220 protein-coding genes, 5 tRNA genes and 2 riboswitches (2 of these 227 running past the window's edge) are annotated in these 225353 nt (G+C 54.5%); of the genes, 89 read left to right on the top strand and 136 right to left on the bottom strand.

The annotated features are described in order from the left end of the window. Together SR894_RS13600 and SR894_RS13605 are read right to left on the bottom strand one after the other, a co-directional pair. Positions 1 to 106, bottom strand: partial view of a glutathione S-transferase family protein gene (locus tag SR894_RS13600; protein ID WP_133730132.1) — the start only. Its footprint begins 497 nt before the window's first position; the window shows 106 of its 603 coding nt (coding positions 1-106); it begins with the start codon at positions 104 to 106; the stop codon falls past the left edge of the window. Beyond that, positions 106 to 1353 carry a YbfB/YjiJ family MFS transporter gene (locus SR894_RS13605; protein WP_133730131.1) on the bottom strand — a complete coding sequence of 416 codons (1248 nt, stop codon included), beginning with the start codon at positions 1351 to 1353 and terminating at the stop codon, positions 106 to 108. Before SR894_RS13605 ends, SR894_RS13600 begins: the two co-directional genes overlap by 1 nt. Before the next feature lie 145 nt (positions 1354 to 1498). Between SR894_RS13605 and SR894_RS13610 the strand changes: the two genes are divergently transcribed. Further along, entirely contained in the window at positions 1499 to 2377 is an 879-nt protein-coding gene (locus SR894_RS13610) for a LysR family transcriptional regulator (protein WP_133730130.1), read from the top strand. 43 nt (positions 2378 to 2420) lie between these two features. Here the strand turns inward: SR894_RS13610 and SR894_RS13615 are convergent, their stop codons facing one another. The 3 genes from SR894_RS13615 to SR894_RS13625 form a co-directional block, all read right to left on the bottom strand. After that, positions 2421 to 3116, bottom strand: coding sequence for a haloacid dehalogenase type II (locus SR894_RS13615; RefSeq protein ID WP_133730129.1), 696 nt, complete (start codon positions 3114 to 3116; stop codon positions 2421 to 2423). Continuing rightward, positions 3097 to 4284: an MFS transporter gene (locus SR894_RS13620; protein WP_322535546.1), complete on the bottom strand. Its 1188-nt coding sequence runs from the start codon at positions 4282 to 4284 to the stop codon at positions 3097 to 3099. Before SR894_RS13620 ends, SR894_RS13615 begins: the two co-directional genes overlap by 20 nt. Before the next feature lie 65 nt (positions 4285 to 4349). After that, the gene (locus tag SR894_RS13625; protein WP_133730128.1) at positions 4350 to 4685 is read right to left on the bottom strand and encodes a zinc ribbon domain-containing protein YjdM; all 336 of its coding nucleotides are present in this window, start codon (positions 4683 to 4685) and stop codon (positions 4350 to 4352) included. Between the two features lie 98 nt (positions 4686 to 4783). Here SR894_RS13625 and SR894_RS13630 point away from each other — a divergent pair, with 98 nt between their 5' ends. Next, the gene (locus SR894_RS13630) at positions 4784 to 5173 is read left to right on the top strand and encodes an ester cyclase (protein WP_133730127.1); all 390 of its coding nucleotides are present in this window, start codon (positions 4784 to 4786) and stop codon (positions 5171 to 5173) included. Here SR894_RS13630 and SR894_RS13635 read toward each other — a convergent pair. Further along, positions 5170 to 5628, bottom strand: a complete 459-nt coding sequence (locus tag SR894_RS13635; protein ID WP_244286470.1) for a GNAT family N-acetyltransferase — start codon at positions 5626 to 5628, stop codon at positions 5170 to 5172. The two genes, SR894_RS13630 and SR894_RS13635, sit on opposite strands and share 4 nt — an antisense overlap. Beyond that, entirely contained in the window at positions 5612 to 5986 is a 375-nt protein-coding gene (locus SR894_RS13640) for a winged helix-turn-helix transcriptional regulator (RefSeq protein WP_133730126.1), read from the bottom strand. The genes SR894_RS13635 and SR894_RS13640 overlap by 17 nt, the downstream gene beginning before the upstream one ends. Before the next feature lie 90 nt (positions 5987 to 6076). Between SR894_RS13640 and SR894_RS13645 the strand changes: the two genes are divergently transcribed. Next, positions 6077 to 6403 carry a nuclear transport factor 2 family protein gene (locus SR894_RS13645; protein ID WP_133730125.1) on the top strand — a complete coding sequence of 109 codons (327 nt, stop codon included), beginning with the start codon at positions 6077 to 6079 and terminating at the stop codon, positions 6401 to 6403. Then, on the top strand, positions 6403 to 7176 hold the full coding sequence (locus SR894_RS13650) for an SDR family oxidoreductase (RefSeq protein ID WP_133730124.1): 774 nt from the start codon (positions 6403 to 6405) through the stop codon (positions 7174 to 7176). Before SR894_RS13645 ends, SR894_RS13650 begins: the two co-directional genes overlap by 1 nt. 24 nt (positions 7177 to 7200) lie before the next feature. On the opposite strand, the gene SR894_RS13655 is transcribed toward SR894_RS13650, so the two are convergent. Both SR894_RS13655 and SR894_RS13660 read right to left on the bottom strand, forming a co-directional pair. Continuing rightward, complete coding sequence (locus tag SR894_RS13655; protein WP_223288590.1) at positions 7201 to 7659, bottom strand: nucleotidyltransferase; 459 nt, start codon at positions 7657 to 7659, stop codon at positions 7201 to 7203. 75 nt (positions 7660 to 7734) lie between these two features. Beyond that, positions 7735 to 8790 carry a DUF3541 domain-containing protein gene (locus tag SR894_RS13660; RefSeq protein ID WP_133730122.1) on the bottom strand — a complete coding sequence of 352 codons (1056 nt, stop codon included), beginning with the start codon at positions 8788 to 8790 and terminating at the stop codon, positions 7735 to 7737. Between the two features lie 140 nt (positions 8791 to 8930). Between SR894_RS13660 and SR894_RS13665 the strand changes: the two genes are divergently transcribed. Both SR894_RS13665 and SR894_RS13670 read left to right on the top strand, forming a co-directional pair. Further along, positions 8931 to 9761 (top strand): AraC family transcriptional regulator, encoded by an 831-nt coding sequence (locus SR894_RS13665; RefSeq protein WP_133730121.1) that lies wholly within the window; start codon positions 8931 to 8933, stop codon positions 9759 to 9761. A 23-nt stretch (positions 9762 to 9784) separates the two neighbouring features. Next, positions 9785 to 10396 carry a LysE family translocator gene (locus tag SR894_RS13670; protein WP_133730120.1) on the top strand — a complete coding sequence of 204 codons (612 nt, stop codon included), beginning with the start codon at positions 9785 to 9787 and terminating at the stop codon, positions 10394 to 10396. On the opposite strand, the gene SR894_RS13675 is transcribed toward SR894_RS13670, so the two are convergent. The 5 genes from SR894_RS13675 to trpB all read right to left on the bottom strand — a co-directional run bounded on the left by SR894_RS13675 (position 10380) and on the right by trpB (position 14002). Further along, positions 10380 to 10700 (bottom strand): hypothetical protein, encoded by a 321-nt coding sequence (locus tag SR894_RS13675; RefSeq protein ID WP_133730119.1) that lies wholly within the window; start codon positions 10698 to 10700, stop codon positions 10380 to 10382. The genes SR894_RS13670 and SR894_RS13675 overlap by 17 nt on opposite strands. Before the next feature lie 93 nt (positions 10701 to 10793). Then, positions 10794 to 11033, bottom strand: a complete 240-nt coding sequence (locus tag SR894_RS22975; protein ID WP_422822659.1) for a HigA family addiction module antitoxin — start codon at positions 11031 to 11033, stop codon at positions 10794 to 10796. A gap of 87 nt (positions 11034 to 11120) precedes the next feature. After that, a complete protein-coding gene (locus SR894_RS13680; protein WP_133730118.1) occupies positions 11121 to 11741 on the bottom strand; it encodes a LysE family translocator in 621 nt (206 codons plus the stop codon). Positions 11742 to 11912: 171 nt separating this feature from the next. Continuing rightward, the gene (gene trpA, locus SR894_RS13685) at positions 11913 to 12752 is read right to left on the bottom strand and encodes a tryptophan synthase subunit alpha (RefSeq protein WP_223288591.1); all 840 of its coding nucleotides are present in this window, start codon (positions 12750 to 12752) and stop codon (positions 11913 to 11915) included. A gap of 20 nt (positions 12753 to 12772) precedes the next feature. Next, positions 12773 to 14002 carry a tryptophan synthase subunit beta gene (trpB, locus tag SR894_RS13690; protein WP_133730116.1) on the bottom strand — a complete coding sequence of 410 codons (1230 nt, stop codon included), beginning with the start codon at positions 14000 to 14002 and terminating at the stop codon, positions 12773 to 12775. 106 nt (positions 14003 to 14108) lie between these two features. On the opposite strand from trpB, the gene SR894_RS13695 reads away from it, so the two are divergent. Beyond that, positions 14109 to 15011, top strand: a complete 903-nt coding sequence (locus tag SR894_RS13695) for a LysR family transcriptional regulator (protein WP_133730115.1) — start codon at positions 14109 to 14111, stop codon at positions 15009 to 15011. On the opposite strand, the gene brnA is transcribed toward SR894_RS13695, so the two are convergent. The 3 genes from brnA to SR894_RS13710 form a co-directional block, all read right to left on the bottom strand. Next, positions 15008 to 15268, bottom strand: coding sequence for a type II toxin-antitoxin system BrnA family antitoxin (brnA, locus tag SR894_RS13700; protein WP_133730114.1), 261 nt, complete (start codon positions 15266 to 15268; stop codon positions 15008 to 15010). The genes SR894_RS13695 and brnA overlap by 4 nt on opposite strands. Then, positions 15258 to 15485, bottom strand: coding sequence for a BrnT family toxin (locus SR894_RS13705; RefSeq protein WP_133730113.1), 228 nt, complete (start codon positions 15483 to 15485; stop codon positions 15258 to 15260). Before SR894_RS13705 ends, brnA begins: the two co-directional genes overlap by 11 nt. A 104-nt stretch (positions 15486 to 15589) precedes the next feature. Beyond that, positions 15590 to 16531 carry a LysR family transcriptional regulator gene (locus SR894_RS13710; RefSeq protein ID WP_133730112.1) on the bottom strand — a complete coding sequence of 314 codons (942 nt, stop codon included), beginning with the start codon at positions 16529 to 16531 and terminating at the stop codon, positions 15590 to 15592. 86 nt (positions 16532 to 16617) lie between these two features. Between SR894_RS13710 and SR894_RS13715 the strand changes: the two genes are divergently transcribed. After that, a complete protein-coding gene (locus SR894_RS13715) occupies positions 16618 to 17601 on the top strand; it encodes an aldo/keto reductase (RefSeq protein WP_133730111.1) in 984 nt (327 codons plus the stop codon). A 15-nt stretch (positions 17602 to 17616) separates the two neighbouring features. Here SR894_RS13715 and SR894_RS13720 read toward each other — a convergent pair whose 3' ends face one another. From SR894_RS13720 to SR894_RS13730, 3 genes are all read right to left on the bottom strand, one after another. Then, entirely contained in the window at positions 17617 to 18246 is a 630-nt protein-coding gene (locus tag SR894_RS13720; RefSeq protein ID WP_133730110.1) for an SDR family oxidoreductase, read from the bottom strand. Positions 18247 to 18338: 92 nt separating this feature from the next. Next, a complete protein-coding gene (locus SR894_RS13725; protein ID WP_133730109.1) occupies positions 18339 to 19028 on the bottom strand; it encodes a VIT1/CCC1 transporter family protein in 690 nt (229 codons plus the stop codon). A gap of 57 nt (positions 19029 to 19085) precedes the next feature. Further along, a complete protein-coding gene (locus SR894_RS13730) occupies positions 19086 to 19346 on the bottom strand; it encodes a PQQ-dependent sugar dehydrogenase (RefSeq protein WP_133730108.1) in 261 nt (86 codons plus the stop codon). A 110-nt stretch (positions 19347 to 19456) separates the two neighbouring features. On the opposite strand from SR894_RS13730, the gene SR894_RS13735 reads away from it, so the two are divergent. The 3 genes from SR894_RS13735 (at position 19457) to SR894_RS13745 (ending at position 21074) form a co-directional block, all read left to right on the top strand. Further along, positions 19457 to 19615 carry a shikimate kinase gene (locus SR894_RS13735; RefSeq protein WP_246638189.1) on the top strand — a complete coding sequence of 53 codons (159 nt, stop codon included), beginning with the start codon at positions 19457 to 19459 and terminating at the stop codon, positions 19613 to 19615. Next, positions 19585 to 19989, top strand: coding sequence for a P-loop NTPase family protein (locus SR894_RS13740; protein WP_246638190.1), 405 nt, complete (start codon positions 19585 to 19587; stop codon positions 19987 to 19989). The genes SR894_RS13735 and SR894_RS13740 overlap by 31 nt, the downstream gene beginning before the upstream one ends. Before the next feature lie 149 nt (positions 19990 to 20138). Then, a complete protein-coding gene (locus SR894_RS13745) occupies positions 20139 to 21074 on the top strand; it encodes a glycerophosphodiester phosphodiesterase (protein WP_133730106.1) in 936 nt (311 codons plus the stop codon). A 57-nt stretch (positions 21075 to 21131) separates the two neighbouring features. Here SR894_RS13745 and SR894_RS13750 read toward each other — a convergent pair whose 3' ends face one another. Further along, entirely contained in the window at positions 21132 to 22025 is an 894-nt protein-coding gene (locus SR894_RS13750) for a dihydrodipicolinate synthase family protein (RefSeq protein WP_133730105.1), read from the bottom strand. Positions 22026 to 22376: 351 nt separating this feature from the next. Between SR894_RS13750 and SR894_RS13755 the strand changes: the two genes are divergently transcribed. From SR894_RS13755 to SR894_RS13770, 4 genes are read left to right on the top strand one after another with little or no spacing between them, the layout of a single operon-like run. Then, positions 22377 to 22850, top strand: coding sequence for a hypothetical protein (locus SR894_RS13755; protein ID WP_208862631.1), 474 nt, complete (start codon positions 22377 to 22379; stop codon positions 22848 to 22850). Further along, positions 22819 to 24039, top strand: a complete 1221-nt coding sequence (locus SR894_RS13760) for a hypothetical protein (protein WP_166650315.1) — start codon at positions 22819 to 22821, stop codon at positions 24037 to 24039. Before SR894_RS13755 ends, SR894_RS13760 begins: the two co-directional genes overlap by 32 nt. Positions 24040 to 24073: 34 nt before the next feature. Beyond that, positions 24074 to 26914 (top strand): bifunctional diguanylate cyclase/phosphodiesterase, encoded by a 2841-nt coding sequence (locus tag SR894_RS13765; RefSeq protein WP_133730104.1) that lies wholly within the window; start codon positions 24074 to 24076, stop codon positions 26912 to 26914. A gap of 45 nt (positions 26915 to 26959) precedes the next feature. Beyond that, positions 26960 to 27520, top strand: coding sequence for a PEP-CTERM/exosortase system-associated acyltransferase (locus SR894_RS13770; protein ID WP_246638191.1), 561 nt, complete (start codon positions 26960 to 26962; stop codon positions 27518 to 27520). A 275-nt stretch (positions 27521 to 27795) separates the two neighbouring features. Here the strand turns inward: SR894_RS13770 and SR894_RS13775 are convergent, their stop codons facing one another. The 4 genes from SR894_RS13775 to SR894_RS13790 all read right to left on the bottom strand — a co-directional run bounded on the left by SR894_RS13775 (position 27796) and on the right by SR894_RS13790 (position 30996). Further along, positions 27796 to 28455, bottom strand: coding sequence for a hypothetical protein (locus SR894_RS13775; protein ID WP_133730102.1), 660 nt, complete (start codon positions 28453 to 28455; stop codon positions 27796 to 27798). A 153-nt stretch (positions 28456 to 28608) separates the two neighbouring features. Continuing rightward, the gene (locus tag SR894_RS13780) at positions 28609 to 29574 is read right to left on the bottom strand and encodes a zinc-binding metallopeptidase family protein (RefSeq protein ID WP_133730101.1); all 966 of its coding nucleotides are present in this window, start codon (positions 29572 to 29574) and stop codon (positions 28609 to 28611) included. Positions 29575 to 29672: 98 nt separating this feature from the next. After that, positions 29673 to 30404, bottom strand: coding sequence for an oxygen-insensitive NADPH nitroreductase (gene nfsA / locus SR894_RS13785; RefSeq protein WP_133730100.1), 732 nt, complete (start codon positions 30402 to 30404; stop codon positions 29673 to 29675). Between the two features lie 100 nt (positions 30405 to 30504). After that, positions 30505 to 30996, bottom strand: a complete 492-nt coding sequence (locus SR894_RS13790) for a metallophosphoesterase family protein (RefSeq protein WP_244286469.1) — start codon at positions 30994 to 30996, stop codon at positions 30505 to 30507. A 232-nt stretch (positions 30997 to 31228) separates the two neighbouring features. Here SR894_RS13790 and SR894_RS13795 point away from each other — a divergent pair, with 232 nt between their 5' ends. Next, complete coding sequence (locus SR894_RS13795) at positions 31229 to 31996, top strand: class I SAM-dependent methyltransferase (RefSeq protein WP_223288592.1); 768 nt, start codon at positions 31229 to 31231, stop codon at positions 31994 to 31996. A gap of 75 nt (positions 31997 to 32071) precedes the next feature. Here the strand turns inward: SR894_RS13795 and SR894_RS13800 are convergent, their stop codons facing one another. Further along, positions 32072 to 33763: a methyl-accepting chemotaxis protein gene (locus tag SR894_RS13800; RefSeq protein ID WP_223288593.1), complete on the bottom strand. Its 1692-nt coding sequence runs from the start codon at positions 33761 to 33763 to the stop codon at positions 32072 to 32074. 129 nt (positions 33764 to 33892) lie between these two features. Then, on the bottom strand, positions 33893 to 34459 hold the full coding sequence (locus SR894_RS13805; protein ID WP_133730097.1) for a bactofilin family protein: 567 nt from the start codon (positions 34457 to 34459) through the stop codon (positions 33893 to 33895). Positions 34460 to 34653: 194 nt separating this feature from the next. Here SR894_RS13805 and SR894_RS13810 point away from each other — a divergent pair, with 194 nt between their 5' ends. Beyond that, entirely contained in the window at positions 34654 to 35217 is a 564-nt protein-coding gene (locus SR894_RS13810; protein ID WP_133730096.1) for a bactofilin family protein, read from the top strand. Positions 35218 to 35233: 16 nt separating this feature from the next. Here SR894_RS13810 and SR894_RS13815 read toward each other — a convergent pair whose 3' ends face one another. The 5 genes from SR894_RS13815 to hemA are packed head-to-tail and all read right to left on the bottom strand — an operon-like array spanning position 35234 to position 39774. Further along, entirely contained in the window at positions 35234 to 35989 is a 756-nt protein-coding gene (locus SR894_RS13815; protein WP_133730095.1) for a HesA/MoeB/ThiF family protein, read from the bottom strand. Between the two features lie 4 nt (positions 35990 to 35993). Then, positions 35994 to 36494 carry an Lrp/AsnC ligand binding domain-containing protein gene (locus tag SR894_RS13820; protein WP_133730094.1) on the bottom strand — a complete coding sequence of 167 codons (501 nt, stop codon included), beginning with the start codon at positions 36492 to 36494 and terminating at the stop codon, positions 35994 to 35996. A gap of 33 nt (positions 36495 to 36527) precedes the next feature. Continuing rightward, positions 36528 to 37376 carry a peptide chain release factor N(5)-glutamine methyltransferase gene (gene prmC / locus SR894_RS13825; RefSeq protein ID WP_133730093.1) on the bottom strand — a complete coding sequence of 283 codons (849 nt, stop codon included), beginning with the start codon at positions 37374 to 37376 and terminating at the stop codon, positions 36528 to 36530. Continuing rightward, entirely contained in the window at positions 37376 to 38464 is a 1089-nt protein-coding gene (prfA, locus tag SR894_RS13830; protein WP_133730092.1) for a peptide chain release factor 1, read from the bottom strand. Before prfA ends, prmC begins: the two co-directional genes overlap by 1 nt. Beyond that, entirely contained in the window at positions 38461 to 39774 is a 1314-nt protein-coding gene (hemA, locus tag SR894_RS13835; protein ID WP_133730091.1) for a glutamyl-tRNA reductase, read from the bottom strand. The genes prfA and hemA overlap by 4 nt, the downstream gene beginning before the upstream one ends. 344 nt (positions 39775 to 40118) lie before the next feature. Here hemA and SR894_RS13840 point away from each other — a divergent pair, with 344 nt between their 5' ends. The 10 genes from SR894_RS13840 (at position 40119) to SR894_RS13885 (ending at position 49087) form a co-directional block, all read left to right on the top strand. Further along, positions 40119 to 41870, top strand: a complete 1752-nt coding sequence (locus SR894_RS13840) for a tetratricopeptide repeat protein (RefSeq protein ID WP_227405553.1) — start codon at positions 40119 to 40121, stop codon at positions 41868 to 41870. Positions 41871 to 41980: 110 nt separating this feature from the next. Then, a complete protein-coding gene (lolB, locus tag SR894_RS13845) occupies positions 41981 to 42643 on the top strand; it encodes a lipoprotein insertase outer membrane protein LolB (RefSeq protein WP_133730089.1) in 663 nt (220 codons plus the stop codon). Positions 42644 to 42657: 14 nt separating this feature from the next. Beyond that, positions 42658 to 43512 (top strand): 4-(cytidine 5'-diphospho)-2-C-methyl-D-erythritol kinase, encoded by an 855-nt coding sequence (ispE, locus tag SR894_RS13850; protein WP_133730088.1) that lies wholly within the window; start codon positions 42658 to 42660, stop codon positions 43510 to 43512. Between the two features lie 52 nt (positions 43513 to 43564). Further along, positions 43565 to 43639, top strand: a tRNA-Gln gene (locus SR894_RS13855). Positions 43640 to 43715: 76 nt separating this feature from the next. After that, positions 43716 to 44657: a ribose-phosphate pyrophosphokinase gene (locus SR894_RS13860; RefSeq protein ID WP_009287569.1), complete on the top strand. Its 942-nt coding sequence runs from the start codon at positions 43716 to 43718 to the stop codon at positions 44655 to 44657. A gap of 97 nt (positions 44658 to 44754) precedes the next feature. Next, positions 44755 to 45396: a 50S ribosomal protein L25/general stress protein Ctc gene (locus tag SR894_RS13865; RefSeq protein WP_133730087.1), complete on the top strand. Its 642-nt coding sequence runs from the start codon at positions 44755 to 44757 to the stop codon at positions 45394 to 45396. 172 nt (positions 45397 to 45568) lie between these two features. Then, positions 45569 to 46156, top strand: coding sequence for an aminoacyl-tRNA hydrolase (gene pth / locus SR894_RS13870; protein WP_133730086.1), 588 nt, complete (start codon positions 45569 to 45571; stop codon positions 46154 to 46156). 104 nt (positions 46157 to 46260) lie between these two features. After that, positions 46261 to 47352, top strand: a complete 1092-nt coding sequence (ychF, locus tag SR894_RS13875) for a redox-regulated ATPase YchF (RefSeq protein ID WP_133730085.1) — start codon at positions 46261 to 46263, stop codon at positions 47350 to 47352. Between the two features lie 205 nt (positions 47353 to 47557). Beyond that, complete coding sequence (gene mltF, locus SR894_RS13880; RefSeq protein ID WP_133730084.1) at positions 47558 to 48937, top strand: membrane-bound lytic murein transglycosylase MltF; 1380 nt, start codon at positions 47558 to 47560, stop codon at positions 48935 to 48937. A 73-nt stretch (positions 48938 to 49010) separates the two neighbouring features. Further along, positions 49011 to 49087 (top strand) — tRNA-Met (locus tag SR894_RS13885). Positions 49088 to 49149: 62 nt separating this feature from the next. Here the strand turns inward: SR894_RS13885 and SR894_RS13890 are convergent. After that, on the bottom strand, positions 49150 to 50469 hold the full coding sequence (locus tag SR894_RS13890; protein ID WP_133730083.1) for a M18 family aminopeptidase: 1320 nt from the start codon (positions 50467 to 50469) through the stop codon (positions 49150 to 49152). 138 nt (positions 50470 to 50607) lie between these two features. Here SR894_RS13890 and SR894_RS13895 point away from each other — a divergent pair, with 138 nt between their 5' ends. Further along, positions 50608 to 52695 (top strand): carboxy terminal-processing peptidase, encoded by a 2088-nt coding sequence (locus SR894_RS13895; RefSeq protein WP_223288594.1) that lies wholly within the window; start codon positions 50608 to 50610, stop codon positions 52693 to 52695. 104 nt (positions 52696 to 52799) lie between these two features. Here SR894_RS13895 and SR894_RS13900 read toward each other — a convergent pair whose 3' ends face one another. From SR894_RS13900 to SR894_RS13915, 4 genes are all read right to left on the bottom strand, one after another. Next, entirely contained in the window at positions 52800 to 53165 is a 366-nt protein-coding gene (locus SR894_RS13900) for a metalloregulator ArsR/SmtB family transcription factor (RefSeq protein ID WP_133730081.1), read from the bottom strand. A gap of 145 nt (positions 53166 to 53310) precedes the next feature. Beyond that, positions 53311 to 53386, bottom strand: a tRNA-Asn gene (locus tag SR894_RS13905). Positions 53387 to 53482: 96 nt separating this feature from the next. Next, a tRNA-Asn gene (locus SR894_RS13910) sits at positions 53483 to 53558 on the bottom strand. An 88-nt stretch (positions 53559 to 53646) separates the two neighbouring features. Continuing rightward, positions 53647 to 53722 (bottom strand) — tRNA-Asn (locus SR894_RS13915). Between the two features lie 198 nt (positions 53723 to 53920). On the opposite strand from SR894_RS13915, the gene miaB reads away from it, so the two are divergent. The 5 genes from miaB (at position 53921) to lnt (ending at position 59548) form a co-directional block, all read left to right on the top strand. Then, a complete protein-coding gene (gene miaB, locus SR894_RS13920; RefSeq protein ID WP_009288234.1) occupies positions 53921 to 55264 on the top strand; it encodes a tRNA (N6-isopentenyl adenosine(37)-C2)-methylthiotransferase MiaB in 1344 nt (447 codons plus the stop codon). 85 nt (positions 55265 to 55349) lie between these two features. Next, positions 55350 to 56429: a PhoH family protein gene (locus SR894_RS13925; RefSeq protein WP_133730080.1), complete on the top strand. Its 1080-nt coding sequence runs from the start codon at positions 55350 to 55352 to the stop codon at positions 56427 to 56429. Further along, complete coding sequence (gene ybeY / locus SR894_RS13930) at positions 56426 to 56926, top strand: rRNA maturation RNase YbeY (protein ID WP_133730079.1); 501 nt, start codon at positions 56426 to 56428, stop codon at positions 56924 to 56926. Before SR894_RS13925 ends, ybeY begins: the two co-directional genes overlap by 4 nt. 183 nt (positions 56927 to 57109) lie before the next feature. After that, positions 57110 to 58009, top strand: a complete 900-nt coding sequence (locus tag SR894_RS13935) for an HlyC/CorC family transporter (RefSeq protein WP_088699211.1) — start codon at positions 57110 to 57112, stop codon at positions 58007 to 58009. Positions 58010 to 58072: 63 nt separating this feature from the next. Continuing rightward, a complete protein-coding gene (gene lnt / locus SR894_RS13940) occupies positions 58073 to 59548 on the top strand; it encodes an apolipoprotein N-acyltransferase (protein ID WP_133730078.1) in 1476 nt (491 codons plus the stop codon). A 129-nt stretch (positions 59549 to 59677) separates the two neighbouring features. Here lnt and SR894_RS13945 read toward each other — a convergent pair whose 3' ends face one another. Beyond that, positions 59678 to 60739, bottom strand: a complete 1062-nt coding sequence (locus tag SR894_RS13945) for an NAD(P)-dependent alcohol dehydrogenase (protein ID WP_133730077.1) — start codon at positions 60737 to 60739, stop codon at positions 59678 to 59680. Positions 60740 to 60959: 220 nt separating this feature from the next. Between SR894_RS13945 and SR894_RS13950 the strand changes: the two genes are divergently transcribed. After that, positions 60960 to 61853: an AraC family transcriptional regulator gene (locus SR894_RS13950; RefSeq protein ID WP_133730076.1), complete on the top strand. Its 894-nt coding sequence runs from the start codon at positions 60960 to 60962 to the stop codon at positions 61851 to 61853. 62 nt (positions 61854 to 61915) lie between these two features. Here the strand turns inward: SR894_RS13950 and SR894_RS13955 are convergent, their stop codons facing one another. Next, positions 61916 to 62341: a VOC family protein gene (locus SR894_RS13955; protein ID WP_133730075.1), complete on the bottom strand. Its 426-nt coding sequence runs from the start codon at positions 62339 to 62341 to the stop codon at positions 61916 to 61918. 134 nt (positions 62342 to 62475) lie between these two features. On the opposite strand from SR894_RS13955, the gene SR894_RS13960 reads away from it, so the two are divergent. Further along, on the top strand, positions 62476 to 63357 hold the full coding sequence (locus SR894_RS13960) for a LysR family transcriptional regulator (RefSeq protein ID WP_133730074.1): 882 nt from the start codon (positions 62476 to 62478) through the stop codon (positions 63355 to 63357). A gap of 49 nt (positions 63358 to 63406) precedes the next feature. Then, on the top strand, positions 63407 to 63640 hold the full coding sequence (locus tag SR894_RS13965; protein WP_022522550.1) for a DUF3820 family protein: 234 nt from the start codon (positions 63407 to 63409) through the stop codon (positions 63638 to 63640). Here the strand turns inward: SR894_RS13965 and SR894_RS13970 are convergent. Continuing rightward, positions 63637 to 63996: a hypothetical protein gene (locus tag SR894_RS13970; RefSeq protein ID WP_133730073.1), complete on the bottom strand. Its 360-nt coding sequence runs from the start codon at positions 63994 to 63996 to the stop codon at positions 63637 to 63639. The two genes, SR894_RS13965 and SR894_RS13970, sit on opposite strands and share 4 nt — an antisense overlap. A 111-nt stretch (positions 63997 to 64107) precedes the next feature. On the opposite strand from SR894_RS13970, the gene SR894_RS13975 reads away from it, so the two are divergent. Next, entirely contained in the window at positions 64108 to 64875 is a 768-nt protein-coding gene (locus SR894_RS13975) for a DUF1499 domain-containing protein (RefSeq protein ID WP_133730072.1), read from the top strand. 287 nt (positions 64876 to 65162) lie between these two features. Here SR894_RS13975 and SR894_RS13980 read toward each other — a convergent pair whose 3' ends face one another. The 5 genes from SR894_RS13980 to SR894_RS14000 all read right to left on the bottom strand — a co-directional run bounded on the left by SR894_RS13980 (position 65163) and on the right by SR894_RS14000 (position 70555). Continuing rightward, positions 65163 to 65525, bottom strand: coding sequence for a ribbon-helix-helix domain-containing protein (locus tag SR894_RS13980; protein ID WP_133730071.1), 363 nt, complete (start codon positions 65523 to 65525; stop codon positions 65163 to 65165). A 124-nt stretch (positions 65526 to 65649) separates the two neighbouring features. Then, positions 65650 to 66219 (bottom strand): DJ-1/PfpI family protein, encoded by a 570-nt coding sequence (locus SR894_RS13985; RefSeq protein WP_133730070.1) that lies wholly within the window; start codon positions 66217 to 66219, stop codon positions 65650 to 65652. A gap of 111 nt (positions 66220 to 66330) precedes the next feature. Next, positions 66331 to 68430 (bottom strand): methyl-accepting chemotaxis protein, encoded by a 2100-nt coding sequence (locus tag SR894_RS13990; protein ID WP_133730069.1) that lies wholly within the window; start codon positions 68428 to 68430, stop codon positions 66331 to 66333. 45 nt (positions 68431 to 68475) lie between these two features. Then, positions 68476 to 69594 carry an ABC transporter substrate-binding protein gene (locus tag SR894_RS13995; protein ID WP_227405563.1) on the bottom strand — a complete coding sequence of 373 codons (1119 nt, stop codon included), beginning with the start codon at positions 69592 to 69594 and terminating at the stop codon, positions 68476 to 68478. A 346-nt stretch (positions 69595 to 69940) separates the two neighbouring features. After that, positions 69941 to 70555 (bottom strand): flavin reductase family protein, encoded by a 615-nt coding sequence (locus tag SR894_RS14000; protein ID WP_133730067.1) that lies wholly within the window; start codon positions 70553 to 70555, stop codon positions 69941 to 69943. 89 nt (positions 70556 to 70644) lie between these two features. On the opposite strand from SR894_RS14000, the gene SR894_RS14005 reads away from it, so the two are divergent. The 3 genes from SR894_RS14005 (at position 70645) to SR894_RS14015 (ending at position 72390) form a co-directional block, all read left to right on the top strand. Beyond that, entirely contained in the window at positions 70645 to 71592 is a 948-nt protein-coding gene (locus tag SR894_RS14005; protein ID WP_133730066.1) for a D-2-hydroxyacid dehydrogenase family protein, read from the top strand. A gap of 181 nt (positions 71593 to 71773) precedes the next feature. Further along, on the top strand, positions 71774 to 72190 hold the full coding sequence (gene arfB, locus SR894_RS14010) for an alternative ribosome rescue aminoacyl-tRNA hydrolase ArfB (protein ID WP_133730065.1): 417 nt from the start codon (positions 71774 to 71776) through the stop codon (positions 72188 to 72190). Beyond that, positions 72190 to 72390, top strand: a complete 201-nt coding sequence (locus SR894_RS14015; RefSeq protein ID WP_133730064.1) for a DUF1289 domain-containing protein — start codon at positions 72190 to 72192, stop codon at positions 72388 to 72390. Before arfB ends, SR894_RS14015 begins: the two co-directional genes overlap by 1 nt. Before the next feature lie 32 nt (positions 72391 to 72422). Here SR894_RS14015 and SR894_RS14020 read toward each other — a convergent pair whose 3' ends face one another. The 7 genes from SR894_RS14020 to SR894_RS14050 form a co-directional block, all read right to left on the bottom strand. Further along, a complete protein-coding gene (locus SR894_RS14020) occupies positions 72423 to 73487 on the bottom strand; it encodes a proline racemase family protein (protein ID WP_208862630.1) in 1065 nt (354 codons plus the stop codon). After that, entirely contained in the window at positions 73487 to 74677 is a 1191-nt protein-coding gene (locus SR894_RS14025; protein WP_133730063.1) for an alcohol dehydrogenase catalytic domain-containing protein, read from the bottom strand. The genes SR894_RS14020 and SR894_RS14025 overlap by 1 nt, the downstream gene beginning before the upstream one ends. A gap of 31 nt (positions 74678 to 74708) precedes the next feature. Next, complete coding sequence (locus SR894_RS14030; RefSeq protein WP_133730062.1) at positions 74709 to 75287, bottom strand: NnrU family protein; 579 nt, start codon at positions 75285 to 75287, stop codon at positions 74709 to 74711. Between the two features lie 166 nt (positions 75288 to 75453). Beyond that, positions 75454 to 76422: a magnesium transporter CorA family protein gene (locus tag SR894_RS14035; protein WP_133730061.1), complete on the bottom strand. Its 969-nt coding sequence runs from the start codon at positions 76420 to 76422 to the stop codon at positions 75454 to 75456. A gap of 25 nt (positions 76423 to 76447) precedes the next feature. Then, positions 76448 to 77872, bottom strand: coding sequence for a diguanylate cyclase domain-containing protein (locus SR894_RS14040; protein ID WP_133730060.1), 1425 nt, complete (start codon positions 77870 to 77872; stop codon positions 76448 to 76450). A gap of 69 nt (positions 77873 to 77941) precedes the next feature. Then, the gene (locus SR894_RS14045) at positions 77942 to 79315 is read right to left on the bottom strand and encodes an SLC5/6 family protein (RefSeq protein WP_133730059.1); all 1374 of its coding nucleotides are present in this window, start codon (positions 79313 to 79315) and stop codon (positions 77942 to 77944) included. Next, positions 79305 to 79411: riboswitch (TPP riboswitch) on the bottom strand. Its footprint overlaps the gene before it by 11 nt. 126 nt (positions 79412 to 79537) lie before the next feature. Next, on the bottom strand, positions 79538 to 80119 hold the full coding sequence (locus SR894_RS14050; protein WP_133730058.1) for a peroxidase-related enzyme: 582 nt from the start codon (positions 80117 to 80119) through the stop codon (positions 79538 to 79540). 176 nt (positions 80120 to 80295) lie between these two features. On the opposite strand from SR894_RS14050, the gene SR894_RS14055 reads away from it, so the two are divergent. Further along, positions 80296 to 80988: a hypothetical protein gene (locus tag SR894_RS14055; protein WP_133730057.1), complete on the top strand. Its 693-nt coding sequence runs from the start codon at positions 80296 to 80298 to the stop codon at positions 80986 to 80988. A gap of 80 nt (positions 80989 to 81068) precedes the next feature. Here the strand turns inward: SR894_RS14055 and SR894_RS14060 are convergent, their stop codons facing one another. Continuing rightward, a complete protein-coding gene (locus SR894_RS14060; protein WP_133730056.1) occupies positions 81069 to 82568 on the bottom strand; it encodes a CoA-acylating methylmalonate-semialdehyde dehydrogenase in 1500 nt (499 codons plus the stop codon). Between the two features lie 274 nt (positions 82569 to 82842). On the opposite strand from SR894_RS14060, the gene SR894_RS14065 reads away from it, so the two are divergent. After that, positions 82843 to 83913 (top strand): zinc-binding metallopeptidase family protein, encoded by a 1071-nt coding sequence (locus SR894_RS14065; protein ID WP_133730055.1) that lies wholly within the window; start codon positions 82843 to 82845, stop codon positions 83911 to 83913. On the opposite strand, the gene SR894_RS14070 is transcribed toward SR894_RS14065, so the two are convergent. Together SR894_RS14070 and SR894_RS14075 are read right to left on the bottom strand one after the other, a co-directional pair. Then, positions 83910 to 84926, bottom strand: coding sequence for an alpha-E domain-containing protein (locus tag SR894_RS14070; protein ID WP_133730054.1), 1017 nt, complete (start codon positions 84924 to 84926; stop codon positions 83910 to 83912). The genes SR894_RS14065 and SR894_RS14070 overlap by 4 nt on opposite strands. 4 nt (positions 84927 to 84930) lie before the next feature. Continuing rightward, the gene (locus SR894_RS14075) at positions 84931 to 86412 is read right to left on the bottom strand and encodes a circularly permuted type 2 ATP-grasp protein (protein WP_133730053.1); all 1482 of its coding nucleotides are present in this window, start codon (positions 86410 to 86412) and stop codon (positions 84931 to 84933) included. Positions 86413 to 86777: 365 nt separating this feature from the next. Here SR894_RS14075 and SR894_RS14080 point away from each other — a divergent pair, with 365 nt between their 5' ends. The 3 genes from SR894_RS14080 to SR894_RS14090 all read left to right on the top strand — a co-directional run bounded on the left by SR894_RS14080 (position 86778) and on the right by SR894_RS14090 (position 93642). Next, positions 86778 to 90128: a transglutaminase family protein gene (locus SR894_RS14080; protein WP_223288595.1), complete on the top strand. Its 3351-nt coding sequence runs from the start codon at positions 86778 to 86780 to the stop codon at positions 90126 to 90128. Positions 90129 to 90352: 224 nt separating this feature from the next. Next, positions 90353 to 92779, top strand: a complete 2427-nt coding sequence (locus SR894_RS14085; protein ID WP_133730051.1) for a circularly permuted type 2 ATP-grasp protein — start codon at positions 90353 to 90355, stop codon at positions 92777 to 92779. Further along, the gene (locus SR894_RS14090) at positions 92776 to 93642 is read left to right on the top strand and encodes a transglutaminase family protein (protein WP_133730050.1); all 867 of its coding nucleotides are present in this window, start codon (positions 92776 to 92778) and stop codon (positions 93640 to 93642) included. The genes SR894_RS14085 and SR894_RS14090 overlap by 4 nt, the downstream gene beginning before the upstream one ends. 17 nt (positions 93643 to 93659) lie before the next feature. Here the strand turns inward: SR894_RS14090 and SR894_RS14095 are convergent, their stop codons facing one another. Then, entirely contained in the window at positions 93660 to 94367 is a 708-nt protein-coding gene (locus SR894_RS14095) for a DUF3581 family protein (protein ID WP_133730049.1), read from the bottom strand. A gap of 109 nt (positions 94368 to 94476) precedes the next feature. Between SR894_RS14095 and SR894_RS14100 the strand changes: the two genes are divergently transcribed. Next, positions 94477 to 97509: a translocation/assembly module TamB domain-containing protein gene (locus SR894_RS14100; RefSeq protein ID WP_133730048.1), complete on the top strand. Its 3033-nt coding sequence runs from the start codon at positions 94477 to 94479 to the stop codon at positions 97507 to 97509. Between the two features lie 17 nt (positions 97510 to 97526). Here SR894_RS14100 and SR894_RS14105 read toward each other — a convergent pair whose 3' ends face one another. Next, entirely contained in the window at positions 97527 to 98243 is a 717-nt protein-coding gene (locus tag SR894_RS14105) for a trimeric intracellular cation channel family protein (protein ID WP_133730047.1), read from the bottom strand. A gap of 171 nt (positions 98244 to 98414) precedes the next feature. Between SR894_RS14105 and SR894_RS14110 the strand changes: the two genes are divergently transcribed. From SR894_RS14110 to SR894_RS14120, 3 genes are all read left to right on the top strand, one after another. Continuing rightward, entirely contained in the window at positions 98415 to 98909 is a 495-nt protein-coding gene (locus tag SR894_RS14110) for an NfeD family protein (RefSeq protein WP_133730046.1), read from the top strand. A gap of 2 nt (positions 98910 to 98911) precedes the next feature. After that, positions 98912 to 99964, top strand: a complete 1053-nt coding sequence (locus SR894_RS14115; protein WP_223288596.1) for an SPFH domain-containing protein — start codon at positions 98912 to 98914, stop codon at positions 99962 to 99964. A gap of 263 nt (positions 99965 to 100227) precedes the next feature. Further along, positions 100228 to 102042 carry a GGDEF domain-containing protein gene (locus SR894_RS14120; protein ID WP_244286468.1) on the top strand — a complete coding sequence of 605 codons (1815 nt, stop codon included), beginning with the start codon at positions 100228 to 100230 and terminating at the stop codon, positions 102040 to 102042. Positions 102043 to 102062: 20 nt separating this feature from the next. Here SR894_RS14120 and SR894_RS14125 read toward each other — a convergent pair whose 3' ends face one another. The 5 genes from SR894_RS14125 to SR894_RS14145 all read right to left on the bottom strand — a co-directional run bounded on the left by SR894_RS14125 (position 102063) and on the right by SR894_RS14145 (position 106562). Next, positions 102063 to 103385, bottom strand: a complete 1323-nt coding sequence (locus tag SR894_RS14125) for a DUF2252 domain-containing protein (protein ID WP_133730045.1) — start codon at positions 103383 to 103385, stop codon at positions 102063 to 102065. A 76-nt stretch (positions 103386 to 103461) separates the two neighbouring features. After that, on the bottom strand, positions 103462 to 104955 hold the full coding sequence (locus SR894_RS14130) for a sodium:solute symporter family protein (protein WP_133730044.1): 1494 nt from the start codon (positions 104953 to 104955) through the stop codon (positions 103462 to 103464). Then, the gene (locus SR894_RS14135) at positions 104948 to 105175 is read right to left on the bottom strand and encodes a hypothetical protein (RefSeq protein ID WP_133730043.1); all 228 of its coding nucleotides are present in this window, start codon (positions 105173 to 105175) and stop codon (positions 104948 to 104950) included. Before SR894_RS14135 ends, SR894_RS14130 begins: the two co-directional genes overlap by 8 nt. A gap of 74 nt (positions 105176 to 105249) precedes the next feature. Next, on the bottom strand, positions 105250 to 105726 hold the full coding sequence (locus tag SR894_RS14140; RefSeq protein WP_133730042.1) for a GNAT family N-acetyltransferase: 477 nt from the start codon (positions 105724 to 105726) through the stop codon (positions 105250 to 105252). A gap of 200 nt (positions 105727 to 105926) precedes the next feature. Next, the gene (locus tag SR894_RS14145) at positions 105927 to 106562 is read right to left on the bottom strand and encodes a glutathione S-transferase family protein (RefSeq protein WP_133730041.1); all 636 of its coding nucleotides are present in this window, start codon (positions 106560 to 106562) and stop codon (positions 105927 to 105929) included. A gap of 147 nt (positions 106563 to 106709) precedes the next feature. On the opposite strand from SR894_RS14145, the gene SR894_RS14150 reads away from it, so the two are divergent. Next, the gene (locus SR894_RS14150) at positions 106710 to 107693 is read left to right on the top strand and encodes a helix-turn-helix transcriptional regulator (RefSeq protein ID WP_133730040.1); all 984 of its coding nucleotides are present in this window, start codon (positions 106710 to 106712) and stop codon (positions 107691 to 107693) included. Between the two features lie 116 nt (positions 107694 to 107809). Then, on the top strand, positions 107810 to 109330 hold the full coding sequence (locus SR894_RS14155; protein WP_244286467.1) for a sensor domain-containing diguanylate cyclase: 1521 nt from the start codon (positions 107810 to 107812) through the stop codon (positions 109328 to 109330). Positions 109331 to 109338: 8 nt separating this feature from the next. Here the strand turns inward: SR894_RS14155 and bluB are convergent, their stop codons facing one another. Together bluB and SR894_RS14165 are read right to left on the bottom strand one after the other, a co-directional pair. Further along, positions 109339 to 110016, bottom strand: a complete 678-nt coding sequence (bluB, locus tag SR894_RS14160) for a 5,6-dimethylbenzimidazole synthase (RefSeq protein WP_133730039.1) — start codon at positions 110014 to 110016, stop codon at positions 109339 to 109341. A gap of 57 nt (positions 110017 to 110073) precedes the next feature. After that, positions 110074 to 110829, bottom strand: coding sequence for an NAD(P)H-dependent oxidoreductase (locus SR894_RS14165; protein ID WP_133730038.1), 756 nt, complete (start codon positions 110827 to 110829; stop codon positions 110074 to 110076). 88 nt (positions 110830 to 110917) lie between these two features. Here SR894_RS14165 and SR894_RS14170 point away from each other — a divergent pair, with 88 nt between their 5' ends. After that, the gene (locus SR894_RS14170; RefSeq protein ID WP_133730037.1) at positions 110918 to 111076 is read left to right on the top strand and encodes a LysR family transcriptional regulator; all 159 of its coding nucleotides are present in this window, start codon (positions 110918 to 110920) and stop codon (positions 111074 to 111076) included. 19 nt (positions 111077 to 111095) lie between these two features. On the opposite strand, the gene SR894_RS14175 is transcribed toward SR894_RS14170, so the two are convergent. Further along, positions 111096 to 111584: a MarR family winged helix-turn-helix transcriptional regulator gene (locus tag SR894_RS14175; protein WP_133730225.1), complete on the bottom strand. Its 489-nt coding sequence runs from the start codon at positions 111582 to 111584 to the stop codon at positions 111096 to 111098. Positions 111585 to 111681: 97 nt separating this feature from the next. Here SR894_RS14175 and SR894_RS14180 point away from each other — a divergent pair, with 97 nt between their 5' ends. Both SR894_RS14180 and SR894_RS14185 read left to right on the top strand, forming a co-directional pair. Beyond that, on the top strand, positions 111682 to 112608 hold the full coding sequence (locus SR894_RS14180) for a DMT family transporter (protein WP_133730036.1): 927 nt from the start codon (positions 111682 to 111684) through the stop codon (positions 112606 to 112608). A gap of 21 nt (positions 112609 to 112629) precedes the next feature. After that, positions 112630 to 113268, top strand: a complete 639-nt coding sequence (locus tag SR894_RS14185; RefSeq protein WP_133730035.1) for an NAD(P)-dependent oxidoreductase — start codon at positions 112630 to 112632, stop codon at positions 113266 to 113268. A 100-nt stretch (positions 113269 to 113368) separates the two neighbouring features. On the opposite strand, the gene SR894_RS14190 is transcribed toward SR894_RS14185, so the two are convergent. The 3 genes from SR894_RS14190 to SR894_RS14200 all read right to left on the bottom strand — a co-directional run bounded on the left by SR894_RS14190 (position 113369) and on the right by SR894_RS14200 (position 115670). Beyond that, complete coding sequence (locus tag SR894_RS14190; RefSeq protein ID WP_133730034.1) at positions 113369 to 113794, bottom strand: GNAT family N-acetyltransferase; 426 nt, start codon at positions 113792 to 113794, stop codon at positions 113369 to 113371. Positions 113795 to 113816: 22 nt separating this feature from the next. Next, positions 113817 to 114350: a 2-thiouracil desulfurase family protein gene (locus tag SR894_RS14195; RefSeq protein ID WP_133730033.1), complete on the bottom strand. Its 534-nt coding sequence runs from the start codon at positions 114348 to 114350 to the stop codon at positions 113817 to 113819. 99 nt (positions 114351 to 114449) lie between these two features. Then, positions 114450 to 115670 carry a YbfB/YjiJ family MFS transporter gene (locus tag SR894_RS14200; RefSeq protein WP_133730032.1) on the bottom strand — a complete coding sequence of 407 codons (1221 nt, stop codon included), beginning with the start codon at positions 115668 to 115670 and terminating at the stop codon, positions 114450 to 114452. A 78-nt stretch (positions 115671 to 115748) separates the two neighbouring features. Between SR894_RS14200 and SR894_RS14205 the strand changes: the two genes are divergently transcribed. Next, positions 115749 to 116222 carry a winged helix-turn-helix transcriptional regulator gene (locus tag SR894_RS14205; RefSeq protein ID WP_133730031.1) on the top strand — a complete coding sequence of 158 codons (474 nt, stop codon included), beginning with the start codon at positions 115749 to 115751 and terminating at the stop codon, positions 116220 to 116222. A gap of 151 nt (positions 116223 to 116373) precedes the next feature. On the opposite strand, the gene SR894_RS14210 is transcribed toward SR894_RS14205, so the two are convergent. From SR894_RS14210 to SR894_RS14255, 10 genes are all read right to left on the bottom strand, one after another. Continuing rightward, a complete protein-coding gene (locus SR894_RS14210; protein ID WP_208862629.1) occupies positions 116374 to 117273 on the bottom strand; it encodes an alpha/beta fold hydrolase in 900 nt (299 codons plus the stop codon). A gap of 121 nt (positions 117274 to 117394) precedes the next feature. After that, complete coding sequence (locus SR894_RS14215; protein ID WP_133730030.1) at positions 117395 to 117688, bottom strand: type II toxin-antitoxin system RelE/ParE family toxin; 294 nt, start codon at positions 117686 to 117688, stop codon at positions 117395 to 117397. After that, positions 117681 to 117935, bottom strand: a complete 255-nt coding sequence (locus SR894_RS14220; RefSeq protein WP_133730029.1) for a type II toxin-antitoxin system ParD family antitoxin — start codon at positions 117933 to 117935, stop codon at positions 117681 to 117683. The genes SR894_RS14215 and SR894_RS14220 overlap by 8 nt, the downstream gene beginning before the upstream one ends. A gap of 180 nt (positions 117936 to 118115) precedes the next feature. Continuing rightward, positions 118116 to 118412, bottom strand: coding sequence for a type II toxin-antitoxin system RelE/ParE family toxin (locus SR894_RS14225; protein ID WP_133730028.1), 297 nt, complete (start codon positions 118410 to 118412; stop codon positions 118116 to 118118). Then, on the bottom strand, positions 118409 to 118621 hold the full coding sequence (locus SR894_RS14230; protein ID WP_133730027.1) for an addiction module protein: 213 nt from the start codon (positions 118619 to 118621) through the stop codon (positions 118409 to 118411). The genes SR894_RS14225 and SR894_RS14230 overlap by 4 nt, the downstream gene beginning before the upstream one ends. A gap of 188 nt (positions 118622 to 118809) precedes the next feature. Then, on the bottom strand, positions 118810 to 120165 hold the full coding sequence (gene astB, locus SR894_RS14235; RefSeq protein WP_133730026.1) for an N-succinylarginine dihydrolase: 1356 nt from the start codon (positions 120163 to 120165) through the stop codon (positions 118810 to 118812). Further along, complete coding sequence (astD, locus tag SR894_RS14240) at positions 120162 to 121634, bottom strand: succinylglutamate-semialdehyde dehydrogenase (RefSeq protein ID WP_133730025.1); 1473 nt, start codon at positions 121632 to 121634, stop codon at positions 120162 to 120164. Before astD ends, astB begins: the two co-directional genes overlap by 4 nt. Positions 121635 to 121832: 198 nt before the next feature. Further along, complete coding sequence (gene astA / locus SR894_RS14245) at positions 121833 to 122864, bottom strand: arginine N-succinyltransferase (protein ID WP_133730024.1); 1032 nt, start codon at positions 122862 to 122864, stop codon at positions 121833 to 121835. Beyond that, on the bottom strand, positions 122864 to 123928 hold the full coding sequence (locus SR894_RS14250) for an arginine N-succinyltransferase (RefSeq protein ID WP_133730223.1): 1065 nt from the start codon (positions 123926 to 123928) through the stop codon (positions 122864 to 122866). Before SR894_RS14250 ends, astA begins: the two co-directional genes overlap by 1 nt. A 50-nt stretch (positions 123929 to 123978) precedes the next feature. Further along, complete coding sequence (locus tag SR894_RS14255; RefSeq protein ID WP_133730023.1) at positions 123979 to 125193, bottom strand: aspartate aminotransferase family protein; 1215 nt, start codon at positions 125191 to 125193, stop codon at positions 123979 to 123981. Positions 125194 to 125426: 233 nt separating this feature from the next. On the opposite strand from SR894_RS14255, the gene SR894_RS14260 reads away from it, so the two are divergent. Further along, on the top strand, positions 125427 to 126221 hold the full coding sequence (locus SR894_RS14260; RefSeq protein ID WP_133730022.1) for an SDR family NAD(P)-dependent oxidoreductase: 795 nt from the start codon (positions 125427 to 125429) through the stop codon (positions 126219 to 126221). Positions 126222 to 126228: 7 nt separating this feature from the next. Here SR894_RS14260 and SR894_RS14265 read toward each other — a convergent pair whose 3' ends face one another. The 3 genes from SR894_RS14265 to fabV form a co-directional block, all read right to left on the bottom strand. After that, entirely contained in the window at positions 126229 to 127206 is a 978-nt protein-coding gene (locus SR894_RS14265; RefSeq protein ID WP_208862628.1) for a GlxA family transcriptional regulator, read from the bottom strand. Between the two features lie 177 nt (positions 127207 to 127383). After that, positions 127384 to 127599 (bottom strand): hypothetical protein, encoded by a 216-nt coding sequence (locus SR894_RS14270; protein WP_133730021.1) that lies wholly within the window; start codon positions 127597 to 127599, stop codon positions 127384 to 127386. Between the two features lie 55 nt (positions 127600 to 127654). Continuing rightward, complete coding sequence (gene fabV, locus SR894_RS14275; RefSeq protein WP_133730020.1) at positions 127655 to 128866, bottom strand: enoyl-ACP reductase FabV; 1212 nt, start codon at positions 128864 to 128866, stop codon at positions 127655 to 127657. A gap of 299 nt (positions 128867 to 129165) precedes the next feature. Between fabV and SR894_RS14280 the strand changes: the two genes are divergently transcribed. Beyond that, positions 129166 to 129552, top strand: coding sequence for a DUF7079 family protein (locus tag SR894_RS14280; protein ID WP_133730019.1), 387 nt, complete (start codon positions 129166 to 129168; stop codon positions 129550 to 129552). A 20-nt stretch (positions 129553 to 129572) separates the two neighbouring features. Here SR894_RS14280 and SR894_RS14285 read toward each other — a convergent pair whose 3' ends face one another. After that, a complete protein-coding gene (locus SR894_RS14285; RefSeq protein ID WP_133730221.1) occupies positions 129573 to 130064 on the bottom strand; it encodes a glutathione peroxidase in 492 nt (163 codons plus the stop codon). A 58-nt stretch (positions 130065 to 130122) separates the two neighbouring features. After that, positions 130123 to 130740, bottom strand: a complete 618-nt coding sequence (locus SR894_RS14290; protein WP_133730018.1) for a LysE family translocator — start codon at positions 130738 to 130740, stop codon at positions 130123 to 130125. Between the two features lie 251 nt (positions 130741 to 130991). On the opposite strand from SR894_RS14290, the gene SR894_RS14295 reads away from it, so the two are divergent. Beyond that, on the top strand, positions 130992 to 131726 hold the full coding sequence (locus SR894_RS14295) for a YebC/PmpR family DNA-binding transcriptional regulator (protein ID WP_133730017.1): 735 nt from the start codon (positions 130992 to 130994) through the stop codon (positions 131724 to 131726). Here the strand turns inward: SR894_RS14295 and SR894_RS14300 are convergent. After that, the gene (locus SR894_RS14300) at positions 131723 to 132574 is read right to left on the bottom strand and encodes a mechanosensitive ion channel family protein (protein ID WP_133730016.1); all 852 of its coding nucleotides are present in this window, start codon (positions 132572 to 132574) and stop codon (positions 131723 to 131725) included. The two genes, SR894_RS14295 and SR894_RS14300, sit on opposite strands and share 4 nt — an antisense overlap. A gap of 38 nt (positions 132575 to 132612) precedes the next feature. Then, positions 132613 to 133761, bottom strand: a complete 1149-nt coding sequence (locus SR894_RS14305; RefSeq protein WP_133730015.1) for a hypothetical protein — start codon at positions 133759 to 133761, stop codon at positions 132613 to 132615. 171 nt (positions 133762 to 133932) lie between these two features. On the opposite strand from SR894_RS14305, the gene SR894_RS14310 reads away from it, so the two are divergent. After that, the gene (locus SR894_RS14310; protein WP_022522484.1) at positions 133933 to 134199 is read left to right on the top strand and encodes a hypothetical protein; all 267 of its coding nucleotides are present in this window, start codon (positions 133933 to 133935) and stop codon (positions 134197 to 134199) included. 83 nt (positions 134200 to 134282) lie between these two features. On the opposite strand, the gene SR894_RS14315 is transcribed toward SR894_RS14310, so the two are convergent. The 3 genes from SR894_RS14315 to SR894_RS14325 form a co-directional block, all read right to left on the bottom strand. Further along, a complete protein-coding gene (locus SR894_RS14315; protein ID WP_133730014.1) occupies positions 134283 to 135290 on the bottom strand; it encodes a zinc-dependent alcohol dehydrogenase family protein in 1008 nt (335 codons plus the stop codon). Between the two features lie 47 nt (positions 135291 to 135337). Continuing rightward, complete coding sequence (locus SR894_RS14320) at positions 135338 to 137230, bottom strand: ABC transporter ATP-binding protein (protein ID WP_133730013.1); 1893 nt, start codon at positions 137228 to 137230, stop codon at positions 135338 to 135340. 80 nt (positions 137231 to 137310) lie between these two features. Then, on the bottom strand, positions 137311 to 138351 hold the full coding sequence (locus SR894_RS14325; RefSeq protein ID WP_133730012.1) for an AbrB family transcriptional regulator: 1041 nt from the start codon (positions 138349 to 138351) through the stop codon (positions 137311 to 137313). Between the two features lie 229 nt (positions 138352 to 138580). Continuing rightward, a riboswitch (FMN riboswitch) is annotated at positions 138581 to 138749 on the top strand. Positions 138750 to 138846: 97 nt separating this feature from the next. Here SR894_RS14325 and SR894_RS14330 point away from each other — a divergent pair. Beyond that, positions 138847 to 139323 carry a 6,7-dimethyl-8-ribityllumazine synthase gene (locus tag SR894_RS14330; RefSeq protein ID WP_133730011.1) on the top strand — a complete coding sequence of 159 codons (477 nt, stop codon included), beginning with the start codon at positions 138847 to 138849 and terminating at the stop codon, positions 139321 to 139323. A 143-nt stretch (positions 139324 to 139466) separates the two neighbouring features. Here SR894_RS14330 and SR894_RS14335 read toward each other — a convergent pair whose 3' ends face one another. The 10 genes from SR894_RS14335 to SR894_RS14380 all read right to left on the bottom strand — a co-directional run bounded on the left by SR894_RS14335 (position 139467) and on the right by SR894_RS14380 (position 149093). Continuing rightward, the gene (locus tag SR894_RS14335; RefSeq protein WP_133730010.1) at positions 139467 to 140186 is read right to left on the bottom strand and encodes a FadR/GntR family transcriptional regulator; all 720 of its coding nucleotides are present in this window, start codon (positions 140184 to 140186) and stop codon (positions 139467 to 139469) included. Positions 140187 to 140245: 59 nt separating this feature from the next. Further along, positions 140246 to 140998: an SDR family NAD(P)-dependent oxidoreductase gene (locus SR894_RS14340; protein WP_133730009.1), complete on the bottom strand. Its 753-nt coding sequence runs from the start codon at positions 140996 to 140998 to the stop codon at positions 140246 to 140248. 12 nt (positions 140999 to 141010) lie between these two features. After that, complete coding sequence (locus SR894_RS14345; RefSeq protein WP_133730008.1) at positions 141011 to 141862, bottom strand: sugar phosphate isomerase/epimerase family protein; 852 nt, start codon at positions 141860 to 141862, stop codon at positions 141011 to 141013. A gap of 9 nt (positions 141863 to 141871) precedes the next feature. Further along, positions 141872 to 142753 (bottom strand): NAD(P)-dependent oxidoreductase, encoded by an 882-nt coding sequence (locus SR894_RS14350; protein WP_208862627.1) that lies wholly within the window; start codon positions 142751 to 142753, stop codon positions 141872 to 141874. 7 nt (positions 142754 to 142760) lie between these two features. Next, complete coding sequence (locus SR894_RS14355) at positions 142761 to 144020, bottom strand: TRAP transporter large permease (protein ID WP_223288597.1); 1260 nt, start codon at positions 144018 to 144020, stop codon at positions 142761 to 142763. Next, positions 144017 to 144580, bottom strand: coding sequence for a TRAP transporter small permease (locus SR894_RS14360; RefSeq protein ID WP_133730005.1), 564 nt, complete (start codon positions 144578 to 144580; stop codon positions 144017 to 144019). Before SR894_RS14360 ends, SR894_RS14355 begins: the two co-directional genes overlap by 4 nt. 14 nt (positions 144581 to 144594) lie before the next feature. Further along, complete coding sequence (locus tag SR894_RS14365; protein ID WP_133730004.1) at positions 144595 to 145575, bottom strand: TRAP transporter substrate-binding protein; 981 nt, start codon at positions 145573 to 145575, stop codon at positions 144595 to 144597. An 89-nt stretch (positions 145576 to 145664) separates the two neighbouring features. After that, positions 145665 to 146660, bottom strand: coding sequence for a transketolase family protein (locus SR894_RS14370; RefSeq protein WP_133730003.1), 996 nt, complete (start codon positions 146658 to 146660; stop codon positions 145665 to 145667). A 12-nt stretch (positions 146661 to 146672) separates the two neighbouring features. After that, on the bottom strand, positions 146673 to 147533 hold the full coding sequence (locus SR894_RS14375; protein WP_133730002.1) for a transketolase: 861 nt from the start codon (positions 147531 to 147533) through the stop codon (positions 146673 to 146675). A 537-nt stretch (positions 147534 to 148070) separates the two neighbouring features. Next, positions 148071 to 149093: a LacI family DNA-binding transcriptional regulator gene (locus tag SR894_RS14380; RefSeq protein ID WP_223288598.1), complete on the bottom strand. Its 1023-nt coding sequence runs from the start codon at positions 149091 to 149093 to the stop codon at positions 148071 to 148073. Between the two features lie 263 nt (positions 149094 to 149356). Between SR894_RS14380 and SR894_RS14385 the strand changes: the two genes are divergently transcribed. Genes SR894_RS14385 through SR894_RS14400 form a run of 4 tightly spaced genes read left to right on the top strand, consistent with a single transcriptional unit; the run spans position 149357 to position 153175 of the window. Further along, positions 149357 to 150355 (top strand): tripartite tricarboxylate transporter substrate binding protein, encoded by a 999-nt coding sequence (locus SR894_RS14385; RefSeq protein WP_246638192.1) that lies wholly within the window; start codon positions 149357 to 149359, stop codon positions 150353 to 150355. Between the two features lie 30 nt (positions 150356 to 150385). Continuing rightward, entirely contained in the window at positions 150386 to 150859 is a 474-nt protein-coding gene (locus tag SR894_RS14390) for a tripartite tricarboxylate transporter TctB family protein (RefSeq protein ID WP_244286465.1), read from the top strand. A gap of 4 nt (positions 150860 to 150863) precedes the next feature. Next, positions 150864 to 152390, top strand: a complete 1527-nt coding sequence (locus SR894_RS14395) for a tripartite tricarboxylate transporter permease (protein ID WP_133729998.1) — start codon at positions 150864 to 150866, stop codon at positions 152388 to 152390. Further along, positions 152387 to 153175 (top strand): HpcH/HpaI aldolase family protein, encoded by a 789-nt coding sequence (locus SR894_RS14400; protein ID WP_133729997.1) that lies wholly within the window; start codon positions 152387 to 152389, stop codon positions 153173 to 153175. The genes SR894_RS14395 and SR894_RS14400 overlap by 4 nt, the downstream gene beginning before the upstream one ends. Before the next feature lie 104 nt (positions 153176 to 153279). Here SR894_RS14400 and SR894_RS14405 read toward each other — a convergent pair whose 3' ends face one another. The 9 genes from SR894_RS14405 to SR894_RS14445 all read right to left on the bottom strand — a co-directional run bounded on the left by SR894_RS14405 (position 153280) and on the right by SR894_RS14445 (position 163594). Next, complete coding sequence (locus SR894_RS14405; RefSeq protein WP_166650314.1) at positions 153280 to 154185, bottom strand: ribokinase; 906 nt, start codon at positions 154183 to 154185, stop codon at positions 153280 to 153282. A 132-nt stretch (positions 154186 to 154317) separates the two neighbouring features. Continuing rightward, on the bottom strand, positions 154318 to 155274 hold the full coding sequence (locus tag SR894_RS14410) for a D-ribose ABC transporter substrate-binding protein (protein WP_133729995.1): 957 nt from the start codon (positions 155272 to 155274) through the stop codon (positions 154318 to 154320). A 78-nt stretch (positions 155275 to 155352) separates the two neighbouring features. Beyond that, positions 155353 to 156450, bottom strand: coding sequence for an ABC transporter permease (locus tag SR894_RS14415; protein WP_244286464.1), 1098 nt, complete (start codon positions 156448 to 156450; stop codon positions 155353 to 155355). Between the two features lie 25 nt (positions 156451 to 156475). Continuing rightward, on the bottom strand, positions 156476 to 158017 hold the full coding sequence (locus SR894_RS14420) for a sugar ABC transporter ATP-binding protein (RefSeq protein WP_133729993.1): 1542 nt from the start codon (positions 158015 to 158017) through the stop codon (positions 156476 to 156478). Positions 158018 to 158026: 9 nt separating this feature from the next. After that, positions 158027 to 158671, bottom strand: a complete 645-nt coding sequence (locus SR894_RS14425; protein ID WP_244286463.1) for a DUF2291 family protein — start codon at positions 158669 to 158671, stop codon at positions 158027 to 158029. An 80-nt stretch (positions 158672 to 158751) separates the two neighbouring features. Next, positions 158752 to 159858 carry an MDR/zinc-dependent alcohol dehydrogenase-like family protein gene (locus SR894_RS14430; RefSeq protein ID WP_133729991.1) on the bottom strand — a complete coding sequence of 369 codons (1107 nt, stop codon included), beginning with the start codon at positions 159856 to 159858 and terminating at the stop codon, positions 158752 to 158754. Between the two features lie 419 nt (positions 159859 to 160277). Next, complete coding sequence (locus SR894_RS14435) at positions 160278 to 161225, bottom strand: sugar-binding transcriptional regulator (protein ID WP_244286462.1); 948 nt, start codon at positions 161223 to 161225, stop codon at positions 160278 to 160280. 71 nt (positions 161226 to 161296) lie between these two features. Beyond that, entirely contained in the window at positions 161297 to 163027 is a 1731-nt protein-coding gene (locus SR894_RS14440) for a dihydroxyacetone kinase family protein (protein ID WP_133729989.1), read from the bottom strand. 93 nt (positions 163028 to 163120) lie between these two features. Beyond that, positions 163121 to 163594 carry an RpiB/LacA/LacB family sugar-phosphate isomerase gene (locus SR894_RS14445; RefSeq protein ID WP_027959983.1) on the bottom strand — a complete coding sequence of 158 codons (474 nt, stop codon included), beginning with the start codon at positions 163592 to 163594 and terminating at the stop codon, positions 163121 to 163123. Between the two features lie 355 nt (positions 163595 to 163949). Here SR894_RS14445 and tal point away from each other — a divergent pair, with 355 nt between their 5' ends. Both tal and tkt read left to right on the top strand, forming a co-directional pair. Next, positions 163950 to 164897, top strand: coding sequence for a transaldolase (gene tal, locus SR894_RS14450; RefSeq protein WP_133729988.1), 948 nt, complete (start codon positions 163950 to 163952; stop codon positions 164895 to 164897). A 39-nt stretch (positions 164898 to 164936) separates the two neighbouring features. After that, entirely contained in the window at positions 164937 to 166928 is a 1992-nt protein-coding gene (gene tkt, locus SR894_RS14455; protein ID WP_133729987.1) for a transketolase, read from the top strand. Positions 166929 to 167007: 79 nt separating this feature from the next. Here tkt and SR894_RS14460 read toward each other — a convergent pair whose 3' ends face one another. The 3 genes from SR894_RS14460 to ybaK form a co-directional block, all read right to left on the bottom strand. After that, positions 167008 to 167883, bottom strand: coding sequence for a PA4780 family RIO1-like protein kinase (locus SR894_RS14460; RefSeq protein ID WP_009288324.1), 876 nt, complete (start codon positions 167881 to 167883; stop codon positions 167008 to 167010). A gap of 33 nt (positions 167884 to 167916) precedes the next feature. Next, complete coding sequence (gene dbpA / locus SR894_RS14465; protein ID WP_133729986.1) at positions 167917 to 169314, bottom strand: ATP-dependent RNA helicase DbpA; 1398 nt, start codon at positions 169312 to 169314, stop codon at positions 167917 to 167919. Positions 169315 to 169448: 134 nt separating this feature from the next. Then, positions 169449 to 169916, bottom strand: a complete 468-nt coding sequence (ybaK, locus tag SR894_RS14470; protein ID WP_133729985.1) for a Cys-tRNA(Pro) deacylase — start codon at positions 169914 to 169916, stop codon at positions 169449 to 169451. A gap of 473 nt (positions 169917 to 170389) precedes the next feature. On the opposite strand from ybaK, the gene SR894_RS14475 reads away from it, so the two are divergent. After that, positions 170390 to 170575: a DUF3008 family protein gene (locus tag SR894_RS14475; RefSeq protein ID WP_133729984.1), complete on the top strand. Its 186-nt coding sequence runs from the start codon at positions 170390 to 170392 to the stop codon at positions 170573 to 170575. Positions 170576 to 170637: 62 nt separating this feature from the next. Here SR894_RS14475 and SR894_RS14480 read toward each other — a convergent pair whose 3' ends face one another. Beyond that, entirely contained in the window at positions 170638 to 170910 is a 273-nt protein-coding gene (locus SR894_RS14480) for a hypothetical protein (RefSeq protein WP_133729983.1), read from the bottom strand. A 101-nt stretch (positions 170911 to 171011) separates the two neighbouring features. After that, entirely contained in the window at positions 171012 to 171878 is an 867-nt protein-coding gene (locus tag SR894_RS14485) for a cation diffusion facilitator family transporter (RefSeq protein ID WP_133729982.1), read from the bottom strand. 115 nt (positions 171879 to 171993) lie between these two features. Between SR894_RS14485 and SR894_RS14490 the strand changes: the two genes are divergently transcribed. Then, complete coding sequence (locus SR894_RS14490; protein ID WP_133729981.1) at positions 171994 to 172863, top strand: LysR family transcriptional regulator; 870 nt, start codon at positions 171994 to 171996, stop codon at positions 172861 to 172863. A gap of 206 nt (positions 172864 to 173069) precedes the next feature. Then, positions 173070 to 174479, top strand: coding sequence for a PhoH family protein (locus SR894_RS14495; protein WP_088699791.1), 1410 nt, complete (start codon positions 173070 to 173072; stop codon positions 174477 to 174479). 70 nt (positions 174480 to 174549) lie between these two features. On the opposite strand, the gene SR894_RS14500 is transcribed toward SR894_RS14495, so the two are convergent. The 10 genes from SR894_RS14500 to SR894_RS14545 all read right to left on the bottom strand — a co-directional run bounded on the left by SR894_RS14500 (position 174550) and on the right by SR894_RS14545 (position 187499). After that, positions 174550 to 175533 carry a YihY/virulence factor BrkB family protein gene (locus SR894_RS14500; protein ID WP_133729980.1) on the bottom strand — a complete coding sequence of 328 codons (984 nt, stop codon included), beginning with the start codon at positions 175531 to 175533 and terminating at the stop codon, positions 174550 to 174552. A gap of 39 nt (positions 175534 to 175572) precedes the next feature. Beyond that, on the bottom strand, positions 175573 to 177342 hold the full coding sequence (locus SR894_RS14505; protein WP_133729979.1) for a complex I subunit 5 family protein: 1770 nt from the start codon (positions 177340 to 177342) through the stop codon (positions 175573 to 175575). Continuing rightward, the gene (locus SR894_RS14510) at positions 177339 to 178844 is read right to left on the bottom strand and encodes a complex I subunit 5 family protein (RefSeq protein WP_133729978.1); all 1506 of its coding nucleotides are present in this window, start codon (positions 178842 to 178844) and stop codon (positions 177339 to 177341) included. The genes SR894_RS14505 and SR894_RS14510 overlap by 4 nt, the downstream gene beginning before the upstream one ends. Next, positions 178841 to 180331 carry a complex I subunit 5 family protein gene (locus SR894_RS14515; RefSeq protein WP_133729977.1) on the bottom strand — a complete coding sequence of 497 codons (1491 nt, stop codon included), beginning with the start codon at positions 180329 to 180331 and terminating at the stop codon, positions 178841 to 178843. Before SR894_RS14515 ends, SR894_RS14510 begins: the two co-directional genes overlap by 4 nt. Beyond that, positions 180328 to 181026: a hypothetical protein gene (locus tag SR894_RS14520; protein ID WP_223288599.1), complete on the bottom strand. Its 699-nt coding sequence runs from the start codon at positions 181024 to 181026 to the stop codon at positions 180328 to 180330. Before SR894_RS14520 ends, SR894_RS14515 begins: the two co-directional genes overlap by 4 nt. A gap of 40 nt (positions 181027 to 181066) precedes the next feature. After that, on the bottom strand, positions 181067 to 181732 hold the full coding sequence (locus SR894_RS14525; RefSeq protein WP_133729975.1) for an alpha/beta hydrolase: 666 nt from the start codon (positions 181730 to 181732) through the stop codon (positions 181067 to 181069). 90 nt (positions 181733 to 181822) lie between these two features. Further along, positions 181823 to 183592: an SLC13 family permease gene (locus SR894_RS14530; RefSeq protein ID WP_133729974.1), complete on the bottom strand. Its 1770-nt coding sequence runs from the start codon at positions 183590 to 183592 to the stop codon at positions 181823 to 181825. A gap of 273 nt (positions 183593 to 183865) precedes the next feature. Beyond that, positions 183866 to 184069 carry a cold-shock protein gene (locus SR894_RS14535; protein ID WP_035559868.1) on the bottom strand — a complete coding sequence of 68 codons (204 nt, stop codon included), beginning with the start codon at positions 184067 to 184069 and terminating at the stop codon, positions 183866 to 183868. Positions 184070 to 184266: 197 nt separating this feature from the next. Beyond that, positions 184267 to 185961: a GMC family oxidoreductase gene (locus tag SR894_RS14540; RefSeq protein WP_133729973.1), complete on the bottom strand. Its 1695-nt coding sequence runs from the start codon at positions 185959 to 185961 to the stop codon at positions 184267 to 184269. 26 nt (positions 185962 to 185987) lie between these two features. Beyond that, on the bottom strand, positions 185988 to 187499 hold the full coding sequence (locus SR894_RS14545) for a CoA-acylating methylmalonate-semialdehyde dehydrogenase (protein WP_133729972.1): 1512 nt from the start codon (positions 187497 to 187499) through the stop codon (positions 185988 to 185990). A 150-nt stretch (positions 187500 to 187649) separates the two neighbouring features. On the opposite strand from SR894_RS14545, the gene SR894_RS14550 reads away from it, so the two are divergent. The 3 genes from SR894_RS14550 to SR894_RS14560 all read left to right on the top strand — a co-directional run bounded on the left by SR894_RS14550 (position 187650) and on the right by SR894_RS14560 (position 190919). Continuing rightward, positions 187650 to 188558, top strand: a complete 909-nt coding sequence (locus SR894_RS14550; protein WP_133729971.1) for a LysR family transcriptional regulator — start codon at positions 187650 to 187652, stop codon at positions 188556 to 188558. Positions 188559 to 188665: 107 nt separating this feature from the next. Continuing rightward, the gene (msrA, locus tag SR894_RS14555) at positions 188666 to 189334 is read left to right on the top strand and encodes a peptide-methionine (S)-S-oxide reductase MsrA (protein WP_133729970.1); all 669 of its coding nucleotides are present in this window, start codon (positions 188666 to 188668) and stop codon (positions 189332 to 189334) included. Between the two features lie 202 nt (positions 189335 to 189536). After that, on the top strand, positions 189537 to 190919 hold the full coding sequence (locus tag SR894_RS14560; RefSeq protein WP_133729969.1) for an NAD-dependent succinate-semialdehyde dehydrogenase: 1383 nt from the start codon (positions 189537 to 189539) through the stop codon (positions 190917 to 190919). Between the two features lie 88 nt (positions 190920 to 191007). On the opposite strand, the gene SR894_RS14565 is transcribed toward SR894_RS14560, so the two are convergent. The 5 genes from SR894_RS14565 to SR894_RS14585 form a co-directional block, all read right to left on the bottom strand. Next, positions 191008 to 191496, bottom strand: coding sequence for a phosphatidylglycerophosphatase A family protein (locus SR894_RS14565; RefSeq protein ID WP_133729968.1), 489 nt, complete (start codon positions 191494 to 191496; stop codon positions 191008 to 191010). Beyond that, a complete protein-coding gene (locus SR894_RS14570) occupies positions 191496 to 192239 on the bottom strand; it encodes a tellurite resistance TerB family protein (protein ID WP_133729967.1) in 744 nt (247 codons plus the stop codon). The genes SR894_RS14565 and SR894_RS14570 overlap by 1 nt, the downstream gene beginning before the upstream one ends. A gap of 136 nt (positions 192240 to 192375) precedes the next feature. Beyond that, entirely contained in the window at positions 192376 to 195441 is a 3066-nt protein-coding gene (locus SR894_RS14575; protein WP_133729966.1) for an AAA family ATPase, read from the bottom strand. Further along, a complete protein-coding gene (locus SR894_RS14580) occupies positions 195438 to 196586 on the bottom strand; it encodes an exonuclease SbcCD subunit D (RefSeq protein ID WP_133729965.1) in 1149 nt (382 codons plus the stop codon). The genes SR894_RS14575 and SR894_RS14580 overlap by 4 nt, the downstream gene beginning before the upstream one ends. Before the next feature lie 126 nt (positions 196587 to 196712). Continuing rightward, positions 196713 to 198362 (bottom strand): DASS family sodium-coupled anion symporter, encoded by a 1650-nt coding sequence (locus SR894_RS14585; RefSeq protein ID WP_244286461.1) that lies wholly within the window; start codon positions 198360 to 198362, stop codon positions 196713 to 196715. 381 nt (positions 198363 to 198743) lie between these two features. Between SR894_RS14585 and SR894_RS14590 the strand changes: the two genes are divergently transcribed. After that, positions 198744 to 199064: a hypothetical protein gene (locus tag SR894_RS14590; protein ID WP_133729964.1), complete on the top strand. Its 321-nt coding sequence runs from the start codon at positions 198744 to 198746 to the stop codon at positions 199062 to 199064. Positions 199065 to 199158: 94 nt separating this feature from the next. On the opposite strand, the gene SR894_RS14595 is transcribed toward SR894_RS14590, so the two are convergent. Then, positions 199159 to 199488, bottom strand: coding sequence for a DUF2790 domain-containing protein (locus SR894_RS14595; protein ID WP_133729963.1), 330 nt, complete (start codon positions 199486 to 199488; stop codon positions 199159 to 199161). A gap of 183 nt (positions 199489 to 199671) precedes the next feature. Between SR894_RS14595 and sstT the strand changes: the two genes are divergently transcribed. Then, positions 199672 to 200895 carry a serine/threonine transporter SstT gene (sstT, locus tag SR894_RS14600; RefSeq protein ID WP_133729962.1) on the top strand — a complete coding sequence of 408 codons (1224 nt, stop codon included), beginning with the start codon at positions 199672 to 199674 and terminating at the stop codon, positions 200893 to 200895. A gap of 70 nt (positions 200896 to 200965) precedes the next feature. On the opposite strand, the gene SR894_RS14605 is transcribed toward sstT, so the two are convergent. Then, positions 200966 to 202270 (bottom strand): MFS transporter, encoded by a 1305-nt coding sequence (locus tag SR894_RS14605; protein WP_133729961.1) that lies wholly within the window; start codon positions 202268 to 202270, stop codon positions 200966 to 200968. A gap of 129 nt (positions 202271 to 202399) precedes the next feature. On the opposite strand from SR894_RS14605, the gene SR894_RS14610 reads away from it, so the two are divergent. The 6 genes from SR894_RS14610 to SR894_RS14635 all read left to right on the top strand — a co-directional run bounded on the left by SR894_RS14610 (position 202400) and on the right by SR894_RS14635 (position 207084). Further along, positions 202400 to 202930, top strand: a complete 531-nt coding sequence (locus tag SR894_RS14610; protein ID WP_133729960.1) for a helix-turn-helix domain-containing protein — start codon at positions 202400 to 202402, stop codon at positions 202928 to 202930. Next, entirely contained in the window at positions 202927 to 203667 is a 741-nt protein-coding gene (locus SR894_RS14615) for an AzlC family ABC transporter permease (protein WP_133729959.1), read from the top strand. Before SR894_RS14610 ends, SR894_RS14615 begins: the two co-directional genes overlap by 4 nt. Next, positions 203664 to 203999, top strand: a complete 336-nt coding sequence (locus SR894_RS14620) for an AzlD domain-containing protein (protein WP_133729958.1) — start codon at positions 203664 to 203666, stop codon at positions 203997 to 203999. The genes SR894_RS14615 and SR894_RS14620 overlap by 4 nt, the downstream gene beginning before the upstream one ends. Before the next feature lie 72 nt (positions 204000 to 204071). Next, positions 204072 to 205052: an ABC transporter substrate-binding protein gene (locus SR894_RS14625; RefSeq protein ID WP_244286460.1), complete on the top strand. Its 981-nt coding sequence runs from the start codon at positions 204072 to 204074 to the stop codon at positions 205050 to 205052. Further along, on the top strand, positions 205046 to 206050 hold the full coding sequence (locus tag SR894_RS14630) for a FecCD family ABC transporter permease (RefSeq protein WP_133729957.1): 1005 nt from the start codon (positions 205046 to 205048) through the stop codon (positions 206048 to 206050). Before SR894_RS14625 ends, SR894_RS14630 begins: the two co-directional genes overlap by 7 nt. Then, positions 206047 to 207084 (top strand): FecCD family ABC transporter permease, encoded by a 1038-nt coding sequence (locus tag SR894_RS14635; RefSeq protein WP_133729956.1) that lies wholly within the window; start codon positions 206047 to 206049, stop codon positions 207082 to 207084. Before SR894_RS14630 ends, SR894_RS14635 begins: the two co-directional genes overlap by 4 nt. An 84-nt stretch (positions 207085 to 207168) precedes the next feature. Here SR894_RS14635 and SR894_RS14640 read toward each other — a convergent pair whose 3' ends face one another. Continuing rightward, entirely contained in the window at positions 207169 to 209307 is a 2139-nt protein-coding gene (locus SR894_RS14640) for a TonB-dependent receptor (protein ID WP_133729955.1), read from the bottom strand. Between the two features lie 282 nt (positions 209308 to 209589). Here SR894_RS14640 and SR894_RS14645 point away from each other — a divergent pair, with 282 nt between their 5' ends. The 3 genes from SR894_RS14645 to SR894_RS14655 all read left to right on the top strand — a co-directional run bounded on the left by SR894_RS14645 (position 209590) and on the right by SR894_RS14655 (position 213846). After that, positions 209590 to 210441 (top strand): ABC transporter ATP-binding protein, encoded by an 852-nt coding sequence (locus SR894_RS14645; RefSeq protein WP_133729954.1) that lies wholly within the window; start codon positions 209590 to 209592, stop codon positions 210439 to 210441. A 197-nt stretch (positions 210442 to 210638) separates the two neighbouring features. Next, positions 210639 to 212477 carry a 3'-5' exonuclease gene (locus SR894_RS14650; RefSeq protein WP_133729953.1) on the top strand — a complete coding sequence of 613 codons (1839 nt, stop codon included), beginning with the start codon at positions 210639 to 210641 and terminating at the stop codon, positions 212475 to 212477. Positions 212478 to 212853: 376 nt separating this feature from the next. Then, entirely contained in the window at positions 212854 to 213846 is a 993-nt protein-coding gene (locus SR894_RS14655; RefSeq protein WP_223289247.1) for an IS30 family transposase, read from the top strand. Here the strand turns inward: SR894_RS14655 and SR894_RS14660 are convergent. The 6 genes from SR894_RS14660 to dctP form a co-directional block, all read right to left on the bottom strand. After that, a complete protein-coding gene (locus SR894_RS14660; protein WP_223287983.1) occupies positions 213839 to 214111 on the bottom strand; it encodes a PIN domain-containing protein in 273 nt (90 codons plus the stop codon). The two genes, SR894_RS14655 and SR894_RS14660, sit on opposite strands and share 8 nt — an antisense overlap. Continuing rightward, on the bottom strand, positions 214108 to 214350 hold the full coding sequence (locus tag SR894_RS14665; RefSeq protein WP_133729951.1) for a FitA-like ribbon-helix-helix domain-containing protein: 243 nt from the start codon (positions 214348 to 214350) through the stop codon (positions 214108 to 214110). Before SR894_RS14665 ends, SR894_RS14660 begins: the two co-directional genes overlap by 4 nt. Positions 214351 to 214436: 86 nt before the next feature. Further along, positions 214437 to 215783 (bottom strand): serine hydrolase domain-containing protein, encoded by a 1347-nt coding sequence (locus SR894_RS14670; protein WP_133729950.1) that lies wholly within the window; start codon positions 215781 to 215783, stop codon positions 214437 to 214439. A gap of 179 nt (positions 215784 to 215962) precedes the next feature. Next, entirely contained in the window at positions 215963 to 217282 is a 1320-nt protein-coding gene (locus SR894_RS14675) for a TRAP transporter large permease (protein ID WP_133729949.1), read from the bottom strand. Beyond that, the gene (locus tag SR894_RS14680; protein ID WP_244286459.1) at positions 217283 to 217795 is read right to left on the bottom strand and encodes a TRAP transporter small permease subunit; all 513 of its coding nucleotides are present in this window, start codon (positions 217793 to 217795) and stop codon (positions 217283 to 217285) included. It abuts the gene before it with no gap. Between the two features lie 74 nt (positions 217796 to 217869). Further along, positions 217870 to 218934, bottom strand: coding sequence for a TRAP transporter substrate-binding protein DctP (gene dctP, locus SR894_RS14685; RefSeq protein WP_223287984.1), 1065 nt, complete (start codon positions 218932 to 218934; stop codon positions 217870 to 217872). 400 nt (positions 218935 to 219334) lie between these two features. On the opposite strand from dctP, the gene SR894_RS14690 reads away from it, so the two are divergent. The 6 genes from SR894_RS14690 to lhpI all read left to right on the top strand — a co-directional run. Continuing rightward, complete coding sequence (locus SR894_RS14690) at positions 219335 to 220270, top strand: 4-hydroxyproline epimerase (protein ID WP_133729947.1); 936 nt, start codon at positions 219335 to 219337, stop codon at positions 220268 to 220270. Between the two features lie 79 nt (positions 220271 to 220349). Continuing rightward, positions 220350 to 221288 (top strand): dihydrodipicolinate synthase family protein, encoded by a 939-nt coding sequence (locus SR894_RS14695; protein WP_133729946.1) that lies wholly within the window; start codon positions 220350 to 220352, stop codon positions 221286 to 221288. A gap of 14 nt (positions 221289 to 221302) precedes the next feature. Then, entirely contained in the window at positions 221303 to 222607 is a 1305-nt protein-coding gene (locus tag SR894_RS14700; protein WP_244286458.1) for an NAD(P)/FAD-dependent oxidoreductase, read from the top strand. Positions 222608 to 222793: 186 nt separating this feature from the next. Beyond that, a complete protein-coding gene (locus SR894_RS14705; protein WP_133729944.1) occupies positions 222794 to 223459 on the top strand; it encodes a GntR family transcriptional regulator in 666 nt (221 codons plus the stop codon). Positions 223460 to 223805: 346 nt separating this feature from the next. Then, positions 223806 to 224618 carry an ABC transporter substrate-binding protein gene (locus SR894_RS14710; protein WP_133729943.1) on the top strand — a complete coding sequence of 271 codons (813 nt, stop codon included), beginning with the start codon at positions 223806 to 223808 and terminating at the stop codon, positions 224616 to 224618. 70 nt (positions 224619 to 224688) lie between these two features. Then, positions 224689 to 225353, top strand: the start of a protein-coding gene (gene lhpI / locus SR894_RS14715; RefSeq protein WP_133729942.1) for a cis-3-hydroxy-L-proline dehydratase. The gene runs 1114 nt beyond the window's last position; 665 of the gene's 1779 nt are visible here — the first part of the coding sequence; its start codon is at positions 224689 to 224691; its stop codon lies beyond the right edge, outside the window.

Genomic DNA, 225353 nt, shown 5'->3' on the forward strand with positions numbered 1-225353 from the left:
AAGGGTCGCACCACTTCATCGTCACGGCGTCCGTCAGGCCTTTTTCCATTAACACGATTCGCACCAGGCGCGCATAGGGCGAGGTTGCGTTTAGGTAGAGTTTCATTATTGCCTCCTGTGGTGGCTAGCGTGCTTTGAAGATTGCTGTGTAGATTGTTGGGTAGACGACTGTACGCCACGGCTAAGCAGCACCAGCAAAAAGCCCGCGACGAGGATGAGGCCGCTGATGGCAAACAGTGGCGCGTAGCTACCCCAGGCGCCATAAAGCGCCGACATGGCATAGCCTGCCACCGCCTGGGCGGCAGCAAAGGCGGCGGTGGCTTGCCCCCAGAGCTTCTTATGGGCGGTTGGCCCTACCAATTCAGCAAGGCGGCCAGAAGTGAGTGCAACAATGCCAGGGATCATCGCCCCCACCATGAACGAGGAAACCGACTGGCTGAGCAGTGCAAGCGAGAACACCGGTAGCAAGACAGCGGCGGCCTTCGCCGCAAAGGCGATCATCAAGCCCCCCTGCCAGCCCACTCGCTGTGCCAGTGCGCCCACCATGAACGGCCCACACAAGGCGCCCAATCCGAAGATTCCCCACTGCAGGGAAGCCGCTTGGTTACCCAGAGCGTTTTCCCTGGCGAGATAGTCCACCCAGAACACGGTATGGGGCACAAAGCCAACCGCATCCAGGGCGTAAGCGCCAATGACAAGCAGCACAGCGACCTTTACACCCGCATACCCCGTGGAGCTATTACCCACTGAGCTAGCCGTGATCGATGGGGGCAAGTGCGCCACTCCCTGTCGCAAAAAATAGTCGCACAAGAGGCCAGCGGCAATACACAGCAGCCCCAGCATGCCCCAGGTGACTGTCAGGCTTAACCCAAGGAGCAACGGCACGATGAAGGCCGAAAGCAGTGCTCCAAAGCCAATGCCGGTAAATACTAGGGCACCAACACGCGTTCGCCTTTCAGATGGCGTGGCCGCCAGCGCCAGCGAGGGGCCAACGACCATTAAAATGGCCCCGGCAATGCCTGACACCAACCGCCAGAAGAAGAACCAGAGAAAACCGCCCGCCCCGGCGCAGAGTACAAAGCTAAGCGCGATACCCGCGAAGCTTGCGGCCATCACCCAGCGAGGAGAAAAGCGCTCACTCAGCGAGTGGGCGGCGAGTGCGCCGATAAAGTAGCCCAGCAGGTTGGCGGCCCCAAGGTAGGCACCTTGGCTCGCGGTAAACCAGCCCTCTTGAATAATTGCGGGCAATAGCGGCGTATAGGCGAATCGCGCGATGCCAATCCCCGCCAGGGTCGCCATTATTCCTGTCATCAGGGCGGGCAGATCATGGGTAGTGAGTGTTCGATTAATCATGTGGTGTCCTTTTCGTGCCGCCTTTCGGGCAAGGTGGGCAGCGCGTTAGTGCACAGCCAGACTACGCGCGAGGAACCATTTCTAGAAACGATTAGTTTTGATCGCTACTATCTTGTTTAAAGATAGCCTGACAGGGAGACGGCGCGTGCAATTGAAATCATTGCGGCTATTTATGGCCGTGGCCGAAACCGGCAGCTTCGTGACGGCGGCCAAACAGCTGCACACCGTGCAATCCAATGTGACGGCTCATATAAAGAAACTTGAGGAAGAGTTAGGCGTACAGCTGATTCATCGTGCAGGGCGCGTTCGGCCTACCAGTGCCGGGTTGGCGTTGGTGGAGTACGCCGAGCGCATGCTGACAGCCCACGACGAAGCGGTGTCGCTGTTCAAAGGCCAGGAGAAGGCGTGTGGGCGGCTGCGCATAGGTGCCATGGAGACCACGACGGCGTTGCGCCTTCCGCCGATACTGGCGGCGTACCACGCGGCACAGCCTGACGTTGATATCCAGATCAAGACCGGGCCCACGGCTGAACTGGTCGAATTGTTGCTTAATGGGCAGGTGGACTGTGTCTTCGTGGCCGGGAGGCTTGAGCATAGCCGCTACCACTTGCTCAAAGCATTTAGCGAGCAGCTTGTGTTGGTCGGCTCAACGCCTATGACGAAGATGCCCTCTTCACAAGAACTGCTGACATCCGCTTTCTTGGCGTTTCGCCAGGGGTGCAGCTACCGCCAGCGTATTGAGCTGTTGCTGGCTTCCTACGGCGTCAATGCAGGCCGAATCTTTGAGTTCGGTTCGCTGGACGCGATGCTTGGCTGCGTTGCTGCCGGGATGGGTTACACGGTGCTGCCCCGTGGCACGGTTGAAGCCCACCAGCACCGGTTCGGGATCCACACGCTGGAACTGCCCTCGTCCATCGCCAATGTCGATACCTATTTTGTCGCCCCCGAACCAGAAACCTGGACACCCGCCCTGGCGAGCTTCGCTGAAACGTTACGTGACGCAGTGGTGGATGCAGGGCCTTAATGGTACTAACCCTTGCCCTGCGCTTACGCTACTTATTGTTGACTCACTCTATTAGACACTCGCTCAACGCGACGAGGTCTTCAGCCACAAAATCCCATGCTTCTTCTGCTTCTAAATCTTTGCTCTGTTGCGGGCCATATTCTGTGCGCCGGGGTATAAACGCCGTTTTCATTCCCAGTACACGGGCAGCACGCAGGTCAGCATTATGCGCCGCACACAGCATTACCTCTTCAGGCGGTAGGCGCAGCAGACGGCAAGCTCCTAAATAAACCTCAGAATCAGGCTTGTAGTGCTCGAATAACTCGGCGCAAAAAATCATATCCCACGGCAGCTTGGCGTGAAGGGCAACATCGACCATTAATGAGACATTACCGTTGGTCAGCGTTGCGATGATGGTGTGCTCTTTCAAGCGCTGTAGGCCATGTGGGACATCGGGCCAGGGCTCTAATTGGTGCCAAAAGTAATTGACGCGATCAATGGTCGCTTCGTCTAGCGCAATCCCATGTTGATTGAGTAGTGTGACTAAGCTTTCTCGATGCAGATCATCTAATACCGTCCAGGGGATTTCCCCTTTGCGTACCCTGTCCATGGAAGGCGCATAAAGCTGACGCCATTGATCAGCCAGCACTTCACTAGGCAGTTCAATCCCCAACTCTTTCTCTAGCTCATTGAACTGATGAATCAAACTGGAGCGCCAATCAACAATAGTGCCAAACACGTCAAACACGATCGCTTTCATTAATTTCTCCTTGCCGCTGGATGGTCATTAATAGCCCCAATAACGTCATGGCAATCAGCAGACTCCAGCCGAGCATAAAGCTGCCACTTATATCTAACAGCCACCCAAGGAGTGGTGGTATCGATACAATCGCCAGTTGGTTAATCGCCATGGCCAGGCCTAGCACAAAACCGGTTTTATCAGCAGGTGCAGACTCCGCTACATAAGCTACCCAAGGGCCGTACCAACCAAAACCAAAAAACCCTAACCAGGCCATCAAGCAACCCAGCATGAGCGTTGAGCGTAGCGGCAGCCAAACCAATACCAGCAGCCCCAATATCACCGCTACCATGCACACCATGACCGGAAAATAGCGCGAGCGACAGCGATCGCTCCAGGCCGCCAGCAAAATACGCCCAGCAACCCCGGCCCCCTGGGCCACAAATAACAACGTCGCGGCTTGCAGCACGTCCATCTGCAAACGGCTGTGCAGATAGAGCACGGTAAAAATCAAAATACCGTACTGAACAGAGATCAGACTAATACCGGACGCCATGATCTGTTTCATAACCGGTTCGCGAATCATCGCCAGTCGCGACAAGACAACGTTTGTCACGCTGACTTCAGAGACTCTTGCGACCGGCACCGCGCCAGCAGGGGCGCGATAAAAGAGCATAAAAACCAACGCCCCGAAGATCGCAATCAGCCCGCCCACCAGAAAAGAGGCGCGCCACCCCCAGGTAATCGCGACGGTTGGTAGTATAATCGCCGCCAGCGCCCCACCCAGCGGCAAGCCCGCCTGACGAATCCCCATGGCAAAACCACGCTGGGATTTGTCAAACCAAGCAGCTACCGATTTGCTACCGCCAGGCTGAGCAGTACTGTAGCCTGCCCCTACGATGACCAAAAACAGCAGTATGGCCCAGTAACTCTCAACCAGCACGGCAGCGCTAAGCGCAATGCCCACTACGAGGGTGCCCACCCCTACCACTAAGCGTTCACTGAACCTGTCCAGCAACTCTCCGGCAACTAACAGCCCGACTAAAGGCACCAGTTGAGCAGCAGAGACCAGCGCCCCAATCTGTAATGCAGAGAGCGCCATATCTGCCTGTATATAAACGCTGATGGCCCCAATGCCTTGAACGAAAAAGCATGCCGCTGCTTGAGCCAGGGTGGCTATCAGCAGAATGACCCATCAGTAATGTCGGCTAGCAGTCATCGGCGGCACGGTTGTCATGTTAGTTCAGGTTTTAGTCAGGCCTTCTTCACAAAGTGGGCGGTCACCATCATGTCGCCGACGCCGTCGACCTTGCAGTCCAGTTGGTGATCCTTGCTGTCCACGAGCCGCTTGATAACCGCTTTAGTGCCCACCTTGAGTACCAGTGAGCTGCCTTTGACCTTGAGGTCTTTGATCATCGTTACCTTGTCGCCTTCCGCTAACAGCGTGCCGTGGGCATCTTTTACCGTCACGGTGTCTTCTGCCTCAGCCTCAGAAGGGTTCCATTCGTGGGCGCATTCGGGGCAGATGAAAAGGCTTTGATCCTGATAGACGAATTCAGATTGGCAATGTGGGCAAGGTGGGCACGACATAAATGATGACTTCTGTGGCTTGGTTTAGGCTAATAATGATACTGAGCCAGGAGCACCGTGGCGAATACCTTCACGGCTGACCAGGAAAGGAGAACAGGATGAACAAACGGGATCTGGAAGCGGCCTACCGTGATTACATCACCTGCCTCAATAATCAGGACTGGACGAACCTAGACCAGTTCGTGCATGACGATGCCCACCACAACGGCAAGCGCCTAGGGCTTGATGGTTATCGCGCCATGCTGGAAGCCGATTACGAGCAGATACCGGATCTTCACTTCAACATTGAGCTGTTGGCCGTTGATTCACCCCATGTGGCGTGCAGGCTGCGATTCGATGTCACGCCTAAAGGCAACTTCCTGGGCTTACCTATCAATGGGCAAAAAGTGACGTTTTGCGAGAACGCGTTCTACCGCTTCCAAGATAATAAGATTCAGGAAGTCTGGTCGGTGATCGACAAGACTGCGATAGAAACTCAGCTTGGTTAAACGTTGTGGTTATCCCCGTTAACATACGAATAGAGCAAAATATCAGATCGATAGGCCCAGCCCTGATTAGCCCAGAACTTCTGAGCAGCTTTGTTCTCGGGAAGGATCATCAGGTGCGATTTCAGGATGCCTTCGTTTTTGAGTGCTTCCAGGCAGAGGCTGACCAGCCGTGTGGCAATGCCTACCCGGCGATGGGAATCCGCCACCGACAAGTGCTGAACATAGCCGCGCTTGCCATCGTGGCCCGCCATGATCGTTCCCACCAGCTTTCCTTCGACTTCTGCCACGAAGCTCAGGCCGGGGTTGCGCAGCAGGTATCGCTCAATCCCCTCTCGGGAATCGGCATCGCGCAGCCGCACGCCTTCACTTTCGCTCCACAGGGCAATGGCGTCTTCATAGTCGTTGATGGTCATGGTGCGGTAGCGCATCAGGTGGCTCTCATTGGGTGGCGGCATCGTCTTGTTTGTTCTGCTCTGCAGGGTCGTTGAAGTGATCCTTCTGCTCTGCCCATTTCAATAAGGCATCCAGCGCCGGGCAGAGCGTTTGCCCCCATTCGGTCAGGCGGTATTCCACTTTCGGCGGCACCTGGGGGTAGACCTTTCGGGCCACGATGCCATCCGCTTCCAGTTGGCGCAGCTGTTGGGCGAGCATTTTCTGGGAGATGTCGGGGATGAGTTTTTCGAAATCGGAGTAGCGCTGCACTTTTCCATCGAAGAGATGAAAGAGAATAATGAGCTTCCAACGCCCTTCCAGCATTTTTAATACATTTTCCACATCGCTTGCGGCGGTAGTGGGCGTATAAATCTTTCTCATTGGTAAGCCACTTACCTTTTTGTGCGTTCTTGATAACGCGTAAGTCTAGGCAGAATATTCTCTCACATTACCTTGCGAGAGAAGGCCATCATGAGCTTGTCACTGCCAGACGCGATCACCACTTATTTCAGCATCAGCAACGGGGCGAACGACACCCACCTTGGCGATTGCTTTACCCAAGATGCCTGTGTTTTGGATGAGGGAGAAACGCACTGCGGGCGAACCGCTATTCAAGCCTGGCTGCGCGCCACCCGTGCCAACATTGAGTATAGCGTCGAGCCGATCAGTGTTTCCCAACAAGGCAACACCATGGTGGTTACCGCGACCGTGACCGGCAACTTCCCCGGCAGTCCGGTTCAACTTGACCACACTTTCCAGCTTGCCGATATGCAAATCCAGTCATTGGAGATCCACTAATGAACCTGAACTTGAACGGGCGACGCGTGTTGATCACCGGCGGTAGCAAAGGGGTTGGCGCTGCTGTGGTGGCGCTCTTTCGCGAAGAAGGCGCGCAGGTACTGACCGCCGCCCGTACTCGCCCTGCTGACTTACCTGATGAGCTGTTTGTCGCCGCTGACCTGACGACGGCCGAAGGCTGTGCCACGGTGGCCGATGCGGTCAGCGATCGCTTGGGTGGAGTGGACATTATGGTTCATGTGCTGGGCGGTTCATCAGCGCCCGGTGGCGGCTTCGCTGCCCTTGGGGAGGAGGAGTGGCAGCGTGAGCTCGACATAAACCTGTTTCCCGCCGTACGGCTGGATCGCGCCCTACTGCCCAGCATGCTGGCCCAGGGCGATGGGGTGATTATCCACGTGACCTCCATTCAACGTGAACTCCCCCTGCCCGAGTCGACCACGGCTTACGCAGCGGCCAAGGCGGCGCTATCCACCTATAGCAAGAGTTTGTCCAAGGAAGTGTCACCCAAAGGGGTGCGTGTGGTTCGGGTATCGCCGGGCTGGATTGAGACGGAAGCCGCCGTTGCGCTGGCCGAGCGTATCGCCCAAGAGGCAGGCACCGATTACGCAGGTGGCAAGCAGATCATCATGAATTCGCTGGGCGGCATCCCGATTGGCCGCCCCTCAAAACCTGCTGAAGTGGCCAACCTGATAGGATTTCTGGCGTCACCGCTGGCGGCCACCATTACGGGAACGGAGTACGTGATCGATGGCGGTACCGTGCCTGTTGTTTGAGGGTGACAGCGAAATGGAGGTTGCCTATCTTATGGCGCGAATATCGTCGATATCGACCGGTCTTGAGAGCACCGACTTATAGCGGATCAAGTCATCCATGAACATCAAAGGAAGCTCCAGGCCTAGTAAATTCACTGTTTCATAGCGGGCAAAATCAATATTGAGCGGCATCCAGGCCTGGCTGGCTGCATCAAAAATTTGCGCGCCGTCGGCGTTGCCAACCTCCACCTTAATGCCTTCATACTTGAACTGGACATAGGTTAAATCCCAGCCCTCTTCGCAGTAGTGCGTGGCGGGCTTGGATATGTTCGCTTGGCCAGCCTGCACCACCGCTGCAAAATGCTCGCCGGGTACGAACAGGTCAATATCGTTCAACGCTCGTTTAGATCCATACCCCTTTGCTGCGAGCCCTCCGCAGATTTGAAAAGGGATATTTCTGTCTCTCAGTAATCCCACTATCCATTGGGCGGCTAACTGGTGCACGAATCCTCCTATCGGGCATAGGCCTGCTGGCTACTTTCTAACACGTCCGCCTCACCAAGGCCCGGCCAGCAATGGTTACTCGGCTGAGCGCTCGCCAAGCATGTCCGAGAGGTCGGGGCCGGGATGCAGGCGGCCCGGCCAGCGCAACACCATTATTGCCAGAACGTTGCGGTGTTCACCACCCGCCAGCCCCTTTTCCCCAGTGGCCGAGGGGATGATGCCGCTGGTCGGGTCTACCCCCGCCACCAGCGCCTCACGCACCCGGCCCACCAGCGGGTGATCCTCGCGGTCGGCAAGAAGGAAGGCCAATGCCACCTCGGCTTGGATGTCGGCCGTGGCCCGGGCCATGATGCCGGTCGTCTCCCGCTCCAGCGCTTCCAGCACCCAAGCGTGCACGTCCGGGTCTACCTTCCGCTGGTAGTATCGGCTGTCAGCGATGACGAAGTGGGTCAGGCCATATAGCCAGTTATGGTACTCGGCGTCGTCGAGCTCGGCGACTCGATCAGGCGGGTAGTGGCGTCGGAAGGCTGCCTCTACCTCCCGGCGCAGGTCCATCACGCCGAGCTGGTGCAGGAAGTACGCTTGGTTGGCCACCTGAGCGGCATAGATCCCGATCACCGCGGGGTCGGTCAAGAAGGCCGCCCAGTCAACCTCTGCCTGGTAGCCCAGCGCCCGCTCGTGGTTCTCAATGGTCGGCAGCAGGCCGAAGTACTCGGCCTGGATCAGCCGGAACAGCAGCCCCCGGGCGAAGGCGATTTCCCCCCACTCACCCAGCATGGCGCGCCGGGCGCGCTGCTTGGCCGTGCGCGGCGAGTAGTTGGCAACGATCGCCCGGCTGCGGGCAGCCGCGTACCCGGGCTTGGCTAGGCCGACGATGTCCTCCTCGAGTCGCGTCAGTAGACGCTCGCCGTAGGCATGATTGAGAGGCCGCCAGCGCTGCTCGCCCGTCAGGCGGTAGAGCCGCTGGGCAAAATGGCGCTGCTTGTCCTCGGACAGCGTCGGCAGCGCCCGCTCGTAGACTTCCTGGATGGCCAGTCCGACGTCGCGCTGGACGTCACGCTCCACATGCGGCTCCATGGCGGCGCAGCTAGCCAACGCCAGCACCATCATCAGTGAAAAGAGCTTTTTCATGACGGCCCCTTGGTGGTGTTCACTATCGATAGGCCATCATTGCACAGTTGATGAGCAATTATGTACAAGCATCCATGGAGCTACCGGCATAATCTAGGGCTGTGTTTCGAGTTGGTGTGACTAATCAGGAGGGGGGCGGCATGGGCAACGCGAGCCGGTTTCAATTTATCAAAAGTCAGCATGTGCCAACACTGACGGTGCTTCATGCGGCCATTGAGGATTTCAGCTACGACCGCCATGCCCACGAGGAGTATGCCTTCGGTGTCACCCTAGCGGGTCGTCAGGATTTCTTCAGCGGCGGGCGGTTTCACCGCAGCCCTCCTGGCAACGTTATTTTGTTTAATCCCGAACAAGTTCACGATGGCGAACCCGGCGGCGAGCATGCGTTGGATTACCTGATGGTGTATGTACACCCTGAGCAGGTTAACGCGCAGTTTGCGGAAGTCCTGGGTCACGAAAAATCGGCTAGCTTTCGTTCACGTAGCACGCTGATTCAGGATGCCCAATTGCGCAACGCCATTTTGGAACTGGCGCGCTTGGTCACCTCTCACACCGGTAGCTGTATCGATCAGGAGAACGCGCTTTATCAGATGATCGAGCGCACAGTGCATCTGGGTGGGATTTCTCAGCCCAACCAGGCGCCCACTCGGCCCGATGCGCTGCTGGGATTGGCGAAAGATTATATCCACGCCCATCTGGATAGAGATGTCTCCCTTGATGACATCAGCCAAGCGGCGCACTTATCCAAGTACCATTTCTTGCGGCTGTTTCGCCAGCATTACGGCATCACGCCGCATCAGTATGTGATCAATTGCCGAATCAATGCGGCCCGCTCTGCTCTGGATGTTGGCGCCTCGTTAACCGAGGTCGCTTTGCGCTTCGGATTTGCCGACCTTAGCCACTTCAATCGCCGCTTTAAGCGCATTTATGGCATGACACCCCACCAGTATCAGCGTGATATCGCGCGCTAACACCTAAGAAAAGAGGTTTCACCATGTTAGGAATTGTCGCCTATGCCCTAGGCGCTATGTATTCGCCTGGGCCTGTGAATCTGCTTGGCCTGAATATTGGTATCAATGGCCAAGCCAAAAAGTCGGTAGGGTTTTGCCTCGGTGTAGGCACCGCCATGCTGGTTTACTTATTAGTATTGGGCTGGGTGGGTGCTGCCTGGATCGATGATGAAGCACTGATCGTGGTGAGTGCCTTGGGCTGCGGTTATATTGTTTATCTCGCAAGCAAAATCGCCCGTTCAAGTGTTGATATAAGCGAGCCAGACAACGCCCCACGGCTAGTCAGTTATCGTGATGGGCTGGTCATGCAGTTGCTTAATCCCAAAGCCATTGTGGCCACCCTGCCCATCACCACACTGCAGTTTCCTGCCGCTGACATTCAGGGGCTTAGCTTAGTGGTTTGGGCGTTCGGACTGGCGATGCTAGCTGCGGGCGCCCCCGGTAGCTATATCGCGATTGGCAGCGCCGTAGGCAGTCGTATTAAAAGCCCTGCAATCATTAAGGGCTTCAATTGGCTAATGGCTGGATTGCTGGTAGCTGTGGCGCTTTCGATAGGCGTTGAGCATGTGTGGTTACCGCTTACTGCCCGAAGCTGATGCCCAGCCGTAGTGCTTGTAGGCCATCAAATTCGACCGTTACTTCATCAGAAAACAGGGGATGGCCCTGCACTGCCAAATCCAACGTTGCTTGAGAGCCGCGATAAGTGACGGTGACAGCGATTTCCGCTGAGGTGCTAACAGGCGCCAGCAAATCATACTCAACGTCATCGATGCTAACAGAGGAAAGGCCGCGGTCATCCAGCTGTTCTTGGATTTCCCGCTCAACGACAACGCCGTAATAGAAGTAAACACCCGCGTAGCCAAGCGCTACTACTACGATTAGTGAAAAGAGCTTTCCCATTGTTTCTCTCTGTTTATAAAATATTGAATGGTTACTGCCTGCAATGATTAGACTCGTAACTATCGATAATTACTATTTTTATATCAAGCGTATTTACGCCATCTTCTGCCAGTGCGACACATCTTGAATACTCGATATACCGTCGTGCTCAAGCTGTTCTGCCTTGTAAATATCCCAGCGCATTTGTAAGTTCAGCCAGAAATCCGCTGAAACACCAAAAAAAAGCGCCAGCCTGAGCGCAGTGCTCGGGGTAACGCCACGCTTTTTATTTACCAGCTCATTAATCCGCTGGTAAGGCACATGAATCGCAGACGCCAGCTCGCGCTGGGTAATCCATGGGCTGCAAAAACTCTTCTAGCAACATTTATAGACAGCCTGGGAAGGTCGCGAGTTAAAGCTCTCTCCCATGTTAAAGCTTGCTCACTCTTTTTTAGCAAGCAATAGCCCTACTCCTGCGCTGGCCAATAAGCCTGCGCAGCTGCGGTTGAATAAACGCCGCATGGCAGGGCGTGAAAACCAGTGGCTTAAAAAGCTGCCTGCATAGGCGTAACCGGCAATCGCTACCCATTCCAGCAGCAAAAACAGCGCACCTAGCACTATAAACTGCTGCCCTACATTGCCGCTGGGCTCCACAAACTGCGGTAGGAATGCGGTAAAAATCAGGATGGCTTTTGGGTTGCCGGCGGCAAGCAGGAACTCTTGTCGCGCCAGCTCAAACAGGCTCTTAGGCTGGGTATCTCCGTCAACACTTTCAGTGCTGTCGGCACCCCATAATTGATACGCCAGCCATAACAGATAGAGGCCACCAATTACCTTGATGACCAGGAAAATTTTTTCAGAGGTGTAAAGCAGCGTCGCCAAACCGGTAGCAGCCAGCGTAATCATGCCAACAAAGGCTGCCAGCCGCCCAATACCTGCGAGACAAGCTGCTCGAACGCCATAGCGCTTGGCATTGGTCAGTGACAGCAGATTGTTAGGCCCCGGCGCCATATTGAGAGCGAAGCAGGCAGGAATAAACAGCAGCAGCGTGGTCAGGTTCATGAAAATCGCCTCTCTAGGCTCGCAGCAAAGCCCTTCATTAGCATTAGACTGTATGCCCAATTGCTTAGATTAGCTGCTCACGAAGGCTTGGCTCAATCTTTGATACCCAACAGAGGCGATACATTTCCCAACAACAGCGTTAATCGGTAAGTAAGGGGACGTATACCCTGATCAGCAAACTTGCGGCTCATCTACCTCCCGACACGCCCTGACGCTTTCCGCCAGTTCACTTACCAGGCCATGCACACGCTCCACAGCCTCATCAGGCGTGTTGGCATTTTCGATACAGTCGACGAGTGCAGAGCCGACGACGACTGCATCGCTGAAGCGGCCAATGGTGGCGGCTTGTTCGGCGGTACGGATGCCAAAACCAACGGCGATGGGCAGTTCAGTATGTTCACGAAGATCGGCTACTGCGCCTTCCAACCGTTCTGGTGTGGGCGCACTTCCACCAGTGACACCGGCAACGGAAACGTAGTAGATAAACCCGGAGGCATTCGCCAGCACCTTGGGCAGGCGTTTGGCATCCGTGGTGGGCGTGGCCAGACGAATAAAATCAATGCCATGTTGGGCCGCTGGCTGGCAAAGTTCTTCGTCGTGCTCGGGCGGCAGGTCTACCACGATTAGGCCGTCTACTCCGGCCTTGGCGGCATCGGTCAAGAAGCGCTCGACGCCGTAGCAGTAAATGGGATTGTAGTAGCCCATCAGCACAATGGGCGTAGTGCTGTCTTCTTCACGGAAGCGGCGCACCATTTCCAGCGTTTTGGCTTGGGTTTGACCGTTATTCAAGGCACGCAGCGCGGCTTTTTGAATGGCGGGGCCATCGGCCATTGGGTCGCTGAACGGCATGCCGAGTTCGATGATATCCACTCCCGCTTTTGGCAACCCGTGCAACAGGCGGCGCGAAGTCTCGGCATCTGGTTCACCGGCGGTCAGGTAGCTGACCAGCGCTGGCCGGTTTTGCTGTTTGAGGGAAGCAAAGCAGTGTTCAAGACGAGAGGTATGGGTCATGACGTTCTCCTGTGTCGCGCTCATAGCTGTTTAACCCCGAATTTTTCACCAAGGTGATGGGCCACGCTCATCATGTCCTTGTCGCCCCGGCCGCTGAGGTTGACCACCATCAAGTGCTCACGTGGCAGGCTGGGGGCACGCTTGGCCACTTCGGCCAGGGCATGGGCGGTCTCCAGGGCGGGAATAATGCCCTCTTTGCGGCAGCAGACCTGGAAGGCTTCCAGCGCTTCGTCGTCAGTGGCAGAGACGTACTCGACCCGCCCCTGCTCGTGTAACCATGCGTGCTCTGGCCCGATACCGGGGTAGTCCAGCCCGGCGGAAATCGAGTGAGCGTCGATAATCTGACCATCTTCGTTTTGCAGCAGATAGGTGCGGTTACCGTGCAGCACGCCGGGGGTTCCGCCGTTCAGGCTAGCCGCGTGCAAGCCGCTTTTAACGCCCTTGCCACCCGCTTCCACGCCAATCATCTTCACGTCTGGGTCGTCGAGGAACGGGTAAAACAGCCCGATAGCGTTAGAGCCGCCGCCCACGCAGGCCACCAGCGAATCCGGCAGGCGGCCCTGTTTCTCGAGCATCTGGCTGCGGGTTTCATGGCCAATCACCGCTTGGAAGTCTCGCACCATGGCGGGGTACGGGTGCGGCCCTGCCACGGTACCGATAATGTAGAAGGTGTCGTCCACATTGGTGACCCAGTCACGCAGCGCTTCGTTCATGGCGTCTTTGAGCGTGCCGGTGCCGGAAGTGACGGGGACGATTTCTGCGCCCAGTAGCTTCATGCGAAACACGTTGGTCTGCTGGCGTTCGATGTCGGTTGCGCCCATGTAGATGACACAGGGCAAACCAAAGCGCGCAGCAACGGTAGCGGTGGCAACGCCGTGCATGCCTGCACCGGTTTCCGCGATAATGCGCTTCTTGCCCATCTGTTTGGCCAGCAACACCTGGCCGATGCAGTTGTTAATCTTGTGCGCGCCGGTGTGGTTCAGCTCTTCGCGCTTCAAGTAAATACTCGCCCCGCCAAAGTGCTCGGTCAGCCGCTCGGCAAAGTAGAGCGGGCTTGGCCGCCCCACGTAATCGCCCTGAAAGTAGGCTAACTGACGCTGAAACTTCGGGTCGTTCTTGGCGGTGGTGTATTCGTCTTGCAGCTCAAGAATTAGCGGCATCAGCGTTTCAGCAACAAAGCGGCCGCCAAAGCTGCCAAATAATCCGTTGGCGTCGGGCAGGCTCTTGGATACGTCTACAGGTTGATTCATCACGACCTCTGAATGCGTTATCAAACAATGCAATGAAAGTAGCGCAAGCAGGCCGGGATAAAAATCGATAAGATGTCATCAACATGTGAGCTGGAGTCACGTATTAATGCAAAACAGCATGCCACCGCTTAGCGCCCTGCGCGCCTTTGAAGCCACCGCCCGGTTGGGTAGCGTGACTGCCGCTGCCGAGGAGCTAAGCGTTACTCACGGCGCTGTTAGCCGCCAACTAAAGAGCTTGGATGACCATTTTGGCGTGGCGCTTTTTGCCAAAGCGGGCCGAGGCATTGCGCTTACGCCGCATGGTGAGAAGCTTCAAAACGGAGTGGGTGAGGCGTTCGCCCGCCTCAAGGATAGTTGCGCCGCGCTCAAGCGTGATATGGAGGAGGCGCCCTTCACCCTCGCCTGCCCCGGCAGCCTTTTGGCCCGCTGGCTGATTCCCCGCCTGGATCGTCTGCACCGCGAGCTGCCCCAGCTGAAATTGCAGGTGGTGGTGAGTGAAAGCGAGCAGCCGGGCACGCAAACGGATGCCAGCGCCACTCTGGCGTTTTCCGAGCCGCCCTGGCCCGCAGGTGTTGAGGTATTCGAGCTGATGGAGGAGCAGATATGTGCGGTAGCAAGCCCGCAACTGGCGGCCAAGTGCGATGCAACCAAGCCCGGATCTCTCCTTGCCAATAAGCTCTTGTATACATCTTCCCGCCCCCAGGCGTGGCCGCAGTGGGCCACTGCCCAAGGGCTTGAACAGGCACAGCTTGAAGAGGCGCTAAGCAAAGGCCAGAGGTTCGATCACCTTTACTACTTGATGGAAGCGGCAGTGGCGGGCCTGGGTATCGCCATCGCGCCGAGGCTATTGGTGGAAGACGACCTGAGGAATGGCAGGCTGGTGGCCCCCTGGGGAAGTATCCAAACCCCTGCGCGCCTCTGCCTGTGGTTGCCCAGCCAAGCCGAAAGCCGCCGCAGCGAGCCGCTGGCGGAGTGGCTTAAGCGGGAGCTGGGCGGCGAATATAGTTAATGAGGCAATGGATTATTAGATGGCTTATCGGCTGCTTCTGCCTTCAAACGCTCAACTAGCCAGACCTTGATAATAGATTGGCGTGTAACGCCAATGCGAGCGGCCTCACGATCAAGCGACTCTACCACCCAAGCGGGAAAGTCGACATTGATTCGCTTTTGCTCCTGGTTAACACGGCGAACAGTCGACAGTTCAAGGTCATCGACAATATCCTCACAGCCTTGGTCAAATTTTTTGTCAAAGTCATTAGCTTTCATAGAGTTCCACCTCTCTTTTCCGGGAACGCCTTACCGAAATGAGTCGAATTCGTTCATTTCTATAAGTGATGACAGCAGACCAGTGTTTAACGCCAATTAGTCCTACTACAAGAAAACGTGGCTCATCATTGGATTTAGCCTGAATTTCCAGAAAATCGATTCCATGCTTTACTCGATTGGCTGCACTTTTCTCTTCATCGAACTCAAAATCGCTCATGAGTATAAATTATTCCTTTTTTACTCAATCCGCAAGACAGCCCAGTTCCCATTCAGCTCACACTGAGCGCTTCGAGACTTTTACATGCAATCTTTTCCCTCTACTCACCCATTCAAGCGCTCGCGGTTATTGGCCACCAACTCAGCCAAAAAATCCGCCACGGCCCGGGTACGACCTGACTGGGTAAGATCCGTTTGGATGACCAAGTAGATAGGCTGATCCACGCCAATATCCGCAGCAACACACACCAGCCCAGCCTCCAACGCCAGAAAATGCGGCAATACCGCTATCCCCAGCCCCGCTTTGGCCGCTGCTAACTGGGTCGCCAGCGAGGTGGTGGTTAGCGCCGGCTCGCGCCCCTGCAGGATGCGCTCAACCCACTGGGCGGCAGGCAGGTGCGCTTGCATTTCTCCCCAGGTGATAAAGGTGTCGGTGTCGTAATCGCCCGCGTCATGATGAGCCTCGCGCTGCGCTACATAATCCGGGCTGGCGTAAAGCCCGAAACCCAGGGTGCCAAGGCGCCGAAGGGTGACATTACCCCGCTCGGGCTTGACCATTCTAAGCGCTACATCGGCGTCGCGGCGGTGCAGATTGACGGTAGTGATATCGGTCACCAGCTCAAGCCTGATGCTAGGGTATTGCGCATGGAATTGTGGCAATGCGGGCAGAATCAACGACGTGGCCAGGTTTTCAGCCGTGGCTAAGCGCACTCTGCCGCTTAGCTGCGTGGCACGGGAAACCCCACTGGTAAACGCCGCTGCGGCGGCTTCCAGCGCCTCGGCTTTTTCGATTAGCCCTGCCCCCTCCTCGGTAAGCTGATAGCCCGACTGCTGACGAACGAACAACGGAAGCTTTAAGGCTTTTTCGAGCCGCTCGATACGCCGGGAGAGCGTCGCGATCCCCAGATGGAGTTCCGCTGCCGCGCCACTCAAAGTGCCATGGCGGGCCACCGCCAGAAAGGTGCGTGTGTCATCCCAGATCCAACCTCGGGGCATCTGGTTTTCAAAACTGAAAAATTGCTTACCGAACTCGTTCATTTTTTTCATTTCTGGATAGTGCCATGCTCTGGTTGCGCGATTCAAGAACGGTTCAAACGCAGCGTATTGATAAGCAACGTCTGGAGAGAGACATCATGCAAGCACGCATACTGGGCACCGACCTATCCGTTTCCACCATTGGCTTAGGTTGCATGGGAATGAGCGAGTTTTACGGCCCCCGAGACGATAGCGAGTCGCTGCGGGTATTGGCCCAAGCGGTGGAGCTGGGAATCGACTTTTTTGACACGGCAGATATGTACGGGCCCCACCATAACGAGGAGCTGATTGGCCGTTTTCTTGCCAGCCATAAGCCCAACGTACGTATCGCCACCAAGTTTGGCATTGTGCGCAACCCCGGCGAGTATCAGCGTAGTCTGGACAGCCGCGCCCAGTATGCCCGGCAAGCCTGCGAAGCATCACTAAAGCGGCTGGGTGTCGAGCAAATCGATCTCTACTACGTTCACCGCGTTAACCCGGCCACACCTATCGAAGAAACAATGGAGGGCTTGGTACAACTGGTTAAAGAGGGAAAAATTGCCCACATTGGCCTCTGCGAAGTCAGCGCTGATACCCTTCGCCGTGCCCATGCCGTGTACCCGGTTACCGCCGTGCAAACCGAGTATTCGTTGTGGACGCGGGACGTTGAACAAACCGTGTTACCTACCTGCGAAGAACTCGGCATCGGCTTTGTGCCTTATTCACCTCTAGGCCGAGGCTTTTTGACAGGAAGATTTCAGGATACCAACGATTTCGGCGAAGACGATTTTCGTCCTAACTTGCCACGTTTTTCTGAACAAGCCATGGGTGCCAACCGCCGCATCGCTGACGTGATCGGCGAAGTGGCAGCGCTCAAAGGCTGCACTCCGGCGCAGCTATCGTTAGCTTGGCTGCTATCCAAAGGCGATAACATTGTGCCGATTCCCGGCACGAAGCGGCTGCGCTACCTTGAAGAGAATGCGGCAGCGGCGTCCATCTCCCTGACTGCTGATGAGCAAGAGCAGTTGGAAACCGTCACCGCCAACCTTCCGGTAACCGGTGAGCGCTATACGCCGGAAGGCATGAAGGGAGTTAATGCGTAAGTGTCGGCAACTTGCCTACTGAATAATCTCACCAATGGAACGCTTACCGTTCAATAGTAGGTACTCCTGATTCGTCAAACTGGACGTCTGCACTGTGTGGAGCAGAGCGTGAGCGACATTAGCCCGAGAGATTTGGTTGTCACCGGCTTCGTCAAATGAATCGGCAAACTGATGACTAGCAGCTTCGTCGGTCAAACGACCAGGCTTGAGAATGACGTAGGGAACGCCGCTGTTGCGAAGGTGAGCATCAGCGGCAAATTTCGCGGCCATATAGGGGCGCATTTTCTCGGGCGCCTCTAGCGGCTGTTCTGCACGCATGGCGCTAATCATGATGTAGCGGGAGAGGCCTTTTTGCTTGGCGATATCGGCGGTACGAATAGCACCGAAAAGGTCAATCATCAGGGTTTTATCCGGCCCGGTGTGCGGGCCTGACCCCGCCGTGAAGACCACTTGGTCACAGCCGTCAAAGGCCTGCTCAAACTCACCTTCTAAATCGGCGACCACGGTATCAATGCCGTGCTCTTTGAACCAGGCTGCCTGCTCTTCACTGCGAATCATTGCCTTGATAGGCGTGCCCGCTTTTTGGGCCAGTTCGCAAAACTGCTTGCCAATCTGTCCATTCGCGCCAATCACTAACGTTGTCATAACGACTCCTTGTGAATTGCTTACACCTCTCTCAGTGCAGGCACTTAGGCGAAATTCAACCCCAGGTGCAGGCACTGACAGCCATTTTGCCTTTAAGCTATCACTCCAAACACATGCCCGATGGCGGAGGTTAAGGCCATCGCAAGAGCGCCCCAAAACATCACTCTTGCCGCAGCTTTTAGGATGGGTGCTCCACCCACTCGGGCAGCTATAGCGCCCAGCAAGGCCAAAAAGAGCAGTGAGAACAACGCGACCAGAGGAATAAGCAGCGCGGAAGGCGCCCACCAAGCGACCAGTAGCGGCAAAAGAGCACCGATGGTGAACGTCGCGGCTGAAGAGAGGGCTGCTTGCAGGGGGTGCGCTTGACTGAGGTCGGTGATGCCAATCTCGTCTCGCGCATGGGCGCCTAGGGCGTCGTTGGCCATTAATTGTTCGGCGACTTGTCGTGCCAATTCGGGTGCCAAGCCGCGCGTTTCATAGATAGCGGCGAGCTCTTCCTGCTCTAGTTCATAGTGCTCCGCCAATGCTTGGCGCTCGATGTCGAGATCAGCATTTTCAGTATCCGATTGCGAGCTTACCGAGACATACTCCCCCGCGGCCATCGACATAGCGCCAGCCACCAAGCCTGCAATACCCGCCAGCATAATATCGCCTTGAGTGGTATTAGCCGCGGCAACGCCCAGTATCAGACTACTGGTCGAGACTATACCGTCATTCGCGCCCATCACTGCGGCTCGCAGCCAACCGGTACGGTGAGATCGGTGATGCTCTGTATGAATCATGGGCTTTTCCTTTCTAGATGGCGTATCCAACTCGACAATAGCACCTAGGGTCATCGACTATTCTGCTGGCACTACTCGAAGCAGCCTGCCCTCGGCGCTGTCGGTAAGTAGATACACCTCGCCTTCTAGGCCTACTCGCACATCTCTTATACGCTCATCTAGCTCACCAAACAGGCCTTCTACATCGTCGGCTTCGCTACCATCGTTTGATAAACGTACCCGGCGCACTTCTTTATTTACCAGCGCTCCTATCAGTATATCGCCCTGCCACTGCGAGAACAGCTCGCCGCTGTAAAGCGTTATCCCTGAGGGGAGCAATAGAGGGCGTCCATTCTAAAAATGGCCAAGGTACTCATTGACACCGTATGGTGCGCTTGATGCCCCTTTGAGCACTCATTAAAATGTCGCGCCACCTAAAGAGAACTCCCATGAAGATTAATGTGGTCGGCACGAGTGGCAGCGGCAAGAGCACCCTTGCAAAGCAGCTCGCAGACGCTTTGAACGCCCCATGCGTTCAGCTTGATCAATTGCTAACTGGCAAGGAGCGTCGGACGATGTGTTTTTCACTGAGCTGGCAGAGGCTTTAGCAGCCTCACCACAAGAGTGGATACTGGACGGTAATTTTGATCGCACTCGGCATATTAAGTGGCATGATGTGGATATGGTGGTGTGGGTCGATTACCCCTTTTGGCGAGTATTTAGCCAAGCACTCACGCGTGCCGTTAAACGCATCATCAGCCAAGAGGAACTCTGGCCTGGTACAGGTAATCGCGAGAGCTTCCGCAAAACTTTTCTAAGCCGTGACTCGGTTCTGCTATGGTCACTGAAAACGTGGCGGCAAAACCGGAAACGCTACTTTGCCGATATGATTAACCCCCTCTATTCGCATATTCAGTTTGTACGTTTGACTTCCATAAAAGAAACACAGGTTTTGGTGAAGAGTCTCAACGTGAGTGCCTAGCTCTTGGGTGGCTATATAGCCCCGCTGCGTATTTGCTTAATTGCTGCCCTAATCGGCCCTTGATGAAACACTGAACAATTTCTGTCATTTGGCTTTAACGCTTCAGGGCATGTAGACTTATTGAACGAACATTCAATTAAGGAACTTTCATGCAACGTCATCCGTTATTCACCGCAATGTCACTGGGTCTTTTCGCTGGTGCTGCCACCACGACTGCGCTAGCAGATATGTCGCCACTGGAGCAGCAGCTAAAAGATCTTGAGTCATTTCAAGTGATCGCCCACCGCGGGGCCAGCGGCCACGCGCCGGAAAGCACCATGGCGGCCTATGAATTGGCCCATGAGTGGAATGTCGACTACTTAGAGCTGGACGCCCAAATCACTGCCGACGGTGAAGTCGTGGTGTTCCATGATGACGCCATTGATCGCACCAGCAATGGTGAAGGCAAGATTAATGACTTCACCTTGGAAGAGCTGAAAGCGCTGGATACCGGCACTTGGTTCAATGAAGCCAATGCTGATAAAGCAGACGCGGACTTTGCAGGGGCACAGATCCTCACGCTGGATGAGCTTTTCGAGCGTTTCGGTCACAATGCTCGCTACTACATTGAAACCAAGTCACCGCAGCTAAACCCAGGCTTGGAAGAAGCCCTGGTAAAAACGCTGGAAGAACATGACATGGTCGAGAGTGGCCGCGTGTTAGTGCAGTCTTTCGAGCAGGAAAGCCTATTAAAGGTGCAGGAACTAAACGACGACATTCCGCTCATCCAGCTCGTTTGGTACTACCCCAGTGAAGAGGACGAATCGCGTTTAGTGGAGTGGACTGGTGTGACACCGGGCCCAGCAGAGATTAATGATGAAGACTTCCAGGCGGTAGCGGAATACGCGTCGGGAATCGGTACTAACTATATCTACGAAGGCCAAGAAGTCATTGATGCCAACTTTATTCGTCAAGCAAATGAAAATGGCCTGCCGGTACACGTTTACACCGTCAATGAAGCCGATGAGATGGAGCGTTTGATGGAAATGGGCGCAAACGGCCTGTTCACAAATTACCCAGATCGCTTGCTTAAGCTCGTTGAGTAACCATCGTTGAAGTGCTTATTACGCCCGGCTTTGGCCGGGCGTTTTTGTTACTAAACTCTACTCAAGCCCAAGCTGCTCCAGTACCTGCTCTACTCTTTTACGATCGCCCGCTTGCAGCGTTTTAAGCGGCTGGGGCAAGCAGGGCTGACTCACCTTGCCGGTGACTTCTGCAATGGTAGCCGCCACTCGCAGGCTACCGCCGTATTCACGGTAGAGTACCCACAGCGGTTCAAGGGCGTCTGAAAGTGCCTTGGCCTGCTGAACGTCCCCCGCCTGAGCAGCTCGGGTTATCGCCAGCGCTGCTCTAGGGTATAACCCGCCGATAACGGAGTACCAGGCATCACATCCCGCATTTAGGCCGGTGGCTGCTACCGCATCCCCGCTGATGCCAATAGTGACATCAGCGGGGATCAGCTTGCGTAACCCAGCCACCCGCTCCTTTGCAGGTTCAATATCGTTATTCACCGGCGGGATTTTGATAGAGCGTACCTGGGGCAACTGGGCGATTCGCCCATGCAACTCATCGCTAAATTCAAAATGGGTAGTGCCAGGGTTATCGTACACGCAGAGCGGCACACTCAGTGATTGGCAGACTGTAGCGTAGAGGTCGAAAACCTCATCATCGGTAAGCTTTTGATAGGAGACCGGCGCTAGCAACACCCCGCTGGCGCCTGCTTGCTGAGCGCGCTCTGCGTTAGCCAGCACATCACGAGTACGTAGCGCACCAATACCTACAATAACAGGCGTACTAACTGCATTTTCAACGCTAAGCTGGACAACACGGGCGCGCTCATCACGGCTTAAATAGGCATAGCTACCGGTCGAGCCCAACACACCAATGGAGCCCACCCCTGCCTCAGCTAAATGAGCAACTAAACGGGCAAATTCATGCTCCATGATGCGCTGCTCGTTCATAGGGGTTAGCGGAAATGCACTTAGGCCAGTGAACATGAAGGTTGATCCTTTTAAGGTAGATGGCGGCATAGTGTCCCACAGGCGATTAGCTGTTAGGTACAAGGATACGGTAATGGAATAGTCATAACTCATCCTCGCTATTCGTTGACATAACTTCCTGTTATTTTTCTTGAATTGATGTAGTGTTTGGGTATGTGCCGTATCGATACGGCACAGTCGTTTTTGGATGCGTATCTTTCAGTCATACCATTAGAGCTGAATATAAAAACAGTTCCGTTAGTGCTGCGAGGGAGAACACGTCATCAATTCATACACATTTAATGTGCAGAGCAGAACTGCATCGTGCGTGAACCTGGCGTTCATCAATCAACCAGTAAGCCATCACCAATGCCATCACCGGTTATAAGCGGTTCTCCATTGCGATTGGCCTTACTGGCAGTGACCACCCTTGTTTTGCTGGTGGGACTCACTTTCGCAGCAACGAATGCCATCGCTCGGGAAGCACCACTTTATTTAGTGGCTCATCCTGATGTTACTACCCGCTGGCTGAATCGGGATACCACCCGCGCAATTTTTGCGATGCGCCAACGCACATGGCCGGATGGCCAAGCTGTCAGGGTTTTCGTCTTGAGTAATAGCCACCCCGTGCATGCTCGTTTTGCCAAAGAGCAATTGGCGGTTTACCCGCATCAGCTTCAGCTAGCCTGGGATCGCATGGTCTTCTCAGGTACAGGGCAAGCCCCCGACCGTGTAAGTGACCAAACCGAAATGTACGAACGCATTGCCACGACACCCGGTGCTATTGGCTATCTTGAAAGGGAGTATCTGGATGATAGAGTCCAAGTCATTTCGATGGAATGAATGCCGAACCATTGCCGCTTTGCTAGGCACCGTTGCAATGGGATTAGCTGCTAACGCACAAAGCGACGAACATGCCCTTGATACTCTGCAGGTACATGGTTTTCTTAGCCAAGCGCTAGTGATTACTGACGATAACAACTTTTTTGGTCAAAGTAGCCAAGATGAGGGCAGTTTCGAATTCACCGAAATCGGCCTCAACGTCTCCTTACGTCCCCATCAGGATGTGCTTGTTGCTGCCCAAGTGCTAAGTCGTCGAGCTGGAGGCAATAGCAGCGATGCTGAACCTAAGCTGGATTACGGTCTAGTTGATTACCAAATGATTTCAAACCAAGAGCGTACCCTTGGTATTCAGCTAGGCCGAATTAAAAACCCTTTTGGCTTTTACAACCAAACCCGCGACGTGGCATTTACCCGTCCGAGTATATTGCTACCACAGTCTATCTATTTTGACCGAACGCGTTCTTTGGCTCTTACAGGGGATGGGCTAACGTTATATTTGGAAGAGCGGTTGGATAGCGGAGTAGTAAGGGGCCAGCTTGGTCTAGGCGAGCCTCAGGCTGGTGATGATTTAAGTCAAACGCTTCAACTACAGCGTATTGCAGGCTCTTTCAATCCTCAGCAATCCACCATTGCACAGGTTCGCTATGAGCATGATGGAGGACGTATTGTTGCAGCTGTAAGCAACGCTAATGTGAAGTCTCGAATAGAGTCACACTACCAAGGTGTGAACGATGGAGATTTTTACTTTACGCCCTGGATATTTTCACTCCAATACAATCAAGAGCTTTGGAGTATAACTGCTGAGTATGCATTACGGCGATCAGGATTCAAAAACTTCAACCCAACTTCTTTAAATTTCAATACAACAGGTGAAAGCTGGTACTTGCAATACACTCGACGCTTTTACGACAATTGGCAGTGGCTAATACGCTATGACAGTTTAATCAGTAATCGAAATGATCCTTCAGGGAAAGACTTTGAAGCTAAGGGGCTAGGGCCTGCACACACCCAATTTGCGGAGGATCTAACATTTGGTCTTCAGTGGACACCGCACCCTCAAGTAATGTTGGCAGGCGAATACCACCATGTGGACGGCACTGGTTGGCTGCCCATTCAGGATAATCAAGACTTTTCAGCGACCAGCCGAAGATGGAATATGTGGTTATTCCAGCTATCGCTGCGCTTCTGACGTTTCCCCCGATCCTGGCTAGGACGTTACCGCGATGAAAACACCCACCCTTTTTCGAACGCCTCAGCGTCTTAGCCTAACCTGGCGGGTCATCGCGTTAAGTAGCCTCCTGCTGTTGGCGCTGGTAACACTTTTTACGTGGTTAGGTCACGACAACTTAACCCGTCAGTTTCAGGAAAGTCGCACTCAGCACCATGAACGCCAGCAGCGAGAAATCCGTTTAGCACTACTCCGTTCATCGGAAAATTTACGCCAGTTAGCCGGTTTGACTGCCGCTTCTGCGAGCCTTGGACTGCCTTTACAAGCAGGCAGCACAGCCGATGTGGAGCAAGCGCTGGACGCCCAGTGGCCCGCTCTTCAGCTCGAGGCAGGGATTGATGAGATTTTAATCATCAATACTCGCGGACAAGTCATGGGAAGCTGGGGAACCGGAAATTCGCAAGCACAGCTTCCCATCTTGAGCTGGGTAAGTCGTGTTATGGACACCGAACGACCACTTTCAGCGCTTCGCTGTTCAGCTAGCTGCCAGCAGTTTGCTGCCGTACCGGTTCTTGTGGACGGAGAAAGTGTTGGCATGGTCGTGCTGTCCCGCTCGTTAGCCGACGTCACACGGCAAGCTAAAGAAGTCTCTGGCAGCGAAGTCGCACTACTCGTGACCGGGCCCGCTGAAGACAATCAGGTAACGACAATACGACAGTTGCCAGCATGGAACGGTCAACTGCTCGCACTCACAAGCGAAGAACAAAGCCTAGTCCCGTTGCAGCAAGCGGCAGACACTGCCCCTGTTCGCCGCTTGATGGAAGCACCATTAAGTCTTGAACATGACGGCAGGCATTTAGAACTCAGCGCAGTGCGCATGGAAGAGGATAACGAGCGTAGCAATATCGGTTACTTCCTGCTGATATCAGACATTACCGAACAAATTAAAGCAATTAATCAGGATACTCGCACGCTGCTGTTCGTCGGCGTGCTCGGCTGGATTGCCGCTGAACTACTGCTACTGGTCATACTGCTTGGCCCAATGGCTAGACTACGTAGAGTCGCCGGGCTGCTTCCTGCTTTGGCCGACGGGAAGTTTAGCGACATACACTCCGCCATTCCCAACCACCGCCGCCGCATTCCCGACGAGATAGATGTGCTTGAGAGCACCACACTCGAGCTTTCGCGCCAGCTCGAACTGTTAGAGAGTGAAGTACAAGAACGCGGTGACCAACTAGCCGAGCGCATTGAAGAGCTAGCCAAAGAGCGGGACTTCATCAGTGGCCTGTTGGACACAGCCCAGGTGTTTATAATTGCTCAAGACTGCACTGGAAGGATAAGCCTAGCCAATGAGTATGCTCAGTTGATGCTGGGGCTTAATGAGGCTTCGCTACTTGGACGTCATTTTGTTGATGTCTTCGAGGCGGGTGCCCCTGCCACGTTGAATACGTTTTCCTATCCCCAGCAAGAAGAAAAAACCCTACGTACGCCCGATCACCGCCTTCATACTATTGCTTGGTATCATGCCCCTTTACAGACAGGTAATGAGGGGAAAGTATCACGCATATCAGTAGGGCTAGATATTACCGAGCGCAAGGCTGCTGAAGCACGGTTAACCTGGCTGGCTGAACGCGACCCGTTAACAGAACTGTACAACCGACGCTATTTCCAGCATGCGCTACAAATCGCCCTTGAACACCCAGCGAAGAAAAAAGGGGCGGTACTGCTGCTGGATTTAGACCAGTTCAAAGAGGTGAATGAGCTGAGCGGGCACCATGTTGGCGACAAATTACTAAGTGAAGTTGCCGACACACTCCTCCATAACCTTGGCCGCCGTGGTGTTATTGCCCGCCTGGGTGGCGACGAGTTTTCCCTTCTATTAGAAGATACCAACGCCGATCAGGCAGTCAGTGTGGCGCAATATATAGTCCAACTGTTAGAGGGCATCGGCTTCGTTGTCGGCGAGCGGCGGCACCGGGTAACTGCCAGTATTGGTATTGCCCTGTTTCCAACCCACGGCAATACCCCTACTGACCTTATGGCTAGCGCTGATGTGGCTATGTACAAAGCAAAAGAGAGTGGTCTCCAGCACTGGCATCTACTCTCCAAATCAGAAAATGCTAAAGACGAGCTGCAAGAACGAGTTTACTGGGTTGAACGCATACGCAATGCGCTTGAAGAGGATAGCTTCGAGCTAATGGTGCAGCCCATTATGCGTCTGGAAGACCAAGACGTAAAACACCACGAGGTACTGCTGCGAATGCACGACGTAGATGGAAGCCTAATTTCTCCCGCGCATTTTATTCCTATTGCCGAACAGAGCGGGCAGATTATTTTAATCGACCGCTGGGTATTACGGCATAGTTTAAAGGCACTTAGCCAATTGCAGGATCGGGGTATCACTCTGGCAGTTAACCTTTCGGGCCAATCTCTTCACGACGGGGGCTTGAAGCAATACTTGGCAGACGAGCTGACGGCTAGTGGCGCTGATCCCCATCACCTCATATTGGAGGTAACGGAAACAGCTGCGGTTACTGATTTTTCTACCGCACGCGGCGTATTACAAGCAGTACGTGACCTGGGTTGCCGTACCGCATTGGATGACTTTGGGGTGGGTTTCAGTAGTTTTCACTACCTTGGGCAGTTGCCCGTCGACTATATTAAGATTGATGGTTCTTTTATTCGCAGCATGCTAATTAGCCCTGACAGCCGCGTCATTGTGCGTGCTATTGCCGACATTGCTAAAGGTTTTGGTAAGCAAACCATTGCTGAATTCGTTGATCAAGAAGCTCTATTGCCAATACTTAAGGCCTATGGGATTACTTATGGCCAGGGGTTTCATTTAGGTAGGCCAATAAAAATAACAGAAGCATTTAGTGGAATTAGCTCTCAATAATAGATACCGTTTATACTTAATTCTGGAATCAAATAGGGATAGCACATGAGCTCTTTACCACTGCAAGTGAAGAACGAGGAAGCATCAGCTGTATTTATTACAAGATTCATACAAGAGTTCAAATTCAAACTCTGCATAAATGAGCATGAGAAACAACTGGCTTATCGTCTAAGGCATGATGTTTACTGCGAAGAGCTTCAATATGAAGAAGCTAGCGACCCTATAAAAAAACTCGAATTTGATGTTTATGACCAAAACTCTATTCACTGTTTGATAGAACACCGGAGAACAGGACTAGTAGCGGGCTGCGTACGAGTGGTTATACCTCAGCCTTCCAGCCCTCATCCACTTAACCAGCTTCCATTACAATCTTACGGCAACCAAAGTCTCACCCACGCAGAGCTGCACCCCGACAAACTTGCCCAAGGCAGTTACTATGAAATTTCACGACTGGCCGTGAATCGCCTTTTCAGAACAAGACTTAAAGATAGCTCTACTTCTTTAGAAAGCTCGTCTACCAGCCACAATAATACTTTTTTTCTACTGAAGAGAAGCAGCTCTTTCCACTACTCGCTACAGGCCTATTTATCACCGGCTATGCTTTAGGGAGGCAGCTAGGTAAAATTCAAGTTTTTGCAATGATGGAACCTAGCTTACCACGACTTCTCGCTCTGACAGGCTTTCACTTCACCAAAGTTGGCGAAACAATCAACTTCCATGGTAGAAGAAGTGCTTACTACATCAATAAGCAACAAGCAGAGAGTGGATTAAAGAAAGCACTGCAACCACTCTACCTGCACATACAACAAACATTGGCCTTCCAGCTAGAAGAAATGCTAGCTCAAGATGTCAGCACCTCACTAATAACTTGAATATTTTATCTATACCGTGGCCTTGGCACTGTCTCGATCATCCAACGAGGCAGAATGACTGAAATCATTAACCGTTACGCTGGTAAATTTCTCTAAGAAAAACACTAGCGTTTCGGGATATTGGAAACGCTCCTCGAAGCGCTCTTGGCCCTCTTGTGAACGCCGTGTCACGCTTGCTTTATACCCTTCGCCCGATTTAGATACCTTTACGCTATTCTCACGACTTCCGTCACGTTTGATGGCCGTTATGGGGGAGTTATCGCTTAATAAAACGTCTAGTTGTCTAGCGGCTGTGCGTTCTTGATCAGACGCCCAGAGAGGTTGGTCTCGATTCCCATAACGGTAGAGCATAATGACCAACATGACGGAAAAGATGCTACTGGTCAGCATCCATGTTAATAAAACGCTTGAAAGCGGTGTTGTCAGCATAATGAACAGTTGAACAACAATGCCCACCGCCAGCACACCGGCCAAGGGCCGCCACATGCGTGGATTCATAAACCCGCGCTTGAGGATATAACCCCAAAGCCCTATCACCGCTAGCGCCCCCAACAACAAATGAATGGGAGCAAGTAGCGTTCCTCCTCCAGCCAATATAGCAATTACCCCAATAATCACTATTAAACTGTAGAAAGTAGCTAGCAGGTAGTAAGCGCGATCAAGGGTCATATGCAGTCTCCATGCGGGTTAACCGATGGCCTGCGTCGCCATCGATTTTATTGTTAGTTGTTATCGGTTATCTACTTGCGAATAAAGCCTTGAAGCTCAGTATAGATGGTCACGGCAATTCTTCACTATTGCCGTGTCAACCTTTGCGACTGGTTATAAACCCTGCGCGCCGCGGCGTAGCCAATCATGAACAAACGCCAGCTTACGGCGGGCCGTCTCTGAGAGCACAAAGGGGTAAAGATCCGGCAACCCCATTGAGCGGTTAACGTGGTTGACCCCGACGGTCAGCGCTGCAGCCACGTATATTAAACGCTCGGCATCTGGCTCTGCGTACGGATCCCACTGTGGACCAGGCAGCTCCGGCGAAGTGAGATCTGATGCCGCAAAGCTGTCGGCAATATCGGTTAAATGCAGCAGATGTGCGGCAGTCTCGGCCCAATCTTCATGGGGGTGAGCTGAAGCGTAGGTGGTTAAATAGCGCTCTTTCCAATCAGGCGGCGGCCCATCTTGGTAGTGATGCTGAAGCGCGGCCTGGTAATCCTGACGCTCATCGCCAAACATCTCTCGAAAGGCATTTATAAAATCCTCACGTAAGCTAAGCCGCCACCACAGCATGTGAGAAATTTCGTGGCGCATATGGCCAATCATCGTACGGTAAGGCTCTTCTAACGCTTCACGACGCGTCGTAACCAGCACGGGGTCTACCTCGGCTACGCTGATGGTCACTACACCCTCAATGTGTCCCATCGGCACAGGCGTAGGGCCTTCGGCAAGTAGATGGAAAACCGGCGGCGCACCTGGGTCTTCCGGACGAAACCAGTGCCAACGGCCCAGGTTATCCAGAACCCAGCGTTTAGCCGCTTCCGTTTGTGCCCAGTTAGGAATAGCGTTGGGAAGACTAGGGTCTGGCGCCAGTGCTGTCATAGCACAAGCGCGGCAAAAAGCCCCCTCTTTAGGGGCAATCCAGTTACAGCCAATAACGTCGCGATTGATGCAAAAAGGGGGCATTGGCACAAAAGCCCGGGCCTGTGGATCGTAGGCAACGGGGGTGCCGTCTGCGGTTGCGAGATTATCGAACCATAGAGAGCCGGAACCGACGGGATTTGCAAAGACGCGCATACGGTAAAGCTCCTGAAAGCGAGAAAAAGAGAACCTCAACCAACCGACTGAGCGTTCTCTTTTCCAAAAATCCTATTAAAAATAGTGTGCAGCGCCCTTTATTTCATTTCAAAACCGCGCTTGATTAAAAAATCGCGCATGTGAGGGCGCAGCTTGTTATCAAATAAAGGCTTGAGGTTGCGGGACCAGTCAGTGTCTTTATTACTGCTGCTACGAGCCTGATAGTACGCCTGCATAGTCGTATCAAAGGCTTCTACCTGCTCACAGTCTTCAGTGTAGTAGTCTTCTTTAAGAACCGCCTCCACGGGTAAGCGCGGCTTCACCTCAGGCTCTTGCTCCGGATAGCCAAGGCACATACCAAACACCGGGTACACATGCTTGGGAAGGCGTAGCAGGTCGCTAACTTCCTGGGGATTATTACGAATACCGCCGATATAGCAGATCCCCAACCCTTCGGATTCAGCCGCCACTGCCACATTTTGCGCCATCAGCGCCGTATCCACTGTTGCTACCAACAGTTGCTCGGTCATTCCCCGCACAACGTTGGCACCGGTGCGCTCTGAAGCCTCCGTGGGGCGCTTCATATCAGCACAGAAAACTAGAAAGTCGGCACAGGTGGCAATATAACCTTGTCCACCGGCCAGCTCTGCTATCTGCTCACGGTTCGCCTGGTCTTTTACATGAATAACCGTATACGCCTGAACATGGCTGGAGGTCGCAGCCCCCTGCCCGGCTTGGATAAGTTCCCGCAGCAACTCTTTCGGGATCGGCCGGTCGCTAAATTTACGGATCGAACGGTGGGATTTCAGCAACTTAATAATGTCGTTCATGGAACCTCGCTTATTTGGATAACACTTATCTAAAATAGCTAACTAACAGGGTAACAGATTTGTACAATATAATAGGGGTGTCTGATAGGCTTAAAACTGCCTACAGCAAATGTATAATCGCGCCGCGCAAGCCGTGATGATCTATCCATAGTTTGCCTAGCGTAATAGGCAGATTGAATCGGCGCTTTCCCGCCGCGCCTGGGTTGAAGAGCAGCTTTCCCTCCAGGTGTTCATTGCGGGGCTTATGGGAGTGGCCATGCAGAACCGCCGCACAGGGAGTCTTTGGGTCGAAATCCTCTAAGCGGTGAACCAGGTGCAGGTGTTTTTCGTTCACAAGGATGTCTTGATGCACCGGCAGGCTCTCCGCCCACGCCGCCGTATCGATATTGCCTTGAACGCAGTGCACCGGCGCCAGTGCTTCCAAACGCTGCAAAATCGTTTTATCCGCTTCTTTACTGCCTACATCTCCCAAGTGCAGAATGAGTTCGCACCCATCCAGCAGATAGAGTGCCTCATCGCGCAGCAACCCGTGGGTGTCGGCAATTACCCCAACGGGAGAATTAACCCTATAGCAGGGCATCGCTAGGCCCATTAACGCCTCCTTCAAACGAATAAAGAGTGTCCATTCTAGTTTTTTTGCTAGAACGCTATCAAAAGTTGCGTCTCAAGGCCGATAGCTAAGTTATCAAAGAGGTCGCGATGGAGAGGCATCTATTAGATTTTCATTGTCTATCTAATAAGTTAGGCATCAGCAAGCTATACTGATAAGGCTATATGCTGATAATTGAAACTTGATGGAATAATAACGACGCCAGGAAGCCGATATGACCGATACCTCTCAAAATGCACCCGGGCAAGAGTGGAATGCCAGCGACTACGCCCAGAATGCTCATTTTGTACCTAAGCTAGGCAGCGAAGTGGTCAAGCTGTTAGCGCCTCAACCCGGCGAACGTATTTTGGATCTTGGCTGCGGCGACGGCTCTTTAACTGAGCGCCTTGTGCAACTGGGCGCTAACGTTCTCGGTGTTGACGCTTCAGAAGAGATGGTAAATGCCGCCCGACAACGGGGCATTACCGCCCGCGTAGTTGATGGACACCAACTGCCTTTCGACCATGAGTTTGATGCGGTATTTAGCAACGCGGCGCTGCACTGGATGCTAGACCCCCAGGCAGTACTAGCAGGCGTTAAGCGTGCATTGAAGCCAGGAGGGCGTTTTGTAGCCGAGTTCGGCGGTCATGGCAATGTCGCCGCTATTTGTACCGCACTGATTGCCGCCCTACAGTTTCGGGGCATTAGCGCCCGCGGTCGGCATCCGTGGTACTTCCCGACGCCCCATGAATATGGCCACCTGCTGGAAACCGTCGGCTTCAAAGTAGAAAGCATTGAGTTGATCCCACGCCCTACTCCGCTGCCCACCGGCATGATTGGGTGGCTTGAGACGTTTGCAAGCCCGTTTCTACATGGGCTTGACGAGGATGTGCGCGATGCCGTGCTTGAGAACACCTTGACGCTGCTCGGCCACAGCCTTCGTGATGAGCAAGGAAATTGGACAGCAGATTATGTGCGCCTGCGCGTTTCCGCCCGTACATAAGCGGTAAAAGCCAGGCGTAAAAAAGCCGCCGACGATAAGTGTGCTTATCATCGGCGGCTTTTAGTCGATTAAAACTTAGAATTCATCCCACTCATCGACAGCCTCTTTTTTACTTTGCGTCGCCTGCTGGCGTGGCGCTGGCTCAACATGGCCGCCGACTTGGTGCTGAGCCTGTTGCTGCTGAGTAGCCCCCTTATGCGTCAGCGCAGCAGCACTGGCAGCGCTCTCATCAATGCGGAAGGTAGCCATCAAGTCGGCTAGCTCACGGGCCTGCCCCTCTAACGAGCTCGCGGCCGTGCTGGTCTGCTGCACTAATGAAGCATTTTGCTGGGTGACCGAGTCCATTTCGGTAAGGGCAGCATTAATCTGCTCAATGCCACTATTTTGCTCCCGCGTCGCGGTCGAAATTTCACCCATCAGAGTAGTGACTTGGCGAATCGCATCCACGGTCTGATGAATCGTCTGCCCACTGCGCTCCGCTTGTTCAGCACCACCGTTAATTTTCGTGGTGGTCTGCTCGATCAGGCTACGAATTTCCTTGGCTGAATCAGCACTTCGCGTCGCTAATAAGCGAACCTCGCTGGCCACCACGGCAAAGCCACGGCCCTGCTCGCCCGCGCGGGCAGCTTCAACCGATGCATTGAGTGCTAATATATTGGTTTGGAAGGCAATAGAATCAATCACGCCGATAATATCGTTTACTTGGCTCGCACTGGCCGCAATCTCACGCATAAGTTGCACCGTGCGCTCCACCTCTTCACCGCCTGACTCCGCCGACTGCGACGCTGTAACCGAAAGCTGATCAGCCTCTTGGGCCGTTTCAGCGTTTTTACTTACCGTCGCCGACATTTCTTCCATGCTGGAGGCTGTTTGCTGAAGCGCGGAGGCCTGCTGCTCGGTTCGTGACGAGAGATCCTGACTTCCCGCGGAGATATCCCCAGCCCCGCTGAAGACCCGCTCACTACTGCCTCTCAACGCCAGCACCAGTTGTTTTAACTTCTCCTGCATAGCCGAAAGCCCACTGAACAACTGGCCAATTTCGTTGCGCCCACGATCCTCAATCTGGCCTGTCAGATCCCCCTCGGCAATCCGTGCAAAATGTTCACTGGCACGTCGAAGGGGCCTGACAACGCTACGCATCATTGCCCACCGAATCACCACCACTGCCACGAGTGAAATCACTAAAAGGGTAATAGCAATGGCACCAATAATAGTCGCCAAGCGATTGAGTTGTTGAAGGACACTAGCGCCACGCTCCTCGGTATAAGCGATAAAACCACTCATGGCCAGATCCAATTCGGCGCTTAATGCCCCCAATTCTTCTTGTTTGCGCTGAATTTGAAAAGGCGCGGCTTCTAGTAGAGGAGAAATACCTTCTGTCACAAAAGCATCGTAAGCGCTGATAATCGCATCACGGTGGGGAGCCAGCGAGCCGTCAGGATCGATTGGCACAGCACGAAACTCATTAAAACGCTCCTCGGCCTCAGCTACCGCCTCTGTGGCCATAACAAGGCTTTCCTGCCCTTTGTCTGGGTTACCTTGGGTACTGAAACTTGCCGAACGGTCTAAAAAAGTTTGCGCTCTAAGTGCGTGCACCTGTGTACGGTTGGCTAAGTTAACGAGCCGTACGTTGGTGGCAGCCAGTTCTTCAAGCGCCTGCGAGCTATTATGATTGGAATAAAACCCGAGGCCACTGATCAAGCCTATCATAAGAACCAGTAGGGCTAACGCAGCAGTCAGACTCCATTTAATAGAGAGGTGCTTCATTCTGTTAATCCCTTAATATTTTTAATTTATTCAATGAGATATCGACCAAGCTAAAACAAACTGAAGCGCCAAGGTGCAAACCTAGACGTTGGTCTAGTATGGAGTATGATAAATGAATGACCACAGCCTTTAGGGCACCATGGCAGCACTTTGCCTGCTGGCCGCCTGCGCCACGTCAACCTGGAGCCAAGCCCCCGCCGTGCACTCTAAGCGAGGAGCCTCGACTACCCCCTGTAAGCGTGCCCGTGATAGCAGCGTGGCCTTAGTATTGGCTTTAAGCGTACCGACCATGTACCCATCAATATCGACACAACTCCCCTCAATGTATGACGCCACGTGGCCAGAAGCAGTCACAGACACAGGATGATTGGGCGCAATGAGCGTCCCCTCCAAACGCCCCTTAATGAGCACAGGCTCATCGGCGATCACCTTGCCTAAAATATGGGTGGCTGACCCAATCCGGCTGCCACCAGACACGCCCTGGATGGTGGGAGACGTCGCAGCGGAGGCTTCTTCAGGTGGCGACATTGCTTCAAAGGGGAGTTCTAAGATGGGAACGGTATCCACTGCAGGCGCTTGGTGTGGTCTCCCTGCTGCGTTTAAAGAGCGCTGTTTTAGCTTACGGCGCTTGCCATCCCATACGATCAGCGTCATTACTCCAACGCCCAGCACAATAAACCATACTTGAATGCCCATACCGCTTCCTGCCGCTTTAGATGTGGTTACCCCAGCTAACGTTATACTCCCTCCACTTTATTGCGGCGGCGTGAATAAGCCCACTCACTTGGCTTAACTCCAGGCTTTGAGACAGTAACAAGCCGATTAAGGTATTTAATGCTCACGACCACTCACCTCAAAGGCGCTCTGGCGTCATTTACTTGGAGTCACCAATGTTTAAAGCCAAGAATACTCCCCCTGAAACTAAGGCCGCGACGCTAATACCACCTGACACACGCTCATCGGCAACGCCAGGCACTCCGGCTAGCAGTGCGCGCCCAAGCCTCTCCGTAATCGGGGGTCACACGCAAGTAGAGGGAGACATTAATAGCGATGAAGATTTGACGGTAGAGGGACGCGTAAGCGGCATTATCACCTGCAAACAGCACACCGTTACCCTGGGTGCCAATGGCTATATCAACGGCGATGTATTTGCTCACACACTGCATATATCAGGTGAGGTAACCGGCAACTTGGTAGCACACCACCGCGCAACGATTCATAAGGGCGCCCAGGTCTCAGGCACTATTGTTGCCCCTTGCCTGGTACTGGAAGATGGCAGCGTTTTCCATGGCAGTATCGATATGGATCCTGACAACGAAGTACTCAAAAACGCCTTTGCCGATGCCAGCGGCAGCATGACTAAAACCTCGCCCAAAGCAACCGTCGAGAAGCGCTCAACCACGAGTGCGAACGTCGCAGAGCACGACAGCACAGAAGCAAAAGCTAACGATTAAGGCGCTGCCAATAGCATCAACGGCGCTGAGCGCACACAGGGCAAGCGGGATCGCGGGGTACTTGAAAGTGCCGCCATTGGCCGCTTAAGCCATCAAAGGTAGAGAGCCCCTGATGGGCAGAACCTGCGCCACTAAGCAGCTTAAAGGCTTCAACCGCCTGAAAGCAGCCGATCAGTCCCACCAGTGGCGCCATGACGCCACTTTCTGAGCAGCTTAGCGCTTCATCGCCACTTTCGTCGGGCGGATAGAGACAGGCGTAGCAGGGACACTCGGTATTGCGGGGGTCAAAAATTGCCAGCTGGCCTGAAAAGCGAATGGCCGCACCCGATACCAGCGGCACACCTGCTTTTTGGGACGCCGCATTCACCGCATAGCGGCTTGAGAAACGATCGGTACAGTCCAGCACCACATCCGCCGAAGCGATTAAGCGTTCAAGCGGTTCGCCCTCGACATGTTGGTCTAACGCAACAACGTGGCAGTGGGGATTGAGCGCTTGCATGCTGGCCTGGGCAGAGTGCGCCTTATTTAAACCAATACTGGCGTGCTGGTGGGCAATTTGACGTTGAAGATTGGAAAGTTCCACATGGTCGGCATCGGCGATAGTGATGCGCCCTACCCCAGCAGCAGCTAAATAGAGCGCTGCCGGAGAGCCCAAACCGCCAGCCCCAATAATCACTGCATGGGCAGATTGGAGGCGCTCCTGGCCCTCGATATCCACCTCGGGCAGCATAATCTGGCGGCTATAGCGCAGCAGCGCCTGGTCATCCATCATCGGCTTACTTATCCTCAAATTCCTCAAAGGCAGGAATGTGTAAATTGAAGCTCTCTTTTACCTCTTCCATTACCACGTAGCTTTTCGATTCTTTCACGCCAGGCAGCGTTAACACTACATCGCCCAATAGTTGACGGTAAGCCGCCATTTCGGGAATGCGGCACTTCAAGATGTAGTCGAACTGTCCCGAGACAAGGTGGCACTCCTGAATCTGCGGTAGCTTCTCGACGGCACGGCGAAACTCATCAAATACCGCTGGCGATTGCGTTTCTAAGCTAATCTCGACAAAAACTAATAAATTGGCTTTTAAAGCCCGCGGATCAAGAATGGCTTGGTAACCACGAATAATACCCGCTTTCTCCAAACGCTTAACACGCTCTAGGCAAGGGGTTGTGGATAAGCCCACTTCCGAGGCTAAATCGACGTAAGAAATACGTGCATTTTCCTGCAAGCTGCGCAGGATTTTAAGGTCGATACGGTCCAGCGTTCTATTTTTTGGTTTCATGGCAGGATCCAATACTGATGAATCAGGCAGTTATTAAAGGTGGCCTAGGGTAACCCGTTCATGCCCTCCCAGGTCACGAACACTTTCAACGTTTTGATAGCCTGCGCTCCCAAGCGCCTCGCGCACCATTTCGGCCTGTTGATAGCCATGCTCAAGCAGCAACCAACCTGAAGCCGCTAGATAGCGCTGCGCGGAGTTTACCAAATGCAGCAAATCCGCCATGCCACAGGCGTCAGCGACAAGCGCTGAGCGTGGTTCAAAACGCACATCTCCTTCGGCTAAATGAGGATCATCACCAGCGATATAGGGAGGATTACTGACGATAATATCGAATTGGTTACCCGCTACCGTATAGGCGTCCAAGGCGGCAAACCAATCGCTCTGTAAGAACGTAGCGTTAGCGAGCCCCAACGCCTGCGCATTACGAGTTGCCAACGACACCGCCTCAACGCGTAGGTCCACGCCCAGTACTTGCCAGTGGGGCTGCTCGCTGGCAAATGCCAGGGCGATGGCCCCAGTGCCCGTGCCAAGATCGAGCAGACGGCCTGAGGTCAGCGCCGCTCGGCTAAGCGCAAGCTCAACCAGGGTTTCAGTATCGGGCCGGGGAATTAATGTATCAGGTGAGGTGGCTAAGCGCAGCCCCCAAAATTCGCGCTCGCCGGTAAGGTAGGCAACCGGCGTGCCCTGGACACGCGCAGCGATTAGCGCATCGAAACGGGCCTGCTCCCATAAGGGGCATATTTTATCTCCCCAGGTGTAGAGCCATGTGCGATCACGCCCGAGCAAGTGGCATAACAGCACTTCAGCGTCGATACGCGGCGAGCTGGAACCCGCCGCCTGCAAGCGTTGGGCAGCCTGTTTCAACAGCGCATCAAGGGTCATTAGACGTCCTGAAGGGCTGAAAGCTGCTCTGCTTGATACTCGTGAATCAGCGGGCTAATCACGTCATCCAACTGCTCGCCGCTGACCACTTCATTGAGCTTATAAAGCGTCAAATTAATGCGGTGGTCGGTAATCCGCCCTTGGGGGAAATTATAGGTGCGGATGCGTTCACTGCGATCCCCCGAACCCACTAGCGAACGGCGTGCATCCGCTTGCGTCTGACGCTGGCTATCGACGGCGTTACGCTTCAACTTCGCGGCCAGTAGCGACATCGCCTTGGCGCGGTTTTTATGCTGGCTGCGCTCTTCCTGACACTCCACCACCACGCCGGTGGGCAGGTGAGTAATGCGGATCGCAGAGTCCGTGGTGTTAACGTGCTGACCACCGGCACCGCTGGAGCGATAAGTGTCCACACGCAGATCCGAAGGGTTGATATCGATATCGCCCACGTCATCGACTTCAGGCATCACTGCGACGGTGCAAGCAGAGGTGTGAATGCGGCCCTGGGATTCGGTCGCGGGGACGCGCTGTACCCGGTGGGCGCCGGATTCAAACTTTAGCTGGGCGTAAACACCATCGCCTTTGACACGGGAAATGATCTCTTTGTAGCCACCCTGCTCGCCGTGACTGGCGCTCACCACCTCGACCCGCCAACCACGTTTTTCGGCGTAGCGTGAGTACATGCGAAACAGGTCACCGGCAAAAATAGCCGCCTCGTCGCCGCCGGTACCGGCGCGCACTTCCAGAAACACCCCACGGCCGTCATCGGGATCTTTAGGCACCAGCAGGCGCTTCAGCTCGAGATCCAGCTCGGCTAACCGTTCCCGCCCTTCGCTTAACTCCATCTCTGCCAGCTCGCGCATGTCAGCGTCGCTATCGCGGCTAAGCTGCTCGGCTTCGTGCATATTGGTTTCAATATCACGATAGCGCTGCCAGGCCGCCACCAGCTCTTCTAACTCGGCATATTCACGTGAGTAGTCGCGAAAGCGCTGCTGGTTATTGATCACGTCGGGATCCGACAGCAGCATCGCCAGCTCTTCAAAGCGTTCGGTAAAGCTGTCTAAGCGTTGGCGCAGAGTCTCTTTCATGCGGGCGTATCATCCTTCTGGCGGTTAACCGTGGGCGCAGGCGTGGTCTCGAATGCGGGTTTTGCGGGCAACAGCAGGCGCGGGGCGGCATTCAGCAAGTCGTGGTGCTCCTCAGAGGCCGCATCGCGTATGGCCTGGGTGGGCTGGTGGAGCAAACGGTTAGTCAACTGATGGGCCAAGCGCTCAATGACCTTAGCGGGATCCTCACCCCGTGCCAGCCGCTCCAGCGCCTGGTCACGGGAAAGATCGCGCAGCGCTTCGCCATGCTGGCGGTAGTCGCGAATCAACTCGCCGCCGTTACGAATACGTCGCTCATGCTGCCAACTACCCACTCCGTGTTCAATCAACGACTCGGCTTGATCAGCGGCAACCTGGCGGTGACGACGATTTTCCTGGATTACCTCTTCCAAGTCGTCCACGGTGTAGAGGAACACATCCGCTAGCTCGCCCACTTCAGGCTCAATATCCCGAGGCACCGCGATATCGACCATAAATACCGGGCGATGGCGGCGTTTTTTGAGCGCGCGCTCGACCATACCTTTGCCAAGTATGGGTAGCGGGGAGGCAGTGGAAGAGATCACAATATCGGCATGTTCGAGCGCGTCAGGAATCTCTTGCAGGGTAATCGCCGTTCCCCCTAAGGGGCCTGCCACCAGTTCAGCACGTTCACGGGTGCGGTTGGCGACGGTAAGCTGGCGAACGCCCGCTTCATGCAAATGGCGCGCAACTAATTCGATGGTTTCACCGGCGCCTATTAGCAACGCCCGTGAACGGCTAAAATCATCAAAAATGCGGCTGGCCATGCTGACGGCGGCGTAAGCCACTGAAACGGGATTTTTACCGATGCCGGTTTCGGTGCGCACCTGTTTGGCCACTGCGAAGGTGTGCTGGAACAAGCGCTCAAGCTCGCCGCCCAAGCCCTTGGATTGGCGCGCCTGCTGATAGGCGTCCTTCAACTGGCCCAGAATCTGCGGCTCGCCCAGCACCATAGAATCCAGGCCAACCGCTACGCGCATTAAATGGCGCGCCGCATCGTTGTCTAAATAGTGATAGGCACAGCGAGTTAGCTCATCGACGTGTAAGTTATGAAAACGTCCGAGCCAATTGAGTACCGCCTGCTCGCCAGCCGCATCCGTGACACAGTAAAGCTCCGTGCGGTTGCAGGTAGAGAGCACCGCCGCTTCACTGATTTGTGGCAGGTTACGCAATTCAGCCAACGCGGTTTCAAGCTGCGTCGGCGTAAAAGCCACCTGCTCACGCACGGCCACGCTGGCGGTACGATGATTTATTCCCAGGGCAAGAAGCGTCATGCGTTATGCGTCTTCGCTAGTGTGTCGGACTTTTTGTCAGCCGCCGTTATGATAAGCGGCTGCACCGTCAATTAGGGCTTGCTAAAACAAGTCTTAAGCGTGGTTCGAGCGCTGCCTACAAAAACCTGTCATTAATAGGCATAAAGTTTGCTGACCACTTTTTCAAGGAGGAACATTCTATCACAGCAGGCTATCATCTGGCCCACACCACTTTGCCGCAGGCAGGCAAGCCGCTATGCTGGGTATTCGGCCACTTGATAGAGAGACGCATGCGACCTCGCTTTCCATTATCGGGCCCTGTATTAATGGGCTCTACCTGTTCAGGCTTCTCATTAGTGAGCTCTATGTTACGGCATTCGATACTACTACCCGTGGCTGCCTCTGCTGCTCTGCTGCTGAGCGGCTGCCAATCTACGCCTAGCCCACAAGATGGCCCCCTCGGCACCTGGGCCGACGATCCGATGCGCAATGCGCCGCCGATCACCCGTGGCTTGGATGCCGCTGGGCTAAGCACGCTGCTCGGCGCCGAGCTTGCTGGCCAGCGTGGCGACTACCGCTACGCAAGCCAGGGCTACCTGGAAGCGGCTAAGCGCTATCGCGAGCCAGCGCTTGCCGAACGTGCCACCTTCGCAGCCCGCTTTGGCAATGAAGCCTCACTAATAGAGGCTTCCGCGCTTCGCTGGCGAGAGCTTGCCCCCCAGGCAGAAGCACCCAATCGTCTGCTAGCGGCCTTTTCGCTACAGCGCGGCGATTGGCTCGACAGCCTTGAACAGCGCATTGCTATTGTTGAAGCTGGCGGCCACGGCGATGTCACCGCCTTTGCTGAGATCGCCGTGGCCGAAGAGGCACCATTAACGCTGATCGCCCAGCAGTTGCGTGCGCATTTAGCCCGCCCTAACGCTGACCAACTGCCCCACCACAGCGACGTATTACTGGGTACGGCACTGATTGAGGCGGCTCTTGGCGATACCGCACTTGCCCAGCAACGACTTGATCAAGTCGAGCTGCTAGACCCGGAATCCGCTGCGTTATGGCTAGTAAAAGCGCGCTTAGCTCTAGAGGTTGAGGATTATCCTGCCGCTCAGCGCGCTGCCCAGCAGGGCCTTGAACTCGCACCTGACGATGTACGATTTATCCTGCTACTGGCTCAAGCAGAAATTCGCCTTAACAACATTAGCGCGGCTGAAGTGCAAACCAACGCTCTCCTAGAGAGCCATGCTGGCAATGAAGATCTGCGCTTATCGCTAGCACAACTCTATCTTGAGGAGGGGCACCCCGAACCCGCACAACGCTTGCTGCAACCGCTAATCGGCCAACCCGAGGTGCCAGATTTAGCCTATTACCTGCTCGGCGCCATCACTCAAGAGCAAGGCGATACCGATAATGCGCTGCTCTATTATCGCCAAGTCAGCGAGGGCAGTGAATTTTTGCCCGCTCGTGCGGCGGCGGCGCAGATGCTAATTGAGGAGGATCGCCTGCTGGATGCTCGGGCCTTCCTGCGCATTGAGCGTATGCGCTTCGACAATTACTTTACCGAACTGGTAATGCTCGAAGTCCAGTTGCTGGACGAAATAAATCAGCCTGCGGACGCTGACGCGCTATTAGACCGTGAAATTAGCCGCACGCCTGATGACGCATCGCTGCTTTATATGCGTGCCATGCGGCGCTGGGAAGCGGGCAACATTGCGGGCATGGAGCAGGATTTACGTCAGATACTGCGCACCGACCCAGACAATGCCGAAGCGCTCAATGCGCTGGGCTACACACTGGCTGACCTTAACTTGCCTGGGCGCTTACAAGAGGCGTTTGAGCTGATTGAGCGTGCCTACGAGGCTGATCCGGACAACCCTGCCGTGCTCGATAGCATGGGCTGGGTCTACTTCCGCCTTGGCAAACCTGAAGAAGCGCTGCCCTGGCTTGAGAGCGCCTACGCACAGCTGCCTGACCAGGAGGTCGCTGCGCATCTAGCTGAAGTACTAAAAGCGCTGGGGCGCGATGAAGAGGCACGCCAGTTGATCCAGCAAATCATGCAGCGGACGAACCAGCATCCACTGATCGACGGTCTACTTGAGCGTTACCCTGAGCTAAGCCCCTAAATAAGCTCTGAACTAACGCCGCCAGCGGCACCCTAACCCTGCGACCCCCCTAGTGCGGCGCATCAATCATGTTACTCTTGCGCCGTACTCATCTTACATGGAGCCTGTTTATGTTGACACTGACGTCCCCTTCGCCACGCTGGCCATTATCACGCCAGTCTCCGCGCCTCTGGCTTGCCGGTTTCGCGCTACTCTTGCTCGCCGGGTGCGCCTCTCAGGCGCCCATGGATGACAGCGGCCGCCAGGCAGGTCAGTGGGAACGCCAGCAGGCGGAGGTAGAGGCATTTGATACCTGGACGCTAATAGGCAAAGCGGGATTGCGCACTCCAGAAGAGAATGTCAGCGCCAACTTGGATTGGAATCAAACCCCCTACTATTTCCGCATGCTGATCAGTGGCCCCTTTGGCGGCGGGAGGAACGTGCTCGAGGGTCGCGAGGGGCGCTTCTCCCTCTCCAATAGCGACGGCCGTTTTGAGGCAGAAACCCCAGAAGCGCTTATGGAAGAGCAGTTGGGCTGGTCGCTCCCCGTCACCGCTATGCCCAACTGGGTGCGCGGCCTACCCGGCGATCCTGATAATGACAATACCGGCAGCTATCAGCTAGAAACCGACGAACTGGGCTTCCCGAGCCATATTGCCCAAGACGGCTGGGAAATCGACTACCGCGACTGGGAGAGAGTCGACGATTTATGGCTGCCACGACGCATGGTCATGCACTACGATGATGTGCGTATTACGCTGGTCGTCAACCAGTGGCAAGCCAGCGAAGAGTAAGGGTAACCGTTTCAATGAACGCGCCACTAACGCTTACCGCGCCGGCTAAGCTCAACCGCATGCTGCATATAGTGGGCCGTCGTAAAGACGGCTACCACGCACTGCAAACGCTATTTCAGTTTATCGACCTATGCGACCACCTTACGCTGGCCCCCCGTGATGACGGGAAAATTCAGTTAACCACTGAGGTTAGCGGCGTTAGCCACGATGACAATTTGGTCGTACGCGCCGCACGGTTATTGCAACAGCATAGCGGCACTGCACTAGGCGCTACGCTTACGATCGATAAGCAGTTGCCAATGGGAGGCGGTTTAGGGGGTGGCAGCTCCAACGCAGCCACAGCGTTAGTGGGGCTTAACCACCTCTGGGAGCTCAACCTACCGTTAGTCGAACTAGCTCGGCTGGGGCTTCAGCTAGGGGCCGACGTGCCTGTATTCGTACATGGCCACAGCGCCTGGGCCGAAGGGGTTGGCGAGCGGCTCACCCCAGTAACGCTCGATACCCCATGGTTCGTGATTATTCACCCCGGTATTAGCGTGTCTACCCAGGTCGTCTTCCAAGACCCGCAATTGACACGTGACAGCGACCCCATTACTATGGCGCGCGCACTGCAGGGGGGAGCGCCGGAGTGGCGCAACGACTGTGAAGCCGTGGTAAAGGAACGCTATCCGCCAATCGCGGAAGCCCTGAACTGGCTTGCACAGCATGCACCTAGTCGGTTGACCGGCACGGGGGCTTGTCTGTTTGCTGCTTTTGATACGCAGCAATCGGCACAAGCAATCGCGCATTTAGCGGAACAACATTGGTCGACATGGGTAGCACGCGGACTCAACACCTCTCCTCTACATGATGCTCTGGGCTATTGTTAGTATAAGCCCGCTCTGGGCAGTTGAAAGCGCCCGGCTAACGAAGGGCCATTGTTGGGGTATCGCCAAGTGGTAAGGCACCGGTTTTTGGTATCGGCATTCCCAGGTTCGAATCCTGGTACCCCAGCCAATTTAATTTTCAGCTATGGCCTAAGTATGATCTGCGTTTTCTCCCCTGATCCCCAACACTGCAAAGGTGGCTGCGCGTGTCAAAATTGATGGTTTTCGCCGGGAATGCCAATCCCGCACTCGCTCAAAAAATTGCCGAGAGCTTAGACAGCCGTATGGGTAACGCTACGGTGGGTCAATTCAGCGACGGCGAAATCGCAGTCGAGATCAATGAGAACGTGCGCGGTAAGGATGTTTTCATCCTGCAATCCACCTGTGCACCGACGAATGACAACTTGATGGAGTTGATTCTGATGGTCGACGCCCTGCGTCGCGCCTCGGCAACTCGCATCACGGCAGTACTTCCCTACTTTGGTTATGCTCGCCAGGATCGCCGCGTGCGCTCCGCACGGGTACCAATTTCCGCCAAAGTAGTCGCGGACATGATGGTTAAAGCAGGCGTTGACCGCGTGATGACCATGGATCTACACGCCGATCAGATCCAGGGCTTCTTTGATGTCCCTGTGGACAACGTCTACGGCTCCCCCATTCTGCTGGATGATATCGAGCGTCAGAATTACAGCGACCTTGTCGTTGTTTCCCCTGACGTGGGCGGCGTTGTTCGCGCCCGTGCCATCGCCAAACAGCTGAACGCCGATCTCGCCATTATCGATAAGCGTCGCCCCCAGGCTAACCAGGCCCAGGTGATGCATATCATCGGCGAGATAGAGGGCCGCACCTGTGTCGTAGTCGACGACATGATCGACACCGCAGGCACACTGTGTAAAGCCGGTGAAGCGTTAAAAGATCACGGCGCCAAGCGCGTGGTGGCCTATGCAACACACCCGATCCTGTCCGGCCCTGCGGTCGATAATATTACCAACTCCGTACTGGATGAAGTGGTGGTGACCGACACCATCCCGCTATCTGACGTTGCTCGTCGTAGCGGCAAAATTCGCCAGTTGAGCGTTGCTGGCCTGATCGCGGAAGCGATTCGCCGGGTCAGCAACGAAGAATCTGTCAGCGCGATGTTCCACTAATCCGCTGACGATACAGCCCCCCTTTTGGGGCCACGGAAACGTCGTCGTCTGGTCGCGGTCGGCGGCGTATTCCTTACTTAAACTAAGAGGCAATTCCATGTCTGATTTTATCCTGAAAGCCAGCGTTCGTAACGACCTGGGGAAAGGTGCGAGCCGCCGCCTGCGTCGTGCGAACCAGCAAGTGCCGGCCGTTGTATACGGTGGCGAAAAAGGCGCGCAGTCCATCGCTGTTGAAAAAACCGCTTTCTACAAAGCGATTGAAGATGAGTCTTTCTTCTCTTCCGTCATCAAACTGATGATCGAAGGCAAAGAAGAGCAAGTCGTTGTTCGTGACCTGCAGCGTCACCCTTTCAAGCCGCTGCTGACTCACGCCGACTTCCTGCGCGTTGATGCGACTCACGAAATCACCATCAACGTGCCACTGCACGTGACGGGCGAAGAGAAGTGTGTCGGTATCAAAGACCAAGGCGGCGAACTGCACGTACTGGCCAACGAAATTTCGATCAGTTGCTTGCCGAAAGACCTGCCTGACTTTATCGAAGTTGACATCGCTGCCGTTGAGCTTGGCACGACACTGCACCTGTCTGACCTTACCCTACCGGCCGGCGTCACCTCAGTTGATCTGTCCCACGGTGAAGAGCATGACAATGCAGTACTTAGCATCACTAAAGTAAAAGTGCGTGCTGAAGAAGACGAAGACGGTGAAAGCGAAGGCGAAGAAGACACCAGCGCCGAGTAAGTACCCCGTTAAGCACTCTATTGGGGCCATGCCTGCATGGCCCTCGTGATGCTGACACGATGTTAGAATCAAGCGCCTCGGCGCTTGATTTTTTTTAGGCCCGTCGCTGGCACGGCGTCAACCATGTCTTATGGATAATTTTGGTCTTCTGGATATTTTATGAGGTGGGAAGATGAGCCAGGTAACAGCCATTATTGGATTAGGCAACCCCGGGGCAGAGTATGATGCCACGCGCCATAACGCCGGTTTCTGGCTAGTGGAGGCTATTGCGCAAAGCGCTCATGCAGAGCTGCGCCCAGAAAAGAAATTTTTTGGCCACTACGCCAAGGTGCGCCTAGGCGACCATGAGCTGCACCTGCTCAACCCCGCCACTTTTATGAACCGTAGCGGCGCCGCGGTGGCAGCCTTGTGCCAGTTCTTCAAACTCGCCCCTGAAAACCTACTGGTCGCCCACGACGAACTCGACCTCCCCCCTGGACAGGCACGCTACAAAACCGGCGGCGGGCACGGGGGCCACAACGGCCTGCGCGATATTATCAGCGCATTAGGCGGCCAGAAGCAGTTTCACCGGGTACGGATTGGCATTGGGCACCCCGGAGAAGCCCGCCAAGTCACTAATTATGTATTGGGACGGCCCGGCAAGGCCGAACATGAAGCCATCGTTCGAGCCCTGGATGAGTGCATCGCCACGCTACCGCTAGCGCTTGCAGGCGACTGGGCCAAAGCCATGAATCAACTGCATAGCCTCAAGCCAGAATAGAGGTCGCCAAACGCTGGTAAGTTACGCCGGTAGCTGACGGCTAGCGCATCTCGTAGAATGGCGATTACTTTTACGCCCTACCACCTTATTCTCAGGAACATTTTATGGGTTTCAATTGCGGCATCGTCGGCCTGCCTAACGTCGGCAAGTCCACACTATTCAATGCTCTGACCAAGTCAGGCATCGATGCAGAAAACTTCCCCTTCTGCACCATTGAGCCGAACGTGGGTATCGTGCCGATGCCGGATCCGCGCCTTGACAAGCTCGCCGAAATCGTCAAGCCGCAAAAAGTACTGCCGACCACCATGGAGTTCGTCGACATTGCTGGATTGGTCGCCGGAGCATCCAAGGGTGAGGGCTTAGGTAACAAGTTCCTGGCTAACATTCGTGAAACCCAAGCAATCGCCCATGTGGTGCGCTGCTTCGACAACGACAATGTTATCCACGTAGCCAACCAGGTCGATCCCCGCTCCGATATTGAAACAATCAATTTAGAGCTGGCGCTGGCCGACCTGGACACGGTTGAAAAAGCCAGCCAGCGCTTGGTTCGCTCGGTGAAGGGCGGCGACAAAGACGCCATTGCCACCAAGGCAATTCTTGATCGCATCCAACCCCACGTTGCGGAAGGCTTGCCGCTACGTAGCTTTGGCTTAAGCGAAGAAGAGCAGCGCCAGGTGAAGAGCTTCGGCTTTTTGACCCTGAAGCCGACTATGTACATCGCTAACGTCAATGAAGACGGTTTCGAGAACAATCCTTACCTGGATATCGTGAACGAAATCGCCGCTGAAGAAGGCGCACTGGTGGTACCTGTTTGCAACCAGTTGGAAGCAGAAATCGCCGAGCTGGATGACGAAGAGCGCTCAATGTTCTTAAGCGAGATGGGCATGGACGAACCGGGCCTTGATCGTGTCATTCGCGCGGGCTACTCACTGCTGGGTCTGCAAACCTACTTCACTGCTGGCGTTAAAGAAGTGCGCGCCTGGACCGTAAAAGAAGGCGCAACAGCCCCCGAAGCCGCTGGCGTGATTCACACCGACTTTCAGAAAGGCTTTATCCGCGCAGAAGTGGTTGCCTATGAGGACTTCGTATCGCTAGGCGGTGAGCAGGCAGCCAAAGACGCCGGTAAGTGGCGCTTGGAAGGCAAAGAGTACATCGTCAAAGATGGCGATGTGGTGCACTTCCGCTTTAATGTCTAAATAAGCGTTACCCGTTGGCTGCCCTCTTCATCAGGGCAGCCACTCGTATTTGAAGCCCCAGGTCTTGGAAGTCAGAGATATTGGGAATCATAAGCCTTAGCATCCGCCCCCCTTACTAGCCAAGCCAGCCCTCAGCAACCAATTGGCGTGCCTAGCGTTGAAGCGCTACCTTCCTGGCAGCACAAAAGCCTGCTACGGTTAATCCATGCCTTTCTTTCGCCCCCGCCTGTTAATCGCCACCTTTCCACTGCTCATGCTACTGGGCTGCGAAGGAAGCGAGTCGTCGATCACACAACTTGAACCACCCGGGCCAGGCGGAATACTAAAGGTAGCCACTCGAAATAGCGCCACCACTTACTACCTTGATCGTGATGGGACACCCTCAGGGCCGGAGCACGACTTGGTCGAGTCGTTCGCCGCCGCCAACGACTGGCAAGTTGAGTGGACGCTGCTGGAATCTACCTCGGAGGTGCTGCAAGCCCTGAAAGACGGTGAGATTCAGCTTGCCGCCGCAGGCCTTACCCACCTCCCTTCCCGGGACGAGCAATTTACCCAAGGACCCACCCACACCGATATCGTCGAGCAACTGGTTTGCCACCGGGATATGCGCCCCCTACCACGCCAAGTAGAGGAAATGGCGGGAGTCGACATCCACGTCACGGCGGATTCCAGCTACGCGGAAAAGCTCCAGAGCTTGGTCAACCAATACACTGGTATCGCCTTTGAGGAGGATCCTCGCACTACCGAAATGCTGCTCACCGAAGTGGCCGATAAGCGCATTGACTGCACCTTAGCCGATTCCAATATTGTTAGGTTAGTGCGGCGCCACTTCCCACACTTGGAAGTGGCTATGAATCTCACCAGCGGTGATCGATTAGGCTGGTATTTCGCCCCAGACCACCAGGCACTCGCCAAGCTTGCCGATCAATGGATGGACAGCAGCGACGGGCAAGAATACACCGCTAGGGTCATGCAGCATTATTATGCTTACATCGGTGATTTCGATTTCGTCGACCTACGTGCGCTCAACAAACGCATAAACGAGCGTCTGCCTAACTTTATCGATCTTTTCCTAGATGCCGAGGATGAAACCGGGATGCCCGCCGACCTGCTCGCCGCCCTGGCTTACCAGGAATCGCATTGGGATCCCCAAGCCACTTCCCCAACGGGCGTGCGAGGCATCATGATGTTAACCCAAAATACCGCCGAATCCCTCGGTGTCGATAATCGCTTAAACCCGGCCGAAGCTATCGACGGCGGCGCCCGCTATCTCGCTGATCGCCATCAACGCCTACCCGACACCCTCCCCGAGCCGGATCGTACCTACCTAGCCCTGGCAAGTTACAACATTGGTCGCGGCCACGTGCTTGACGCTCAACAGCTGGCCCGCGACCTGGGCAAGAATCCGAACTCCTGGGAAGACATGAAAGACGTGCTGCCGCTCAAGGCAGATAAGCGTTATTACCCACAGACCCGCTATGGCTATGCACGGGGCTATGAACCCGTTCACTATGTTCAGCGAATCCGCAACTATCAAGACGTAATTAGTGCAGCGCTCGTGTCGTTACCGCTAGAGGATGACTGACAGCACACTCCTCCTTGCGCAACAAATACTTGACGGACAGCATATTGCTGAGTAATATTCGCCCCCGTTGAAAGGCTACGTAGCTCAGCTGGTTAGAGCACATCACTCATAATGATGGGGTCCCCTGTTCAAATCAGGGCGTAGCCACCAAATTAATGCCAAAAGCCCGCTGATTCTGTCAGCGGGCTTTTTGTTTATGTGCAGCTAAGGAATCAGTTTAGCTTTGCACGATTTAAGAATCCCACCAATGCGCGGGTTAGGTGCTCAACATCTTTAGTACCCGCGGTTTCCCGAATCGAATGCATCGCCCACTGAGGCACACCCACATCAATGGTGGGCACTCCCAACTCGGTGGCGGTAATCGGGCCAATCGTACTGCCGCAGCCCATATCCGCCCGGGTAACAAACGACTGCACGGGTACGTCCGACTCGCGACATACATCTCGAAACAGTGCGCCAGTGACACTATTGGTGGCGTAGCGCTGGCTCGCATTCACCTTGATCACCGGGCCACCGTTAATCGCCGGGCCGTGCCGTTCATCATGCTTATCGCGAAAATTAGGGTGTAGCGCATGGGCGTTATCGCAAGAGATCATCAACGACGATTGAATCAGTTGAATCAGCGACTCTTCGCTTCCCTTTTCACTCCCCCTGCCCCCGAGTTGGGCATTAATGCGCCTCAACACATCTGCCAAGAAAGGGCCTTGGGCACCACAGGCGCTCGCACTGCCGACTTCCTCATGGTCATTAGCCACCAACAAAGCGCCTTGGCTGCCATCGCAAGCCAAGAGCGCTTCTAAACCAATGAAGCAGGAGAGCAGGTTATCCAATCGGGCGCTGGCCACCAGCTCTTGCTTAACGCCGATCAGCGATGGCGGCTGAACATCGTAAAAGCCTAATTCAAAGTCAACTACTTCCACAGCACGCAGGCCGTGCTGCTCTTCTAGCCACTGCGCCACTAGTTCGCCTAGCGTCGTTGCCTCGCTTTGCATCAACACCGGCGCCATCTGCGTCTGCGGGTTAATCGGACGGCCACTGTTCACGTCACGATCAAGGTGAATCGCCAGGCTCGGCACAATGGCAATTGCCCGATCGACATTAAGCAATACGCTTTCCAAGCGACCATCCGCATGGCGCACATATACCCGCCCAGCCAGCCCCAGGTCACGGTCAAACCACGGTGCCAGCAAGACACCACCGTAAACCTGCACTCCCAACTGAAGCCAGCCTGCAGAGCTCTGTGTGGCGTTAGGCTTTAGATGCAGCCCCGGGCTATCAGTGTGAGCACCGATCATACGCAACGCTGTCAATTCAGACTCAGGCAACTGAAAAGCAATAATAGCCGAGTCATTACGGGTGACGTAGTAGCGCTTGCCCGGCGTTAGCTGCCAACTGGCCTTCTCTTCCAGCCGCTGAAAACCGGCTTGCTCCAATCGCGCAGCCATATTGCCTGCAGCGTGCCACGGGGTCGGTGATTGGCGCAGAAAATCGCATAACCGCGTTAAACGATCAGCGTTGAAAGTCTCGGACATGGAAATCCTCATAACAGTAATGATTGAGTCTCATCGCGCAGGCGACCTGCTACAATAGTCCCTCGACCTACGCAACTCATGGGTCATATGCGAGTCTAGGGAAGAATGAGTGTACACAAATCCGGGAGAGCTTGACTGATGAGCTTGTTTGCAACGCTTTCGCGTTCGGTCGCCCTGGCTGTCATGCTGGTTGTTACCAGCCCAGCCGCCTTGGCGCAACTTGAGCCGACCGACGAACAACGCCAGGCGGCAGTGGAAATTGCGGACTCGCTCCGCTACGGCCATTATGCTGATATTACATTTGATGAAGCGTGGTCGCAGGATGCTTTCCAACGCTATTTGGATATTCTGGACGGCCAGCGCGCCTACTTGCTGCGCAGTGATATCGAGCCCTATCGTCACTTAGAGACGGGCATGGCAGACGCTCTCTTCAATGGCGAGTTAGATGATGCATTTGATCTCTATAACACTTTTAGTGATCGGCAGCAGTCGCGCCTTGAGTCGCTACTGGCAAAGCTGGACGAAGGCCTTGATTTCGATTTTGAGAGCAACGAGCGCCTAGAAATTGATCGTGAAGAGTCGCCCTGGGCATCCAGGCAAAGCGAGCTAGACGAGCTATGGCGCAAGCGGCTTAAAAACGACGCTTTAACACTCGCTCTTACCGACCAGGACAGTGAACAGATTGAAGACAACCTGCGCCAGCGCTACGAAGGTCAACTGACCCGGCTGGAGCAAACCGAATCTGAAGACGTGTTTGGCGTATTAATGGCAGCCGTTACCAGCAGTATTGACCCACACACGGGCTACCTATCCCCTCGCCAGGGCGAATCCTTCGATATACAGATGAGCCTCTCCCTTGAGGGCATTGGCGCTCTACTTCAGTCGGACGGAGAATATGTCAAAGTCTCCAGTCTTGTGCCCGGCGGCCCAGCGGAGCGCGCTGGCGTACTTGAGCCAGCGGATCGCATCATCGCCGTAGGCCAGGAAGAGGGTGAGATGGTCAATGTGGTCGGCATGCGCCTGGACAACGTGGTGGATCTGATTCGCGGCCCCAAAGGTTCCGTCGTTCGTTTGGACGTGGTACCTGCCCAAGCGGTGGATATGACCCGCTCGCAAACCGTTGAGATTACCCGCGACACCGTTAGCCTTGAAGACCAAGCCGCCCACGGCGAAGTGATTGAAGTCGAGCGTGACGGAGAACCTCACCGTCTAGGGGTGATTAACATCCCGACGTTCTACGTCGATTTTGACGCTTGGCAAGCGGGTGAAGAGGAGTATCGCAGCACTACTCGCGATGTTGCCAAAGAAGTTGAACGCCTTAAAGAAGAGGGCGTGGAAGGTATCGTGCTGGATCTGCGCAACAACGGCGGCGGCGCGCTACAGGAAGCCAACTCGCTTATTGGCCTGTTTATCGATCGCGGCCCCACCGTACAAGTGCGCGATGCCCAGGGGCGTATTCAACTGTATGGCGACAGCGAAGCAGGTACACTTTATGACGGCCCGCTAGGGGTGCTGGTCAATCGCCTCTCCGCCTCTGCCTCGGAAATCTTTGCCGGTGCGATTCAAGACTACGGTCGCGGCTTAGTACTGGGCACGCCGACGTTTGGCAAGGGCACCGTGCAGACGCTCAACGAGCTGAGCCATGGTCAGATCAAACTGACTCGCGCCAAGTTCTACCGCATTTCCGGCGACAGCACCCAGAATCGCGGCGTTGAGCCGGACATCGACTTCCCCAGCCTAATTGACCCCGAGCGTATTGGTGAGAGCAGCCTGGATAATGCCCTAGCTTGGGACACCGTTCAGAACGTTCAGTATCGCCGCTATGGCGAACCTGAAACCATGCTGGACAAGCTGATAGCCCAGCACGACGCACGAGCCCAGGACAACGCCAACTTCCGCTATTTAGAGCGCCAGTCCACGCTTGCCCGCCAGTTACGCGAGCAGCACACAAGCGTGAGCTTAAATCGCGAGCAGCGTCAGCGTGAAATGGAAGCCCAGGAAGCCGAACAGCTTTCGCTGGAAAACCAACGCCGCCGTGCACTGGGCCTTGAAGAACTGGACGAGTGGATGGATGCCCGCACGGACGAACCAGATAACACCGAAGAGGCGGATAGCACAGAGGATGACGCAACGGCCGTTGACCGCGCTTATGTGCTCGAATCAGCTGAAATCCTGCTCGACTATGCTCACTTGCAAGACTCTCAGCGGCTAGCCGCCAAGCGCTAAATACGCTGAGTTAAAGTAAGCTGTAAAAAACGCCGCCCCTTCGCAAGGGGCGGCGTTTTGGTTTTAACATTCTGGCCTTAACCCTGATTTCAACATAGCGGATTTCAACACAGAACCGCCAGACGCGCTGGCCGGTCACCCATTTTGGTTAGGCGCCGAGTCAGCGCCGCTAACTGGACGGCACTGCCCTGACTACCCGCACGAATAATTTCATGAGCCCAGGCAGGTAACTGGGAGGCAAGCCGGTAATAAACCCACTGCCCCTCGCGCTGGTCACTTAGCAACCCACACTGACGCAGCTGAGCCAAGTGGCGGGATACTTTAGGCTGCGATTCCTGCAACGCATAGGTCATTTCGCACACGCAAAGCTCCTGCTCTTGAGCCACCAGGAGCACCAACATCAAACGTGTCTCATCGCTCAAACATTTAAACACCTGCAAGGCTTGCGGTGTATTCACTTTGCCTACCATAAACTGACCACCATAAACTGCCCAGACTGATTGACCATGAGTAGTTTACGCCACAACAGTCAGACACGACAAAGCACCCGGGCGCCATTAGGCGGAGGGTGATAAGAGAGTAATTAGAACCACAAGAATACCGGAAGGAATTAAATGGCTCCTCGAGCAGGACTCGAACCTGCGACCCAATGATTAACAGTCATTTGCTCTACCAACTGAGCTATCGAGGAACAGTGCACTACCTGTTATATGAAAATATCCCTGTATCGGCATACCTAAAACAGCTAGCTAATACGCAGTACCTGTGAAGTACTGATGTAACAACTTGGCTCCTCGAGCAGGACTCGAACCTGCGACCCAATGATTAACAGTCATTTGCTCTACCAACTGAGCTATCGAGGAACATATTAAGCTATCTTTCAAAAGCTATCTTTCAAACGCTCTCGTGTTAAAAGCGAAGCCAACTTGTTCACGAACATCAACAAGCGATTGGCTCCTCGAGCAGGACTCGAACCTGCGACCCAATGATTAACAGTCATTTGCTCTACCAACTGAGCTATCGAGGAACTGCTTAAACACGGTGCGTAGTATACTCATAGAATCGTGAGGGTCAAGTATCGATTATGGATGAACGCTAGCCGCTGGTTTCTTGTATCCGTATAATGCGCCAACTAACGATAGCGGTTTGGACACCCTCATTGCCGACCGCACGACAACACTCCATTCATCCTCGTCCCCCGACGACTCATAGATGACAGGTACCGATGGCGAAGAAGCTCTTCATCAAAACGCACGGCTGCCAAATGAACGAGTACGACTCCTCCCGTATGGCGGATCTACTCGGCGAATCTCACCAGCTCGAACTCACTGATAATGAGCGTGAAGCCGATGTCATTTTGTTAAACACCTGCTCGATTCGCGAAAAAGCGCAGGAAAAAGTTTTTCATCAGCTGGGACGCTGGAAAAAACTTAAAGACGCCAACCCCAACCTGGTGATTGGCGTGGGTGGCTGCGTGGCGAGCCAGGAAGGCGAAGCAATCCGCAAGCGTGCCCCCCATGTGGACATGGTGTTCGGGCCGCAAACCCTGCACCGCGTGCCCTCAATGCTGGATGCCCGTGGCAATAACCAGATTGCGGCGGTGGATGTCACCTTTCCTGAGATCGAAAAGTTCGACCACCTGCCCAAGCCTTCTTCCGATGGCGCAACGGCGTTTGTGTCAATTATGGAAGGTTGCTCAAAGTACTGCACCTTCTGCGTGGTTCCCTACACCCGCGGCGAAGAGGTCTCGCGCCCCTTTGAGGCGGTGATGGATGAAGTCATCCACCTTTCCGACCAGGGCGTGCGAGAGATCAACCTGTTGGGCCAGAACGTCAATGCCTACCGCGGTGAAAACCAGCTAGGTGATGAAATCGACTTGGCCGAACTGATTGCCTGCGTTGCGGCAGTAGAGGGCATTGACCGCATTCGCTTTACCACCTCACACCCGGTGGAGTTTACTGACAGCCTAGTCGACGCCTTTGCCGATATCCCCGAACTGGTGAGCCACCTTCACCTACCGGTACAGTCGGGCTCAGACCGTATTCTTACTGCCATGAAGCGCGGGCATACGGCGGCCGAATACATTGAAAAGATGGAGCGCATCCGCGCCAATCGCCCGGACATCAGCTTCTCTTCTGACTTCATCATCGGCTTCCCCGGCGAAACAGAAGAAGATTTTGAAGCGACGATGAATTTAATTCATCAAATCGGCTTCGATCATTCGTTCAGCTTCGTTTACTCCGCACGCCCCGGCACACCTGCTTCTGGCCTGCCGGATGAAACACCGGAGAGTGTCAAAAAGCAGCGTCTGGCAATTCTGCAGGAGCGGATCATTCAGCAAACCGCGCAAATTAGCCGCCGCATGGTTGGCAGCACACAGCGTGTACTGGTTAACGGCTTTTCACCCCGCGACCCAGGCCAGCTCTCTGGGCGTACCGAGAATAACCGCGTGGTTAACTTCCGCGCTGCCAACCCCACCGAGCTGATCGGCTACTTTGTCGATGTAGAGATCACTGAGGCATTTCCCAATTCGCTACGCGGTGAGCTTGCCTCACCTGAGCGCTATTGATCGTTCACTTATCACAGATCATTGCCCCGCTTCGGGCGGGGCAGTAAGCTGAACGATACACACACTAACGAGGGGTTCCCCACTCTTGAGCCAGCCAACACCTCAGGCCAATCGCATCATCACCTTAAGCCTTGAACCCAATGATCCGCAGCGCCTTGCTAGCCTTTGCGGCCAGCAGGACGAGCATTTGAAGCTGATTGAAAGCCGCCTAGATGTGACGCTGCGCAATCGGGGCAATGTGTTCCAACTGGCGGGCCCAGCCAACCGCATCAAAGCAGCGGCAAACGTGTTGGAACACCTCTATCGCGAAACAGCGGCGAGCGAACTTGACGCCGACACCGTGCACCTGTTCCTGCAAGAGTCCGGGCTTGAAGCGCTGGAAGAGGAAGAGGACGGCACCGGCAGCAGCGATGAAGTGATCATGCGCACCCCGCGTACCATGATCAAACCGCGCGGGCTCAACCAGCAGCGCTACGTTTCAAGCATCCGCGAACACGATATCAACTTCGGCATTGGCCCTGCGGGTACGGGTAAAACCTACCTCGCCGTTGCCGCCGCGGTTGAGGCACTCAACCAACAGGAAGTACGCCGCATCCTGCTCGTGCGCCCGGCGGTTGAAGCGGGTGAAAAACTTGGCTTCTTGCCCGGCGACCTGGCCCAGAAAATCGATCCCTACCTGCGCCCTCTTTACGACGCCCTGTATGAAATGATCGGTTTTGAACAGGTGGCAAAACTGATTGAGCGGCAGGTGATTGAGATTGCTCCGCTGGCCTATATGCGTGGCCGTACGCTCAATAACTCCTACATCATTCTGGATGAGAGTCAGAACACCACCCCGGAGCAGATGAAAATGTTCCTGACCCGGATTGGTTTTGGCTCCACTGCCGTGATTACCGGCGACGTGACCCAGGTCGATCTACCTAAAGGACAGCGTTCAGGGCTGATTCAGGTGCTCGACGTGCTGAAAGACACTCAAGGCATCGGCGTCACCCACTTCGCCGCCAAGGATGTGGTACGCCACCCGCTGGTACAGCGCATTATCGAAGCTTACGATATGTTCGAATCCCAGCAGGAAGTGGAGGAGCGTGCCCGCCGCGAGGTGCGCCAGCAAGAGCGCGACGCACGAATGCAGGCACGTGAAGGCGCATGGGATAGTTCGCGATGAGCGAGTCCATTGATGTCGTCGTCGACCGCCAGGCAGCGATTGACGAACCACGGCTACCCAGCCTGACACAGCTCACCCATTGGGTGGGCTGTGTGTTCGCCCACCACCCTGACGATCAGCGCCTTGAAGTGACTATTCGCTTTGTGGATGAGCTCGAAAGCCAAACGCTCAACCGTGATTACCGCGGCAAAGACAAAACCACTAACGTGCTGTCATTCCCTTTTGAGAGCCCGCCGGGTGTGGATTTACCGTTACTCGGCGACCTGGTGATTTGCCATGCTGTGGTAGCCAAAGAAGCCAGCGAGCAAGGCAAGCCAATTGAGCACCACTACGCTCATATGGTCGTGCATGGCATCCTGCATTTGATGGGCTACGATCATATTGATGATCACGAAGCCGAGGAAATGGAGCAGTTTGAGCGTGAACTGTTGGCCGAGCTGAATATCCCTGACCCGTACGCTGACAACACTCCCATGCCCAATAGGGAAGACGCATAGCCCCTTACCTCTTTATTATTTAACGGTGGGTGCGTTAAATCACGTAACAACTAATCTGGTACTATCCCCTGCTTCAGTGATAAAACAGCTACCTAACGACATGGTTTCCATAAAGACATGGTTTCCATAACGATGTCGTTAACGAGATAGCAACTGTCTGCCCGCAAACGAGAGAATTGACGCATGAGCGAAGACCGATCGAGCAACCCCAATCAAAAATCCTGGCTCGAGAAACTCTTTGGCGCCCTTTCCGGAGACAATGACGAACCCAGCTCACGAGATGAGCTGATGACGTTTTTACGCCATACCGCAGGGAAATTAAAGCTGGATCAAGACGCCATTATGATCATCGAAGGCGCCCTTGAGATCAGCGATCAGCAGGTTCGTGAAGTGCTGATACCCCGCTCACAGGTCTCAGCTATTGCCCTGGATCAAACCAGCGACGGCTATCTACCGCTGATCCAGGAAACCGGCCACTCTCGCTACCCGGTGATTGGCGAAAACCTGGATGACGTAAAAGGCATTCTGCTGGTAAAAGATTTACTCCCCCTGCTCTCCCAGACCCAGGCTCAGCGCGATGCGTTCAAGTTAGATGACATTTTGCGCCCGGCGATGTTTATCCCTGAATCCAAACGCCTTAACAGCCTGCTTAAAGAGTTTCGGGATACCCACAATCATATGGCGGTGGTGGTCGATGAATACGGCGGTACCGCGGGCATCATCACCATCGAAGATATTCTTGAGCAGATCGTCGGCGACATCGAAGATGAGCACGATACCGATGAAGAAGACGATATCCGCGAAATAGAGAATGGCCGCTACGCCATTCGCGCACTGACCCCCATCGAAGACTTCAACGAACGCTTCGACACCGAGTTCTCTGACGATGAGTTCGATACCGTTGGCGGCCTGGTGATGCAGCAGTTTGGCCATCTACCGCGGCGCGGTGAACACACCATTCTAGGCGGCTGGCGGTTTGTGATTCTCAATGCGGACACGCGACGCATTCGTCTACTCGAAGCCTACCGCGACACCCGCCGCGATGACGAAGAGGATGATGACCAGGAGAACAAGCCCGACTAGGCGCTTGTTGTCACGCTGCTCGCTAACCACTCCCTCGTATTTTACCGTAGATAGGTTATCGCTATGGGTTTTCCCCCCGCGTTTTTGTTACAGCTGCTTGCCGCCCTGGTGGCGGGCGGTTTCACCACCCTAACGGCTTCCCCTTTTGAGCTTTGGTGGCTGGGCCCGGTGGCGATTGGCTTACTTTATGTGGGCCTGCATGCATTAACTCCCACCCAAGCGGCCCTAAAAGGCTGGTTATACGGTGTTGCACTGTTCGCCAGCGGCACCTCCTGGGTGTATGTCTCTATCCACGACTACGGTTACACCGGCGTGCCGCTCGCCGTTTTCCTTACTGCGCTGTTCGTGACAATTCTGGCACTGTTTTTTGCCGGCACTTTCTGGCTCTACCGGCGCTTCACCTCCGCGCGACTCGCGTTTATCAGCTTTGCGGGCGCCTGGGTACTGGGCGAAGTACTGCGCACCTACCTGTTTACCGGCTTTCCCTGGCTGCTGCTGGGCTCTGGTTTTGTCGATTCGCCGCTGGCCGCCTGGGCGCCCGTTGGCGGCGTCTACCTGCTCTCGCTGCTAGTAGCGCTTAGCGGTGCGCTTGGCGCTGAGCTACTGCTGCGCCGTCAGTGGTGGACGCTTGTCCCACTGGCGGCCATTTGGCTAATTCCCTTGGCACTCCCCCAGCAATGGACTACGCCAGCCGATGAACCTACACGCGTGGCACTGCTACAGGGCAATCTGCCGCAGCTGTTGAAGTGGACGCCCGAAGGGCAGCGCACGGCGGCGAATACCTACAGCGAGCTCACCCGCGAAGTCGCCGATGAGGTTGACCTGATCATCTGGCCAGAAACCGCGCTGCCAATGATGGAGACCCAGGCCCGGCCGGTGCTGGAACGCGTGCAAGCGAACCTGCCCCCCGACGTCGCCCTACTCACCGGCATCGTTCAGCGCGACGAACAAGAGCGTTACTTCAATAGCGTGATTGGCGTTGGCGACGTAGAGGGCAGCTACCAAAAAGAGCACCTGGTGCCTTTTGGTGAGTACCTGCCACTGGAGAGTTTACTCCGCGGGGCGATTGATTTTTTTGACCTGCCCATGTCGACCTTTACCAAAGGCGAGCATGAGCAAAAACCGATGCAGGCCGCCGGGATTCATATTGGTAACGCTATTTGCTACGAGATCATCTACCCACAGCTAGTCGCCCGCCGAGCCCAAGACAGCGGTGTCATCATGACGGTGTCTAACGACACCTGGTTTGGCGCCTCGATCGGACCCCACCAGCACCTGCAGATGGCACGCCTACGCGCGCTAGAGAATGGTCGCTATGTGGTTCGTGCTACCAGCAACGGCATTACCGCTATTATTGATCCTAATGGGCGCATTGTTGAACGCGCCCCGCAGTTCGAGACAACCACGCTCACCGGTGAGTTTTACGCCATGGAGGGGCTAACGCCTTTCACCCGCTTGGGTAGTTGGCCGACTTGGTTGCTGGCAGGTTTGATGCTCTTGCCCGGCATGGTGGCAGCAAGAGCCACACGCCAAGCGTAAAGTTGAAATGCCATAGATGGCAGCTAGCTAGAGCAACGGCCCGAGTCCTCTGCTGGACTCGGGCCGTTTTTTTTACTCAAGCAAGCCGCCTACCTAAGTGGTTAGATAGGCAGCTAGTCAATCCGTTATTTAGGCTGCGCTGTTTTTTAGCGTGGCCATATCAATCACGAAACGATAGCGAACATCGCCTTTTTCCATGCGCTCAAAGCCTCCGTTAATGTTGTTGATATCGAGCATTTCGATATCACAGGTAATGCCCTGATCAGCGCACAGCTTGAGCAGCTCTTCGGTCTCCGCAATGCCACCAATTAGCGAACCGGCCACCACACGACGCTTAAAGACCAGGTTAAAGGCCTCAATGGCTGGCTCAATAGGCTCCAGCAAGCCAACGATGATGTGAGTACCGTCATACTTCAGCGACGTTAGGTAGGGGTTTAGATCGTGCTGTACGGGCACGGTGTCGAGCATGAAGTCGAAGGTTTCAGCCACCGCGTCCATTTGTGTCTGGTCGCTGGAAACCACCACGTGGTCAGCGCCGTTACGCTTCGCTTCTTCAACCTTGGCGTCGGAACGGGTGAACACCGTGACTTCAGCGCCCAGCGCTTTAGCCAGTTTAACGCCCATGTGGCCTAAGCCACCCATACCGATCACACCGACTTTATGACCTTTGCCCACGCCGTGATGCTTGAGCGGTGAATAGGTCGTTATACCGGCGCAGAGAATCGGCGCCGCCGAAGCCAGATCAATATCATCAGGCATCTGTAGCACAAAGTGCTCGCTCACCACGATGGAGTCGGAGTAGCCACCCTGGGTCATGGTGCCATCTTGGCGATCTTCGCTGCCGTAGGTCATTGTGAAGCCTTCCAGACAGTACTGCTCTACACCATCTTTACAGGCAGCACAGGTACGGCATGAATCGACCATACAACCGACACCCACCAGGTCACCGGCTTTAAAACGCGATACTTTATCGCCCACAGAAGTCACACGGCCGACAATCTCATGGCCGGGTACGACGGGGTACTGGCTCATGCCCCAGTCATTGCGAGCAAAGTGCAGATCGCTGTGGCAGACACCACAGTAGAGAATTTCGATGGCGACGTCATCGGGGCGCGGCTGGCGACGATCAAAAGTAAACGGTGCTAAGGGCTTATCGGCAGCGAATGCGGCGTAGGATAATGCTTGGCTCATCGGTGAAACTCCTTATCAGCAAAAGACTGCCCTATAAATCAGCAGACGATTCCCCTCGTGCGAGGCATGCCGATAGTATTCGCCTAATCAGTGATGATAGCGATGAACGAAGCTACGTCATTTTTGCCAAATACTCCGATGACACGTAATAAAATAACAAAAAATGACCATAAATCATTATAATTATGTAAATTCCATTAGAAACCCAAGAGAAGCCCTCATGACCTCCACCGCTCAGGCTGGCAATGCGCTAGCTGCCGTTATCGCACCACTGGTTAAAAGCGACGGAATCAATAGCACATCACTGCCTGGCGTGTCGTTACTCTGTTTAAGCCGCCACCAGATTCGCACACCGCTGATCTATGAGCCGAGCCTGACCATCATCGCCCAGGGGCGTAAAATGGGTTATCTGGGTGATCGCGAAATCTATTACGACCCCGGCCACTACTTAGTGCAAACGTTGCCACTGCCCTTTGAGTGCGAAACCTACGGCTCGCCGGAAGCCCCTTTGCTGGGTATATCGGTGCGCCTGGATCCGGCACTATTAAGCGAGATGGTGACAGCCATGGGCGATACCGGTCATAACGCTTTGGCTCCGTTGCCCATGGCCTCAGTGGCCATGACAGAGGGCATGCAGGACGCCGTATGGCGCTTAGCGCGCACGCTAAACGTAGCGGTAGAGTGCAGCGCCATGGGCAACGCCCGCATTCGTGACGTGGTGTTTGAAGCGCTAAAGGGAGAACAGGGGCCCGCTTTACGGGCGCTAGTACTGGGGCATGGTAACTATTCACGCATTGTGCAGGTGCTGTCTAAGCTCCACACCCATTTTGCCGACGACTTTAGCGTGGAACAGTTGGCAGCACAGGCCAATATGAGCCCTTCGACGTTTCACCAGCACTTTAAGCAAATTACCCGCTCATCACCGGCTCAGTACTTAAAGCGGCTGCGCCTAATCAAAGCGCAACAGTTGCTGCTGCAGGATAATCACAACGTTAATCAGGCCGCTGCGGCGGTGGGTTACCGCAGCGTGCCTCAGTTTAGCCGCGACTATAAGCGCTACTTTGGTGAGCCCCCGTTGCAGCATCGCCGCCAAGAGCAGGCGCTACGCGCTTAAAACGAGATTTAATGCAGGGCTTATTTGGCAAAGTCTATTTTGCAAAATTTATTTGGCAAAGGCTATTTCGCAAAGATCTGGCTCATATCTTTAAACGCCTTGAACTCCAGGGCGTTTCCGCAGGGGTCGAGCAGAAACATGGTGGCCTGCTCACCTACTTCGCCTTTAAAGCGAACGTAGGGCTCGATCACGAACTGCGTATCGCGCGCTTTCAAGCGCTCGGCCAGGGCTTCCCACTCGTCCCACGCTAATATTACGCCAAAGTGCGGCACCGGGACGTTGTGGCCATCTACCGGATTAGTGTGCGCGCTCTCTTGCCCCGGCGTTTTGGGCTGCTCATGAATGACCAGTTGGTGGCCAAAGAAATTAAAGTCGACCCACTGCTCGCTGGAACGCCCCTCTTCCAGGCCAAACACATCGTTATAAAACGCCCGCGCCAGCGCCACATCGTAAACGGGAATCGCCAGATGGAAGGGTGAAAGGCTCATGGTCATTCTCCACATTATTGGGTTTTATGAGGATTAGCGGGCACTTTATGTAGCACCGCTGTATTCATCCTAGAGCCGCTCATGGGAAAATAAAATCAATAACTATTTAGCTGATTCACAAAAAGGATTGATCAATGATCCGCGAGCTAAAAACGTTGATTGCGGTCGCACAGGAAGGCACCTTTGCCGCAGCGGGCAACAAAATCGGCCTGACTCAAGCGGCGGTCAGCGCACAAATGAAACGTCTTGAGCAAGAGCTGGGTATCGCCCTGTTTGAACGTAAAGGGCGTGCCGCCATTTTGACCCAGCGCGGGCAGGAAACGTTAAAGCAAGCTCATACCCTGCTAACCCTCTACAGCACGCTGGGGGCTGCTACAGCGGGCCCAGCCACTCAAAGGGTCAATATTGGGGCCATAGCGTCCATACAGCGCACGCTACTGCCCGATGCGCTGGCGCATTTTCATCACGCCTATAGCGAGTGCCGCACCCGAGTGGTGCCGGGTCTCTCCATGGAGCTGGTGAATCAAGTCGACGCTGGCGAGCTGGATATGGCGGTGATTATTCGCCCGCCCTTTTCACTGCACAGCGATTTACGCTGGACGCCCCTTGCCCATGAGCCATTTCGTTTGATCGTGCCGCGCCATATTGAGGGCGATCAGTGGCGGGAGCTGATCGTCCGCCAGCCGTTTGTGCGTTACGACCGTGCTTCCTTTGGTGGACGGCAGGTCGAACGCTTTCTACGCGCAAACCACTGCAATGTGCGTGAAGTATGCGAAGTCGATGAACTGGAGGCCATCGTTAAACTGGTCGCCAAAGGGGTAGGCGTTGCGCTAGTGCCCCAGGCGATTGCGCAGCAACGCTGGCCAGCGGAAGTGCGTGCGATTGATTTAGGCGAGCGCACCTTTCACCGCGACATCGGGCTGATTCACCCCACTAGCGGCCATTTGAGCGAACCCGCACGGGCGATGGCCCAATTGATTGGCGAAATCGCCCAGCAGACTGATAATAGTGCCTGAGGTGTTTCATTGAATAACTTTGCTTGCAGCCTTAGAAAGGAGTAAATGCATGAAGCCAGAGGATCTGGAAAAGCTAGTGACGCGTACCATGCCCTTTGGCAAGTATGAGGGCCGTCTTATTGCTGACCTTCCCGGCCCCTATTTAAACTGGTTCGCTCGGGAGGGGTTTCCCTCAGGGGAAATTGGCCAACTGCTGCATTTGATGCACGAAATTGATCATAATGGGCTTGGCCCGCTGCTTGACCCACTGCGAAAAACGCCTAGCCAGCGTGGCGAAACTTAAGGCTGAGCGTTTTTATCTGCGTTCTCACGCTCGTCAAGGGCACCCTGAAACTCAGCGCGGTAAGCGGCCTCGTGCTGTGCGGTATCCGCAGGAAAGCGGCCTAAGGCGACTGCTAGTTCAAAAAAGCCAGCCGCAGGTAAACCGTCACCTCGCCGGCTGACCACCAGCGCCGCGATGAAAGGCTTCTGCTGTGCGGCGTCTTCGCGCATTAACTGCTCTAACGCCTGGGTGACTTGAGCAATAGTCCGCGGCGGTGTGAGCGCTAGCGCGCTAGCCACCTGCTGATATGTCATTGGCAGAACGGCACGCGGTGTGCTGAGCAGTAGCTGGCGAAGAGCGGCTACGTTATCGGTCATATATATCCTATCGTCAGAGTTTAAGACATTCACACTGCCAATTGACCCAGTGTTTGTGCTAAGAAGTAGTTGTGCTAAGAATAGCGAACTTTGCTGTGATAAGGAGAGAACATGGTAACGCGACTAACAACGGCGCGTCCTCGTGGCGGCCGTTGGCCAGGCGTACTGGCTGGCTTAGCCATTCTACTGATAGCGGCGGCGACACTTATGATGGCGGGCGCAGGGCCTGCTTATCGTGGCGAACTTATCAGCCTAGGCGAGGCGTTTAATTTACTTCGTAACGGCGTCTATGCCGCCGGCGCAGCAGTCGCGGTCAGTATTGTCACGCTGCTGTTTAGCATGCTGGCTCGTCGATCTAGGCCTGCATTAATAGCCACGCTGGTTATCGTCGCCGCTGCTGCGCTGCTTTATATGCCCTGGCAGCATTGGCAACGTGCTCAACAAGTGCCCGCGATTCACGATATCACTACCGATACTCAGAACCCACCGGCCTTTGAAGCGTTAGCTGACGCACGAGAAGCGGCGCCTAACGCGGTTGACTACCCGGGCGGTGCCACCGCACAGCAGCAGCAAGCAGCCTACCCTGACATCAAGCCGCTGGTCTTGGACGAAGCCCCACAAACGGTACTCGCTGCCGCACAAGCAGAGGCCGAAGAGGCTGGCTGGCGTATCGCCCGAATTACCGACAATCACATAGAAGCCACCGCGACCACGCGCTGGTTTGGCTTTGAGGATGATGTGGTGATTCGCTTAACTGAGATTGAGAACGGGGTGCAGGTGGATATGCGCTCGGCGTCACGTCTGGGTGCCAGCGACGTGGGCACCAATGCGGCGCGTATCAAGCAGTTTTTAACTGCTTTAGAAGCGCGACTTGAGTGACCGTGTTGGTAACCTCTTTGTAACTATTCAGTAGGTTTCAGGCTGTACTCGCCAACCTGCTGTTTCATCAGGCATAGATAGCTGCCCCGTGGGAGGCAGCTTTAGCTCGCGACCCTCCAAGCTTCCAGCCGAAAGACACTAAGGGGTGCCTTCGGCACCCTTCGCGCGATAAATCGCCCTCCCACAAATAGCTTCTGGCTTAGTGCTGGCTATAGGGTGTTGTGGGAGGCAGCTTTAGCTCGCGACCCTTTAGGCTGCCAGCATGAGCTGAACAGTTACACCTCTTTTTAATGCAACGGGTCACGTCTGTTGCCGCTTTCGCGGGCTAAAATTTGCTCAGCGTCCAGGGTAGCGATAGGCACTTGGTGCTGGGCGGGAATATCCCCGGTCAATTGCAGCGCTTGATAACGCAGGGCGCAAACGCGCAAAAACGAAGTGAAGTTACCCAAATCGTGCCCGGCATCGATGGATTCATGATAAAGCCGGGTAATCATTTGGGCCGTGTTCATCCGGTCGCGCTGGGCGATCTCTTCGAGAATATGCCAGAAGTAATTTTCCATTCGCACACTGGTGACCATGCCATCAATACGCAGCGAATGTGTCGCGCTGCGCCACAGCTCCGGGTCGGCTTGAATAAAGAGTTTACACATGAGCACTGTCTCTCGAAGTTTTCGAATCCACACAAATTATTAGCATAGCGGCAATTATTGGCACAGCAAACAAGAGCGCCCAGCGGATGCTGGGCGCAAATTTTGTTAGGTCAGTGGGCCAAGCTCACTTATTCAGTAGCGCCATAAACTGCGCCAACCAGGCGGGGTGGGCAGGCCATGCGGGGGCAGTAACCAGGTTGCCATCGGTTACTGCATCGGTCACCTCCAGATCGGCAAAATGACCACCCGCAAGCTCGACTTCCGGCTGGCAGGCCGGATAAGCAGAGCACTGCTTCCCTTCCAGTACTTTTGCAGCAGCTAGCAGTTGAGCGCCGTGGCAAATCGCCGCCACGGGTTTGTTAGTCTCAAAAAAATGCTGAACCATGGTTAGCACCTCTTTGTTCAAACGAAGATATTCAGGTGCACGCCCACCAGGCACCACCAAAGCATCGTAATCGGCGGGGTTAATGCTGGCAAAATCAGCATTCAGTGCAAAGCGGTGACCGGGCTTTTCGGAATAGGTTTGGTCGCCTTCGAAGTCATGAATCGCCGTCGCCACGGTATCGCCCGAAGTTTTCCCCGGGCAAACGGCATCGACACGGTGGCCGACTGCCATAAGTGCCTGGAATGGCACCATGGTTTCATAGTCTTCAGTGAAATCGCCAGTGATCATTAAAATGCGCTTGCTGCTCATCTCAGTGCTCCTCTTTGTGATCTTATGGTTATTGATCGAGTGTTTGAGCACACGCGGGGCGTGTTGTATGAGACTAGCAAGCGCTTTCCGACAAAGGGTAGTAATTGCTTACTACGGAGTCACTTTCTCCTGTTGAGGAAGCGCTAGATGCCGCTGCCCTGCTGCGTCGCTGACGTGAAAGCGCCCTACCAGTGAATGCATATCACCGGCACGATCATCCAGCGTATGGCTGGCAGTAGTCGCTTCTTGCACCAACCGGGCATTCTGGTGGGTCACCTGATCCAGCTGCGAAATTGCCTGGTTGATCTGATCAATACCAGCAGATTGCTCATGGGTAGCTCCTGCAATCTCGGTAACATAGCGTGTTACCTCACTCAGGCTATCAATGATTTCCTGCAGGTGTTTGCTGGAGGCGTTTACCAGTTGCTCACCCTCGCTTACCTTGGCGACACTATCGTCAACCAAATGGCGAATTTGGGCAGCTTCTTCGGCGCTACGTCCAGCTAATTTGCGCACTTCTTGTGCCACCACGGCAAACCCACGCCCCTGTTCGCCCGCTCGCGCTGCTTCAACAGAAGCGTTGAGCGCCAGCAAGTTGGTTTGAAAGGCGATATCATCAATGGCTTTAATAATCGATGTAATCTTTTCACTCGCTTCGCGGATATCCCCCATCGCCGCCGTAGTGCGCGTTGAAACATCGCCTGCAGCGCGGGCGCGCTGGTCAACATTACCGCTAGCGTCTTTGGCCTGGTCAGCGTACTCAGCCGTTTGTTTTACCGTGGCAGTAATCTCTTCAAGACTTGAAGCCGTTTCCGCCAACGACGCCGCCTGCTGGTCGGTACGCTGGGAGAGATTCTCATTACCCGCGGCAATTTGACGACTGCTGGCCGCAATGGATTCGGCGCTTTCACGAATTTGCGCCACCATGCCTTCAAAGGTATCCATCATGTTATTAAACGCTTGGGCAGTTTGCCCCACTTCATCGTTACGTTTAAGTTCAAGACGCTTAGACAGGTCAGCATTTTCGCCTGCGGCGCCGCTGATGTTTTCCATTTGGTGGCGCATCGCCACTAGCGGCCCCAGCACCCGTACCATGGTACGCCAGCCAAAAATCGCAAGTAACACGATAACCGCTAGAGTGACCATAATCAGTAACGAGCGACCAGCATTAGCTAGCGTCTCTGCTTGCGTTGCGGCACTATCCGCCTGAGCAACGGTGTACGCTTCGACATCACTTAGCGCCGCGCGCATCTGAGTCATGGCTTGGGCAACATTAGTGAGCGCCACTTGCACCTGGGCGCCTAACTCCAACTGCTGTAAACGAAGCTCATAGACAGCGTTATCATCGGATACCATCAACCCATCCAGCTCTACGATGACATCATCTAAATCGTTGATTAGCGCGCGCTGACCTGCTTCGGTGCTAGGAGCGTCGGCGATCGCCGCCAGTGATTGGCGAGCTAAACCCACCTGCTGAGAAATTTCATTGTGGCGCAAGTTGACCAGTGCATCCGCGCTATTCGTCTGCATCATCTGACGTCCAAGGTCAGATAGCTGCGCTAATGCCATACGTGCGTTGCCGCTTAAGCGGCCAATATCCGCTTGCACTGTATACATATTATCGAGTAACTGAGTCGGCAGCGTGGTCATACCATCTTCGCGCCAGGCTTCCATTAGCGCGCGCTCTTCACGGTCACTGCGAACCTTGGCTAACGCCGTACGCCCGGCAATATCTTCGGCACTAAGCATTACTTGAGAAATAAGCGCTTGCATCTCACTAATGCGCTCGGCCATCTGGGTTTGTAGGCTCAGCTCTTCGCGGCGTACCGCCTCCAGCGCCGTATCCCCTTCCAGTAACGCCTGATAGTGGCTATCCAGCTCACTCAGCCCTTGCGCTTGATCAACTCCATGGAGACCTTGTCGTGCATCTTGAAAACGCTCATCCAGTGCCTCTTGAGTGGTCGCCGTATCTAGACCAGTCACGCTTTCTGCGGCAAGCAAATCCGCATGACGTTGACCAAAGGCTCCCATAGTCAACACCATTCCACGACTAGCATCTTCCAGCGGCAGCACCTCACCGGTAATATAACGCTGTGAGTCAATGAGTCGTTGGTTGGTAATCCAGCCCGTTGCCGCCAGCACCACGGCGCCCAGCACCGCAGCCAAGAACAGGCTGATCAACATCGCTCTAATACTTAAGGTTTTTTTCATTATCTGTTTTCACTTGTGTCAGGGGACAGACAGGTAAAGTAAGCGTTAGGGCAACAGGCTCGCCCACTCCACCGACTCAAAACGGCCGTTTGTGATAATAGTGGGCCACACCGCATCGCTTGCTTGATGGTCGTTCGGTCCCAAACTAACCGGCTCCTCTAGTCCAATATCAACCGACCCCAAACCAAGCAAACCATCCACAATTGCGTCGCGGTCTGGATCAGCTCCGGCTGCTTTCACACCTTCCACAAAGAGTTTCGCGGCTAGGTAACCTTCGAGTGAGATGAAGTCAGGTTCGCTACCGTTGGCATGGGTGTCCAATGCCTGACGGTATGCTTCTACGGCGGGCAGATCGGCATCCAGGGGGGGAACTACCTGAGTAATAATCACACCCTCGGATAGGTCGCCGAGTTCATCCATAAGCGCTTGGCTGCCCACAAAAGAGACGTTCAGAAATACCGTGTCAGGAAGATCGTTTTTCGCTTCACGAATGAAGTCTGCCGCAGGGCCGTATGTACCGACAATGATCACGGCGCGTGGCGTCACCGGCGCTTCCAGAATGGTCGCTAGCCCCTGATGAATATTGCGCGTACCGCGAGTAAAACGCCCGTGGGCCAGTTCCGAGATATTGTCGACGCCATGAGCGGCTAATGCCTTGGTCGCGCCATTGTATCCTGCATCGCCGAAACTATCGTTTTGGGTAAAGAAGGCAATTTCCTCGGGCAAAACGCCTGCTTCCAACAGCCCGTCCACCATGGCGGCGGTTTCTTGTACGTAGCTGGCCCGGTAGTTAATCACATAGCGGTCTGGCGGTGACTTACGCAGCACCCCCGCGCCAGTAAAAGCCCCGTAAAGCAACGTTTCATATTCGTTATAAATGGGAATGGTGACAGTAGCCGTTGGAGTACCGACATTGCCAATCGCCGCTAGCACTTCATCCTCTTGAATAAGCGCTCGGGTATTACTGGCTGCTTGCAGCGGTTTGTACTGATCATCACGGGCAATCAAGGCAAGCGTTTCACCATTAACTCCGCCCGCCGCATTGACCTCGGCGAAATAGGTCTCAATACCTTTTTGCATGCCCAAGCCTAGCGGTGCAGCGCCACCGCTGGAAGGGGCAACAATACCAAAAGTCAGTTCTGCCTGCGCTAGTAATGGAGTCAAAACTCCAGCTAATAACACTACTTTTAATAAGCAATTTCTTAATAAAGACTTTTTTAATAAGCCTTCTCTTAAAAACAAAATTCCCAATCTTTTCATTGATCTGCTCCTTACTGGCTAGATCATTTCCCCACGTAAATAGCATGGCAAAGGTGAGTAGTCTTCCCTCAAACCTTTGCCACATTACCGAACTTTTATTTATTACTATCGGCAGGAGAATATACGACTAAAGGTTAATTATCGTTAATTAAAAAGTAACAATTATTACCCGATTGTAACAACTCCTCACCAACGGGAATAAAATTGGAAAATAAATTAAAAATCAATTGCTTATATATTTTAAGTGCTGTTATGAAGGCCTTTCGATGGCGAACCGATCGCTAATTCGAATGTAATCACTGCCCGCTAAACGCCCAACAGGTTTGAGCCGATCCATATCGACATGGCGACCGTCCCAAATCGAATCGTCAATATGGATGGAGACAACCTGGGCCAGCACCAAAGTGCCTGCTAGCGGTTGGTCGCCAAAGCGAATCATATCGAACAGTTTGCAGCCAAACGCCACGGGAGCGTTGGCAATGCGTGGCACGTTGACCCCAGGCATATCAGCTTTTTCAAGAGCGGCCAGAGCAAACTCATCCTCTCCTGGCGGCAAGCTGGCGCTGGTGGTATTGAGTGCTTCTATCAGCCCTTCACTGCCCACATGGACGACACATTCAGGTACTTCTTTTAAATTGCGCACGGTGTCTTTAAGTTCGCCGCTACCATTAAGCAGTGGAGAAAATGCCAGCACAGGTGGATTCACGCTGGCCACGTTAAAAAAGGAAAATGGCGCCAAATTGGCATTTCCTTGCTTATCCTGGGTAGACACCCAGGCAATCGGCCGGGGGCAAACAGCGCCCGATAACAACCGATAAATAACCCCTGGGCTTAGCGGGGAATCATCCAATAGGTAGTCGCTCATTTTTGACTCCTTGGTAATGGGTTTAGGCGTATTATCAACCTATAACAGCTATTACTTTACAACAGCATTGCCAGCAAGGAGCCGATTTGATGAAGATTGTTATTGCCGATGATTATCAGGACTGTGTGCGCGGTTTAGACGCCTTCAAGCTGCTTGAAGGTCAAGAGGTCACGATTTATCACGATACACTCACCGACCTTGACGCAATGAGTACGCGCTTTCAGGATGCCGAAGCGTTAGTGCTCATTCGTGAACGCACCCCTATCACCGCTGCGCTGCTTGAGCAATTACCTAAACTGAAAGTCATCAGCCAAACCGGCGGCGGCGCGGCGCATGTGGATATAGCGGCCTGCCGCCGCCATGGTATCACTGTTATGACGGGCACTGGCTCGCCCTACGCTGCAGCAGAGTTAACCTGGGGCTTAGTGCTTGCCGCCATGCGCCATATACCGGCAGAGGTTGAGAATCTTAAGGCGGGCCGTTGGCAGCGTACCCTAGGCACGGGCCTCAAAGGCCGCACCCTAGGCATTTTTGGCTACGGCAAAATTGGCAGCTTGGTAGCACGCTATGGCCAGGCTTTTGAAATGAAGGTGTTGGTGTGGGGACGAGAAGGCACCCGACAGCGCGCTGCTGAAGCAGGAATAGAGGTAGCCAAAAACCAGACCGATTTGTTCCAGCGTGCTGATGTACTCAGCCTGCATCTGCGGCTGAACGACGATACACGCGGTATTGTCAGCGCCGAGTCTCTCGCTCAAATGAAACCCACCTCCCTGCTCGTCAACACCAGTCGCGCTCAATTAGTTGCCCCTGGGGCGCTTGAGGAGGCTCTAAAAACCGGGCGACCTGGCCAAGCCGCAATCGACGTTTTTGATACGGAACCGCTGTTAGCTGACTCGCTGCTGGAACAACCCAATCTCGTCGCCACGCCGCACCTTGGCTATGTGGAAAAGGATAGCTACGAGCTCTATTTTGGCGATGCGTTTAGCAACCTGCTGGCCTACATCAATGGCCAGCCTGTTAACAATCTAGCTGGCTAACCGGGCGCGCTAAAACGTGGGCTAAACATCAGGGCTGCAAGCGCCCCATAGTCTCATCAGGCTGGTAGCCCACATATTCGCGAGCTGAAACTCCCTCCCACAAGTGCTGAAAGCCCTCTTTCGTCTCAGGTGTGCCAATTGTGCTAGCCTTATGGGTTCACGAGTAACACAGGGGCCATTAATGCTCACCATTTCTAGTAACATTACTCTGGCTGATTGGGAGATTGATATCAGCCAGATTCGTGCCCAGGGCGCGGGCGGCCAGAACGTCAATAAAGTCGCCTCGGCGGTACATCTGCGTTTCGATATTCTTAGTTCTACACTGCCGCCGATGTACAAGGAGCGCTTAATGGCGCTGTCCGATCAACGCATCAGTAAAGAGGGCGTGGTGATTATTAAAGCCCAGAGTCATCGTAAGCTTGAACTGAATAAAGAGGATGCACTGGCACGTTTAAAAGAGCTGATACTGAGTGCCACCAAACAGCAAAAAATACGCCGCGCTACTAAACCCACCAAAGGTTCGCAGCGCCGCCGCGTCGATCACAAAACCCATAAAGGCAAAATTAAATCGCTGCGCGGTAAGGTGTCCGCATCATAATGACTAAACGCTCCACATCGCCCGCTGGGCGACCACTTTCGCCCTGCGTACACATTTGCCAAATCGAGCCGACCACATCAGTCTGCCACGGCTGTGGCCGGACGTTGGATGAAATCGCGGGCTGGGGAAGCATGACCGAGGCCGAAAAAGCCCCGGTATGGGAACGTCTGGAAAGCGAAGGGTACGTGTCTGCCAGCTAGATTTCCTTCGCGTCGCTATGTCTCAAGTGATGCTATGTCTCAACTGATAGTGCTTTCATCTGGTGACGGTCGCTTAATATATGGTGTAGCTCACCACAGGCAACCATCGGGTCATCACAGTTGATAACGATATCCGAGTGGGCCAACACGTAGCTGCGGCCAGTAATGGTGTTCTCCACTACTTGGTAAGCGCCCTCCTGATGGGTACCGACAAAGGTACCGATAAACCCTGTCTCCCGTAGAGAAACTGTCTCTAGCTTATCCCCTAGCTTTAGCCGCCCTTCATAGTTCATCAACGCCAAGCGCGCAGAGGTGCCGGTACCCGTCGTGCTGCGGCATATAACGCCAGGATGGACGTAGGTGGTTGAGCGTGAGCGTATATAGCCTTCAGCTATCTGCTCTTCAGGCCCCATAAAGTGCAAAAATGGCAGAGGCCCTACATCGCCCAGGGTGTAGTGAGAAAAGCCCCGCTGCGCTTTAATTGCCTCGACAATTTTGTAGGCACACTCTGAGAGTGCGCGCTCCTCATCACGCACCAGCTTAAAGCCCAGCTCGGTGGCATCGACCAAAGCGTAAAAACCACCGCTATAGGCAATCGAGTAGGTGACTTCGCCAATTCCCGGCACTTGGATTTTATCGCGATAGGTATCGATATAGCTGGGCAGGCCGCCACAGGTAACCGACTCCACCACGCCGTTATGCACTTTGGCTTCGATTTGCACTAACCCGGCCGGCGCTTCCAGCTTAAAGCGCTGTATGCCTTCCTGCTTGGGGACAATACCGCTCTCCAGTACCGCCGTGGCGGTACACAGCGTGTTGGAGCCGGAATAAATGGGGTACCCCATCACTTCCATAATGATGTAACCCGCCACCGCCTCAGGATGAGTTGCCGGCACTAACAAGTCGACCGACATTTCCGGAATGCCGTAGGGCTCTTCGAGTAGCAGGCGGCGCAAACCATCGGCGTCATCGCGTAGATACTCCATCTGCTCGCGAACGGTGGCGCCAGGCAGAACATCAATACCCCCTGTAACGATACGGCTAACATCACCACCGGCATGGGTGTCCATTAGCTGGATAGTATGAAGGTTATGCACTAGGGGCGCTCCTGAACAGCAGAAGAGGAATTTTCAAGGGCGAACGGAGCACCGTGAGATGCCCACTGAGCATCGGGAACGAGCACAATTTTGCCCAGATAATTGCTGCCTCGGTTTACAAAATAGCGTTCGGCGGCATGCAGATCAGATAGTTTAAAGGCCGCATGGAGTACCGGCTTTAATTCCCCGCTGCGAATCCACGCCACCAGCTGTTCGGCCTCTTCACGGGTGCCGTGGGAAACACCAAATATCTGTACTTGATAAAGGTACACGCGGGTCCACATCATTTCGCTAAGGTTGCCACCGCTAGCCCCGGCAATAGAGAGGCGCGGGTAGCTCTTTCGCCCCTGCATATCGACAATCATAGTGTCGATAAACAGGTTGGTCATCTCACCCCCGACCAAGTCCATCACCGCATCGATTGGTTTGCCGCCAGTGGTTTCCAGCACCCGGTCAACAAACGTCGGCAGGTCGCCACGATCAATGACCGCTTCTGCGCCTAGCGCTTTGAGCGCCTCGGCTTTGTCCAACTGGCTAACGGCATACGGGATAGCGCCAACAATACGGCAGAGCTGAATGAGTGCAGTGCCCACACCGCCGCTGGCACCGCTGACCAGCACCCGCTCACCGGCATTTACCTTGGCGGCAGTCATCATGTGATAAGCGGTTTGATAAGAACACATACCCATTGAGGCCAGTTCAGCGTCATGCAGCTCTGGGTTAGGCACATGATAAAACTGATCAGCAGGCACGGCGATATACTCAGCAAATCCGCCGTCGGCGCCATGGCCGTAGTAATCCGGGGTTAGATTAATATCACGACGCTCATCGGCGTAAATATTAAAATCCAGCAGCCCTCGCTGACCTATGCGCTCGGCGTCAACGCCATCGCCGACCGCTACTATGCGGCCAGCGACATCGGCGCCTTGAATACGCGGGAAGGTTAACGTTGGCGTACCGCCCATGGCGAAGGAGGTAACATCGCCCTTATCCTTGGTAGGGTACAGCCCTTCACGCGCCTTGCGATCAGTGTTGTTCTTCGCCGTGGCGGTCACCTGCACCAGCACTTCGCCCGCTTTGGGCTGCGGCGTGGCGACATCCTGATGATATTCCAGCTTTTCGATACCGCCATGTCCGGTCAATAGCATGGCAGCCATGGTATTGGGCACCGTGTGTGTCGTCTCGGCCATGGAGTGACTCCTAAGTTGGGCTAACGCTCGATTAGCTAAAAACAGGTACGCCAATCAGCACTGCGTGCAAGTAAAAGGCAAACACCACATACGCTACCAAGCCTACGAGTACGGTAGCAATGGTGGCCATTTTATTAGTGCTAACGGGCGCTGGTGGCGTAAGGCGGCCGCGCTTTTTGGCGCTTTTAAATGCCAGGATAGCCCAGATAAGAAAGGCAGCAAAAAAGATAATCTCGCCCAAGCGACCGTTGGCCAGCAGATGGGCAAACGCCCAGATTTTGACCGCCAGCATCATTGGATGGCCAAGCTTGGCCTTAATCGCATTATGCGGAATGTAGGCCGCCACCAGCATAATAAAGGCGGGCACCATCAGCAGCGCCACCGCATGGCGCATTCCCATTGGCGGGTACCAGATATAGATAGGATCGAGGCGCATCTGGCCAAAACCGTATATAGCAATGGCCAGGCCAACGATGGATACCGCCGAATAGGCGACTTTCCAAGTGGTTTCGCCGTGTTTTGCAATCTGCTGCTGACGCCAGTTTTCAGCAAAGATACGTACAGAGTGGCTGCCTAAAAAAATCAGCAGCCCGAAAATCATAATCGTCATGGAACAACTCCCAGTGAAAACGCTAGTCGACGGCTTTATGCCTTATAGTCTTGGTCGCTCAAGAGGATGCCACACTCAGCCGCTGACCACCTATGCATACGTCAACTTTTCGTTTCCTGGTGAGCCGTTTCCTGGCGAGGCTAAAATCAGTCCTTAAAACCCGTTTTTAAAACCAATGCTTGCGCTTAAATAGCCAAATCAGCGCCCCACCGATCCCCAGCATCGCCCCCAAGACAAAAAAGTAGCCGTACTGATAGCGCAGCTCGGGCATATTTTCGAAGTTCATGCCGTAAATCCCGGCGATAAACGTTAGAGGAACAAAGATCGCGGTAATGACCGTGAGAACGCGCATGGTGATATTTAGCTGATGGGAGGAGATAGAGATATAGCCATCGATTAAGTCACCACAAATGTCGTAGTACATTTGAGTCAAGGTGTAGAGACGCTCAAAGCGATCCGCCACATCGTTGATTGCATGTAGGGTTTCAGTCTCTTCCCGCGGCAAGTGCTCATAGTCATAAGCGATGAGTTCTTGGGTGATCCCCTGGTGGTAACTAAAAATGCGGCGCATTTTTACCAGCCGGGAACGGTAAGTGATAATCTTGCGCATTAACACATCATTACCATTTTCCAGCAGTTCGTCTTCAAGATCACTTAACGCCGTTTCGAACTCAAGCAGGCTATCGATATAAAAGCCTGCTGAAATATACATCACCCTCAGTGCGACGTGCTCTGGCGAGTGAGCCAGCAAAGCCTTGCCGTGCTCGTTGAATAGCCGTTCAATTGAGAGCGCTTGGCCAGGGTGAAGCGTCACTAAAAAACGTTCGCCGACAAAAAAGCAGACCTGCTGAGGCAAATAATTGAGTTCAGCATCAAAGGATGAGATACCGCGATAAATAATCAGCGTGTGGTTGTCAAACTCTTCGATTTTCGGCGGGTGACGCTCTTTGTGGGCATCTTGAATCGCCATCGGGTGAAACTCAAACGCCTCTAAAATCGCACGCTCGCTTTGTTGGGACTCCCCCTGCATATCGATCCAGATATGGCTGTCAGGCGTAGTCTGCCAGATGGCTAACAAGCGTTCATCCCCCTCGTGAGTTTCACCCTCTGGGGTAGTCATAATAGTTCGAATCATGGTCGTCCTTGAATGTTAACCGGTCTTAACAAGCACTATCCAAAGGCTGGGCGATACGTACTTGGGCTTTTCCAGAACGTTTAGCTTCATACATAGCCACATCGGCGCGCTTTAACAGTTCATTGGAGGTCTCGGCACTCGCTGGTAAATATAAGGCAACCCCAATACTAACGCTGACATGTAACGCGGCATTACTAGAGACCAGCGGCTCTTGCACCACCTGAACTAGTTTATTGGCCAGCGGCTCGATTGTCGTGGGCTCACTGCCCTCCAATAGCAAGACAAACTCGTCCCCGGCCCAGCGCGCGATATAGTCGGTTTCGCGTACCGTTGTCGCCAATCTTTTAGCAATCACGCGCAACAGTTCATCGCCCATGGCATGCCCATGGGTATCGTTAATTGCCTTGAAACCATCCAGATCCATAAACAGAACGGCTAGGGGTTGTTGGGAGCGTCGAGTACGGGCCATGGCTTCAGGTAAGCGCTCATCCAAGGCTCTTCGGTTAGGTAGTTTGGTAAGCGCATCTTCACGGGCCTGCTGATCACGCAGTCGCTCAAGCTGCTGACGTTCGGTAATATCGTGGATAAAAAGGCTTCGCCGCTCGCGGCCATCAATCATTAGCGTCTTAATACGAACTTCAACAGGCAGCTCAGTACCATCCTGACGCCGTGCCGTAGAGGTGATAGCAGCACGGTTATTACTGGGGGGCAGCCCGGCAGGAAAAATCAGCTGCGTTATCGTCCTTGCCAGTGTTTCTTTGCGTGGCCAACCAAACATCACTTCTGCTGCGCGGTTCCAGTCCAAAATAACGTCGTCGGCATCAATGCTAATATAGGCGTCATAAGCTGACTCAATAACCAAATTGAGTTCATTGGTACGCCGCTCAATTTGGCGTTCCATACTTTGATGTAGCTCATTCAGCGCCTGCTGAAATGCCTGGGCGTTTTTCTTCTCCAGCACCAGCCGCTCTCGCAAATGAACTTCCTCTGTCGCTATTGCCGCTAAGTCCTGGAGAGCCGCTAGCTCATCCTCGCTAACGACGCGTGGTTTGGTGTCGAGCGCGCAGAGTGACCCTAGTGCCAAGCCTTGCATAGACCGTAATGGAATCCCCACATAAAAACGAATGCCTTCGGGGCCAGTCACCAGAGGGCTTTGAGCAAAACGGGGATCTTGACTGGCATCTTCAACAATAAATGGCTCTGGGCACATGATGGTATAAGCACAGAAAGCCACATCGCGAGATGTTTCCTGGGGCTCAACGCCAATGCTTGACTTAAACCACTGCCGTTTAGCATCTACTAGCGTCACCGTCGAGATAGGCACACTTAGCAATTTGGTCACCAATCTGGTGACCCGGTCAAAAGCAGGTTCATCGGGGGTGTCTAGAAGTTCAAGCTCATAAAGGGCTGCTAAGCGAGCATCTTCGTCAGGTGCTATGGGGAAGCTCATTGTCATATCAACCATGAGGTAGCTATTATTCTAACAGCATAACGCGATCAGCCCTTTAGTGCTTAAAAGTCACCTCTTTCTATTTAACCCCGCGAGCAGCACACTCATTAGCGTTGAGGCGACTAATGCGCCGACGAATGGCCCCAAGGTAGGAATACTGCCCGGAAAACTGGCGGCCACCACCCCGGCGACCAAGCTTCCTTGGCTTAACCACCCAGGGAGAATGGCGCCCAGCAACCCCGCGAGGCCGCCCGCAATGGCCGCAAGCGGCGTCATTCGTTGCCACAAGCCTAGCAGTACAGGCACCACAATGGCGGCACACAGCAGGTCGGCAATCAAAAATAGCCGGAGTACCGACAGCCCCTGTAAGGCAATCAATACCACCGGAATCATCACCACCACCGTTACCCAGCGGGCAGCCACCAGTGAAACGCCCTTGTGCTCGCTGCGCGCGACCACCAGCGAGGCAATACCGTTTTGCAGCGTATCAACGCTGGAGGCGACTAACGTCACCGCTAATACTAAGGCGGGTAGCGTCAGCCAAACAGGAGCATCGCTTAACAGAGCAAAAAATGGCATCGGCGGCTCCCCCAGAGAGACACCGCTCATCGCGGCCAACACCCCCAATCCGCCAATCACCATGACGACGACGACCGTCATCGCGCCACCTAACCATGCCCCGCGTCCTAAACTTTGATCATCTTGAGCGGCCCAAACGCGCTGCCAATAGCCTTGGTGGAAGAGATTGGCCGCGGTAACAGCAATCACCAGGGTTAACGCTACGCTGAGCGCATTGGTGATAGGAATGGCTGGAAGCGCAGCTCCACTGGGAATAGTGGGAAGCCGCCATAGCGCCATGCCACCGACCACACACAGCAGTACCAGCAACAACCACGCCTGCCAACGGTCAGTGGCAAGGCTGGCACGCAGGCCTCCCGCTGCGGTATAAACCAGCGTGGTAAGCGCCACACCAATAATCACCAGTGCAGGTGGCACCTCGGAAAGTAAGGCAGTGATCGCCCCAATGGCGGTTAGCTCGGCGGCTAAAAAGCAGGCCATATAGGCTATAGATACCAGCGTTACCCAGCGCCTTACACCAGGGCCATAGCACGCTTCCGCAAACTCGGCGATGCTGCGCCCCTCGGGCAGCGCCCGACGAATCTTCGGCCCATACAGCCCTAATACGATAAACGGCAGCGCAGAGCCTAACGCATAGCCTGCCAGGGCCAACGGCCCGACAAAGGCGCCGATTTCAGGAGGAGCAAAGAGAATCCATGCGCCCATTCCAGAGGCAAGGAAGGAGAGCCCCAGTGTAGACGCCGTTTGAGAGTTGCGAGCGGTGACGTAATCATCAACCGGGCCATCCACCCAGCGAGCCCGGAGGCCTAAATAAGCAAAGCAGCACAGCGCCGCGCCAAGCACGGCTGACGTTAGGTAAAGCATGTCGCACTTCCTCCGCCGGTATGAACCGGATCAGGTTCCAGGGTCTGCGCAGCGCGCATCTCAGCCCTTTTGAGCAGGGCTCCCCTGGCGACAGTGAATGTAGGTGTTTTTGCTAAGCGCTTTTTCTAAGTACGTTTTTTCAGTACTTATCCAAGTGCCATCTCAAGAACTATTCTCAATCAAAAGCACAGCTTAGTAAAGTTGAGGTAGTACGGTGGCCTCTTAGCGGGGCACGCGCCCCATCAGGTAGAACTCCTCATTGGGCGGCGTGCCCGCCAGGGTGACCAACCGATTCGACAGGCCAAAAAACGCCGCGATGGCGCCAATGTCCCAACAATCCTCTTGGCTAAAGCCAACTTCCAGCAAGCGGGAGAGCCATTCATCGGTCATTTCACCCACATCGATAGCGCAGTGCATAGCAAAATCAAGCATTACCCGGTGGCGCTCGCTAATTGGCGCCACCCGATGGTTGATCGCCACCTGGTCAGCGAGTAGCGGGTCTTTACTGTAAATGCGCACCAGGGCACCGTGAGCGACTACACAATATAAGCAGTGATTACGCGCACTGGTAGCGACCACAATCATCTCTTTTTCGGCTTTGGTGAGCGTGTCCGACTCGCGCTCCATGAGCGCATCGTGATAAGCAAAAAAAGCACGAAATTCAGCAGGGCGATGGGCCAACATCAGAAAGACATTGGGCACAAACCCCGCTTTTTCCTGAACCGCTAAAATGGTACTGCGTATATCTTCCGGCAGATTATCCAGTGTTTCAGGCACGTTAAAACGACTTAATGATGCAGACATACTCACCTCTTTATTGTTAAATTTAAATATCTGGTAAAAAAGGTTTAGCTGATGTTAACAAAAAGCTAAATTAAGGTGCTTTTAATCAGCCGCCCTACTCGCCATACTGATACATCGATCTGTGATAAAAACCGCGCGTTACTCTTAATAAACAGTTCGTTCAAAGGGACACTGCCATGAACCAAAAAGAAGCCAAGGAACATACCCCTGGTCGGCTGCATGAGCTGTTTGCTGACCCCTATCGAGCGTTCGAAAATGATACCGATGAGCGTCAGCTGCACATTCGTATCATGCTGCATATGTTGCTTGCCCGCCCAATGAAACGGGGTCAAATGACACTCCGTGTTATCCATGGCTGGGAAAACGGCGGCTTTGAGCCAGAAGACCTACAGCATGTCGACTACTCCCTCGGCGGAGTGTCTGACTTCAAGCGCGCGGTACAGGACTTCGAACACGCCTCGAAGCACAACACGCCGCTCCCTGCTGACAAAAACGCCATTCTTGCTGCGCCACTCGCCGATGCCATTGCAGAGGCCGAAGCCGAGGGGCAAGATCTAAATAGCGACATTCGCGAAACACCAGCGAGATGGCCAGCATTTGAAGGCGGTTTAGCTCTATATACGCTGTTTAAGATGTACCACCGGCTGATTTATGGCGAAGATGACAACTACCGCTGCACGCAGTGCATGACACCGCTGGGTATGCGTGAAATACACGAATTTCACCTTGAAGAGGGTGAGTTCGCCCTGCTGGTTCCATCCGCTGACAACTTCATACATGAGGAGTCGCTTTTAGTGTTACATGAAAGCCAGCTCGGCCCCATCGAGCAACTGCTCGAAGAAAGCCTGCCTTTATTCGATAATTTTTAAGCCAGAACAGCCAGTAAGCTTCCGTCAATTGACCCTGTTTTTTATACAGGGCCAATTTTCGTTAATACAGGAAGCGTTCTTTAGCCCAGTGAAATTGTGCTATTGATACCGCTGGAAACATTTTCTGGTTCAAACCAACGCGCTGTCACCGTTTTTGTTTGTGTCCAGAACGCAATCGCCTGCTTACCATTAGGGCCCAAATCTCCCAATTTTGAAGCCCTTGAACCAGTGAAACTGAAGTATGCGACCGGTACAGGGATTGGCACGTTAATACCAATTTGTCCAACGTCGATATCGGTTTCAAACCGGCGCGCAACCCAGCCTGAGTTAGTAAAAATGGAGGTACCGTTGCCGTTAGGATTGGCATTGATAAAGGCAATCGCCTCATCCAGGGTTTCAACACTGACCACACACAGCACGGGGCCAAAAATCTCTTCCCGGTAAATCGTCATATCGGCGGTTACATCGGCAAACAGGGTCGGCCCCACGAAGTTACCGTTGGGGTAACCCTCTACCTCGACCTTACGACCATCGACCATCAGTTTGGCGCCCTCTTTCTCCCCTGCATCGATTAACCGCAGTACACGGTCACGGGCAGCGGGAGACACCAGTGGTCCCAAATCCGCATCGAGCTGGGTGCCTGGGCCTACTTTCATTGCTCGCGCCGCATCGACAATATCGCTTAACCACTCGCGCGCCTCCCCGACCAGTACCACCACCGAGTTTGCCATGCAGCGTTGGCCCGCAGCGCCAAAGGCTGAGCCCAGCAGGTTATTGATCGCCTGACTACGGTTAGCATCGGGCATCACCACACAGTGATTCTTGGCGCCCATCATCGCCTGCATACGTTTGCCCGCTGCTGCTGCCCGATTATACAGCAGTGACCCTACGTGGGTGGAGCCGATGAACGAGAGCGCTTTGATATCCTGATGATCAGCGATTTGGTTGGCCACGTCTGGGCCACCGTGCACCACGTTGAGTACGCCCGCAGGGACACCCGCTTCGTGGGCTAGCTCCACTAAGCGCATGGTGGAACTTGGATCTTGCTCGGAGGGCTTAAGAACAAAGGTATTACCGGTGGCAATCGCCAGCGGGAACATAAAGCAGGGCAACATAATCGGGAAGTTAAAGGCAGTAATCCCCGCCCCCACACCCAGCGGTTGGTGCATGGTGTAAACGTCCACCTCATTGGCCGCATTCTCAGCTAATTCACCCAACTGCAGCGAGGTAATCGAGCAAGCGTGCTCTACCACTTCCAGACCACGCCCCACTTCGCCTTCCGCATCGGGCAGGGTTTTACCGTGCTCCTCGGTGATAAGTGCCGCCAGTTCAGCGGTATTGTCGCGAATCAGCGCCTGCAGCTTGAGCATAATGCGCATGCGCTTACCCAGCGGCACTTTACGCCACTCCTTGAACGCCTCTTTAGAGCTGCTGATGGCACGCTCCACTTCGTCAGCGGTACAGAACGGCACACGAGCCACCACCTCTTGCGTCGCGGGGTTGACCACGTCGCGCCATTCCTGGCTTTGCGACTTCACGGGCTGACCATCGATATACATGGGAATTTCGCGAACGGACATAGCATTGCTCCTATTTATGGTTGTGGTTGTTATGGGTGCGAGTGTTAAAAAAGCTGTTTTTAAAATTCATCGCGGTAAGACAAGTACACAGGGTATAGCAGCAAGTTGACGTTAACGTCAACTAAGTATCTCGTGAGTAAACAAAATCTGTAGCAAGACGTCAATTAGCCTTTCCATTGTAGCGTCGCGCTGGCTATGCTTCGGCTAATCAGTGTGCCGCAGACTTGCGGATCGCCCGCGGCGAAAGCTCGTGTTTAAACACAGGGATTTATCTATGCAGACCTTTAGCTGCCGCTGTGGCAATCCGCTGTTCTACGAAAACACCCACTGCCTTGCCTGTCAGTCACAAGTAGGCTGGTGCCCTGCTTGTAGCAATATCGTGGCCATTGAGCCTATGGATAACGGTGGCTATCGCTGTACTCACCCAGGTTGCGATACGGCGCTACTGAAGTGCCACAACTACGCCGTTGAAAATGTGTGCAACCGTCTGGTGGTGATGGAGCACGGCCAAGCAGACACGCTCTGCGACTGCTGTCGTTACAACGAAGTCATACCCGACCTCAATATTGCCGGCCATCGCGAACGCTGGGCGGCACTAGAGGCGGCGAAACGGCGCCTTTTTCATACCCTGGATTTACTTAAACTTCCCCACGGCACCAAAGACGATGACATTAGTGTGCCATTAAGCTTCTCATTTATGGCCGATGCCCTGCCCGACCAGGGCTTATGGCGCTCCACTGCCAAGCAAGAAAAGGTGTATACCGGCCATGCATCGGGCCATATCACCATCAACGTCAAAGAAGCCGACGACGTTGAGCGCGAGCGCCTGCGGGTCGATATGAATGAATCCCACCGCACGCTGATTGGTCACTTCCGCCACGAGATCGGCCACTACTACTGGGATGTATTGGTTAAGGATCGCGATGAAGAGAATTGCCGTGCGGTATTTGGCAACCACCACCGGCCAACCTATGCTGAAGCGTTAGAGCGCTACTACCAGCAGGGGGCGCCCAGCGACTGGCCTAATTACTTCATCTCCGCTTACGCCACCATGCACCCCTGGGAAGATTTTGCCGAAACATTTGCCTATTACCTGGATATGGTCGCCGTGTTGGATACCGCACTGCACATGGGCATTACCCACGTTGAGTACGACGGCAGTCTGGAGAGCATGCTGATTGCCTTTCATCAGGTAGGGATGGCGGTGAATGAGCTCAACCGGGATATGGGCCTGCTCGATTTGGCCCCAGGAGTGCTTGCCCCGGCGGTGCGCGAGAAGCTGGCATACCTGCATCAAATCGTGCAGGCCGCCAGCCCGCTAGGGCACGACTCTCCCGCCGGTTAGTCGTTATCGTTATCCCCCGCGTGGCTTTGACTCTGGCTCTGACTCTGGGTTTGGGTATGTGTGACGCGTGGCACGCTGTCGTCATTCACAAAGTAGGTTGCGCTAAGCGTATCGTGGATAGCGGCAAAGCCGATCTGCAACTCGTCGATAAACAAGTGCAGCTTGCGGGGGGAATGCGCCAGCGCCTGGATATCGGCATCTACCACATCGGCGCGCACCAGCGAAACGGTTGCCGCCGGACGATCCTGGCGTGGCAGTAGGGACAGCTCATGACCCAGGGTTTCGAGGCTGCAGGCAATCGAGCGCGGCAGGTTAGGATCCTGCAGCAAAAAGCGCAATACATCGGGGCCACGCACGCGCAAGCGCACCTGCTGGCGGTACATTTGGTAAGCAGTTAGCGACTTGAGCACGCTCATCCACTGCAGGTTCTCAAACGGTAGCAGTTCTTCAGGGTTTTGCGGCAGCAGACTGGCGGAGCGCACATCCACAATACGGGTGGTCATATCGGCCCGCTCTAACTGGCGCCCCAGCTCAATAAAGGTGCGCGCAGGGCCATGGCTTAGCGTGCCTTCAATCAAGCCCGTCAGCGTCTGGCAGCCACGAATAACGCTTTTAAGAAAGCTATCGCGACGGCGTGGACTAACACCGTTTTCGGCATGATCGGCGACGCTCAGATAGAGCTGGTTAACCTCTTCCCAAATCTCCCGGGGCACCACATCCCGGGTGGTTCTGAGGTTCTCACGGGCACTGGCAAGCGCGGAGATAATCGAAATATCATTGTCGGTATCGGCGCATAAAAAGTGCACGACATTGCGTTCATCAAAGTCGGTATGGCGTGCGGTAAAGGCTTCCAGACTGCCGGTCATTTCGATAAGCGGTGCCCAACCAAGCGGTAAGCGACCCGGCAAATCGAGCATAAGGTGGCTATTGACGCTCAGTAAGCGCGCTGTATCTTCCGCTCGTTCGATATAGCGCGCCATCCAGTAGAGGTTCTCTGCAACGCGTGACAGCATGGCATTAGACTCCTTTCACCGCGGCCGCTGCCGCCTTATCGTCGGTTTCTACAATCCAGGTATCTTTACTGCCGCCACCTTGTGAAGAGTTCACCACTAGCGACCCTTCAACCAATGCCACCCGTGTTAAGCCCCCGGTGGTGACATGAATTTCAGGACCCGAGAGTATGAACGGGCGTAAATCCACATGGCGCGGCTGCGCCAAGCCATTCGCCAGCGTAGGCGTAGTTGATAGTGCCAGGGTGGGCTGCGCCATATAGTTGCGCGGATTCGCCTCTATCAAGCGGGCAAACTCTTCGCGGGTCTCTTTGGTTGAACGTGGGCCAATCAGCATGCCGTAGCCCCCTGACTCATTGGCCGGTTTCACTACCAGTTCATCCAGGTGGTCAAGTACGTAACGGCGGTCGTCCTCGAACATACACAGATAGCTGGGCACGTTGGGGATCAGCGGCTCTTGGTCGAGGTAGTAGCGAATCAACGCGGGAACGAAGGCGTAAACGACCTTGTCATCCGCCACACCGGCACCCGGCGCATTGGCGAGTGCTACTTTCCCTGCCCGCCAGGCACGCATTAGGCCCGCTACCCCCAGCATGGATTCAGGATTAAACGCTTCCGGGTCGAGAAACTCATCGTCTACCCGGCGGTAAATAACATCGACCCGACGCAGCCCTTCCACGGTGCGCATGTACACCACATCATCGTCATCAACGAGTAGATCACTTCCCTGCACCAGCTCGACACCCATTTGTTGGGCAAGATAGGCGTGCTCAAAGTAGGCAGAGTTGTAGATCCCAGGGGTTAGTACTACTACCTGGGGGTCATCCCCGTGCCTTGGCGACATCGCCGCCAGCATGTCGTATAGCTGAGCGACATAATCATCAACAGGCAAAATTTTGCCTGAGGCAAACAGCTCCGGCAGCACCCGCTTGGTGACATTGCGGTTTTCCAGCATGTAGGAGACGCCGGAAGGAATGCGTAAGTTATCCTCCAGCACGTAGAGCGTCCCATCGCCATCGCGTACGAGGTCGGAGCCACACACATGGGCCCATACGCCGTGAGGGGGATTAATGCCGACACACTGGGGGCGGAAATTAACCGACTGTGCCAGCACCTCGGCAGGCAACACTTTGTCCTTAATGACCTTTTGATCGTGGTAGAGATCATCGATAAATAGATTCAGTGCCTGCACGCGCTGTTTAAGGCCCGCCTCGGTTTTACGCCACTCACTGGCGGGAATAATCCGCGGCACAATATCAAAGGGCCAGGCGCGATCAATCATCGCGCCTTCAGAATAGACGGTGAAGGTAATCCCCATGGTACGGATCGCGATCTCCGCCGCTGTTTTCCGCTCAGCTAACTCCTCGGCGCTGAACCTTGCCAACATGTTGCACAACTCACCCGCAGAGTCACGTGGCTGTCCGGGTGCGGCCATCAGCTCATCGTAGTAATCACGACACGCATAGTTATTCCAATTCACTTGGCTCATGGGCGCTCTCCTGGCGCTGGGGGTGTAAGCGGCAACTTGCTTAATGCTCAGTGTAGGCCTGCCGCGTGCAAAACAATCAAACAATTGAGAGCAAAATGCGTACCATCTTTTGCGATATTTCAACGCTCGCTTACTTAAACACTACGTGACAGGGAGCAAGAGCTACTTAAAGCGCCTTTACGCCCTATCTTGGTGCGCACAAGTGGCATCAAGTTGGTGCATAACGCGATTTCCACTTTAGTTAAACGTCTTAGTTAAGATAGCGGCTGCAAAATAGTAAAAGTGGAACGATACTTGCGAAACGTTCGGTTATTCCTTAACCCAACCGACCAGCCGATTAATAGCGGCTCTTTTGAGGGTGGCCCATGACCATTCGCGTTGCCTTGTATCATCGTACGACTTACCACTTTGACCGTCCGGTGCGTCTTTCGCCCCATGTTATTCGGCTGCGTCCGGCGCCCCATTGCCGCACTCATATCGAAGCGTACTCGCTCAAACTCTCCGGCGATGACCACTTTTTAAACTGGCAACAGGATCCGTTTGGCAACTTCAATGCCCGAGTGGTGTTCCCTGAACCCCGCAAAGAGCTAACCATTGCCGTCGAGCTAATCGCCCCGATGACGGTGATTAACCCGTTCGATTTCTTCTTGGACGATATTGCGCAAACGATTCCCTTTGCTTACCCAGAAGCGCTGCGCCAAGAACTAAGCCCCTATCTTGAAATCACCGAGTCAGGGCCGCGGCTGTTGGAGTGGCTCAAAGCCGTGCCCCGCGAACCAACTACCACCGTCGACTTCCTGGTCGCGCTTAATCAACGTCTACAGGACGACATCGGCTATCTGGTGCGCCTGGAGCCCGGGGTTCAGAGCTGCGAAGAAACACTGACACTCGCCAGCGGCTCCTGCCGCGACAGCGCCTGGCTGCTGGTGCAGATTTTCCGCCATCTGGGCCTCGCTGCACGCTTTGTGTCCGGCTATCTCATTCAGCTCAAACCCGATGTTAAAGCGCTGGACGGCCCCAGCGGCAGCGAGGTGGACTTCACCGACCTGCACGCCTGGACCGAAGTCTTCCTGCCCGGCGCTGGCTGGGTAGGTCTCGACCCCACCTCGGGCCTGTTCGCTGGCGAAGGACACATTCCCCTCGCCGCCACTCCGACGACCGGTAGCGCCGCGGCCATCACCGGATTTTCGGATAAGTGTGAAGTCACTTTTGATGTCACCATGGAGGTCGAGCGCATCCATGAAGATCCACGGGTCACCAAGCCCTATAGCGATGAACAGTGGCAGCGCATCTGCGCCTTGGGAGACCAAGTGGACGCCGAACTCTTGCAGCAGGACGTACGCCTCACCATGGGGGGCGAACCCACCTTCGTATCCATCGACGATATGGAGAGCCCACAGTGGAACACCGAAGCGCTAGGCGAGCACAAGCGCGAACGCGCCGAGGCACTACTAACCCGGCTGCAGGCCGCCTATGCGCCCGGCAGCGCCATTCAGCAACAGCAGGGCAAGTGGTACCCCGGTGAACCGCTGCCCCGATGGGCGCTAGCCTGCTACTGGCGTAAAGATGGCGTGCCGCTATGGCGAGATCCCCAGTGGCTGGCCTGTATGGAAGGCGCCCCCAAGGTAGACGTTGATAATGCGATGGCGCATCGCTTCACCAAGGCCCTTAGCGAACGCTTGGGGGTGGCGGAACGCTACTGGATTCCGGCGTTTGAGGATGCCTACTACTACCTCTGGAAAGAGCAGTCGCTGCCCGTCAATGTGGATCCGCGGGAAGCCAATCTCAAAGATGACGCCGAACGCCACCGTTTAGCTCGTTTGTTAGAGCAAGGCTTGGACGAAGTGGTGGGCTACGCCCTGCCGCTGCGCCACTCGATCAGCCAAGCTCACCGCTGGGAGAGCGGCCGCTGGCCGCTCAAGCGCGACCACTTATTCCTGGTGCCCGGTGACTCGCCCATGGGCCTACGCTTACCGCTTTCAGCGCTGCCCTGGGCCGACCCAGAGGAGCAGCCACAGCCTGAATCGCTGTTCGCCCCCCGGCCTGAACTGGGCGATATTCACGGCGAAGTCGCCCGCCGCAACGCCGAACAGCTGCATATCAGCGATGCCGAACGCCTGGGTCGCTCAAGCCACCCTAGCCCATCGCATCCGGAAGGCGAAGCCGTTCAACAGCAGCCACGGGCAAACATCGACCGGGAAAGTAGCGTCATTCACACCAGTCTATGTGTGGAACCGCGGGATGGCCGCCTGCATATTTTCCTGCCGCCGCTGACCAGCTTAGAGCACTACCTTGACCTACTGAGTACCGTTGAGGAGTGCGCTAAGGAACTCGCTTGCCCGGTTATGGTAGAGGGTTACTCACCGCCGAGAGACCCGCGCCTGGAAAACTTTATGATCACCCCTGACCCCGGCGTGATCGAAGTGAACATTATGCCCGCGGCCAGTTGGCAAACCCTGGTGGCACAAACCGAACGGCTGTATGAAGAAGCGCGAAAAACCCGCCTGGGCACCGAGAAATTTATGCTGGATGGGCGCCATACCGGCACCGGCGGTGGCAACCACGTCACCCTGGGCGGGTTGACGCCTGACGACTCACCGTTTTTGCGTCGTCCGGATCTGCTCGCCAGTTTAGTCACCTACTGGCAGCACCACCCGAGTCTGTCTTATCTGTTTTCAGGTCTGTTTATTGGCCCCACCAGCCAAGCCCCGCGGGTGGATGAAGCTCGCCATGAAGCCCTCTATGAGCTGGAAATCGCCCTTCAACAAATGCCCGAAGGGGAAGTGGTACAGCCTTGGCTGGTCGATCGCTTATTGCGCCACCTGCTCACCGACTTAACCGGCAATACTCACCGCGCCGAGTTCTGTATCGACAAGCTCTATTCGCCGGATAGCGACAGCGGTCGCCTTGGCTTACTGGAACTCCGCGGCTTTGAGATGCCGCCCCACGCCCGTATGGGGCTGATGCAGATGCTGCTGATCCGCGCACTGGTAGCCCGCTGCTGGAAAACGCCCTACCGGGCCAAACCGGTGCGTTGGGGCAGCGCGTTACAGGATCGCTGGATGCTGCCCCACTATCTGTGGAGTGACCTTGACGACGTACTGAGTGACTTGCGCCACCACGGCTTCGATTTTGACCTGGAGTGGTTCGCCCCCTTTCTGGAGTTTCGCTTCCCGCTACACGGTCGCTTGCACACCCCCATGCTGGATATCGAATTGCGCCAAGCCATCGAACCCTGGCATGTATTGGGCGAAGAAGCCTCCGCTGGCGGCACTGCACGCTACGTCGACTCCTCAGTGGAACGCCTGGAAGTCAAAGTCAGCGGTATGAGCGGTGACCGCTATGTGGTGACCTGCAACGGCCGCCGGGTGCCCCTTTCAGCTACCGGCAGAAACGGCGAAGCGGTGGCCGGGGTGCGTTACCGCGCCTGGCAGCCGCCCTCGGCGCTGCATCCGCAAATTCCCATTCACGCGCCGCTGGTGTTTGATGTGATCGACACCTGGAACCAGCGCTCAGTGGCGGGCTGCACTTACTACGTGGTGCACCCCACAGGGCGTAATTTCGATACCTTCCCGGTCAATGCGTTTGAAGCCGAAGCGCGAAGACTGGGGCGTTTTAGTGACAGCGGTCATCGCCATGGCCATCAGGTTCCCAAGCTGGAAACCCCAAGCCTGGAACTGCCGCAGACCCTCGACCTGCGTTGGACGCCTAGCTAACATTTTTAACTAAGGAGCCTCTGATTAACGTCATGAGCGCAGGCCAGACAAGGCGAAATTAGTCGAAAAAGCGGAGTTTACATGGGTAAATGAGCATTTTGAGTCTAATTTCAACGCAGTATGGGCAAGCGCAATAGTGAATCAGAGGTTTCCTAAGCTAATGCTTTTCTCTTAGCGCCCAGTACAGGATAATCCGCCACCTACTTCTCAGGATTACAAGGATAATGACGGCCCCTGTCTCTCCCTCACTTCTCGCGCCCGTGGCTAACGGGCTCGTTGAGGATTACTTACACCAGCTAGGCAAGGGACAGCCCGGCACGTTTGACGCCATGCTCGATGGCCAGGGGCAGTTACGCCCTGGCTGGCAAAACTTAATCGGCTCATTAGAAGGCTTGGGCCCGACGGGGCGTCACCAGCAGCATGACGAGATTCAGCGCCTATTAGCTGAAAACGGCGTAATTTTTAATATGCATGATGAAACCCAGGGGCGTTCGTGGCGGCTCGACCCGCTACCCTGGGTGATTGATGAAGCACAGTGGCATGCATTAGAAGCAGGGTTAATACAGCGCAGTCGTCTGCTGAGCGCCCTCTACGACGATATCTATGGGCCCAAAACGCTCTTTGAGGCGGGGCTGCTACCCACCCAGGAACTGCTCGTCTCAGCGCATTTATTACTGCCCTGCCACCAGTCGTTACCCAATGACCGCGCGCCGATTGTTTTTCACGGCGTGGATGTGATTCAGGATACTCAGGGCCAGTGGCGGGTGATGGCAGACCGACTACAGGCGCCATCCGGTACTGGCCTTGCGCTTGAAAACCGCATACTGATGGCCCGCGCCCTGCCGGATATGTACCGCAATGCGCCATTAAAGCGGTTAGCGGGTTTTCTTGACCTACACCACCGCACGCTGATCGCCATGGCCTATCAGCATCGTGATAACCCCACGCTTATCTTATTAACGCCGGGGCCGGGGAGCCCACGCTATTTTGAGCACGCCTATCTAGCCAACTACCTTAATATTGCGCTGGTTGAAGGCCAGGATTTGGTCGTTCGTGATACCCAGGTGTGGCTGCGCACCCTGGGCGGTTTGCAGCCAGTGGATGTGATACTGCGCCACTGCGACGACGCTTACTGCGACCCGTTGGAACTACGCGGCGATTCGCAGTTGGGCGTACCTGGGCTTCTACAGGCCATGCGCGCAGGCGGCGTGGCGCTATCTAACGCCTTGGGGGTGGGCATTTTGGAAGCTCCGGTGTTAGCGGACTACTTACCGATGCTGTGCGAGCATCTGCTGGGTGAGACCCTGCTACTGCCCAACGCCGATGCCACGACGAAACCAGCCACTGCGCCGGTTTTTGATAGCCACCTGCAGCATCTGGAGCCCACCACGCTCAATCTTCGCTGCTTTGTGACACGCACACCCAATGCCACTACAAAAAGCAGCACTGCCGCTAAAAATAGTGCGGCAGGCGAGTACCAAGTAATGCCCGGAGGTTTAGCCTGGGTTGGTGAGCCTGGCTTGCCATCCCTAAGCAGCACCATCGTTAAGGATGTTTGGGTTACGGCGGCCTCTCCCCAGCCCCACGTTAGCCAGCTCCGTCAGGCCCGTGGCCCGGTGGTGGCTACCCGTGACGGCACTGACCTACCCAGTCGAGTCGCCGAAAGCCTATTCTGGTTAGGCCGTTACGGAGAGCGATTAGACACCCGTGCGCGACTGCTGCGAGAAGCGCTGCTCAGGCTGATGGAGTACGACCAGGATGAGATCGCCGATCAACTGCTCGATGAACTCCTGCTAGCGCTGGATATCACCACGCTAAACAAAGAGGACGAACTGCGGCTACAGGCACCGCTGATTGGCTTTGATCTAAAGCGCACCGCGCTGCTGGCCCAATTTGATGACGTAGATCCCCAGGCATTGCAGCCACTTTTTGCACAGTTGATGCGCAACGCACGCAGCGTGCGCGACCATTTAGGCGACGACTCCTGGCGGGTGGTGCACCAACTGCGTCAGCGCATGGCCACCTTTAACCCCAGCTTAGGGGCCAGCGCGGCGCGGCGCGCCTGTGAAGGGCTGTCTGCTCAGCTAGCTGCCTTCTTCGGGCTGTGTAACGAAACCATGCCGCATCACTACGGCTGGCGGTTTATGGATATCGGCCGCTTCCTGGATCGCGTGCTGGGGCTGCTGTCGCTGCTCAAGCTTACTCTCAATGCGCCGCATTCGCCGGGGCTAGCGTTGTGGGAAGTGGTGCTCGCCACCACCGATAACTTTACCGCCTATCGCCGCCGCTACCGCAGCGAGCTTCACCCTGCGGCGATTCTGGATCTACTGCTGTTTGATGAAACCAATCCCCGCTCGGTGGGCTATATGCTCAAGCGCATTGAGCGTCAGATGGATCGCCTGCCCGGTAGCTCATCGCCCTACCGCAACGCTGAGCGACGGTTGTTAATTCAGGCCAATGCCGCGCTACACTTGGCCGATATTGATCGATTAAGCCACTTGGCCGATACGCCAGAGGCGCAAGATGCCCTAGAGCAACTGCTGGATGCGTTGATTGAACCCTTAAACGCGCTTTCTGAAGCCATTAGCCAGAGCCATTTCAGCCACGTGGAGCGGCCGCGCCAGTTAGTCAGCATGGAGGCCGATGCATGAACTACACGCTGCGCCATACCACCCGCTACCACTACAGCGCCCCGGTCACACTTTGCCATAGTGAAGCGCGGGTGCTGCCCCGCAGAACGCCGCACCAGCAGTGTGGTGCCTCGGAACTGCAGATAAGCCCCGCGCCGCAGGTGCAGATGGAGCGCCGCGATGTATTCGGTAATCGAGTGCTCTATTTCGCCATGGAGGATGTCCATCAAACGCTAGATGTGACGGTAGTCACGCCACTGAGCACGCAACCCTTAGCGGCGCTACCAACCAGCTCAACTACGTGGGAACAGGCTGCTCAGCAGCTTGGCCAAAACAAAAGCTTTGACATTCAACTTTACCGCCTCGACTCGCCGTTTATTCGCCGTAACGACGAGCTAGCCAGCTTTGCCCACAGCTGCTTTACCCCAGGCAGACCGATAGTTGAGGCAGCTTTAGCGCTTAATGAACTGATTTACAAAACCTTTGAGTATGACCCCAGCTTTACAACGCTAGCGACACCGCTAAGCGAGGTACTCGCCAACCGGCGCGGCGTCTGTCAGGATTTTGCTCACCTGGCGATTGGGGCGTTGCGCTCAGTAGGCCTCGCCGCACGCTATGTCAGCGGCTATTTAGAAACTCAGCCGCCGCCTGGGCAAGCACGACTTATAGGCGCAGATGCTTCCCATGCGTGGCTGGCTACCTGGATTCCCGAATGGGGATGGCTTGCCCTAGACCCCACCAACGGCACCGTGGCTGGCGAGCAACATCCGGTGTTGGCCTGGGGGCGGGATTACGCCGATGTCGCCCCGCTCAAAGGCGTTATGAACGGGGGCGGCGAGCACCGTCTGGAAGTCGAAGTCGATGTAATGCCATTGGCGGGTTGATACCTGCCCACTGACCACTAGGCCGATTCGTAGGCGGCCTTGAGACGATAAAACTCCTCTACAATAGCGGCCATTTCATCGGCGTCGTAGTCGCAAAGGCCGCTCACGACCAGCTTTTTAGAGCCCACTCCAACGGCCTCCCCGGCTGACTCAATCGAGAACTCCAGCAGCGCATCGGCACGCTTACCGTGCACCTCTAGCGAAGAGTGGTTCAGCGTTAAGCCAGGCGAAAAGCCATCCAGACGCTCGAGTGAAAATCCCATACTATCGTAGATCACCAGTGGGCGTTTGGGGTTAAACATGACCCCATGCTCTTCCATCAGCGGTTTGAGATAGTGTGGAAAATTTTTGCCTGAAAATGCTACATAGCAACGCGCAAAGGCTTCCACCACGTCGGGATCGTGGGTAATGTCGCCACTACGCACTACCTGTAAATAACATTTACCGCTCTCATCGCTAACGTGAAGAGTGCCGTCGTCTGCTTCACTAAACTTCAGCGGCGTGTCAGCGCCCACCATGTTGGTGAAACGAAATTCCATTTGCCGCGACAACCCAAACTTTGTGAGTATCAGTACAAACAGTAGATCACCGGGCACACAAAAACGGCGTGCATCCGGGTTATGAATAGGGTTGTAGTCACCCGCCACGCCTTTGGCGAAGCGACTGGCCTGCTCTGCAGAGATCACTACATACTCTCCGCGCTGCGTGTAAAAATCCTTGAACATGGCGTTTGTTGCCTGCCTAGCGTTGAAATCGAAAACCCGTCACTGCCCAACGCCGCGCATAATGCCATAAAACACGCCCCAACAGGAGTTATCTGCTAGGGAAGCTACTATGCCAGACGCGAACACTCGTAAAAATCACCTACCTCGCCTGCTGCTGAGGGTATTGATTGGCCTACTGTTTATCATCCTGGTTTGGGTGGCGGGCAGCTATTGGCTGCTTAATAGCCAGTGGCTGCCCGCGCACATTTCACAATTTGAGGGCATCGATATTCGCTGGGAGCAAGGTATTAGCCGACACCCAGGCCGCTGGGAAGTAGAGGGGCTGTATCTAGCTCGTGAAGATGAGGCGCTGCCGATTTCGATTGAGGCTGAACGCGCCACCCTTTCGCTCTCGCTACTGGCCCTGTTGCGCGGCGAGCTGCATATCGATGCACTCGATGCTGTGGGTATTCGCCGCCTGACCGTTGGTGACATCGCACTTGAAGCCGACGGCGAGCTACAAGTCGCAGAGACCACCTTAAGTCGCGACACACTCGCGATCCCTCATGTTTCTCTCGCTATCACTAATGGTCGTTTAGTTCGCCTAAGCGATCAAGCAACCCTGGTGCGCGCTATCAATCTTAACGCTGATGCGTCGCTCAAAACGATAACCCCTGTCAATGTTAACAGCGGCGAGTTGAACCCCGACCTACTGGCAGCGCTCTCCGCACAGCTTCATTTGGATGCCCAGGCGGATGCCTGGGATGTCTTTATGCCCTACCTGGATGCCTTGCCCTGGCTAACCCTGGAGGGGCGCGGGGCACTGACGGGAGAACTGGAGCTAATCGCTGGCAAGTTACGACCCGGTAGCGAACTTATGTTGGACGCACCCGTGCTGCGCTTAACCGTGGATGAGCAGCGCTTACGTGCGCCAACTGACTCGCCTCGCTGGATACTGCCGGATGCCCCTCCGCCTCGCCATACGGCTACGGGTGAGGGCCAAGTGCGCTTGGCGGTTGAGAACGATCAACTACATTTTTCAACGCAGCTAGCCGATGTTGAGCTAGCCGACACGTCTCCTTACGCAGAGCACGGCGAGCTACGCCTTGCTACCCAAATTCCCAATAAGCGCCTGGATCTACTCGACCTTCCCACCTCAGCAACACTCGCCTTGCAAGGCGATATCACCCGAATGGATATGCTGGATCGATATATTTCACCAGGTGTAGAAGGACAAAATTATGCAGGAGAAGGTACTGAAGGAGAGGCTACTGAAGCACAGATAGCTGCAGGAGAGAGCTCTGAACCAAAAGGCATTCACCTTTCCGGCCATGGCCAAATTGAGGCCGCGGCGAGTATTCGCCAATCGCGCCTTTATGACGCCCAACTGAGTGTTCAAGCGCCGACACTGGCAGCAGATACACGTGAATTCATTGCCCAAGGTAGCGGCTCACTAGATGCCCAGCTAACGCCACAAGAAGTTATTGAAGCAACGCTTAACTTTACCGACGCCACGTTGCACCACCAAGAGCGTCTATTGCTCGATGAAGCCGACATCAACATCGTGGCATCGAGCCCTCAAGACCCACAAACAGCCCGCGAAGAGGCATCTGCAACATTAAGCTGGCGATCTGCACGCCTGCCCAATATCGACGTTTTGCAACCCTATTTAAACGCCATTTTACCTACCCCCGCGCCACTACAACTGCTTGGCGGGCAAGCCGCCAGCCACGGCCAGCTCACCATGGCGTCGGAGCAGCTCAGCGGAGAGGTGCATTTAGCCGGCAGCGGACTGACCACTCGCTGGCAGCGCGGCGAACAAGTCGGCACGTTAACCAGCGATATGCAGCTTTTCCTCCCCATTCAACAGGCGGAGGTGGATGGCTCAGCGCTGAATATCAGCGGCACCCGGTTGAGCTGGCAAGTGGCCGATGCTGACCTGCCTAGCGAGCGCTTAGAGAGCATATTAGTGCTCGATAACGGTCGTTTTCAACGCCAAGCGAACGTGCCAAGCGGTCAGTTTTCACTGGAAGGAAGCGTGCAGCGGCTAGGCTTTTTAAATGCTTTTCTACCGGATGCACATGGCTTGGCCATCGCGGGCGAAGGCCAACTCTTCGCTCAGGGCGCCTTTCGCGATAACCGCTTGCTGGCACCCACACGGCTGCGGGTCAACGCCGACCAGCTAGAAGTCTCGTTTTTAGACTATCTCGCCACTGGGCGTGGTGAGCTTACCGCCCAATTGGATAGTACCGAGCAGGCCCAGCTCTCGCTTGGCATCCCCCGCTTTGCTTTGAGTCACCAAGGTGATGATAGCCCGCACCTGGAAGGTCGCCACTTTGCTCTCACCACGCAAACCGAGCGCTTCAGCGATGTGCTTGAATCTCCCCAGCCGGAGCACTTTATCACCCGCATCGCGCTGCCAATTACTGAGGTGCCCGATTTCACCCGCTACAACCGCTACCTGCCCGAAGGCGCGGGTATTAGGTTGCTGGACGGGCAAGCCAGCCTGGAAAGCGAGTGGCTGCTGGAAGGTTTAAACGCCCAAGGCGAAATCACCCTGCGTGCCTTTGGCGCAGAGTTAGCGTTGCTGGATCAGCGGCTACGCGGCGATTTGCACCTCTATCTAGAGCTAACCGAGGGAGACCTGGAAACACGTCGCTTCACCGCCAATAATTCTGTATTACGCCTGGAGAATGTTAATCGCCAGAGTGAAAACGGTTCGCCGGATGCCGGTTGGTGGGTAACGCTTTCCATGTTGGATGCGCAGCTGGCGTGGCAAGACCCTATCCGTCTAGCCAGCCAGCTACGCCTTGAGATGCGCGATACTGGCTTACTTGCCCGGCTATTTTTAGCCCGTGCAAGGGACAGCGACTGGCTTGGGCGACTGCTGAATGTTCACGATATAGAAGGCATCGCGCAGCTAGAAATCAGCGGCGAGCAGATCAGCCTTAGGGACTTGGCGCTCACCGGTGGCCCGCTGCTGCTGCTTTCTGATGTCACTCTGGCCAACCGCAGCGCAAACGGCGCGCTTTATGCCCGCCTTGGCGTGTTTGGATTAGGGGTCGAACTGGAGGACAGCGAACCAACCTTGCGCGTTTTTCAACCACGCCGCTGGTTTGACCGCTGGCGGGAGGCGAACCGCTCCCTAAGCCCTAATCGGTAGTCTCTTCCGATTCGCCCTTAGCGTTTTTTGCGCTCACGGCGAATCATCCTCACCCGCTCTTTGGCTTTTTGCGGCGTAGAGAGCGGTGATGCCGCCTCATCATGAGGTTTCGGCGGCACCGTGACCCAGGCAAAGACCGGTAACGCCAAGCGCCAATGGATCGCCGCCAAACGCAGTCCAAGGGTGACGCTCAGTGAGGCGGCAATCGCCATGGTCAGCGGCGCATCCAGGGCATGTAGCGCCACGTATACGATGCCCCCGGCCATCGCTGCCGTCGCGTAGACCTCTTCGCGAAGCACCATGGGCACTCGTTGAGCCAACACATCGCGTATCATCCCGCCTGCTACACCCGTCATCATGCCCATCAAGACTGCTACCGTGCCCGAGCTGCCCAGCAGCAGTGCCTTATGAGTACCAATCACAGTAAACAGCGCCAAGCCAAACGCATCGGCGATCGGTAAAAAGCCCCTCGACAGGCGGTGGATATAGTGAAAGCCCATCAACGACAAACCCACTGTGGCTAAAATCACCCACAGGTAGGCTGGATCCGTCACCCAAAAGACCGGCCTGATACCTAGCACTAAATCCCGCAGCGTGCCCCCGCCAATACCGGTCACTGCCGCCAGCACCAGCATGCCGATCGGATCCATCCGCGACCGGCACGCCAAAATCACGCCCGACAGCGCGAACACGATGACACCCGCCATATCCAGCCAATAGACCACGCCCGACACGACCTTCTCCTTTATGCTCGCTATCTTTAAAGGCAGGCAGGATAGCACCCTTCAGAGGATATGCTCGCACCAAAAAACTCGCTTGCGGCCTAAGCGAGATAAGTTCACATAATTAGGTTACGCTAACCTAATTGTCATTAACACTTTCATTCACGAGGGAGTAACACTGCTATGGACTGGAGCCCGGCTTATAGCTGGCTTGTACTCGCCTTGTTGCTGAGTTTGGCAGAGCTGACTTCTGGCGCGATGGTGCTACTCGCACTGGGTATTGCCGCTGCGCTAACAGCGGCCGTTACTGCGCTTGGGTTAACACTTCCTTGGCAATTGCTCAGCATGGGAGTTTTTACCGGGGTACTGCTGCCGATCTGCATTATGGTCATTCGTCCGCGCTTCTCTCCCCGCGGTGTTGCTTATGGCACAACAGGTACAGGCGTAGAAAAAGGCAATCACTACATAACACTGCGCCGAGATTTTGATGATGCCACGGGCATTAAGGTCAACGGCGACTTCTACCGTTTACGCGTACTTGATAGCGGTGAAACCGAGCTACCTGACGGCACACCGGTCGTATTTAGACGTTTTGAAGGTACCACTGCGCTGGTCACACTACATCAGCCTGCTGACGTCACCCTGCAAGATGACAATTCCCAACGCAAGGAGCCTTAACCATGGATCTACCTATAAGCCCAGGCTTATTAATAAGCCTCATTATTGTCGTGATCGCGGTTCTGATCATTTCCAAGGGCCTGATTATAATTCGCCAATCAGAAGTGATGGTGGTTGAGCGCCTAGGTTCGTTTCACCGCGTCTTAGAAAGCGGCATTAACATCATTATTCCGTTTATCGAACAGCCCCGCGCAATCACCATGCTGCGTTATCGCAAAATGGGTGAGGACTATACCGCCATCACCACCGACGAAACCCGCATCGACCGCCGCGAAACGGTCATGGATTTCCCCGGTCAGCCGGTCGTTACCACGGATAACGTCACTGTGCGTATCAACGGTGCGCTCTACTACCAAATTATCGACCCTAAGCGCGCCGTCTATGAGGTAGAGAATATGAGCCAGGCCGTCGAAGTACTGGCGAAAACCACGCTGCGCTCGGTGGTCGGCAAAATGGAGCTGGATAAATTGTTTGAGTCTCGGGCTGAAGTGAATAACGAAATACAGGCAGCCATGGAAGAGCCTGCGTCTAAATGGGGGGTCAAAATATCCCGTGTCGAAGTGCAGGACATCGCCATGCCGGAAGAAGTGGAAACCGCTATGCGCCTGCAAATGGCCGCCGAGCGTAAGCGCCGTGCCACCGTGACCGAAGCTGAAGGTGAAAAATCAGCGGCGATTGCCATGGCCCAGGGCCAGCGTGAATCTTCAATTCTTAATGCTCAAGGTGACAAAGAGTCAGCTATTCTGCGCGCCCAGGGTGAGCAGGAATCGATTAAACTGGTGCTTAGTGCCATTGGCGATAGCGAAGAGAATAAGCGCACCGTAGTGGGCTACCTGCTCGGTCAGAGCTACATCAAGGTATTACCCAATATGGCGAGAGATGGCGAGCGGGTATTTGTGCCCTACGAATCCTCTGCCCTGCTTGGCTCTATGGGCATGTTCCGAGAAATGGCCGGTTCGCCGGAGGACACTGTGGCTAATCACCTTAAAAAAGGCCACACCAATGAGAACAATCTTCGCAGCGGAATCGTCGGCGGCGCGGCAGGCGGCAATTAACGCTGTAGTGATTAATAATGACTGCTTGAGCGTTTAAAAAGTACTATTTCAATACGACCATGCTTAGTGCTATTAATATTGTTGGTATAAAGCACGATTCGGCTGGGGCGAAAGATCCCCAGCCACAACGTTTTAACCCCTCAGCTTTTTTTGAGTGATGGGAGATCGCCATCGCCTAAAATAAGTACTTGCTTATTCGTGCTCCAGCCCTTGTGTATGAACAAGATAGAAGCGCTGGCTAGTAGAAGTATTATGATTAAGAGGTGAGTACGACCATCATGCTGCCACGCTGGCTTGTCCTACGTCACTATGCTCAGCTACTTCTACTATTGGTCATCCTGGTGATGCTTCCAAGTAGCCTCCAAGCTGCTGCTCAGCCACAGCCTCTTCAGAGCTGGGAGTATCGCTGGGGCGACTCGCCTTCCGATGCCGATGGACGTCCTGAATGGCTGCTAAGCGACTCAACAGGGTGGCAGTCGATTGACTCTCCTTCTAACCCTCCCGGGCGCGACGGGCACGAGCACCTCTGGTTACGCACTACAGTGCCCGCCGGAGACTGGAACGACCCAGTCCTCTTTATCACCAGTATCAATTTGATTGGGCAAGTTTATCTAGGTGATAAACTTATCTATCAATATGGTGAATTTGACGATCATGGCAAAGGCGATTTTGCAGGATGGCCATGGCACATGATTGACCTACCAGAAGATGCTGTCGGCCAGACGCTCACCTTTCGCTTTTACTCTTACTACACCAGTATTGGCTTATGGGGCCAAGTCCAGGTAATGGAGCGCATAGAGGTTCTTAAGCAAGTTATCCATGACTCTGCTCAGGATCTCGGCGTCAGCGCGTTGGTCTTGGTACTCGCTATCCTGGCCACCATTTTCGCGTTAATAGGCCCCGAACGTCGCGGTTTCGGGTCTATTGCGTTGTTTGCCTACGCTTCAGGGCTGATGCTACTTGCGGAGACTCCAGCACGCCAATTCATTGCCGATAACCCATTGGCCTGGGACACACTACGTGCGGGTAGCTACTACACCTTGCCGGTGGCCTTAGGACTATTGCTCAGCTACTGGCTGGAAGGCACCGCAAAGCGCTGGATAACGCACTTATGGGTTATCCATTTAATATATCTGGTGCTGGCCATTGGATTGGTTCAATTGGGGATGGTGAGCCTGTCATTAACCTTCCCCATTTTTGATGTGATGCTGGCCGTATCGCTCCCGGTAATGCTGGCACTTGCGCTCATGCGTTTTCAACGGCTAACCCTTGGACAACGGCTTCTGGTAGTGAGTTTTACTTTTTTTGCCCCGCTGCTGCTAGCCGATATGGCGGTAGCCCACGGTTTTGTGGGCTGGCGCAGTGTGCCCTTGAGCTACGGCACACTGGCGTTTTCTTTGGCTAACGCGGCTATTTTTCTGTGGCACTACCGGCATACACAGCAACAGCTTGCCACGGCCAATGAGACCCTTGAGCAGCAGGTAGCGGCGCGCACCGCCGATCTCGACCGGTTAGTTCAAGAGTTGGAAGGACTTTCACGCAAAGACCCGTTAACAGGCCTGCACAACCGACGCCATTTCGACACAGCATTCGAACACCAGTGCCAACGCGTTAAGCAGCATGCCAGCCAACTTTCCGTGTTGATGCTGGATGTGGATCACTTCAAACAGATTAACGACGATTTTGGACACGACGCAGGTGATGCCGTGCTTGTTGAAATCGCTCTATTATTGCGACGTAACTTAAGAGATTCGGACGTGATCTGCCGCTTTGGGGGCGAAGAATTTATTGCCTTGCTACCCGCTACCTCTCTCATCGCTGCAGAGACACGCGCCAAGGCATTGTTAACCTCCATCTCTAATCAGGCATTTGTCCATCAAGGAGCCCCTCTTCGGAAAATCACGCTTTCCTGCGGTGTCGCAACGTATCCTGATCACACTCAAGACCCTAAGAAATTGCTACGACTTGCCGATGAAGCACTTTATCAAGCCAAGCACAGCGGCCGTAACCGCTGTGTAGTATGGGAAGATACGCTTGAAGAGCAGGGATTCATGTTCGGTAAACAGCAGCCTCAATAACCACTCCTGGTATTGGTGAATCAAGCAGCCCCCGTCGCAAGAAAGTGATCGATAAACACAGCGTAATCCTGCTCTGTGCAGTCAGCATAAGCCACCGCCAGTGTCGAAACCACCTCAACAAACAGGTCTTCACGTCCTTTTAATCGTTGGCCAACGGCCTTGGCAAAGCGCGTTGCGTCACCCTGGTTAAGCGCCTGGGCACCGCGCAGGTGTTCACGGGCGAGAATTTCCCCCCACTGCTGTGCCAACTTCCGGTATGACTTACCGCCAGAGAGTTTATGGGTGGGAAAATCTTTCTTGAACGGCGAGCGCTCGCGCACCGAAAACACCTTTCCGTTCATGGTTAGCCAACCGAGATAGGCGTCTGGGTGCTCGGCAATGGCGTGAAAAGCAGCTGCGTGGCGGATGGCTTCGTTAGGAAACAGCTTACGCCACGCCTGCTGCTGGTTTTTATCCATTAATCGAAATGCTTCTGGCGGCACCTGCTCTTTGACATCCAGGATAATGTCATCGTGCTCGTGCTCAACGCCGCCCTCAATCAAGACGTAATAACGTTCGACACCCAACGAACCGGTGCCAGCATCCAAACGCCGTGCCGTATCTTTGACACGAAAATGGTGGGGATCACTCTCTTTAATAGCGTGCTGCAGCGTTTGCTGGTACTCCTGCTCAATTAAGCGGCGCAATTGGCTGGCCACATCCGCCGGCAGGTTAGCGAGCTTGCCAGGCCGTTCGGCGAACTGGCGTCCTTGCTGCTCATCAAGGGTCGTCCACTTTTCGAGCATGCGAGCACGGCTCTGCTTATCGGCCACTTTACTCATAAAGGGCTTAAGCAGTCCCTTTGCGCTTTCAAGGGTCACTGCGTGCACAGGATTGCTATCAACGTGCTCAGCCAACGTTTGGTAATAGCCCTTTATTAACTTTTTAAGCGCTTTATCAATCGCTTTTGGATCCAGCTCAGCATTTTCACGAGCATCTAATACGACGCTGATAGCCAGCCGCCACAGATCATATTGGTAGTCGCCAATCAGCGCATCATCAAAATCATCCATGCCGTAGCGCACTTGATCATCGTGGTGACCATAGGCACCAAAGTTGTAAACGTGGGCGTCGCCCTGTAGCCAGGTTTGGGTTTCCGGCCAGCCGCCAAACAGGGCAAAGCGCCAATCGTGCCATACATCATTCCAGTACAAATGGTTACTGCCGCGGAAAAAGCGATAGGGCGACGCAGCCATTTTGGCGTACTTGGCTTGGCGGGTGGCCGTTGGCAAGGCGTTATTCGCCTGATGGGTTGCCTCAATCACCCGCTGAGGGCGGTTATGTCCAGTCAATGCATGACTCATCGAATTGCCTTTATTGATGCAAAAAAAACACGTTGATACAAAGGTAGTCGATAACCATGAATAGATTAAGTCAGCCTCACACCGTAGCTCTAGATCCCCGCTGGGTAAAACCTCGTGGGGCGGCAATACGAAAGAAGCGCTCCACCACCTCAGCGTGAGTAGCAGGGGTCATCAATGAGACGGCGACAAAAACCGGCAGATTGAGCATCAGCCCCCAGAACCCCGCGTGAATGCCCATTGGGTGTGGCCAAAGAGTCGTAAACACCACGGTAATCAGAAAGCCCGCCACGATGCCCACCATTACGCCCAAGCGAGAAGCCCGCGGCCAGAAGAACATACCGATAAAGGCAGGCAGCACCTGAGAGGCAAACCCAAGACCCACTAACAGAATCATTACCAAGCTGCCGGGCTCGGCAATGGCGAGGGGGGCGACCACGAAGAACATAATGGGCAGAATCAGCAGTCGCGCAAGTTTGCCAGTAACGCCATCCGAGAGTTTTAACACCGGCTGAAGCACATCTTTGCTGAGCGACAGCGATACTGAATGAATAAACGGCTCGCTGGAAGACATAGAGGCCGCCAGAGTACCCGCGCCGAGCAACCCGACTAATACCACCGGCAAGTGCTGTATGGCGTACTCAAGCACCACGGTATCGGCTCGGTCCAGCTCAGGAAGCGAAAAAATACCGATAAAGCCGACAACCACCATGGGCAGAATCACCACGTAGTAAGTGGGCAACCACGTCGCACTGCGACGAATAGTACGTGCCGAGGAGGCGCTCATCCACTGCGTCCATACCGGTGGCATAAACGAGAACATGGAAACGATAATAGAGGTCGTCCAGAAGCTAAAGCTCATATCGCCGCCAGCGCCTGGCAGGGTGAGAAACTCGCTATGCTCGGCCTGAATACGTTCGAACACGCCAGCAAAACTCAGCCCGCCTGTAGCGCTGTGCACTGCCCAAAGGCCAACGGCCCAGGCGACGATCAACATCAACACGCCTTGAAAGGCATTGGTGCGTCCAATCGCCCGCTGACCGCTGGCGTAGAGATAGACCGCAATACAGGCCAGCACCAGCACGACCCCCAACCAAATCGGAATCAAACCGCCACTCATCACAAACAAAATATACGCTGAGCCAATGGTTTGCAGTACTGCGTAGGCAATGGAGCCAATCGCCATGACAATTGCCGCCAGTGCGCCCAGTGCGGGGCTCTGGTAGCGGTCAGCAATGGCGCTTGCCTGAGTTACGTGACCAAACTGCTCACCGAACTGCCACACTTTAGGGCCGAAATACCACGCGACCAGCGCTAGATACGAGAGATAAATCGCCACATAAAACACCGCTACCCCTTTGGAATAAGCCCACCCGGGCGCTCCCATAAAGGTGTAAGCACTCACACTACCGGCGGCAATCAGCAGGTAGAGCGTCACCGGCCCCATGCTGCGGCCCGCCACGCCCCACTCTTCCAAGCTATTCATGGAACGCCCTGCTCTGGCGCGTAGGCCAATCACCATGGCAATGGCGACATAGGTCAAGGTAATCAACAGTGGCCAAGGGCTATTCATGGTCGTCTCGCTCCACAATGCGGTTGCCGATCAGCATCACCACTACGCAGGCAAAAATCACCAGGTAGCTCCACACCATTAACAGAGGCAAGCCCATCACTAAGGTGGCCCTGTTTACCCAACCAATCACCGGCCACGTTCCCGCCAGCACCAGCACCACAAACGCAATTAACAGCCCCCAGCCCGCCCGGGAGGTAGGCAGTACCCATAATCGTCGCATGGGTGTTCCCCTTAGTGATTTGATGACTGCTTTTAAACGCTAACCCCTCACTTTACACACGGGGTTTCTGTTCATCACTGGTCTAACTGCCTCGCCATTACCGTAACGTGCTCTCTCCGATACTCAATGTTTTCCTCACCCTGCCATCCCAGCCGTCGATACAGAGCCTGCTGATCAGGGGTATAGAGATATAAGCGACCAAAACCACCCGCAGTTGCTTCGGCTTCCACTCGGCGTACCAAGGCAGAGGCAATGCCCTGCCCCCGCCATTCGGGTACGACAAATACGGAGGCAAGCCAGGGGGTAAGTTCGCGGCGTGTGCTCATGTCATCGGCAATGAGGCTAGCGGTACCAACAGGGGTTTCGTTTTGTATCGCCACAAAAATGGAAGGCACGCCAGCCTGGCCACATTTGGCTTTAGTGCGCTCAATGGCTTGTTCTAGTGTGAGCCCAGGATGCAAATGGCCCCAGGCGGAGAATGTCCAACCTGCGACGACTTCAGCATTAGGGTCTTCAGCTCTTAACCGCTGGAGGGTGATATCGCTTCGCATAAATGGCGCCTTATCTTATTTAGCACAAGCGAATACAGTAGCGATATATGGGTAGACTGGCCAGCGCCGATACCTTCCGCACACGCCGCCAGCCAGAGGCTTCACCACTATTATCTGTCGAAAAACTGCAACCAGATAGAGTTCATCTACCTTGAAAGCAATTGCCAACTTAATACAAAAGCGGCAATGCACTTAAGCCATTAAACGGACAAAGGCTTCATTTGCTTAGCCAGTTCATCGTCCAGCTCATTGGCCCGCTTGGCTGCTGGCCTGCTTTCCATACGCTCAATGTACTGCTTGAACACCTCGTTGGGCGGGATGTTCTTCTGCATCGTTTCCCACCAGAGATAACTACTAACCAATATATCTGCGGCAGTAAACTGATCGCCGCAGATATAAGCGTTTTCACTGAGTGCTTTTTCAAGCGTATTGATACTGTCTTCCACTTGGCCACAGCCGACGGCCTGTGCGTTGCTGCTGTCGATTTTCCAATCATAAGTCATGGCGCTGGTGGCCATTTCGAACGGGCCTGCCATAAAAAACAGCCAGCGATAATAAACACCACGGTCGGAAGATTGCGGGGGCGGTGACAGTTTTTTATCTGGAAACTGATCTGCCAGGTACGCGCAGATAGCCGCTACTTCCGTCACCACAGTGTTGCCATGTTTGATGGCAGGCACCTTGCCCATGGGGTTGATGGCCAAGTAGTCCTCGGCTTTCATCTCTGAACCATACTCCATCGCCTTTACCGAGTAGGCTATGCCTACCTCTTCCAGCATCCAGCGCACAACACGCCCGCGAGACATAGGGTGAGTGTAAAACGTTAGCTCTGACATATTAGGCTCCTTTTTCAGTCAATTTTTCGGTGACATAAGGTACTGCCAGATCAGATTAGTTTGTTAATAGGTGAGAATCCGTCCTAAATAAAAGCAACAATGCATGTTTCTGCAAGATTTTAAAACGGCTTCAAGAGGAAGACGGTAATGGCAGGCCCCACAACACGCATACTTACGGTGCTTGAGTTGCTGCAGGCTAATGGCCAGATGGGCGGAGCAGAGTTGGCTGAACGCCTGGGCGTGGATCGACGCACTATACGGCGTTACATTACAGCGCTGGAAGATATAGGCGTGCCGATAGTGACCGAGCAAGGGCGCTACGGTGGCTACCGATTGGTGGCTGGCTTCAAGCTGCCACCCATGATGTTTACCGACGAAGAGACGTTCGCCGTTTCTCTAGGCTTAGTGGCCGCCAGCCAACTGGGACTGACGAACGCAGCGCCCGCCATTGCCAGCGTACAAGCGAAGCTCGAGCGAGTGATGCCTGCGAATTTAAAAAGCCGTGTTCGCGGTATCAGTGAGACCACTCAGGTGATCTTACCCCGGCGTGAACCCAGCCGTGATGACCGCGCCCTTGAGACGCTGACTAAAGCCACAGAGGCCATGCGAACCGTGGGGCTTACCTACCACTCCCCACAGCATGATCCAGTTGAGCGTCAGATCGACCCTTACGGGCTAGTCTTCCAACAAGGTCGGTGGTATATCGTCGGTTTTTGCCATTTGAGGGCAGCCATGCGCTCATTTCGGTTGGATCGTATCAGCGGCGTTCACCAACTCACCGATACCTTCATACGCCCCGCCCACTTCGATGCAGCCGAGTTTTTGAGCGAAAGCCTCATGTCCTGGGGCCCAACTTATGAAGTATCACTGGTACTACACATCGATCATGCCGTGTCCGCTGACTTTGAGAACCGATTTTTCTGTACAGGATCGTTCGAGGAGGTTGAAGGTGGAGTACTGCTCAACACCCGAACCGACAGCTTCGAGTGGTTTGCCTATTGGCTGGCACAGCTCCCTTTTCAATTTACCATCCTCAAACCCGATGGCCTCAAAGAGGCGCTTCGCGAACACGCCAACCATTTACTAGCAAGTTGTGAGAGCGCTTCACCATATCCAACAGATACGCCCTGAAACAGTCTAAAAGCTGGGAGATAATGAAGGCGCTATTCGCCTGATTTTAGGATAAGGCTTCTTAGCCTCTTAGGTGCTAGTCTGTTAATCAAATAACTTTGAATACAGACTCACGAATGCAACATTCATTAAGACGCACACATCGTCTTGCAATGGCGACCATTGCCCCGCGAATTTTTGCCTTTTGCCATACCTTCGGACTAACCGTATGGATCGCAGTAATAGAAGGCAGCGGCTGGACACTTATTCTGCCTGGGATTTTGCTGCTGCTATGGCCCGGCGTTGCCTATGCGCTTGCTGCAAACGCCCAGAACTCAAAGCGTGCCGAATTCAGAAATCTACTCTATGACAGCCTGCTATTTGGTTTTTGGTGCAGCGTGCTGGATTTTTACGTTTTAGCCACGATCACCATTGGGCTTGCCTGTTTGATGAACAATTTAGTGGTCGGCGGAGTACGCAAGATGCTAGTTGCAGCCGTACTTTTCACTACCGCAGCCTTGATAGGAAGCGCCCTAACAGGCTTCAATTTTCGACCCTATGTAAGCAACAATTTAGACATTTACCAATGGGCGGGAGCGGTCGTCTATTTTCTAACCATCGGCCGCGTAACGTACAGTCAGAATCGTCAGATTGGACGCAGCATTGGCGAGATAAAGTTTCAGAACCGAGTCTTTCACGCCCTGCTGGATCTAGGAACGGTGGCAAATCGTGCGACCAATATACACACCCTGCTGGATAACTCCTTAAAACACCTTCAGTCCCATTTTCCCGACTACGGCTTTGCTGTTTTTGTGCAAGAACGGCAACGTTCTGAAGTGACACGCTACGCAGCTGTTGTGGGGCTAAGCCTAGAGGATGAACAGCGCCTAAAGCGTCTATTAACCAACGTTAACGGGCAAGGAGTACAGCCGGGCGCACTGCCAAAAATAGACGAAGGCGAGAGCCTATATGTCATGTCTATGGAGGGTCGCCTAAGCTTGTACGAAGGTTGGCTGATCATGAGAGCACCTAACCGAGACGACAGCTTAGAGCAAATACTCTCCCTCTTTGCCGACCAACTGGCGGCCGCTACCGAAAATAAATTGCTACATTTGGAATTGAAAAAAACGGCTGAGCGTGACGGACTCACCGGCCTTTATAACCGAGGCTTCTTGGAAGCCGCACTGCAAATGAGTATTCAGGGCAAGGCGCAAACACCGAGCCTGGATTTTGCTGTGTTGATGATGGATGTCGACAGGCTCAAGGAAGTGAACGACCATTATGGTCACGTCGCAGGCGATCAACTGATTTCTAGCGTTGCCAAGTACCTGCAACTTCACTGCAGGGACAGCGACATACTTGCACGCTGCGGTGGCGATGAATTCGTCATTCTGTTTCCCTCTGCCGATCTGACGGCAGCTAAGCGTGTCGCCAACGTGATCAGAGAAAATTTGCCTGAGCAACGTTGCATTATCGATACCGCTAACGGTGAACGTGAAGAACTGGCGCTTCATTTGAGTTTGGGATGCGCCAGCTCCAGCGAAGTGCCTGCCCTACAGGTTTTTGCGCTGGCGGACGAGCGCATGTACGAAGACAAGAACCAGCACCGCAAGCAAAGAGTAGATGACCTGGGTACCGCGGGCTGGACACCCTTATAAAAACTTTCTCACAAGCCACTGACAAACGCCTGCCCCCACTGATCGCCATGTACCAGTTCACTTAATGGCAGGCGGGAGCGCCAGCCTTTGGCTTCAAGTTCTGGCTGGTCTAAAAAATCACTCACGTAGCCAAGACAGAGATACGCCAGCGGATAAACGTGCTCAGGCAGATTCAACGCCGTGCTTAGCTGCTCTTGGTCAAGAATACTTACCCAACCAACGCCAATACCTTCTACCCGCGCAGCCAACCAGAGATTTTGCACAGCGAGACAAGTACTGAAAAGATCGGTATCCACAATGCTGTTACGCCCCAGCACATGGGGGCCGCCCCTGCTGCGGTCGCAGGTAATACAGAGATTAAGTGGGCTCTCCATAATACCTTGCAGCTTAAGGCTCCGGTAATGCTCTTTACGTTCGCCTTCAAAGCGCTCGGCGGCCTTCTGGTTCTCTTGCTCGAACATCGCCAACACCGTCTCCCTGACGCTACGACTTTCAATCACGATGAAATCCCAGGGCTGCATAAATCCCACAGAAGGCGCGTGATGTGCTGCTTCCAAAAGGCGGGCCAACACATCCGAGGGGATTCGGTCGGGCAAAAACTGCGAACGCACATCGCGCCGCTCGTGTATGGCGCGGTAAAGGCCACGCCGCTCAGCATCGGAAAAACGGTGGTTAGAGGTGGTCATGGCGCTGACTGGGCCTTTTGCTGATCTGTTTTATAGACAGTAAGAGTCTACACGAGCTCAGCCTAGCCGCCATCTCAACGGGTTGGTTTGGCGTAAAACGCCGTCATCGTCCCAGTCATCCCATCCGGTCAAGGGGATGGGTAGTTCACTATCCAAGTTCTTCAGACGAGAGACCCAGGCCGCTTTGCAGGTCTCTAGGTGACCAATGATGTCGGCCTCTTCTTGATAGCGAATACCACCGCCCTGAATGCCGTAGCTCACCTGAGGCGCCAGCACGTTAAAGCCAACGTAGTACAAAGATGCGTGCATGGGCCACAGCCAGTGCACCATATTGCCAGCGCGGCCAAAGGGCTGAAACGCCTTCTCTGGCGAGCCTGTGGTGACTGACAGCATTGTCTGCTTTCCGCGATAGTAGCCATGATCGTAACGCATGCGGCTTGTATAGCGCCCGCCATACACCAGCACCCGATCAAACCAGCCTTTCAAAATGGCAGGCTGGGCGTGCCACCACAAAGGGAACTGGAAGATCACTAGGTCAGCCCACTCCAACCGCGCCAACTCCCGCTGGACACCCTGCGGTAATGTGTTTTTCTCGTAGTGAGCCCGCTGCTCATTAAGGGGATAGAAGTAGTCCGACACCACGGCGCGATACGGATAGTGCTCAGCGCGCTCCACCGGATCAAACTGCTCAGCATAGAGATCATCCACGTCGACGGTATGTCCTTCGTCCACCAGTTGTTTTACCGCTACATCCACTAGGCCGCCATTAAACGATTTGCGTTCAGGATGAGCCAAGACGATCAACACATTCATTCTGCGCTTCCCCTATTGATTGGTTCAACGACAGACTAGCCTGTTCAAATACGCTCAAACATTCGCGAAAAATGACAACTCAGTTTGCATGAATGAACAACAAGTAAGGTGGGACGATCTAGCAATTGCAGAAGAGGGGTCGCTATCCGGCGCCAGCCGAGCGCGGCGTATTAGCCATACCAACGTCTCCAGGTGTTTAAGCGAGATGGAACAAAGTCTAGGCGTGACTCTTCTCAATAGTGGCTAAGTTGCCGCTGCGACACACATCACTCTTGTTCCAATCCCGCTAAGAACTGTTTAAGCAGCTCATCGAGTTGCGCTCGTTGATCTTCAGTCAGGGCGCTCACCAGCTGTGCCTGGGTTTCCACATGGGCAGCAACGGCTTCATCGATTAACTCGAATCCACGTTGAGAAAGAGAGATGAGAAAACCACGACCATCGTCGGGGTTTTTGACCCGCTCGATCAACCCCGCCTTTTCCAATTGATTGATGCGGTGGGTCATGGTGCCCGAAGTCACCATGGTGGATGCCATCAAATCCCCCGGCGATAGAGCGTAAGGCTCCCCCTCACGACGAAGAGTTGCCAGAACGTCAAAGCTCGCGTCAGTTAGACCGTATTTCGCCCAGGTCTTCTCCATTGCGCGCATTAAAGCGTGGTTCAGCCGTTTGACCCGCCCGATGGTACCCATCGGCGCAACATCAAGGTCGGGCCTCTCCTGCCGCCACTGTTTGAGAATGTTGTCTACATGATCCATAAGCATATTTTGCGCCTAATTATCTTGACGTCAAGATTAATCACACATAACTTGATATCAAGATACTTTCGAAACGGTACCTATGAGAACATCGCCAATGACATCGTTAAGCACTACCCGCACCCACTCACGCACAAGAGTTTGGCTTGCCCCTCTGGTGTATCTGTTATCCGGTGGAGCCTTGCTGGGGCTATCGACTAATTTGGCAAAACTAGCCGGTGATATTCAGCTATCAGCGCTCGCTTTTCTGTTTTGGTCAATTTCAGGAGCGGCGCTTATTCTCTTGGTTCTCGCGGCCTTCCGCGGCAATCTACCGCCGGTAAACTTTCGCACCGTTGAGTATTACGCTATTTCAGGTCTACTGGGCGTAGCGGGTGCCAACCTGCTTTTTTTCTCAGCCATCCCCCATGTGGGTGCTGGGTTCGTGGCATTAATCATCACCCTGCCGCCGCTACTCACCTACGTCGGCGCATTAGCGTTAAAAATGGAACGGTTTCAGGTGTTACGTGCAGCGGGGGTAATATCAGCCCTGGCGGGGGCCGTCACCCTGGCTTTCCATAAGCTTTCCGCGCCAGATGCCAATTATCTCTGGATTTTCCTTGCCTTAATCGGCCCCGTACTGCTGGCCATCGGCAATCTTTACAGAACCTTGCGCTGGCCAGAAGGCGTCTCCAGCGATGCGCTGGCGCCGGGGATGCTTATCGCCGCGGCCATCATTCTACTCAGTGTGGGGTTTCTGCCGGGCTTCTCACTGAACGTTCCGACAGAACGCTCCCTACCGTTCTTGCTAATTACACTCCAGGCAATGGTCTTCGCAGGCCAGTTCTTACTGCTCTTCCTGCTACAGAAAAGTGGCGGCCCAGTGTTTCTAAGCCTGCTGGGTTCCGTTGGCGCCGTGGTAGGCGTTCCGGTCGCCATAGTGTTGCAGGGAGAAGCCGCCCCCGAGGGCTTACTGCTAGGCACCCTGTTAATTGGTGCCGGTATTGCACTGCTTAATATTGGCAAAGCCACACAACTTAACTAATTAACCCAAGAGAGAGATATTATGAAGATTGCAATATTGGGTGCCGCTGGCGACGTTGGCACGCGCATTATGAGAGAAGCATTAGCCCGTGGTCATCAGGTAACCGCTGTGGTGAGAACTGATAATCAAATTAGCAAACTGCCCCCTGAAGCAAATCGCTGCGTCGCGGATATAGCAGAGTCGCATCAGCTAGCTGATGTTATTCAGGGCCAAGATTTGCTTATCAGCGCCGTTCGCCCACCCGATGGAAAAGAAGCGACGTTGGTAGCCCTAACTCGCTCGCTATTGGAAGGTGCACTACCAGGTCAGCGCGTGCTGTTGGTGGGTGGAGCCGCACGATTGCTGATCCCCGGTCGCAGCGGGGATACGGTCTTAACAGCCCCCGATTTCCTTCCTGCCTCTGCGCTAGAAATTGCCAAGGCTTGCCAAGCGCAATATGAGCTCTGCCTGGGTGAAACCAGCACAGCGTGGACTTACTTCTCTCCTGCCGCCATGCTGATGCCTGGAGAGCGAACGGGGCGGTATCGTTTAGGCACCGATACCCTGGTCGCGGACAATAACGGAGAATCGCGTATTTCAATGGAGGATTTCGCGGTTGCGATGCTTGACGAAGCCGAGACGCCTCAACATATCCAGAAAGCCTTTACCGTAGGGTATTAAATCGAAAACTTGACCGCTATCTAGCTGCAAATAATCAAGCATGCGTCGGAAGGTTTTAGCGTCAAAACCGGCGCAACCTCATCTTCCCCCCTTGAACTGGTTAGAGAATTCGCCGCTCCATATAGTGAATCCCGCCCTCGGTTTTACGCACGTGAAATCCCATTCGCTCGTACAAAGCGCTTGCAGGGTTGATACAAAATACACGTAACCGAAGTAAGTGAATGCCTGCTTGTTTAGCAATTTCCTCCGTGTAGCGGATTGCCGCTGTACCTACGCCTTGACGCTGCCACTTCTGATCAATTTGTAGTTCGCGAATATAGTAGGCATTTTCATCGTGATTGATGCATAGCAGACCCACTCGTGACGCGCTTATGATTAACTCGTAGCTGTCCAACTCCCCCCACTGTTTAGCAAACAGGGCGGTATCCCAGCGCATATCAAGCTGGTTGTAGTAGGCTGACATATTCTGAATAATGATGTTTTCCGCGAACGCCTTGTCGTCAGTAGGCCGAATAATAGGCGACATATCTTCCATCCTATAGCTGCGTTCAGACAATTTCTCCAATAAGCGCGTTATTGGCTGCCGCAATTTCATACTGACTAAACACTTGAACGCCATGCTCACGGAGCAGTGCAGCGGTTACTCCCATACCGGGTACTTTTTTACCCGAGAAACCGCCATCATTAATAGCAGAGCTTCCACAAGAAGGGCTGAATTCAGCAAGTATTGCGACGCTGATATCGAATTTACGGCACAAGTTCAAAGCAATAGAGGCACCCGCTAAAAAGTCATTGGTTACCTTGGCTCCGCCTTTTTCGATAACATCGACCTCGCCGTTTAATACGCCCTCACCACTACCTTTAAAAATCTCTGCGGGTGGTCTGGGAGTACTCATTCCCGCCTCAACTTCAGGGCAGACAGACACGATCCGACCTTCCGAACGCCACCGCTCAACGATCTGATCAGCCACCGCAAGGGCGCCACCATCGTAGCGAACCTTTTTTCCCAACAGGCAGGCGCTGATTAATACTTTTCTCAAATCATTAATCTCCCTTGCATCGACCCTTCTTAAAATAGCCATTATGATTCAACAACCTACGTCTCGCTTATGGCTGGATATATTCAAAGTTTGGCACGAAATACTCACCGCATCTAATAACAGCATTTATTCGCTGCTATCTCAGGGAGAGGCCGACATCGCATTGGTTGCTCTGGAATCTGTTTGCAATAAACCTACCAACGCTGCGGCGACTAAAAAAACGGCTGAGGTTAATAACCCCACCGATAGGCCCCCGGTAAGATCATTCAGCCAACCACTTAGCGTTGGCCCCAAGGTCTGGCCAATACTGAAGGCAACCGTCATGGCCCCAATCCCCGAAGCCCATGCCGAAGCATCACAGTTGCGTCGCACGAAAGCGGTGGTAGACGCCACAACAGCAAAGAAGGCGCAACCAAATATTGCTGCCGACGCCAGTAGAACAGGCCAGGCACTTGATATGAGCGGTAATACAGCACCGACCAAGGTCACTCCATTAAGTATCGCAAAGGCACGGCCATGTCGCTGATTCTTCAGCACGCCCGTCCAAAGCCAAGGAAACAGTGCAACAGCCAAGCCCAGCGCGACCCAAAATAGTGATTGAAAAGCAGCACTCTCACCATGAGCCTGTATCCAAGCGATCATGAACGTCATATATGTAATATAGCCAGCCCCAAAAAAACTATAGCCCACCAGCATCCATCCCATGGAACCTAATGGTGCTGACGTATATTCCTGATCTCGACGCTGTAGTTTGACGCGAATCCCCCTCATCACGCCGAGCGCCAGCACTACTGCTATGGCCGCCAGCACTAACCAAGCAGCCGACCATGCCATCGCGCCCCATTGCCCCAACACCCAAGGCACGCCTAGCCCCGAAAGAACGATGCCTAGACCAGGCCCTGCATAGAAGATACCGAGTAGAAAAGACGCCCGCGCCGGATGACGCTGGGATACTTGAGCGGCAATCACCCCACCCGCCACAAAAGCGCTAGCGCCGCCAAACCCAGCCAAAAACCAGGATACGTTGAGCAATACCGTGTGACGAAATACACCCATCATGATCAGCGCGATCACACACGCGGCAACCCCGACTCGCATCACTCGATTGGCTCCAACAAACCCAATAGCGCGAGCCGAAAGTAGCGCGGCAATAAGATATCCTGCTGCATTAACCGAGGTCATCCAACCCGCATCGGCATAGCTCCACCCGAGCCCTGCGCGCATGGAGGGTAGCAGCAGTGCATAAGAAAATCGGGCAATTCCTAGTCCTATAGCCGGTACCAAAGCAAGCGCAGCGAGGGTGAGAAGATCAGCTTTGAACGCTGAATAGTCGCGCTCGGGGAAAAAATCAGTTTGTGACATATCGGCCACCTGAGTATTTAATAAAGACTCAGACTAGCCTCGCTTAGTCCTATTTTCAAACTTTGCTATCATGTGCATATGAAAAATCAAGCCGAAGCATCCACTTCCCACACCCGAGTTCCCGTTTCCGAATGCTCGCTGGCCAAGGCGATCCGGGTTGTTGGAGATATGTGGACGCTGCTGATACTACGAGAGGTCATATGTGGCGCTGAGCGCTTCGACCAAATTAGGGAAGATTTGGGCATTACTCGCTCGGTATTGTCCAATCGCCTCGCCAGATTGGTGCGAGAAGGTATCTTGGAACGCTATGAGTATCGTGATTCAGGGCAACGAGCCCGCAAAGGCTATACCCTGACCGAGAAAGGTCGCGCACTGCTTCCCGTGGTTATCGCCCTTCGCGAGTGGGGCGGAGAGCATTTAGAGCCGGGCAACACACCCCTTCGCCTTCAACTACAAACACAGGATGGCCTGCGTGTTGAAACAAAACTCATCCGGGAGGATGGTTTAGAAGTGAGTGATATGGCCGGAGTGGTGGCTACAGTGAAGGAGTAAGTCTTTATGGTCACTACCGCCCATGAACCGGCTAAGAAAAGCTGTCTTTAGAGGCCGCCAGCAAGGCTTTTCGGGGCCGCTCCGCATGCAGTTGATGTTCAAGTTTGGCGGTTTTCCACCCTGGGTGAAACCAAAGCCGACAGCAGCACACTTATCGCCCTTGAAGCCACTGTCGCACTAATTCAATGCTCTCTTCATTCACTAACAGCCCCAAGTGCGATGTGTCGGGGACAGTGACGATATCGGCGTCAGGGACATGCGGTCGAACGGTAGACTCAAAACGATCTGCGAAAAAGGCCTCATCCTCGGCGCCGGTCAGGAATAGGCTCGGCACATTGATAGAACGAAGGTCATCCCGGTAGTTAGCGGGATTAAACCCCGTCATCAGCCGATAGGAATAAGCCAGTGTCTCCGACCCATCCCGGTACTCAGAAGGTAAGTTAAACCGCAGCACGGTCGTGCCATTCAAGCCTTTTACGCCAAGCCTGTTGAGAAGAGATAGCGCAATAATTTTAGCCACACTCGGCTCGGCCCATCCCCCCGAGTTATTACGCACGGTAGGGGCATCATGCCCAAGGTAGGGGGCCAACAAGAGATATGCAGAGGCAAGGTGCCCGTACTCCCCACCAGCAAAGCGCACCGCAAGACCTCCGCCTGACGAATGCCCACCCACCACTATGCTGGATAGTGCTGAATTTTCCGCTTTGATATGCCCAATAAAATCAGCCAGATCATCCTCAAGCTGACCGATATAGTCGATATCACCGCGCCGTTGCGAAGAAGGCCCATGGCCCCGCACATCAGGCGTATACACAGCGGCAGCGCCTGCTTCAGCTAACGCCTGGGCAAAGGTGGCCAAATATTTGCTGTCCGTTCCTGACCCATGAAGAACAATAAGTGCAGTAGACGATTCACTGGGATAATGCCGATACGCCAGTGCTGTTCCATCGCGAGCTTCAAAGCGCTGTAGCGATGCTAAGGGGCTCACAGCGCTCTGCCCTGAAACCAACGCCTCGAAATTCAAACCATCTGCATGTGTTCTGATCGGCATGGAAAACAGCATTCCTATCGTTAAGGTCAACATGCATGTCCCAATGCGACCTCCTGAGAGCACGATGTCTCTAAGACAGGACTCAGTCGTTAAGATGCTATCAGACTTTTTATGCTCACAGTCATAGTTCAAAAACATGTTTCAGCGGTTCCATCTGCTGATGGAGTATCCTGATGACAAAAATATATTGCTCGCGTTGCCGGTAAAAAATGACATGTCTTTGGTGATCATGCCGGCGTATCCCATCGGCGATTTCTGGGCATTCATAACCCATTAGCGGAGAACCAGACAGAAGACGAAAGGTGCTCTCAAGGTTATCAGTGTAAGCATCGGCTTGGAGAGCGCCGAAGTTAAGCAGGGTATATTCGTAGATGGAGGCGAAATCTTCTGCCGCCAGGTTGGACAGCTTATACATCGTGTTTCTGTTTTACCTGGGCGGCTATATCGTGCAAAGACAAATTGCTCTCCCCGCTCCGCTCACCGGCTTCAACAGCACTTCTCAACGCAGCCGCTTGATTTTCCTGGCGTTCAAGCAGCCTTAAGGCCGAACGCACGACTTCACTGGTTGAGCCGTAACGACCAGACGCGATCAATTTCCCGACAAAGTCGTCTAGTGGTGCACCGATAGTGACGCTCGTTGTTCTGGAAGATGATTTAGGCATGACCCAACCTTGTGTTAATAGTTAACACAAATCATAGCACCCTTGGATACTCCTGCAAGGGGCACGACTAAGAGGTTTAGGCTGAGATTTTCGTGGGGCAGACCCGATTGGCTTTGCACTGCTTCGGCCCAAGGTGGGGATGAGATGACTGTTCGAAGAGCAGTCAACTGCAGCGCCTCATTATGTCCGCTGCTTCCAACGTTGAGGGTCACGGCTACCGTGCATAACCGCCACTATGACAATAAAATCGACTTCGATACGGTAGAAAACGCCGAAAGGAAAGCGACTAATAAGTGCACGGCGCGTGTCCCGGTGCACAATTGGATAAAGTCTTGGCTCCTCGGCGATTTGCTCAAAGGATTTAACAACTTCATCAAGGAACGCCTGCCCCAATCCAGGTCTTTGCTGGGTATACCAAGCGGCTGCATCTTCAAGATCTTGCCCCGCTTCGGGACGGATATAGACACGATGGCTCATAACCGCTTGCGAATGTCTGCGACAACATCTTCTGCGGGGCGGCCCGGATCACGGTCGAGTTCGTAAGCCTCCAAGCGGCGATCTAGTTCATACCGCTGCGCCTCAGAGAGGTGAAGCGCACTTTGGTCGGCCGCGATACTGTCCCAGAGCTCTTCGACCAAGTGAAGACGCTCCTCCACTGGAAGGTCATGTAATCTCGATGTGTTCATAGCCACCTCATAAGTTCGATATTATCCGAAATTACGCCCCATAATATAACCATTGTGGTTGCCACCTTGCATGGCGTCCACTTGAAGGCAATGGATGGATAAAAGCCAGCATCGCCGATGATGACTGCTATTACCAGACCTTAGAATCAAGGCATAGCCTTGGGCGTTTTGGTTTCTAGCTTAACCTTCTACCCTAACTGAAACGGGTAAACAGCCCCAATCTTTAACAACTGGGTTAACTCATCCAGCGCCGTGAGGGACTCTTCCGCGAGCTGTGGGTCAGCGAGATCATCCGGGGCCAGCCGGTCGCGATAGTGGCGATTCACCCACGCGGTAAGATCAGTGTACAAAGCATCGGTGAGTAGCACGCGGCCGGTGAGCGCTGCACGTTCTTCGTCCGTTAGCACCACGCGCAGGCGCAGGCAGGCGGGGCCGCCGCCGTTGCGCATGCTCTGCTTGACGTCTTTGACGACCACTTCGCTAATCGGGTTACTGCCCGCCAGTAAGTGATCTTGAATAGTGCGCCATACCGCCTCTCGCTCCTGGCATTCGCCGGGTACTACTAGGGTCATGGTGCCATCCGGGTTGGAGAGCAGCTGCGAATTAAATAGATACGAGGCTACCGCATCCTCCATGCTTACCGCTTCCAAGGGCACGCGCACCGGTATCAGCGGGCTGGCCATTTTGGCGCGAAGCTCGTCCAGCGTGCCCTCTTCATCCAGAAACGCCATTTCGTGGTAGAGCAGCACGGGGCCGTTGCCCACCGCAATAACGTCATTATGGAAGACGCCCGCGTCGATGGCGTCCGGGTGCTGCTGGGCGAATACGGTTTGCGCTTCCGTTAGCCCGTGCTGGCGGGCTACAGCCTGACTGGCTTCCAGGGTTTGCCTGGCGGGGAATCGTGTTGGCTCACGCTCGCCGCCAAACGCTTGGCGGCCATACACAAATAGATGAACGCCAGGCTCGCCGTGCTCACCGCATAGACGGGTGTGATTGGCCGCACCTTCATCGGAAAAGGCTGGGGTAGCGGGCAGCACCGGATGGTGGGCGAAGTGCTGTTCGTCACGGAAGATCGCCTGCAGCACGCGGCCAGTGGTTTGCGGCTCTAAATAGCGGTGAAAGCTGGATTGCAGATTGGCTGGCGTGAAGTGTACCCGGTGATCTGATGCGTCGATGCTGGGGGTAATAGTCCCCGCGTTAGCTGTCCACATACTCGAAGCCGAGCACACTGCCCGCAGTAACTGTGGGGCCTCACGAGCGGCGCGGGCCAATACTTCACTGTTGCTACCACTAAAACCTAAATCGCGCAGTGCGCCAATATCCGGGCGCTGTTGGGGCGGCAGAACGCCCTGGGCGTAGCCCGCGTCCATCAGCGACTTCATCTTAAGCAGCCCCTGCAGCGCGCCCTCTTTGGGGTTGGAGACCAGGCCGCCGTGGCTCATGGAAGCGACGTTGCCCACGGCCAACCCAGAGTAGTTGTGGGTTGGGCCGACCAGGCCGTCAAAATTGACTTCCCTGACGCTACTGATATCGGCGGCACTCATAGACTCACTCCCGGCGGCAGGGTCTCGGGCATCTCCAGGCTGTCAGCTTCCATGGAGGCCACCGGGTAGGCGCAGTAGTCTGCCGCATAAAAAGCACTGGGACGGTGATTGCCGCTGTCACCCACACCACCAAAAGGTGCATCGCCGGAGGCGCCGGTGGTTTGGCGATTCCAGTTGACGATTCCGGCGCGAATACGCAGCAGGAAGTCGTCCCAATCGGCTCGATCGCCGCCGATTAAACCGGCGGAGAGCCCGTAGCGGGTGTTATTGGCAAGCTCAAGCGCTTCATCCCAATCGCGATAGCGGTGGATTTTCAGCAGCGGGCCAAAGTGCTCCTCGTCCGGCACATCAAGACCGGTCACATCAATCAGCGCGGGACTTAACAGGCTGGTGTTCTCTTCCAGGCGCTTCATACGATTGATCACCGTGCCGCCCATGGTTTCCAACTCTTCTTGGGCTTTCAGCAGGCTATCCGCCGCCGCTACGCTGACCAAACCGCCATAGAACGGCGCAGGATTTTCCTCGAACTGCCCTGCCACGTGTAGCTTGGTGATCGCCTCTGAAAGCGCATCGATCAAGCGATCACCGACGGCCCCTTCCGGCACCATTAATCGCCGCGCGCAGGTGCAGCGCTGGCCACCGGAGAGATACGCCGACTGCAGAATGGTTAGCACCGCTGCCCGCTCGTCGTCGATATCCTTCACTACCAGGGGGTTATTGCCGCCTAGTTCCAGCGCCAGAATTTTATCCAACTGTCCGGCAAACTGCTGGTGCAGCATACCGCCCACTTTGGCACTACCGGTAAACAGCAGGCCATCAATATCGGGGTTACCTGCCAGCGCTTGGCCCACCGGCACACCGCCCTGCACCAGATTGATAACGCCTGCGGGAAGCCCAGCTTCCAGCCAGCACTGCAGCGTTAAATCTGCCGTCAGCGGGGTTTGGTCGCTGGGCTTGAAGACCACACAGTTGCCCGCCAATAACGCAGGCACCATATGGCCGTTGGGCAGGTGGCCAGGGAAGTTGTAAGGGCCAAACACCGCCATCACGCCATGAGGACGATGGCGCAGCACCGCATTTGCACTGCCCACCACTTTTTCCCGTTCACCGGTGCGTTCGTTATACGCCTTAACAGAGAGCCCGATCTTACCCACCATCGCACCCGCTTCGGTACGTGCTTCCCAGAGCGGTTTGCCGGTTTCACAAGCAATCGCCACTGCCAGGTCTTCACCGCGTGCTTTCAGCACCTCGGCAAAACGCTCGACAAGCGCCTGGCGCTCGGCAAAGGGTGTGCGCGCCCAGCCGGGGAAGGCTCCGCGGGCGGCTTTCACAGCGGCCATAACCTGTTCTGAGCTAGCCGTCGCTGCTTGCCATAGCGACTTGCCAGAAACGGGATCGTGCTTGCTCAACGGCTCTGCGTCGCCTGCGACCCAGGCGCCATTGATCAGTTGCTGCTGTTGGGCGTGCATAAAAAACTCTCCTGTAAACATCGCCTAGGCAACCTCTGATTAACTATTGCGCTTGGCCATACTGCGTTAAAAATCGCCTCGTGCGCGAGTCCGATCAAAATGCTCATTTACACCCGTAAATTCGCACGCGAATCCGATCCTTTTTTCGTTGATTTTTGCCTTGTCTGGCCTGCGCTCATCACATTAATCAGAGGTTCCTTAGGTCTCGAGTAGCCGTAGGGAATCGCCGGTGGCAACGCCTAAGCGCTTCGCTTCTTGTTCGCTTAGCACGATGGTGTTGTCATCAGTTGGCCCGCGGCCTACCCAACTGGCGGTAAAGTGCAGCATCTGGGTGGTGGCGGCCAGCCAGCGGCTGACGCTCTCTTCGCTTGCCCCGGCAGATACTTCCACCTGGCAAAGCCGTGAGTTGCGAATGGCACGCACGTCGTCAATGTACGCCTCCACCGTGGGGCCACCGTCGAAAATATCGATATAGCCTTCCCAGCGCAGCCCCTCTTTCTTCAGCATCTCCAGCGCCGGGCGGGTATGACGATGCACCTGACCAATACAGGCCCGCGCCTCTTCGGCCATAAAGGTGGTGTAAATAGGGAACTTGGGCATCAGCTCGCCGATAAAGCTCTTCTGCCCCAGGCCGGTTAGGCGGTCAGCTTCGCTAAAATCCATAGGGAAGAAGTGTTTGCCCAGGCTCTCCCAGAAAGGACTGGTGTTGTTTTCATCGAACACACCGCGCATTTCCGCTAATACTTTATCGGGGAAACGGTCGCGAAACTGGGCAATAAACAGCCAGCGTGCTTTGGAGAGCAGCGCGCCGTTGCGCAAATGTTTGTTGGCTTCGCCGCGGTATTCCGGTCGCAGAAACAGCGAGCACACTTCGGCGTCACCGGTATGGTCGGAGCTTAAAAACAGCGTATCGATGGTGCGGTGCAGATCCAGCTGAACCGAGGAGTGGGCCAACGTGCCCAGCCGGTAGTTGTAGAACGGCACTTCACGGCCAACCTGCCCCTCAATGGCGCAGCAGCCCGCCAGCTCACCGCTGACTTCATCCTCTAGTACAAAGAAATAAAGCCGGTCATCCACCGGGGTGCGCTCTTCAAAGGCACTGGCAGCCGCTTCAATCTTACCGGCTAGAAACTCGCGGTTATCCGGCAGCGAGGTAAAACCAACCCCTGCCTGCTGCGCAAGCGCCTGAAGCCCATCCAAATCATCACGGGCAATGGGTCGAATGCGCATTACATTTCTCCTTCATCGAGCGCGTCTACCACGCTGGGGAGCGCTAGCGGCGCGGCGAGCACCGCTCGCCCTTCCGTAACGCCCAACCGCTCGGCATGCTCCGCTGAGAGCATCAGCTGGCCCGTGGGTGACAGCGCGTAGCGAGCGACGATGCAACGAAACTCGCCAAGCTTTTGATTGGCAACCAGCGCGGGTTCAGCATCCGGCAAAGCGTGTTCAGGGCGAATGCGTACCGGGTGCCAGGCAGCACTGCAGAAGGTTTCCAACCGTTCGCGCTCGGCTTTGACGATCGGCCCGGCGTCGAAAATATCCACATGGCGAGAGCGCACAAAGCCCTCCGCCAGCATCTCTTCCAGCGCCTCTTCGTGGGCTGGGTGTTCCCGGCCGATCGCCGCCCGCGCCTGAGGCGTTAGCAGCGGCAGATAAAGCGGGAACTGGGGCATGACTTCGGCGATAAAACTTTTCGAGCGTACACCGGCAATATGATTCATATCCTGGAAGCTGCGGGCGAAAAAGTGCCGCCCTACGCTCTCCCAGAACGGTGACTCATTGCGGGCATCCAGGTAGCCGGGAAACGCCACCGCCAGAATGCGCGAAAAGCGCTCCGGGTACTGGGCGATAAACATCAGCCGCGCCCGGCGCAGTAGGCTCTCCGCGCTAGTGCCTTTATAGCGCGGGTTAAGCGAAAAAGCGCACAGCAGGGTAGCGTCCGACACTTCATGGGAGAGCGCTAGCGTCTGCACCTCGCGACGTACGTTCAACTGCTGCGAGGCGTGAATCAGCGTTTCCTGGCGGTAGGTGTAGTAGGCCTCATTGGCACCCGCCTGGGCACGAATGGTGGCGGTACCCAGCACTTCCTCGCGTGAGTCGTCAGCCAGCACAAACGTATAGTGCTCGTTTTCTGGAAACTCGACGTCACCATTAAAGGCGTCTTGAGAGCGCGCAATGCGCTCCTGAAGCCGCTCACGGTTAGCAGGCAAGTTGGTAAGCTTAGGTACTGCATGCTCGGCTAATTGCTCAAGCGCCGTGAGATCAGACGCTTTAACGGGTCGAACTACCAGCATCCTCGACGCCCCCTCTTCAGTTAACACGACTGACGCAGCCTGTTGCTCACTCATGCTTCCGCAACTAACCGCTCAATCGCACGCTCTAAGCGCGCCATGCCCTCGGCGATATCGGCTTCAGGAATGACCAGAGAAGGCGCCATGCGCAGCACGTTCGGCCCGGCAATAAGCGCCATCAAGCCCTCTTCAATCGCCAGCGGCAGAATGTCTTTGGCGCGGCCTTCATAGGCATCCGACATTTGCGCACCGATCAATAAGCCCATACCGCGAATCTCTTTAAACACGCCGTGCTTGCGGTTAATGGTTTCTAAGTGTTCGCGGAACAGATCGTGGCGAAGCTTAACGCCTTCGAGTACCTCGGGGGTATCGATAAACTCAACCGCCGCCAGGGCAACGGCTGATGCCAGCGCATTGCCGCCGTAAGTAGAACCGTGGGTGCCAACAACCAGCGATTTAGCCACCGAGTCGATTGCCAGCATGGCGCCAATGGGGAAACCGCCGCCCAGGGATTTGGCGCTGGTAAGAATGTCCGGCGTGATGCCGTAGTTCTTATAAGCGTAGAGTTCGCCGCTACGGCCAACGCCGGTCTGCACCTCATCAAAAATCAGCAGCGCATTGTGCTCGTCGCAGAGATCGCGCAGCCCTTGGAGAAATTCTTGCGTGCCGGGCACGATACCGCCCTCGCCCTGCATGGGTTCAACCATAATCGCGCAGGTGTCGTCGCCGACCAGCTTACGCACACTATCGAGGTCGTTGTAGTCGGCGTGGAGAATACCGCCCGGCACCGGGCCAAAACCCTGGGAGTACTTAGGCTGGCCACCCACGCTGACGGTGAAGAAGGTACGACCGTGGAATGATTGATAGAACGAGATGATTTTATCTTTGTGCTCACCGTGATTATCCACCGCCCAGCGGCGAGCAAGCTTAAGCGCAGCTTCGTTGGCTTCACCGCCGGAGGAGCATAAGAACACCTTGTCGGCGAAGGTGCGCTCGACCAGCGCCTTGGCCAAATTCAGCGCTGGCTCGTTGGTATATACGTTGGAGAGGTGCCACAGCTTCTCGCCCTGCTCCTTGAGCGCATTGACCAGTACCGGATGGCAATGGCCAAGAGAGTTAACCGCGATGCCCCCGGCAAAATCGATATATTCACGCCCCTGTTGATCCCACAAGCGGCTACCTTCACCACGCACGGGAATAACCTGCTGCGGTGAGTAGTTGGGCGTCATGTAGTGGTCGTAATCTTGACGGCTTGGGGTATGGCTCATGGGACGCTAGCTCCAGTGGAGGAAAGTAGTAACAACAGTATAAGGCGGCAAAGAGCCCCAGTGCTTTCAGCAATGGGACGGCAAATTATGAATAGCGGCGTCTTGGCGTACTACTCAACCGCCTTGAAGAACTCTAAAAGAGCCCCATACTTATTAGCAAGCTATGCGATTATTCGCTGAGCTGCGTTGCATAGTGATGAGCACCGACACTCAGGATGAGAGGAGACCAGCGTATGCAGATTGATCTAAGCGGCAAACACGCCATTATCACGGGTTCGACGGCAGGCATCGGTTTTGCAATTGCTCAAGCACTCGCCAATGCTGGCGCAAACGTGGTCGTGACAGGACGCACCCAGGGGCGAGTTGACGACGCCATCGCCGCGCTTAAAAACGCTACCCCCAATGCCAAGGTGGAAGGCGTGGCGGCTGATCTCGGTACTGTTGAAGGCTGCCAAACGCTGATCGAAAAGCAACCCAGCGCAGATATCCTGATCAATAACGTGGGTATTTTTGCGCCCCAGGACTTTTTCGATGTAGATGACGCTACCTGGCAACAATTTTTTGATGTCAATGTGATGAGCGCCGTACGCCTTTCCCGCCACTACGCTCAGGGCATGCGCGAGCGTGACTGGGGCCGCATACAGTTTGTCTCCAGCGAGTCGGGGATCAACATCCCCAGCGAGATGGTGCATTACGGCATGACCAAATCGGCGCTGCTCTCCGTCTCTCGCGGGCTGGCCAAAGTGCTCAGCGGCACCCAGGTCACCGTAAATGCCATTCTACCTGGGCCGACCCGTTCAGAAGGCGTGCTCAAGATGATTGGGGAAATGGCGAAAAAAGAGGGTATTTCACAACAAGAGATGGAAGAACGCTTTGTTAAAGAAAACAGACCCTCTTCTATTATCCAGCGCTTGGCGACACCCGAAGAGGTCGCGAGCATGAGCGTCTACGCTGCCTCTCCCCAAGCCAGCGCCACCACCGGGGCGGCACTGCGCGTGGAAGGCGGCATTGTGGATACGTTAACCTAATCCTTTTCTAACCCAGGCGCTCTTCCCGCGGTGTCATGCCGAAATGGTGCCGGTAGGCGGTAGAGAAGTGGGCGCCAGAGGAAAACCCCGTAGCAAACGCAATATCGCCTACCGGCCGGTCACTATCGCGCAGCTGTTTGCGCGCCTCTTGTAAGCGTAAATCCAGGTAGTAGCGACTAGGTACCGCCTGCAGATACTTTTTAAACAGCCGCTCCAACTGACGCCGAGAAATGCCTAGATGCTCGGCAAGCTCCAGGGTCGAGAGCGGCTCCTCAATATTGGCTTCCATCAACGTTACGGCATCCACCAGGCTTTGTGGCGCGTGGCCCAGGCGACTGCGCAGCGGCACGTGTTGGCGTTCATCTGCCAAGCGAATACGGTCGCAGACAAATTGCTCCGATACCTGCTCAGCCAAGCGGGCACCGTGGTGCTGGCCAATCAGCGTGAGCATCAAATCCATGGCCGCAGTACCGCCCGCGCAGGTCAGCCTGTCGCGATCAATTTCAAACAGCTGTTGAGAAAGCGTCACTTGCGGATAGGCTTGAGAAAAAGCCTCAAAACGCTGCCAGGGCAGCGTTGCACGATAGCCTTCAAGCAACCCACAGCGCGCCAATACCTCAGTGCCCCCGGCCAACCCACCTAGCGCCACGCCGCGCCCCTGGTGCCCTCTCAACCACTCATTCAACTTCGCGGGCAGTGTATAGGGCAATGGCGTGGGTGCGCATATTAATAGCAGGTCTAGTGGGCCTAAGGCAGTACTTAGCTCGTGCTGAGCTATTAGCGAAAGCTGGGCGCTACTTCGCACGGGCTCATCATTAAGGCTAAGCGTGACGGTCTGATAAAGCATTTTCCCACTTAGTTGGTTAGCCATTTGCAGCGGTTCCAACGCGCTGGCGTGGGTTAATAATGAAAAACCTGGCAGCAGCAGAAAGGCTACCCGCCGACGAGGTAGCGCTTCCTGTGAGGCTAACGGGTTGGGCTGCATGATAACTGATTGAGTTGCATGAAAAGATGCATGAAGAACCGCCATCGACGTAAATAGACAATCATCTTACCCAATTGCGTAGAGGATGGCAGCGTTATGACCACTGCAGTAAAAACGTGACGCATGAATGCAAATTGCCGGGCGCTAGGCCCGGCAAAAAGAAAGAATGGTTAAGTACTAATTACCGCGGTTAATAATGCCTAACACGACGATACTAACCACAATCACCCCGAGAATAATAACCACCAACGGGAGTAGCTTGTACAACCCCTCTGGTCGCTTCTTTGCCTCCGGCTGTAGGTGCGGTTTTGAGGATTCATAATCCTCAGGTATCCGCTCATTTATCATGTGCTGCTTCTCTTCTTCCGGAGTCTTGCTTTCCCTAGTATCCATAAACACCTCCAGCGTTCCGGTCGAATTGGGCGGCGCTACCGCCTCTATGAATGGCTTACAGGTTTACGACATCAAACGTAACCTCTGGGTTAACGTCGGCATCGTAATCTACGTCATCACGCTCAAAGCCAAATAGCTTCAAGAATTCGTGCTTATAACCAGCATAGTCGGTAATCTCGAATAAGTTTTCGGTCGTCACTTCCGGCCACAGATCCTGGCACGCTTGCTGAACGTCATCGCGCAACTCCCAGTCATCTAAACGCAGGCGCCCTACCTCATCAGTTACCATTTCACCGCGCTTGCCTTGGGGTGAGTAGAGCTGCTCGCCGAACAGACGGTTTAACTGATCGATCGTGCCTTCGTGCAGGCCCTGCTCTTTCATGATGCGGTAGACCATGGCGATATACAGCGGCATTACCGGAATGGCCGCGCTCGCCTGGGTGACCACCGACTTGAGTACCGCCACATTGGCACCGCCACCGGTCTCTTTCAGCTTGGCGTCGATAGCCGCTGCGGCGCGGTCAAGGTCTTCCTTGGCTTTACCCAGCGCTCCGTGCCAGTAGATCGGCCAGGTGATTTCAGTGCCGATATAGCTAAACGCCACGCTACGCGCACCTTTAGCAAGCACACCCGCTTGGTCAAGCGCTTCCATCCACAGTTCCCAATCTTCGCCCCCCATTACCGTAATGGTGTCGTCGATTTCCTGCTGGGTGGCTGGCTCTACTTCTGCTTCGATAATCGCGTCTTTATTGGTATCGATAGCCGTGGCGCGGTAAGTTTCGCCAATTGGCTTGAGGCTCGAGCGCTTAAGCTCGCCGCTATCCGGCAGCTTGCGAACGGGTGATGCCAGTGAGTAAACCACCAGATCGATCTCACCCATGTCCTGCTTGATCAGTTCAATGGCTTTTTCCCGTGCTTCATGGGAGAACGCATCGCCGTTAATCGACTTGCTATACAGCCCTTCCTGCTTGGCAAACTTATCGAAGGCGGCACTGTTGTACCAACCTGCGGTGCCGGGTTTCTTATCAGTAGCAGGCTTTTCAAAGAACACACCCAGGGTGTCGGCACCGTAGCCAAACGCAGCTGTGATGCGCGCTGCCAACCCGTAGCCACTTGAAGCCCCAATGACGAGTACTTTTTTTGGGCCAGCCTGCTTATCCAAACCACGAGCACGGGTCGCTTCAATCTGTTCGCGAACGTTCTGCTCGCAGCCGATGGGATGAGTAGTGGTACAAATAAAGCCGCGTACTTTGGGTTTAATAATCACAGAGAACCTCTTAATCGGATTGATTTAGCTTTTAATATCGTAACTGGCAACATCATAACTAGCGACACCGTTTTGCCATAGCTTTTGGCATAGTTTGTGGCATAGTTTTTGAATTTGAAATAGCAGTGTCATGACTCATAGAGACTATTCTAGCCATCTCCGTGCGCTCTGTCCGCTCCTGTGCTCTTGTCCCTTTGAGCTCCTATCCGCCCTTGAGCTCGGGGCGCATTCGCGTCACGATAGCTGCCAGAGTACTTATATCGGCACTTATATCAGCAACGACTTCCCATGAGGCGATCATGAATGCACAGCAGCTAGTAGATGAACGCGGCGATCTTTGGCTAGCGCTAGCCCCGCTGTGGCTGGATCGTGAACCCAGCGAGCGCGATTACGCGCGTATGGTCGAGGTCGTAGAGCGCTATGATATGACCCTTAACGAGCTCGAATGGATGTTCCGCCTGGAAATGGCACCGGTGATGTCTCGCCACCAGCTTTCAATCGCCAGCGAGTGGCGACAATTTGACGACTATAAGCTGATGAAGCAGTTGGTCAATCACAACATGCGCCTGAAGGGCTGGCGCCGCAAAAGCTGGGCGCTGTTTTCAGGCTTAACGACCATGATGGTGCGTCACCGCTGGAACGCGCTAATGAATCGTATAGCAGTCGCGCGGGGCGAGCAGGTATAGAAGGCTAGTGCCTTGTAAGGTTATGGGTAAGTTTGATCCAAGGCTTCTTCCAAAGCCAAACGCAATGGACGCCCGTGGTCGCGAGGCCCAAAGCGGGCAATCACCTTGCCATCACGCCCCACCAGGAACTTGGTAAAATTCCATTTAATCAGCTGTGTGCCTAGGACTCCAGGCGCCTCGCGCTTGAGCAGCACAAACAGTGGATGGGCATCACTGCCATTGACATTGACCTTTTCCAGTAGCGGAAAACTGACTCCAAACTGCTGTTCCCCAAACTGGCAAAACGCTTGAGCGCTCTCCGGCGACTGGCGGCCAAATTGATTACACGGGAAACCGAGCACGGTGAAGCCTCGGTCCCGATAGCGTTGAAAAAGGGTTTCGAGTTCGCTGAGCTGCGGGGTAAAACCGCACTGGCTGGCAACGTTCACCACCAGCAGCACCTGGCCGCGCAGCGCACGTAAGTTGAACGGCAGCCCTTGGTGGGTATAGCAGTCTTGGTCGTATATTTGCATCATTCGGCCCCACAAAACCCCAAACGGCATGGTTATCACCATGCCACGGCTATGCTTTTTACACCAGCGGTCCGGCGACCACGCGTAGCGCCAACGCGATTAACAGGACGCCTGTGATGCGGTTAATCCAGTGGGCACGCCGCTGTAGCCAGGGCAGAATCTGCGAGTGGGAAAGCACCACCGCCACCAGCACGTACCATCCCCCGTCAATGATCATTGCCGTTAACACAATGATCGCTTTGGCCAGTCCACTCATCTCCGGGGTCACAAACTGGCTCAGCAGCGCGACAAAAAACAGAATCAGCTTCGGGTTGCCTAATGCCACTAACACGCCCTCTTTGGCCGCTTGCCCTCGGCTAGTGACAATCGCATTAGGCTCCAAGGCACCCGCTTTCCCGGCACGCAGCGCTTTAACCCCTAGCCACGCCAAATAAGCCGCGCCGAACCAAGTAATCAGCTGGAACAGCAGCGGAAAGCCAGCGATTATCGCACCTAGCCCCCAAACGGTCAGGAGCGCATAAAAGCCTACGCCGAAGGCATGGAAGACTGCCGCGGTCACTCCAGTAAAACGCCCACCACCCAACGTATGGCGAAGCACCAGTGCCAGGCTCGGCCCTGGCGACATAGCGCCCATGGCACAAATCGCGGCGAGTGATAGCCAGAGTGTTAACGGCATGCCTTTTCCTCCTTGAAGGGTCAAAATCAAAATATGAGCGATGATGGTGAGTATACGCTAAGCCAAGCAACACTTCGGTAAGCGTCTTAAATAACGCTGTTAGCATGGTACGCTGTTGGGTAAAATTTACTCTTTTCGCTCTGTGCGATTTATTCGCTCTTTTGAAAACATCCGCCCCGCCGCTCATTGCGCGGGGTATATAGAAAACATAGGTCTAGAAAACATAGGTCTAGAAAAAATAGGACGGCAACATGGGTAGGGCTTTTCAGAACCGTAAGGAATCCATGGCCAAAACGGCCGATGCAAAGACCAAGGTCTACAGCAAATATGGACGCGAGATTTACGTTTGCGCTAAAGCTGGTGGCACCGACCCTAATGGCAATCTGGCGCTGCGCGGTCTAATGGAGCGGGCCAAAAAAGACCAAGTGCCCTCTCACGTTATTGATAAAGCGCTCGACAAAGCCAGTGGTGCCGGTGGCGAGGATTTCTCGTCCGCACGTTACGAAGGCTTCGGTCCAGGCAATGTGATGGTGATTGTCGATTGTCTTACCGACAACCCCAACCGTACCTTTGGCGATGTGCGCGGCTGCTTCACCAAAACCAAGAGCAAAATCGGCACGCCCGGTAGCGTCAGCCATATGTTTGACCACTGCGCTATCTTCTCCTTCACCGGAAGCGATGAAGAAGCCGTACTCGAAGCGCTGATGGAAGCCGATGTGGATGTTACCGACATTGAGCAAGAGGGCGAGCGCATCACCGTTTTCGCCCCGCACACCGACTACGCTAAAGCCAAACAGGCGCTACTGGACGCGTTCGGTGAGATTGACTTCGAGGCAGACGAGATCCAGTTTCTGCCGCAAACCACCACCCCGGTAGAGGGTGATGACGTGGCAATGTTTGAAAAGTTTCTGGGCATGCTCAACGAACTGGATGATGTACAAAACGTCTATCACAGCGGTGAATTACCCGAAGAGAGTGATAGCTAATCATTACCTCTTGAGTAAGCTGACCCCACAGCGTTGCGGGTATCCAAGGCCGCATCCGGTGGCAACATTGCTGACTGCACGCCCGCGGCACTCAGCACTTTCTTACCGCGCAAGGTGAGATCGGTAATAAACAAAAACTGCTGACGGGGATCCACCGGATAGGCGCGTATGCGGTAGTGGGTGCCCCAGGGTTTCTCCTCAGCCACCACAATGATCGGCTGGTCGAATTTAAGGTAGGCACTGGTCAGCGCTACATCACGCAGCGCTTTCCGTACCCAGCCTGCCTCGTGCTCTGGGTGAAGGTAAAAACTCGCTACGCACTGCAGGCTGGTACCGCCGTTGTTGGCATTATAAACGGCGTGATCCCACAGCTTTAAATGCGGCACATAGACCAAATCATCGTCAGGAGTTTGGATGTCTACGGTGCGTAAGCCAACGTGTTTGACTTCGCCGTAGGTATCTTCAATTTGAACCCAATCGCCGGGCCGATAAGGCAGTTCTACCGCTGAAACAACGCCCGCTATCAAGCTGCTCACGTAATCTTTCATGGCAAAGCCAATGGCCAAGCCCAGTGCGCCCAACAGGGTCACCATATTGCGTAGCGACGGCTCGATAATCGTGGGTACGATGATGGCGAGTGCCGTCATTAATATCAGCAAGCGCGTCATCGGCACTAAAGCAAAAATACGAAAGCGAACTTGGCCATGCATTCGATTGCCGATCCAGTTCAGCCCCCTCTGGCTGGCAATAATCAGCACAATGGTTGATAGCAGCACTACGCCCAACGTAATCAGCGCTTGGCTATCGATATCGTTAAACAGTCGCGCGTACTTTTGTTGTTCTTCCATAGATTGCCCTCCCGGGCCTGTCACTTATAGCGGGCTGCTTAGAGAGGATCCACTAGATAATTACGCGACTCTAGTAACTGACGAACGCTCGCGTAGCTTAACGGTGCGATCTGCCAACGTCCTTCACAGCTTGAAACAATGCCTTTGCGCTGAAGCGCTAAACGGGCATTGAGTGCTTCATGGTGTGAAAACGGCAGAACTTCCCCCAGAGAGTCGTCATCCAGTCCGCCATGAACCAATAACGCATGTAGCACCAGCGTGGCGATATCGCCGGTATCAACGGCAAGCTCCGCCTCTGCTAGGGCATCCACAAGCCAGAGGGCCTCTTCATCGTCTGCTTTTGGCTCACGTAACCGCTCGCGCCAGTAGTGCCATGCAAGACCTATATGACCGCGGCAGTGAGCCGCTAAGCGCTGCAGTTCTCTATTAGGCGCTTTACTCTTTTGCTCAGATGCTGAGTCGAACAACACCTGCTTACCGGTTCGCGTGCTGTAAACAGGCGGAGGTTGCCCCGAATGGGTCGCAATTTGTGCAAAATAGCGTGCCAGCTGCTCGCCCTCCATGGATTGAAGGGTAAACACCGGCGCCCCATCGAGACCGATCACCCGATGAAGGAAAGCGTAAGTCCAGCTGTCGCAACCAATCACACCTTTACCCAAACGGCCACTTAAAGCACGCTCAAGAAACTCTCGAACGCCCTGAATACCCTGGGTGTGGCGTAAAAAATAGCGTTCCAGAGCGGGAATGGCCCATTCTCGTTGATTGACACACTGCTCTACCCACTGAGTGCTACCCTCGGCTATTTCGCTAAGCGTGGGCGGCGCTAAGCAGGCAACATGATGCTTTTCAGCCCAATGAGTTACCACCGAAGCATGACCGCTGTAGGGCGTGGTAATAAAGAACGTTACCGGCGCATCCTGGCCTTCTAGCTGTTGCCCCAACGCTCTAGCCGCGGGAGTCCAATCAATAGACGGCACTAAATGTGCTAGCCTAACCTCGGGTAGCGCACGTAGCTCGCTTTCGTCTTTTACCTGCTGCTCAGCGTCTTTTTTGCCCCCCAGCCACGACGAGATCGAGCGGAACGAACGTCGCCATTGGCTTGCCTGGGTCTGCTCAGGGGTACGAAACTGATCGAGCTCGACGACCGCCCACAGCGGCGTGTCGGCTGATGATGACTGCTCCCCCATGAACTTCCCCTCTGGCTGATGATAAGCACTCACTTTAGCATGTCGCGCCAGGCTTCTAACCTCTTGGACGAACTTATGGTCTAAAGTAAAGTCTTTATAGACAGTAGTTAGCGCACAAAACGGACTATTATTTTATTGCGAGAGCAATGACAAAAGCTAAAGGAGAAAGCAATGAGTGTTGTCCACGTTAGCGAAGCAGAACTCCACGCCAAGCTCGAGAAGTGTATTGCCGGTGAGCGGCTACTGATTGAGCATGAGGGCAATCGCTTTAGCGCCAGAATCCAGCACGTTGGGCTAATGGGCGTGAAGGTGATACCTGAAACCGAGATTAAGAACAGCCATCGCACACCGGGTGACGTTGAAGGCGTGATGGTGCCCTATGACGAAATATTAGAGCTTGAAGTGAAGGGTGTGGTCTACAGCCGCTTGCCAGACTAGTCTTCACTTGCACGCCCGGCAAGTGCGCAAGGCGTGCAAACTGCTTATCTATGGCTCACTTCCTCGAAAGTAAGCCAACTGTTTTAAAACGTCAGACAGATCTTGCCGAAGTGCTGGCCAGACTCCTGATGGCGGAAAGCGTCGGCGATCTCGGCAAGCGGGAATTCGCGGTCAATGATTGGGTGCATATCGAATGTTTCCAGCGCACGAATCATCTCGATCTGCTGGCGACGACTGCCCACAATCAAGCCCTTCAAGTTCGCCTGCTTGGCCATTAACTTGGCCGTCGGCAACTCACCCTCACGCCCTGTGAGGATACCAATCAAGGCGATATGCCCACCAATTTTAATCGCATCAAAGGATTGCGGCAGCGTACCTGGCCCGCCGACTTCGACGATATGATCAACGCCTTCACCGTTGGTCAGCTCTTTGACGCGCTTACCCCAATCAGGCGTCTCTTTGTAGTTGATGGTGTGCTCGGCGCCCATCTCACGCAGCCGCGCCAGCTTCGCATTAGAAGATGAGGTCGCAATGACACGTGCCCCCATCAAGCGGGCAAACTGCAGAGCAAAAATGGATACCCCGCCTGTGCCCAGCACCAGCACGCTGTCGCCCGCTTTAATGCCACCATCGACGACCAGTGCCCGCCAAGCGGTTAAGCCAGCGGTGGTTAAGGTGGCGGATTCCGCATGGCTATAGCCCTTGGGCTGATGGGTAAACCACTCAACCGGGCGTACAACCTGCTCCCGAGCGTAACCGTCCACGCCATCGCCCGGCGTAGTGCGAAAATCACCGACACGCGCCGGGCCTTCCAACCAGTGAGGAAAAAATGTTGAAACCACGTGATCGCCCACCGCGAATTCACTGACACCTTCGCCGACGGCTTCGACAACGCCCGCGCCGTCTGACATGGGAATACGCCCATCGTCGGTGGGAATCATCCCGGCAACCACGGCGTAATCGTGAAAATTCAGTGAGCTGGCGTGTAGGCGTACTCGGATTTTGCCAGGGCCCGGTTCACCAGGTGCTTCCATGTCGACAACGTCCAGCTCGTCTAAACCGCCGGGCTGATTCAGTTTGATCGCTTTCATCGTTACCTCAGTATGTACAGTTCGAATATGTACATTGATGTATGTATCTACTGTGGATTGGGGCCGTTGCCGTCGATATCAAGGCCCAGGAAGCCACCAGACTGGCGCTGCCACAGGCTGGCATAAATGCCGTTGCGTGCAAGCAGCTCTTGATGCGTGCCACTTTCCACCATGCGCCCTTCATCCACCACAATTAACCGGTCGAGCATGGCAATGGTCGACAGCCGATGCGCGATGGCAATCACCGTTTTGCCTTCCATCAGCGTATCCAGCTGCTCTTGAATGGCGGCCTCCACTTCCGAGTCCAGCGCCGAGGTGGCCTCGTCCAGAACCAAAATAGGGGCATTTTTGAGCAGCACCCGGGCGATCGCGATCCGCTGGCGCTGCCCGCCGGAAAGCTTCACACCGCGCTCGCCCACATGGGCATCTAGGCCGTGACGCCCTGTCGGGTCGACCAGATCATTGATAAAGGTGTCCGCATGGGCGCGGCACACCGCGTTCCAAACGTCTTCGTCACTGGCATGGGGGCTGCCGTAGCGGATATTGTCACGCAGCGAGCGGTGCAGCAGCGAGGTGTCCTGGGTGACCATGCCAATCTGGTGGCGCAAAGAGGTTTGGGTCACCTCGGCAATATTTTGCCCATCGATCAAAATCTGCCCACCTTGCAAGTCATAAAAACGCAGCAGCAGATTGGCCAAAGTGGATTTGCCCGCTCCGGAACGGCCTATCAGACCGATTTTCTCGCCGGGCTTTATGGTCAGGCTTAGCCCATCAAAGACGTTTTTACTCTCCCCTTTCGCCTGGGCGTATTGAAAGCGCAGCGCGTCAAACACAATTTCGCCATGGGGAACCTGAAGCGCTTTAGCATTGGGCGCATCGTTGATCGTGGGCTTCTGAGCGATGGTGTTCATGCCATCCTGAACCGTGCCGATATTTTCAAATAGGCCGGCGACTTCCCACAATATCCAGTCAGACATAAAACGGATACGCATCACCAGCGCGATGGCAATCGCCAAAACGCCCAGAGAAATCGCCTCCGTGTACCAGGCGCTGATTGCCATGGCCGCAGTGCCCACCAACAGCGCCGTGTTGAGCAGCGTCAACCCCACGCTCATGATCGTCACCAGCCGCATTTGGCGGTGAACCGTGACCATAAAGCCTTCCATAGCGTCTTTGGCATAGCGCTGCTCGCGCTCGGTATCGGCAAACAGCTTGATGGTCTGGATATTGCTGTAGCTGTCCACCACGCGTCCAGTCATCTGGGCGCGGGCGTCCGCCTGGGCCATGGAGACATCACGCAGCCGCGGTACAAAGTAGCGCATGATCGCCAGGTAGCCCACCAGCCACAGCCCCAGTGGGATCAGTAGCAACAGATCCGCCCGTCCCAGCAGGTAGGCCGCGCCAGTGAAATAGACGATGGCGTAGACCAATAGATCCATCACCTTGGTGACGGTCTCGCGGATCGCCAGCGCCGTTTGCATCACCTTTTGCGACACCCGCCCGGCAAATTCGTCCTGATAAAAGGCCAGGCTCTGGCTAAGCATATGGCGGTGGGATAGCCAGCGGCCAATCATCGGGTAGTTACCAAAAATACTCTGATGGGTGACCAGTGACTGCATCAGCACTAGTAGCGGCAAACCGATCAGCAGCAATAGCCCCAGGCCAGCAAGCCACAGGCCGTTTTCAGTCCAAAAGCCTGCACGTTCAACGTTGCCCAGCCAATCGACCAGTTGCCCCATGTAGCTAAAGAAAACCACTTCAGCCGCCGAGACCAGCGCCGTGAACAGCGTCATTAGCAGCAACAGTGGTAGCATCGGACGGGAAAAGTGGACAATAAACGGCATTAAGCCCTTAGGCGGCGTTTTAACCTCGCCTTCCGGGTAAGGGTTAACTCGCGTTTCGAAGTAGCGAAATAGCGGCTGTAAAACACGCGATAGCATGAGGCTTCCTTACGTGACTAGCGGTGGTGTGACTGGAATTGGTGTGACAGACGTTAACTTATTTATGTATCAGTTTGATTTTAAGAAGTGGCGTGGCGCAGCAGCCAGCGCGCCCAAAAAGGCGCAATGATCATCAGCGTGACCATGCGCAGCAGGTGGTGAAAGGCAACAAACACCGGGTCGATATTGAGCGCGACGGCTAGAATAGCCATTTCGCCAATGCCCCCAGGTGCCAGCGCCAGCAGCGCCACATCGCGCCCCACCCCTAGCAATTGGTGAATCAACTCGGCAAATAGTGCCAGTACCAGTAATGCTAACAGCGTCGCCACGCCAGACTGCCATAAATAGCGTCCAAAAAGCTTTCGCGTCATGCCCTGAAAGCGCGAACCAATGGCACTACCCAGCACCCACAGCATCAGGTTCATCCCCCACTCCGGGAGAGCGAGACTGGCAATATCAACACCGGATAATAGAGCAGCGACTAGCAGTGGTGCCAGCAGTGCAGGGCTGGGAATTCGCAGCCAGCGTCCTAGCGGCAACAGCAGCGGGATCATCAGAAGCATCCAGCCGTGTTCAAAACTGCTATGAACAGGACCGATGCCCTCGCCTCCGCCCTCATAGGCCCAAAATAGCGGCGGCAAAAAAAGAATCACTAAAATGATGCGCAGCGATTGCGCGACCGCAATGCGTTGGGGGTCGCCGCCGCACTTTTCGCCCAGCAGAATCATCGCCGTCATCGCGCCAGGCGAGGCGCCAAACCAGGCACTCACCGGATCAAACCCGCAGCGTCGATACCAGGCAGCGGCTACGGCGGTGGAAACGGCTACTCCCAGCAGCAAGAGAGCAGCGGAAACCGGCCAATCCAGTACGCGATGAGCCAGCTGCGGCGTCACTTGGCTACCCAACACCAGCCCCATAACGGCTAGAAATACGTTACGCAGTGGCTCAGGCACTTCGACCTTCACACCTTGTGAAGAGACCACGAGGTTAGCAATTAGAGGGCCAAGCATCCACGCAAGAGGCAGACCAGACAGTTGAAACAGCGTACCGCCAACGGCGCCAACGGTTAGTGATATTGTCAGCGCTTTTGCGCTCCCCGCATTCAACACGACGCCCTTCACATCGACTCCCTATATCTCACCAGTTAGCCCCACTGAGATAATAATTAACCTGCTAAGAGCATCGTAGTCTACCACTGGATCAGCAACTTGGGCTTTAGGGCGGCAGAGGCGGGCCGATCCTATTGTTGGGAGCGGCTTTTAGCTGTGATCCTGAATTAACTTTTCTTGTCATGCTAACGGTATCCGTTAGTCCTCCAGCAAGCGTATAATACCCACCGCCAGTAATGGCGAACTTTCTCAGGGCGGGGTGTAAGTCCCCACCGGTGGTAATGCCATATCTTAATAGATGCGGACAAGCCCACGAGCGCTCAACCAGAGGTGTCACCTAACGGTTGAGGACAGCAGATTCGGTGAGATTCCGAAGCCGACGGTCATAGTCCGGATAAAAGAGAAGGTTTCCTAGTGATATTACCCGTAGCGTTCCAACGCATGCGGGTGCTGTGCTATTGGATGCCTCATGCCCTGGTTCTGGTAACCAATCCCCTTAGGATGACCATGAATCAGACCCAACTTTCTTCATTCCCTCGCGTTGCCTTTATCGAAGCGTCTTGGCATCACGATATTGTTGTCCAAGCCAGAGAAGCATTTATTGCTCAGCTTGCCAGCGAGCATGGCTTTTCCGCTGATCAAATAGAAACATTCCAAGTTGCGGGGGCTTATGAAGTGCCTCTTCAAGCTAAGTTGCTAGCCAAAACAGGTCGTTACAGCGCCATTGTGGGTGCGGGCTTTGTTATTGATGGAGGCATCTATCGCCACGACTTCGTTGCTCAAGCAGTGGTTGAGGGCATGATGCAGGTGCAACTGGAAACAGAAATTCCCATACTTTCTGTCGTGCTGACGCCGCATCATTTCCATGAACACAGCACACACCATGATTTTTTCTATGACCATTTCCGTGCCAAAGGCAAGGAAGCGGCTACAGCGTTGGTAATGACTTTGGAAAACCATCAAAGGATTCAAGGGCTAAGATAAACCACTGCCACAGCTGTGGAGATACTTAGGTAGCGGGCAATCTGAATGTTAGCTCGCTACCTGAGTCAATTTATAGACGGTTGACGCTTAAGAACCCCCTGATTAAATAGCCGTTTAGGCTCTTTGCTGCTAAGTAGTAGCACTTACTCGGCAAAAAGACTTGAATCCTCAGCTTTGGGAAAGCTGCGCATCGTCTGCTGGTTCCATGTTTCAAAGTGATCATGCATAGCTTGACGCGCGAGCTCCCTGTCACGGGTTTTAACTGCTGCGACAATAGCAATATGCGTCTCGTTAGTTTTCTTTTGTGCCTCTTTAGACTGCCGGGCCAAAATCCTGCGCTGGTGAAGCACCTTTTTCAGTACCGATGATAACCCTTGGAAAATAATCAATATGGCAGGGTTTTTAGCCATAATGGCCAACAGTTCATGGAATTCATAATCCGCCTGAATCCCTTCAAGAACATCGGATGACGTCACGATTTTTTCGCAAAGCAACTCAAGCCTTTTCAGCTCATGAGGCTGATGATTGACAGCTGCCGCCTGTACGATCTCTTTTTCAAACATCTCTCTAGCCGTTTCAAGATGGTCGACGGAGATGTAGTTGAGCTTAAGCGCCAGCTCAAAATAGAGCTGGATAAAAACAGGCTCGGGCATCTTAAGAAAAGTACCACTCCCCTGCTTGCGTTCGATGAAGCCAAGACTTTGCAATAAAGAAAGGACGTTCCTAACCGACGAGCGATGCATATCAAAATGCTCACACAGCGCTCTTTCGGCCGGAAGCTTTAACCGGCCATCTTTAGACAGTTCGGAGACCGACACAAACTCCTTAAGTCTATCCAAAAGATTCGGATCGATCTGACTCATAACATCATCCAAACGCCACCCCTATACCGTTTCGTAAGTATAGGGGCAGCTTAGCATAATCAATGAATGTGCATACCGCCGTTAACATCCAGGGTGGCCCCTGTAATGTAGCTGGACAGATCACTCGCCAAAAACAGGAAGGCCTTGGCTACATCCTCGGGAGTGCCCATTCGTGCCAGCGGAATGCCTTCTAAAATCTTGGCTTTCATCTGGTCGTCAAGCTTGCCAGCGGTGATGTCTGTAGCAATTAACCCCGGCGTGACGGAGTTAATGCGAATGCCAAAAGCACCAAGCTCTCTTGCCATGGCCTTGCCCAGCCCCAACATGCCTGCCTTGGCGGCACTGTAATGCGGCCCCCCAAAAATACCGCCTCCCCTCTGCGCGGAAACCGAAGAGGTGTTAATAATCGAGCCTGACCTTGCCGCTTTCATATGTGGTACGACAGCCTGCGACATATAGAGCATGCCACGGAGGTTAACATCCAGGATGCGATCATAGTCTTCTGGCAAAATCTCTTCGAACTTTACCGGCTGAGTAATACCAGCGTTATTTATGAGCACATCAATGCGACCAAATTTATCCATGGCGGCCTTCGCTAAATTGAAGCAATCATCACGGCTCACTACGTTTCCAACCACTATTAGTGAGCGCTCAGGGTCAAACTCACTGCGCACTTTCTCGCAGGCTTGCTCATTGATATCGGAAATGACGACTGAAGCTCCGTGCTCATAGAAGAGCTTGGCTGTTCTTAAGCCGATGCCTTTTTCACCTGCGGCGCCCGTGACGATACATACTTTGTCTTTAAGTAACATAGCGTTTTCCTTTTATTGGTTTGTAGTAAGTTGTTTGTGGAGTGATGACAGCTCCATAAGAGAGCAGGAAATGCGCGACTCGATGACATCGAGTGGCAGAGGTTGCTCATCACGCCAAGGTTGGGCATTGGCATCGCGATGCAGGCGGAATGGAAGCTCGAGTGAAAACGGCTTATTCTGGCGAAGGAGCTCCAACGCCAGCGCAGTGTCATTCACATCTCCTGCTCCCAATGGGACGAAATCGATGCCGCCCTCACGGCGCGCACAGGGTTTAAGATGAAAATGATCGGCAATATTCATTGCCGCACGTGCATCTTCAAGCGGTTCTCGGGTTGGGCGGTGGGCTAACAGGTTGCCGATATCGTAATTAATACCGAAGGCCTGGGAGTCCAGTCGCTCAAGCAAGCGCGGCGCGTCACTGGCGTGGTCGAGTAAATTGGGAACACCATTACCGGGATTCTCAAGCAGAATGCGCAGACCATAATTTTCAGCAATCGCAGCCAGGGTATCGGCCTGTGCAAAGAAAGTTTCTGCGCGCTCGCGCGTAGCGGCGTTAGTAATTACGCAGGAGGCCCCTAAAGACGAAGCAAAACGACAGCGTGCTTCAAGCCTGGCGGCTGCGTTTTCAATGCCCAAATCAATATGGCCGGAAAAATAGCGGCACTGCTGACCATGGCGCTGCATTTCACTTTTTAGCTCGCCAGCGAAAGCCTCAGTAAAGTCACTGTCAGTAAAGGCCTCCACATAGCCATCGATAAAGGCAAACTCCACGTTCCTTACGCCACATTGCGCTAGCGATGGCAAAATCACATCGAACCCATAGCCGTCGTAAGCCGCGGTGCTGACAGATATAAAACTGGGCATTGTGTCCCCTTAGGCAGTTCCGTTGAGTAATCGATAAGTGCGAATCAGTTGGCTGTCATCTAACTTGCCTTCTCCTCGCTCAGCGCTGGATATAAATAGCTGACGCGCGGTTTCAGCCAATGGCGTAAACGCCTTGGAGGCCTTGGCTGAGTCGCAGACAATGCCCATGTCTTTGCAGAAGATATCGATCACACTGGTAATATCACTGGGCTCGGCGATCATCCGAGGGCCACGATCATTCAGCATCCAGCTGGAAGCTGATGAGCCCTGTAAAAGCGTTAGTATTGTTGAGGCATCAATACCGCTCTTCTCTGCCAGTGCCAACGCTTCTGCAGCGGCGGCAATGTGCACACCGCATAGCAGTTGATTAACCGCCTTCATCGACGCGCCCTGCCCCGGCCGTTCCCCAGCTTCAAATACAACTTTGCTCAACACTTCAAATGCTTGACGGCATTTCGACAAAGCGTCTTGGGTGCCCGCTGCCATAATCGTGAGTTCACCCGCCTCGGCGCCTACCACCCCGCCTGACACCGGGGCATCGATGAAGTGAAGGTCAGGCCTAATCGCCGTGACTTCTTGTGAGATAGCCGCCGCATCGTCCGGAGCAATGGTCGACATTTGGACAACACAAGCACCTTGTCCAAGCGCTTCAAGACTGTTGGTACCAAACATCACAGAACGCACCTGATCAGCATTCACCACCATGATAAAAAGTGCTTCGCAATGAGCCAGATATCGAGACTTTTCATCGAGTGAAACCCTCCTGTCGTTAAAGGCTGTCTCCGTTTGTTCAACGACATCCATGCCCATCACCTGAAAACCACCTTCTTTCAACTGGATTGCCATAGGCCATCCCATGGCACCCAGCCCTGCAAATGCGATAGTTTGCATAACCACCTCAGTAAATAATCAGAGCTGGCACGTAGGACACCAGCAGCAACACGACAATGGCCACCAAATAGAAAGGCCCCAGCTCCTTTACCACGGCGCCAATACGTTCACGGGCAATAGCAGAAGAGACAAACAGAGTGGTACCGATGGGGGGCGTGAACAGACCAATGCTGAGGTTCACGCACATGATGATGCCAAGCTGCACCAGATCTAGCCCAATCGCGTTGGCGATGGAGACCAGCGTTGGCCCTAACAGCAAGATGGCAGCGGGCAAATCGAGGAACATGCCGATAAACAGCATCAGCAAGTTGATCGCCAAAATGATCAAAATAGGGTGTTTTAGATACTCGACAGCCCATTGAGCGACGGCCTGCGGGACACCGCCTGACGTCAGAATATAAGCAATGATGTTGGCCGCCGCGATGATGAGCATCACAATGCCAGTGGTAATCACTGTGTTTGTCAGCGCACTCATGACGCGTTCAGCCGTCAGATCCCGATAAATAACCGAACTGACCACCAGCGCATAGGCAACGGCAATGACACTTACCTCAGTGGGTGTGGCAATCCCCGCACGCAGTAGCACAACGATAAATACCGGCATCAACAACGCTGGCAAAGCGGTGAACAGCGTGTTTCTTATTTCAGCGCCAGTGTACTTGAGCGTAAGACGTGGGAACCCGCGTCGTCTGCCAATGAGATTGCAGGCCAGCATCATGCCCCCCGCAAGCATTAACGCTGGAATTACAGCGGCAATAAACAGTGATGCAATAGAGGTGTTAGAGACAGTAGCAAACAAAATGAGCGGGATAGAAGGCGGCATCAAGCCAGCAATCACAGAGGAGGCGGAGGTAACGGCAGCACCGAAAGCGCCAGGATAACCCTCTCTCTTTTGCCAAGGGATAAGCATGGAACCCAGTGCGGACGCTTCTGCTACCGAAGACCCCGAGACCCCTCCAAATACAGTGGAGCCCACCACGGTGACCTGGCCGAGCCCGCCGTGATATTTACCCACTAACATGGAGGCTAAACCCACTAACTTCTGTCCTAGTTTGCCAGACATCATCAGCCCACCAGAAAGTATAAAGAAGGGTATCGCCAGCAGCGGGAAACTTTGTGTGGGCTGAAAAATCTTCATAACCGCCATACTGGATGGCATAGGGCCAAAAACGGATAGCGCCGCCCAACCGCTTATAACCAACGAGTAACCAACAGGCATCGCCATTAATAGAAACAGGACAAAGCCAATGAGCATCTGGGCCGTCATACCCCATCCTCCCCGTGCGAGACTTGCGGTTCTGAGAAGCGATCTCCGCCCCCCAGCACCATCGCGATATTAATGAGTGAAACAACCGCTAGACCCATAAAGCCGACCACGACCGACCAATAAGCCCAGGACATACCGATACGGGTGATTGGTAATCGCTGGGTGCCTGCAATTTCGACAACATCTAGCCCGTTAACGGCCATAAAGCTAAAAGCGATCATTGCTATTAAATTGACGGCCAATACAACTAACTTCTTGGGTAGTCTCGGCAGCTTTTCGACTACCAGCTCAACGCCAATGTGCTCGTTCCTTGCTGCAGCGGCGACGATAGCGCACATGGTTAACCAGGGAAAAACCAAGTTGGGAACTTCTGCGACCCAGCCCAAGTTGGTAGAAAACACATAGCGAACCACCACACCCAGTAATAGCGACACGAAGATAGTCACAACGGCGACGATGGACACCCATTTGAAGATGTGATAAATCACACGCTTTGAGCTCACTAACAGTGAAGTGGGCGCGCCCACTTCACTGCTGCGGCTCTCTGTTGAGAGCGTCATGAAAAGACCCTCCTTTATTGCGACTCACGCTGAGCCGCATTGACGACCATATCAACCAGCTCTGGGTACTCTTCTGCCCACTGGTCATAAACGGATGAGGTGGCTTCGATGAACGGCTCAGGATTAACTTGGTTAAAAGCGACGCCGGCCTCTTCCATCGCGCTTCTCAGCGTATCATCGGCCTCAAGTGATGCTTGACGATTAAATTCACCCGCCTCAATGGCCGCTTGCTGAATCACTTCTTGGTGTTCTGGTGAAAGCGAATCCCACACCATCTTGCTCATAAGCAGCGGGGTTGACTCATACTTGTGGCCGGTTAAGGAAATATAATCCTGTACTTCGTGAAGCTTGGATGAGTAAATATTCATTAACGGATTTTCCTGACCGTCAACGACCCCTTGTTCAAGAGCAATATAGAGCTCAGAGAAATTCATTGGGGTTGGGTTTGCGCCCAGCGCCTCAAAGATATCAACCGTCATCTCATCGGGAGGGGTTCGAATCTTAAGGCCTTCCAAGTCATCAGGGGTCTCAATAGGGCGAACATTATTGCTGACATGACGAATGCCGTTATCCCACAGCGCCAGTAGCACGAGCCCCTTCTCTTCAGAAAGCCTTTTCAGTTCATCACCAACTTCGCCATCCATAACCTTCCAAGCACTGGGAAGAGAGTTAAACAGAAACGGTAACCCCAGAACCGAGAACTGGGGTACTACGCTGGATGTTGCACCCTGGCTATTGGTGCTAAAAGCCAAGGTTCCCATTCTCATCTGGGTAATGGCTTCCATGTCGTCGCCATATTGAGCATTGCCACCAACATCGACTATTAATTCCCCATTCGTTCCTTCTTCGACGAGCTCTGCGAAGAGTTCTGAAGCATCCCACTTGGGGTTACCTTCCGCCGCATTGTGGGCGAGTTGCAGGGTTTGCTGAGCGGCGGCATTACCACTAATGAAAAAGGCGCTGGCAATGACAGAAGCAAGGACTGTTTTTTTCATGACGTTTCTCTCTATTAAAATCTTTGTTGTTAGAAATAGCGGTTATTAAACGAAGCTGGAGTCTTAGTTTTTTGATTTAGTTAGTATCTTCAGGCAACGGGCTGCTTTAACGTTTTGATCACCTCCTTGGTTGAAATGCCGTAACGATCATGCAACGTGGGTAAAGCACCGGCATCCAGAAATTCATCTGGAAGCCCGATCTGACTGAATTTGACGGATATCCCCTCTTTCATCAGCAGCGATGCAATGCTTTCGCCCAGACCACCAATGATTGAGTGGTTTTCGGCCACGAAGACGGGACGTTCAGGATAGCGACGAACCTCCTCCAGAATGGTATCGGTATCTAGCGGCTTGATCGTAGCGCAGTGCAAAACGCCCACGTTGGTGCCTGTCTCTCTCAGCTCATCGGCGGCCTCGATTGCGCGCATCGTCATGAGCCCAGAAGAGATGATCAGGGCATCCTCTCCATCCAGCAGACGCTTCGCTTTGCCGATCTCGAATTGATAGCCTTCAAAGCGATCTAGCACGCGAGGCACCTTGCCACGCAGTAGGCGCAGGTAAACTGGGCCATCAAAATCCACCATCGCCTGAACTGACTGTTCGATATCGACAGCATCACAGGGGTCAATAATGGTTAGATTCGGCATGCCACGGAAGATAGCGATATCTTCGGTAGCCTGGTGGCTCGGGCCATAGCCCGTGGTAAGCCCGGGAAGTGCGCTGACAATCTTGACGTTGAGTTTCTCTTCGGCAATCGCTAGGCAAATAAAGTCGTAAGCACGGCGTGAGGCGAAAACGCTATAGGTCGTCACGAAAGGTATAAAGCCTTCGCGTGCCATACCCGCACCGGCCATCATGAGTAGCTGCTCAGCCATGCCCATCTGGTAGTAGCGATCCGGGCAGGCCTGGGCGAAGATGTGTAGGTCGGTATATTTGCCTAGATCTGCTGTCATGCCAACAATCTTGGGGTTTTTCTTAGCAGCCTCTACCAGCGCATGACCAAAGGGCGCGGAAGTCGTTGGTTGGTCTGCGCCGGCAATGGACGCAATCATCGCCGAGGTTTTTAGCTTCTTCTTGGCGCTCATTTCATATCCTCCTTACTGGACACCGTAAACTTCATCGAGCTGTTTGAGCGCCACACTCCACTCATTCTCATCGACACGAATAAAGTGGTTTTTGTCACGTTCTTCGAGGAAAGGCACACCGCGGCCCATCAGCGTGTCGCAGATAATCACCCGGGGCTTGTTAGCATCACTTGCTAGCGCACTGTCGAAGGCTTCGACTAGCGCTTCAAGATCATTGCCATCAACACGGTAGGTTTCCCACCCAAACGCAACCCACTTATCAGCGATCGGCTCGTAGTTGAGCACGGTGGACGATTTGTCATCGGCTTGCTGATCGTTGACATCAACAATGGCAATCAGGTTGTCCAGCTTCCAGTGGGCTGCGGAGGCGACAGCTTCCCAGGTCGAGCCTTCATTTAGCTCACCGTCCGAAAGCAGGTTAAAAATACGTGAAGCACTCTCTTTACGCTTGAGACCTAGCGCCATGCCCACACCAATACCAAGACCATGACCTAGAGAGCCACCGGTGATTTCCATGCCCGGCGTGTAACCGGCCATACCTGACATTGGCAGAATGCTGTCGTCGCTGCCGTAGTCCTCGATCTCCTCGTCGCTGATAACACCAGCCTCGATCAAAGCGGCGTACAAGGCGATGGCGTAATGCCCGATAGAGAGCAAGAAACGATCCCGCCCTTCCCAGTCAGGGTTCTTGGGATCCAGCTTCATGGCACGGAAGTAAGACACTGCCAAAACGTCGGCAATCCCGAGCGCTTGACCAACATACCCCTGCCCTTGCACCTCACCCATCCGCAGGGCATGGCGGCGAATTTTGTAAGCTCGCTGCCGAAGCACCTCAACAACATCAGCCCTCGACGCGGTAGCTGTTTGACTCATTCAAGTCACCTCCAAATGGTTGACCATTTGAAGATAGAGATAATTGCGACGGCTTGAAACGAAACTTTAGTCTAAACAATAACGGAATCACGTGTTAAACATCAGTAAAATCGCTCAAAACCAATGCTCATAAATAAGAAATAGTGTTTAAAAACAATAAGATTAATTTTATTAAAAAATCATAGCTGCCCAGTGAAAAAACCACAATAACTGAACTTTAATACCTGATAAAAAAATGAAATCACCTTAACCCCGTAAATGGTCAACCATTTTGAAATATTTTAAAAATAGCTGGATAGATCTTCACGACAGCACCAGCACTGACGTATCGAATGCTGCTGCTAAGAGGATTCCATACCGGGTAGACCAAACAATGATGCCGACACCTACGTTCTTGTACGGTCAAAGTGACGTCCTAGCGCTGATAACGTAGATAGGATGGGTAGCTCAGGCTCGGAACGATAGGCGTCCATTTAAGGACGTTGGGTTACCATCACCGCTATGCTCGCCATAGCGGAGGTCAGGTAAGTGCAAAGCTCATGCTGCCGGCCCGGTACTCGCCCGCACCACCAGCTCGGGCGGCACCACCTTCCTAACCGGCGGATATTGCTCCCCCGCCATACGAGAAAGCAGCAACTCACTGGCACACTGGCCAATTAGGTCAGTGCGTACCCGCACACTGGTCAATGCTGGTGCCGAGTAGGCGGCCGCAGCCATATCATCGAAACCGGTGACAGAAATATCCACACCTGGGCGCACCCCATGCCGGTAGCACGCCGCCAGCACACCAAAGGCGATAATGTCCGAAAAACACATAATTGCGGTCGGTGGTTCCGGCATCGTAAGCAGCCGCTCTAGCATGGCGTCACCGAATTCCAGTGTCGTTGGCCCGTGATGAACCGAGTCACGTGTAACAGGCAAACCGGCAGCATCCATCTGCTGCCGGAAGGAGCATTCTCGATCACGGGCAGTGGACGTATCACCGCCACCACCCAACCAAGCAAAGCGCCTATGCCCTGCTTCATATAAGTGTTCGAATAAAAGACGGATGCCTAGCACATCGTCGTTGATGACTCGATCGAACCCCGTATCAGCGACATCCCGGGAAATTAGTACCAGTGGAAAATCCTGTAGATGCCTTACCTGCGGTCCATCAAGATCTTCTCGGCTGGTACCAGCGACAGGCACTAAAATCAGCCCCGCGGCACCATGCTCGGCCATCTGACGAATGAAGCGCGCCTGGATCGATGGTGTTTCATGGGCATGGCAGAACAGCATCATGCGGTCCGCCTCGCGGAAGCGCGCTTCCATGTGGCCAAGAAATTCGGTGAAAAAAGGGTTGCTCAGATCATTAAGGCATACCGCCACAGTGCCGCTATCGCCTCTCCGCAACCCCGCCGCATGCCGGTTATAGACGTAACCCATCTCCTTCGCAGCCTGTTGTATACGCTCCCGCGTCGCTTGGGAAATTCGAAGAGCATTACGCAGGGCTAATGATACTGCGGAAACGGTGACGCCTACCTGATCGGCGATAGTTTTAAGTGTCGGACGACTTGCCATATAAAAATCTCAACTCCCATGATTTATAGGCGACGGAACGCGATCTAGTACGCCAGCCTCCTTTTGGAATTATGAGCAACATACTCTCATAGCGGCTTTTTTAGTGATATCGCAAGCCTCGTAAACACGGAATTCCAATTCTATAACGACCAAAGTTGTATTTATTCAATCGATTGAACTAGGTAAAAAATGACAATGAAGGCATCCCAACAACTATCAAAAAACGCCGTCAATATCCCTCGCCACTGTCAGGAGCACACAGCATGACAAGCACAAACTCGACAACAATAATGACTATCTCACTGGCCCTATGGGCCTCGTTAGCGGCCACTTCCGCCTCAGCCGATAACACTGAAACTTGTCACTGGCAGCCCGAACGAGCCGTTACCTTCATCGTTCCCTGGGGTACCGGGGGCGGCACCGACGCCAATGCACGTCGGTTGGCCAGCCTGCTCGAGGAACAAATGGGCGTGCCCTTCAACGTCGTCAACCGCACCGGTGGTAACGGCGTTGTAGGCCATACCTCACTCGCGCGTGGCAGACCTGACGGCTATACCATTGGTGCCGCCACGGTCGAGATCGACACCATGCACTGGCTCGGCCTAACGCCGCTGACTTACCAGGACATCACGCCCATTGCATTGATTAACCGCAGCTCCCCTGGGGTAGTGGTACAAAATAATTCGCCCTACGAAACACTTGAGGCCCTACTCGACGAAGCACGCCAGAACCCCGGAGAATTGACCGCTTCGGGCACCGCCCAGGGCGGCATCTGGCATCTCGCCCTAGCCGGTATGCTCAAGGCCGAAGGGTTAGCTCCCGATGCCATTCGCTGGATCCCTAGCCAAGGCGCGGGGCCTGCACTCAAGGAGTTGATGGCGGGGGGCGTTGATGTCGCGACGCCTTCGCTCTCTGAGGCCCGCAACCTGATCGAACAGGGGGAGCTAAAGGCGCTGGGCTACATGAGCGATACTCCGATGGAACAGATGCCTGAAGTTCCCTTGACAGCTGACACACTGGAGAGTGGTTGGACACTGAGTGCCTTTGTGACGGTCAGCGGCCCTGACGGTCTACCGGACGAGATCGCCTGTGCCTACGAGCAAGCAATCGAGACAGCTATCAACAGTGAAGCTTGGGCCGAGTTCAAGCGCAGCAGTGGCACTCAAGTGGTGTTCGAGAATCGCCACGAAACCGCTCAACTCCTCGCTGAGGCTGATCGTCAATTGGGCGAAGTGGTCGAAGCGATCGGTCTCGCGAAGTAAGCGAGGCCGATTGATAAGCAGGAGGTGTTCATGTACTGCAATGATCGCTTATCGGGGAGCCTACTGGTTCTCTTCGGCGGACTGGTGCTCTGGCGCGCCTCAACCTTTCCGTCCCTGGCCGGGCTGGAGTACGGCCCCGGCTTGTTTCCCTCTATCGCGGCGATTGGCCTGATAGTTTGCGGAGCGCTAATCGGCTTTGGATCGCGGGGGCGGCGGAAGGCGCCGAGCACTTTGACGATGCCGCCTCGACAAAAAGGCTGGCGGATGGCGGCACGCCCCCTGGCCCTGCTGATCGTGATACTCGGCTATGGCCTATTGCTCGACCCTCTGGGCTTTCATATTGCTTCCTTCATGGCAGTCTCCGCCACAGCCTTGATCTTCGGGATGCGTGCTGGGGGTTCAGTGCTGCTAGCGCTACCCCTGATGATCGGCGTGCATCTGCTGTTCTATTCACTGCTGCGCGTCCCGCTCCCCTGGGGCCTGCTGGCACCAATGGCATGGTGACGCTATGAGCGCCTCGACCCTCGCTGCCCTATTCAGTCCCGCGTCCCTAGCGGTCATCGCCGCCTGTACGCTCTATGGTACTTTCATCGGCGCCATGCCGGGCCTAACCGCTACTATGGCGGTGGCCCTTCTGGTGCCCTTTACCTACTTCATGGATCCGTTGATCGCCATCAGCGCCATTGTCGCCACGACTACCACAGCGATTTTCGCTGGCGACGTACCCGGCACCTTGATGCGTATCCCCGGCACGCCCGCCTCCGCGGCCTACGTCGAGGACGCTTACCGCCTGTCACGCGCAGGACGCTCCCGCTCGACGCTGATGGTGTCATTGTTCGCTGCCTGCATTGGAGGCCTGGTGGGTGTCGCCCTTCTAGCGCTCATTGCCCCTCAGTTGGCCCGTGTTGCAGTGCAGTTTTCCAGCTTCGAAACCTTCTGGCTGGCCTGCCTAGGACTGAGTTGCGCGGTACTAACTAGCAACGGTAGCGTCGCGAAGAGTTTTTCCAGCCTCTTCCTTGGCTTATTTATCGCCACTATCGGCATCGATGTTGCCGTCGGCCATCCACGTTTCACCTTCGGCAATTACGAACTGTTCGATGGCATTAGCTTTATTCCCGCCATCATCGGCCTGTTTGCGCTCAGCGAGATCCTGCGCAGTGCACAGACAGGACATCGCGATCAACCTGCCAATGCAGCACAAGAGTCGTTTTCCAAAGCGCTGCATGAGGCAGCGCTCGTACTGCGTCGCTTCAAGCGCAACATCGCCCGCTCCAGCGTACTTGGCACCTTGATCGGCGCGCTGCCCGGCGCCGGGGCAGATATCGCTGCTTGGATCTGTTATGCGATTTCACGGCGCTTCTCGCGCCATCCCGAACGCTACGGCACGGGGTACATTGAGGGCGTAACCGACGGTGGCTCCGCCAACAATGCAGCTATCGGCGGTGCCTGGACACCAGCGTTGGTGTTCGGCATCCCCGGCGATAGCGTCACGGCTATTGCCATCGGCATCCTGCTACTCAACGGGATGTCACCTGGGCCGCAGATATTTACCGAGTCGCCGGAACTGGTACATACCCTTTACGGCGCCTTCGCGCTGAGCAATCTCGCGATGATCCCTGCTGGCCTGTTGGTGATCATGGCTTCCAGTCAGGTGGTACGTATCCCGCGTCGGGTACTCATGCCCTGTGTACTACTGTTCTCGTTGGTGGGAGCTTACGCCATTACCAATTCGGTCATTGCTATCTGGACAGTGCTGGCGCTGGGTGCTCTGGGATACGCCATGGAGGCCAATGGCTTTCCGCTGGCCCCCGCCATACTGGGTATCGTTCTCGGCACAATCGTCGAGGAAAACTTCATGACATCGATGATGAAGGCCCAAGGCGACTTGCTGGCCTTCTTCGATCGCCCCTGGGCGGCAGCGCTAGGCACACTCACCCTGCTGCTCTGGGCGTTACTGCTGACTCGCGGTATCTATGAGAGTGTTCAGCGTCGTCACTACCCCAGCCCTTCTTCGGAAACGGAAACCTATCCATGAACCATCGCAACCGTACAAAACTTGCCCTTAAGCAGGGTCGAGCCATTAGCGCCCTGTGGCTGGAAAGCGCCAGCCCAGAGCTAGCCGAAATTGCCGTTTGGGCAGGCTGGAAAACCATTCTGATCGACAACGAGCACGGTGTCTCCAGCCTCGAACATACCGCCCACCTAGTTCGCGCCATAGAAGCAGCAGGTGGTGAAGCGGTTTTACGCATTCCCGCCAACGACCCCACCTACCTGAAGAAGATCCTGGATATGGGGGTACACTCGATCATGGTGCCGATGGTCAATAGCGCTGCACAGGCTCAAGCTATCGTCGATGCCTGCCGCTACCCTCCTCATGGACAGCGTGGCTATGCGGCTCCTATCGTACGCGCCTCAGGCTACGGCGCTTTCAGTGATTACGCCAGTCAAGCCAACGATGACCTGCTGTTGATCACCCAGATCGAGCATACTGAAGGGGCAGATAACGTCGAGGCGATCGCCGAGGTTGATGGCATAGACATGCTGTTCATCGGCCCCAACGACCTGGCGGGCTCTATGGGCTTGCTCGAACGTCTCGAGGCACCCGAGGTACGCCGTCTGATTGAAGACCTTGAGCGCCGCATCGCCAATAGCGGGCGCTGGATGGGCACCATCACCGGACCCGGTCGCGATGTCACCACTCTGACCAATAGTGGCTACCGATTCGTGGCAGGGCCCAACGACATAGCACTGCTTGCCAACACCCTACGCCACGAGGCGGCGCAATGGCGTGAGCAATCGGCTGATTTCGGAGGATCCTGATTCCGATATGGTTCTTAGAGGCCGGGGCGTCACTGCCGCCGGCCTTCTGAAGACGCTAAGATAAAGTGACTAAGATAATGCTTAAAACAAACCGCTGCCGCACTCTATAGCGCTTCTTGTTGACACATCAATCTATCAACCTCTTCCGCCATCGGAATACTACTGGCAGCACCGTGTTTTTGAACCGCCAGGGCAGCAGCTGCTGTTGCTCTTTGCAAGCACTGAGAAGGTTCTAGGCCAGCTTGCCTAGAGGCAAGGAAGTAACCCACAAAGGTATCGCCTGCGGCCGTTGTATCGATGGCCTTTACCTTTAAAGCCGCTTGAAAAAGAGTCTCACTGCTGCGCTGATACCAAGCCCCCTCGCTACCTAGGGTAAGAACCACCTCGACATCGCCAAGCGATTCTTTACAACGCCTTAGCAAATCTGCGGCGCTCGATTCTACCGGCATCTCTAATAAAGCGGCGGCCTCTGTACGGTTAAAAAAAAGCAGTTCACATTGATCTAGAGGAAGTGATGATACCTTCGAAGTCATTGGTGCAGGGTTAAATATCACCTTGCAACCGTGGCTCACTGCTAATGGAATAAGCTGATCAAGCCCGTTACATTCGTTTTGAATAAGTATTGTGTCGCCAGGCGCGGTTTGCGCAATAAGCGCCTTCATTTTCTCCTGCGTAAAACCATGATTGGCGCCAGAGAACAAAAGAATAGCGTTTTCACCCAGTGCGTCAATTTGAATGATGGCATGCCCACTTGGCTCTGGGGTCAATTCGATATCTTTCACACCCACACCCGCAGACTCAAGCTCACTGGTCACCCAGGCATCTATCGATGAAACTCTCCCCCAGTGACTCACCATGCCTTTGGCACGCGCTATTGCCAGTGACTGATTGACGCCTTTCCCACCTAATCCAATATTATAATCACCGCTTTCCAAGGTTTCGCCAGGGCGAACAAAATAGGGTACACGGTAAGTATAATCGATATTAATGGAACCAAAATTAAAGATCATTGACACACCCTCTTATTCAAAAAGCCAGCCAGCTTTAAAGCTGGCTGGCCTCTAGGTAAGGTTCTCTAACACTTACTCTTCTAATGCATTCTCTTCTAAAACCTACTCTTACAAACCTTATTCTTCCAAAACTTATTCTTCCAAAACAAAGGGAGAGGTATAGTTATCTACATTATCTGGCGTGATAAGGATACAGTCATAAAGTTGCTTTTCACTATCCAACCCCGTTTCTCCAGTATTGATGTAATGATCAGCGATTTTCACGGCATCTTCTGCAAATACGGCTACCGGCTGTAGCACGGTGTAGGCCAACTCACCCGAGCGAACCGCATCAACCGCATCGGGTGAACCGTCAAACCCACCGACCAATACATCGTCTAGCCGCCCCTCTTGTTTCAGAGCGACAATAGCGCCTAAGGCCATTTCGTCATTACCGCTAATGACGCCTCGAATATCAGGATGAGAACGGAGCATGCTCTGCATTTTATTGCGCCCTTCCGTCCGATCCCAATTAGCGATGTCAGACGCAGCGAGGGTAAGGTCAGGGTACTGGCTAAGCACCGTCTCATAGCCATTGGATCTTGTCGCAGCATTGTTATCAGAAGGAGGCCCCTTTAACTCTATATAGGATCCCTCTCCATCTAGTTGCATTGCCCACTCTTGCGCGCCTAACGCGGCTCCCTGTGCATTATTGGAAACCAGTTGTGCCTTGGCTAATCCCTGCTGGTTAATCTCAGCGTTAATAATAAATACCGGGATTCCCGCCTCGATTGCTCTTCGCACCGCGCCAATGGAACCGTCCGCATTAGCGGGGTCGAGAATGATTGCTTTAGCCCCATTGGTAATTGCCGTGTCAACCTGATTGCTTTCCGTGTTGGTATCACCCACATGGGAACTTACATTTGCTTCATAGCCCAACTCTTCTGCTGTGCGCTCAGCAATTGTTCCTTCTGTTTGCCAATAGGGGTTTGACATATCATTGACAATAATTGAGATCAGCCCTTTGTCCTGAGCAACTATAGAGCTACTAAAGAGCATCGAGACGCTAGCGAGAGCTGTAAAAAGCACTTTTTTACTTTTTGGAAGCATGATTATTACCTCATAGTTATGATTGTTGGTCTTTGAATAGGTAGACCTGAGCAGGCCACACTTCTAAGCAATGCTACGTTAAGTAGCGCTTGCTCTAGAACCTTCACGCTTAATTTCTGCCGTTTTCTCGGGTTGTTGCGAGGACTTTCTTTTAGCACTGTATTGGACATTATTTAACATGACCGCGAAGACAATCACGCTACCCGTGAAGACCATTTGCCAATAAGCAGACACACCGATGATGACCAGACCGTCGGCTAGAAAGCCAATTACAAATGCGCCCAATAAAGTATTTCGAACCGTGCCACGCCCCCCCATCAGTGAGGCGCCGCCGATAACGACAGCAGCAATCGCTGTTAGCTCATAGGTGGTACCTGCCGTAGGCCCAGCAGAGGTCAACTGTGAGGCAAGCACGATCCCAGCCATGGCTGCGCACACGCCGGAAATAATGTAGACGGAGAGCTTAACGCGATTGACGGGCACCCCGGAAAGCTCTGCAGCACGCGCATTGCCACCGGTAGAGTAAATCCACCGACCAAAAGGCGTACGACTGAGCGCCAACATGCAAATAACCGCAGCACAAAAGAGAATCAAAACACCTACAGGAATACCGAATAGTTTATTAAACCCAAGCCATTCAAACCCAGTATTACCTAATGCAGGGTCACCACTTAAACTATTGAACGTTAATCCATCGGTTAACAGCAGTGCGGCTCCACGCGCGACATACAACATGCCCAGCGTGGCCACGAAAGCAGGCACTTTGAAGTAGGCCACTAATACGCCATTGATAGCCCCCACCAGGCCGCCCAGTAAGCAGGTAAGTACCACGACGACCCACACTGAAGGAAAGAAAGCCAAATCAAGCGCTTCAATCTCTACTCCTTCTAACAACATACCCGCGAACACTCCGCAAAGTGCCAGCGTAGAGCCAACCGATAAATCGATACCGCCGGTCAGAATGACAAACAGCATGCCGATGCCTAGCAAGCCAAAAACAGCCACATGCGAAGACATGGTTAAAAAATTACCCGTTGAAAAATAAACAGGCGAGAGCATGGAAAAGACAATAATGATCACGATTAATGCAAAAAAAGCCCTACCTTCCAGCAAAATTTTGACGATATCGATACTGCCTTTTTCAACTTGTAACGCGTTATTGTTGTGATGAGACATAGTCATTACCTATCCGATTGAATAATCATGCAGCCACTGATTCGCCCGAAGCAGCCATAATTTCATCTTTCGTTACCCCCGGTTTGAATTCAGCGGAGATCCGTCCTTTACTCATCACCAGCACTCTGTGTGGAATACTCAAGCACTCGCTCACTTCAGATGTTGTAAAGACAACCGCCAACCCCCGCCGAGCCCCTTGGCTCAATAACTTGAACACTTCGGCCTTGGCGCCCACGTCGATACCACGGCTTGGCTCATCAAGTATGATGACGTCTGGATGGGTAGCCAACATCTTACCGATCACCACTTTTTGCTGGTTACCGCCAGACAGTGAACCAATGGCAGCCTCCCCGCCATCTGTTTTAATATGCACCTTATCGATAGCTGAATTAATCATTTCTGCTTCCAAGCTGGAAGAAGTAAGCCCCTTGCGAGTAAACGCATGGATACTGGCTAGCGACAGATTTCTACCGACTGACAGGGTGGGTACTAACCCATCACGCTGGCGATCCTCAGGCACTAACACCAACCCTCTCTCGATTCGCTGTGCAATGTTGTAATGCGATACGTCAGTTGAGTTGAGCAAGATATCTCCACTGGACTGCCGGGTTCGTCCTGCCACACATTCCAATAACTCAGTTCTTCCAGCGCCCATTAGTCCATAAATACAAACAATCTCGCCGGCGCGCACATCAAGAGAAAGATCCTCAACAACATAGCGACCTGCCACTTTATCGTCGCTTATGTAAAGGTTCTGGATAGAGAGCGCGGTGGAGCCCTGCTCATACCCTGTGGGCGGTGAGCCAAGATCGAAACTCTCTCCTACCATATGCCTAACGATCCACTGCAGGTCGATATCACTACGAGGGGCGTAAGCAGTCATGGCCCCATCGCGGAGAACAACGGCATGATCGGTAATCTGCAGCGCCTCCTCCAAATGGTGAGAAATATAAACAATCGACACACCCTTGTTTTTGAGATCCTGGACGACTTTGAATAACGTCTCGACTTCCGTGGCACTCAATGCGGAAGTCGGTTCATCCATAATCAAAATGCGAGAGTTCTTGGACAGCGCTCTCGCGATTTCAACGATTTGTTGCTGCCCCACTCGCAGATCTTCAACCAGGGTGAGAGGGTGGATCGGTTCATCCAGCTCCTCCATTAACAATTCAGCCTGACGTGCCTCTTCTTTATAGTCGACGCTGCCCCTTCCTTTAGTCAGCTCACGCCCCATAAAAATGTTGTCACGCACATTCAGGTTAGGGGCCAAGCTCAACTCCTGATGAATAATGGTAATCCCCAGCGCTTCAGCCTCCGACGGCGAAGAAAAGCTGACGCTCTCTCCTTCCAATACAATCTCCCCAGCCGTCTGAGCAATGACGCCAGACAAAATTTTCATCAGCGTAGATTTACCTGCTCCATTTTCGCCGAAGAGCGTTGTCACCTGCCCTCGATATATATCGAAGTTCACTTCTTTGAGGGCTTGCACGGCACCGAAACGCTTTTCGATATTGCGTGCAGAAAGAATCACCGGAGCCGCTTCCACTGTTGATGTATCGATACTCATAGCCGCCCCTCACTCAATGATCGCTATACTCACCGGCGTAATTAGCCAGTTTTTGGGATTTATCATGGTAAAAGAGCCGACTACTTCTAACGTTTTTCCGGTTAACTCTTGCCCGGAAATATCCGCAAGCACTTGACGCTTCATTTCATCATTGAGCGCTGCGCCGACATCTTGGTACTCAATCTGATTGGTAAAGTCGCCAAATTGAATATTGCCGGTTGTATCTCTCAGCGTAGTGCCATTAATGGCTGGGCCTGTTTGCACACGAATGACGATATCTGAAGGCACATCGGCAACCTCTAGGGTGTAAACGCCCCCCCGGCTTTCTACAGCAATTCCAGATAAAGAGACCGGCACAATATGGCCAATGCCGGCAGCGACGCCGTATTTCTCGCCTGCCGCTCCGGCATCCTGGAGAACCTCTGGCGCCAATACCGATGCGTTTACGGCGTTATTCTCTACATACGCTTGGATTTCTGGAAATGTTTCCTGAGCAAATTGCTGTGGTGAAAACCCCGCCGCACTCTCAAGTTCAGAAAGACTAATGACTTTAGTATCAAGCGCCATGAGTGCAACCAGCGCTAAAGCAAAAGCAGCTGCCACATAGGCCCTTATACGCTTATCACCGGGCACCGAATTTAATGTCGCCGACATAATCACTCCGGTTATCATTGTAGTTATAAATAAGTTATAAATAAGTTATAAATAAGTTATAAATAAGAAACTTACACTACCTACTTCCCGCCAGGTATAAGCACAACCTTTAAGGCGTTAGGGTCATTGCGCATTAGATCTAGTCCTTGATGGAATTCGGCTAACGGCAGCTTATGGGTCACCACATGATCCGTTGGGAAATCACCGTTTCCGATGCCTTCGATCACAAGTGGGTAACAATAAGGGCCTAGATGCGCACCCAGTATATCCAGCTCTTTACGATCGCTGATAATGCTCCAATCAACAGTCACTGGCTCTTTGAATACGCTGAACTCGACGAACCGGCCAAGTTTACGGATCATATAAAGCCCCTGCTCTACCGACTGCACCGCGCCGGTGGCCTCAATATAAATATCGCAACCATAGCCTTCCGTTATGCCTTTCACGTAGTCAACAACATCGACTTCAGCAGGATTCAGGACAATGTCGGCTCCAAACTGTTTGGCAAGCTCTAAGCGCTTATTATTGAGATCCAGTACAACCAGCTTGGAAGGCCCGGACTTTTTGATCGCACCGATCATTCCTAGCCCTAAGGTGCCCGCACCGGAGAGGACAACCACATCTCCCAGTTCAATCTGCGCACGCTTAACGGCATGTAACGAACAAGCATAGGGTTCAACAAGAACCGCTTTCTCCATCGGAATCTCATCTGGCAACTTGTGGTTAATGGCTTCTTTAGGAAAGACCATGTATTCGGCCATACCGCCATTTACGTTGTGCTGAAATCCATACACGTCGTGCTTTTCGCACATCCAGTACTGCCCACGGTTACAGAAACGGCACTCCCAGCAAGGCACGATTTGCTCAGAAATAACGCGATCACCGATCTCAAGGTTTTTAACGCCCTCTCCTAAAGCCATCACATGACCAATAAACTCATGGCCTGGAATCATCGGCGCCTTGATATAAGCAGGCTGAGTATCATCTCCCCAAAAGCTGGGGGCGCCTTCATATGCTTTGAGATCGCCTGCGCAGATTCCGCACGCTTCAACCTTTATCAGTACTTCCCCTTCTCCCACCTTCGGCACGCCCACCTCTTCAAGACGATAATCACCAGGCGCGTAAGCTACGACGGCTTGCATGGTCAGTGGCAGTTCGGTGTGATTGTTGTTATCGGCGTTATGCATTACTCACTCCTAATATATCTTGTATTGCCTGGCTAGCGGCGCACGCTTTACAAAAGATCTCGTTGTGTACATATGAATTAACTGCTTTAAGCATAGCTGAGTCAATCCATAATGGAATTTTCTAATCTTATACTTTAGACCAATAGATTAATTAATTGTTTTATATATTTAAATTCTAAAAATGGAAATTATTTATTATTTCAGCCATGCGAAAGCATCCCTCAAAGCCATGCTATATGATCCATCATCGTACAAATGTACAAATGCCTGCCAAATATCACTGACATTGGAGCAAAAGGAAGGAGGAAACTAGGCATGCCAAAGAGGTCACATGCCTAAGGAAAGCCAATAAATGCAACAGATGAAATTGGGCTGGCCTAAGCGCAAGATGCAGAGAAACCCTAGATTTTGAATATAAATTAAGCGCGCACCTCACCCTTAGTCGCTTCATCGAGACGCAGAATAGTGTGAGCGTTAGTGACACTAGTCGCCAAGGTATCGATAACCCCAGTACGCAGCGCCCCCAGTATCCCGACCGCTTTAGTATTTTCACTGGCGATAGCAATAACGTCTGGAATACGCGTGAGATCCTGTATATTAAGCCCCACCACACGCCCCTGCATCTGCGTTGCGGAAGGCTTCCCATGGATATCGATAAAGTCATAGCCCATCATATCGCCCACAGTTCCAGAGAGCCGTGCCTCAGCAATCTCCTGGGCGGAAAACCACCCCATCCGCACCATATTACTGTCTTCACTTACATCACCCACACCAATCAAAGCGGTATCCGCGCGTCGAGCCCGGTCTAGCGTCTGGCGCACGGTGGAGTTTTCATACAATGCATCCCTAAGTTCGCCACTCTGTACCAGTGCAGGGGCATAAAGCGTCTCACTGTCACCGCCAAACCTGCTCGCCAAACGTCGACAAATATGGTCAGGATTCATATGCTCGCCTGCACGCAGAGAGCCACCAATTGCGCACACAAATGAAACCTTTAACGACTCCGCCAGGAAAACGTTATCCGCCACGGCGGCCACGTTACGCCCCATGCCAACGGCTACAATCTGACCATCGGTCAAACTACGCGACAGATGATCTGCCACTAGACTAGCGACTGACGAGCGCTGCACATCCGGGTCGGCATTATCCAGAGCAATCAACGCTCGCCTCAGGCCAAAGCGCCGTTTGAGCTCCTGCTCAATCTCAACACTCACAGCGGGATGCAGGCGCACTCGAACATCGACAATTCCTTCTGCCTGGGCACGCTTGAGCAGCCGCCCTATTCGCACACGCGAATGCCCGAGCCTATTGGCGATCGCTTCCTGCGTTTCCCCCTGCACATAGTAGAGCGTTGAAATCTCTGTCATTAAGTCTATATCTGCAGCGTCTTGACCATTCATCCTCGGCATCCAGGGGTTGTTGAAGGGCATGTATCATGTCAGTTTGCTTGACACTTTTTCAACACAGGAATCAGCGCTTGAATAATCAGCGCCAATGAAACCGAACCGGCATCCGGTGTACCCACGCTTTTTTCAGCCAATGGGCGCGCACGGCCAACGCGGGGTATTAATTGCCTGGTAGCCTCAGCCGCCTCACTCGCTATGCGTGCAGCGGATTCCCAGCAAGCCAAAGCTTCCTGACCTTGCTCAGCCTCCCACGCCAGGGCATCGGCAAAAGGCACCAGCACATCGACAAGCGTTTTATCGCCCAACTCAGCCTTACCAAATGCCATCACTTGCTGACGGGCATTGACCACGCCAGCGGCAAGGCGCTGCCCTGATAACGGCTTCTCATTGCCAAGCGACTCCCCCATCGCTTTTAAGATCACCCGCCAGATAGCACCAGAGGTCCCGCCCGCTTCGTCTGACCAGCGCTTCCCAGCCCACTGCAGCACTGTCTCCGCGCCCGCGCCGCCATTAAGCGCCTCTTTGGCCGCTTCAAGCGCAGCCCTGCTACCCCGCTGCATACCAATACCGTGATCACCATCCCCAGCCACAGCATCAATCTGGCCCAGCATCTCGCAGTTTTCATTGACCGTATTGGCGAGCACTTCGAGCGCCTCAACGACGCCGCACGCTAATTTTCGCGAGGCATCGCTAGCCTCGGGAATCTCATCCTGCGTCACCACCTCTACTTCGGCAGGATCCAGCGCCTGCGCTGGCGTCACGCTGCCTTTTCGATAGCCCGGCGCATCCGCAGCGGCGGTCCACAGCGGCTCCATGTCTTTATCAAGCCAGAACAACGTCAGCGAAACCCCGGCCATATCAAGACTGGTCACCAGCTCGCCCACATCGGGCTCCACAATGATTAACCCAGCGTCCTGCAGCAACTCGTCAACCTTGCGATAAATAACGAACAGCTCTTCATACTTAACGGTACCCAAGCCATTGAGTATCGGTGCCACCCGAGCTCCTTGGAGTCTGATACCGTCAGGAACTTCTTCCAATAATCGGCCAACGAGAATTTCTGCCAAGCCATCTGCGGTAGGAATATCCGTCTCACTAATACCCGGTTCACCGTGAATCCCCAGGCCTATGGCCATCCTGCCTTCGGGCACATGAAAGAGCGAATCGGCTGCGCCCGGTAACGTGCATCCCTCAAACGCCACTCCAAAAGAGCGCGTGCAGCGATTTGCCTCCTTCGCCACTTGAACCACTTCTTCCAGTGATAGCCCCTTTTCTGCGGCAGCGGCGGCGGCCTTGAAAACGGTTAGATCACCGGCGATGCCCCGGCGCTTATCAATCTCCGCCAAGGGGGCACTGGCGACATCATCTGTGACCAGCACGATTTCACAGGGAATACCGTCCGCGATCAAACGCTCGCGCGCTTCACCAAAATGCAGCACGTCCCCCGCATAATTGCCAAAAGAGAGCAGCACACCACCGCCGTTGTTGGCGGCTTTGGCGACGGAATAAACTTGCTGTGCAGAAGGCGAGCAAAACAGATTTCCCATGACCGCCCCATGGGCCAACCCTTGCCCGACCAATCCCGCAAAGGTGGGATAATGGCCACTACCACCGCCAACCACGACCGCAACACTACCTGGCTGGCTGCGCGTACTGCGTACGACACCTCCCGGCACAGCCATCAGCTTATCGCGATGAGCAGCTACTAAACCTAAACGAGCTTCTTCAGGGAAATCACTTGGATCATTAAATAGGCGTGTCATTATTATATCCTCTGGAGTGAGGCCAAACTGCGTTATCACAGCTTGCATGCTGTTGTTATTAATCAGCGTCGACGAATATGAGCAATCCCACGGTTAAGGAGTATTCAATCGAGACTCATATTCGTCAATCTTTGCTATTTTTAATTCGGAATTTCCACCCGAAAAGTGGCTGCCCAAAAAGGTTGCCACTATTGACTTAGCCAACTCTGGCCCAATCACTCTGGATCCCAGCGTGACAATCTGTGCATTATTACTGGTGCGCGCCTTTGCTGCTGAGTAAGTATCGTGTGCCTGCGCAGCGCGGATACCGGGCACCTTATTGGCAGAAATAGCCACTCCGATTCCCGTGCCACATACCAGTACTGCACGATCGAAGCGCCCCTCCTTAATCGCCGTAGCCACCTCAAAGGCAACATCGGGGTACAGCACCGGCTGGGCATTAAAAGTGCCAAAATCTTCAACCTCGTAGCCTAACTCTCGGATATAACCAATGAGAATCTCTTTCAAGTCGTAAGCGGCCTCATCACCGCCAATGGCGACTCTGAGAGAAGACGTCGCACTAGACATTCATGCTCTCCTTTCTAGGAAATAGAAACGCGGACGACTAACAAAGATGAATACCACCACGCAGTTGCCAGCCGTCTACTGACGCTATTCAATCTATCACCAACCGAGCATTTGTAAACATACCGATCATAAGATCTGGTCGTATTTTTTGAGCGCACTCAGGATAAAAACCAAGAAAAAATCAATAAAATTCTGATAATAAAAGATTAATATGAAGATAAAGCATTATCTGCCAAGCACTATACTTTTGTTCAATGACCTTAAAATCGATTTCAGTGGCACGCTGATTTGACTAAATCGGTCTAAATGGACAATCATTTGAACACATCATGTTCATTTTTAAGGAGAGTAGGCAATGTCGCTTTTGGATGGATTACGCGAACACTCATTGGTCGTGGCCGACACGGGCGACTTGGATGCCATAAAGCGCTATCAACCGCAGGACGCTACCACTAACCCCTCATTGATTCTCAAGGCCTTCGAACTGCCTCGTTATCAAGAGTTGATCGACAAGGTGCTTGCTGAATCATGTCGTGATGAGAGCGACCCGAGCCGAATAGTTGACCAACTTTCGGTTGCGATTGGCGGGCAAATTGCCAATGTAGTACCTGGACGAATATCGACAGAAGTGTCCGCACACCTCTCTTTTAATACCCAAGCCAGTATTCACAAAGCCTACGAACTGATTGAGCGCTACGAAAAAATGGGTATTAACCGCAGCCGTGTGCTGATCAAGCTCGCGTCTACCTGGGAAGGGATCCGTGCGGCTCAGCAATTAGAGTGTGAAGGCATTAACTGCAACTTAACGCTCTTGTTCAGCGATGCTCAGGCGCAGGCCTGCTTTGATGCAGGGGTGTATCTGATATCGCCCTTCGTTGGCCGCGTTAGCGATTGGTACCAAAAGACAACAGGTAAGCAGTTCACACCAGAAGAAGACCCTGGCGTGCTATTTGTAAAGGGGATTTGCGAGAGAGCTGCCGCTGGTCATTATGACACTGTCGTCATGGGGGCAAGTTTTCGTACCACCGATCAAGTATTAGCATTGGCGGGCTGCCATCGCCTGACCATCTCTCCTGCATTGCTAGAACAGCTTGATAGCATGGAAGGAGAGGTGGCCTCAAAAATCCAACAGAAAACCGTCACTCGTGAAGCATTCACACCGCTATCAGAAGCAGGCTTTCGTTGGCAACACAACCAAGATGCAATGGCCAACGAGATGCTCGCTGACGGAATCCGACGCTTCGCCAACGACCAGCAAACATTAGAGTCGTTGATTACTCAGCGCCTGACTGCCCGTGCCTAACGAGATGCTACGCAATACAACAACCAAGGTATCACTGCTATGAATAGCCGTTTTGAGCTAGCCAATGCCATTCGCGCCCTGTCCATGGATGCCGTTCAGAAGGCCAAGTCCGGCCACCCGGGCGCCCCCATGGGTATGGCTGATATTGCCGAGGTGCTATGGAATGACTACCTCAAGCACAACCCCGAAGACCCCAAGTGGGCCGATCGTGACCGCTTTGTGCTCTCCAATGGCCACGGCTCCATGCTGCTTTACTCCCTGCTCCACCTCAGCGGCTACGAGCTAAGCCTGGAACAGCTGCAGAATTTCCGCCAGCTGCACTCGCCTACTGCCGGACACCCGGAATTTGGCTACGCCCCGGGTATTGAGACCACTACTGGCCCGCTGGGTCAGGGTTTTGCCAACGCCGTGGGTTTTGCCATTGCTGAAAAAACCCTGGCGGCGCAGTTTAACCGCCCCGGCCACTCCATCGTTGACCACCACACATGGTGCTTTGTAGGTGACGGCTGCTTAATGGAAGGGATCTCCCATGAAGCGGCCTCCCTGGCCGGTACCCAGCAGTTGGGTAAGCTAATCACTGTATACGACGACAACGGCATCTCTATCGATGGCGAAGTGGAAGGCTGGTTTACTGACGATACCGCCAAGCGTTTTGAAGCTTACGGCTGGCACGTAGTGCCCAATGTAGATGGTCATAAGCCTGAAGAGGTGAAAGCCGCTATTGAGCTGGCCAAGAGCCACGACGATAAGCCGAGCCTGATTATCTGCAAGACCATTATCGGCTTTGGCGCCCCCAACAAGCAGGGCAAGGAAGACGCCCACGGTGCGCCCTTAGGCGATGACGAAGTGGCCCTGGCCCGCACCCAGCTCGACTGGCCCCATGCCCCGTTCCATATTCCCGAGCCGATCTACTCCGCTTGGGATGCTCGTGAAGCTGGCAAAGCGGCTCAACAGGCGTGGGACGCGCGTTTCGCCCGCTATGCAGAAGCCTTCCCCGCGGAAGCGCGGGAATTCACCCGCCGCATGAAGCGCCAGCTGCCGACGGAACTGCCCACCGAAGCTTTGATTGAGCAGGCCCAAGAGCGTGGCGAGACCATTGCCTCACGTAAAGCCTCGTTTGAAGCGCTCAATGTGATCGGCCCGCAAATGCCGGAACTGCTGGGCGGCAGTGCCGACCTGGCGCCGTCTAACCTGACCTTCTGGAAAGGCGCCAAAGCGATCACCCCGGAAGACGCCAGCGGTAACTACCTGCACTACGGTGTGCGTGAGTTTGGCATGGGGGCGGTCATGAACGGGATCGCCCTACACGGCGGCCTGGTACCTTACGGCGCGACCTTCCTGATCTTCATGGAGTACATGCGTAACTCGATCCGCATGGCGGCGTTGATGGGCCAGCAGGTGATTTATGTGTTTACCCATGACTCTATCGGTCTGGGCGAAGATGGCCCGACCCACCAGCCCATTGAGCAGCTCACCAGCCTGCGCACGACGCCGAATCTAAACACTTGGCGCCCCTGCGATGCGGTCGAAACCGCCGCCGCCTGGGATGCGGCGATTAAGCGTCACTCCGGTCCCACCGCGCTGGTACTGTCACGCCAGAACCTGCCCCACCAGCAGCGCACGAAAGCGCAGCTGGCAGCGATTCAAAACGGTGCGTACGTTCTTAAGGACAGCGAAGGAACGCCGGAGTTGATACTGATCGCCACCGGTTCTGAAGTCGGCCTGGCCATGGACGCCGCCGCCGAACTCGAGCAGCAGGGCAAAGCGGTACGCGTAGTCTCTATGCCCTCGGCCTATCGCTTTAACGGCCAGGACGCTGAGTACCGTGAGAGCGTACTGCCCAAAGCGGTCACCAAACGTATCGCCATCGAAGCCGCTCACGCCGACTACTGGTACAAGTACGTGGGCCTGGAAGGCCGCGTGATCGGCATGACGACTTACGGCGAATCCGCGCCAGCGGGCGATCTGTTCAAACACTTCGGCTTTACCGTCGACAATGTGGTCAAGCAAGCGAATGAACTACTGGGTTAAATCTTAAAAGCAGGCACAAGTTCGAACCAGGCTCCTCACTTTGCTATCAAACGAGAGGAGCCTGCTTTATTGAGGCTTTTCAGTAAGGCTGCGGAATCTCGCCGTCGTCATCATCGTCGCGCATACGCGCCTGGCGTTCCGCCTCTTCCTCTTTAGCATCGTCGATGACTTCCATCAACTCATCGACGTTAGCGATATGGGTGTCGGCATCGAAGTGGCCGGTGAGCTTGCTATCTGGGTGTAGTTCACCGGTTTCGTACAGCGCCCACATCTCTCTGCCATATTCGGTATTCAGAAGCTCTGGCGCGAACTGCCCGAAGTAATTGCGCATGTTATCCACATCGCGATATAGCATTGCGGCCGCGCTGTTATTACCGGCGGCGTCAACGGCCTGGGGAAGATCGATAATCACCGGACCGGAGGCATCGACCAGCACGTTAAATTCCGACAAATCGCCGTGAATCAGGCCCGCGCACAGCATTTTAACCACGTCTTGAATGACCTTGGCGTAGTAGGTCTCGGCCTGCTCTGGCGTTAGCGTGACTTCGTCCAAGCGCGGCGCGACGTTGCCTTCGGCGTCGCTGATCATCTCCATCAACAGTACGCCGTCTACAAAACCATGAGGCTCAGGTACCCGCACGCCCGCCGAGGCAAGACGGTAGAGCGCGTCGACTTCTGCATTCAGCCACGCCTGCTCCTGCTCTTTCTGGCCGTAACGGGTTTTTTTGGCCATCGCTCTTGAACGACGGCTATTGCGCTCTTTACGCCCCTCTTGATACTGAACGGCCTGTTTAAAGCTCCGCTGTTTGGCCTCCTTAAATACCTTGGCACAGCGCACTTCTTCACCGCAGCGCACCACGTATACCTGCGCTTCCTTGCCACTCATTAACTGCACCAACACCTCGTCGATCATTCCATCATCGACCAGGGGTTGTAATCGCTTAGGGATTTTCATGGTTAGCTGCGTCGGCTCCTCTTTGGTACGCGTTCAATAACGGATACGGCGAACACGGAAAGCCCGCCCTTTTAATTTATCACGCTCGAGTTTGGCCTGAGCTTGTTGAATCACATCGCGCTCAACGGCCACATAGGCACTGCGGGCGAGCACTTTAATTTTACCCACTTGATCGCCGCGCAAGCCGCCTTCACTGGTAAGCGCGCCGAGAATATCACCGGGGCGCAGTTTATCTTTCTTGCCACCGGCCAGTTGCAGTGTCGCCATGGGCGGCTCGAACGGTACCGAGTGCTGGGGTTTGGGCAAGGGTTCGGTTGTAATCGCCTGCTCCAGCAACCCTTCCAACCGCTCCAACCGATAACTCTCTTTAGGGGTCACCAGCGTGCAGGCAATACCACTGGCCCCGGCTCGTCCGGTGCGACCTACCCGGTGTATATGAACATCGAGCTCACGGGCAATTTGGTAGTTAAACACCGCGTCCAGCTGGGCAATATCAAGGCCGCGGGCGGCAACGTCCGTGGCCACCAGAATAGACGCGCTCTGGTTAGAGAACAGAATCAAAATACGATCACGATCCTTCTGCTCTAAATCGCCATTGAGCGCCACGGCGCTAAAACCAGCATCGGTCAGTTGATCAGCCACTGCCTGGGTTTCGCGTTTAGTGTTGCAGAATACCACGCTGGTCGCGGGCCGATAGACCAGTAACAGCTGGCGCAGGGCGTCAAATCGCGCCTCTTCATTGGCGACGCTATAGAAGTGCTGTTGAATCGTGGTGGCGTCGTGCACTTCGGCGATTTTCACCATCACCGGTTCGCGCATGACACCGCGGGTCATCTCGGTTAGGCCGCCCGATGTCTGCTCGTCGGGAAAGGTCGCGCTGAACAGCAGCGTTTGACGGTCAGTTGGGGTCTCGGCAATGATGTCATCAATAGTTGCCTGGAAGCCCATATCCAGCATGCGATCCGCTTCATCCAACACCAGCATCGAGAGGGATTCCAAAGTGAGCGAGCCTTTGCGCAAGTGCTCGTCAATACGCCCAGGTGTCCCCACAACAATGTGCGCGCCGTGCTCTAAAGAGCCGAGCTGCGGCCCAAAGGGCGCACCGCCGCAGAGGGTCAGTATTTTTACATTGGCCATACCACGGGCCAAACGGCGCAGCTCTTCAGCCACCTGGTCAGCGAGTTCCCGGGTAGGACACAGCACCAGGCCTTGCACCGCAAAGCTCTCGACTCTCAATTTAGCCAGCAGTGCCAAACCAAACGCAGCCGTTTTGCCTGAACCGGTTTTCGCCTGCGCCAGCACATCGCGCCCGGCCAGCATCGGTGGCAGGCTCTCTGCCTGCACCGGCGACATTTCGTGGTAGCCAAGGGACGCAAGGTTGCTCAGCAGAGCTTTTGGCAACGCTAACGAGGAGAAAGAGGAGTCAGACACGATATTACCTTGCTTGGGCCACAGTAGATGGCCATCGGAAAACAGCGCACGCAGCCTAAAAGACAAACGACACGCGCAAATATTACCGCACCATACCAGAAAGTGCCCCTTACTGCGCCGCCATCACATCGCCATCAGGTGGCCAGGGGCACAAAGGTAGCCTGACTCAGCGAGGCTAAATCCCCCGGGGCCAGCTCGATTTCAAGTCCACGACGCCCGGCGCTTACATAGATACTGGCAAAGCTTTCGGCAGAGTGATCAATAAAGGTGGCCAAGCGCTTTTTCTGCCCCAGCGGGCTAACGCCCCCCAGCACATAACCGGTAGTGCGCTCGACCTCCGACGGTTCCGCCATGGTCGCTTTCTTTGCGCCGGCGGCTTTGGCGATCTGCTTTAACCCCAGCTGGCCATTCACCGGCACAATGCCGACCGCCAGCTGTTTGCCATCCAGCTTTACCACTAAGGTTTTAAAAACCTGCTCCACCGCGACGCCCAGTTTTTCCGCCGCCTCCAATCCATAGGAGTGCGCGGTGGCGTCGTGATCGTACTCATGGATTTGAAAGGCAATGCCTGCGTGTTTTGCACTATTGATAGCCGGTGTCATGGCGTTCTCTTCATTAATAGCGTTGATACGATGACTTTATTGAATGGCACACTTCGCCCGATAGGTTAATAGCGCGACAGGCAAATGGAAGTCAACCGGTGGCTGGGCATGAATGTTAGCACGCTATAAATGGAAAGCTGAGCGCCAGCTACTATGCTTAAAAGTGGTTATCCGTCATCTAATGTGAATTTAATATTGACCGGCACATTTTGTGCCTCACGGTTCAGGCAGAAACCACTAAGCCAACTGTCTGTTGTGGGAGGCCGCTTCCAGCGGTGGTCCGACACTTCGGCGAAGCATGCCGAAGGTACCTCGGTGTTGTCAGGCTGGCAGCCTTAACGGTCGCGAGCTAAAGCTACCTCCCACAGGTCAGACTGTCAGAAATAATTCCATGCCGAATGACGAAGAGCCTTAAAAATGAAATGCTCAATAGTGCAGTAGGTAAACGGAAGCTAAACGAAAGGAGTCAAGAGATGCCAGCAAAGTCTAAAGCGCAACAGAAAGCGGCGGGCGCGGCACTATCCGCTAAGCGCGGAGAAACCAAGCCCAGTGAACTTTATGGTTCGTCTAAAGAGATGTATGACTCCATGAGCGAGGAGGAGCTAGAAGATTTCGCGAGTACACAGCGCAAAGGCAAACCGGAAAAGAAACAGGATTAACTATCCTTTTTGATATAAGACCGCCAGCTTAGCGAAGCTGGCGGTTTTGGTTTTACTAACGACTACTGCTTGCAAGGCACCACTTTACGCAGGGTGTCTTTTGCCCATAGAGTTTGGCCATCAGGCGAACGGCCATGCTCATTCCAGCGTTCAACGGTTTCCAGACAGAACGAACCGGCGCTTTCAACGCTCGCATCGCGGTTGGCTGGGCGCTCGCCGCCAATCCGCATAACGTCAGGATTTTCGGTAGTATAACTTGGCGCAATGGTAGAACTTGCACAGCCAGCGACCAGTGCGGTCAGTAGCAGTACGGGTAAACAGCGGCGCAATGGCATGTTTTTACAACCCTCAACGTAGCACTATTAGGCCGACACCTATTGTCGGTAGCGCTAAATAGCACTGCCTTTAACAGAACGTCAATCTTTTTTCACACGCCTTAGCCAGTCACTAAAGTAAGACTGGTAACCGGACGCAGGTTTAGCCGCTTACAGCGCTTCTCTACGCTATCCACTATCTCTTGGGCGTCATTGAACTGCTCCTTGTCCAACTGGATATCTACCATTAGGAAGCTGCCTACCTGTGCTAGACGCACATCGTCGGCGGTGACATCAAAGTCGGCGACATCCTCCACCACATCCTGACGCACGCTGCTGCATGAACCGCCAAACATCAGCTCACGCAGCGCTCCCTTCACCATACGAATAGGCATCGGTAAGAAGTAACCCGCAATAATCAGCACCATCACCGGGTCGGCAAAGCGCGCGTAGCTGGCCCAGGGCGATTGGGTTAGCAGCCAGGTAAGCCCAAAGCCCAACATCACAGCCGCACTCAGCCAGGTATCCATCTGCCACTGACGTAGCTCGGCGGCCAACAGCGAGGAGCGCGCCACCCGGGCATATCGCGCTAGCCACCACCAGGTTAATAAACAGCCCGTTACGTTGACCACGCCAAACATCAGCGCCAAATCCAGCGTGACCAGCCGCCCGCCATTGAGCAGACTCCACAGAGCGGAAACCAGCGAGACGATACATACCATCGCGATCACTACACCTTTGAGCAGCACAGCGAGCGGCTCTACCGTCAGCCGCCCAAAGGGGTAGTGATCATCTGCCGGTTTACGCGCCTGCTGAAGCGCAAACAGAGATAACGATGCCAACACAAGGCTCAGCAGCGAGTAGCCGCTGTCAAAAAGAATCGTTATCGAACCACTGGTCAGCCCTAATGCTAGCCCGGTAAACGCAAACAGGCTGGCTGAAATGGCTGAAAATCTTAGCGCACGGCGCTCGGCAACAAAGGGGGTCACGCGGATAACTCCATCACATTAGTCGGATTGTGCGCCATAATAGTGAAGAGTTATGACAATCACGAATCGCTCAGCGCCAAGTTAACTGGCGCTCAAAGCGCTAAACGAGGCGATTATGCGTGCAGAACAAGTACAGGCCTTTATTGATGTCACCGAGCATGGCTCCTTTGCCGCTGCAGCACGACATACCGGCCTTAAACGGAGCACGCTGAGTGCCGCCGTCAATGCGCTGGAGGATAGCCTGGGCGTGGAGCTATTTGAGCGTTCGGGCAATAGCCTAACGCTTACCGCCGTAGGCGATAGCGTGCTTCCTGACTGCTACCGTTTGCTGACCAGCGCCAGCCGAATCAAAAAACACTGCCACCAGCACTTGCAGGGCGTTGAAAGCCAGCTCGGCATTGCCCGGGATGACGCCCTGCCCGAGGTATTTTGGCGCCAGGTGATGCATGATTTAAAACAGCAATTTCCGCTAACCGCGATTTCGGTGTACCTGGTGCCGCCCCAGGAACACACCCAGTTTGTGCAGCGCCAAACGGTGGATATCGCCTTTGGCCTGTATACCGCTGAAGGCATTGATACCAACGCAGCCAACCTTGCCCCCGTCAGCATGCGTTTAGTGGCCGCACCCCATCATCCGCTAAGCCGTCTCCCCAGCGTTAACCGTGACGACTTGGCCCAGTACACTCAAGTGTGTTTAACCCACGTGCAGGATGACAAGCTGATCAGCGAAGCGCTGTTTTCAGGTAATTATCTGGGTTTAACGATGTTTGAAGTGATCCGCGACGCCGTCATCAACGCGACCGGCTGGGCGCTGCTGCCTTACCCGCTGGTGAAAGGCGCCCTAGAGGCTGGCACGCTCTGCACGCTAAATCACGATTTAGCGCTAGACAGCCACTACTACCGCTATGTGGAAAGTGATAACCGTGGCGTGGTGGCTACCGCCTTATTAAACAAAGTGGCGCACTTCCTGGCTTCCCAGAACTGATGCCCAGGGCTATTGCAAAGAGCGGGCTGACATATCGTTGAAATCTTTTTTATGGAAAAAAACACCAAAGCCTTCCACGCTATTACAAAGAGCTAAATAAGGAGCCGCCAGGACACGCCACGTGAGGAACACTGGTAAGTGTCATCTGGGCGTAATACGCACCTGCCAGTGTCGATGTTGCCGTCAACCAAGGAGTGATTCCAACGATGGTACGACTCGATAAGAAAGCCACTCGGCTGTATGTGTTGGACACCAATGTCCTCATTCATGACCCCACCGCGCTCTACCACTTCGATGAGCACGACGTCGTTATCCCCATGACCGTCCTGGAGGAACTTGATAAGCACAAAAATGGTGTACGTGAAATTGCCCGCACGGCTCGCCAAATCAGCCGTACGCTCTCTGACCTTACCAGCCAAGTCACTTTTGATGAGATCCAACGCGGTATTCCGATTCCCCGTCTCAGCGGCGACACAGGACGCCTGCACTTTTTATGCTACAACGATTTAAAGCTCTTTGACGCCCTCGACGATAGCCCCGATAACCGCATACTGGCGGAGACCTGCCGCCTTCGCGAAGAACGCCCCGACGCCTCGGTCATTCTGATCACCAAAGACATCAACCTCCGCGTTAAAGCCGCCGCGCTGAAAGTGCCCGTTGAAGATTACCTCAACGATCGCGCCTTCTCCGACAGCGACGCCATGATTGAGGGTGCCCAGGTCTACGCCTCTGCAGGCCAGAATGGCGCCTCACTGTGGGAAGCGTTGAATGTCGACGTCACCGTTGAGCGCCTGGATCACCACACTTTCTATCAGCTCACCGGCACCATGCCCCGAAACTGGCACGTGGGCATGCTGGTCTCGGATAGCGAAAACGGGGCAGAATTCGAAGCAATCGTTCGTGAACTGGGGCCCTCTTCGGCGCGCCTTCAGTTGCTGACGAACTATCGCCACCACGCGGGCGTTTGGGGAGTTCACGCCCACGACAGTCGGCAAAACTTCACCCTCAACCTACTCATGGATCCCGATATTGATCTGGTAACCATCGCCGGTAATGCCGGTACCGGTAAGACCTTTATGACCCTGGCTGCCGCCTTTCAGCAAACCCTGGATGCCAAGCTGTTTGAACGTATTGTGTTTACCCGCGCGCCGATCCCCATGGGGGAAGACATTGGCTTTCTACCCGGCACCGAGGAGGAGAAAATGTCACCGTGGATGGGCGCCTTCCACGACAATATGGATAACCTGCTGCGCAACGAGGAGGGAGAAACCAGTTGGGATAACGGCGCCACGCGGCAGTTGATTGGCTCGCGGGTGCAAATCCGCTCGCCGAGCTTTATGCGCGGCCGCACCCTAAACGACACCTTTTTAATCATTGATGAGGCGCAAAACTTCACCCCCAAACAGCTTAAGTCGCTAGTCACACGGGCGGGGCGCAATACCAAAATTGTCTGTCTGGGTAACGTCGGGCAGATTGATACGCCCTACCTCACTGCCAACACCTGCGGTATGGCCGCAGTCGTTGAGCGCTTCCGTGATTGGCCCCACGCCGGGCATATCACCCTGAAAAGCGTTGAACGCTCTCGCTTGGCCCTGGCGGCGGAAGAGCTGCTTTAAGCCTGCTGTCTTAAACCTGCTGTTTTAAACCAATCACCTCCCACTGCTGGTGGGAGGTGATTCTCCGCACTCAATTCTCGTTACTGTCCTCAATATCCTTCCACGGCCGGGGGGCACCAATGGTGTCCGCGGCAAAGGCCTCGCGCTCCCCTAACGGACGCGCCTCGCCAATGGTGGTGTCGGTGAAGGTTTGGCGCTCCATCTCACAGTTGACCTCCGCACCAAACAGCACCACAAACGCGGAAAGCCAGAACCAGATCATAAGCGCCACCACCGCCCCCAACGAACCGTACAGCTCACTAAACATAGAGAAGTAGCGTACATAGAGCGAAAGTCCGCCGGAGCCCAACAACCACATCACCGTCGCCAGCAGCGTCCCATAGCTTAACCAACTCCACTGAGCTGAGCGCCGATAAGGCGCGTAGCGGTAGAGCAGCGCAATTAGCATGCTCATTACCAACAGCAAAGCAGGCCAGCGTAGCCACTGCAGAATCTGATTCAGCGGCGGATCAATCGCCAGGGAGTTGACAACTACCGGCACGATGGCGATAAAACCCAGCGAGATCAACGTCATAATAATCAAGCCAAAGGTCAGCGCGATCAGTACCGTACTGCGGTGTAGCAGGCTGCGCTTTTCGGTTTCGCCATACACCACGTTAAGACCAATGACCAACACCGCCACCCCTTTGGAAGCAATAAACATCGCAATCAGCAACCCGGCTAATGCGCCCAGAAAGCTTCCTGATTTAGCACTTTCCACCACCTTCTGCGCCTGCTGATCAATCAGCTTGGCGGCATCCGGCGGCATAAAGCGGCTGATTTCATTCAGTTGCTGGCCTGCTTCATAAGGGTCAAAAAGTAACCCCCAGAGGGAAATGACCGCGGCGATGGTAGGAAACAGCGCCAGCAAGGCGTAGAACGCCACCCCGGCGGCCAGCATGGTCAGGCGGTTACGACGAGCGGCACGCACTACCCGCCAGGTAATATCATGCCAACCCCGCTGGGGAATATCACCGGGTACCTGCGCGCGGCGACCGCGCGGGAGCTTACCCATAGCAGGCTCCTGACAAGTACACTCCACACAGTCGTCTCATTACAGACCTTCCCACATAATTAGCGCCGCAAGTACTAAGGCAAGCAACATCATCAGCCCACTGACATGGTGACGCAACCAGGACTCCGTCGACAACAGGCGAGTTAAATGGCCCATTAATATCTCTTCAGTTTTTTGTGCGCTTGCCACGCTCACCGCTTTAAGCTTGGCGCAGTAGTGCCCAAGCCGTCGTATCGGCACCAATGCAGCGTCGACCATCCCCGCATAGAGCCACCATAGATCTCCCGCGGGGAGGGATTTACCCTTAAGCGGGCGCGTTAATAGCCAGCCCACCCCGGCGAAAAGTACCCCCACCGGGAATGGCCACATAATCCCCAACCACTCTTTAAGCGGCGGCATCTCAATACTGCCCGCAGGGAGGGGAAGCCAAAGTGGCGTTAACAGCGCTGCCGCCATGGCAACTAACCAGGCGCCCCACTGCTCTCGGTTACTGCCTCCTTTATGGCGCTGCTGCCACTGACGCCATAAAGCAACGCTTACCAGAGCCGCGGTGCCAACAGCCGCCCAGCTGAGCAGTTTGATTAACGATTCATGATGCATTTCGTAGAGTGGACTCTTCACTCCCCACTTGCTGATCATGCCCGCGCCAATGGCACCCGACAGCGAGATACCCGGCAGTGCCAGCAAAGCCCACACTAATGGTAACGGCCACCGGGGTAGATGCTCGCTGATACTGGTGCCCAAAAACAGTGAACCTTTGGCCAGCGCGTGATGGGCGGCAAACAGCACCAAGCCTGGCCACAGCAACGGCCACACGTCTGGCGCGACTAATCCCATGGCCACCAAAGCAGTCATCATGCCCATCTGGCTGATACTGGAGTAGGCTAAAACGGCTTTAGGGTGGCGCTGAAAAACGCCATACAGCGCGGCGCCAAACGCTGCCGCCAGCCCTGCAATTAACATAATGCGGCCAAACTGAGCTAATGAGGCTGAAACCTGCTCACTCCCTAGCGGCAGCACACTGATCCAGCCCAGCAGCCCCGCCTTAATCATCGCTCCGCTCAGCACCGCGCTGGCTGGGGCCGGGGCCACCGGGTGGGCTAACGGTAGCCATACGTGCAAGCCAATGACACCGGCTTTCACGCCAAAGCCCAAGCACAGCAAGGCGGCCATCCATGCGCCTTGTTCTGCAACTAAAATGCCTTCACGCAGGCCTTGCAGCGTAAGCGTATCCGCCTCGCCGGCTGCCCATAGAAAGCCACCTATAATGAGTCCTTCGCCCACCACGGCTAACATCAAATAGGCCTTGGCCCCCAGCCGCGCCTCCTCGGTACCGCTATGCACCACCAGGGCGTAGGCGGCGAAGGTCATCAGCGCAAAGCCTAGATAAAAACTGGCAATATCCTGGGCAATAATCAGTAATACGTTGCCAAGCAGTGTCAGCGGCCAAAGCAGCGCTAAGCGCAACAGGCGTCGCTGAGCATCCTGATCACCCTTCTGGGCCTTCGCCTGTTCCGCCGCAAAATAGCCCCTTGCGTGAATGGCTGCCAACCCCCAGAGCAATGCGGTAAACGCAAGCCAGGGGCGGCTTAGTGAGTTAAGCGCCCATTCGCCACCCAGCATCCAGGCATCCATCGTCCACTGCGCTTCACCGCCGTAGGCTAGCAGCAGGGCTGGCCAAGCGGCGCTTAGCCAAAGTGCTGAAAAATAGCCCTGCTGCGCAGCGGGAGCGAGGTAGGCGCTCCATAGCGTCCAACCGATGACGACCAGCGGCCAAAGTAGCGCCAGGGCAAGTAGCATGGTCATCATGGGAGATACTCCCCATTGGCTACTCGAGCCGCCCAATCCAAGGGGCTAAAGGGGAGCCCGGCAAACAGCCCGGCCCCCAAACTCACCAAGGCGGTAAACACCATCGGTAACAGCAGCCAGCTATGGGTTTCAAAACGACCTAGACGCTGCTCTTTGGGCCAATTGCCTTTGCCATGGGCAGGCCCTGAACGGAACCATAAGCGGTGCACAATGGGTAAAAAGTACATAGCGTTGAGGGTACTGCTCGCCACTAGCACGGCGACGACCCAATACATCTCGGCTTGAATCGCGCCAACGCCGAGGTACCACTTGGTAATAAACCCCGCCACGGGCGGAAGGCCAATCATGCCAAAGGCGCCGATAGTAAACGCGATGCTGGTCAACGGCATACGTTTACCGGCGCCGTCCATTTCATCAATACGATGAATCCCCAGCTCTTCGGCATAGTTGCCCGCACAGAAGAATAGCGTAACCTTCATTAGGCCCTGGTGCAGCAAGTGCGCTAAAGCACCGACGGTGCCGAAAGGGCCAAACAGGCCTATACCGAGAATGACATAGGAGACCTGGCTGACGGTGGAGAACGCTAGGCGGGGCTTAAGCTCTTCTTGGGCAATGGCCCTTAATGAACCATAAATAATCGTAAATGAGGCTGCCACCGCCAGCGCGGTAATAATACCGAGCTCCACGCTCAGCTCAATGCCAAACAGGTCATAAACGACCCGCAGAATCCCGAAAGCCCCCGCCTTCACCACCGCTACCGCGTGTAGCAGCGCACTCACCGGCGCGGGGGCGACCATCGCCCTGGGTAGCCACCCATGCAGAGGTACCATGGCCGTTTTTACCGCCAATCCACCCACTAGCAGGGCAAATATTAGCGTTAGCAAACCGCGATGATCGTTTAAATAGTCGCCCAACCCCTCTTCTGAGGAGAATGACTGATCCCCGGTTAGGCTATATAGCAACACGGTGCCCAGCAGCAGTACCACACCGGCGCTTAAGGTGTAGCGCAAATAGACGCGTCCCGCATCGAGTGCTTGCCGGGTACCGTTGTGAACCACCAAGGGGTAGGTGGAGAGCGTCAACATTTCGTAGAAAATCAAGAAGGTAAACAGATTATCAGCCAGCGCAATGCCGATCGTGCTCGCAACGCAGAGGCTAAAAAAGCCAAAAAAGCGCTTCCGATTAGCTGAACCTTCCAAGTAGCCAATGGCGTAGATGGTGGTGCATAACCACAGCAGTGACGATAGTCCGGCGAACATCACCCCCAGCGCATCGCTGCGCAGCACAAAATCGACGCCACCGATCACTTGAAAGCTAAAAATATCCTCATGTCCCGCGGCGACCCGCCTGACCATAAGAATAACCAGAATAATCTTAACCACCGCCGCCGTAAGGTTGATCGTCGTGCGCAGTCGGCGGGCATCTTCCGGCAACGCAAAGATAATCACCACTACCAATAGCGAAGTGGCCAGAGCAGTCAGCGGTAACCAGGCGGCATTCATGGGCTACCTCCATGCATCAATTCCAGCGGGAAATGCGCCAATAGCCCTAGAGCGAACGCAATTAGAGCAAGCGTTAGGGCGATCAGATCCATGCCCGGCGCCAAGGGTTGATAGCAATGGCGGGGGGCCGTCTCATCAAAACAGTAGCGAAACAGGCGGAAAATATAGGCGGCAGTGAGTAGCGTACCGATCAATAGCGCGGCCACCGCCCACCACTGCTGGGATAGCACCATCGCTTGTAGCAGCAGCCACTTGGCAGTAAACCCAGAGCTGGGCGGCAGCCCCATCAAAGTAATGGAGGCAATACCAAACACTAATAGTGAAAGCGGCAAACGGCGGCTGGTACCGGCCAGGCCTTTGAGCGTACTCTCCCCGGTGGCCAGTATCAGGTTGCCTGCGGCCATAAACATGGCGGCTTTAGCAAAGGCGTGGCCCATTAACTGTAGCCAGAACCCTTCCCAAGCCAAAGCGCGGGTTAGCGGGGCAATATCCGGCCCCAGTAGTAGCGGAAAAGCCACCATCAGGTAACCCAGCTGACCTACGGTAGAAGAAGCGACCAGGGTTTTAAGTGAATCGGTACGCCACGCAAGTAACCCGCCCCATACAATCGCCAGCAGGCCTAACCAGGCGATAACACGCGGGGCGTAGAACGTATCGGGGAGCAGAATGCTCCACAGCTGCAGCAATATAAACAGCGACGCTTTGATCACCAGCGCCGCATGCAGCGCGCTCACCGGTGTCCAGGCATTCTCGTGGACAGGAGTCAGCCAGGCATGCAGTGGAAACAGTGCGGCTTTCAAGGCAAGCCCGGCGCCTACCAATGCGGCGGCAAACCACGCCACCGGCCCGTGCTCGACGACCTCAGCCAAGCCCTGCAAATCCAACCGCCCCCAGTGACCCAAAATCAGCGCGACCCCGAGTAAATAGGTTAACGAGCCCATCAGGGCCAAGAGCAAATAGCGCATTCCTGCCACCAGCGCGGCTACCTTGCCCGATAGCATCAGCATCCCGACCGCCGCAAGGCCCATCAGCTCCAGCCCGGCATAGAGGGTCAACAGGTCAGTGGCCAACCAAATTAACGAAAGCGCACTCAGCACTACGCCCATCAGCGGCCACAGCCAGCGTGCCAACGGCCCGGTTTCGCTTAAGCGCAGATACCCTGGCGTATAGAGCGCTGCCGCAACGCCAATCACCTGAGTCATTAATAGCAACAGCACGCTCAGCCCGTTTAAGCGCAGCGACAGCTGAACGCCTGCTATGTCCCAATGCCAGCGCAGTAGTCCCGCTTGATCGTAAGCAGATAGCAGCATTAGCCCAGAAGCCAACACCGGCACACTCGCCAGCACCACGGGCCACGCCCGCTTAGGGGGGAATAGTGCCGCCAGCATGCCCAGCAGCAGGGGTAAGCCAAGCGCCACTAATAGCGCCCAGTGGGTAGGGAGAAGGGGTTCAAAGGTGCTATCGAAAAGGCCAAAGCGCCAAATCATGTGGCGCCCTCTTCAGTTCGACCGTCACGCCCCAAAGCCTCGACCCCTTCGAGATGCAAAAGCTGCCGAATCAACAGCGCGCCCAGCATTGACCCCAACCAGGCGACTAGCAGCCCTACACTAATTAGTGCCTGAGCAGTCGCCGAGGTGCCTGCCACGCCAGCCAGTAGTATAAATACCGCCGAGCCGAGCAGATTAAACGCCAGCAGCCGACGCAGCAGATGACGGTGTAGCGCAAACGCCCCTAAGGCGGTAGCGGCAATCACTACTCCAGCAACAAGCAGCGGATGCTCTGAAGGTGCATACGCCATATCGGCGACGACATAGCGAATCGCGGCGCCGACCATGACAAACCAAGCCAGTGCCAACAACACCCGCATCGCCACCCGCGACCAAGGCTCGCTGAATTTATCGCGCTCTAAAGGTGAGGAAGCGCCGGGTAAGACATGGCCCAGGGCATAAAAAAAGCAGGGCCCGGTTAACCATACCCCTAGCACCAGCTCGACAGCCGCCAGCCAGGGGGCACCGAGCTGCCACCAGGCCGCAGTCATTGCGGCCGTAAAAGCCACAAAAAAGTAGCAAGCGCGCACCAAGTGGCGGTCAAACAGGCACACTAGCGCTGATGCCGTGAGGAACAGCGCCAGCAGCACTTCTATTGCGTCAAAAGATTCTATTGCATCAAAGGTGGCTGTCATTCGTTTTCGCTACATCCTTGCATCGGTCACGAATAGGCGCTTAGTTTAGGCGAGAACTCAGCCACTTGCCGATATCATTCACCTGCTGGGGGCAGAGCGCATGGGCCATGGGGTATTGACGGTAGTTGACCGCGTAACCCATCTCTTTCAAGCGGTCGGCTCCGCTACGACCCAGGCTTTCAGGCACAATGGGGTCAAAGTTACCGTGCTGCACTTCTATAGGGATTTGACGATTGGCTTCCGCCAGGTCGATATTGTCCGCGGTCGCGAAGTAGGTCGACATGGCCAATAAGCCCCCTAGCGGCGCGGGGAAAGTCAGCGCGGCGTGGTAGGCAACAGCACCACCCTGCGAAAAACCCGCCACAATAATGCGTTGGCTATCGATGCCCTGGTCGATCTGCTCTTGAATCAACGCCTGGATTCGCTCAGCAGATTTCTTGAGCTGGATCTCATCGACCCGACGTCCCAAATCCATGGCCAAAATATCGTACCAAGCGGGCATCACCATACCGCCATTGATCGTCACCGGCAGCCGAGGCGCATGGGGCATGATAAAGCGTACGTGGGAATCTTTAGGCAGCGCTAATGCGGGTACCAAGGGTTCAAAATCGCGCCCATCCGCGCCTAAGCCGTGAATAATAAACACACAGGCATCGGCGGGTTGACCATCTTTCGGCTCAATAATCAGTTCGCCAGGAGCAGTCATGACATCGTATTCCTTATTCAAAAAGGGCCACCCTAGCGCAAACCCGCGTTAACAGCGAGCCATGGCATGCTTAAAAAGGTCACGCCACGCTTAAAAGGGCCACACGAGGGGAATCAAAACGAGCGCTATGGCACCCGTCAGTATATTTAATCCACCGCCCAAACGTAGAAAATCGCTCACTCGGTAACCGCCCGGGCCATACACCATCAGGTTGGTTTGATAGCCGATGGGGGTTAAAAAGCTCGCCGAAGCGGCAAACATGACCGCCACAACATAGGGCATCGGGTTCACGCCCAAGCTTTCCGCCGCGCTCATCACCACCGGAAAAATAATCACTGCCGCTGCATTGTTGGTCACCAGCTCGGTGAGCAGCGCCACCACGCAGTAAGTGCCTACTAACAGTAGCAAAGGGTTCCCAGCCACTAAGGTGAGCACTCCGCCGGCCATTACCTCGGCAGCACCAGAGCTCTGCAGCGCGGCCCCCACTCCAAACGACGCGGCAATGGTAAGCAACACCTGGGTATCCAAGCCACGCTTGGCGGCGCCCACCGAACAGCAGCCCGTGAGTAGCGCCAATGCCGCCCCCAACATGGCAGCGTTGAGCATACTCAGCACCCCGAAGGCGGCAAGCAGTACGGCGCCTAACAGCACTCCCCACGCTAGCGGCGCTTTCTCATGGATCGGCCGCGCCGCGCCATTCAACTCACTAATCAGCAGGAAATCCCGCGACTGGCGGTGCCGCTCAATAAAAGGCGGCCGCGCCTCCAGCAGCAGCACGTCGGCGGGCTGCAGCCGCACTTGGCCAAGATTGCCCTTAACCCGTTCGCCGCCACGGCAGATCGCCAGCACGGCTGCCCCATAAAGGGTTCTAAAGTGGCCATCGCGAATACGCTGGCCAATAAACTGGCACTGATTTGAGACCACGGCCTCGACCAAGCGACGCTCTTTGAACTCTTTCTCCAAACTGGAGGTACCATCTCGGGAAGGAATTAAGCCACGAATTTGCTGCAACTCCACCGCCGCATCAGAGGTACCTGCAAACACCAGCCGATCGCCACCTTTTAGCTGCTCGCCAGGCCCAACAACGCTAACCACGTTGCCTGCACGCTCAATCTCGACCAGAAACAGCTCCTGCAGGTGGCGTAACCCCGCCTCTTCAACGGTGCGATCCACCAGCACGCCTGCCGGGTCGACTTCCATTTCGATAGTGAACTCGCGAGGGTTGGCAAACGCATTGGCCAGCCCTTCCCTAGCGGGCAACAAACGTGGCCCTAACAAGACTAGATAAGCAAGTCCTGCGATGGCCACCGGAACACCTACCCAGGCCAAATCCAACAGGCCCATGCCAAGCTCCGGGTAGCGTTCCAGCAGCAGTCCATGTACCACTAGGTTAGTGCTGGTACCAAAGAGCGTAATGGTGCCACCAAGGATAGAGGCGAAGCTGAGCGGCATCAGCAACCGCTGGGGAGACAAGCGCAGCCGACGGCTCCAGCTCATAACCGCGGGGATATAAGTAGCAACAACCGGAGTATTGTTAACGAAGCCGCTAAGCGTGGCCACGGGGAGCAGCAGGCGTACCAGCGCGCCTCGCTCGCTTTTAGGCCGCTTGAGTACATAGCGAATAATCAGATCGATGCCGCCGGTTTCGCGAATGCTGGCCACCAGCACATACATAAACGCCACGGTAAACAGGCCACTATTGGAGAAGCCCCCCAGCGCCTGCTGTGGGTCAATCACACCCAGCGTCATCAGTAAAACAACCGCGCCCAGCAAGATAATATCCGGCCCCAGGCGTGAAAAAGCCATCAACGGAAAGATGGTGAGCACCACCCCGACCGCTATCCAAGCATCCAGCGACATAACTACGACATCCTTAACTAATAAGCATGGCGGTATTGTGAAGCCAATCTTATATTCTAAAAAGTTATTTTTAGAAACATTTAAAGATCGAAATGGAATATGGTGTGAGGTGTGAGGTGTGAGGTGTGAGGTGTGAGGTGTGAGGTGTGAGGTGTGAGGTGTGCTAAGTTTAGGTTACAAAACCTAAAAAGCGAAAACCCCGCGCTTGGCGGGGTTTTCTGGTCAATCAACGCTAAGCGGTGATTGCTAACATCTCAATACTTAAGAATTAACTTAAACTACTTTGATGTTAGAAGCCTGAAGGCCTTTTTTACCCTGTGTGACGTCGAAGGAAACCTTCTGGCCGTCTTGCAGAGATTTGAAGCCTTCTGCCTGAATTTCTGAGAAATGCGCGAACAGATCGTCGCCATTGTCGTCAGGAGAAATGAAGCCGAAACCTTTAGTGTCGTTGAACCACTTAACGGTACCAGTTGCCATGATCGAAATCCTCGATGTTGCTAATTAAACCGGGAAATACCCGAATTGCAGTGGGTATAACAAGAGACTTTCACCAGATTTAACGCTAGAGGCGCTTCTATACTGCTGACAACGTTCGACTTGCTAACCAACTGTCACCATTTTGCGCTGATCCACCCTCCCGCGTCAACACCCTTATAAAACGTTGATTAATAGATCTAAACCTCACGCCTCTCAGCCAGTATCCAACCGGCGGCCTTCTCGGCAATCATCAGCGTCGGAGAGTTGGTGTTGCCGCTGGTGATGGTCGGCATAACGCTGGCGTCAGCCACTCTTAGCCCGCGAATACCGCGCACTCTCAGCCGTGCATCGACCACTGCCATCGCATCATCTTCCTGGCCCATACGTGCGGTGCCCACCGGGTGGAAAATAGTCGTGCCGATATCACCAGCCAGCCGGGCTAACTCATCGTCGCTTTGGTACTCGAGGCCGGGTTTCACCTCTTCCGGCGCGTATTTGGCAAACGCAGGCTGCTCGGCGATACGCCTTGTCACCCGCAGAGAATCCGCCGCCACCTTGCGATCTTCAGGGGTGCTCAAGTAATTGGGAGAAATCGCCGGTGCCTGGCGCGGGTCGCTGCTTTTAAGTCGCACGGTGCCCCGGCTGGTAGGGTTCAAATTGCAGACGCTGGCGGTAATTGCCGGGTACGGGTGCAGCGGCTGACCAAAGGCTTCCAGGCTTAGCGGCTGCACGTGGTACTCAATGTTGGGGTGCGGTTGATCCTGCGTACTGCGGGTAAAAGCCCCCAGCTGTGAAGGCGCCATGCTCATTGGCCCGGAGCGTTTAAGCAGGTACTCAAGGCCAATTCCCGCTTTACCCCACAGCGTGCTGGCGATGGCATTGAGGGTTTTGCCATTAGTAATCCGATATATCGAACGAATCTGCAGGTGATCCTGCAAGTTCTCGCCGACGCCTGGCAGCTCATGCACCACCTCAACGCCGTGCTCACGCAGTGTCTCTGCGGGCCCCACACCGGAAAGCTGCAGCAGATGCGGCGTACCAATAGCGCCGGCGCAGAGCACCACCTCTGCATTGGCCCCCTCCTTGCTCAACATAGCATGTTGGGTTTTGCCCCCACGCTCTACTTCTACACCCGCGCAGCCTAGTGCGTCCGCTTGCTCAAAGAGCAGCCGATTGACCTGGGTGGAGTGCCATAGCGTGAGGTTTTTGCGCTTGAGCGCGGAGCGCAAAAACGCTTTGGCGGTATTCCAGCGCCAGCCCGAGCGCTGATTGACCTCAAAGTAGGCCACGCCTTCGTTAGACCCGCGGTTAAAATCGTCGGTACGCGGAATACCCGCCTGCACGGCAGCTTCGGCGAAATCATCCAGCACCTGCCACTTAAGGCGCTGCTTTTCGATCCGCCACTCCCCACCGTGGCCGTGAAAATCCCGGTGCTGGGCGTCTGCATCTCCGCCCTCGTCCAGACGGTAGTGGTCTTCATGTTTGATAAAGTCGGGTAGGCAGTTCTCCCAGCGCCAGGCGTCGTCGCCTGTGACTTCCGCCCAGTGGTCATAGTCACGCGCCTGGCCGCGCATATAGATCATGCCGTTGATGCTAGAGCAGCCGCCCAGGGTTTTCCCCCGCGGGTAGATCAGCGAACGTCCGTTGAGGCCTTTATCGGGCTCGGTGCGAAACAGCCAGTCGGTGCGTGGATTATTAATGCAGTAGAGGTAGCCCACCGGAATATGAATCCAGTGGTAGTTATCGCGACCGCCCGCCTCTATCAGCAGCACCTTATTATTGGGATTAGCACTCAAACGATTTGCCAGTAGGCACCCCGCGGTGCCTGCGCCGATCACGATATAGTCGAAGTGACTGATATGGTCGACATTGTTATGGGTAGATTCTGACATTGGTTGGCTCCGGTAACGTTTGGTCGCTACTTCGCCGTGGGCATTACAAATTCAGCCCCGGCATCAATCGAATCCGACCAACGCTGCATAATCGACTTCTGCTTGGTGTAGAAACGCACGCCCTCTTCCCCATAGGCATGGGTGTCACCAAACAGCGAACGCTTCCAGCCACCAAAGCCGTGCCATGCCATGGGAACCGGAATGGGCACATTGATACCCACCATGCCGACCTGAATACGGCGGCCAAACTCCCGCGCCACCGTACCGCTTTCGGTAAAGCAGCTAACGCCGTTACCGAACTCATGATCGTTAATCAACTGAATGGCCGTGGCGATATCCGGCACCCGCACACAGACCAGCACCGGGCCAAAAATTTCTTCTTTGTAGATCGTCATCTCGGGAGTGACATTGTCAAAAAGCGTGCCGCCCATCCAGAATCCTTCAGCACACTCCTCCCCCGCCGTAGAGGCGTCAAAGGTACGGCCGTCGACCACCAGTTCAGCGCCTTCCGCCACGCCTTTTTCGATATAGCCGGTAATCCGCTGATGAGCCTCACGGGTCACAATGGGGCCCATTTCCGCATCAAGCTGCATGCCATCTTTTACTTTTAGCGCTTTGGCACGTTCCGCCAATGCCGGGACGACCTTATCCGCCACATCGCCGACCAACACCGCCACGCTAATCGCCATACAGCGCTCACCAGCCGAGCCATAGGCGGCACCAATCAGCGCATCGACGGCTTTATCCAAATGCGCATCCGGCATCACTACCATATGATTTTTGGCTCCGCCCAAGGCTTGAATGCGCTTGCCGTTGCGCGCTCCGCGCTCGTAGATCAGGTTGGCAATTGGCGTTGAGCCTACAAACGACAGCGCCTTAACATGCGGATGGTCGATCAGAGCTTCCACGGAGTCTTTATCACCCTGCACAACGTTAAACACGCCATCGGGCAGGCCTGCCTGCTTTAGCAAGTCAGCCATCAGCAGCGAAGCACTGGGATCAAGGGGGCTTGGCTTCAAAATAAACGTATTCCCCGCCGCAATTGCCAGCGGGAACATCCACATCGGCACCATGGCTGGGAAATTAAATGGCGTTATACCAGCCACGACGCCTAACGGCTGGCGCATCGTCCAATTATCAATCCCGGTACTCACCTGCTCGGTGTAGTCACCCTTTAACAGCTGCGGAATTCCACAGGCAAATTCGACAATATCGATACCGCGGGCCACTTCACCCTGGGCGTCGGTGAACACCTTGCCGTGCTCTTTGGTAATCGCTTCGGCTAGCTCATCTTTATGGGCGTTTAACAGCTCTAAAAACTTGAACATCACCCGGGCGCGTCGGATGGGTGGGGTATCGGCCCAGGCGGGAAAAGCGGCTTGGGCGGCCTCTACCGCGGTATTGACGTCCGCCGGGGAAGCGAGCGATACACGACCGGTAACACGGCCGGTGGCGGGGTTGAAGACGTCCTGGGATTGAGCAGACTCACCCGCGGTGACCTGGCCATTAATAAAGTGCTGAATCGCTGTTGTTGTCATGGGAGTACCTAGTTAAGAACGCATGTTTAAAGCGTGTGCAAGAAGCTTACTTTCAGCCTAGCCTACTGAGCCTAGCGAGCGGATCAATTGAGTTATTTAAAAGCCAGTTATAAGCTCTGCTAATATCGCGACGAGTATTTGAGGCTAATCATGCAAGAATACGCCACCCTGCGCGCCTTCGTGGCCGTTGCACGAACGGGCAGCGTGTCACGCGCCGCAGAACAGCTGCACCTGACCCAGCCGGCCATTAGCCTAAAGTTGAAGCAGCTGCAGGCGAATTTAGGCCTTACGCTGTTTAGTCGCCGTCCTCAGGGCCTAGCGCTGACGCCTGACGGCCACGCTCTGCTACCTGCCGCTGAAAAAGCACTGGCCAGCGCCCAGGCGTTTGAGCAAACCGCCGGAACACTGCACAGCACGCTGCGCGGCAAGCTCTCAATCGGCACCATCGTCGACCCCGAATTTCTGCGTCTAGGCGCATTTTTGAGCCGATTGATGGCCCGAGCACCGCAGCTAGAAACCGAACTTCACCATGGGATGAGCGGCAGCGTGCTTAATCGCATTGAACAAGGCGACTTAGATGTGGGGTTTTACCTGGCGCCGCCTGGGCAAGGCCCTGGAAAAGACCATGAGGCGCTGGCGTGGCGTGAGCTAACCCATTTTGTTTATCACGTGATTGCCCCAGCAGGCTGGGAAAATCGACTCATTGATACCCGTTGGGAGCACTTAGCCACGCTGCCCTGGATTGTTACGCCACAGGATTCTGCCCACCACCGGCTGTTAAAGCAGGCGCTGGCACCGAGCGGCGCAGTTCCCAACCGGGTGGCCCAGGTGGATCAGGAGGCCTGCATGCTTGACCTGGTGCGCGCAGGCGTTGGCTTAAGCCTGGCCCGGGACGCCCTGGCGATGACCGAGCGCCAGGAGAGCGGCTTGGCAGTGGCGGAGAATATTCGCCTGCCCTGCGCGTTAAGCTTTATCTGGCGGCATGAAAGCACCAACGAATCGACTGTCAACGCTGCACTGAGTACGCTGGATGAGGTATGGCCCCAGCGTCTAGGCTAAGCCATAAAAAAAGGGTTGTGACAAAGGGGCTGTAAGGAAAGGGAGCGCCAAGCGACTAATCAACTCCATAATGGACAGTAACTCGCCCCTCCACCGGAGTACTTGCAATGATCCGTCTGTCCCCTCTTCGTCCATTCACGCTTGGCGTATTGGTGGCCGCTGGCCTAGCCAGCCCTTCGCTTCAAGCCCAACCCTCCCAAGCGCAGCCCTCTCAAGACCAGCCCTCGCAACAACAGAGCAGTGCGGAAGCGACCTTTGCCGGTGGCTGTTTCTGGTGTATGGAACCGCCGTACGATGACCAACCCGGCGTCAGTGCGACTATTTCCGGCTATATCGGCGGCGAGCTTGAGAACCCCAGCTACGAAGATATCACCCGAGGTAACACGGGCCACGCCGAGGTAGTCAAGGTCGAGTACGATTCTGAGCAAATCAGCTACGCGCAGCTCTTAGAAATCTTCTGGCGCAACATCGACCCCTTTGCGGTCGACCGTCAGTTCTGTGATGTGGGCGATCAATACCGCTCGGCGATCTTCTATCACGACGAAGCCCAGCGGGAACTGGCCGAAGCCTCGAAAGCCGAAATGGAAGCGCGCTTTGACCGGGAGATCGCCACCCAAATAGTACCAGCCACCAAGTTCTGGCCTGCTGAGGAGTACCACCAGGACTATTATCAAAAGAACCCCGTGCGCTATAAGTTCTACCGCTACAGCTGTGGTCGCGACGGGCGCCTGGAAGAAGTGTGGGGCGAAGAAGCCGGAGGGCCTTCGTTTGAGTAGCAGGTGTTACGACTTAAACATTGATTAGACTAATTGGTTGAACTGTTTACTTTAATCACTGCCGGAAAGGGAACGCCAATGTTATGCATGGTCGTTCATTTTGTACTACAGTGACCTTACGCAAGAAATAGACCGGTTGGTCTATTAGGCGTCCTGGAGCTGGACGCTGTGACCCCACGTTGATCAATAGATAGGAGATCTTATGAGCAACAGCATCAAGACGATCAATCCCACCAATGGTGAAACCCTCGAAACCTATACGCTAATGAGCAGCGCGGAAGCCAAGCAGGTAGTCGACGCCTGCTACGAGGCGTTTCTCGATTGGCGCTTAGAGTCCCTGGAAAGCCGCGCTAAAACGGTTAAAGCCATTGGCCAAGCGATGCAAACGCATAAAGAAGAGCTTGCCGACCTGATGGTCAAAGAGATGGGCAAACTGCCTTCTCAGGCCCGCCAGGAAGTCGATCTTTGCACAGGCATCTGTGACTACACCGCTGAACATGGCCCCAAAAAGCTAGCCGACGAAGAGCGTCAGCCTGGCAATGGCGAACGCGGTTTTGTGACCTACTCACCGATGGGTGTGATCTACGGCATTCAGCCCTGGAACTTCCCTGCATATCAGGTAGTACGCTACTCCATCGCCAATATTATGGCGGGTAACGGCGTGCTGCTAAAACACGCTGAAAACGTGACTGGCAGCGGCCTACTGCTAGAAAAAATCTACCGCGAAGCGGGCCTCCCGGAAAACGTCTTCCGTACACTGGTGATCTCTCACGATGTTTCTGATGAGGTGATTGCTCATTCTGCGGTACGTGGGGTAACCCTAACGGGTAGTGATGGCGCAGGTCGCAAAGTCGCTGGCAAAGCGGCCGAGCACCTTAAAAAGACCGTGCTTGAGCTGGGCTCTAACGATGCCTACCTAGTGCTCGATGACGCCGACATGGATGTCGCCATCGACACCTGCGTACAGGGGCGCGTCTACAACGGCGGTCAAACCTGCGTCGCGGCCAAGCGTTTTGTGGTCACTGAAAAGAACTATGAAACGTTTAAAAAGCGCTATGTAGAACGTATGCAGTCGCTTAAAGCGGGTGACCCGACCCAAGAAGACAGCGATCTGGGCCCCATGGCTCGCATGGATCTGCGCGATGATCTCCACGACCAAGTGGAAGAGAGTGTGCGCAAAGGCGCGAAGATTCTCTGCGGTGGCGAAAAGCCATCCGGTAAAGGCGCGTTTTACCCGGTCACCGTGCTGGATAACGTGACTCCCGGCCAGCCCGCTTACGACGACGAGCTGTTTGGCCCCGTCGCTGCACTAATTCGTGCCAAAGATGACGAAGATGCCATGCGCATTGCCAACGACAGCCGTTACGGCCTGGGCGGCGGCATCATATCTAAAGATGTGAAACACGCCACCGAGCTTGCCAGCAAGTACTTTGATACCGGCATGGTGTTTATCAATGGCTTTGGCGTTGCAACCCCGGAAATGCCTTTCGGCGGCGTTAAAAACTCCGGTTACGGTCGCGAGCACGGCGGCTTCGGCATGCACGAGTTCGTCAATGCCAAGTCGGTGATTGTCGTTCAAGAGTAAGGCTGTAATCGCTCAAAATCCTGAGCGATAACCAAGAGCGCCGCTAGCTTTTCATCAGGCTAGCGGCGCTTTTTTCGTTGCGTGTTTATTACGAATTCAACTGTTGGTCAGAGGTTCGACGCAGCCAAAGTTTCAGCACAATAGCAATCACCACCCAGGTCACCAACGCCGCAATAACATCATCCAAAACAATGCCAAAACCGCCATGAACATACTCTGCCAGGTGAATCGGCGGAGGCTTCAATCCATCGAAAAAACGATAGACAACAAATGCCAGCGCTATCACCGCTGGGTGGCGCGCGCCGGCTAACCCGATTACCGCCAGCGGAAACGCTACATATTCATCGGCAACGATACTGCCGTGATCCAACCCGGCATAGTGCCAGGCGGCAACGTGGCAAACCGGCACGGCAAGTAGCAGCAGAGCTGCCATAATGGTGCCCTGCTGTACCAGCGGGCGGCTCAACAACCACCACGCCAGAGGGATGCCCAGCAGCGAGCCAAAGGTACCCGGCGCCATCGGCGCTAGCCCCAGGCCAAAGCCGGTAGCTAGCCAAAAATTAACCGTATCCAGCATTAACCCGCCTGCTGCGCTTGACGCTCAAGTTCGTCAGTCATCTCTTTGGGCAAGTTAAGCGCACTGCCCAACTGATCAAGCCAAGCGCGCTCCATGGGGTTTTGATCATCGGTCACGGCCACGCTGATCAGGTACATTTCCCGGGCTGCTTGAGGGGAGTCCGCTTCGCGGGCCAGCGCCTGAGCATCCAGCGGTGCTTTTAGCTGCTGCTCCACCCAGTTATGCATCTCCTGGTCGGCACCCAGGGCATCAATCTGCTCGGTAATCAGCGCCTGCTCCTGCTCATCAATATGGCCATCGGCCCGGGCAGCCATAATCATCGCCTGCAGTAACTCCAGGCTGCGGCGCTCCTGATACTCACCGCTAAGCACTTCTACTCGCTCGCCCTCTGGCGAATTCTGGGCCGTATTTTGCTGGGCATTGCCATTTTTTGCCGCCTGGGAGCTCTGCCACGCTTTCCACGCCAGCACGCCCACCCCAGCAATGGCGCCGTATTTCAGCGCTTTACCGCCCATGCTGCGGCCGCGTTTGGAGCCGACCAACATGCCCATGGCGCCGCCACCGAGCAGGCTCTTAACATCGAAGCCACTGGAGGAGCCGCCACCTTGACCGCTGCTGCCACTGCCTAGCTGCTTAGAGAGCCCGCTCAGCATGCCTTTAACATCAACACCACTGCCACTGCCGCCCTTCTGACTTCCGCCAGCTTGCTGCATCAGCTGCTGTAAAATTTTGCTTGCGTTCATCCTTGTACTCCTAAGTAGATAGTATCTTCAGAGCTCGTTTGACGATTGAGTCACTTTATAAAACATTCTATATGAACGCAGCATGAACCAGGCCTTGGAGGAAAACTGCCTGCAATCGGCCATGCGGCGTTAAGCGTTAAAGAAGTGCACCCTTTACTTCCACTGAGCTCCCCTGCCGGCTGGCACGCACGTCTATACGGACTGGCATTTGCTCTTTGAGTTCGCTGACATGGGAGATCACCCCGATCATGCGTCCGCCCATTTGCAGCTCGCTAAGCATGGCAATGGCTTGGTCGAGCGCATCCTGATCCAGGCTGCCAAAGCCCTCGTCGATAAATAGCGTATCCAGTTGAATCCCGCCAGCGTATGCCTGTACTACATCCGAGAGCCCTAGCGCCAGCGAGAGCGCGGCCATAAACGACTCCCCGCCTGAGAGTGTCGCTACCGAACGATTCTTGCCGGTGTAGGTGTCGGCCACATCAAGCTCCAGCCCAGAGGCTCTGTTACCTTTGGAGGGATCTTCCCGGCGTACCAACTGATATCGCCCGCGGCTCATGCGCACCAACCGCTCGGAGGCTTGAATCAATACGTCATCCAGCAGCACACCCAGCACAAAACGCTGCAGGCTAATACGGTGCCCCGTACGGCCGTTAGCAACCTCACTGAGCGTGCCCCACAACTGATACTGGGCTTCGAGCTCTGCCTGCGCCGTGTGGGCAGTCGCAAGCTTTTGACGAATGCCTCGCAGTGTGGACAGCCTTCCATCGAGTCCTCGCCACGCCTCTAGCTGGGCGTTCTCTTCGACCTGGGCCAACTCGGCTAGGCTGTTCAGCGCGGCCATATTTGGCGGCGTTTTTTCCGCAAGCTGGGCTTGGTAGTTCTCCAGCGCACCCTCAAGCTCGGCCAGGCGGCGTTGGTACACCTCTACTTGGCGAGTCAACTCTTGCCGCTGAGCATCATCCAACTGCGCAGCCTGAAACGCCGCCTCATCACCAAAGGGGCTAGCCTGCAGGGCAGTTTGCCACTCTGTTTGCACCTGCTTTAGCGTCTGCTCACTACGTTCGATTCGCTCGTTCGCGCCGCGTAACTGCTCTTCCGCCCGCGCTAGTTGTGTTTGGCTGGTCGAGAGCATCTGCTGGGCGCTCTCCCAGGCTTTTTCGAGCTGTGCGATCTGGTGTTCAAGCTCAGTGAGGGTTCGGCGCATTGCCTCAGGGTCGCGAGCATCTTCAGGCAGCGATTGGCTCAGCTGATCGCGCTGACTCTCCAGGCGCAACGCCTCCTCCTTCGCCTTCTCCACCTCGGGACGCTGGGTTTTAAGCTGCTTATCCAGCGCGCCCCACTCACGGCGCAGCGCTTCGCGAGCGGTGTTCTGCTGGCTAATCTCACGTTCAACGCTTTCCCGGCGCTGCACTTGGCGGCGCAAGCCTTCGCAGGCATTTTGCAGCTCAGCCAGCGGTTGACTAGCCCACTCGCCCAACTGTTGGGCAAGCCGCTGGGCCTGTTCTGTATTGTAGTTAATCTGCTGAGTGAGCTGATGGTGATGACGTTCGGCACCCTGACGTGCTTGGCGGGCCTGCTCTTGCGCCATCCTGGCTTCTTCAACCTGCGCCTGACTGACCACGTTGGCACTATCAACCGCTGGGGCTGGATGCTCCAGGCTGCCACACACAGGGCAGGGCACATCCTGTTCAAGAGTAAGCGCTAACAGCGCGGCCTGCCCCTGGTGCCAGCGCATCTCCTGCTCAGTGGCGTGGCGTTGCGCGCGCTCTGCTTCGCTTTGCTGGCGGTTGAGTGCCTCCGTCGCCTGCTGCTGTTGCCTGGTTAACTCATGCGCTTGCCGGGTGAGTTCATCCAGCTCTTGGCGCTGGGTCAGCAGGTCGTTATGGCGGCTTAGCTCAGCGGGGGCACTGGCCAGCTGCTGATACTCTGTTTGTAAGCGCTCCAGATTAACGCCGATCGCTTCGCCCTGCTGACGAATGCTATCTAGCTGCGCCTCATCACGCTTGAGCGCACTATCGGCTTGTTGCCAGGAGGCCTGCGCCGTTTGAAAACGCGCCTGCAACTCGCTTAATTGCTGGCTTTTATGAATAAATTCGCCCAATTGGCGATGCCGTTCACGGAGCGTGGGGAGCTCTGCCTGACGCTGGCGTGCTACTTCTAACGCCTGCTGCGCCTGTTCGGCGTGAGTACGTTGAGTGGCTAATTCGGCTTGCGCCTGTCGCTGATCGGCCTCGGCGGTGGTTAGCGCCTGCTGTGCTTGGTCTAGGGCCGCTCTATGGGGGCGCAGCGCCTGGGCGTGGGTGCTTTGCGCTAAACGCTCCTGAGTACTTTCTATGTGAGCGCGCTGCTCAAGATGGCGGGCTTTATCCGCCGCCAGCCGATCGCGGGCCTCAAATTGACGCTGCAGCGCCAGCGCCTCATCGCGCTGTTTTTCGGCGCTACGGCGCTGCTGCTGCGCGGTTTCAAAGCGTTGCCGCGCTTGGTCTACCTGGGGTGTCAGCGCTTCAAGCTCTTGCGCTAACGCGGCTTCGCTCTCAAGCTCGCCCCCGGCGAGGATGCCACTGATATGCTGGCGATGATCACTCACTGCCCGCTCGATTTGATTGGCCTGGGTTCGCAGACGCTCTTCGATGCGCTGAAAAATCTGGGTTTGAAACAGCTGGGAAAAAATCACTTCGCGCTCTTTGGAGCCTGCCAGCAGCAGTTCGCGGAACTTACCCTGGGGTAGCACCATCACCTGGCGAAACTGGTTGGCATCCAGGCCGATCAGGGTTTGCAGCTCGGCGGTGGCATCGTTGACCTTACGCGCAACCAAACAGCTGTCTACCTCGCCTCCGCCCTTCAAGCGCCACAGCTGGGCTTCAGCATTATGGGTGGTCGTGCCTTCGCCGCGGGCCTTGGGGCGCTCCTGCTGGGGCACCCGGCGAACCCGGTAATCCACGCCGCGCAGGCGAAAATCCAGCATCACTTCCGTTAGCAGCGAAGCATCAGCCTGGTCGCAGCGCATCTGCGCCGGGTCGCGTTCATTGCCCGTGGTTTGGCCGTAAAGCGCAAAACAGATGGCATCGAGAATCGAGCTTTTACCGGCGCCGGTAGGGCCATTAATCAAAAACAGTGGGCTTCTGCCCAGGGCGGTGAAGTCGATGGTCTCACTGCCCGCAAAAGGCCCGAACGCCTGCATGGTGAGGGTTAGCGGTGTCATCCCTGAGCCTCTTCGTCACGGCTAAGCTCGCCTATCAGTTCGCTTATCGCCTCGGTTTGTTGGTCAGTCATGGGCTCACCGCTGGTTTGGGCGAAAAAGTCACTGAACATATCCAGTGCGCTGAACTTCAGCCGCTCTCGGTCAAGCTGCTGATTACCGCGGGCATCCAGCATCCCGGGCTTTTCGAGATGCAGCACGTTGGGATACACCTCGCGCAACTTGCCCATGGGGTCGAGAATGGCGTGGCGATCAGTTAACCGCACCAGCAGGTAGTCATCGGCATTCGCGTCCGTTCGCCCCTGGGCAATTAACGCATCGATCCCGCCCTCCAGTACGCGTACTTCGCGACTGGGAATGAGGGGGATCTGCTCGATCTGGGTGACGCCGCTCGCATCAAGATCCACCAGCGTCACGCCTTTGCGCTGGCTGGCTTCGGAAAAGCTGTACTTGAGCAGCGAGCCGCTGTAGCGAATATGCTCGCCACCGCGGTACTGGGGGCCGTGAAGGTGGCCAAGCGCGACGTAATCAAAGCTTTCCATAGGCTCCCAAGCGACGCTTTCGGCGCCGCCCAGGGTCAGCGGGCGTTCAGAGTCCGAGGCGCTGCCACCATCCACAAAGCAGTGGCTCATCAATATGCAGGGGCGTGTAGGGTGACGCTGCTCTTCGATGCGCTCGACCAGGTAGCGGTGGGCGCCGTCAAAATCGCGTACCTCAACGTTAAACTGGCTGCGCACATGCTCAGGGTCGGCGTAGGGAATGCCAAACACATCGACTTCAACGCCCTTAATCGCCAGCGTGACGGGGGTGGCAAAATCAGCTAAGTCAGAAAGGATATGCAGCCCGGCCTGGCGTAGGTGACGCGCGCCGAAACGAAGCCGCTCGGCGCCGTCGTGGTTGCCCGAGATCATGATCACCGGCAGCTTGCGCTCCTCGCAGAGCGCATGGAGTACCTCATCCAACAGCGTTACCGCCGCCGCAGGCGGCACCGAACGGTCGTAGATATCGCCCGCGATCAGCACCGCATCGACGTTTTCCCGGTCGATAATCTCGATAAGTTGGTCGAGCACATGGCGCTGGTCATCCAGCAACGAAAGGTTGTGGAACAGCCGCCCCAGGTGCCAATCGGCGGTGTGAAGTAGACGCATAACAGGCTCAGCAAAAATAGTGTATCGGCATGATAACAACCCGATACGCTATCTACTCACAAAACTCCATTTCAGCATAAAAAAGCCCCGCACATGGGCGGGGCTAGGCAATGCTATAAAATCTTACTAACGACGGAAGGCGTCAGGGTAGCTGGTGAGGTCAACCCCCCACATAAGTGGCAGCATGAAATATACCGCTGCCACAATCAGCAGCATTGCAATGATGTTGATCCAGAAGCCGGTACGCACCATCTCTAAAATTGTGATCTTACCTGTAGCGAAGATAATCGCGTTAGGCGGGGTACCTACAGGCAGCATAAAGGCACAGTTAGCAGCCATCGCGGCTGGAACCATCAGTACAAAAGGATGGATATCCAGCGCCAGTGCCAGTGACGCCAGCACCGGCAGAATCATGGTGGCCGTTGCGGTATTCGAGGTGATTTCAGTCAGGAACAGCACCATGCCGGTCGCCAGCAAGATTACTAGCAAAAAGTTGACGCCTTCCAGCACGCTCATTTGCCCGCCGATCCACTCCGCCAGGCCGGAAGAGCCAAAGCCTGCGGCAATCGCCAAACCACCCCCGAACAGCAGCAGAATGCCCCAAGGCACATCTTTCGCCACGTCCCAGCCCAGCAGGCAGCCGCCTTTGTTTTTGGAGGGGATCAAAAACAGCAGCAGCGCAGCGACGATCGCGATCATGGTGTCATTGATACCGGGGATATTGATGATCTGCCCCTGCCACAAGAACGAGCGGGTGATCCACATAAAGGCCGCAAACAAAAACACCGCCAGTACCGCTTTCTCTTCGAAACTAGTGTTACCCAAGGCATCTTTTTCTTTGTTAATCAGCTCTCGCCCGCCCGGCAGGTGACTAAAATTAATGCGGAAAAATACCCGCGTTAGTAGTAGCCAGGTGCTAAACAGCAACACCAGCACGACGGGAAAAGCAAACATGAGCCAACCGGCAAAGGAGATCTCGATGCCAAACAGTTCATTCACAATCGCAGCAAGAATGATATTCGGTGGGGTACCGATTAGCGTGCCCAATCCCCCAATGGTACCGCCGTAACCGATACCAAAAATCAGCGCTTTGCTGAACTTATCGATTTCGGCACTGTGGTCGCCGTCACTTTTTGCCAGCTCTTGGCTCACCTGGTAGACGATAGCGGTACCAATCGGCAGCATCATCATCACCGACGCTGTGTTGGAGACCCACATGGACAAAAAGCCGGTCGCGGCCATAAAACCAAACACGATGCTATTAATACTGGTGCCCAGCACGGCGATAATCGACAGCGCGATACGCTTGTGGAGATCCCACCTTTCCATTGCCAGCGCGATCATAAAACCGCCCAGAAACAGGAAAATAATTGGGTTACCGTAGGCGGCCGTGACGGTATTGCCATCCAACGCGCCGGTAATCGGTAGTAGCACAATGGGCAGCAACGAAGTCGCGGGGATAGGAATAGCTTCGGTGATCCACCATACGGCCACCCACAGAGTGGTGGCGAGCACCATGCGCCCTTCAAAGCTTAAGTCTTCAGGGTGAAAGAACATCACCACAAAGGCGAACAGCAGTGGGCCAAGCAGCAGGCCAATCTTCTGCGGCGTGGTATAGGCAGGCGGCTTAGGTTGAGGGGAAGGGTTACGCTTGGTATTCGAAGCCGCGGCGTTAGCGGCCCCGCCCGTCGGCAGCGCGCACATCAATAGATTTTTGGCTTGGTAGTGGGAGTGCCATAGCTGATCCCATACCGTCATCAGGGCAGTTTTATGCATACAATTTGCGCCACTTACGGTCAGAGTGAAAAGAACAAATCGAGGATCAACATTCCGATACATATGCCGCATGATGGGCGATACGGAACCTCCTTTGGCGCCCTTTATTAACTGCAATAGGCAATTAGTCCAGTGATTTGCTGCTAGCTACAACCAAAGTCTAACAACTTTAGTTGTAACTGATGGCAAACAGCACCCGTTCGAGGTATTTATCAAGCCAAATACAACCGCGGTGCAATAAACCTTTGCCGCCGCCTTTTCGCATTTGCTTCTCACTCACGGCTATATTAAGCTCGGTTCGTACAACACACGTACAACTCAAATTCAGGCGGTTATCTCAGCTTAACCGCCGTCCCATTAGCAATCACACGGAGCCGTGATATGCATAACGAAACGTCAAGCGACCTTTCCCAGGCGGGTCTTAACATCGCCATTCAAGACATCAAGGATGAACTGTTCGACACTCCCGAGTGCGACTACGCCATTGCCCAACTACTTACCCACTGGGGCCAGGCTGAAAAAGCCGAGCAAGTGCTGGATGAGATGCTGATGAAGTGGGGTACGTCACCCGAGGTGCTTGCTTTAACACAGCGAGGGTATACTGAGATGATTGGCAGCAGTGAGCTATTTGCGGATAACGACGAAATCATCAGAAAACCGCAAAAATCCACTCCTGCGGCTCTTGAGGTCGTGGCTGCTTGAACTAGAGGCTAGATCGCCAAGGCAACAAGCATCATTGACTAATGCCCCTGCCCTCTGATGAGGCAGGGGCATTTTTATTGCGTGAATGCAGACGTTAATCCAAGTGATCCAGCGTGACGATAATGTCCTCTGTTGAGACATCCACGTTCCAGAAGGTATAGCTGTCCTCATCCTCATCAACTAAGCGAATATCGAAATAGGGGTTGGTATAGCCCGTTAGCGTCACTCGCTGGGTATCGCCGTTCATTAATACATCTTTACCCAGCACGTCCTCTTCCCAGCTCTTCGAGTCCCCTGGACTCACGTACATATAGTAGATGGTGTAACCCGTTCGGTTGGTGATATCCACATAGTAGTCAGCGGCCATCGCCAGCGATGAAGCACATAGCGCAACAAGCGCAAATAACAACGTTCTAATTTTCATTGGAAAGTTCCCTGGTCTTTTTTTAAAGTAAACAGCAAGTTGCGTGCTAAGTACATAGGCTGCACGTTTTTTTCTCCAGCCACCCGCGTCATGCTTGTAGCTGGTAGAATATCGCCCCTTTCAGGCGCGTTAGCGGCTAAACGCCGCAACGTCACCCACCTTTTACTACCTGAGAGTTGCGCAATGATCGCCACCGCCCGCACCGTTTTCCGGCCACTTATACGGCTGGGTCTTATCCCGCAAATTTTAATCGGTATCGTTGCCGGGGTATTGCTCGCCCTGTTTGCGCCAAACATTGCAAGCGATGTGGCCCTGCTTGGCCAGCTCTTTATCGCTGCTTTGCAGGCGGTGGCGCCCATTTTGGTGTTTGTACTGGTAGCCGCAGCGATCTCAGCTCATCAGAAAGGCCAACCCACCCACATTCGCCCCGTGCTGGTGCTCTATGTGGTAGGTACACTGATCGCCGCGCTGATTGCGGTGGCAGCCAGCTTCGTGTTTCCCACGGAGCTTACGTTAGATTTGGGGCAAGTTGACGGCAACCCGCCCGGGGATATTTTTAGCGTTCTACGCGACCTGCTGTTGAATGCGGTGGCTAACCCGGTTAGTGCACTCATGGAGGCTAACTTTATCGCTATTTTGGCCTGGGCTATCGGCCTTGGTATGACCCTGCGCCAAGCTAGCGATACCACCCGCCAAGCATTGAGCGATTTATCTGCAGCGATCACCCGCATTGTGACACTGGTGATTCGTTTAGCGCCGCTGGGTATCTTTGGTTTAGTGGCAGGCACGCTGGCAGAATCCGGCGTTGCGGCGTTGCTCAACTACGCCCAACTGCTGGGTGTGATTGTGGGCTGCATTCTGTTTGTCGCGCTAGTGAGCAACCCGCTGCTGGTTTACTTCACCACCCGGCAAAACCCTTATCCCCTGGTGTTTACGTGCCTGCGCGGCAGCGCGATTACCGCCTTTTTTACCCGTAGCTCGGCTGCGAATATCCCGGTGAACCTGGAGCTTTGCCGCCGCCTGAAGCTCGACCCTGACACCTACTCCATTTCCATTCCGCTAGGCGCGACGATCAATATGAGTGGTGCGGCCATCACCATTACCGTGATCACTCTGGCGACCACTCATACGCTGGGCATTAGCGTCGACTTCCCCACGGCGCTGCTACTGTGCGTGGTTTCAGCGCTGGCGGCCTGCGGCGTTTCAGGCGTGGCGGGCGGCTCACTGATGCTGATTCCCATGGCCGCCAACCTGTTCGGTATTCCCACGGAAGTGGCCATGCAGGCGGTGGCGATTGGCTTTGTGATCAGCGTGGTACAGGACTCCACCGAAACCGCCCTCAACTCCTCTACCGATGTGCTGTTCACTGCTGCCGCTTGCCAGTCGCAAGAGGCGAAGCGCGCTTAAGCATTCACCCAGGGGAGTGGCTGCTCATCAAAGCCGCTTCCCCAGTACTTTTACCTAGTACTTTCCCACATTAACGAGTGGATGTTTTAACAAGCCCCGCCAAACGCTCCCGTTCATCCTCTTCATAGAAACTCGGGTCATCAAATAAGTCACGCTGGGTATCATCGAAGATCATTTCCAATACCTCTGCACTACTTTGCACCATCGGCTCAAAGTGTGCGGTATGCGTGACCACTGCCCTAATGCGGCGGCGGCGATAGAGCGCGTAGATACCTAGCAAGGTGAACACGCAAGCAATATAGAGCGGCAAGCCATGACCTCCCACTGCGCTCATCAGCGACCCCGCCGCTATCGGCGCCACGGCGCAGCCAGCCCCGTGCATTACCAGCATATCCGCCGAGCCGGAGACAATTTCATCCGGGTGGAGCTGGTCAATCAACTGCGCTACCGCCAGCGGGTAAAGGGAAAACGCCAAACCGCCCCAGATAAAATAGAACCCCAGCAGCACCTCGTGGCTGGGCGCAAAGGGCATGGCCGCTGCGATTAAGGCCGCGAGCAGCACCACCCAGATCATGACCTTAGGGCGGTCGTGTTTATCGGAGAAGCGCCCGATGGGAATCTGCAGCAGCGCGCCGCCAATAATCGCCACGCTCATCACCAGCCCGACCCCACCAATATCAAACCCCAACTGAGTGGCGTACACCGGGGTCATCGACCAGAATGCGCCCATGGCAAGACCCGACAACGCGGCGGAAGCCACCGCCAATGGCGCAAAGCCTAACAACGCGCTCAGGCTACTTTTGGGCCGCTCAGGTATTTTGGGCTGCACACGACGGGTCATGGTGATGGGTAGCAGCGCCCAACTGATCAAAATGGCGATCACCACAAAGAGTAAAAACCCGTCGGGTGAAGAGAGACGCAGGAGCTGCTGAGCCGTGGCCAGAGCGCCCAAATTGACCACCATATAGACGGCAAAAATACGCCCCCGCTCATGGCTGGCGGCTTGGCTATTCAGCCAGCTCTCAATCACGGTCACCAAGGTGATAAACGAAAGCCCATAGATCACCCGCAACGGTAGCCATACCCAGGGGTTGATAAACACCAGGTGCAGCAGCGCCACCGATGCACAAATAGAGGCACAGAAGCCAAAGGTACGGATATGCCCCATGCGCCGAATTAAGCGTCCGCTAACCCAAGTACCGCAGATAAAGCCAACAAAGTAGCCGGACATAATTATCCCCAGCACCGCGCTGGAGAAGCCCTCCCCCGTTCCACGCAGGGTTAGCAGCGTATTCAACAAACCGTTGCCTAGCAGCAGTAACGCCACGCTGTATAGGATCGATTTAACCGGTTTGAGCATTGCCAATGAACGCATTGCGCTTCCTCGCAGCAGCCAACCTAAAGGTCATGCATAAAGAGTGCCACTGGAAGCGGTTGTCACAATCATTGACAGGCTAACGTTCTTTATATAGAACGTTCTCTAAAAGGAACGCGAGATAAAAAGATGGATAAGCTTTCACTCAACACCCTAGGCCAACACCTTCAAGCACTTCGCCTTGAGCGGGGCCGGTCGCTGTCGCAGTTGGCCAATGAGGCGGGGATTGCCAAATCCAACCTGTGTCGCCTTGAGCAGGGCAACGGCAACCCAACCCTGGATACCATTTGGCGGCTGGCGGTGCAGCTCAATGTGCCCTTCGGCACCCTGGTAGCGCCAATCAACGTGCCGCTGGGTGAAGATGGCGTGCAGGTGCGCTTAATCGATCAAGGCAAGGATACCCCCCAGGTAGACGCTTACTGGATGCGCTGCGCACCGCATACATTGCGTCATGCTGAAGCCCATACCCCCGGCACCCGTGAATCACTCACGCTGATTAGCGGCTGGCTGGAAGCGGGGCCAGAGGGCGCCACCACAGTGCTGACACCGGGAGAGGCCATCACCTTTGCCGCCGACCAACCGCACTTTTACCGTACCCACGAAGCGGAGGCCACTTTGATGATGACCATCACCTATGGTGCAGAAGGCCAAGCATCATGAGCCAAGCTGCCAGCCACTCTCCCGTTCGTAGCGCGCTGCAGGGCGTGCGTGAGGCCATCCCACTACTGGGCGGCTACATTCCAGTGGCGTTGTCATTCGGCTTAGTCGCCACCCAGGCAGGCTTCAGCACGCTGGAGGCCACGGCTATTTCAGCGCTGATTTACGCCGGGGCCTCGCAGTTTCTGTTTGTCGGTATGATCGCCACCGGCGCACCGCTGTGGCTGGTGGTAGCGATGACGCTGCTGATTAACGTGCGCCATGTGGTGTACGGCCCTAACCTGGCGGCGCTACTGCCGCGCAGCCGCCACTGGCCCTGGTTGATGCACGGCCTCACCGACCAGGTGTTTGCACTAGCCCTAACCCGGCTGCCCCAACTGCCCGAGGTAAAGCGTTTTAGCTGGTTTTTGGGCGCATCACTGCTGGCCTGGGGCGCCTGGATAATTGGCACCGCGGTGGGGGCTACCGCCGGTGAGGCCTTTACCGCCCGCTGGCCGCTGCTGGGTGAGATTATGCCCTTCGCGCTGCCCGCGCTGTTTTTGACCATGGTAGCGCCGCGCTTTACCGATAAGCGCTGGGCAGTCGCCATGGGCTGCACCATTTTAGCGGCGCTGTGTTTGACCCTGGTCGGCTGGAGCAACGTGGCGATTCCCTTAGCCGCCGCCTGCGGCGCGCTGTGCTTCTACTCCATGCAGTTCTATACGGTAAAATTCACCACCAGCAGGAGGCGTGAATCATGAGTACTGCACTCTGGCTAGCGGTCGCGGTTTCTGCCATTGGCACGTTGTTGATGCGGGTAGTGCCGTTTCTATGGATGCAGCGCCGCCTCAACAGCGAAAGCGGCCTTAATAACATGCCCCAGTGGCTGGGTATTCTCGGCCCGCTGATGATTGCCGCCGTGCTGGGGGTGTCCATTGTGCCGGTTAACCCAAGCGCTATTTCCTGGATCGCCACCGCCATCGGGCTTTCCATCACGCTGCTGGTGTGGTCGCGGGTACGCTCACTGGGCTGGCCAGTCGCGGCCGGCGTCGCGGTATTTGGGATGGTGGAGGTCGCGGCCTTCATTTGGTAATGCTTTGCATTAGCTTTTACGTCATGCCATCATCCCGGCTCTTAAATCCGAGCCAATCGTAAAGTGACATTAATGTTAAAAGCACACACCCATCGCAAGCAGGTTTTTATGAGTGTGCTGCTGTTAACGCTGACGGCGCTACTGCCATTAATGGCAGCCGCTAACACGCCAAGCAGCCCCCCGGAACCGCCACGCATTGTGACGCTTTACCAGGGGGCGACCGACAGCGCCGTCGCCCTTGGACTGACGCCTATTGGCGTCGTCGATTCCTGGCTGGAAAAACCCATGTACCGCTATCTGCGCGATGCGCTTGATAGCGTCGAGCATGTGGGGCTGGAAACCCAACCCAATCTGGAAAAGATCGCCTGGCTTAATCCAGACCTAGTGATTGCCAGCGACTTTCGCCATGCGCGAATAGCGCCGCTACTGGAGGCCATCGCCCCCACGGTTTCAGCACCTACGGTGTTTAACTTCCAAACCACGCTCACCATGGTGGCTAATGCCACTGGCCGCGAAGCGCAGGCGAATGAGCTGCTTGAGCAATGGGATGATCGTGTCGCCGACTTTCGTCAGCAGATTGCCACCCGGCTAGGCAGCGAGTGGCCGCAAAAAGTGGCCGTGGTGCGGTTTAAAAGCGACCACGTGCGTATCTATACCAGCGGCTTTGCGGGCTCAATTCTTGATGAACTGGGCTTTGCTCAGCCGGATACACTGCAAAGCCAGAGTTGGGGAATGAAGCTTTCCAGTACTGAAAACATTCCGGTGCTGGATGCCGATGCCCTCTTTATTCTGCTTGAGCCCGATGACCCCGCTATTGCAGATAATTACCAGCACTGGGCCTCACACCCACTCTGGCAACAGCTGTCAGCGGTACAAAGCGGACGCGTATTTGAAGTGGAGCCGGTGAGTTGGATGATGGGCGGTGGCATACTGGCGGCCAACGCCATGCTGGATGATCTGTATAGCCACTATGGGCTGTTGCAACCCGAAGCGGCGCATTATCAGGCTTGCCTGCCTCGCTCCTCCGGCCGTGGGGAGCCTAAACCATGCTAAACAGTGCTGCCGCAAAAAGTATTGGCCTGCTACTTGGCACGCTGCTGGCGCTGGGCGCCTTTTTCGCCAGCGTGATGCTAGGCACAACGGAGATCCCCCTCTCCGCTCTATTCGGTTCGTTCGCCCATTACGACCCTACCAACATCGCCCACATCATTCTTTTAACTGAACGCTTACCCCGTGCGGTAATTGCCGCTCTGGTGGGCGCCAGCTTAGCCACTGCCGGGGCACTAATGCAGACCATGACGCGCAACCCGCTGGCGTCGCCGGGCATTCTGGGCATCAATGCAGGCGCGATGTTTTTTGTGGTAGTGGCAGTTTCGCTATTGCCGCTGCACACCCCCGCTCACTACGTGTGGGCCGCGCTATTGGGGGCACTCGTTGCGTCCATACTGGTGGTAATGCTTAGCCGCGGCCGCCACGGTGAGCTTTCACCGCTGCGGGTCGTGCTGGCAGGTGTAGCAGTGACGGCAATGTTTGTGTCGTTCAGCCAAGGGCTACTGGTCATTGACCAGCAAAGTTTTGAAAGCGTGCTTTATTGGCTGGCGGGCTCAGTGTCGGGCCGCGATCTTTCATTGGTAGCGCCCTTATTGCCGCTTTTTGGTGGAGCACTGCTGCTCAGCGCACTGCTGGTACGTCACGCCAATGCGCTGTTGCTGGGCGATGACATGGTCACTGGACTCGGTATGCAGGCCACCACCATCAAGCTGCTGCTAGGACTGATTGTGATTGTGCTTGCGGGTAGCTCCGTGGCGCTGGCGGGCATGATCGGTTTTGTCGGCTTGATTGTGCCCCATATGGCGCGGGGAATATTTGGCATCGACCATCGCTGGCTGCTACCTGCCTGCGCGCTATTGGGTGCCTGTTTGCTGCTACTGGCCGATCTTGGCTCGCGCTTTTTAATGCCACCCCAGGAGATCCCGGTTGGGGTGATGACCGCGCTGATCGGCACGCCCTTCTTTATCTATCTGGCACGACGCAAGATGGCTGGCCAATGAGAGCAAACGCTACGTCCACCCTCAATAGCACGGCAAAAAACGACAGTAATCGCTTACTACGTCGCCTTTTGATGCTAAGCCTTTTATTGCTAGTAAGCGCCGGGCTGTCGCTCTGTTTAGGCAGTTTTCCCACACCACCGCTGCAGGTGCTAGACGCACTAACGGCCCCGCAAAACAGCGATATCGCCTTTATTATTTGGGAGCTGCGCCTTCCGCGCATCGCGCTAGCAATACTGGTCGGTGCCGCCCTGGCAATAGCGGGGGCGATTCTGCAAAGCATTGTGCGTAACCCGCTAGCCTCCCCGGATGTGATCGGCATTACCAGCGGTGCGGCGCTGGCGGCGGTGGTGTTCCTATCCCTATTGAGTTCGACCCTTAGCATTCACTGGCTGCCCGTTGCCGCCATGCTGGGAGCACTGGTTTCTGCACTGCTGGTGGTTAGCCTGGCCTGGAAAAACGGTATTAGCCCATCGCGCATGGTGCTGGTCGGCATTGGCCTGGCGGCGGCCATGGGCGCTGGCACCACACTATTAATCGTGATCAGCGATGACTCTGCCGCTATGACCGCCTATGTATGGCTAACCGGCAGCCTTTATGCGGCGCAGTGGGACGATGTGTGGGGCCTATTGCCGTGGTTAGTCGTCGCGGTGCCTATCAGCCTACTCTTCGCCCGCCATGCGGATGCCATGGCCCTGGGTGATAGCGTTGCCGAAGGGCTTGGAGTGGCGATTTTGCGCAGCCGATTAGCATTGCTGGCCTGCAGCGTGGCGCTGGCAGGCGCCGCGGTGGCGTTTGCCGGTGGCTTAAGCTTTGTGGGATTAATTGCGCCCCACTTGGCGGCCAAGCTGGTGGGGCGAAACATGGCACGCCTGGTGCCTACATCAGCGTTGGTCGGCGCCTTGATTGTGCTTTACGCCGACCTGCTGGGCCGGGTAGCGTTTTTACCCAAAGACCTGCCTGCGGGCATCTTTGTTGCCGGAATAGGCGCGCCCTTCTTCGTTTATTTACTGCATAGATCGCGAGCTCGCTTTTAGCGCGAATTGACGAAAAAAAGCGGCGCCCCAAAGGCGCCGCCAAACAGTATCGAGCACAAAACATAGAAAATAGAAAGCGGCTGACTAGAAATCCAGCTGGTACCCCAGCGTGAAAGTGCGGCCTCGCCCAGTGAAGTAGTACTCATCGCTGATGCGTGCGGCTTGAGAGTAGTAAGTGAGGTAATCCTCATCGGTGAGGTTTTCGATACCCACTGACACCCTGCCGGTGGGCAGGCGATAAGCCAGAGAAGCATCCACTAGACCATAGCCGTCAAAATCAAGCGCAGGATTATCGACGCTGCGATCGAAGTAGTAACTACCCTGCAAGCGCGTGGAAACGCGGTCGTTCCAGGTAGCGCTCCAGCCCAGTTTGAGCGTATCTGGGGCGATATTGATACCGGTGAGTTTGGTATCCACACTGCCATCGCCATCCTGATCTGACTTGCCCTCAGTGTGGGCATAGGAGAGCGATAGATCGTGCTTGTCCGCCACCTGCATGTCGCCGGTAATCTCAACGCCTTGGATCTCGGTCTTCTCACGGCTGCCTACCCAGGTGCCATTCTGCTCGGTAAGCCGCTGGCCGTAATCCGAGTTGGACTCGTAGTAGCTGATCTCTAGCCCGTAACCATCCCAGTCAAAACGCGCGCCGATTTCTCGGTTATCGGTAACAATAGGTTGAAGTTGCAGCAGGGTATCCACATCCTGGCCCGCCGTGCCAATGCCGCGCAGCACCCGTCCCACGTCAGGCATGCCAAACCCTTCCGAGTAGTTGGCATACAGCTGAGCCCAATCGGTTGCTTGATAGGTTAAGCCGACGTTATACAACGTCTCATCGAAGCTGGGTTTGCCGCCATCAACGGTAACGTTGTCTTGAGTAATATTGCTGCGGTCGATGGTTTGAAAGGTATCTACCTCAAGCTCAGCATGCTCGTGACGCACCCCGGCATGCAGCGTGAGAGGATCCGCGAGCTTAAACTGGCCCTGCAGGAAAGGCGCCAAATTACGATAGCGGCTTTCCGGCACATAGGTACGCCCGGTATGCACCAGCATTTGACTTGTTTCGTCTTCCAATACGTCCAAACCAACCGTCACCCCCAAACGGTCGTCCAGCATACCGTCACGGTTTAAGGTGAATTTGGCGCCCGTTTTGTCAGATTCATTGCGTGTCTGGTCATACTGGGTATCCCCTGCACTATCCAGATAAGGGAAAAATGGCGTAGTGGCAAAGCGTGCGCGGAAGCGCTGACGATACACTTGGGCATCCAGCTCGTTGCCAAACCAGTCAGCGTGAGAGTAGGAAAGCCGCGCCGAGGTCACTTCGTTGAACCCAGGCTCGCCGTCACGACGGCCTTTGCGTGCCGTGGTGGGAACACCTGCGGAGCGGTCACCGGCTACCGGTACGTAGTCGTTGCCCTCTTCCAAATCGAAGTGGTTCAGCGAGAACTCGATATTCTGGTTGTCGTCGATCCAGTAGCCCAGCTTGCCGAAAAGATCGTAGCTTTCCGAGTTTTGCAGCTCGCCTGGGTAGGCGATACCGACCACCTCATCGTTGCCATCGTAAAAAACCCCGCGCTCCTGACGCGTTGCTGCGGCAACGAAATCCCAGTCGCCTTGCTGGCCGCTAATGCGGTAGTCCAGCTTGTTGCCTAGCCCATCCGACTGGAGATCATCATCCATGGTCAGGCTAATCCCTGCGTGCTGGCTAATGCCTCCGCCTTCGGCACGCCGGGTCACCAGGTTGATCAAGCCACCCGTAGCGCCTAAACCATGCTCGGCGCTGGCGCCATGGATCACTTCAATACGCTCAACCATGGAAAGATCAATGGTATAGCTATCCCGCGAGCTGTCGCGCAAAGGGTTGGACTGCGGCACCCCGTCAATCAGGAACAGGGCATCACGGCCGCGGAACGTTTCACCCGCGTTGGAGAGCTTTTGGCGGCTGGGGGAATAAGAGGGAATCAGGTTGCTAAGCACCTGGCCCGGGTCGTCGGTGATGGCCAGCTGCTGCTCGATCTGTTCACGGGTAATGATCGTAACCCGCTGTGGTGTTTGGCCCGCTTTGCTATGGCTGCGGGTGGCCGTCACCACCATGGTCGAGTCGGCATCACTGGCGCCGCTTTGCGATTCTGTAGAAGCAGACTCCTGCCCATAAGCATGGCTGGCAGCTACCAAACCGGCGAGTGTCACCGTAGGCCAAAATACCTGGCGTTTCTTAGTGTACATCTAGTTTTTATCCCCCTGCTTTTGAGTGAACCTTACCGTGAAAACGTAATCTACATCTAAATAATAATGATTATTTTATGCATATAAGTCACAAAGGTCTACTCAAGCGGAACGAAGTGTTCAGGGTAACGAGACTATTTCTCCCCCTTTCTTACCCCCATTTCCTCTACGGCCGACGTTTAAAGTAATGAGCAATTTCGTGCTGAGCAATGGCAAATATTGAAAATGAGAATATTTTGGCTTACGGTTCTGCCTGCTTAAACAACCCCAATGAGCACATTCATGACACAGCCTTCTCATCAGCCACCTCGCTTGACGGGCGAAGCCCTGCACGCGGGCTATGACACTCGACGTGTACTGGATGGTGTCGACATTGCGATTGAGGAAGGCAAGCTCACGGTGCTTTTGGGGCCCAATGGCAGTGGCAAGTCGACGCTGCTGAAAACCCTTGCCCGTACGCTTATGCCTAGTGGCGGGCATGTGTATTTGGACGGTAAGGATATCCATCGCAGCAAAACGAGAGAGGTCGCCAAGCGTCTGGGAATTCTGCCCCAAGGCCCGGTAGCGCCTGAGGGGCTGAGCGTAAAGCAGTTGGTGGGAATGGGGCGTTTTCCGCATCAAGGGTTATGGCAGAAAAATGCTCAGCAGGACGCAGAAGCTATTCGTGAGGCCATGGCGTATACCCGCGTGACGGAGTTTGCCGAGCGCAACGTCGATGCGCTCTCCGGCGGCCAGCGCCAGCGCTGCTGGATTGCCATGGTGCTGGCCCAGCAAACCGACCTGATCCTGCTTGATGAGCCCACTACTTTTCTGGATCTGAAGGTACAGGTAGATTTGCTGGAACTGCTTTCGCGCCTGGCCCACGAGAAAGGCCGCACCCTACTACTGGTACTCCACGATCTAAACCTGGCCGCCGCCTATGCCGATCAGTTAGTGATGATGTGTGATGGCCGTATCGTCACCAGCGGCGCACCTAGCGAGGTCTTTACCGCAACCAATCTCAAGCGCGTCTTTGACCTTGATGCCCATGTCATCCACGACCCTGAAAGCGGCAGCCCGATTTGCGTACCGCGTAAGCGTAGCCAACCCGCCACTGAACATAATGCCCATCACCAGCAACGCTTTGTATCGTGATACTTGAACACGCTAATCAACCCGCCAAGGATCAATAATTGGAAAGGTGCAACCAGCATGCTGGTCATCCCGCACCAAAATGGAAGGCGATATAAAGAGGTAATTAGTTGTGCCGGGCTCACTCTGTTATTAAGATGATTTAGCGATCACGCATCTAATAAGCAGCAGGCAACACCGCTTTTACGGAACACTACAATATGGCTACCATCCTTCCAGCGTTAAGCACCATTACCCGAATGACCAGCGGCGAACGTCGTTTTGGTCAACGGCTGGAAAGCCTCCTGGAAGATAACTATCTAGTTTGGTACGACATTCCGATTGGGCGGCAGCGCCGATATCCGGATTTTATTCTGCTATACCCTAGTCGCGGTCTGCTCTTTCTAGAAGTCAAAGATTGGAAAATTGACACCCTGCGTTCGATGACGCCAGAACGGGCGGAAATCGTCACAAACGAAGGGCTCAAAACCGTCAGCAACCCTTTGCAGCAAGCTCGGCAGTGTTCATTTACCGCCATTAACCAATTGGAACGAGATCCTCAGCTTACTCAAACCAACACACGCTACAAGGGTAAACTTTGCTTCCCATATGGCCACGGCGTCGTCTTTCCCAATATCACTCGTCGCCAGTGGAATGAGGCTGTCAGCGCAGAAGATCAGGAACGAATACTCCCCGCCCATCGGCTTATCTGTAAAGATGAGATGCTCCCCACGACCGATCCAGAAGCATTTCAGCAGCGCTTGTGGGGTATGTTTGATTACAACTTTGGCGGGGAGCTAAGCGTACCACAAATTGATCGGATTCGTTGGCAGCTGTTTCCAGAAGTACGCATTGACTCGCCAACTCAAGATCTCTTTGACGACGAAGAAGATACTCAGCACGCTGTTGAAATGATTCCGGATGTCGTACGCGTAATGGATCTTCAGCAAGAGCGGCTGGCACGCAATATGGGCGATGGCCATCGTGTGATTCATGGGGTGGCGGGCTCTGGCAAAACACTGATCTTAGGCTATCGCTGCCTGCACTTGGCTCAGGCTGTCCAAAAGCCAATGCTCGTGCTGTGCTTCAACATTACGCTTGCAGCTCGATTGCGCAAGTTCATTGCCGAAAAAGGCATTGCGGAAAAAGTGCAGGTTCATCACTTCCATGAGTGGTGTAAGCGGCAGCTTGATACCTACGATATCAAAACGCTGCCTGGCAGCAAGCCCGCTTACGAAAGGCAGGTAGAAAGCGTGATTAACGCAGTCGACGAGGGGTGGATACCTCGTGCTCAATACAGCGCGTTAATGATTGATGAAGGCCACGACTTTGAACAGGCTTGGCTAAAGCTTGTAGTACAGATGATCGACCCCACCACCAACTCGTTATTACTTCTCTATGACGATGCCCAATCAATTTACCAGAAGCAGTCTTTAAAATTTCCGCTCTCTACAGCAGGCATTCAGGCGCGTGGGCGAACGACTATCTTAAAGCTAAACTATCGTAATACTCGGGAAATTCTTACCTTCGCCTACGATTTTGCTAAAGACTTTCTACAATCCCACGATGCGGACGACGACCATATCCCGCTGATTAAACCAGAAGTGGCGGGTGTTAGCGGCCCCACTCCCGCCTTTCGCCTGCGCCACAATAAAGAGGACGAAGCTCGCTATATCGCTCACTGCGTGAAACGTTGGCGTGAAGACGGCAGCGAGTTAAACAGTATTGCCATTATCTATGCCCACAACACTCAAGGTAAACGCTTCCATAGTGCCCTTCAGGAAGCGGGTATTCCTAGTCGCTGTCTCCAAGATGCCGCCACCAAACGAGAGTATGACCCGATGGCCGATGAGGTAGTGCTGCTTAGCCGACAGAGTAGTAAAGGGCTGGAATTTGATACTGTGCTGCTATGTGGCGTGGGTGAACTTGCCGACAATGAAGAGCGCTATGCCCAAGAGACTCGCCTATTGTACGTCGGTATGACCCGCGCCCGCCGTCGCTTAATGATAACCAGCAGCAAGTTAAACGCATACACTGAACGGCTGGCCGAGCTGGCCTAAGGTGTACCATTTGATGGGCTGGAAGCGCGGCGGATAAGCCCACTACTTCTCTAGGTCTGTAGATACAGATTGTTTAGCAACACTGTGCTTCGTCAGCATTGAAGACGCTACTCGACTCGCCAGGGATCAATAATGGAGATGCCTAAATGCTCGAAATCTTTCACATTGCGGGTAGCAAGCTGGGCGTGGTGCTGCTGACAAATGGCGGCGATTTGAGCATCAGCAGAATGCACTACCCGGCCGGAACGCTCGCTGTCGGCAACTAACGTTGCATCCTGGATTCATAGAATAACCGCAGCACTTTGGACCACAAGGTAGAGGCAGGAGGGTCAGCGCCGGTACCCTCTCTGCCTTACCTACCAAAGTGAAGCAGAGCATGGGATACCGACAACTGACCCAGAGCCAACGATACCAAATTTTTGCCTATCTTGAGACCGGCATTAGCCAGCGAAAGATAGCTAAGGCGATTGGTGTCCATAGCAGTACCATTAGTCGCGAGATAAAGCGCAACGGTCTGACCAGTGGTTATGCGCCTGAACAGGCTCAATCGGCAAGTGATCAGCGTCGACGCACTGCCTGGAAAGTGACGAAGCGGCTGCCCAGCCTGATTCGCTGGGTCACTGACCAATTGATGGACGAATGGAGCCCTCAGCAAATCAGTGGCTTCATGGCCAATGCCAACGGGGTCTGCGTAAGCCATCAATGGATCTATGCGTTAATCTGGGACGACAAGAAGCACGGTGGAACCTTATGGAAACGGCTCCGACTGCCACGCCAGCGGCGCTATCAGCGCCAATTGGCTAAGCGGGCGGGGTTAGGCAAAATCCCGCACCGAGTAGGCATTGAGCAGCGCCCTGCCAAGGTGGAAGAACGGCGCCATATCGGCCATTGGGAAGGCGACACGGTGCTTAAGGGCCACAAAGAATCTGGACTGGTGACCCTGGTCGAAAGACGCAGTGGCTACCTCTTGGCAGCGCGGCTGCCAACAATCACCGCCACTAGAACGGCTCAGGCAATGACGCGGTTATTGGCACCACGCCGAGGGGCAGTGCACTCCATCACTTTGGATAATGGGTCGGAATTCGCTGAGCACCGGAAAGTTGCCAAGGCCGTCTCGGCTAAGACCTATTTTTGCGACCCGTACCGCTCATGCCAGCGTGGTACTAATGAAAACACCAATGGTCTGATTAGGCAGTATTTTCCTAAAGGTACTGACTTTCGCAAAGTGACCAATGCCGAGCTACGAAGTGTCGTCAATAAGCTAAACGATAGACCAAGGAAGCGACTGGGATACCGAACCCCAGCGCAGGTGTTCTTAGGCGAATACTTAGGAGCACTAGAAACCGCAGGTGCTGCACTTACTAGTTGAATCCAGGATAATAGGCAGCGGCTACTTCATCAAAAGGTAAAACACGGTCGGTAAAGTCTTCTTCAAACATCTCGGCGGCTAGCTGTGCAAAGCGCTGCTTACGCTTGCCATCAGGCAAACGTTCAATGCCGTAAAGAATTTCGGCCACGGTAATAGCGGTTATCGTGACGCCGAGAGGCTCCTCAGCATTAAGCCAATTAACTACCCTCATATTGGGCGCAGGGCGCATCAATTCCGACAATATGTTGGTGTCAAGAATAATCACGACTCAAAGTCCGCGGCTCTTGGCTTTTCCTCACGTTTTGGCAACGCTAATTCCAATTCGCCCTCAGCGGCAAAACGCTGATGAATGCGACTTCCCAACCCACCCTGTTGTGGCTTTACTAACGCCTTGCGAAGAATAAGCCGTACCTCTTCTTCCATAGAATGCCCATGGCTCGCCGCTTGAACGCGGAGCTGCGCTTTGAGTTCATCATCCAAATTACGCACCGTTATAGTTGCCATTTGCACACCCTTTTCATTGCTAACACTGACATCATTGATTGCAATGATAGCACATGATGAAATACGGAACGGCGGGCAGCCCTGACCTAAGGGGCTTTCTCCAACAAATACTCAGCCACTGCCTGATAAGCTGGGAGTGAGGTGGGGTCGTTGGCGGCATTGCCTGCCACCGGGTGTGATGCAAAGCGCACTATTACCATCTCCGCGGTGGGGTCGATGTATATCGTTTGCCCATGCACACCGCGGGCAGCAAATGCACCATGGTCGTTATGCAGCGACCACCACATGCCACGGTAACTGCCGCCAGGTAAATAGCGGTAACCTGCAGCGGCAAACGCTTGCCTGTCACCCCCTTGACGAATACGTTCTATCGCCGCAGCAGGAAATAGCCGTTCTCCGTCAATAACACCTTCACTCAGCACCAACTGTCCTACTCTGGCCATATCCCTCAGGCCTGCACTTAAACCACCACCAGCAAACGGTGTACCGATGGAGTCAACGGTAAAGTAGCCATCCTGCTCGGCGCCTATGCGTTGCCAAATTCGCGATGACAGCAACGACGTCACTGACTCGCCCGTGGTGCGCGCAATTACCCAACCGAGCGCATCGGTATTGATTGTTTTATAGCCAAACACCTGACCATGCTCACCTTCCGGCTGTACGGTGGCTAAATACTCATAGTAAGTGCGTGGCCCAGAGTAGCCTTCAGGCTTGAGGAGCGGGCTTGCCGCTGCGTTGTAAGCCCAAATTTCCGCATTGGGGTCGCTGTAATCTTCGCTATAGGCAAGGCCTGTGGTCATTTCTAGCAACTGCTGCACGGTGGCATTGCCAAAAGCGCTATTGGCCAGTTCTGGCAATATGTCGCCGACGAGCGCCTCTTCATCCAACGCTCCTTCCGCTACCAGTATTTCCCCCAACAGGCCGGTCATCGACTTAGTCACCGACATTGCCCCGTGCTGGCCCGCCTCATCTAAACAGCCAGCGTAGTACTCATACACTACTTGCCCCTGATGAAGAATCAGCAGGCCATCAGTGTAGTTCTCGTTCAGCGACGCCTGCCACGTCATGGGTTCACTACCGTCAAGCGGGGTAAACATCACACCGTTGATGGCGTCATCCAGCGCGTAGGTAAGCGGCGAAGGTGACCCTAACCCACGGCTTACCTGTTTAGTGGGCAGCAATTCGCGGAAGTGGCACACCGTCCAGCGCATTTTAGGAAAGCTAAAGTAATTGGAGTCAGGTTGGCCAATTACCCGTTCAGAAACAGGCGGAAATCCCTGCATCCAGCCCAACCGGTTAGGGTCTGATTCCTCGGCGCTTAACACGTCAGCCTGCGCAGCGGCGGTGTCTACCCACTTAAGCAACATGACGGACAACACGGCGGGAAGCGCAAACGGCAATGCTAAGACGAACCGACGGGATAAACGTGGCATAACCGACTCCTGGGTGGGCTGTTCTGCACAAAGGTGGACAGTCAGCGTCCTCAGTATAGCTAGAAATACACCTTATTTTCTTTGAATGGCGAGATTTAATACATCGGTTAATGGAGTAAGTACATTTATCGGTGATCGGTAAGCAATTTCTCACCGATCACCTTCGGTAGCACTTAGCTTTAAAAGCCCACTATCTTATCAGGCAGCCATGTAGCCATTGCTGGGAATAATGCCACCACCGCCAGTGTTAGCAATTGCACCGCGATAAATGGCAGGACACCTCTACACATTTGCCCATAGGTAATATCGCTGGGTGCAATCGACTTTAAATAGAAGATTGACGATGCCATAGGCGGAGTCAGGTAACTAGTTTGGATAGTTACCAACACTAGCGTGGCAAACCAAATAGGATCAATACCCAGCTGTTTGATGATAGGGGTGAATATTGGTACGCAGATTAAAACAATCGATGTCCAGTCAAGGACAAACCCCAGTAAGAAAGTGACGGCTAGAAAAAATAGGATGACACCTGTTGTACCACCACCCAAGCCACTAGCTATTGCGGACACCATCTCGCCGCCACCATTGACTGCGAAGATGCCAGTAAACATCGTGCCCCCAGCCACAATAAGCAGAATCATAGCTGTAATGCGCACCGTTAGTGATAGAGAATCAACCAATGAAGGCATGGTGATTCCACCATTGATGACAGCTAGGATCACTGCGCCAGCAACACCAACGGCAGCAGCTTCTGTGGGTGACGCGATACCACCCAACAGCGACCCAAGTACCGCAAACATTAATAGCAAAGGTGGCACTAAAGCTCTAAGCGTAATGCTGATTTTAATGCTAAGAGGTTTATCATCATTAACGGCCGTAGCGGCAGGGCCATCTTGAGGCCGCAACCAACAACGCCCAATGATATAAAGAGCGAAAAGAGACAACATCAAGATGCCGGGAAAAATAATCGCTGCAAATAACGCGCCGATGGATAGTTGAGCAAGCGCCGCATATACGACAACAATGACCGTAGGTGGAATAATCGTGCCTAAAGAGCCGCCTGCACAAATAGTCCCCGCAATCAGCGAATTGTTATAGCGGTAAGCTCGCATGGCAGGTATAGCCATTAATCCAATCATTATCTCTACCGCACCAACGACGCCAGAGGCCGCCGCAAATATGGCCGCCATGGCAATCGTGGTGAGTGCCAACCCGCCAGGTAATCGACCAATCCACATTTGAATAGCATCGAAGAGGTTTTTGGCTATACCCGATTTCTCAAGTATCGCGCCCATAAGCACAAAGAGTGGAATTGAGGAGAGAACGTAATTAGATGAAGCGCTATAAATACTGCCGTAAAGTTGCTGAAAAATAATAGGCCCAAAGGCGAACCAGCCAGCCACTAATGAGACGGTAATCAGTGAGAAAGCAACAGGAATACCCATAAAGATTAATAAGAACAGTCCTGGGAACATCAGGGCAGCCGTCATGGTATCCATTTAGTTGGCCTTATTATGATGGGTATTATCAATAAACGAACGCAGCCCAATCACCAGAACTTGTAGTGCAAGAAGCGTCAAGCCGAAGGCAATACAGGTGTAAAACGGCCACATTTTAGGTGCCCATGTACTGACCATTTCAACTTCATTGGTTGTGAAGGCTGATAGCGATTTTTTCCAGCCAAACCAGGCGACAAGCGAAAGGGTGGGGAATAACACAACGATATAAGCGATTCCCGTGATAATACGAGAAATACGTTTGGGCATAAGGCTGCTTAAAACATCCACTTTAACGTGGCCATCTACCTGCGCTGTCCAGGCGACACCGAGCATAAACGCAATGCCTGTGGCCATATACGAGATATCGAAAGCCCAGATGGTAGATGCATTAAAAACGTAGCGAGCGATTACTTCATATAACATCGCCACCGCTAAGATAATGAGCGCCAACTTACTTAGCCAAGCCGATATTTTTGACAGCTGATCCACTAAATTAAAAAACATAATAGTCATCACTCATATCGGTACATTGATCATATGTATAACTCCCTGGGAAGGCGTAGGTGCCTTCCCCTGGCAGGTTTATATTAATCGGTGATGAGGTAGTCTTTCTGAGCATTCCAGCGCGCTTGATAGGCTTGGTAATTTTCTAAAATTTCTTCCATGGCTGGATTACCAGCATCACTCTCTGCCGCTGCCCGGGCAGCGATCCAAGCACGACCATTCTCCGATAGCTCTTCAACAAAGCCATCGTCCAAGCTGATCACTTCGTTTTTACCGGCACGGTAATCTTCCATGGCGATTAGGTCGTTATGGTAGAAATTGCTAAGGCCTTCGTAGGTCGTCAATTTGGCAGCTGACTCAATAAGCTGCTTTAAATCGTCAGGCACTTGATCCCATGTATCCTGACGAACAACGACTTCCCATAGAAATGTGGGTTGATGCACGCCGGGCACGATGATGTAACGGGCTGCTTCATGAAAACCTTCAGGATAATTGCTGGAAGGGGTTGCCCATTCAATGGCGTCAACGCCTTTACGTTGTAACAACGTATAGATATCACCGGGCGGCACAACGGTAGGCACCGCATTGTAGTACTCCCGCACAACTTCAGCCCACGGCCCGGAAGTACGGTACTTTAAGCCGTCCAGGTCATCAGGCCCGTTAATGGGCACGTTGGAGTGAGCAAATATTTCTGTAGAACCAATTCCCACGATCAATGAATGCAGCCCTTCGCTAGCGCGAATTTCTTGCAGCGCTTCTTGGCCGCCCCCTTCGTAAATCCAGTTGATATACGGCTGTGGTCCCATGCCGCCTGGAAACCCAGCAAAAATTGCGTTGATAGGATTTTGATTAACTAAGTAACTAGGGGTGGAATGACCAGCCTCTACGGTGCCTTCTTTGACCGCATCATAGACCTGCAGTGCAGGCACAATCACACCTGCGCCAAAAGGCCTGATATCAACTCTCCCTGCGGTAAGCATCTCTGCATTGTCAGCGAACCGCTGAAGAAAGTTTTCATAAAACGGTGAGCCTCCCGGTACTGAAGTGGGTACTCGCCACTCAACGTCGGCAGCATAAACGGGAGAAGAAAGCGCTATTGCTGCTATAACGCAAGAAAGCCACTGCTTTGTATTTAAATCTGTTTTCATAATCGCTCACCTTTCTAAGCATTAGTTTTTAGTTATATCTCCCTGAAAAAGGCTTATCGCGCCATCCAAAATGGGTAAGTCACGAACTCACTAAGTCCTGTGATTAGTTTCCGCCTCTTCTTTTGGTATAAGATATACAAAAATTCATTGCAAGAATTTATTGACATAAAAACTAAAATTTTACTTACAATTATTTAAATTCAATGACTTATTAGTGATAGAGGCGTTTATCGCCGATTTTTGCTCGACTACCCATCTAGCCGAGGCCATGCCACTGCCACCCAGTCTAGGCTTCACAACAAATTTTGAATATTGTATAAGATATAAAAAAACAGCGAATAGACGGGTAAGCTGCTATCTTCACCATTAATCACCTATATCCAAAAACCGCAGGTGCCCCATGAAACGCATACGTGTGATTGATTCCCATACGGCGGGTGAACCGACAAGGCTAGTCATGGAGGGGTTTCCCTTACTGCCTGGCACCACTATGGCGGAAAAGCGTGACGCTCTGCGCACATCCCATGATCAGTGGCGGCGCGCCTGCATGTTAGAGCCTCGCGGGCATGATGTGCTGGTGGGGGCGCTTTACTGTGCACCTGAATCGCCGGATGCGACCTGCGGGGTCATCTTCTTCAACAATACCGGGTATCTGGGCATGTGCGGCCACGGCACTATAGGGCTGGTGGCCTCCCTGCATCACCTGGGCTTGATATCATCTGGCGATCACAAAATCGACACGCCAGTTGGCCCGATCAGTGCAACCCTGCATGACGACGGCGCCGTTACCGTGCGCAATGTGCCCGCCTATCGCTATCGCCAGCAAGTGCCCTTGGAGGTACCAGGCTTCGGGCGGGTACACGGCGATATTGCCTGGGGTGGCAACTGGTTTTTCCTGATTAGCGACCATGGTCAATCACTGACCCTCGACAACGTCGAAGTGCTGACTAACTTCACCTGGGCCGTTCGTCAGGCGCTGGAGGCTGCGGCCATTACCGGCGAAGACGGCGGCCTGATCGATCATATCGAGCTGTTTGCCGATGACGCCGTGGCTGATAGCCGTAATTTCGTGCTCTGCCCTGGCAAGGCGTATGACCGCTCCCCCTGTGGCACTGGCACCAGCGCCAAGCTGGCGTGCCTGGCGGCGGATGGCAAGCTGGCGCCCGGCGCAACCTGGGTGCAGGCAAGTATCTGTGACAGCCAGTTTGAGGGGTACTACGAATGGGAGGGTGATCGCATTCGCCCCTACATTAAGGGTCGCGCCTACCTGAGCGCCGACACCACCCTTTTGATTGATGAGCAAGACCCATTCGCCTGGGGAATCACTGCCTCGTAATCAATGACAACGCCTGCCCCACTTTCGAACCCAGCGCCAACTCCGTATAGCTGATAACACCAAACGAAAAGGAACAACGATGAGCGATAACATTTTTACTGGCTGCATACCGGCGTTAATGACCCCTTGCAGCGCTGACCGCCAACCCGATTTCGATGCCCTGGTGGCTAAAGGCCGTGAACTGGTGGATCTGGGAATGAGCGGCGTGGTGTATTGCGGCTCAATGGGTGACTGGCCATTACTTAGCGAAGCGCAACGCCAGGAGGGTGTCGCGCGCTTGGTTGAGGCAGGCGTTCCCACCATTGTGGGTACCGGAGCCATCAACACTCGTGAAGCCGTCTCCCATGCGGCTCACGCAGCCAAAGTTGGCGCTCAAGGGCTGATGGTGATTCCCCGGGTGCTTTCAAGAGGCACCTCGGCGGCTGCACAGAAGTCACACTTTTCGGCCATTTTGGATGCGGCGCCCAAGCTACCTGCGGTGATTTATAACAGCCCCTATTACGGCTTCGCCACACGTGCCGACTTATTCTTTGAACTACGCCACAAATACTCGAACCTGATTGGCTTCAAAGAGTTTGGCGGCGCCGATGACCTCCGCTATGCCGCGGAAAACATTACCTCTCAAGACGAAGATGTCACTCTGATGGTCGGTGTCGATACCACTGTTTACCACGGCTTCGTCAATTGTGGTGCCACGGGTGCTATTACCGGGATTGGCAATGCGCTTCCCCGAGAGGTATTGCAGCTTGTCTCGCTCAGCCAACAGGCCGCCAAAGGGGACGTCAAAGCACGGCGTTTAGCCATGGAGCTAGAGGAAGCACTAGGTGTGCTCTCTTCTTTCGACGAAGGCGGCGATCTGGTTCTCTACTACAAGCACCTGATGGTGCTCAACGGCGATGCTGAATACGCCCTACACTTTAATGAAACCGATGCGCTCAACGATTCGCAGCGTCATTATGTGGAGTCCCAGTACGCGCTGTTCCGCACTTGGTACGCGAGCTGGTCTGCCTCGCTATGAAACCAGGAATTGCCATGGACGCACACCCACAGGCAACCAGCGATCCCAATGTGGAGGCTGATATCATCGTTATCGGTGCCGGTATCATTGGTACGGCTTGTGCCCTATCGTTAAGTCAACAAGGGTGGCGCGTCGTGGTGCTGGATAGTCAGCCGCCCGGCATGGGTGCTTCCTATGGAAACGCCGGACATATGGCAACGGAGCAGGTATTCCCCATTGCCGATGCCGCCATTGTGAAGCAACTTCCCAAAATGCTGCTGGATCCGATGGGGCCACTGCGGTTGGATTGGCGCTATGTGCCGAAGGCACTACCCTGGTTCACTCGGCTACTCTGGAACCTGCGTCAAGCTCCTTATCAAGCCAGCGTCGCCGGTATTCGTGCGCTTAATGAGCAGAGTTTGGCCGCCTGGCAACGGCTACTCGACAGCATCGATGGCAGGCACTTACTCAAAGAAGAGGGCTCCTTCCTGGTATACGAAAAAGCCGACAATGCCGACGAGTTAGAGGCGCTGCGGGCACGTATGGTCGAGCAGCAAGTCGCGGTGGAACGTTGGTCAGGCGATGCCATTCGCGACGTTGCCCCTCAGTTGTCGGATAACATTCAAGGGGGCCTATTTTTCCCAGGCACCGCCCATGTCATCAATACTTGGCAAGTGGTTAACTCTCTGGTTCAGGCCGCCAAAGCGAACGGCGTACAGTTCCGGCAGACAACCGTAGCGTCAGGGAGTGTGAATGGTCACTGCGTTAGCTTGCAGACGGATAGCTCAACTACCCTGACAGCCTCCAAAGTGCTGATCGCCTGCGGGGCTCACTCGGCCAAACTTACCTCTGCGCTGACGGGCACCAGTATTCCGCTGGATACTGAGCGGGGCTACCATCTAATGCTTCCCCATGAGCGGGAACGGCTACCGGTAGCGATTACGTCATTGGAGCGCCGCTTTATCATGACACCAATGGAAGAGGGGTTACGCTTGGCAGGTACCGTTGAATTTGCGGGCCTTCAGCGGCCAGCCAATATGCAGCGTGCCTGGCAGCTACATAAACTCAGCCAGGGGTTATTTAGAAGTGAGCTGGATATTACTGACGCCAAACCCTGGATGGGCTTTCGCCCTTCCCTACCCGACTCTTTGCCGATTATTGACAGTGTCCAAGGCGGTAGAGTCTTGCTGGCCTTCGGGCACCACCACCTTGGCCTGACGCAAGCGGCACTGACAGCAGAAATCATCGCCAATCTAGCGACACAAGGAGAACGTCACCCTAGCGCAGCCAATCATGCCGTGGCCGACTTATCACCTTATCGAATAAGCCGATTTACCTGATTGGAAACCGAACGCAGGCATTGCTAAAAACGTCAGTATTTATCTAGGTCCTGTTGATGTTTCACCCGTGGCCGCGCTGGAGCCCAACGCCTTTTTGACGCAAAAAATAAATTGCATAATTCTGGGTTGGTATACAGTATCTGGTATATTCCTCTCAACTACGGACTCTCATCGTTGCCACTTATCATGTTTAACGCACCTAATCTTGGCATTACGCCCTCGGCATCTGAGGTGATCGTAAAACACCTGCGCGAAGCCATTATTGCCGGCCAGCTCGAAGAGGGTGAGCCAATACGCCAGGATGATATTGCCAATAAATTCAATGTTAGCAAAATCCCTGTACGGGAAGCTCTGAAGCGTCTGGAAGCAGAGGGTTTGGTGCTTTTTCAGCGCAACAAGGGCGCCGTTGTGACGAAGATCTCTGAACCCGAGCTCGCCCAGATGTTTGAAGTTCGCGTCCTGCTCGAGGTAGAAGCTATTCGTCTGGCAGTCCCCAATATGAGCCAAACCACCTTCGACAATGCTGAGCGCATTTGCGACGAGTTCAATAATGAGGACAATGTGGGCCGCTGGGCCGCACTGAACTGGGAGTTCCATGCCTGCCTCTACGAGCCTGCACAACGCCCCTTCATGATGAGCCTGATACGCTCTATCCACGATAAGGTGGAGCGCTATCTCCGCTTACAGTTGAGCTTGTCCAAGGGCAAGGCACGCGCCGACAAAGAGCACCGCGCTATTATTGCCGCTTGCCGCAAAGGCGACGCCGACGAAGCAGCTGCACTGGTTGAACGCCATATTATTGGTGTGTGTCGAACACTCTACGACCATCTACCTAATCGGCTTGCTGAGTAGCCACTGACTTCTCAGAAAAGATTTAGATCACTAAACCTTGCCCTCTTTATTCTCCGGGTAGCGGTGTTCGAATCGCTACCCAACTTCCCAGTATCTGTTGTTTGATTCTTGCGTGATCTGTTTCAACGCTGAGGCTCCAAAGCGCTGATAGAGCGGTTTTTACCTGCACTCTTATTAACATTCCAGCTCGCACCGCCATTCAATTATTTTATTTAAACCAATTAAAACAATATCTTAAATTTAAATTTCAATTAACACACTCAAAACTTGCAAATCGTATCCGAAATAATAAATACTAAGTTTGCTGTCTCTAGCAGCCAAGCAAAGCCCACCTAGGAGGTCAAAAATGATAAACAAGACCGCTCCATTAGCGCTTTCCGCTATCTTGAGTGTATCCGTCATCGGTCAGGCACAGGCTGACAAGCTCGATGAAATAATTAGCTCAGGCACCCTACGTTGTGCCGTCACCCTCGATTTTCCCCCCATGGGGTTTCGCGACGATAACAACCAACCTGTCGGTTTCGATGTTGACTACTGTAATGACTTGGCCAATGTCCTCGAAGTCGATGCTGAAATCGTTGAAACACCTTTCCCCGATCGTATTCCTGCGCTGGTTTCTGGCCGCGCCGACGTTATCGTCGCCTCCACCTCTGACACCCTGGGGCGTGCCAAAACCGTTGGCATGACCATCCCCTACTTCGCCTTTCAGATGGTCGTTCTGACCCGTGAAGACACTGGTATCGAGCAGTACGATGATCTGCAGGGTCGTCCTGTCGGCAATACCAGTGGCACTTACGAAGCAATGGCGCTGGAAGAAGATGTAGATGAGTGGGGTGACGGCAGTTTCCGCGCTTATCAAACTCAGAACGACACCATTCTGGCCGTCGCCCAAGGGCACATTGATGCGACCGTTGTCACTAACACAGTCGCCTCCTCGACTCTCGAATCCGGCAAATATGAGGGGCTAAAAATTGCCGGCGAAGCACCCTATGTTATTGATTACGTTTCCCTGGCAGCTAACCGCACCGAGTATGGCCTTCTGAATTACCTAAATTTATTCGTGAACCAGCAGGTGCGCACCGGACGTTATGCGGAACTCTACGACAAATGGGTAGGCGGTGAGCCAGTCGATCTGACCGTACCCAACGTTTATTACTAATCGCTGAATAATAACAATGTATCGCGCGCCGCTCTGGTGGCGCGTTCTTCCCAACGAAAGAGATGACACTATGTCTGATGTTTCGCTCACCGGTCGTAGCCTGGTGCGTGGTTCAGCGCAGGGTGAATTACTGTATACCGACGTTGGCTTGAGCTTTTGGGGTGGTGTCGACCCGTTCAGCGGCGAGATAATTGACTGTCACCATCCGTTAAAGGGCCAGTGCCTTGCCGGACGTATACTCGCCCTGCCTAGTGGACGTGGCTCATGTACCGGCAGCAGCGTGCTACTTGAGTTGCTTACCGGTCAAAACGCGCCATCCGCCTTGATATTTGCCGAACAAGAAGAGATTTTGACCCTCGGTGTGATCATTGCCGAAACGCTATTTGAAGCCTCTATTCCGGTGCTGTTCGTCGGCCCCGAAGCATTTGCCACGCTGCGGCTAGGGCAATATGCACATATTGAAAATGAAAAAATACACCTTTCCGACATGCCTTCCCAAGAGTACTCAGCAGCAGAGGCCACCACCCGCTATTCTCAGCTATCCACCCTAGCCCCCTCCAGCCTAACGCTAAGCGATGATGACCAAGCGCTACTCGCAGGCCACTACGGTAAGGCAGCCCAGGAGGCTATGCGAATCGTGCTGCGAGTGGCCGAGCTCCAAGGAGCCGAGCAACTGATTGACATCAGCCAAGCGCATATTGATGGCTGCATTTATACCGGCCCAGCCAGTTTGCG

The sequence above is a fragment of the Vreelandella neptunia genome, assembly GCF_034479615.1.
Lineage (GTDB): Bacteria > Pseudomonadota > Gammaproteobacteria > Pseudomonadales > Halomonadaceae > Vreelandella > Vreelandella neptunia.

What these genes read in the sequence shown, in the direction of transcription:
- ychF (WP_133730085.1), top strand. Translation starts at nt 46,261, where the DNA reads ATGGGTTTCAATTGCGGCATCGTCGGCCTGCCTAACGTCGGCAAGTCC.
- SR894_RS14385 (WP_246638192.1), top strand. Translation starts at nt 149,357, where the DNA reads ATGACAAGCACAAACTCGACAACAATAATGACTATCTCACTGGCCCTA.
- SR894_RS14195 (WP_133730033.1), bottom strand. Translation starts at nt 114,350, where the DNA reads ATGGCTATTTTAAGAAGGGTCGATGCAAGGGAGATTAATGATTTGAGA.
- SR894_RS14185 (WP_133730035.1), top strand. Translation starts at nt 112,630, where the DNA reads ATGAAGATTGCAATATTGGGTGCCGCTGGCGACGTTGGCACGCGCATT.
- SR894_RS13760 (WP_166650315.1), top strand. Translation starts at nt 22,819, where the DNA reads ATGATAGAGTCCAAGTCATTTCGATGGAATGAATGCCGAACCATTGCC.
- SR894_RS13755 (WP_208862631.1), top strand. Translation starts at nt 22,377, where the DNA reads ATGCCATCACCGGTTATAAGCGGTTCTCCATTGCGATTGGCCTTACTG.
- SR894_RS14305 (WP_133730015.1), bottom strand. Translation starts at nt 133,761, where the DNA reads ATGGGGGAGCAGTCATCATCAGCCGACACGCCGCTGTGGGCGGTCGTC.
- SR894_RS14695 (WP_133729946.1), top strand. Translation starts at nt 220,350, where the DNA reads ATGAGCGATAACATTTTTACTGGCTGCATACCGGCGTTAATGACCCCT.
- SR894_RS14395 (WP_133729998.1), top strand. Translation starts at nt 150,864, where the DNA reads ATGAGCGCCTCGACCCTCGCTGCCCTATTCAGTCCCGCGTCCCTAGCG.
- SR894_RS14050 (WP_133730058.1), bottom strand. Translation starts at nt 80,119, where the DNA reads ATGTCTGCATCATTAAGTCGTTTTAACGTGCCTGAAACACTGGATAAT.
- SR894_RS13955 (WP_133730075.1), bottom strand. Translation starts at nt 62,341, where the DNA reads ATGAGCCTTTCACCCTTCCATCTGGCGATTCCCGTTTACGATGTGGCG.
- SR894_RS13865 (WP_133730087.1), top strand. Translation starts at nt 44,755, where the DNA reads ATGTCTGATTTTATCCTGAAAGCCAGCGTTCGTAACGACCTGGGGAAA.
- SR894_RS14265 (WP_208862628.1), bottom strand. Translation starts at nt 127,206, where the DNA reads ATGCAGCCCAACCCGTTAGCCTCACAGGAAGCGCTACCTCGTCGGCGG.
- SR894_RS14215 (WP_133730030.1), bottom strand. Translation starts at nt 117,688, where the DNA reads ATGTATAAGCTGTCCAACCTGGCGGCAGAAGATTTCGCCTCCATCTAC.
- SR894_RS14430 (WP_133729991.1), bottom strand. Translation starts at nt 159,858, where the DNA reads ATGCATAACGCCGATAACAACAATCACACCGAACTGCCACTGACCATG.
- SR894_RS14440 (WP_133729989.1), bottom strand. Translation starts at nt 163,027, where the DNA reads ATGACACGCCTATTTAATGATCCAAGTGATTTCCCTGAAGAAGCTCGT.
- SR894_RS13745 (WP_133730106.1), top strand. Translation starts at nt 20,139, where the DNA reads ATGCAACGTCATCCGTTATTCACCGCAATGTCACTGGGTCTTTTCGCT.
- SR894_RS14340 (WP_133730009.1), bottom strand. Translation starts at nt 140,998, where the DNA reads ATGTTACTTAAAGACAAAGTATGTATCGTCACGGGCGCCGCAGGTGAA.
- ispE (WP_133730088.1), top strand. Translation starts at nt 42,658, where the DNA reads ATGAACGCGCCACTAACGCTTACCGCGCCGGCTAAGCTCAACCGCATG.
- SR894_RS14370 (WP_133730003.1), bottom strand. Translation starts at nt 146,660, where the DNA reads ATGAGCGCCAAGAAGAAGCTAAAAACCTCGGCGATGATTGCGTCCATT.
- SR894_RS14035 (WP_133730061.1), bottom strand. Translation starts at nt 76,422, where the DNA reads ATGATTCGAACTATTATGACTACCCCAGAGGGTGAAACTCACGAGGGG.
- SR894_RS14565 (WP_133729968.1), bottom strand. Translation starts at nt 191,496, where the DNA reads ATGCTGGATACGGTTAATTTTTGGCTAGCTACCGGCTTTGGCCTGGGG.
- SR894_RS13960 (WP_133730074.1), top strand. Translation starts at nt 62,476, where the DNA reads ATGATCCGCGAGCTAAAAACGTTGATTGCGGTCGCACAGGAAGGCACC.
- SR894_RS13645 (WP_133730125.1), top strand. Translation starts at nt 6,077, where the DNA reads ATGAGCTTGTCACTGCCAGACGCGATCACCACTTATTTCAGCATCAGC.
- SR894_RS14670 (WP_133729950.1), bottom strand. Translation starts at nt 215,783, where the DNA reads ATGCCACGTTTATCCCGTCGGTTCGTCTTAGCATTGCCGTTTGCGCTT.
- prfA (WP_133730092.1), bottom strand. Translation starts at nt 38,464, where the DNA reads ATGAAAGAGACTCTGCGCCAACGCTTAGACAGCTTTACCGAACGCTTT.
- SR894_RS13660 (WP_133730122.1), bottom strand. Translation starts at nt 8,790, where the DNA reads ATGAAAAAGCTCTTTTCACTGATGATGGTGCTGGCGTTGGCTAGCTGC.
- SR894_RS14025 (WP_133730063.1), bottom strand. Translation starts at nt 74,677, where the DNA reads ATGGCCGAGACGACACACACGGTGCCCAATACCATGGCTGCCATGCTA.
- SR894_RS14225 (WP_133730028.1), bottom strand. Translation starts at nt 118,412, where the DNA reads ATGAGCCATCGTGTCTATATCCGTCCCGAAGCGGGGCAAGATCTTGAA.
- SR894_RS13695 (WP_133730115.1), top strand. Translation starts at nt 14,109, where the DNA reads ATGCAAAACAGCATGCCACCGCTTAGCGCCCTGCGCGCCTTTGAAGCC.
- SR894_RS13705 (WP_133730113.1), bottom strand. Translation starts at nt 15,485, where the DNA reads ATGAGCGATTTTGAGTTCGATGAAGAGAAAAGTGCAGCCAATCGAGTA.
- SR894_RS14605 (WP_133729961.1), bottom strand. Translation starts at nt 202,270, where the DNA reads ATGCGTTCATTGGCAATGCTCAAACCGGTTAAATCGATCCTATACAGC.
- SR894_RS14380 (WP_223288598.1), bottom strand. Translation starts at nt 149,093, where the DNA reads ATGGCAAGTCGTCCGACACTTAAAACTATCGCCGATCAGGTAGGCGTC.
- SR894_RS14005 (WP_133730066.1), top strand. Translation starts at nt 70,645, where the DNA reads ATGAAGATTGTTATTGCCGATGATTATCAGGACTGTGTGCGCGGTTTA.
- SR894_RS14145 (WP_133730041.1), bottom strand. Translation starts at nt 106,562, where the DNA reads ATGTCAGAGCTAACGTTTTACACTCACCCTATGTCTCGCGGGCGTGTT.
- SR894_RS14355 (WP_223288597.1), bottom strand. Translation starts at nt 144,020, where the DNA reads ATGACGGCCCAGATGCTCATTGGCTTTGTCCTGTTTCTATTAATGGCG.
- SR894_RS14575 (WP_133729966.1), bottom strand. Translation starts at nt 195,441, where the DNA reads ATGACACCGCTAACCCTCACCATGCAGGCGTTCGGGCCTTTTGCGGGC.
- SR894_RS13840 (WP_227405553.1), top strand. Translation starts at nt 40,119, where the DNA reads ATGTTACGGCATTCGATACTACTACCCGTGGCTGCCTCTGCTGCTCTG.
- SR894_RS14510 (WP_133729978.1), bottom strand. Translation starts at nt 178,844, where the DNA reads ATGAATGCCGCCTGGTTACCGCTGACTGCTCTGGCCACTTCGCTATTG.
- SR894_RS13965 (WP_022522550.1), top strand. Translation starts at nt 63,407, where the DNA reads ATGAAGCCAGAGGATCTGGAAAAGCTAGTGACGCGTACCATGCCCTTT.
- SR894_RS14365 (WP_133730004.1), bottom strand. Translation starts at nt 145,575, where the DNA reads ATGAAAAAAACAGTCCTTGCTTCTGTCATTGCCAGCGCCTTTTTCATT.
- astA (WP_133730024.1), bottom strand. Translation starts at nt 122,864, where the DNA reads ATGCGCATTCGACCCATTGCCCGTGATGATTTGGATGGGCTTCAGGCG.
- SR894_RS13615 (WP_133730129.1), bottom strand. Translation starts at nt 3,116, where the DNA reads ATGAAAGCGATCGTGTTTGACGTGTTTGGCACTATTGTTGATTGGCGC.
- SR894_RS14140 (WP_133730042.1), bottom strand. Translation starts at nt 105,726, where the DNA reads ATGCGAAGCGATATCACCCTCCAGCGGTTAAGAGCTGAAGACCCTAAT.
- dctP (WP_223287984.1), bottom strand. Translation starts at nt 218,934, where the DNA reads ATGAAAACAGATTTAAATACAAAGCAGTGGCTTTCTTGCGTTATAGCA.
- SR894_RS13670 (WP_133730120.1), top strand. Translation starts at nt 9,785, where the DNA reads ATGTTAGGAATTGTCGCCTATGCCCTAGGCGCTATGTATTCGCCTGGG.
- SR894_RS14500 (WP_133729980.1), bottom strand. Translation starts at nt 175,533, where the DNA reads ATGGGTAAGCTCCCGCGCGGTCGCCGCGCGCAGGTACCCGGTGATATT.
- SR894_RS13735 (WP_246638189.1), top strand. Translation starts at nt 19,457, where the DNA reads ATGAAGATTAATGTGGTCGGCACGAGTGGCAGCGGCAAGAGCACCCTT.
- ybeY (WP_133730079.1), top strand. Translation starts at nt 56,426, where the DNA reads ATGAGCGAGTCCATTGATGTCGTCGTCGACCGCCAGGCAGCGATTGAC.
- SR894_RS14650 (WP_133729953.1), top strand. Translation starts at nt 210,639, where the DNA reads ATGGCTACCATCCTTCCAGCGTTAAGCACCATTACCCGAATGACCAGC.
- sstT (WP_133729962.1), top strand. Translation starts at nt 199,672, where the DNA reads ATGATCGCCACCGCCCGCACCGTTTTCCGGCCACTTATACGGCTGGGT.
- SR894_RS13820 (WP_133730094.1), bottom strand. Translation starts at nt 36,494, where the DNA reads ATGAAACCAAAAAATAGAACGCTGGACCGTATCGACCTTAAAATCCTG.
- SR894_RS14515 (WP_133729977.1), bottom strand. Translation starts at nt 180,331, where the DNA reads ATGATTTGGCGCTTTGGCCTTTTCGATAGCACCTTTGAACCCCTTCTC.
- SR894_RS14630 (WP_133729957.1), top strand. Translation starts at nt 205,046, where the DNA reads ATGCTAAACAGTGCTGCCGCAAAAAGTATTGGCCTGCTACTTGGCACG.
- SR894_RS14640 (WP_133729955.1), bottom strand. Translation starts at nt 209,307, where the DNA reads ATGTACACTAAGAAACGCCAGGTATTTTGGCCTACGGTGACACTCGCC.
- SR894_RS14475 (WP_133729984.1), top strand. Translation starts at nt 170,390, where the DNA reads ATGCCAGCAAAGTCTAAAGCGCAACAGAAAGCGGCGGGCGCGGCACTA.
- SR894_RS13710 (WP_133730112.1), bottom strand. Translation starts at nt 16,531, where the DNA reads ATGAAAAAAATGAACGAGTTCGGTAAGCAATTTTTCAGTTTTGAAAAC.
- SR894_RS14460 (WP_009288324.1), bottom strand. Translation starts at nt 167,883, where the DNA reads ATGAAAATCCCTAAGCGATTACAACCCCTGGTCGATGATGGAATGATC.
- lnt (WP_133730078.1), top strand. Translation starts at nt 58,073, where the DNA reads ATGGGTTTTCCCCCCGCGTTTTTGTTACAGCTGCTTGCCGCCCTGGTG.
- SR894_RS14255 (WP_133730023.1), bottom strand. Translation starts at nt 125,193, where the DNA reads ATGAGCCATACCCCAAGCCGTCAAGATTACGACCACTACATGACGCCC.
- SR894_RS14030 (WP_133730062.1), bottom strand. Translation starts at nt 75,287, where the DNA reads ATGACGATTATGATTTTCGGGCTGCTGATTTTTTTAGGCAGCCACTCT.
- SR894_RS14260 (WP_133730022.1), top strand. Translation starts at nt 125,427, where the DNA reads ATGCAGATTGATCTAAGCGGCAAACACGCCATTATCACGGGTTCGACG.
- hemA (WP_133730091.1), bottom strand. Translation starts at nt 39,774, where the DNA reads ATGACGCTTCTTGCCCTGGGAATAAATCATCGTACCGCCAGCGTGGCC.
- SR894_RS13680 (WP_133730118.1), bottom strand. Translation starts at nt 11,741, where the DNA reads ATGAACCTGACCACGCTGCTGCTGTTTATTCCTGCCTGCTTCGCTCTC.
- SR894_RS13640 (WP_133730126.1), bottom strand. Translation starts at nt 5,986, where the DNA reads ATGAGAAAGATTTATACGCCCACTACCGCCGCAAGCGATGTGGAAAAT.
- SR894_RS14335 (WP_133730010.1), bottom strand. Translation starts at nt 140,186, where the DNA reads ATGAGTCAGATCGATCCGAATCTTTTGGATAGACTTAAGGAGTTTGTG.
- tkt (WP_133729987.1), top strand. Translation starts at nt 164,937, where the DNA reads ATGAATAGCCGTTTTGAGCTAGCCAATGCCATTCGCGCCCTGTCCATG.
- miaB (WP_009288234.1), top strand. Translation starts at nt 53,921, where the DNA reads ATGGCGAAGAAGCTCTTCATCAAAACGCACGGCTGCCAAATGAACGAG.
- SR894_RS13775 (WP_133730102.1), bottom strand. Translation starts at nt 28,455, where the DNA reads ATGACCCTTGATCGCGCTTACTACCTGCTAGCTACTTTCTACAGTTTA.
- SR894_RS14070 (WP_133730054.1), bottom strand. Translation starts at nt 84,926, where the DNA reads ATGCTGTCACGCGTTGCAGAGAACCTCTACTGGATGGCGCGCTATATC.
- SR894_RS14665 (WP_133729951.1), bottom strand. Translation starts at nt 214,350, where the DNA reads ATGGCAACTATAACGGTGCGTAATTTGGATGATGAACTCAAAGCGCAG.
- SR894_RS14425 (WP_244286463.1), bottom strand. Translation starts at nt 158,671, where the DNA reads ATGTCGGCGACATTAAATTCGGTGCCCGGTGATAAGCGTATAAGGGCC.
- SR894_RS14125 (WP_133730045.1), bottom strand. Translation starts at nt 103,385, where the DNA reads ATGAGTCATGCATTGACTGGACATAACCGCCCTCAGCGGGTGATTGAG.
- SR894_RS14055 (WP_133730057.1), top strand. Translation starts at nt 80,296, where the DNA reads ATGAACCAAAAAGAAGCCAAGGAACATACCCCTGGTCGGCTGCATGAG.
- SR894_RS13890 (WP_133730083.1), bottom strand. Translation starts at nt 50,469, where the DNA reads ATGTCCGAGACTTTCAACGCTGATCGTTTAACGCGGTTATGCGATTTT.
- SR894_RS14320 (WP_133730013.1), bottom strand. Translation starts at nt 137,230, where the DNA reads ATGCTATCGCGTGTTTTACAGCCGCTATTTCGCTACTTCGAAACGCGA.
- SR894_RS13810 (WP_133730096.1), top strand. Translation starts at nt 34,654, where the DNA reads ATGTTTAAAGCCAAGAATACTCCCCCTGAAACTAAGGCCGCGACGCTA.
- SR894_RS14135 (WP_133730043.1), bottom strand. Translation starts at nt 105,175, where the DNA reads ATGCGACGATTATGGGTACTGCCTACCTCCCGGGCGGGCTGGGGGCTG.
- SR894_RS14180 (WP_133730036.1), top strand. Translation starts at nt 111,682, where the DNA reads ATGACATCGTTAAGCACTACCCGCACCCACTCACGCACAAGAGTTTGG.
- pth (WP_133730086.1), top strand. Translation starts at nt 45,569, where the DNA reads ATGAGCCAGGTAACAGCCATTATTGGATTAGGCAACCCCGGGGCAGAG.
- SR894_RS14645 (WP_133729954.1), top strand. Translation starts at nt 209,590, where the DNA reads ATGACACAGCCTTCTCATCAGCCACCTCGCTTGACGGGCGAAGCCCTG.
- SR894_RS14350 (WP_208862627.1), bottom strand. Translation starts at nt 142,753, where the DNA reads ATGCAAACTATCGCATTTGCAGGGCTGGGTGCCATGGGATGGCCTATG.
- SR894_RS14205 (WP_133730031.1), top strand. Translation starts at nt 115,749, where the DNA reads ATGAAAAATCAAGCCGAAGCATCCACTTCCCACACCCGAGTTCCCGTT.
- SR894_RS14615 (WP_133729959.1), top strand. Translation starts at nt 202,927, where the DNA reads ATGAGCCAAGCTGCCAGCCACTCTCCCGTTCGTAGCGCGCTGCAGGGC.
- SR894_RS13715 (WP_133730111.1), top strand. Translation starts at nt 16,618, where the DNA reads ATGCAAGCACGCATACTGGGCACCGACCTATCCGTTTCCACCATTGGC.
- SR894_RS13935 (WP_088699211.1), top strand. Translation starts at nt 57,110, where the DNA reads ATGAGCGAAGACCGATCGAGCAACCCCAATCAAAAATCCTGGCTCGAG.
- SR894_RS14405 (WP_166650314.1), bottom strand. Translation starts at nt 154,185, where the DNA reads ATGATCTTTAATTTTGGTTCCATTAATATCGATTATACTTACCGTGTA.
- SR894_RS14150 (WP_133730040.1), top strand. Translation starts at nt 106,710, where the DNA reads ATGGCAGGCCCCACAACACGCATACTTACGGTGCTTGAGTTGCTGCAG.
- SR894_RS13630 (WP_133730127.1), top strand. Translation starts at nt 4,784, where the DNA reads ATGAACAAACGGGATCTGGAAGCGGCCTACCGTGATTACATCACCTGC.
- SR894_RS13605 (WP_133730131.1), bottom strand. Translation starts at nt 1,353, where the DNA reads ATGATTAATCGAACACTCACTACCCATGATCTGCCCGCCCTGATGACA.
- SR894_RS14230 (WP_133730027.1), bottom strand. Translation starts at nt 118,621, where the DNA reads ATGAACACATCGAGATTACATGACCTTCCAGTGGAGGAGCGTCTTCAC.
- SR894_RS13805 (WP_133730097.1), bottom strand. Translation starts at nt 34,459, where the DNA reads ATGGGCATTCAAGTATGGTTTATTGTGCTGGGCGTTGGAGTAATGACG.
- SR894_RS13675 (WP_133730119.1), bottom strand. Translation starts at nt 10,700, where the DNA reads ATGGGAAAGCTCTTTTCACTAATCGTAGTAGTAGCGCTTGGCTACGCG.
- SR894_RS14595 (WP_133729963.1), bottom strand. Translation starts at nt 199,488, where the DNA reads ATGAAAATTAGAACGTTGTTATTTGCGCTTGTTGCGCTATGTGCTTCA.
- ybaK (WP_133729985.1), bottom strand. Translation starts at nt 169,916, where the DNA reads ATGACACCGGCTATCAATAGTGCAAAACACGCAGGCATTGCCTTTCAA.
- trpB (WP_133730116.1), bottom strand. Translation starts at nt 14,002, where the DNA reads ATGAATCAACCTGTAGACGTATCCAAGAGCCTGCCCGACGCCAACGGA.
- SR894_RS14435 (WP_244286462.1), bottom strand. Translation starts at nt 161,225, where the DNA reads ATGACAGAGATTTCAACGCTCTACTATGTGCAGGGGGAAACGCAGGAA.
- SR894_RS14290 (WP_133730018.1), bottom strand. Translation starts at nt 130,740, where the DNA reads ATGCCGTTAACACTCTGGCTATCACTCGCCGCGATTTGTGCCATGGGC.
- SR894_RS14680 (WP_244286459.1), bottom strand. Translation starts at nt 217,795, where the DNA reads ATGACTATTATGTTTTTTAATTTAGTGGATCAGCTGTCAAAAATATCG.
- tal (WP_133729988.1), top strand. Translation starts at nt 163,950, where the DNA reads ATGTCGCTTTTGGATGGATTACGCGAACACTCATTGGTCGTGGCCGAC.
- SR894_RS13795 (WP_223288592.1), top strand. Translation starts at nt 31,229, where the DNA reads ATGACCGATACCTCTCAAAATGCACCCGGGCAAGAGTGGAATGCCAGC.
- SR894_RS14155 (WP_244286467.1), top strand. Translation starts at nt 107,810, where the DNA reads ATGCAACATTCATTAAGACGCACACATCGTCTTGCAATGGCGACCATT.
- SR894_RS14525 (WP_133729975.1), bottom strand. Translation starts at nt 181,732, where the DNA reads ATGACTGCTCCTGGCGAACTGATTATTGAGCCGAAAGATGGTCAACCC.
- SR894_RS13650 (WP_133730124.1), top strand. Translation starts at nt 6,403, where the DNA reads ATGAACCTGAACTTGAACGGGCGACGCGTGTTGATCACCGGCGGTAGC.
- SR894_RS14315 (WP_133730014.1), bottom strand. Translation starts at nt 135,290, where the DNA reads ATGAAAGCGATCAAACTGAATCAGCCCGGCGGTTTAGACGAGCTGGAC.
- SR894_RS14065 (WP_133730055.1), top strand. Translation starts at nt 82,843, where the DNA reads ATGCAGACCTTTAGCTGCCGCTGTGGCAATCCGCTGTTCTACGAAAAC.
- SR894_RS14585 (WP_244286461.1), bottom strand. Translation starts at nt 198,362, where the DNA reads ATGCATAAAACTGCCCTGATGACGGTATGGGATCAGCTATGGCACTCC.
- SR894_RS13780 (WP_133730101.1), bottom strand. Translation starts at nt 29,574, where the DNA reads ATGCGCGTCTTTGCAAATCCCGTCGGTTCCGGCTCTCTATGGTTCGAT.
- SR894_RS14210 (WP_208862629.1), bottom strand. Translation starts at nt 117,273, where the DNA reads ATGCCGATCAGAACACATGCAGATGGTTTGAATTTCGAGGCGTTGGTT.
- arfB (WP_133730065.1), top strand. Translation starts at nt 71,774, where the DNA reads ATGCTCACCATTTCTAGTAACATTACTCTGGCTGATTGGGAGATTGAT.
- SR894_RS14710 (WP_133729943.1), top strand. Translation starts at nt 223,806, where the DNA reads ATGATAAACAAGACCGCTCCATTAGCGCTTTCCGCTATCTTGAGTGTA.
- SR894_RS13765 (WP_133730104.1), top strand. Translation starts at nt 24,074, where the DNA reads ATGAAAACACCCACCCTTTTTCGAACGCCTCAGCGTCTTAGCCTAACC.
- SR894_RS14110 (WP_133730046.1), top strand. Translation starts at nt 98,415, where the DNA reads ATGGACTGGAGCCCGGCTTATAGCTGGCTTGTACTCGCCTTGTTGCTG.
- bluB (WP_133730039.1), bottom strand. Translation starts at nt 110,016, where the DNA reads ATGACCACCTCTAACCACCGTTTTTCCGATGCTGAGCGGCGTGGCCTT.
- SR894_RS14165 (WP_133730038.1), bottom strand. Translation starts at nt 110,829, where the DNA reads ATGAATGTGTTGATCGTCTTGGCTCATCCTGAACGCAAATCGTTTAAT.
- SR894_RS14345 (WP_133730008.1), bottom strand. Translation starts at nt 141,862, where the DNA reads ATGCCCAGTTTTATATCTGTCAGCACCGCGGCTTACGACGGCTATGGG.
- SR894_RS13800 (WP_223288593.1), bottom strand. Translation starts at nt 33,763, where the DNA reads ATGAAGCACCTCTCTATTAAATGGAGTCTGACTGCTGCGTTAGCCCTA.
- SR894_RS13980 (WP_133730071.1), bottom strand. Translation starts at nt 65,525, where the DNA reads ATGTGTAAACTCTTTATTCAAGCCGACCCGGAGCTGTGGCGCAGCGCG.
- SR894_RS13635 (WP_244286470.1), bottom strand. Translation starts at nt 5,628, where the DNA reads ATGCCGCCACCCAATGAGAGCCACCTGATGCGCTACCGCACCATGACC.
- SR894_RS14360 (WP_133730005.1), bottom strand. Translation starts at nt 144,580, where the DNA reads ATGACGCTCTCAACAGAGAGCCGCAGCAGTGAAGTGGGCGCGCCCACT.
- SR894_RS14080 (WP_223288595.1), top strand. Translation starts at nt 86,778, where the DNA reads ATGACCATTCGCGTTGCCTTGTATCATCGTACGACTTACCACTTTGAC.
- SR894_RS14530 (WP_133729974.1), bottom strand. Translation starts at nt 183,592, where the DNA reads ATGTCGCTGGATGCTTGGATAGCGGTCGGGGTGGTGCTCACCATCTTT.
- SR894_RS13985 (WP_133730070.1), bottom strand. Translation starts at nt 66,219, where the DNA reads ATGAGCAGCAAGCGCATTTTAATGATCACTGGCGATTTCACTGAAGAC.
- SR894_RS14270 (WP_133730021.1), bottom strand. Translation starts at nt 127,599, where the DNA reads ATGGATACTAGGGAAAGCAAGACTCCGGAAGAAGAGAAGCAGCACATG.
- SR894_RS14520 (WP_223288599.1), bottom strand. Translation starts at nt 181,026, where the DNA reads ATGACAGCCACCTTTGATGCAATAGAATCTTTTGACGCAATAGAAGTG.
- SR894_RS14190 (WP_133730034.1), bottom strand. Translation starts at nt 113,794, where the DNA reads ATGTCGCCTATTATTCGGCCTACTGACGACAAGGCGTTCGCGGAAAAC.
- SR894_RS14495 (WP_088699791.1), top strand. Translation starts at nt 173,070, where the DNA reads ATGGTACGACTCGATAAGAAAGCCACTCGGCTGTATGTGTTGGACACC.
- SR894_RS13725 (WP_133730109.1), bottom strand. Translation starts at nt 19,028, where the DNA reads ATGATTCATACAGAGCATCACCGATCTCACCGTACCGGTTGGCTGCGA.
- SR894_RS14060 (WP_133730056.1), bottom strand. Translation starts at nt 82,568, where the DNA reads ATGTCCGTTCGCGAAATTCCCATGTATATCGATGGTCAGCCCGTGAAG.
- SR894_RS14375 (WP_133730002.1), bottom strand. Translation starts at nt 147,533, where the DNA reads ATGAGTCAAACAGCTACCGCGTCGAGGGCTGATGTTGTTGAGGTGCTT.
- SR894_RS14545 (WP_133729972.1), bottom strand. Translation starts at nt 187,499, where the DNA reads ATGACAACAACAGCGATTCAGCACTTTATTAATGGCCAGGTCACCGCG.
- SR894_RS14635 (WP_133729956.1), top strand. Translation starts at nt 206,047, where the DNA reads ATGAGAGCAAACGCTACGTCCACCCTCAATAGCACGGCAAAAAACGAC.
- SR894_RS14040 (WP_133730060.1), bottom strand. Translation starts at nt 77,872, where the DNA reads ATGAGCTTCCCCATAGCACCTGACGAAGATGCTCGCTTAGCAGCCCTT.
- SR894_RS13950 (WP_133730076.1), top strand. Translation starts at nt 60,960, where the DNA reads ATGACCTCCACCGCTCAGGCTGGCAATGCGCTAGCTGCCGTTATCGCA.
- prmC (WP_133730093.1), bottom strand. Translation starts at nt 37,376, where the DNA reads ATGACCCTTGATGCGCTGTTGAAACAGGCTGCCCAACGCTTGCAGGCG.
- SR894_RS13750 (WP_133730105.1), bottom strand. Translation starts at nt 22,025, where the DNA reads ATGTTCACTGGCCTAAGTGCATTTCCGCTAACCCCTATGAACGAGCAG.
- SR894_RS13625 (WP_133730128.1), bottom strand. Translation starts at nt 4,685, where the DNA reads ATGTCGTGCCCACCTTGCCCACATTGCCAATCTGAATTCGTCTATCAG.
- SR894_RS14410 (WP_133729995.1), bottom strand. Translation starts at nt 155,274, where the DNA reads ATGCTTCCAAAAAGTAAAAAAGTGCTTTTTACAGCTCTCGCTAGCGTC.
- SR894_RS14390 (WP_244286465.1), top strand. Translation starts at nt 150,386, where the DNA reads ATGTACTGCAATGATCGCTTATCGGGGAGCCTACTGGTTCTCTTCGGC.
- SR894_RS14590 (WP_133729964.1), top strand. Translation starts at nt 198,744, where the DNA reads ATGCATAACGAAACGTCAAGCGACCTTTCCCAGGCGGGTCTTAACATC.
- SR894_RS14655 (WP_223289247.1), top strand. Translation starts at nt 212,854, where the DNA reads ATGGGATACCGACAACTGACCCAGAGCCAACGATACCAAATTTTTGCC.
- SR894_RS14400 (WP_133729997.1), top strand. Translation starts at nt 152,387, where the DNA reads ATGAACCATCGCAACCGTACAAAACTTGCCCTTAAGCAGGGTCGAGCC.
- SR894_RS14625 (WP_244286460.1), top strand. Translation starts at nt 204,072, where the DNA reads ATGTTAAAAGCACACACCCATCGCAAGCAGGTTTTTATGAGTGTGCTG.
- SR894_RS13990 (WP_133730069.1), bottom strand. Translation starts at nt 68,430, where the DNA reads ATGAAAAAAACCTTAAGTATTAGAGCGATGTTGATCAGCCTGTTCTTG.
- SR894_RS13770 (WP_246638191.1), top strand. Translation starts at nt 26,960, where the DNA reads ATGAGCTCTTTACCACTGCAAGTGAAGAACGAGGAAGCATCAGCTGTA.
- nfsA (WP_133730100.1), bottom strand. Translation starts at nt 30,404, where the DNA reads ATGAACGACATTATTAAGTTGCTGAAATCCCACCGTTCGATCCGTAAA.
- SR894_RS14045 (WP_133730059.1), bottom strand. Translation starts at nt 79,315, where the DNA reads ATGCTTTACCTAACGTCAGCCGTGCTTGGCGCGGCGCTGTGCTGCTTT.
- SR894_RS14675 (WP_133729949.1), bottom strand. Translation starts at nt 217,282, where the DNA reads ATGGATACCATGACGGCTGCCCTGATGTTCCCAGGACTGTTCTTATTA.
- SR894_RS14560 (WP_133729969.1), top strand. Translation starts at nt 189,537, where the DNA reads ATGAGCAACAGCATCAAGACGATCAATCCCACCAATGGTGAAACCCTC.
- SR894_RS14570 (WP_133729967.1), bottom strand. Translation starts at nt 192,239, where the DNA reads ATGAACGCAAGCAAAATTTTACAGCAGCTGATGCAGCAAGCTGGCGGA.
- brnA (WP_133730114.1), bottom strand. Translation starts at nt 15,268, where the DNA reads ATGAAAGCTAATGACTTTGACAAAAAATTTGACCAAGGCTGTGAGGAT.
- SR894_RS14095 (WP_133730049.1), bottom strand. Translation starts at nt 94,367, where the DNA reads ATGTTCAAGGATTTTTACACGCAGCGCGGAGAGTATGTAGTGATCTCT.
- SR894_RS14580 (WP_133729965.1), bottom strand. Translation starts at nt 196,586, where the DNA reads ATGCGTCTACTTCACACCGCCGATTGGCACCTGGGGCGGCTGTTCCAC.
- SR894_RS14550 (WP_133729971.1), top strand. Translation starts at nt 187,650, where the DNA reads ATGCAAGAATACGCCACCCTGCGCGCCTTCGTGGCCGTTGCACGAACG.
- SR894_RS14490 (WP_133729981.1), top strand. Translation starts at nt 171,994, where the DNA reads ATGCGTGCAGAACAAGTACAGGCCTTTATTGATGTCACCGAGCATGGC.
- SR894_RS14200 (WP_133730032.1), bottom strand. Translation starts at nt 115,670, where the DNA reads ATGTCACAAACTGATTTTTTCCCCGAGCGCGACTATTCAGCGTTCAAA.
- SR894_RS13975 (WP_133730072.1), top strand. Translation starts at nt 64,108, where the DNA reads ATGGTAACGCGACTAACAACGGCGCGTCCTCGTGGCGGCCGTTGGCCA.
- mltF (WP_133730084.1), top strand. Translation starts at nt 47,558, where the DNA reads ATGCCTTTCTTTCGCCCCCGCCTGTTAATCGCCACCTTTCCACTGCTC.
- SR894_RS14175 (WP_133730225.1), bottom strand. Translation starts at nt 111,584, where the DNA reads ATGGATCATGTAGACAACATTCTCAAACAGTGGCGGCAGGAGAGGCCC.
- SR894_RS13665 (WP_133730121.1), top strand. Translation starts at nt 8,931, where the DNA reads ATGGGCAACGCGAGCCGGTTTCAATTTATCAAAAGTCAGCATGTGCCA.
- SR894_RS14090 (WP_133730050.1), top strand. Translation starts at nt 92,776, where the DNA reads ATGAACTACACGCTGCGCCATACCACCCGCTACCACTACAGCGCCCCG.
- SR894_RS13900 (WP_133730081.1), bottom strand. Translation starts at nt 53,165, where the DNA reads ATGGTAGGCAAAGTGAATACACCGCAAGCCTTGCAGGTGTTTAAATGT.
- SR894_RS14015 (WP_133730064.1), top strand. Translation starts at nt 72,190, where the DNA reads ATGACTAAACGCTCCACATCGCCCGCTGGGCGACCACTTTCGCCCTGC.
- SR894_RS14690 (WP_133729947.1), top strand. Translation starts at nt 219,335, where the DNA reads ATGAAACGCATACGTGTGATTGATTCCCATACGGCGGGTGAACCGACA.
- SR894_RS14540 (WP_133729973.1), bottom strand. Translation starts at nt 185,961, where the DNA reads ATGTCAGAATCTACCCATAACAATGTCGACCATATCAGTCACTTCGAC.
- SR894_RS14250 (WP_133730223.1), bottom strand. Translation starts at nt 123,928, where the DNA reads ATGCTGGTAGTTCGACCCGTTAAAGCGTCTGATCTCACGGCGCTTGAG.
- SR894_RS14330 (WP_133730011.1), top strand. Translation starts at nt 138,847, where the DNA reads ATGAATCAGACCCAACTTTCTTCATTCCCTCGCGTTGCCTTTATCGAA.
- SR894_RS13790 (WP_244286469.1), bottom strand. Translation starts at nt 30,996, where the DNA reads ATGGGCCTAGCGATGCCCTGCTATAGGGTTAATTCTCCCGTTGGGGTA.
- SR894_RS14610 (WP_133729960.1), top strand. Translation starts at nt 202,400, where the DNA reads ATGGATAAGCTTTCACTCAACACCCTAGGCCAACACCTTCAAGCACTT.
- msrA (WP_133729970.1), top strand. Translation starts at nt 188,666, where the DNA reads ATGATCCGTCTGTCCCCTCTTCGTCCATTCACGCTTGGCGTATTGGTG.
- SR894_RS14420 (WP_133729993.1), bottom strand. Translation starts at nt 158,017, where the DNA reads ATGAGTATCGATACATCAACAGTGGAAGCGGCTCCGGTGATTCTTTCT.
- SR894_RS14310 (WP_022522484.1), top strand. Translation starts at nt 133,933, where the DNA reads ATGAGTGTTGTCCACGTTAGCGAAGCAGAACTCCACGCCAAGCTCGAG.
- SR894_RS14085 (WP_133730051.1), top strand. Translation starts at nt 90,353, where the DNA reads ATGACGGCCCCTGTCTCTCCCTCACTTCTCGCGCCCGTGGCTAACGGG.
- SR894_RS14700 (WP_244286458.1), top strand. Translation starts at nt 221,303, where the DNA reads ATGGACGCACACCCACAGGCAACCAGCGATCCCAATGTGGAGGCTGAT.
- SR894_RS14415 (WP_244286464.1), bottom strand. Translation starts at nt 156,450, where the DNA reads ATGTCTCATCACAACAATAACGCGTTACAAGTTGAAAAAGGCAGTATC.
- astB (WP_133730026.1), bottom strand. Translation starts at nt 120,165, where the DNA reads ATGAGTGCCGCCGATATCAGTAGCGTCAGGGAAGTCAATTTTGACGGC.
- SR894_RS13895 (WP_223288594.1), top strand. Translation starts at nt 50,608, where the DNA reads ATGAGCTTGTTTGCAACGCTTTCGCGTTCGGTCGCCCTGGCTGTCATG.
- trpA (WP_223288591.1), bottom strand. Translation starts at nt 12,752, where the DNA reads ATGACCCATACCTCTCGTCTTGAACACTGCTTTGCTTCCCTCAAACAG.
- SR894_RS14445 (WP_027959983.1), bottom strand. Translation starts at nt 163,594, where the DNA reads ATGTCTAGTGCGACGTCTTCTCTCAGAGTCGCCATTGGCGGTGATGAG.
- astD (WP_133730025.1), bottom strand. Translation starts at nt 121,634, where the DNA reads ATGCACGCCCAACAGCAGCAACTGATCAATGGCGCCTGGGTCGCAGGC.
- SR894_RS13815 (WP_133730095.1), bottom strand. Translation starts at nt 35,989, where the DNA reads ATGATGGATGACCAGGCGCTGCTGCGCTATAGCCGCCAGATTATGCTG.
- lolB (WP_133730089.1), top strand. Translation starts at nt 41,981, where the DNA reads ATGTTGACACTGACGTCCCCTTCGCCACGCTGGCCATTATCACGCCAG.
- SR894_RS14000 (WP_133730067.1), bottom strand. Translation starts at nt 70,555, where the DNA reads ATGAGCGACTACCTATTGGATGATTCCCCGCTAAGCCCAGGGGTTATT.
- SR894_RS14075 (WP_133730053.1), bottom strand. Translation starts at nt 86,412, where the DNA reads ATGAGCCAAGTGAATTGGAATAACTATGCGTGTCGTGATTACTACGAT.
- SR894_RS14115 (WP_223288596.1), top strand. Translation starts at nt 98,912, where the DNA reads ATGGATCTACCTATAAGCCCAGGCTTATTAATAAGCCTCATTATTGTC.
- SR894_RS13970 (WP_133730073.1), bottom strand. Translation starts at nt 63,996, where the DNA reads ATGACCGATAACGTAGCCGCTCTTCGCCAGCTACTGCTCAGCACACCG.
- SR894_RS14285 (WP_133730221.1), bottom strand. Translation starts at nt 130,064, where the DNA reads ATGCAAATATACGACCAAGACTGCTATACCCACCAAGGGCTGCCGTTC.
- SR894_RS14480 (WP_133729983.1), bottom strand. Translation starts at nt 170,910, where the DNA reads ATGCCATTGCGCCGCTGTTTACCCGTACTGCTACTGACCGCACTGGTC.
- SR894_RS13945 (WP_133730077.1), bottom strand. Translation starts at nt 60,739, where the DNA reads ATGAGCCAAGCATTATCCTACGCCGCATTCGCTGCCGATAAGCCCTTA.
- SR894_RS14705 (WP_133729944.1), top strand. Translation starts at nt 222,794, where the DNA reads ATGTTTAACGCACCTAATCTTGGCATTACGCCCTCGGCATCTGAGGTG.
- SR894_RS14620 (WP_133729958.1), top strand. Translation starts at nt 203,664, where the DNA reads ATGAGTACTGCACTCTGGCTAGCGGTCGCGGTTTCTGCCATTGGCACG.
- SR894_RS14505 (WP_133729979.1), bottom strand. Translation starts at nt 177,342, where the DNA reads ATGATGACCATGCTACTTGCCCTGGCGCTACTTTGGCCGCTGGTCGTC.
- SR894_RS14100 (WP_133730048.1), top strand. Translation starts at nt 94,477, where the DNA reads ATGCCAGACGCGAACACTCGTAAAAATCACCTACCTCGCCTGCTGCTG.
- SR894_RS14300 (WP_133730016.1), bottom strand. Translation starts at nt 132,574, where the DNA reads ATGGAAGAACAACAAAAGTACGCGCGACTGTTTAACGATATCGATAGC.
- SR894_RS13720 (WP_133730110.1), bottom strand. Translation starts at nt 18,246, where the DNA reads ATGACAACGTTAGTGATTGGCGCGAATGGACAGATTGGCAAGCAGTTT.
- SR894_RS14130 (WP_133730044.1), bottom strand. Translation starts at nt 104,955, where the DNA reads ATGAATAGCCCTTGGCCACTGTTGATTACCTTGACCTATGTCGCCATT.
- SR894_RS14220 (WP_133730029.1), bottom strand. Translation starts at nt 117,935, where the DNA reads ATGCCTAAATCATCTTCCAGAACAACGAGCGTCACTATCGGTGCACCA.
- SR894_RS14535 (WP_035559868.1), bottom strand. Translation starts at nt 184,069, where the DNA reads ATGGCAACTGGTACCGTTAAGTGGTTCAACGACACTAAAGGTTTCGGC.
- SR894_RS14170 (WP_133730037.1), top strand. Translation starts at nt 110,918, where the DNA reads ATGAATGAACAACAAGTAAGGTGGGACGATCTAGCAATTGCAGAAGAG.
- SR894_RS14280 (WP_133730019.1), top strand. Translation starts at nt 129,166, where the DNA reads ATGAATGCACAGCAGCTAGTAGATGAACGCGGCGATCTTTGGCTAGCG.
- SR894_RS14295 (WP_133730017.1), top strand. Translation starts at nt 130,992, where the DNA reads ATGGGTAGGGCTTTTCAGAACCGTAAGGAATCCATGGCCAAAACGGCC.